We start from the raw sequence: 230,686 nt of genomic DNA, 5'->3' as shown, positions 1-230,686 counted from the left end.
GCACGTAAGTAGCCTAAGCCTTCAGGTCCAACCTTTAAAATCTCTTCAGCAAAAATCGGCAACAGAGCAATCACCCCACCAAATAGTACTGAGACCAAGTCCAGCGAGATTGCCCATAGAACAATTTTGGTTTTCCAAATAAAGCGGAAACCATCGGTCAGGCTTTGCAAGACATTCTCGGTTTCCATTTTTGGAAAGCTGCGTTTCTGTAAGCAATTAATCAAAATAAAGCAGATTGCCAGTAATGCGGTCACGGCAAACAGACTGCTTTCTCGACCAAGAAATGCCAACATAAAACCACCCAACATTGGCCCGATAATGACACCACTTTGCCAGCCGATAGTAGTCCACGTGGCACCATTGGCATACAGTTCGCGTGGAATCAAAAAGGGTTTCAGTGAGGTTGCTGATGGATTGTAAAAGCCCCGAATGGTACCTAAGGCGAATATGACGGCATAGATGCCCCAAGATAGTGTGCTAATGCCAATTTTTTCTAAGCCATGTAAATGGAACAAACCCCAAAGAACCAAAGGCAAAGGAATGGAAAAGAATAAACAGACTTTCATAATGCTTTGTTTATTCAGCTTATCCGCGAAATAACCACCCCATAGGGATAGGGTAATGAATGGAATTGCTTCTGCCAGACCAATAAAACCCAGTGTCAGAGGGTCTCGCGTGATTTGATAGAGTGAATACGCCACAATAATTTCCTGAATCAAGATGGCCAGCGTCAAGCAAAATTGATTGAGGGTTACGATAGAGAAATCCCGATACCGCAAGGCGGCGAAAGCATCATTCTGTATATTCATATGGATAGAGATTTAAGAATTTGTTGTTATTATATGCGCTGATTTTGTGCATGTTTCTCACAATTTGAGAATTAATTATGGGAAATAACGTTTGCTGAAAACAGCATTATTTCTGTCAAAAAATGAGCATTTTGCTTTTGTTTTGGGGGGAGATACTATATGATACTGCCTTCCTTACCTGCAGGTTGATTTGCAATAGTGCAAACGTGCCGAACAGGTGCCCAAAAGAGGTTACTATGGCTAAGTTAAAAACTCGCCGTGGTGCAGCTAAACGCTTTAAAGCGACTGCAAACGGTTTCAAGCGCAAACAAGCATTCAAGCGCCACATTTTGACCAAAAAATCTGCTAAGCGTATCCGTCAATTGCGCGGTTGTGTAATGGTTCACGTAAGTGACGTTGCATCAGTTCGTGCTATGTGCCCATACATCTAAGGAGATTATAAATGGCTCGTGTAAAACGTGGTGTAGTGGCTCATCGCCGTCACAAAAAAATTCTTGCTCGCGCTAAAGGTTACTATGGTGCTCGTTCACGCGTTTATCGCGTAGCGTTCCAAGCGGTAATCAAAGCTGGTCAATACGCTTACCGTGACCGCCGTCAAAAGAAACGTCAATTCCGTGCTTTATGGATTGCGCGTATCAATGCTGGTGCTCGTCAAAACGGTTTGTCATACAGCCGTATGATCGATGGCTTGAAAAAAGCTCAAGTGATCATCGACCGTCGCGTATTAGCTGACATCGCTATGCATGATGCAATTGCATTTGCTGCTTTAGCTGAAAAAGCTAAAGGCGCATTAGCTGCATAAGCTTAGAGATTCAAAGAAGACCGCTTTTTAGCGGTCTTTTTTATTTTTAGGGTATTAAATTTTCAACAATAGAGAATAATCAGAGATAGATAATGCAAGACGAACAATTTTTAAATGATTTAATTCAACAAGTGCAACAAGGCCACCAATTTAAATATTTATATTTCTGGGGACATACCCCAAAGCAAGCCAATCATGTGGACAAGAGTTGTTTTAGCCAGTGGTTTCCATCGCCATTCAAACAGGAGGGCATCGAATATCTCACGGCAGAACATTACATGATGGCGCAAAAAGCAAAACTTTTTAACGATGATCAGATGTTGAATCAGATTTTGAAGGTCACACATCCGAATGAAGCAAAACAGCTCGGTCGAAAAATACAGCACTATGACGAACAACTGTGGCAGGAAAAGCGTTTTGAAATTGTGGTACAGGCAAACTTGGCTAAATTCTCACACTATCCGGAATTAAGAGATTTTTTACTTGCCACGCATGATCGTATTTTGGTTGAAGCATCGCCTGTTGATAAGATTTGGGGAATTGGTATGGCACAAGATCACCAGCATATCCTAGACCCGAACCAATGGCAGGGATTAAACTTACTTGGTTTTGCACTGATGCAAGTACGCGCTCAGTTGCTATAGGCACAAAATGAAAAAGACCGCATTTTTAGTGGTCTTTTTCATTGGCTAATTTTTTAAGTACTTTATATATGGCATAGATAAAAGCAAGAATCAGAATAAAAAGATTACCCCAATCAACTGCGAAATAAGCTAAGGTCCATAACGCACAATAACACCATAGCATGGACCATAGAAATTTTATGATTCCTGACCAATGAAAGTGGGGTTGAGGTTCTGTGAATGAAGAAGTTTCATGCTCTGCCAATGGAGGAGGAGTGCTTGAAAATTCGATAGTATCTAGAGATTTAGGAGAAAATTTAAACGCATTGTGTTGGTCATGCTGATGACTGATATTTGAGTTCTGATATTGGTTGGCCGTATATTTTAAGATAAGGATGTGGAATTCTTCGAGTGTATTACGTGCAGTATCAAATTCTAGTTTTTCAGTTTCAGACATGTGCCAGTAATCCCCATTGTCATTTTTGATATGAGATTCATTATCAAACTGACTTTTTAAGCGAGCAGCATTGAGCATTAAAATACTGGCATAGTTCTTTTTCAGATTATAGGGGAGTACTGGGAACTGTTCTTCAATTTGATACATATCGCCTTCATAGCAATTATTATCAGTCAACGGAACAGGGTAACTTCCAAAGCGTCGAGCCACTGCAAAATGATAGATTTTTTCTTGGTATTCATTGAAAAAGCTTTGCCAAGAGATAGGTTTTAAATCTTCAGTAATACTCGAAATAGCCACGACAGGAAGATCGATCAACACATAGTTTTCAACACTGTCATGGTAATTGTTATAGTCTGAGTATAATGGGTATCCATCGTTATCATAGCTTTGCCAAAGTGATTTTTCTTCACAATGGATCAGTGCTTTTAACTGTTGTTGAGGAAAATGGCAGACAATACAAAAGTCACTATCACCTTGGGTGAAATTAAAAAGTTCCGATTCGTTCAAATAATTTGAGAGATTGGATGCCGAATGTAAACTGATTTTTTCTAGACCTTGTGATTTCAGAAAACTTAAAAAATGTGAAGCAGAGCCTGCCAGTAAATTACCTTGCTCAATATTTCGTAAAATAGGAAAGTGGGTGAAGAGTAAAGGGTGGCGGTCTAAAAGCTCGGAATCTACGCCGCCAGTTAAAAATTCATTTCCATAACTGACTAATGCGATTTGACGGTAAATTCTTGGTAAATGGAGATACACTCTTCTTCCTATTATAATCGTTTTGAATTGGAGATAGAGTGATCAAAAAGTAATGAGAAAACAATATCATTTTCGCAATATTGGACAAGATCTCTATATTTGGGATGTTCATCATTTACTTGAGTTGACGAAAAACTTGATGCCTAAGACGGTTTTACTGGCTGATATTCAAGAGCTAAACGAAGCCTATTGGTTTCCAGATCAATCTCCAACAACACAACAAATCATTGAGCACTTTCAACTGATTCAAGACGCTGATCTGAGTTATCCAATTATTTTATGTGCACAAGGGCGTGTGATGGATGGAATGCATCGCGTCGCTAAAGCTAGTTTACTTCAACACACAGAGATTCTCGCCGTGCAATTTGAACAAACCCCTGAACCTGATTTTCTCAATATGGATGAAGATGATTTAGATTATGATGAGTAAGATACTCTATTGATTTATTTAATGATTACATAACCCAAACATGTTCGATTAGACTTTTGCGCTGAAATCTTTTTACAGTAAAGAAAACAGCATCAGGATAAAAATATGTTAGTGAGCGTAGAAGGGTTACAGCAAGGTGCATTTGAAACAGAACTGAGTATTGTGCCGAGAAAGGGTGAAACCATCCGAATTTTCTATGGGCCAGATGCAGAAGTTGAAGGTGAAATTGAAAATGTACATCACATTGTTAATCAGCATGATGGTGGACATAAAGTGATTATCAGAATTCGACCGACTTTCTAAAACGATAAAAGAAAAACCTAGATGGCGTGATCTAGGTTTTTTATGCATGGTGTTGTTACAGACCAAAATAATAAGCAAGCAGACAGATAATTACAGTCAGGATAATCAGTTTGATAACACCTGATGTACCAACTTTATGATGTTGGGTTTTATCTAGTTGATGTGGGATTTCCATGGTTCGATCAGTAATTTCAGGCTCTTCTGCTGTGAGTTGGGCCATTTGGTAATGATTTGCTGTTTTCACAATCAATTTTGCAAATAAATCATCAGTCTTCTGAGCGAAATTACGCAAATTGATTTGTTCTTCGGGGCTGATCAATTCACCTGTCGCATGATAAGGATGTTGTCGTTGTTGTTCTAAATAATCAGCCAAAGCTTGAGTACGATGTAACAGGCGATGCGCACAATCAGCGGGATAATCGGTTGGAATCAATGCGAGTTGCGGGTTTGGTGGGCTGGTCGAATCCAATTCATAGCCATAGAAAGGGAGGTCCTGTTGTTCTGGCTCAGAAAAATGTTCTGCATATTTGCTGTCAAATAGTTCTTTTTCCAGGAAAATGGCCACCTGATTCCAATTCACTTTCTGTAAGTCAGCATCAATTTTTTTAGCGAATTTATCATTCAATTCATAACGCCAAAATGCTTCTTGGCGGAGTGTTGTTTGTTGGGATGCGGGTATATCAAAGGCTTGATCACTGTTATCCCATTCAGCCAGTTCCTGTCCACAAATCCACGCGTTTTTTTTATTGCCTTGATGGCTCACAATAAAATGTGCGAAGGGAAGCAGCTCTACATTGGCATTGGGATTTTGCTCATCATTGAGTACGCTGGATAAATGTAGGCTGAGTTTTTTAACCCCTTGTTTTTTTAGCCCTTCAAGCCAAATCTGGAAATGTTGTGCTAACAGGTGCTGGGAGAGTAAATCCCTAAAGATCAGCCGATTTTGATTGAAAATCGGATGTTCAATCCAGCGACTAAAATTGAGTTCACCTGCGAGGAACTCATTGCCATAAGTCACAAGTGTAAGCTGTTGTTTCCAGATCTGATCAAGCGCCATCGTTATTCTTTCTCATTGACGATATCGATATCTTATACATTTTATTCAATTATTGATTATTTTTTACGAAAATTTAAATGATTGATCGGCAAAACTGACGATTTTATCTTCAGATTCTAGCCTGAAAAAGGATGCTATTTAAACAGCGGTTTAGCTTCATAAAATAGGTAAAAAGCTGATAAACTATAGCGTTTTATTATATTTCTATATTTTGTTGCTTTGAGAGTTACTATGTCACTGGAAGCCCTGACCACTGAAGCGCTTGCTGCCATTGCAGCGGCTCAAGACCTTGCTGCACTCGATCAAGTCCGTGTGCAATTTACAGGGAAGAAAAGCCAGCTTGCAGAGCAGTCGAAAGCACTTGGAAAAATGGATCCTGAAGAGCGAAAAGTACAAGGTGCTGCAATTCACGCTGTGCGTGAAGCAATCAATACAGCTTTGACTGAGCGTCAACAGACATTACAACAAGCTGAACTTGCAAAAAAATTAGCAAGTGAAACCATTGATATTACTTTACCGGGCCGCGGTCAGCGCATGGGAAGTATTCATCCTGTTACTCAAGTACAAGAACGGATTTGCCAATTCTTTACCAAAGCAGGTTTTAAGGTTGCTCATGGTCCAGAAGTTGAAGATGATTATCACAACTTTGAAGCTTTAAATATTCCTGGACACCACCCAGCACGTGCTATGCATGACACCTTCTATTTTGATGCAACGCATTTGTTACGTACCCATACTTCGGGTGTTCAAATTCGTACCATGGAAACCAGTCAGCCGCCAATTCGCATCGTGTGTCCAGGTCGTGTATATCGTTGTGACTCGGATCAAACCCATTCGCCGATGTTCCATCAAATCGAAGGTCTGTACGTTGCTGAAAATACCAGCTTTGCTGAATTAAAAGGTTTATTGATTAACTTACTCAATGAATTTTTTGAGAAAGATTTGAAAGTACGGTTCCGCCCATCTTATTTCCCATTCACTGAGCCAAGTGCTGAAGTGGATATTATGGATGAACGTGGTCGTTGGTTAGAAGTTTTAGGCTGTGGCATGGTACATCCAAATGTACTGCGTGCTGCGGGGATTGATCCTGATAAATACAAAGGCTTTGCTTTTGGTTTAGGGGTAGAGCGCTTTGCAATGTTGCGTTATGGCATCAATGATTTGCGTATGTTCTACCAAAATGATGTGCGTTTCTTACGCCAATTTGCCTAAACAGTTTTTCAGGATTAAAGAAGGTTTATACAAATGAAAATTAGTGAAAATTGGTTACGCAGCTGGGTAAATCCAGCGATTGATAGCGATACATTGTCTGATCAATTGACCATGTTGGGTTTGGAAGTCGATGAGTTAGCACCTGTTGCAAAACCGTTTACCGGTGTGGTTGTTGGTGAAGTCCTTACGGTTGAACAACATCCAGATGCAGATCGTTTACGTGTGACCACGATTAATATTGGTTCAGGTGAAGCCTTACAGATTGTCTGTGGTGCGCCAAATGTTCGTGTGGGCATGAAAGCACCTGTTGCAACGATCGGTGCGGTATTGCCAGGCGATTTCAAAATTAAAAAAGGCAAGCTCCGTGGTATGGAATCACAAGGTATGCTCTGCGGTGCTTCTGAAATTGATTTAGAAGACAAAATTGATGGTTTGTTAGAGTTGCCTGCTGATGCGCCAGTGGGAATGAATATTCGTGAATATTTAAAACTTGATGACAATGTGATTGATATTAGTATCACGCCAAACCGTGGTGACTGCTTTAGTATTCGCGGTATTGCACGTGAAATCGCGGTGATTAACCAGCTTGCAGCGAATGAGCCGAAGATTCAGGCCATTGCAGCAAATATTGCTGATGAGAAAGCAGTCAACATCAGTACAGAAGGTACACCACGTTATTTGGGGCGTATCGTTAAAAATGTCAATGTGAAAGCGCCAACCCCTGAATGGATGGAACAGGCACTGGCACGCTCAGGGATTCGTACCCATAGTATTCTGGTGGATATTACCAACTATGTGTTACTTGAACTCGGTCAACCGATGCATGCCTTTGATCTGGCAAAAATCGAAGGTTCGATTCAAGTCCGTCAAGCACAGCCACAAGAAAAATTGACGCTGTTGAATGATCAAGAAGTTGAATTGCAAGATGACATCATGGTCATTGCAGATGATCAGAAACTATTGGCGATTGCGGGGATTATGGGGGGATTAGATTCATCGGTAACTGATGATACCCAAGATATCTTCCTTGAAAGTGCTTTCTTTGCACCTTTGGCCATTGCAGGGCGCGCACGTCGTTTTGGTTTGCATACCGATTCATCACAACGTTATGAACGTGGTGTAGATTTTGAATTGCCGATGATTGCTATGCACCGTGCTTCTGAGTTGATTCAGGCCTTTGCAGGCGGTGAATTTGGTCCAGTGACGATTGCTGAACAGACAACTTTACTGCCAACCCGTGATGCGATTGAACTACAGCAAGCACAAGTTGATCAGTTGCTGGGTTATCAAGTTGCAGGTGATTTTATTGTCGATGCATTAACACGTCTTGGTTGTGTCGTGGAAACTAAAGCACAAGGTCAGTGGCGTGTTGTTCCGCCATCACATCGTTATGATATGGCGATCTATCAAGACCTGATTGAAGAAGTGGCGCGTATTCACGGTTATGACAATATTCAAATCAGTCTGCCAAAAATTGATGTAAAACTGGAAACGTATCAAGACCGTTTTGAAGTTGCACAATTACGTCAAACTGCAGTGACACTAGGCTACCAAGAAGCAATTAGCTTTAGCTTTGCCGATGCCAAGCTTGAAAAGCAATTGAATCCAAATGTTCACCCGTTGATGTTGGCGAATCCGATTTCAAGTGATTTGGCAGCAATGCGTAGTACCTTGCTGTCAAGCTTGATTCCTTGTGTTCAATACAACTTGAACCGTCAGCAGCAGCGTGTTCGTTTCTTCGAGCTCGGTTTGCGTTTTGATTATCAGAATGCGCAAAGCATTCATGATCTAAAACAAATCCCAACTTTGGCATTGATTGCGGTTGGTTCACGTGTACCAGAATCTTGGCATGCAAAACCACAGGCAATGGACTTCTTCGATTTCAAAGGTGAGATTGAAGAGATTTTAGCTGCGGGTCGGATTGCTGTTGAATTTGTGCGTACCGAGCGTGCATGGTTACACCCAGGCCAGTCGGCTGAGATTTTGGTGAATGGACAGTCGATTGGTTATCTCGGTCGCTTACATCCATCTTTGGAAAATGAACTCGATTTGGGCACAACTTGGGTGGCTGAGCTGGATCAGCAGGCAGTTTTGCAATCTTATGTATCTAATTTTACAGAATTATCACGTTTTCCATCGGTTAGACGTGATATTGCGCTTTTAATCTCTGATAATATTGAGGTAAGAGATATTCAGCGGTTAATTGAGCAGACTGGTGGTGAGTTACTCGACTCAACATGGTTGTTCGATGTGTATACGGGGCAAGGGGTTGAACAAGGCAAACGCTCTTTAGCTTTTGCAGTGCTCTGGCAACATCCAACTCGTACGCTTGAAGATGCTGAAATTAAATCTGGTATGGATAACATTATTCAAGTGTTGGAAGACACTTACCAAGCGACATTGAGGGCCTCATGACAGCATTAACAAAAGCAGATATGGCGGACCATTTAAGTGAGCTTACTAGCTTAAATCGCCGTGAAGCAAAACAAATGGTCGAGCTATTTTTTGATGAAATCAGCCAAGCATTAATTGCGGGTGAACAAGTCAAACTTTCGGGCTTCGGTAATTTTGAGTTGCGTGATAAACGTGAACGTCCAGGACGTAATCCAAAGACAGGTGAAGAAATTCCAATTTCTGCTCGTCGTGTGGTAACGTTCCGAGCGGGTCAGAAATTTAGACAGCGTGTTGGAAATGAGCAGATCGATTGATCTGCTTTTTTTATACTTAAGTTTAATAAAAATTAAGTATAAAAAAAGAGAGCCGAAAAGGCTCTCTTTTTTCTAATCTAGAAACTAGATTATTGTGCAGCAGAAGCTTCAACTGGAGCAGCTTCAGCAGCAACGTCAGAAGCAGCAGCTTCAGTAGTAGCAGCAACGTCAGAAGCAGCTTCAGCAACGTCAGAAGCAGCAGCTTCAACAGCTTCAGTAGCTTCAGAAGCAGCTTCTACAGCTTCAGATGCAGCAGCAGTAGCGTCAGTAGCTGGCGCTTCTTCTTTCTTAGTACAACCAACGAAAGCTAAAGTAGTAGCAATAGCAGCAGCAACAGCGAATTTTTTGAATAACATGGCATCACTCTCATAAAATTGTGAGATTAAAAAAAACCTAGAGTTAGTCTGTTTGTGCTTTTATTATTCCTAAACGCTTTAGGTAACAACGCAGGGAGCAGCCTAACTGGTCTGTAGCTATCCTATCAAAGCAATTCATGAATTACTACTGTTCTGTCCAACAAAACGACAAAAATGGGCAGAATTTGGCTGTTTTTTGATAGAAAATAACTATGGATAATAAAATTTAAATCGGTAAGTTGTGGAAATAAAATAAGTTATTTGATGAATATATATATAAATCAATGAGGTAGTGTTTTTGGTAAAATTTTTAAAAAAATGTAAATGTTGTGTAAGCATGTCAACCAAATAAAAAAAGCTACCATTAAGGTAGCTTTTTTTATTTGAAGCTTAAGTGGAAGCTTTGCGTTTCATTTGGTCGAAGAAGTCATCATTGGTCTTTGTTTCTTTCATACGATCCAATAAGAACTCCATCGCAGCAAGTTCATCCATTGGGTGAAGAAGTTTACGTAAAATCCAGACTTTACGTAGATTTTCTTCACTCATGAGGCGTTCTTCACGGCGCGTACCAGATTTCTTGATGTTCATTGCAGGGAATACACGTTTCTCTGCGATACGACGGTCAAGGGTAATCTCTTGGTTACCTGTACCTTTAAATTCTTCGTAGATCACATCATCCATCTTACTGCCTGTTTCAATCAAGGCAGTTGAGATAATGCTGAGTGAACCACCTTCTTCAATGTTACGTGCAGCACCGAAGAAACGCTTTGGACGTTCTAAGGCATGTGCATCCACACCACCTGTTAATACCTTACCTGATGAAGGAATGACGGTGTTATAGGCACGTGCAAGACGGGTAATCGAGTCAAGTAGAATGACAACATCCTTCTTGTGTTCAACCAGACGTTTTGCTTTTTCAATCACCATTTCAGCAACTTGAACGTGGCGGGCTGGTGCTTCATCGAATGTAGATGCAATCACTTCACCACGAACAGTACGCTCCATTTCGGTAACTTCTTCAGGACGTTCGTCAATTAACAGCACAATCAGGAACACTTCAGGGTTATTACGAACAATGGATTGTGCAATGGTTTGCAATAACATTGTTTTACCCGCTTTCGGTGGTGCAACAATAATAGAACGTTGACCTTTACCAATCGGCGCAATCAGATCGACTACACGAGAGGTTAAATCTTCAGTTGTACCATTACCGAGTTCCATGACCAGTTGTTCAGTCGGGAATAATGGGGTCAGGTTTTCAAATAAAATTTTATTACGCGAGTTTTCAGGCGTATCGTAGTTAATTTGGTTTACTTTTAATAAAGCAAAATAACGTTCACCTTCTTTTGGCGGGCGAATAGTACCAGTAATGGTATCACCCGTACGTAAGTTAAAACGGCGGATTTGCGATGGGCTGACATAGATGTCATCTGGCCCTGCTAAATATGAACCAGCCGCAGAGCGTAGGAAGCCAAAACCATCAGAAAGAATTTCGAGAACACCATCACCAAAGATTTCTTCGCCGTTCATGGCATGGCGTTTTAAAATGGCAAAAATAATATCTTGTTTACGGTTACGTGCCATGCCTTCAAGGCCCATAAACTCCGCAATTTTAATGAGTTCGCCAATGGGTTTTTTCTTGAGTTCAGTTAAGTTCATAAGTGGTCAGACAGAATGGAATAAGTGGAGGACTACGTTAGGGAAAGAATAAAAATCGACCGCATACATACATGCTGAGGTAATTGTATTTACACAACCACGATTCAGTAGTCTGGTTCATTGTTTCAGAGAGAAATGTGAAAACAATTGTTTATTGCCGAGCGGCGATCTTATGTTTTGTGTCTTGTAAGAAGCGCAATGAAGTAGATTCCATTCAAAGCTTCTTGATCCAGAAATATAGAGGAAATCAAGCAAATTGTCAATTTTTACGAAGAAATACGCGATTTAATGAATCGCGTATTTCTGCTATTGACTGTAAACAATTAAATTAGATGTTTTGGTCAATGAACGCTGCAAGTTTAGAGCGAGGTGCTGCACCCACTTGTTGAGCGACAACTTCACCATTTTTAAACATCAATAATGCTGGAATATTACGGATGTTATATTTAACAGCAGTATCTTCACATGCGGTCACATCAACTTTAACGATTTTTACTTTGCCAGCATATTCAGTAGACAAGTCTTCAAGAACAGGTGCAATTGCTTTACATGGCGCACACCAGCCAGCCCAGAAATCAACAAGTACCGGGGTTTCAGCATCTAAAACATCTGCTTGGAAGTTAGCATCAGTTGTATTAACAATAGTCGCAGACATAAGGTTGCTCCAAATTTAAGAAATAAAGTGCGAATTTGATCATCATCACGATGAATATTACATTGCCGCTTTATTCAATGTAAGGGTTTGTTCTGATTATTCAAGTTTGAAAATGAAAAGTCTAATGGATGCTCGCGATGTTGAGCATCGACTTCTACAATCATTTATGCACGAAATGCGAAAATACGCGACTTTTATTGCTTAAAATGACTTTAAAATTGTAAGCATGTGAATTACTCTAATGCGTGAATTGAGCATGGGTTTATATGAATAATGTCTGATTTTCTGATTGATGAAGAATTACTTGCTGCGATTGATATGGGATCGAACAGTTTCCATCTGGCAATCGCTCGTGTTGATCACGGTGAAGTTAAGAAAGTTGCTTCAATGTCAGAAAAAGTACAGTTAGCAGCTGGGCTTGATGAAAATAAGAATTTAACTGAAGCTGCACAGCAGCGTGGACTGGCATGTTTAGCCCGTTTTGTCGGGCGTTTGAGCTCAGTACAACCAAATCGTTTACGTATCGTGGCAACCAATGCGCTAAGACAAGCAAAAAATGGCCACGAATTTATTCAAAAAGCAGCCGAAATTTTACCGAAACCGATTGAAATTATTGCAGGTCGTGAAGAAGCACGTCTGATTTACCTCGGTGTTTCACATACCATGGCCAATGGCGGTCGCCGTTTGGTGGTGGATATTGGTGGAGGTTCAACCGAGTTTATCATTGGCGAGGAATTTGAACCGCTGCATACCGAATCATTACAAATGGGCTGTGTGGCCTATAGTAAAACTTATTTCCCTGATGGTGAAATTACCAGTAAAGCCTTTGATAAAGCTGTGGTTGCAGCGCGTAAAGAAATGTCCGCCATTGCCAATACCTATAAATCTGTGGGTTGGGATACGGTCGTTGGTTCGAGCGGAACCATTAAAGCCTGTCGTCAGATTGTAGTTAATCTGGGTTTAAGTGATGAGCAAGAAAACTTAACCCGTGACGGTTTAAACAAATTAAAAGAGCGTTTGCTTAAATTTAAACATATTTCTGAAATTGATTTTGAAGGTCTACGTGAAGATCGTCGAGCAGTTTTGCCAGCCGGTCTTGCGATTTTATATGCCATTTTTGAGGTTTTAGATATCGATAAATTGGCATATTCTGACGGTGCATTACGTGAAGGCGTGATGTATGACTTGCTCGGTCGTTTTAAGCATGAAGATATTCGTGACCGTAGTGTGCAAGCGTTAATGGGGCGTTATAACGCCGATCCAAAACAAGCTGAACGTGTGGTCAACACGGCACAAGAATTATTTGATGGCGTGGCTGATGCGTTAAATTTAACGACTGAAGACAGTGACTTACTGCGTCGAGCAGCTTATTTGCATGAAATCGGTTTAGCGATTAGCCACGGCGGTTATCACCGTCATGGGGCATATTTATTGCAACATTCGGATATTCCTGGCTTCTCACAAATTGATCAAAATCATCTCTCGCATTTGGTTTCGCACCATCGTCGTAAGTTACGTGCAGATGCAAAAAATGACGTTTTAAAGGTCGGCGGTAGCCATTTACTTTATCTCTGTTTATTGCTTCGTCTCGCAGTTTTGCTGAACCATAGTCGTAGTGATCAGATGCTTCCTGCCATTGAACTGAGTGTTGTAAATGATCAACAATGGCAACTCAGCGTTTCTGGCGATGCTAAACAATGGCCTTTATTGGTTGCAGACCTGCATGATGAGCAGGTGCAATTTAAGCATTGGGACATTGAGTTAAATATTCAGTCAGACAAATTTGTTGATTAACAATACATCCTCGTTAGGGATTATCTACGACTTATGAAAAATAAAGCGACTCAGTCCAAGGCTTGGGCTACGGTTCAAATTGCACGACATCCTGAACGTCCGCAATTTCTAGATTATGTCAGTGAAATCTTTACTGAATTTGATGCTCTTCATGGCGACCGTTTATATGGTGATGACGGGGCCATGATCGGTGGTTTGGCACGTTTTGATGGACAGCCTGTGATGGTGGTTGGTCAACACCGTGGCCGTAGCACGCGTGAAAAGTTACAGCATAACTTTGGGATGTGTAACCCAGAAGGTTATCGTAAATCACAACGTTTGCTTGATATGGCTGAACGTTTTAATTTACCTGTGTTTACTTTTGTCGATACCATGGGCGCATACCCAGGTGTAGGTGCGGAAGAACGTGGTCAAGCCGAAGCGATTGCGACCAGCTTGGCACAACTTTCAAGTTTGAAAGTGCCTGTGATTGCCACGATTCTAGGTGAAGGTGGTTCTGGTGGCGCATTGGGGATCGGTGTTGCTGACCGTGTGGTTATGCTGTCACATAGTATTTACTCAGTCATTTCACCTGAAGGCTGTGCGTCTATTTTGTGGAAAACTGCAGATAAAGCGGCTCAGGCGAGTGAGGCACTGGCTTTAACCGCAGACAAACTGAAGGCTTTAGGCATCGTCGAATATGTTGTGGATGAAGGCGAGGGCGCACATACGCAACCTGAAAAAGTCATGCATGCGTTAAAAGATGTGCTTAAACAAGCTTTAGATGAATTGCAACCGATGGATGCGCAAGAACGATGCGACGCACGTTATCAACGTTTAATGAAGTTTGGCAGCAGCAATTTAGGCATCGCGTCTTAGTACAAACTCAGCATTTTTCTGAACAAACTCAATTCCTGATTGGGTGTAGCGGCGGCATGGATTCCATGCTGTTGCTGTATCTGATGTCTGAACTTTTTCCACACCGAAGCCGTGCGATTTATATCGACCATCAACTGCAAAGCAGAAGTGGTGAATGGGGGCAGTTGGTTCAACAGCATGCGAATGCACTCAATATTGCTTGTATTGTTCAAAAAGTCTCGGTCGAGGCTGGTAATTTAGAACAGCAAGCACGTGATGCCCGTTATCAAGCGTATCAACAGCATTTAAAATCGAATGAATTTTTGGTGTTAGCCCATCATCAGCAAGACCAAGCAGAAACATTGTTATTGCGTTTATTCTCAGGGGCCGGAGTCAATGGACTTGCGGCCATGCAGCAGCTTGATGTGCGTCAAGAGATGACCATTTGGCGGCCGTTTCTGGAACTCAGCCGCGAACAGATAGAGCAATGGACAGCACAGCTCGGTTTTGACTATGTGACTGATCCAAGCAATCACGATACGCATTATGATCGGGCATGGTGTCGGGAACAGCTCTGGCCGATGTTGCAACAACGTTTTCCTAAAATGCAGGCGGCTGTCGCGCGCAGCAGTTATTTAATGCAAGATGCGGCTGAAATACTGGATCAGGTGTTGCAAGTAGATTGGCAACAATGTGCCACCAATCATCAGCTCGATCTGATCAAATTGGCACAACTGTCAGCTGCTCGACAAAGTCAGTTATTGTCTGCCTGGATGAAAGGAAATGATCAATATCGTCCCAGTTACGATATGGTGCAACGCTTACAACATGAAGTAATTCTGGCAAAACCTGATGCGCAAGCAATTCTGCATTTCAACCAACATTATTTTGTGCGCTATCAGAAAACATTATATCGCTTAAGCTATGATGAGTTATATGCAGAAAAATTATTTTCCTTTCCAGATACGTTGTCGCAACAGTTTGATATGGGTGAAACCATCAATGTTGCGGCGGGACAATTTAAGATTGAAACTCAAAAAATTGGTCTTTCATCTCGGCTTTTAGGGCGAGAGTTAAGGTTGCTTAAACGACAAGGCGGTGAAAAAATTCACTTGTATGGGCGTGTTGGGCATTGGCCATTGAAAAAAGCCATTCAAGAAGCGCAGATTTTGCCTTGGTTACGTCATACAATTCAAATATTAGTCGTAGATAATGTTATGCTTGGGGTTTTTAGCCCAAAGGGTTTTTGGTTGGCGCAATCTGATTATTTAGAGCAGGGCGGTTGGCAACCAAGTTTAATTTCTGACTGTAATGACTTTTTTCAGCAGTCTTTTTCATATGATGAGTAGGACATGGCGACAACATTGAATCAAAATATTTGTTTTATTGGCGGCGGTAACATGGCACAAGCCTTGATTGGTGGATTGCTGTCTCGTGGTTTACCCACAACCCGCATTACGGTTTCTGATCCTGTAGAACAAATTCGTCACATCTTAGAAGAAAAAAGCATTCAAACCACCACAGACAATGTCGAAGCAATTAAAAATGCGGATGTTGTTGTATTGGCGGTAAAGCCACAGGTCTTGGCAACGGTATTACAACCATTAAAAGGGCTATTGTCAGATAAACTGGTCATTTCAATTATTGCGGGTGCTGAAATTCAGACCATTTCAGATCTCATTGGCGGTAGTCAGCGAATTGTTCGTGTGATGCCGAATACACCAGCATTGGTACAAACAGGTGCACATGGTATTTATGCATCTGATGCTGTGAATGCGCAAGATCGCGAGTTAACCAGTCAAATTTTAGCGGCAACTGGCTTAACGATTTGGGTTGAAACGGAAGCTCAAATTGATGCTGTAACAGCAGTCTCTGGTTCTGGTCCTGCATATTTCTTTTATTTGATGGAAAGTATGATCCGTGCAGGTAAAAACTTGGGCTTAGATGAGAAAGTCGCGACTGCATTAACGCTGCAAACAGCGTTAGGTGCGGCACAAATGGCGATTACCAGCTCGAATTCTCCCGCAGAATTACGTAAAAATGTGACCTCTCCAAATGGTACAACGCAAGCAGCTTTAGAAGTGTTTGATCGTGCGCAGATTTCACAAAATATTCAAGCAGCGCTTGCAGCAGCTCAGAAGCGTAGCCAAGAGCTAGCGCAAGAGTTGGGTGACAAGACTAAATCGGTTTAAGTAGGATAAGACAATTATGGGTGCAAGTTCTGCGCTAATTTTTGGTGTTTTGATCAATGTTGCAATTTTATTGGTCTTTTTCCGTTTTTTAATGCAATTGGCGGCAGTGAGTCCATACAATCCTGTGGTACTTTCAACCGTGAAAGCCACCAAGATTGTAGATATTTTTAGCCGTATTTTCCCAACAGTGGGTAAGGGCCGTGTCAATTTAGCGGCGGTTGCCTTGTTGGTGGTGTTGTATCTGTTGAAAATGTTCGGTTTGATGTATTTGTCTGGACAGATGCCGCATAGTGCCGTGTATTTGGTGATCACCACCTTTGTGACTATGATTCAGGACTTGATTCGTTTCTGTCGTTATTTGATCTTTGCCACCATTATTCTCAGTTGGGTGGTGATGTTTACTCAGACACGTTCGCCTTATATCGAAGTGATTCAAGAATTGGCTGAGCCATTGCTTGCACCATTCCGTCGTTTATTACCGAATATGGGGATGATCGACCTGTCTCCAATTTTGGCTTTCTTGGCTTTGTACGTCGCTGAGATTCTGATGAATGAAGCCGCTAAAGTGCTATTAATGGGTCTTTAAGCAAAGCTGATTCAATAAAAAATGGGCGTAACGCCCATTTTTTATTACTTGATCCAACGTTGCCGTATTGCTCGATTGAGTGGATTGGAGAAATAGCGTGCAATGAAAGCACCTAGCCCAATCGCAAGGACGAAATAAATCAACAATAAGACCAGTTTGATGTTGCCTTCTGTGACTGCTGGCGTATAAAACAGTTTAAAAAAACCTAAAATAATCAGGTGGAATAAATAAATTTCATAACTGTTCTTGCCAATCTCCTGTAACCACTTAAAACGTTGTGTCTGCGTGGTGGTATGTTCATTTGCCACATTCGCAACAATCACGATTGCTGTCGCAAGAGCAAATAGGCTGACGCCCCAAATACAGTTTTGTTTAATCGGTGCAGAAAAATAAATAATGAACATGGTCGCAATGGCAATGTATTTCAGCGCTAACCAAGTTTTGGCTTGCAGTTTCAGTTGCGGTGCAATCAGTGCTGCAATACAACCAAAGGCAATCCCATCAAAACTGGAGAAGTAATGATAGAGGTACGCACCACTTTCCTCGCCATAATGTAAATATCTAAAATACGGCGCAAATAAAATTACAGCAACACAGACAAATAGAAAGTAGGGCTTCTTCTTGAATAGCAGTGCTGTTAGTGGGAAAAGTAAATAAAAGACTTCTTCCACAGATAAAGACCATAACACGCCAAGCGCATAGTTGACCCAGCCATTTTCAATAATCAGGATATTCATCCAAAAGGTCAGTGCTGCCAAGTTTACTGTTGATTGAGCCACCACAATGCCATTGGGAGCCTGAGTCATAAAAGGTTTAAGCTCAAATGCACCGAAGAGATTGACCAGACAGATCAGCAGAATCAAGGTCGGCATGATGCGAGCGAATCGTGAAATATAAAAGTCGCGCGTATTGATCTGATGTAATGCACCCCAGCGTTTGATGGTATGTGAGGTGATGAGATAGCCCGAGATCACAAAAAACATGGTAACCCCATAGTTACCATTGCGGGCTAAAAGCGTGGTGATGTTTTCACCAAAAATCTGAAAATTGATCGAGGTGTCAAAGAGCTTATAAGGGATATTAAAGTGATGCAGTAAAACTAGAAAGATTGAAATAAAGCGGAGTGTGTCAATGGAATGATGACGGTTAAATTGAACTTGATTAAAGGACATAGTGCATTCCTTTCTCCTATACGAATTAATTTTTATCAGCTATTCTTTATTTTCAGTGTTCTTGTAGCGCAGGGGAGTTTATCCCCTGTCTGCAAGAAACATTTTGTTTTCTAATGTGTGGATGGCTTAGTGGGCAGCATCCCAGTTTGGACCTTGTCCAACTTCAACCACAAACGGCACTGAAATTTCCAATACCGATTGCATCACGTCAGCAATTTGCTTGGATAGTTCATCCGCAATCGCAGCATCCGCTTCAAACACAAGTTCATCGTGTACTTGTAATAACAGCTTGGCTTGATCTTTAGGCAGCATTTTATCCACTGCAATCATGGCCAGTTTAATAATATCTGCCGCACTGCCTTGTAAAGGCGCATTGATGGCCGCGCGTTCAGCCGCTTGTTTGATCATTTTATTGCTGGCCATAATGTCTGGTGTGTATAGACGACGGCCTAAAATGGTTTCAACAAAGCCTTGCTCACGTGCAATCTGACGCGTACGTTCCATATAATCCAATACGCCCGGATAGCGTTGGAAGTAACGTGCGATATAGCTACGTGACTCTTCACGGCTAAAGCCAAGCTGACGGGTGAGACCAAATTCAGACATACCATAGAGCAGACCAAAGTTCACCGCTTTGGCTTGGCGGCGTTGGTCATTGGTGACATCTTCAATGGCAATGCCAAGCACTTCAGATGCGGTACGGCGATGCACGTCCTGACCTTGCTGGAAGGCATGCACTAAGGCATCATCTTGAGAGAAATGTGCCATCAAACGCAATTCGATTTGTGAATAATCGGCCGCGAGTAACACTCGACCCTCAGGTGCAATAAAGGCTTTACGAATTTGACGCCCAATCGGGGTACGGATTGGAATGTTTTGCAGGTTTGGATCGGTTGAAGACAAACGACCTGTTGCAGTTAAAGCTTGATGATAGCTGGTATGTACACGATGGGTTGTGTCATGCGATTGTTCAATCAGGCGATCGGTGTAGGTATTTTTGAGTTTTGCCAAGCCACGATGTTCTAAAATGACTTCAGCCAATGGATGTTCGATTTTCTCTAGAATACTTTCACTGGTACTGTATTGACCTGTTGCAGTTTTCTTACCGCCTTTGAGTCCTAGCTTTTCAAACAGGACTTCACCGACTTGCTTGGGTGAGGCAACATTAAAGGCTTCACCTGCCAGTTCTGCTGCTTGAGCTTCCAGCGTTTGAATGGTTTCTGAAAACTCGACACTGAGTTGATCGAGGAATTGATGATCCAGCTTAATGCCATCTTCTTCCATGCCCGTGAGCACGCGAGCAACAGGCATTTCAATATTATGCAGAATATTGACCAGTTCTGGATGGGCTTTCAGTTTTGCTGCGAGCACCTCATACAAACGATACGTGACATGCGCATCCTCAGCCGCATAATGCGCTGCGACTTCGAGCTCAATCTGGTTAAAGGTTTTTTGTTTGGCGCCTTTACCTGCGATTTGTTCAAAAGTGGTGGTCAAATGACTGAGATAAAGACGAGCAACATCGTCCATACCATGTCGCGTTGCAGCGGCATTCAATACATATGAAGCGAGCATGGTATCGAAATACCAGCCTTGAATGGTGATACCGTGATTGGCAAAGATATGCGCATCATATTTGAGATGATGACCAATTTTCTTGACCTGTTCATTTTCAAGAATCGGTTTGATCTGAGCGAGAAGCTGTTCACGATTCAGTTGTTCAGGGGCACCTTCATAGTCATGTGCCACAGGAACGTAATAGGCATCTTTGGCATCAAATGCCACCGAGAAACCGACTAGTTCGGCGAAGCGATAATCCAGATTAGTCGTTTCGGTATCAATCGCAAAATGATCGGCTTGCTGCATACGCTGCAATAGGGCATCCCAAGCTTGTTGGCTCAATACCGTATGATAAGTCGCATTACCGAGTTGATCATCTTGGCTTGAAAGATTGGCATGATCTTCAGCCACCACGGGTTCTGCTTTTTGTTCAGCTTTGGCAATACTTTGCGAGGTTTGTTGATACGCAGGACTATTTGGATTGTTGGGATGATCCAGCGACTGTAACTGATTACGAAACTCTAATTCAGTATAGAGCTCACGGAGTTGATCCACATTCGGGTTGGTGAGTTTTAGGTCGTGCCAATCTAAAGCAAGATCGAGATCACAGACAATGCTGGCCAGTTGATGGTCAACTTTGATGTTGTCTACATTATCTTTAATATTCTGGCTGAGTTTGCCTTTAAGCTGATCAGCATTGGCAATAATATTGTTGAGTGTGCCATATTCATTCAACAGCTTCGCCGCTGTTTTTGCACCCACACCCGGAACGCCCATGATACCGTCAGACGCATCGCCCATCAGGGTGAGGTAATCAATGATTTGATTTGGATGTACCCCAAACTTTTCAAACACCCCCGCTTCATCTAAAACACGTTCTTTAAAACTGTCTTCCAGTTTGACATGTTCATTCACCAACTGTGCCATGTCTTTGTCGCCGGTCGAGATGAGGACGTGATGACCTTCTGCCAAGGCACGTTTAGTTAGCGTACCAATAATGTCATCCGCTTCCGCACCCGCGAGAAAATACAGAGGAATGCCTTGCGCTTTGATTAAGGCATGCAAATAGGGAATTTGTTGAGATAATTCTTCAGGCATGCTTGGACGGTCGCCTTTGTAGATTGGCGATAATTTATGACGGAAAGTCGGCTCTGGCGTATCAAAAATCACAGCCATATGCGTCGGTTGAGTGCGGCGCATCAGTTTTTGGATCGCTGATATTGCACCTCGAATGGCATTGGTATGTAAGCCAGTCGACGTGGTTAATGGGGGTAAGGCGTGAAAAGCACGAAATAAGAAATAAGACCCGTCTACCAAGACAAAAGGTGGCATTGCGCAAATCCTAATTATAAATTACTCGGTATTTTACGTGAAAAAGTGGTGGCTGTCTTATCTGAACTGGACGGAGAGCGGCTGCTTGTGTCGTTTAAAATTTGCAGTATTTTGTATGTAACAATACCTGCCTATCTAGTGATCAAGTAAGATAGCCGCAATGAAGCTGTCATAATTGATATAAGTCTATGTATAAAAAAGACAAACAGGGACTCATCGTTGTATTAATTGCCTTGGCTGTATTGCTTGCGGCTGCAATTGTATTGAAGTGGCAAGGGACAATTGTTGCTGCTGGGATTGGATTGACCGTTGTAATTGTGCACGTTCTATCTGAAATTCATCAGCGTTTGCTGCAACTAGAGCAAGCTGCACCGAGCTATTCTGCATTAGGGGCCAGTATTGGTGTACAAAAAATTGTGATATATGCTGCGGCACTCGTCGCACTATTTGCCTATGCCAATACTTGGATGTGGCTCGCAGGTGGTGCCTTGTTGGTGGTGCTGCTTTGCTTGGTTCAAACCATCAGCGCTTTTCAAACCCGATTGCTGCATTTAGAGCAGGTTGCAACACAATCACTCAATCCAGATATTTTAATTCAGCCACAGCAACAGACGCTAAATATTGGTCAATCTGCTGAATGGGATGAAACGACAGCTTCAAACTCTGCAATTGTGGAACAGCAGCAGCCTGCTTGGATGCAGGCTCGATCTGAATCAGTTCAAAGTCCAATACTTCAGAACGCTACCTCTGCTGCTCATCCTTCTGAATCCAAACAACCTGCTTGGTGGCAGCCAGCATTGGATTGGATGATACATGGCAATCCAATTTTACGTGTCGCCGTCGCGGTACTTATGGTTGGGGTGGTGTTGTTATTGCGTTTTGCCAGTGAACATTGGCAACTCAGTCTAGGCGTGAAACTGGGCTTTATTGCGATTGCTGGGATTGCGACTACTGTTGCAGGATATTTACTGCAAAAGAAAAATCAGCTATTTGCAGTGGCCTTACAAGGCGTCGGTTTAGCGGTGGTTTTTTTAACCCTGATCTTCTCGCATCATTTCGCCGTCATTGCCAGCTTAAGTACCGCCAGTATTTTATTTGTGATGCTATTACTGGCGACAGTCTATCTGAGTTTAAAGCAACAAGCCTTGTATTTGGCCATGTTGGCTTTAACCATGGCTTATCTAGCGCCCTTGGTGATTCCACAAAATCATCCTGATGTGATTTTCTTATTTAGCTATTATTTTGTCATTAACTTAGCCGTGGCCGCGTTGAATTTTATTCAACCCTGGAAAATTCTGCATCAAATTGCCTTCTTCGCCACCATGTTTATTGGTGGTTCGACGATCGGGATTTATGCAAAAACCGCGCAGTTTAATACGCTAGATATCATTCTCTGGCTACATATGGCGCTATTTATCTGGCTGAGTATTCGTTATAGCCAATTGATGTTACGTGCTCAAAATGCGCAGCAACAAACAGCTCAGGCATCTGAGCGTTTACAACCCATTTTAGATGTAGGCCTGATTTTTAGTGTTCCTGTACTGGGCTTTTCGCTACATGCTTATTTAATGCATAACTCGACCTCAGCACTCACTTGGGGGGCAGTTGCACTTGCGATTGTGTATATCAGTTTAAATATCTGGATTAAACGCCAGCATCCACAATTATCAATTTTGGCCAAAAGTTTCTTTATTCTTGCTGTGGTCTTCGTTGCGTTGATTTTCCCGCTGGCCAAAGGGGCGCATTGGACTTCAACAGGTTGGGTAATTCAGGGAACTGCACTGATTGTTTGGGGCGTGACCGAGCGATATCGTTTAAGCCGTTATGTTGGCGTGGCACTGGTGTTATTAAGCTCAGTAGCATTATTGTTCCAAGTGTGGTCAAACGATCATTTTCCAATTTTAAGTACAGCGATTTTTGCGCTTGCTCAATTTATTTCTGCTTTTTACTTATTGCATTATCAAGAAGTCGAGAAGTATTTCAGTGCCCGTATGTTGAGTGGGGTTTTTCTGGCACTTGGTTTGTATTCAGGCGCGATTGCAGGAGCTGAGTTGATGCAATGGCAGCAGTATGGACTGAGTCCTTATCTCGCCGTTGCTACAATATTATTGGCATTGTTTAGTCTGGCTGTGCATGTTAAATCACGTTTGCAGTGGGGCAATCTACAGCTGATTTTGGTGGCGGTGTTGTTATTTCTGCTGTACGGGGAAACTTTTGCTGTAGAGGTTTATTCGACAGGACATTGGCCAAGCACCTTAAATCAGGTTAGCTTTGCTGTCGCTGCGAGCTTATTGTCCTTACTGCTGATCAGCTTAAATTTGAGCAAGTCTAGCGTCTATACGGTGATTTGGGCGACGTTGCTGTGGTTGAGTCTTGCCAGTATCGGTTTGGCCATTTTCCCAATCATGCCGATTGCAGCGCTTGCGTTGATCCCTGTGATGTATGCTGTTGGGTTATTACGATTGCATAAAACACAGTTATTACATCAATTACCTGTATGGGGCTTAAGCCTGTTCTGGTTATTGCTGATTAGTCTAGATCCGTATTCGGCTGAACAGTATTATGCTTTACCGCTATTCAATCCTACCGATCTTTTGTCTTTGTTGGTGTTTGCTGGCCTGATCTGGATGATATATCAGCATGACTTTAGTGCAGAGCGATCGATGGAGTGGGGCTTTAAAGTCACCACCATTTTGATTGGTCTATTGGTGCTCAGTAGTGTGGTGGTACGTGCCATGCACCATTATCTGGGCACACCATTCTGGGGGACAGCAATCTGGTCGAATGGCGATGTGCAACTGAGTTTGACACTGCTATGGGTGATTTTGGCCTTTATTCTGATGACCTTTTCCAGTCGCCGTCATATCCGACAAATCTGGTTTGTTGGTGCGGCCTTGTTAGCCATTGTAGTAGCGAAACTGTTGTTATTGGATCTATCTCAAAGCGGCACTTTAACTCGTGTGATTTCATTTATTGGTTCGGGGGCTGTCATGCTGGTGATTGCTTATCTGGCACCGTTACCCCCTGCGATAGAAGAAAATCAGAAAGAGAGTTAACTCTCTTTCTGTTCTTTTTTGAGTTCTTTCTGATTGGCATATTGATCGACTTCGTCATTCTCTAAAGGGAGAGGTCGGTCAATCAGGCCCATCTTCGGTACTGGAATCTCGATCTCATTTTCCAAGAAGCCATTACGAATACGTTCCTGCATTTCATCGCGAACTTTGAGTGAGTTTTCCTGACGACACCACACCGCAAATAACAGTTCAATAGATGATTCTCTAAACGCCGTCACTGTGACGGTCGCCTTAGGGTCATCCATCACCAGCGGATATTTGGCTGCCACTTCTAACAACACATGTCGCACTTTAATAATGTCTTCGTGGAAGTTAATCGCCAAAGTGATTGGAATACGCCGGATCGGGTATTTGGATAAGTTCATCACGGGGGTTCGGATCAGTTGTTCATTCGGCAAACGAATATAAACATTGTCCAGCGTCAAAAGTTTAACTGAGAGTAGATCAATCGAAATTACTTCACCTTCGATGGTTTGACCTCGAATTAAGGTAATTTGAATGGTATCACCGACTTCAAATGAACCTTCACCAATCAAGAATAGACCACTGATCAAGTTGCTGGCAGAGGTTTGTGAGGCAAAACCTAAGGCAACGGTTAAGATACCGGCTGCACCCAAAAACACACTGAGCTTAAAGCCTGCTTCTCTCAGGCTGGTCATAATGAACAGCAAAAAGATGAAGTAAAAAATCCCCCGACGCCATAACAGGCGTTGATGGGCATTAAAGCGACTACCTACCGTGCGAATAAAGGCATTTGAAACCAAACGTGCAATTAGGAAGCCGATGAAACATAAAATAATGGCGACTACGATTTCACTGAGTCGCTCCAAGTTAATGTTGGTGAAAACACTGGTTAGGCTGCCTGCAACATCTTTGGGAATATTCGAATTTGGCATCGCGACCCCTTAAAAAAATGAATCAAACATATTAAATAAAGTACTACCAGGTGCACGAGGGGGATGCACATAGGTGACTTCACCCGCTTGGGTTGGGGTCTTATTTTCAATACGAATACGTGCGGGATGATCGGTTCCTTCATAATAGACTTTGATTTGTGATGTCCATAAACGACCTGTGCTTTCACTATAAAATAAAGGCAGCGCAGGGACGGGGACATTCATACGGTCAAAACGCAATTGGTGATGACTGGTATTGTGGAACTCAATTGGAGTCACCGCACGGAAAGCACGTGGTTTGAGTAGGTTTAAATCAATACGTCCATCGACTGAGGTGGCATAGCAAATCTCACCATTTTGTGGATCTTTACCAAACCAAGTGTCCTTGGGTTGAATCACAGGGATATCAAATAAAGGTTCAGAGAGTCCATCCACCAAGCCTGCAATCCATAAAGGTGTACTGATATATAAGGTGCCACGCTGGCCCGCAGGAATATAAATCGGATCAACGGGTCGAATCACTACTGAACGATCTGCCAAACGCGGCATCAGATGAAAGCTGCTATTGGTCTTGTGAAACATATAGCGTTCGATTTTTGCAGGAGGTGGCATGGCGAATTCGATATCATTCAATATTCGCCACTGCTGCTCGTAGTCATATTGAAATTGAGGACGATGATATTCCAAACGCCATTCTTTGATGCCGCGGGTAAGACGAAATAGCAATGAACCGAATTGCCAAGCTTTGGCCTGTTGAATTTCGAATTGTTGTTCGCCCCACCATTTCAAAGTATTGGAATGTGGCGCTTCATATTGATTATTTTGAGACAAGATGCAAAATTCCTGTGTGAGTATGCTAAACAGACTTCACGCTGTAATCTGCTTAGAGTACACTCACTGCTTTCTTTTATCATTATTTGTGTGATGCAAATACTTAAACAAATACAAATTCCTTATAGTTTCGCTAAACGACATGGCGTTTTGTTACGTTATGAAGGCGATCAAGTTTTTATTGTACGACGCAAGGACACCGCGCGTATTGCTTTGCAGGAAGCTCGTCGAATTTTGGGGAAATCAGCTCATGATCAACTTTGTACTGATCAAGAGTTTCATGCCTTACTGAGTTCCAGTTATGCAGGGGATACTGGGGAGTCGCAGCAGGTTGCAGCAGGCTTGGAAGATCATCCAGATTTATTGAGTTTGGCGGATCAAGTGCCTGAAGCGGAAGACTTGATGGATCAGGAAGATGATGCACCGATCGTGCGTCTAATCAATGCCTTATTGTCAGAAGCGATTCGGGTAGGTGCCTCGGATATTCATATCGAAGCCTTTGAGAAAAAACTTTCGGTACGTTTACGTGTCGATGGACAATTGCGTGAAATTGTCCAGCCGCGTCGTGAATTAGCGCCGTTGTTGGTATCACGTATCAAAGTCATGGCCAAGCTGGATATTGCCGAAAAACGGATTCCGCAAGATGGACGTATCTCATTACGTCTTGCAGGGCGTGAAGTGGATGTGCGTGTTTCGACCTTACCTTCTTCGCATGGTGAACGTGTAGTCATGCGTTTGCTGGATAAGCAGGCAGGGCGTTTAAACATGACCCATTTGGGTTTAATGCAAAATGACTATGAGCGTTTAACGCAACTGGTTCATCGCCCGCATGGCATTATCTTGGTCACTGGTCCAACGGGTTCGGGTAAAACCACCACACTATATGCGGCGCTATCGGATCTGAATGACAATACTCGCAATATTTTGACTGCTGAAGATCCGATTGAATACCAGTTGGAAGGAATTGGTCAGACTCAAGTCAACACCAAAGTTGATATGACCTTCGCACGTGCGCTTAAGGCGATGTTACGTCAAGATCCAGATGTGGTGATGGTGGGGGAGATTCGTGATTTGGAAACTGCGGAAATTGCAGTACAAGCCTCTTTAACGGGTCACTTGGTGTTGTCTACACTGCATACCAATACCGCAATTGGTGCGGTGACGCGTCTAAAAGATATGGGGATTGAACCGTTCTTGCTTGCTAGTTCACTGATCGGGGTGATTGCACAGCGTTTGGTACGAACTTTATGTCCGCATTGTGTCACGTGGCGTAAAGCGGATGATTTTGAACGCCAAGTATTCCAGCATCTTAAAGTGGATGAATATATGCAGCTACCAGAGCCGCATGGTTGCGAAAAATGTTCACATGTTGGCTTTAGCGGACGAACTGCAATTTATGAAATTGTGCCCGTAGATGAATCGATGCGCCGTTTAATTCATGGTAATGCGGCTGAGTATGAATTGGAAAATCATGCACGTCGTCATGCTGCTTCGATTCGTGATGATGGTTTATTGAAAGTTTTGGCGGGTAAAACCACTTTAGAAGAAGTGCTTCGTGTCACCAATGAAGCTGCGGAAGAATAAATTGATTCATGCATAAAAAACAGCATGGTTGAACCATGCTGTTTTTGTTTGAGTATTCGGATTATGCAGCGGTCACAATATTAAAGTTCACATCGATATTGCCACGTGTCGCATTTGAGTAAGGGCAAACGATATGTGCAGCAGCAACCAATTGCTCTGCTTCTGCTTGTTCCATTCCAATTAAATACACATTCAAGGTCACTTCGATACCAAAGCCATTTGGAATAGGGCCAATTCCGACCTCACCTTCGACATAGGCATCTTTGCTAATTTTAAATTTATCGCGATTCGCTACAAATTTCATTGCACCCAAGAAACAGGCTGAATAACCTGCAGCAAACAGTTGCTCTGGGTTGGTGACTGCGCCACCTGCACCGCCCATTTCTTTTGGCACACCTAATTGCACATCTAAAACACCGTCAGAGGAAGTTGCACGACCATCACGACCACCTGTTGCTTTTGCTTTCGCAAGATAAACCACTTTTTCTAAAGACATGATTATTGTTCCTAAATAATATTGAATGCAATTAAATCGTACACGATATAAATTAAAAAACAAGTTGCTGTTGTGTAAATTTTAAACTTATTTGTTTAGGTTAGTACGCAGTTCTGAAAGTTGCGCTTTCAACTCAGATAAGGTTGCAGGTGTACACGAGGCGGCTTGAGCCAGTTGATTTGGAATATCAGTCGCTTGCAATTGTAAAGCTTGTCCTTGTTCAGTCAGCTCGATAATTACCTGTCGTTCATCTTTATGGGAGCGTTTGCGCGTGATCAGTGCGGCTGCTTCAAGTTTTTTAAGCAATGGGGTCAGTGTTGAGGATTCTAAAAATAGTCGTTCACCAATCTCTGAGACAGAAAGCTGATCTTTTTCCCAAAGCACCAACATCACGAGATATTGTGGGTAGGTCAGACCCAGTGGGCCAAGCAACTGGCGATAGACTTGATTCAAGGCGAGATTGGTCGAATAAATCAGAAAACATAACTGATTGTCTAATAACAATTGTGGATGTTCTTCGCCCATATCATTCTCAAAGGTCATTTCATCAAATCAGTATATATTGCTCTGCACGATTACCTAAGTCATTTGCAGTGCAATTCAAATACGAAAAGCATTGATTATAAAAAATAGCTAGCTTAATCAGATTAAAGCTGAGATTACCAAAGATCGGCAATCTTTTTCATCAATCGTGCTCGATAAAGTGCTGTTGGATTACTCAGATTGTTTTGTGCTTCAAGTTCAAAGTGTTGTTGCCAAGCCTTGATCATATCTAAAGTAGTGCCTTTTTGCTTAATCACTGCAACATCCTCGCGTCGAATATTGCTTAATCGCTGCCTTGCACCTTCAGCACCTGTTCCCCAACCAATCACCCATTGCCCAAACGCATTTAAGGATAAATTTTGTGGTGTAGACAAAACTCGAGAAGATGACGTAGATTCATCCCCATCGAGATCAAGCGATGACGCATGCAGTGGTACAGCGGTCCCCAAAAGAAAGAAAATCAGAATCAATCTAAACATGAATAAAACTTAATAAGAATTAATTGACGATGTTACATCATTCATAGTCCAAAATCGTTTGAGCTTGTTCTACTATGAGCAATAATTTTTATTAAATCATGATTCTATAGATCAAACATTTATAAAAGTTGATCATCTCAGTCAGATTGTCTTTGATTGGGTGTATTTTATACAGTAAGAGCTTGGCAGGCAGCGTATGTGTAGAAGCAGCTTAGTAATGAATAATGGTGCGATGTTGCATCAGCGGCATTGCCAAACGAAGCTGATTTTGTTGTTCGAGATCAAAGCTGTCGGTGATTAGGCCATGTCCCTCAGTATTGATACTTTGTAATAGTTGCCCGCGGCTATCTGCGATACCGGCATGTCCCCAGGTTTGACGTTGTTCGCCGTGCCAACCTTGTTGTGCAGCGCCGAGTACATAACATTGGCTATCCATTGCACGTGCTTGTAAGAGCAATTGCCAATGGAGTTGGCCTGTGGTGTAAGTAAATGCAGCAGGGGCGGTTAAGATATTAGCACCTTGCTGACGCAATGTTAAAGCAAGTTCAGGGAAGCGTAAGTCGTAGCAGACCATTAGGCCAATATTGCCAAAAGGCGTTTTGGCAACCACCACTTGATCGCCAGGTTCGAAGAACTTGGATTCTTGATAACCACCTACAGCATCGCCCACTTGTACATCAAACAAGTGGATTTTGTCATAGCGGGCTTCAGTCCCTTCAGGGCTAATACATAAACTGACGGTTCGAACACGACCATCTTGAATGACAGAGCCATCTGGACGGAAAGGGCATGGGAGTGTACCTGCAACAATCCAGATTTGATAGTCATGTGCCAATTGTTCTAAGCGTGCCTGAATGACTTCGAATTGCGCAGCAGTTTCGCGCTGTTTTCCTGCGGCAAAGCAGACAAAATTCTCAGGGAAAACAATCAGCTCGGCGCCTTGAGCCTTACTTTGTTGCAATAATGATTCGATGACATTGAAGTTCGCTTCAATGTCATTTTGGGAATTCATTTGGGCAACAGAAAGTAAGGTCATAGGGAGGCCACTACTGAGTTTAGCGATCAAGCATTTTGTTTTTGTACATCTAGGTTCATGCAATCTTGTTCTTTTTGCAATTGCTTCACCAGTGGTTCGAACATATTCTGGTTGTTTTCATTTAAACGCATCAGCGTTTTATGTGCATCGAGCACGGTGTTGAGCATGGCACTATGTGTGACATGTTCATCTGTTAGCTCTAGCGTGCATACATTTGGGTCACCGCAGTAATTTAAAATCACAAAAACTTGCCCGAGCCCCATACTGTTGGCCAAGGTGGTAATATCTGGATTTGTTGACAGCATAACCGCTTGTATGTGATGAGCTTGCTTAAGCTTTAAACCCAATTTTGCCAGTATGCCTAAAACAGTACTGTCAATAAATGTGGTTTCAGTTAAATCAACAATTGCACCAACAACATTCTGCTGTTGTTCAATTCTGTTGAGTAGTTTGTCTAGACTTATACAAGAGTGAGCACGCACTTCGCCAATAAGCTTGAAAATATGCGTTCCGTTCAAACTTGCATATTCAACATGACCTGTTGACATATAAATGCCATTTTCAGAGAAAGGATATAAAATTATCCCATAGTGATATTGTAGACACAAGTGGTTGCAAGGTATGATTTAATTAAATTATTGATTTTTAAATTAATTCATTCGGCACAAGCTCAGGATTGCGATATCATCTGCCACATGATCTGGGGCTTTGAAGGAATCTTTTTGTAGATGTTCGACCAATTGATTAAACTGATCATTTAAACCGCCATCGAAGGGCTCTAAAGCACCATCAGAACATAAAATAAACCGTGCATGGCGACTTAATCGACAATGATGTTCTTCCACCTCTAACTCTTCAGTCAAACCTAATGGAAAACTGCTGGTGGTCAAGATTTGAGGGGGCTGGTTGGGTTCAAAAATAATCGGTGGAGGGTAGTGTCCTGCACTTGACCAGCGGACTTCATGTGTAACCAAGTTTAAAATCCCTGCCACCATGGTAATGTGCTTTTCAATATTTTCTTGCACCAACATGGCATTGAGTTTTTGAATCAATTGACTTGGAGTTTTTGAACGGCCATGAAATGCGGCCATCCACGAGGTTAATAAACTGCTGGTAACACCATGCCCTGATACATCTGCAAGATAGAATAAAACTTCTTCATCATTTAAGCGCCAATAATCATACCAGTCGCCAGATAGATAGGCCGAAGGTTGAAAAAAGGATTCAAACTGATAGTTAGGTAATTCGATAGGGTTGGGTAATAGACGCTTTTGTAATTCGGCGGCTGAGGGCAAATCTCGACTGTCTTGATTGCGTTTGTATTGCGCATCTATCTTAAATAAGGAATGAACAGGATTTTTAGGTAAACTATCCCACATCCAACCTGCTAAAGCTCCTAATTCCCATGCTTGTGCCAGCGCTGCACCTTCATGTTCAAACGCAAGAACAATCGTAGGGAGTTTCCATTGATATTTTAAAAAATCTTGGACATCTGCAATTGCGATAATGGTTTGATCATACAAATCCAAATCATCAATTTGAATCATCTGCAAACTGGGTAATTCAGTTAAAGCTTGATCTAAACAAGGTATGGAACGCGTGGGTTGAATGAAATACATAGATGAATAGCCAATCCTTTGTATGATCATTTAAAATTCATCAGGGATGAAAGATGACCTTGGATATAGTATTGCCAGAGTTTAAATTCTCTGGCAATACATAAGTTTGTAAAACATTATTTTAATTTAATCATTTTTCGTCGGTAGAACTGTCATCGACATCATCTGCATCACCGACAAAAGAAACGTCATTTGAGTCACTGCGTTTCTCGGCAATCTGGAAGGCTTTACGTTGTAAATAAAAGTCTCGGATCATTGAATACTTGTCGCCTTTTAAGCTTTCTTCAATATCAAGAATTTGAGAACGTGCATCAACAGCTTGTAACAGGTTGGTTGACCAATAAATACCTTCTTGATCATCCAATAGGTATTTTTGTGGGCGACCGAAACTATCTGCGGCTAAACCAAAACCATCACGGAAGGTACTTGGGCCGAAGAATGGCAACATCACATAAGGACCAGATGGAACACCATAATAACCAAGAGTGACACCAAAACTTTCTTCTTCAGTATTTAAACCTAAACGACGAGCAGGATCTGCAAAACCTAAAGTTGTTAAAGTATTTACAGTAAAGCGACCTAAAGTTTTTGCAGCACGTGTCGGACGGCCTTGTATCAGTTGATTCACCGCATTCCAAGGTTCACCTAGGTTTTTGCGAAACTGACGGTAGGGGCTACGTACAGGTTCTGGTACTTTGGCAACATATTGAATTGCAACAGGCTTTAATAAATTGCGGTCTAACATATCATTAAAAGCATAGATTTGGCGGTTCAACGGTTGTAGCGGGTCTTTCACCGAATCTGGCTGTGCTGCATTGGCATTTACTTTTAAATCATTTTTAGTCAGATGCTTTAAATCTTTGATGGCTTGAATCGTTGAGGTTTTTTGCTCTGCACTGACTTGGTTTGCTACAGCATTAGTTTGGTTGGTTGAATCGCTGGGAGTTTCTTGTGCGAATACTGATGAACATGCTCCAGCAGTTAACAACCCAAGCAAGATAAAATTTGAGTAATGCATATAAGTCCTTAATCGCTGTGAGAGCGAAATAATACAGCCATTAAAATGATTGCGTCAGCAAACGCGAAACATAAAGATGAGCATATAGTTTAGTTGTTCTCCTATTATTAAAACAAATTCGGTCGAAAAATATAAGAAAAATTGTGATTTTGGTTTAAAAATGTACATTCGAAGCATTAAATCAAGATAATTTAAAAAATGGGGTTGTGTTGGATTGGAAATGCTGTAGAATGCACATCCATCGGCGGTGATGCAGATAAAAACTTGTTGAGAAACAAGGATTTGGCTAAAGTGGTTGAGTTCTTGGGTTGATTGATAAGTTTGTTAAATATCTAAATTACCTGTTGACTTTTAAGAAATTGAGAGTAATATAGCCGACCTAGCTTGATGATGACGAATCATCGAGAAGATCATTAAGAGAATAGAAGAACAACTTGTGTGGATTTTTACTAGTTGATCAATCGAAAATATTTCATTGATTGAAGAGTAGAAATTTCTCGAAGTTTATTTGAGCGAATTTTTAGTCAGAAAATTGATGAGCCAAGATTTGTAGCCATAAGCTACTAATGATTTTAAACTGAAGAGTTTGATCATGGCTCAGATTGAACGCTGGCGGCAGGCTTAACACATGCAAGTCGAGCGGGGAAGGGTAGCTTGCTACCTAACCTAGCGGCGGACGGGTGAGTAATGCTTAGGAATCTGCCATTTAGTGGGGGACAACATTCCGAAAGGAATGCTAATACCGCATACGTCCTACGGGAGAAAGCAGGGGATCTTCGGACCTTGCGCTAAATGATGAGCCTAAGTCGGATTAGCTAGTTGGTGGGGTAAAGGCCTACCAAGGCGACGATCTGTAGCGGGTCTGAGAGGATGATCCGCCACACTGGGACTGAGACACGGCCCAGACTCCTACGGGAGGCAGCAGTGGGGAATATTGGACAATGGGCGGAAGCCTGATCCAGCCATGCCGCGTGTGTGAAGAAGGCCTTTTGGTTGTAAAGCACTTTAAGCGAGGAGGAGGCTACTTAGATTAATACTCTAGGATAGTGGACGTTACTCGCAGAATAAGCACCGGCTAACTCTGTGCCAGCAGCCGCGGTAATACAGAGGGTGCGAGCGTTAATCGGATTTACTGGGCGTAAAGCGTGCGTAGGCGGCTTTTTAAGTCGGATGTGAAATCCCCGAGCTTAACTTGGGAATTGCATTCGATACTGGGAAGCTAGAGTATGGGAGAGGATGGTAGAATTCCAGGTGTAGCGGTGAAATGCGTAGAGATCTGGAGGAATACCGATGGCGAAGGCAGCCATCTGGCCTAATACTGACGCTGAGGTACGAAAGCATGGGGAGCAAACAGGATTAGATACCCTGGTAGTCCATGCCGTAAACGATGTCTACTAGCCGTTGGGGCCTTTGAGGCTTTAGTGGCGCAGCTAACGCGATAAGTAGACCGCCTGGGGAGTACGGTCGCAAGACTAAAACTCAAATGAATTGACGGGGGCCCGCACAAGCGGTGGAGCATGTGGTTTAATTCGATGCAACGCGAAGAACCTTACCTGGCCTTGACATACTAGAAACTTTCCAGAGATGGATTGGTGCCTTCGGGAATCTAGATACAGGTGCTGCATGGCTGTCGTCAGCTCGTGTCGTGAGATGTTGGGTTAAGTCCCGCAACGAGCGCAACCCTTTTCCTTATTTGCCAGCGAGTAATGTCGGGAACTTTAAGGATACTGCCAGTGACAAACTGGAGGAAGGCGGGGACGACGTCAAGTCATCATGGCCCTTACGGCCAGGGCTACACACGTGCTACAATGGTCGGTACAAAGGGTTGCTACCTAGCGATAGGATGCTAATCTCAAAAAGCCGATCGTAGTCCGGATTGGAGTCTGCAACTCGACTCCATGAAGTCGGAATCGCTAGTAATCGCGGATCAGAATGCCGCGGTGAATACGTTCCCGGGCCTTGTACACACCGCCCGTCACACCATGGGAGTTTGTTGCACCAGAAGTAGGTAGTCTAACCGCAAGGAGGACGCTTACCACGGTGTGGCCGATGACTGGGGTGAAGTCGTAACAAGGTAGCCGTAGGGGAACCTGCGGCTGGATCACCTCCTTAACGAAAGATTGGTGACTGGTAAGAATCCACAACAAGTTGTTCTTCGAAGATGTATCTGAGGGTCTGTAGCTCAGTTGGTTAGAGCACACGCTTGATAAGCGTGGGGTCACAAGTTCAAGTCTTGTCAGACCCACCAAATCTGATTGCAGTAGCTTGGATTGAAAGATATGTCGTTCATTAAGTGATAAGCTGGGGACTTAGCTTAGTTGGTAGAGCGCCTGCTTTGCACGCAGGAGGTCAGGAGTTCGACTCTCCTAGTCTCCACCAAATTCGAGGGTAAACAAAGCAACGCTTTGTCCGAGAATTTAAGCAAACAGCTATGCTGTGCGCAGGCACACATAGGATGTAGCTTGAAGCTAAGAAGATTATAGAGTTTAGTGAATACAGTCCAAGTTGACTGGTTTATTAATCTCTGTGATTTATCACAGTTTACTACTCACCGACGAGGTGGTAGTTAATCATTAACAGATTAGAAAATTGAGTCTGAAATAAATTGTTCAAACTCGATTAGATATAAGCTTAACAAGCAATTGTTAAGAAGATATTTAATCTGAGAACTAGCAAAAACACTGAATCAAGCGTTTTGGTATATGAATTTAGATTGAAGCTGTATGGTGATTAAGTTCACAGACAACAAACCAGTGGCAATTAAGTTTGCAACGATAACACTCACTTGTATGTGTTAACGACTGTTTGGGGTTGTATAGTCAAGTAATTAAGTGCATGTGGTGGATGCCTTGGCAGTCAGAGGCGATGAAAGACGTGATAGCCTGCGAAAAGCTCCGGGGAGGCGGCAAATATCCTTTGATCCGGAGATTTCTGAATGGGGGAACCCACCCGCTATAAGGCGGGTATCATAAGCTGAATACATAGGCTTATGAAGCGAACGAGGGGAAGTGAAACATCTCAGTACCCTTAGGAAAAGAAATCAATTGAGATTCCCTTAGTAGCGGCGAGCGAACGGGGAGCAGCCCATTAAGTTGTGTGTGTTCTAGTGGAACGCTCTGGGAAGTGCGAACGTAGAGGGTGATATTCCCGTACACGAAAGGGCACACACAATGATGACGAGTAGGGCGAGGCACGTGAAACCTTGTCTGAATATGGGGGGACCATCCTCCAAGGCTAAATACTCCTGACTGACCGATAGTGAACCAGTACCGTGAGGGAAAGGCGAAAAGAACCCCTGTGAGGGGAGTGAAATAGATCCTGAAACCGCATGCATACAAGCAGTGGGAGCCGACTTGTTCGGTGACTGCGTACCTTTTGTATAATGGGTCAGCGACTTATATTCAGTAGCAAGGTTAACCGCATAGGGGAGCCGTAGAGAAATCGAGTCTTAATAGGGCGTTTAGTTGCTGGGTATAGACCCGAAACCAGGCGATCTATCCATGAGCAGGTTGAAGGTTGGGTAACACTAACTGGAGGACCGAACCCACTGTCGTTGAAAAGCCAGGGGATGACTTGTGGATAGGGGTGAAAGGCTAATCAAGCCTGGTGATAGCTGGTTCTCCCCGAAAGCTATTTAGGTAGCGCCTCGGACGAATACCATTGGGGGTAGAGCACTGTTTCGGCTAGGGGGTCATCCCGACTTACCAAACCGATGCAAACTCCGAATACCAATGAGTACTATCCGGGAGACAGACTGCGGGTGCTAACGTCCGTAGTCAAGAGGAAAACAATCCAGACCGCCAGCTAAGGCCCCAAAATCATAGTTAAGTGGGAAACGATGTGGGAAGGCATAGACAGCTAGGAGGTTGGCTTAGAAGCAGCCACCCTTTAAAGAAAGCGTAATAGCTCACTAGTCGAGTCGGCCTGCGCGGAAGATGTAACGGGGCTAAAACTATGTGCCGAAGCTGCGGATTTACGCATTAGCGTAAGTGGTAGGGGAGCGTTCTGTAAGCCGATGAAGGTGTATTGAGAAGTATGCTGGAGGTATCAGAAGTGCGAATGCTGACGTGAGTAACGACAAAACGGGTGAAAAACCCGTTCGCTGAAAGACCAAGGGTTCCAGTCCAACGTTAATCGGGGCTGGGTGAGTCGACCCCTAAGGCGAGGCCGAGAGGCGTAGTCGATGGGAAATTGGTTAATATTCCAATACTTCTGTGTAATGCGATGAGAGGACGGAGAAGGTTAAGTCAGCCTGGCGTTGGTTGTCCAGGTGGAAGGTTGTAGGCATGCATCTTAGGCAAATCCGGGGTGCTCTATGCTGAGAGCTGATAGCAAGCTGTACTTGTACAGTGAAGTGGCTGATACCATGCTTCCAGGAAAAGTCTCTAAGCTTCAGTTACACAGGAATCGTACCCGAAACCGACACAGGTGGTCAGGTCGAGTAGACCAAAGCGCTTGAGAGAACTCTGCTGAAGGAACTAGGCAAAATGGTACCGTAACTTCGGGAGAAGGTACGCTGCTGACGGTGATGGGACTTGCTCCCTGAGCTATTGGCAGCCACAGAAACCAGGCCGCTGCAACTGTTTATTAAAAACATAGCACTCTGCAAACACGAAAGTGGACGTATAGGGTGTGATGCCTGCCCGGTGCTGGAAGGTTAATTGATGGGGTTAGCGTAAGCGAAGCTCTTGATCGAAGCCCCAGTAAACGGCGGCCGTAACTATAACGGTCCTAAGGTAGCGAAATTCCTTGTCGGGTAAGTTCCGACCTGCACGAATGGCATAATGATGGCGGCGCTGTCTCCAGCAGAGGCTCAGTGAAATCGAAATCGCTGTGAAGATGCAGTGTACCCGCGGCTAGACGGAAAGACCCCGTGAACCTTTACTGCAGCTTGACATTGAACTTTGACCTTACTTGTGTAGGATAGGTGGGAGGCTTTGAAGTACGAACGCTAGTTTGTATGGAGCCGTCCTTGAAATACCACCCTGGTAATGTTGAGGTTCTAACTCTGCCCCGTAATCCGGGGCGAGGACCATGTCTGGTGGGTAGTTTGACTGGGGCGGTCTCCTCCTAAAGAGTAACGGAGGAGTACGAAGGTGCGCTCAGCGTGGTCGGAAATCACGCGTAGAGTATAAAGGCAAAAGCGCGCTTAACTGCGAGACCCACAAGTCGAGCAGGTACGAAAGTAGGTCTTAGTGATCCGGTGGTTCTGTATGGAAGGGCCATCGCTCAACGGATAAAAGGTACTCTGGGGATAACAGGCTGATACCGCCCAAGAGTTCATATCGACGGCGGTGTTTGGCACCTCGATGTCGGCTCATCTCATCCTGGGGCTGAAGCAGGTCCCAAGGGTATGGCTGTTCGCCATTTAAAGAGGTACGCGAGCTGGGTTTAGAACGTCGTGAGACAGTTCGGTCCCTATCTACCGTGGGCGCTGGAAATTTGAGAGGATCTGCTCCTAGTACGAGAGGACCAGAGTGGACGAACCTCTGGTGTACCGGTTGTGACGCCAGTCGCATCGCCGGGTAGCTATGTTCGGAAGGGATAACCGCTGAAAGCATCTAAGCGGGAAGCCTACCTCAAGATAAGATTTCCCTAGGAATTTATTCCTCTAAAGAGCCGTTCGAGACTAGGACGTTGATAGGTTGGGTGTGGAAGCACGGTGACGTGTGAAGCTGACCAATACTAATTGCTCGTGAGGCTTGACTATACAACACCCAAACAGTTGTTGTATTCAAGATAAATTCAATACATAACTTGATTTAGTGTGAAATCTAGTTACAATACAGACCAATTATCTAATCCGTTAATAACTCTTTCGGTACTAAGTGGCAAAAAATGTAAGACCACCCAAAACCAAAACAGTTTGCTGGCGACAATAGCAAGAGTGAACCACCTGATCCCTTCCCGAACTCAGAAGTGAAACCTCTTAGCGCTGATGGTAGTGTGGCACTTGCCATGTGAGAGTAAGTCATCGCCAGCTTTTAAATCTAAACACCCCCAACCTAACTGGTTGGGGGTGTTTTTTATCGTGCGGAAAAATAAGAATAAAAACACATAATATGTTGGAAATATTGGCCTGATTGGTTAACTTTTATGAGGATTGAGAGTCTATTCTATTTATAAAAATAAGTATTGAAAAATAACAGCGAGGTGGCTCAAATGGCTGATGTTGTGATTCCATATCTGAATGTTCGTAATGCTTTTGCTGCACTTGAGTTTTATAAGGTCGCCTTTGGTGCGGAAGTATTAAATATTATTGAGCGTAAAGAAGGCTTGGTGGCACATGCGGATGTGTCTATCGAGGGTGCTCGTTTTATGTTAAGAGAAGAGTACCTTGAATTTAATTTTAAAAGCCCTGAGTCAATTGGTGGTACACCTATTAATTTATTTGTATATGTAAAAGATGTAAAAGCTTTTTTTGAGCGAGCACAGGCTTCGGGAGTTAAAGTGATCCGGCCAGTCGAGGAGCAATTTCATGGAGATCTTATGACCGAGCTTGAAGATCCATTTGGTCATTCATGGTTTTTTGCTACACATCATACGGATATGACCTTTGATGAGCTGAAAGAGCAGGCAAGACAAGTAGGATTGTAATTTCGGATGCCTTGATTAGTAGTTAGTGAATAAATAGATAGGGGTATTTATTTTATATTGGTTTTTGAACAAATTAGTCAGTCTAAAATCACTTTCCTTATATGCGTAAACATTGCTTTATGTTATAAATAATTTTATAGGCATGTTTTTTGCTTGTTTAAATAAAAGGAAAGACTATGAAATTATCTGTTGGATTGAAAGTTGCGAACAGTTTATCGTTGACTCCTCAATTACAACAGGCCATACGTCTTTTACAGCTCTCAAGTTTAGAACTCGAACAAGAAATCCAGATTCAATTAGATAGCAATCCTTTATTAGAGAAAATTGAGGATCTAGGTACAACGGAAAGTCTTTCGACGCTAGAGACAAAAGAGACAGCGGACTTAACCACTGAACTCAATGCTGATCATCTTCCCAATGATTTACCTGTAGATACCGAATGGGATGATATTTATACCCATCAATCGACGGCCTTGGGCTCACCAGAATATGAAGAGAGAGAGGACAATCGTCAGATACAATTGAGCCTCAAAGAGCATATTTTAGATCAAGTGAATCTTTTGCATTTTTCGACTGTCGATAAACTGATTGCATATTGCATTGTGGACTCTTTGGATGATAAAGGATTCCTCGATGCAGCGTTGGAGGATATCCTACTTGCAGTTTCCCGCTTGTTACAAGAAATGGAAAGTGAGGAAGAAGTTGAAGAAGATGAAATCATTGTGGTTTTAAAACATATTCAACGTTTAGATCCAATTGGCGTGGGTTCAAGAAATTTGGCTGAATGTTTAGCTATCCAGCTTGAAACCTTTAATGAAAAAGTTCCTTATCTTGCTGAAGCTAGAAATCTATTAAAATACTATGAATTATTGATCTCGAATGATCTGAATAAATTATTAAAACAAACGGGACTATCCAAAGAACAACTAAAAAGTGCAGTTGATTTGCTGAAGACTTTGAAGCCTTATCCTGGTTTGGAATTTAATCAGCAAGAGTCTGAGTATCAAGTGCCTGATGTGGTGGTGGCAAAAAAAGACCAACACTGGCAAGTCCAGCTTAATCCAGATGTAATGCCAAAACTGAGAATTAATTCTTTTTATTCAGGCATGATTCGTCGAGCTGATCAAAGTGACGATAATGTCTATCTGCGTAATCAAATGCTGGAAGCGAAGAATTTTATTAAAAGCATTGATGAGCGCCATAAGACTTTGTTGAAAGTGGCAACCTGCATTGTTGAACATCAACGCGCTTTCTTGGAGCAAGGACCAGAGGGAATGAAACCTTTGGTGCTTCGTGATGTCGCAGAAGAAGTTGAATTGCATGAATCAACTGTTTCACGGGTGACCACCAATAAATATATGCTGACGCCACGTGGTTTATTTGAGTTGAAATACTTTTTTTCAAGCCATGTGGGAACCACAACGGGTGGTGAAGCTTCCTCGACTGCAATTCGTGCCATGATTAAAAAACTGGTATCGAATGAAAATCCACGTAAGCCTTTGTCTGATAATGCAATCGCTGAAATGTTGAAGGATGAAGGGATTGAGGTGGCTCGTCGTACCGTAGCAAAATATCGCGAATCGTTACATATTCCATCATCTTCTGAAAGAAAAGTCTTGATCTAAATTTTAAGGTGTGACTATTCTAGTAGTTCATTATTACGGAATAATGAATTTTTTATAGTCACTAGAGGAGTCGCTGAAAATGATTTAATGGATGTTGAACCACTGATGTGCATTAAATTTGCTTGAGCGATTGTCTTGTATCCTGAGAAAAAAAGGTGAGGGATAGAATTATGCAAATAACGATTCGTGGACACCATTTAACCATTACACCAGCCATTGAAGAAAATATAAAAGAAAAGTTTAGTCAAATGACCAAGCATCTCGATCAGGTCAATAGTATGCAAATCAAACTGGCGAAAGATCATCAAATTGATAAACGTTCACACAAAGGCAGTGCAAACCATATTGCAGAAGCAATTATCCGTTTGCCGGGGGTGGAACTGTTTGCACAGGCGACAGCCGATGATATGTATACTTCGATTAGAAAACTTACAGATAAATTAAAACGTCAGCTTGCGAAACATCGAAAAATTCAATGTTCTTATCAGCATGAACTGGCACTTTTGAGTTAGTTTTTATTTTTATAAAAGAGGCTTTTTGTGGAGCCTCTTTTTTTTTATTGATAAAAAAAGAAACTGCTTACTGAATTATGTGAAAAAGTTATAGTAAAATAGCTCGTTTTACACCAATGGTTGTATAAGAGGTCTTGGAATGAATAGTGAGCAGCTCACGCAAATTTTAAAAGAAGCTTTCCCTGAAGCAGAAGTAGCAGTGAGCGGACAAGCTGGAAAATTTGACCTGCGTATTGTTGATGATCAGTTTGAAGGTAAACGTACCGTTGCTCGTCAACAATCGGTTTATGCACCTCTAAATTCTTATATTGCGAGTGGTGAAGTTCACGCTGTTACGATTCGCGCAATGACAAAAGACGAATGGCGCAAAGCAAGCCTTTTCGGAGCTTAAATATTAATGGATAAATTTTTAATTACGGGTGGTGTTAAGCTCGAGGGCGAAGTACGCATTTCTGGCGCTAAAAATGCGGCTTTACCTTTACTTGCAGCAATGATTCTTGCCGACTCTCCGATTACGCTGACCAATGTTCCAAATCTAAAAGACGTAAACACTTTAGTTAAACTCATTGCTGGCCTTGGTGTGACCATGAGCTATGAAGGGGAAACGGTTCGTGCTGATGCATCGACATTAGACAACCAATTTGCACCTTATGAGTTGGTTAAAACCATGCGTGCATCTATTTTGGTGCTTGGGCCATTATTGGCACGTTATGGCAATGCCAAAGTATCATTGCCAGGCGGCTGTGCGATTGGCTCACGTCCAGTGGATCAACACTTAAAGGCTTTAGAAGCTTTAGGTGCGCAGATTGAAGTAGAAAATGGTTATGTGCATGCTTCTGTAGATGGTCGCTTAAAAGGCGGTGAAGTTGTTTTTGATATGGTGACCGTTGGCGGTACTGAAAACATCTTGATGGCTGCTGCTTTGGCTGATGGTGTGACCACAATTCGTAATGCAGCACGTGAACCAGAAATCACCGATCTTGCGCAAATGCTCATTAAAATGGGTGCTAAAATTGAAGGTATTGATACCGATACTTTAGTCGTTACCGGTGTTGAAAGCCTACATGGCTGTGAATATGCTGTAGTTGCTGATCGTATTGAAACTGGTTCATATTTAGCTGCTGCTGCCATTACAGGTGGTCGAGTAAAGACAACACATACTGATCCGACATTGCTTGAAGCTGTCTTGGACAAGTTTGAAGAAATGGGTGCGGAAGTGACCCGTGGTGATGACTGGATTGAATTGGATATGCAAGGTAAGCGTCCAAAAGCGGTAAGCTTTAGAACATTGCCGCATCCTGAATTTCCAACCGATATGCAAGCACAAATTATGGCAGTGAATGTGGTGGGTCGCGGTTTTGCAACGATTTCTGAAACGATCTTTGAAAACCGTTTTATGCATGTTCCAGAACTTTCACGTATGGGTGCGAATATCCAAGTTGAAGGTCATGATGCAGTTGTAACTGGCGTAGAAAAGCTGCAAGCAGCGCCTGTGATGGCAACAGATTTACGTGCTTCATTCTCATTGGTTCTAGCTGCATTAGTTGCAGAGGGTGAGACACTTGTAGATCGTATCTACCATATTGATCGTGGTTACGAACAGGTGGAAGAAAAGCTGCAAAGTTTAGGTGCTCAGATTAAGCGAGTAAAAGGATGAATGACTTAAGAAACGATGATCCAAATTTTGACGTAATGGGCAATTTTGATCATGGTTTAACTTTAGCACTCAGTAAAGGTCGTATCTTAAAAGAAACTTTGCCCTTACTTGAAAATGCAGGTATTAATTTACTGGAAGACCCAGATAAGTCACGTAAATTGATTTTTCCGACCACACATAAAAAAGTTCGTATTTTAATTTTACGTGCTTCCGATGTACCGACCTATGTCGAAAATGGTGCGGCAGATTTCGGTGTGGCAGGTAAAGATGTATTGATGGAACATGGTGCACAACATGTGTATGAGTTGCTTGATCTCAAAATTGCCAATTGTAAGTTGATGACCGCAGGCAAAGTGGGCATGGAACGACCAAAGGGCCGTTTAAAGATCGCGACCAAATATGTGAATTTAACCCGTCAATATTATGCAAGCTTAGGTGAGCAGGTTGATGTCATTAAACTATACGGATCAATGGAACTTGCACCTTTGGTTGGGTTGGGTGATTACATTGTCGATGTAGTTGATACAGGTAATACCTTGCGTGCCAATGGTTTAGAGCCATTAGAAGAAATCTGCAAAGTTTCTTCTCGTTTGATTGTGAACAAAGCAAGCTTTAAACGTAAACAAGCGGTGTTAAATCCGATTTTGACGCAACTTGAAGAGGCTGTGAAATCTCGTTCAGCGTGATTTTTACATGATGTTTCTAAAAAACCGTTCCTTTGAACGGTTTTTTTATCGCTGAATCTTCTGATTAGGAAAAGGAAAATCTTCCTTTCAGATTGAGGGTTGTGCTAAAAGGGCGTATTGTCTGGTGATGAGTAATAATAATGAAAACGCCTTTACAGCGTAAACAAGAGTCAATTTTAAAATTACAAGCTCAGTCTATCCCTTATATAGAATGGTTACCGCATATTGAATCGGCTGATGAGGTGATTGCTCGTTCCGCAGAGGATATTGCCAAACGGGCAATTGCATGTTTAATCATCATCCAAGTGGCCTGTGATTTAAATCATCAGCAATTTGATCAGGAAACGAAAAGCTTTATCGTTGATTTACTGCATAAATTTAAAGTATTTGATGAGTTAAGCTCTAAAGAGCAAAATATTTTAAATCAAGAAGGTTCTCAACAAGATATCGTCAATATGATTTGGAAATATGAGGCTTACTGGGTTTTACTTTGGGCTTTAGGTATCGTTAAAGAGCTCGGCTATCCAGATACAATTGCAGATTGTGATTTTGCAGTGCAAGTGGTCTCTGCCTGTGGTTCTTTTGATGAATTTATGCAGCAAGTTGAGTTAAGAAGTGTCGATGAAATTTTAGATCAGGCAGATTTAATCTATCGCTATGATTGGGCATGTGTAGATGCTCGCTTAAAACAACAAGATGCACCTGCAAATTTAAATACTTCGGTAGTTGTAGAACGTCATGGGGCTTTAAATTGGCTTATACAACGCGATGGCGATTGGGATAATCCTGACCTAAATACATAAAATTTAAAATATTTAAGCCTAAAAATGATTTTTCCTATTAAAGCAGATGGAAATGCTGATGTTATCTTGCCCACAAGTCGGATGAAAAAGAGTAAACTTAGCGCTCTCTTATTCGCCTTGTGGGTAAATTGATGCGACGTTTATCGACTCAGGATCAGAACTTTAAACAGGCTTTTGCTGAACTTTTAGCATTTGAAACTGTGAATGATCCTCAATTAGTACAAACTGTGGACCAAATCATTGCTGATGTACGTCGGCATGGTGATGAACATGTACTTAAATTAACACAGCAGTTCGATCGACATCCAGCGCATCAATTCTCTGATTTAGAATTGACCCAAGCCCAATTGAAAACCGCATTTGAAGGCTTAAGTACTGAAATTCGTGAAGCTTTGGAGTTGGCCGCAAAACGTATTCGCTCGTTCCACCAAGCGCAAAAGCAAGAAGGTTGGAGCTATGTGGATGAGTTGGGCAATACCTTAGGCCAGAAAGTTACACCGCTTGATCGTGTCGGGATTTATGTACCGGGTGGTTTAGCTTCTTATCCTTCATCGGTGTTAATGAATGCTTTGCCTGCACATGTCGCGGGAGTTCCTGAAATCATCATGGTGGTTCCAGCTCCGAATGGTGAATTGAATCCATTGGTGTTAGCTGCTGCCTATTTGGCAGGGGTAAGCCGTGTATTTACCATTGGTGGTGCACAAGCTGTTGCGGCATTGGCTTATGGAACCGAAACTATTCCAGCTGTGGATAAAATCACAGGGCCAGGCAACCGCTTTGTTGCAGCTGCAAAACGTGCTGTTTTTGGGCAGGTTGGGATCGATATGATCGCAGGGCCTTCGGAAATTTTGGTCTATGCCGAAGGTGAAAATAATGCTGAATGGTTAGCCATGGATGTACTGTCTCAAGCAGAACACGATACCGTTGCTCAAGCCATTTTTATCACACCTGATGAAGCACTTTTAAATGCTGTGGATGCCGCAATTGAAAAGCACTTGGCTGAATTACCAAAAGCCGAAATTGCGCGAACGTCGATTCAGAATCGCGGCGCTTTAGTTTTGGTGCGAGACCGTGCTGAAGCGATTGCGTTGATCAATCAAGTAGCACCTGAGCACTTGGAACTGTGCCTTGATGATGCTGAAGTGATGAGTCAAGAAATTCGTCATGCAGGCGCAATCTTTATGGGACGTTATACACCAGAAGCGATTGGTGATTATTGTGCGGGTCCAAACCATGTCTTACCTACATCGGGCACAGCACGGTTCTCATCGCCACTTGGGGTTTATGATTTCCAGAAGCGTTCAAGCCTGATTATGTGCTCACAGGACGGTGTTAAAACTTTGGCGAAAACGGCCGATGTCCTTGCGGTACAAGAAAATCTTGATGCTCATGCACGTTCAGCCCGCTATCGCTACCAAAGTTAAGTTTGAAGTGTGTCGTAACCTAGCACGATAACAAATATAAACCTTTCCCTAACCCTCTCCTAAAAAGAGCGGGGACTTGTCACGATATATGTGAAATAGGTTTGAAGATTCCTCTCCCTTGGGGAGAGGTTAGGAGAGGGCAACAAGAGAATATAAAATGACGTTTACAACAGAACAAATGCGTTTTTGGAGTCCCGAAGTTCGTGAATTAGAGCCGTATGTGCCAGGTGAGCAACCTAAAATTCAGAACTTACTCAAACTGAATACCAACGAAAATCCATATCCACCATCGCCAAAAGTCGTGGCAGCGGTTGAAGCCGTTTTGACGAATCAAGCGGATGACCTACGTCTTTATCCAGATCCTGATGCAACGGCACTCAAGCAGGCGATTGCTAAGCAACAACAGGTAGATATCAGCCAAGTCTTTGTCGGCAATGGTTCGGATGAAGTTTTGGCGCATATTTTTAAAGCGTTTTTTATTCAAAAAGAGCCGATTCTTTATCCAGATATTACCTATAGCTTTTATCCTGTTTATAGCCAATTTTTTGCAACGCAAACCAAGCAGATCCCATTGAATGAAAAATTCGAAATTGATGTTTCTGATTATGCACAGGAAAATGGCGGGATCATCATTACCAATCCGAATGCACCAACCAGCATTGCATTAGGATTAGCACAGATTGAGCAGGTGCTTAAAGCCAATCCTGATCGCGTGGTGGTGATTGATGAAGCCTATGTCGATTTTGGTGCAGAATCAGCAGTACAATTGGTCAATCAATACGAAAATTTAGTGGTTTGCCAAACGACATCGAAATCACGCTCATTGGCAGGATTACGTGTCGGCTTTGCGATTGCACAGGCGCATTTGATTGCGGCACTTGAAGCAGTGAAGAATAGTTTTAACTCATACCCAATGGATCGCTTTGCCATAGCAGCCGCTGTCGCATCTTTTGAGGATCAAGCTTATTTTGAAGCGCAATGTCAAAAGGTGATCGAGAGTCGCGAGCAATTGGTGAGTGATCTTACCGCTTTGGGGTTTGAGGTTTTACCATCAAAAGCTAATTTTATCTTTGCAACGCACCCACAACATGATGCGGCACGACTTGCCCAACAATTGCGTGAACAAGGAATTATTGTTCGTTACTTCAACAAACCACGAATCAATCAATTCTTGCGTATTACCATTGGCACCGATGAACAAAATCAGCGTTTCGTGGATACCCTTAAAACGCAAATTTTATAAGCTTTGATTTAATTGTCCGCTTTCTGCCATGTATTGAGTAAATCAAGCATGGCAGAAATTTTATCGAAACATTCCTGATACTCGGCTTCTGCATCAGAGGCAATGGTAATCCCGCCACCCGCCCACATCGATAATTGATTCTGGTATTGCTGAATACTGCGAATCAAAATATTCCAGCATCCTGTTCCATCAAAATTAAAATAACCCAAGCTGCCACAATAAGCACCTCGTGGTGCGCCTTCTAATTCTTCAATAATCTGCATTGCTCGAATTTTGGGTGCGCCTGTAATCGAACCGCCAGGCAGGGCAGACAATAGCATTTGCATTGGATTAATCTGTTCTTTTAAAGTCGCGGTGATCTCACTGACCATATGATGAACTTGATTGAAGCTTTCAATTTCAAACAGTTTTGTGGTGTTTACCGAACCTGTTTCTGCATAAACGCTTAAATCGTTGCGCAGTAAATCCACAATCATGACATTCTCAGCCTGATCTTTTTCAGAACTACTTAGTTTATTTTTAGAGATTTTATCCTGCTCAGGATCATCAAAACGGGGCATGGTTCCCTTAATCGGGCGCGTTTTTATCTTTCCATGAGTTTGAAATTCAATAAACAATTCAGGTGAACAACTGAGCAGCTCAAAATCATTAATTTTGAGATAACCCGCATAAGGGGCATGGGTAAGTTCCCATAAGTCTTGGGCGCGACTGAGTAATGAGCCCTGGGTCGGTGCTGTAAATTCTTGGGTCAAATTAATTTGATAACAATCCCCCGCTTTGATGTACTCCTGAACTTGGTTGAATGCAGTGAAGTACTGCTGTTTCGCCCAACGAGGGTGGCATTGTTGATTTAAAGACAGTGTATTGAGTTGTTTTGGTGTATTGAGTAAATTGGAAATGTATTGATAGATACGTTCGGCCTGAACATCTTTACTATGAAAGTACCATTCACCTTGCTGAAACTTTAAAAAGCTAGTGTATTGGCCTAAAAAAAAGTGAGGTTGTGGATGGGCCGCAATTTCAATAAATTGATTCGCACTATAGTCATAACTAAAGAAACCAATATATCCACCATGAAATCCATTAGAGTGATCAGAACAGGAGATGTCATCAAACTGAGCGAATTCTAAGAGCGTGTTCACTTCTGATTTGATTTGATATTGATTGAATTGTATCTGTTGGAATTGTTGCAGTTCAGCGTGTTGAGAAACTAAAAACTCTGTGGGTAAAAAGGCAATCACAGGCGAAGCTTGGTCGTGCAAATAGACCAATCCAGTTAAATCATAAAGTCGGGACAGAAGCTCAAATGCAGAAGTGAGTTGCGTGTTAAGCTTTTGCTGAAAATAAGACATAAAAATGGAAATACTTGCACTAAATTTAGAGAGCAGAATTGTACTACATTCAAAAACATCACATGGATGATAATCCAGTTTTTTGCTTAAAAATTCAGAGTTGTAGGAGTTGATTGCTTAGGTAAAATGAATGATGTATTTATCAAATTAAAATAAGAAAGCGCTTTTGTTAACACTTCTTATACGTATTTAGCCCTGGATAAACGGAGCATCGCCAAACTTTGTTATTTTGGATTTAAAAATTATTTTATAAAAATAATCAAGAATTACATGCTGTTGTCATAATTTTTCGCTGCTTAGAAAATTGTGTGTTCTTTATGCCGTTTGTCGGTTTGTGGATAAAAAGCAGTTAACAGGAGTTGAACATAAAATAACAAACAGGTAATTTAGTAATTGCTAAGCGAACTACTCAAGGATTGGAAGTTCAAGTTGTCATTTAAGAATAAAACGACCGTGGACAGTTTAGAGTAGTGTAAGTCAAAAAATAAATGCTCTTGGGAGAGTGCTCAATGAAAATGTTTACTAAACTAGCTTTAGTTTCTTCAATGGCGATTAGCGTAAATGCAATGGCTATGCAGTCAATGGACGATGCTGCACTAAGCGCTGCAACAGGTCAAGACGGTATTAACATTGGTCTTGGTGTTACTTCTGTTACGATCGACAAATTATTAATTCATGATAACGATGGTTATGCTGACAATGGTGCTGCGGCTGGTACAATCGGTTCTGGTGGTACAGGTGTTGCTGGTGCAATCGTTGTAAACAACGTTGCAATTACACCAAATATGTCTGCATTATTGCCTTCTCATAACTTAGCTGATTTAGCAATTGATACTGATGCTGGTACTACAGCAACAGGTGGTGCGTTCCTTAATGTTGCAGCAAAAGTATCTGGCTTGAATATTAGCTTGGGTAAAATTGAAGTAGCTGCTTCTGGAACACAAGGTACAACTAGTATCCAACGTGGTACGACTGGTACAGCAAATGAGATCTTATCTGGTTTAACTTTAAAAACTGGTACAATGGATGCAAATATTCAATTAGGTGCTGCTCCTCAAGGTGCAATGATCATGTTGAATACAACAATGACTGGTGGTTTGGAAATTACCAATCTAGGCATTAAAGATAAATCAACAATTGGTCAAACAACTTCAACTGGTGTTGCAAGTACATTAGCTGGTGAAATCCATTTAGACAGCATTAAAGTTGCTGATAATGGTGGTACTGACATGACTGTTAAGGCGAATGTTAGTGTTGTTGGTGAAAGTACTGCTGGTGCTAATGATGGATTCTTAAGAATTGTAAGCCAATCTCCAACTAATGGTTCAGATATCTACATTAAAGGTGTTCGTTTAGGTAGTGCTACTGCTGGTTCAATTGGTGATGTAGAAATTCAAGGTTTGAAAACCACTTATGCTGGCGGTAATGGTGCAGCGATCACGATTTCTGGTCACTAATCAGTTATCAAACAAAAAAAAGCGCATTTTGCGCTTTTTTTTGTTTTTAAAGGAAAACTTATTCTCTGACGAGTAGCAAGTGTGAATCATAGGGTGCCTTTCGCTTTTGAGGGTTTAACTTGATGTTATTTTATGCCTATCGTTTATTTATTTTTGACCCACTATGGTAATTTATAAGGAATAAAAAGGCGTTTTTAGCAGCAATTTCTTGTTGCTGAATTGTTTTTTTAAGGTGGCTAATTGTTTAATTGTAGAGGTAATTATAAAAAAAATAACATTCCGTCAAAAAAAACTAAAAAAAAGATGTATTTTCTTATAAAAGCAGGTATCTTCATCTTGCAGGGATGTAGTGTCATAGACACTAAAAATAAAATGAATAAGGCAAGTGCTGCCATTGTTAGAAAAAGAGACTTATGTTAGAGATCGCTTTAGGCTCGGCATTGATGTATTACTTTACAACGCAAGCCTTTGAAATAGAAAAAAAACCAGAAGGGACTGTATTCTATACAGAAACTTTGGACTCTCGTAACCCTTCATTTACACGGAATCATCGCGAAGCAGTTGTGATTAAACCTGCTGTAGAGGAGCAGTTTCGTGGGATTGTACGCCAAGCTTATGACTATAGCTGTGGTTCTGCTGCTTTAACGACCCTACTGAATGGTTATGGTGGTTTACGCCTTACCGAACAGCAGACCATGAGTGGCTTACTTCAGTATGGGGAGTATCAGCGCATTATCGAGCGTCGAAGTTTCTCTTTGTTGGATATGAAACGTTTTGTCTCCGCTTTAGGGATTAATAGTGGAGGCTATCGTGGGGAATTTTCGGATCTTATTGCGTTAAAACAACCAGCGATTGTTCCTATTACTTATGCTGGCTTTAAACATTTTGTCGTATATAAAGCGTATAAAGATGGAAGAGTTTATGTTGCTGATCCTGCACTCGGTAATATTAGCTTTGATGAATCTAGGTTTAAAGAAATATGGGACAACAATACATTATTTATTGTTGATATTCCTCAACAATACCAAAAGAGTTTATTGGCATTACAAGATGCAGATATGCGTCATGTAGAGGATGCAACAGTAAATCGGTATGCCCTTGCTGAAATTCAGTTTCCAACGCAAAAATTTGAACGTCTTGCAGACAAAGCATCAACCATGCGTCGGGTATTGGATGCAGATCCTAATTCAGCAACTTATAACCAACCGATTACGACCTATATGCGCTTATATTACAAGCGGAAGTAAGTTTAGAAAAAAACAGTAAAATTAATGTAATAGGATGCAAAGTAAAATGAATCGTACATGGATGAATATGAGTGTGTTGGCCTTAAGTTTAGGTGCAATCACATCAACACTTTACGCAGCAGATCAACAACCCGTAACGGAGACTGTAGCATCTGAAACAGATCAGACTGCGGTGGTAGCTGAAGGACAAACCAATACGGCGGTTGAAAGTGCTATTAAACCTGTAGTGGAGGCTGCTCCTGTTGCGGAGGGGAGTCAGGCAGATCAGGCTGCAAGCGCTTTACAAAAAAAAGAAAGTGATGCAACACAGGAAACAAATTTACAAGAAGTGTTTACTTCAAATGAGCGTCAGTACTCACTCATAAAAAAAGGGATCTTTTCGTCTTATTATGATTTGGATTATACCTATTATCGGGATAGTCGCCTTGATTTGGCAATGAATGATAGTAATAGTTCATTATCTAGATTACGTGTAGAAGAAGATGCCAACCATACATTAACCAATACCTTTACAGTTCAGTATGGTTTGCTGGATAACGTCACTTTATCTGCCTCATTGCCTTTTGTTGCAAAAAAAGACTTATTACAAGACCAAACAACCGCAGGACTGGGTGATATCAACTTTGGTGCACGTTGGGAACCATTTCCTTTAAAACAAGGTCGATTGCCTTTAGTTTTATTTGGTAGTTTATCGACCAAAACTGGCGATAGTCCTTATGAAGTTGGGGTAGACGAGCTATCTACTGGTAAAGGTTATTATTCTGTAGGTGCTGGAGCGAGTACACGTAAATATATTGATCCTGTCGTATTGTTTGCTTCGGTTTCAACAAGTTATGGTTTAAAAGAATCCGGCCTCAATCAATTGCGTGGAAGCCGAGTACTGGAAAGTTTTGATCCAGGTTTGAGTGGTGGTTTTTCTTTTGGATTTGCTTATTCATTTAATTATGACGTGTCTTTGACCATGTCATATCAACAAAGTTTTAATACGGGCGCAAAATTCTATTTTGAGAATGATGAGAGTTATAAATCTGCTGACCAGAGTAGCGCCATGTTGTCATTTGCTTTAGGGGTACGTGTATCGCCTGAAACAATTGTCAACGGTACTGTGGGAATCGGTTTAACTGAAGATGCACCAGATGTTTCACTTGGCCTGTCTTTCCCGCTTGATATCATAGGTTTTGGTAAAAAAATTCGTTAAGGAGATGTAATAATGGTGAAAAACCTTAAATTATGTCCATTAACGATAGCAATTTTATTTGCTGGGCTATCGAGTGCTACCCATGCACAACTCGGACAAGACTTATCGGTAGATTTACGTTCTTTGGCATTGGGGAATGCGGTTACTGCGGATCCTCCTGGTATTAGTGCTGTTCACTTTAACCCAGCTGCACTTGCTAAATTAGATGGCTTACAGACGGATGTGCAAGGGATTCTAGCCAATTTTGCAATTAAACGTGATTATGCGGCGCCTGCGGGTTACAACGTTTTTGGCTATTCAGATGATCCAATTGTGTGTAACGATGGGCCTGAAGTTGATGCGAATATCTGTACAGACTTCAAAGGGACAGTGAGTGGTGATGTCGAATATGCCAGTATTTATGTTCCTATCTTGAAGAAAATTGTAGATTTAGGCCCTAACTCTCCATTAGTTGCACCAACCGCGGGTATTTCTTATAAACCACCAGGTTCCAAAGTAACATATGCAACAGCTATTTATGCGCCACTTGTTGCTGGTTTTGGTGCAGAAGATGGTAATCCAAGTAACTATATGGGACAGCAGGTTGCATTAGAACGTATTACCTATTTGTCACCTTCGTTTGGTTATCAGGTGAATGATAATTTATATCTTGGTGCGTCTTTTGGAATGTCTTATCAAGCGATTGCCATGAAAACTGACTTACGTTTCCCCAACGAGATGATTGGGGTGTTACGTATGGTCGATGAGGTCGTATGTGGACCGTTTAAAGAGAATGGAGACATTATTACAGATCTCTTACTTTTTGGTATTTGTAATGCCAAACAAGGCATGGATCCTTTTAGTAAGGTAGGGTCTTTAGATGTTTCTCTTGAGCAATCGCTCAGCCCTAGTTATAACTTGGGTTTACTTTGGGAGCCGACCGACGACTTTAGTTTCGGAATGGTATATCAAAGTGAAGCGAAGATGCGGTTAAAGGGGAAATACTTAATTAATGTCGCAGATGCACCACAACAATTAATTGCTGGATTAAATTCATCTGCAACAGGTCAAATTTTGGCTGCTATTTTAGGTTTTCCTGGTTATGCACCACCAGTCGAATCTGGTTTATTGGCAATGGATTTTAAGTACCCACAACATTTTAAAGCAGGAATAAAATATAAAATATTCCCTGATTTACAAATGAATTTTGATGTAGGTTGGACAGATTTCTCGGCATGGGACAAATTTAGATTTGAGTTTGACCGACAAATTTCATTATTAAAAGTGGCTAAACTTTTATCTAATGATGTAACGGATCGGTCACTTGCTTTACCGTTGAAATTTCAATCTTCCTGGCGGTGGGGAATTGGTTTTGAGTATTCCGCAACAGATCGTTTGAAGTTGCGGATGGGATATGAGCCTCGTACCAGTTCGATTCCAGATGATAAACGAAATACCATGGTGCCAATTAACAATGCACAATTGTTTGGCTTGGGTCTTGGCTATCGTTTTGATCAGGACACAGATATTGACTTATCTGTTGGTTTCTTACGTAGCCGTGATGATATTCCTGCAAATACAAGTAGCCTTTCTAACCAAACAGGTGTAAACAACCTGTTATTAAACCCATATGCGGGCCTAAATGTAAAAACAAATACGAAAGTAACTTTACTTGGGATTAACTACAGAACAAGATGGTAATGCAAAAGAAAAAGACTCAACAATCGACACTTGCTATTTCATTATTTTGTTTAATGGTATCAAGTGTTCCGGCTGTTTATGCAGATGGTTTCTATACAATCATTGGGCCAGATGGTCGTCCTATGGTTGTGCCAATGAGAGTTGGGAAAAAAGAAGTTGGGCCAAATAAGCAGAAACAGGTTACTCATACTGAAAAAATGACTTTGCCAGCTATTGACCATTCCGAGAAAGTAACGGCTGTTGCTGTACCTGTTGAGCAGAAAAAGATTGAATATTCTCAACCAGTTGAATCTACTAAAAGCTCATCTAAGGCAATGAAAACTACCGAAGGTGTTGAACCCACGATAGGGCAACAAAAAATAGAATCGATGCCCCCTTCTAAAGTGGTAGACAAGGATGTAAAAAAGCTTTCAGTCGTACCTGTTGAACAATCAAAAGTGACTCAAGCGTCTACAAGTCAGTTGAAGGTAGAGCACCCAGCAGCTGAAAAAAAATTAACTGGGATAGAAAATGTACCATTAACTCAAAGTGCTTCAAACTCTTCAAATGAGGTGGTCTCTTCCACTGGGTTTAGTCAGGTTGATGGCGTTGATTATGTCAATAATGAGTATCTGGAAAATCAAGAGTTTAATTTAGATGGAAAAAAACGTTTTTATACCATGCCTGATGGTACAGGGCGTATGGAAACCATTGAAAGAAAAAAAGGGGTGAGTCGCTCAATGTTAGATAAACTATTGAATCGTTCACAGCAATTGACAGCTCCAATCGTATTGTCTAGCACTTATGTACGTTTATCGAGTGAAGATTTAAAAGCCGCTTTTGAAAATGACCGCTGCTTTTTAGAGGACTATAAGAAGTCGATCAAAACCTTGAAGTTGAATAAAGATATTGGACTTTGGCCCCGAAAACCATTAAAGGAAAAGTTTGAATATGAGTTATTGAAGTTAGATACCTCAATTCAATATATGCAGATTGATTCATATTCTTCTAATAATAGTAAACCAGTGTATTACTGGCCACTCGTTGTTTTTCTCGATGAAAAAGGGTGTATTACTGAGGGTGTCAGTGGCTTTAAAAATAGTCAAACTGCAGCGACAGTGTTGCAACACTCTGCTATTCAAGGTGTGATAAAAGTACCTAAAGATGTTCGTTATGTGATGATGACTCCATTAGCATCTGCAGTTGATGTTTCTGAGCAAGAACTCTCGAATCAAGGACAGATAAAAATTTCTGTTTTACAGTAAATAATACGGATGGGATGAACCAATGATGAACAAAAAAATATTACTGCCATTTGCACTTTCAACATTGGCTATTTTTTTACATGGTTGTGGTAGTGAAAGTTCCAAAATTAATGAAGATCCTACTAAAGGCGTAACAGGTGTTACTTCAAATACCAGTTGTGATGTGACAGCAACGGATTGTTTACAATTTGTTTTAGATTATCCAGCCGCAGGAATCAACTTTGATTGTAGCAGTGACAAGGTCAATCACTTTGCAACAAAGTTAGATAGCAATATTGTCACTGGTGCATGTAAGTTAGGTGATACAGTTACTTTCTACTTACAAGGTGAAGGTAGTCCAAGAAAAATTAGCTTAGGTACGATTCCACTAGATAAAATTACAAAAACGAAAGTTGGTGGGGTACCTGCTCGTATTCGAATTGTTGATCTAGCAATAGGATTGACTGGACAAACGCCAGCTAGCTTAAGTGCCAGTGATGATACAATTAGAGTGGCGATGGCTTTGGCTAAAATTTTCCAAAGCCAGAGTATAGTAGATGGTAGTAACATTATTGGCGACATACAACCGATTGAGTTTACGCTTGAGAAGAAAAATACACTTGTGAATTTAAGCCGCGATATAGGTGCCACTGAATTAATGAGTGGTGCATATGCTGAAATTATCAAACCATGGTTAGATGTCAGTAAAGTCAGTGATGATCAGGCATTTGCTGTCGTTACTCAGTTACTGAATCTAAGCAATATTGGGATTTGGTATGCCGAATTACCTCTTTTTAAAGCAGGAAGTAATGGCGCGGTTGTTGAAGTTCCTAATGAAGGAAGTGGCGTATTTCCAGATGGTCTCTTTGGATGTAATAAAGAGCTGTATACGGATTGTCTGGATGGTAAAAGTGCTAATCTCCTCCATTCAATGGGACGTTTTGAGCTGTTGACGGATCGTCAAGGGTATATTATCGGTAATGGTCAGCAGTGGCGAGGAAGTCCAATTATTACCAATGGTGTCGTATCTCCGCCAATCGTATTATTGGGAACAATAAAACCAGACAAACTTCAAATCAATGCCCAAAAAGAATGGTTTAACTTAGTGAATCAAGAGATTAACCCAAACCAGCCATTACGCTTTACATTAAACAATAACGCTGCCGAAGATGTGTTAATGACACAGGGTAAATTGATTAATGGAACCAATATTGCAAGTACTGAAGCGGTCTATCGCCAGTTGATGAAGTTTAAATCTACAGACCCATTTAATAATGCAAAAGATTTAGGTTTATGGCAGCAGAGTATTGCTGGCGTAAATTATAAGGGGGTGACGGATGTGTTTAAGGTCAACCCAGCCAGTTATTTGCCGAAAGATGTCTTTACGACAGAAGCAAATGTTCGAACTGGGCAGCGTTATGCATTCCCACTATACGCAACCCTGACCTTTAAATTTCAGGATACTAGCATTGCACCAGTCGATTTAGGCATTGTGATTGATGAGCATGGAGATATTCGTACTGATATTAAAAAGGATGCGACGGCAAACGATATGTCAGGAAGCTGTGCTAAAGCAGAGTCACAGGCAGATGGTACATTTATTGATGAATATGGTGTAACGCAATATCGAGTGGGTACGACGGGTGGGGCACTTTATTCAGCGAATGATAAGTCGATTACAGTCCGTATGATTCTTGCAAATCCAAAATTTGGGACAATTGATGGTGTATTACTTGGTTTGAACTTTACCTCTTTAAATGGCCAGAATAATATTAGTGGTGCGAAAATCAATGTGCATAACTTATTAAATGGTCAAGCTACAGGAATTAACTTAACCAACTTCTCAAATAATACGGTTTCTTGGTTGAATAATTCAGCTTTATATCTGACCGCTTATATCAATGCTTACGATAAAGAAGGAACAGATAAAAGCAAGTTTGTTGAACCAACAGCTCAAGAGCGTGCTTTTGCAAAAGGTTATCAAGGAACTGCAAGTATTCGTATCGCAGATCAAAAGATTCCTGCATGTAATGCAATTAAAGTGAAATCTTAATATATATCAATAAAAAAGACCGCAATTGCGGTCTTTTTTATTTAACCTGTATGATCGAGCCGTGTTCCCAGCGTTTCTAAATGGGTTGGGAATAGTCCCGTTTGACGGTCAGCAAAATAATGTCGAAGTGTTTGTTCTACACTCGGAAAAGCCAGTTCTGTCCAAGGAATTTCATGTTCTTCAAATAGACGACATTCAAGGCTTTCTTCGCCCGCACCAAATAAGCCTTGTTTTAAATGCGCTTTGAATAGGACATAGATTTGGCCAATACGTGGAATATTGTACATACAATACAGTTGTTCGATTTCTACTTCGGCCTCGGCTTCTTCTCGGGTTTCACGTGCCGCACCTTGCTCCATGGTTTCAAAGAGCTCCATATAACCGGCAGGTAAAGTCCATAGGCCATAGCGTGGCTCAATTGCGCGGCGACATAACAGCACCTTGTCATCCCATAGGGCCAATGCACCACAAATCACTTTGGGGTTTTCGTAGTGAATGTTGCCACAATGAGTGCAGACAAGTCGTGTTTTATGATCACCGAGTGGAATTTTTGCTTCAGTTTGATGTCCACACGCAACGCAAAAGCTCATAATTATCATCAACCGTAGAGATAGCTCAGCATAACTGAATTTTGATGACTTCGCATCATGATCTATGATTGCAGTTAAAATTTCGGCTATGATGCTGGATAAGGAAAAAGAGAAAAAGAGATGAGTCATATGGAAGAACCATCGTTAATACAGCTTTTACAACAACGGTTGCGTTTTTCCAAACGAATCCAGCAGGCAGATGCCGCTGTTTTGATTGCAATTACCCAAGAGCCGCAACCCAAAGTTTTACTGACCCGCCGTTCAATGCAACTGTCGCAACATGCGGGGGAGGTATCATTCCCTGGTGGCAAGCGTGATCCGAGTGATACCAGTAATATCGTGGTTGCCTTACGTGAGGCACAGGAAGAAACAGCCTTAAATCCCTTTGATGTAAAGTTGTTAGGTGATTTACCGATTCAACGTGCACGAAGCGGTCTCTCGGTTAAACCGATTGTGGGATTAATCCCTGCTCAAGTCGACTTAATTGCTCAGCCCACCGAAATTGATCGAATCTTTTTTGTCCCCTTGCAGGAACTGATTGATGCACCACCGTTGCCTTATGAAGTCCGTTTGGCGAGACAATCGCTGTATTTTCCAAGTATGCAGGTCGAGAGTGAAATTGTTTGGGGGCTGACAGCTCGGATGCTGATTTCCTTATTTCAGTACGGTTTAGGTTATCAAAAAAATTGGCCGTTCTTGGTGAATCCACCTCACTTTGGTATTGCAAAGTTCTAATCTTTAAAAGAGTTTTTTATCATGATGTATACCTATCAGGGATTGAGTCCAAAAGCATTACATGAACCTTGGGATGGTTGGGTTGCACCTACGGCGACCGTGATTGGTCAGGCTGAATTAGGACGTCAGGTCAGCATTTGGTTTGGTGCTGTGGTTCGTGCTGATAATTGCGTGATTCGGATTGGCAATTTTTCCAATATTCAGGAAAATGCAGTATTACATACTGATGCAGGCATCGAATTGAATGTGGGTGAATATGTCACGATTGGGCATAAGGTGATGCTGCACGGTTGTACGATTGGCGATAATTCCTTAATTGGCATGAATGCTGTAATCCTCAACAATGCAGTGATTGGCAAGAATTGTATTATTGGAGCCAATGCACTGATTCCTGAAGGGAAAGTGATTCCTGATAATTCAGTCGTGATGGGATCACCGGGTAAAGTAGTGAAAACGCTGGATGAGCAGGGCGCTGCCCGATTGCGTTTAAGTGCCTTGCATTATGCCGAACATTATAAAAATTTCTTAGATTTAGCGCCGTTCCAGTTTTAATCATTTCAGTGTAATCAGCCAAGTTTATGCTTGGCTTTTTTATGGTGATAAAAAGACAATAACTCGCCTATCGCGTTTGAGTGGAGTATGATACTCGACGTTTTTTATCTCTTTTTCTCTAAGGTTTTTGCATGAAGTTGCTTGCATTGGAAACTGCAAATGAGCAGTGTTCTGTTTCATTAATTGATGATACTCAAGAACTCTATTTTCAATTGGATGAGCGAACCAAGGCACAAACTCAAACCATTTTACCTTTAACGGAACAAGCCCTGTTGCAAACGGATACGCAATTGGCTGACTTAACTGCGATCGCGTTTAGTCGTGGTCCTGGTTCATTCAGTGGTGTACGCATCAATGCGGCGGTAGCACAGGCCTTAGCGTGGTCGCAAGATTTACCTGTTATTCCTGTTTCAAGTTTACAGGCTTTGGCGCAGGCGGCTTATCGTCTCAATGGCTTAGAGCAGGTGACAGCTGTTCTCGATGCGCGTATGCAAGAAGTCTATATTGCCAATTTTAGTCTAGATGGGCAGGGCATGATGCAGGCCATTGATGATGAGAAATTGTTAAGTTATGAGCAGGCCACAGCGTATTGTCAATTTACAGCGATCGGTTCGGGTTCAGAATTAATTAAGCCAACTGACATAGACTCAGAAGCGGCTTCCAATCAGCACACATCAAATGTCAACATCAAGGCAACGGCGCAGGACATTGCAACCATTGCCCGCGTATATGCGGCACAACAAAAATGGGTTGATGCTGAATATGCGCTGCCTGTGTATTTACGTGATGATGCTTGGAAAAAAATTCCCGAACAAGGTAAAGCGAATTAAGGTTAATTATGGATCTTTTATTGCTATTTAAAGCAGCAATTATGGGGTTGGTGGAAGGGGTTACCGAATTTCTACCGATTTCAAGTACAGGACATTTGATTTTAACCGGTCAGCTGTTGGATTTCTGGACTGTTGAAAAACGGGATATGTTTGCGGTGGCTGTACAGATTGGTGCAATTGCAGCCGTGATCTATGAATATTGGGGTAAATTGTGGGGTGCACTGATTGGTGCATTAACAGGGCAAGAGCAAGGTCGCCGTTTAAGCCTGAATCTGATTATTGCCTCGATTCCAATTGTGATTATTGGTTTGACCTTCGGCGATGTGGTTAAAGCTTATTTATTTAATGCGATTACCGTTGCGATTGCCTTGATTGTCGGTGGTTTTATTATTTTATGGGCGGAACGCCGTCCACATCAGATCGTCACTCAAGAAGTGGATGATCTGAGTTTTAAACAAGCGACTTTAATTGGTTTGATTCAGTGTCTGGCTTTGATTCCAGGAACGTCTCGTTCAGGCTCGACCATTATTGGCTCATTATTCTTAGGCGTATCACGTAAAGCTGCAGCAGAGTTTTCCTTCTTTTTAGGGATTCCAGTGCTGATGGGTGCAGGCTTACTGGATATGTACAAGATGCGTCATGAGTTGCATAGCAATGATATGGCTGTGCTAGGCGTAGGAATCATTGTTGCCTTTGTTTCTGCTTTGGTGGTGATTCGCGCTTTGATTCGTTATGTCTCTAAACATGACTTCACCGCATTTGCGTACTATCGCATTATCTTTGGTTTATTTATTCTTGCAACATGGTGGACAGGTTGGGTGCATTGGTAATGCAAATGCGATGTTGGTATCCAGCGGAATATGAACAACCGTTTCAACAACTGCAAACCCGTTTGGCTGAACTAAATGTGCAGCTCAACGGGCAGGTTGTTGAAAAAATTAATGCACGTTTTTTACGTTTGAATCCTGACATGGCATTGGTTTTGGATGAGGATGGGCTCAGTCTCGCTGCCAATGGCATGAAAATGCAGCCTGATTGGCGTGCTGAAATTCCTCGCCTAAAAAGAGCCAGTCTTAGATCAGAAATGATTGCCAGAGCCTGTCAGTTGGGGGAAAAACCAACCTTAATTGATGCCACCGCAGGTTTAGGGCATGACAGTTTATTGATGGCCCATCTGGGGGCGAATGTTCGTTTAGTTGAGCGTCATCCGATTCTATTTATGCTATTGGAATATAGCAAAGCCAACGCTGAGCAAGATCCATTTTTACAAAGTTCTATGCAGCGAATTGAGCTGATTTATGCAGATTCCAATACCTATTTACAGCAATTAGCTCAGCAAGGCGAGCAGGTGGATGTGGTGTATTTAGATCCAATGTTTCCACAGCGTGATCAGAATCAACAAGCAGTCAAAAAGCAGGCACAAGTCAAAAAACAAATGCAATTGCTGCATATGTTGTTGCCTGAAGATGGCGAGATGGATTTAGGTGATCAACTGCTACATCTAGCGCAGAAAATTGCCAAACGTGTCATTGTGAAGCGCCCACGCCATGCCGTCTATCTGGCAGATCAAGCCCCTGATCATCAATGGCTCGGTGATGCCTGCCGTTTTGATGCCTATTTTCCAAAAGGTCAAATTTGAATCAGAATTGAATGATTGTTTGGCTTGCGTCAATGCTCGGTAAAGATTTGTGATATAGTGCAAAAGCATGATTGCTAAAAAATTCTTGTCGAGCTTACACTACAGTCACGCATCGCGTCTTTTAGGAAAAGTACTGTCCATTCAATGATTAGAATGGCATATTTTCAGTTTAGGCTTGAAAAGAGAAACTCCCGAAGAATTTTATGATCGACCTCAAACCCTCTATTAATATCTGGCATGATTTTAAAAGTAACCAAATTGCTGGAATGTGGTTGTTCCTCGGGTCACGTCGCTCCTTACAGATCGTTCATCCCTCGATTACCCAACTGATTATTTGGGGAATTCTCGGAGGATGTACCAACTCTTTATATAGCTGGTTGGTGGCTGGGCAAGTGGGAGAGTTTAACTCCCAAGGTCTGATTGGTTATGCGCTTTGGCCGTTTATTGCGCTCATTGTCGGTATTTTCCTTTCGCAACGCATGAACCAGCCGCGTCTGATGCTGGTACCTGCTTTGTTATGGTTGGTGTTGGATACCAATATTCTATTGTTGCAATGCATCATTCAGTATTTGGGCTCGAACGGCTATCTCAATTTCATTCCTGACAGTATTTATAACGGCTTCCTGCCACCTTTGTTTGTGGGTCTCTTTGTTTGGCAAAGTTTGGCTGTGATCTGGGTTTTTTCACGTGCTTTAAACTGGCCGTGGTGGGAACGTGCCTTGGTCTTTGTCGCAACCATCGCCACTATGGTGGTTTGGCAGCTTTCAGTGAAAGATCAGCCGATTTGGAAAGTTGAAGCAACGCCGCCAAGTTTTGCTGAAGATGCTTTCTATGCACAAAGTCATTTGTTAGATAAAGCGTTGGATCAGATTCAATATGGTGATATCGCCAAAAGTCATTGGTACTTTATGGGCGTGGCAGGTGATAGCTATGTGGATGTGTTTAAATCTGAAATCGAGCGGATAAGAGAACAGTTTGATACGCGTTTTGGAACCTTTGGGCGCTCGATTATGCTGATTAATAATCCTGCAACACGCTTAGACGTCCCGATTGCCTCTAAAACCAGTATGGAGTTGGCTTTACGCCGTATTGGTCAGCAAATGAATCGGGATAGTGATGTCTTGTTTCTGTATATGACCTCGCATGGTGAGCGTAATCATTTTGAAATTGAAAATGCACCCTTGGATTTAGATCAGGTTGATCCAAAATGGTTAAGAGAAACCTTGGATAAATCGGGGATTCGCTGGCGTGTGATCGTGATTTCAGCCTGTTATTCAGGCAGTTTTATTCCAGCATTACAGTCACCGGATACTTTAATTATTACCGCATCTGCTGCGGATAAAACCTCGTTTGGCTGTAATAATGAAGCAGATTATACTTATTTTGGTCGAGCGTTCTTTGATTTGGCGATGCGCGAACAATATTCAATGAAAACTGCATTTGAACAGGCCAAGCAAACGGTAACCAAATGGGAAATTGCACAGGGCGTAGAACCTTCTGAGCCTCAGTGGGCGATTGGACGCAACATGGAACTGATGTTGCCACAGCTTGAGCCCTATTTATTTCCAACTCAGAATATCGCTTCAACAGATATAACCAAAACACAGGATGATGAACATGCAGCTACTGCAAAAAAACCGCTGTTTTGAGGGTGAGCAACGTATTTATCAGTTGGAATCTCAACATTTAAAGGGAAGCACTAAGGTCGGTGTTTATTTGCCTCCTGCTGCTTTGGCAGGCAAGTCTTGTTCAGCTTTGTTTTATCTTGCGGGACTGACCTGTACCGAAGAAACCTTTGCCATCAAAGCACATGCGCAACGAATGGCTGCTCGATTAAGTCTGATTTTGATTACGCCGGATACTTCTCCACGTGGAGATGGTGTGGCTCAAGGCGATCACTGGGATATTGGTCAGGGTGCTGGCTTTTATCTCAATGCAACGCAACAGCCTTGGGCAGCGCATTATCAGATGGAGTCCTATCTGGTTGATGAACTGTATGCGCATGTCTTACAGGAATTACCTGTGATCGAAAACCAAATTGGTATTTTCGGGCATTCAATGGGTGGACATGGCGCTCTAACCTTGGCCTTTAAATACCCAGAGCAATTTAAATCGGTTTCGGCCTTTGCGCCAATTTGTGCACCAAGTATTTGTCCTTGGGGTGAAAAGGCATTTAGCCAGTATTTAGGTCCTGATCAACAACAATGGCTCGCACATGATGCGACGGCTTTGGTTCAGCAAAAGGGCCGTGTATTTGATGAAATTTTAATTGATCAAGGTCTGGATGATCAGTTCTATGCGCAATTGAACCCTGAAAAGTTTAAGCAAGCTTGTCTGGATGCAGGGCAGCACCTGACTTTACGCCAACACAAAGGCTATGATCACGGCTATTACTTCATTCAAAGTTTTATCGATGATCATTTACAATTCCATGCGATTCAATTAGAAAAAAATTAACAACCGAAAGGTTCTGCTTAGGGGCTGTTGTTTGAGCTTATAACATAAGGCATAGCTGAAATGCCAACAGCCCCTAATTTGTTAGCGCATTATAATTTTACTAATTCGACTCTTCTATTTTTTGCTTTACCAGCTTCACTCTCATTACTGGAAACCGGTTTGCTATCGCCAAAGCCTTGCGCCTTTAAACGAGATGGATCAATCCCTGCATCGGTCAATGCTTTGACAACAGTTTGTGCTCTTGCCTGAGAGAGTTTTAAATTATGTATGGACTCGCCTGAGTTATCGGTATAGCCATTAATTTCAAGTTTTAGCGCATCATCACTTTTTAATAAGTTCAGTATTTGGGTAATTTGTTCATGTGAATCTGCTAACAGTGTGGCTTTATCTGTTTCAAAGTTAATCTGTATATCAACTTTATTATTTTGATCTAAAGCGGCTTTTAACTGATTTGCAGATAGGGCTTGTGCAGTGATTTCTATAGGTCGGGTTTCTAAGACCAATAAACCCGCTGATCGTCCACTTTGAGTGATTTGAAACCAGATATCTCGATGATTTTGATGAATCACATAGCTTTGTGTTGGATTGTTATAAATATCTCCTAATCCATCCACATAAGCGACACCATATTTTTCTGAAAGTTGGGTACTGAGTTCGGTCGGAATTTTACTGTCTGTAATTTTTTTGCCGCCTAGGCTGCTAATAACCGCATCCAAATTACGCTGTAGCTCCAAAAAGGAGGCTTGTTTGTTATTTTCTTCAGCATCGATCCGTCCATTGAAAAGCTGACCCTCAACTTTCTCAAGTTTGTCTCCGACCCAAAACTCCATTTGAGCGAAGTTTTCAGTGGATTGATGAGCAAAATGATAGCCTTTAGGGAGTTGAATAAATGGAAAATCTCCAAGTTCAACATTCGAAATCGGAATTTGATCGATACTGAAGCTAGCTGTTTTTGACTGGGTTTCTACTGATTGATGTTCTGTTGTTGGCGCACTTGTCTCGGCTGCCTCATGCTTTTCTTGTTTTTTACTACAACCGATGGTTATTAGGCTGATGATTGCCGTTATTAACATGACGGATGAAAGTTTCTTATTCATATGTTTTCCCTATTTAAGGCATACAGGATATCCAAAAAAAAATACTATTTTTAATTCATCTGATTTAAGCAGACAGATCGAGTTGAAATACGGATCTGCCCGCTGATTTAACACTTTTTTAGTTTTTAACTATGCTGCCATTCAGCAACGAATTCCTGTTGTGCCATCCGGTTTAAATGATCCAGTACCACCTGTTCTAGACGCGTTACATCTTCTTGTTGATTTTCAATCAGTACAGCCAAATGCTGTTCCTGTGGTGTAAGTGTCACCGTGGCTGTCGGCATAAAAATTTTTGAGTGGGTTTCAGTTTCCAAGACTTCAAACTTATGTTTCCAATGGTTCAGTAAGCGCTTACTGATTCGTTTTCCTTCAGTGGTTGTGATTTGAGTCGTACTGTTCATGTTTTAGACATCCTCTTATTTCACTCCATACCATAGCAAAGCTGAGAAAAGATAAAAATAGTTCAGATGCAACGCGTTGTTGCAAGTTTGCAATGTCCTAATAATGACTTTGTAACAGACTTAAGTCCGCTAAATTTGCTATAATCCTTACATTATTTTCTTAGAGTTTGCCAGGTCGTCCATGTCCAAGCCTTATTTAATTGCGCCTTCGATTTTATCTGCTGATTTTGCACGTTTAGGTGAAGATGTAGAGAAAGTTCTAGCTGCGGGCGCAGACGTTGTACATTTTGATGTGATGGACAACCACTATGTACCTAACCTGACTTTTGGTGCAGGGGTATGTAAGGCACTGAAAAACTATGGCATCAAAGCGCCGATTGATGTGCATCTCATGGTTTCACCTGTTGATCGTATGATCGGTGATTTCTTGGAAGCCGGTGCAGATATTATTACCTTCCACCCAGAAGCAACGGATCATATTGATCGCTCGTTACAGTTGATTAAGGCCGGTGGCGCCAAAGCAGGTTTGGTGTTCAATCCTGCAACACCGTTGCACTATCTTGATTATGTATTGGATAAAGTTGACCAAATTCTATTGATGAGTGTAAACCCAGGCTTTGGTGGGCAAAAATTCATTCCAATGACTTTGGAAAAGCTTCGTCAAGCACGCAAAATTATTGATGCCAGTGGTCGTGATATCCGTTTAGAAGTGGATGGCGGTGTAGGACCGGCCAATATTCGTGAAATCGCAGAAGCCGGTGCAGATATGTTTGTTGCAGGCTCAGCAATTTTTGGTCAGCCAGACTATAAAACCGTGATTGATCAAATGCGTGCAGAGTTGGCACAAGTTGGTGCAAAAGAAGTTTAGTATTTTCATTCTATTATTCACATACTCTTGTGGATAACTTTGTTTATAACTCGGTGGATAACCGTGTTGATAACCAGGTGGATAAAATGTTGTTAAAATAAACAAAATGATTTCAGTTGTTTATATTGGCAACAAAATGATGAAAAAAGGACAGTTTTCTGTCCTTTTTTTGTGCATTAACTTCTTCATTTTGCTTTATTTTTGCTCATGCTTATTGATGTACTGTTTAGCTTGATAAAGCAGCAGTTTGGAGTGAGGTTTGGGTGGAATTATCGAAATTCAAACACAAAGATGATTGTGCATAACTGCAAAAGAAATTATCCTAGGCAGATTAAGTTATTTTTTTGATGATTGGAATAAGGAACATAAGTGCAACTTCTTAAGCGATACAAACGCCTGTGGTTTGTATTCCTGATGATATTTTTCATCGGGGGAAGTGGCGTGGCTGTTGCTGCTGTTCAAGCGATTCAATCCGATCAAAATACTTCAACGGTTATGCCAAGCATGGCGTGTCACGATCAGCAAATGATGGATCAACATCATCAGATGCCAAGTTCGAAAAGTGACTCACTCAGTTCAGCACAGTGCCATGATGGGAAAATGCATAGCGATCAACATTGTCTGGACTGCAATAGTACCTCACATTGTCAAAGCATTAATTTAGGTTTGGATCAACATAGCCCAAGTCTAACGTCTTCGCCATTTTTAGAGTTGAGTACCCGTACCAATACGGATTATCAGGCTCGACACCTTGCTGGTTATTGGCAAGAGATTTTACGCCCTCCTAAAGCCTGATCTGTCTTTACTCGGCTCTTTCTATTCATGAATAGAGCAATTTGAAAAGCTAACAGATTAGGAAATTATCATGTCTTCAAAACTATATGCTGGTGTTGTCGCTAGCTTAAGCCTATTGTTTGCGCCTTATACTTTGGCTGCAATTAAAGAATATCATCTGAACATTAATGAAGGGATGGTGAATGTCACTGGTAAGCCCGTCAAACGCATTACCGTAAACGGTAAATTTATCGCCCCGCTCTTAGAGTTTGAAGAGGGTGATGAAGCGGTCATTCATGTGCATAACCAACTCAAAAATCAAGATACCTCTTTGCATTGGCATGGATTGCTGTTACCTGGATTGATGGATGGTGTACCAGGTTTTAATGGTTTCCAAGGGATTAAGCCGAATGGCAGTTTTGAATACCGCTTCAAAGTACGTCAAAACGGCACCTATTGGTATCACGCACATAGCAAAGGGCAGGAACAAGATGGTTTGTATGGCGCGTTGGTGATTTATCCAAAAGGCAAGCAACCTGTTGCTGCCCATGAAAAAGCTGAACGTGATTATGTGGTGATGTTGTCGGATTTCCATGAAACGGAAAGTGACAAGATCATGGCGAATTTGAAAAAGTCTGCGGAATACTACCAAAATCATCGTGAAACACTGGGTGATGTCTGGAAACAAGTTAAAACGCAGGGTTTAAAAGCCACCTGGCAAGACCGTTCCGCATGGAATCAGATGCGTATGGCCAAAACCGACATGGGCGATGTAGATGGCTACACCTTCTTGGTCAATGGTCAGACACCACAACAAAACTGGACCGGTGCTTTTAACGCGGGTGAAAAAGTACGTTTACGTTTTATCAATGCTTCAGCAATGTCTTTCTTTGATGTACGTATTCCCAACTTAAAAATGACGGTGGTCAGTGCCGATGGCCAGCCCGTGAAACCTGTTCCTGTGGATGAATTCCGTATTGGAACAGCCGAAACTTATGATGTATTGGTTGAGCCCAAACAAGCTCATTATCAGATTGAAGCAGAGTCGATTGACCGTACTGGCTTTGCTATTGGCTCACTGCACAATAGCATGACGCCCAATACCCAAAAGGTTCAGATTCCTAAAGCGCGTCCACGTGCCTTATTAACCATGGAAGATATGGGTATGGATCATGGTGCACATGGTCAAATGGATATGGGCAAGATGGATCATAGCCAGCATCAGATGCCGCAAGACATGGCGAAGGCTGCAACAACTTCACAGCCCGCTATGGATCACAGTGCACATGGCCAAATGAATATGGCGGATATGGATCATAGCCAGCACCAGATGCCGCAAGATATGGCGAAGACTGCAACGACTTCGCCGCCTGCTATGGATCATGGTACACATGGTCAAATGGATATGGGCAAGATGGATCATAGCCAGCACCAGATGCCGCAAGATAAGGCGAAGACTGCAACGACTTCGCAGCCTGCTATGGATCACAGTGCACATGCTCAAATGGATATGAGCAATATGGACCATAGCCAGCATCAATCAGCTGCCACTACGACGGACACATCAAACACGGATACTGTGCAAGGCTGGGCCAATGCGGCAACGCCAGCAGGCCATAAAGCGTTAAGTTATGCAGATTTGCAATCTTTAAAGCCACAACCTGAAAGCTATAGCCGTCCAGCAGAACGTGAAGTGATAATCCGTTTGGGTGGAACCATGGAGCGTTATATCTGGACCATTGATGGCAAGAAATTTAGCGATCCTGACTTTAAGCCTTTAACCGTGCGTTATGGCGAGCGTATCCGACTCAAATTTGTCAATGACAGTATGATGGCGCATCCGATGCATTTACATGGCATGTTTATGCAGCTGGAAAATGGTCAGGCACCTCAAGATATGCCAAATAAACATACTCTGGTTGTACCGCCAGGTAAGACGGTTACGGCTTTATTGACTGCGGATGAAATCGGTGAATGGGCGATCCATTGTCATCTGTTGTATCACATGAGTGCGGGCATGATGAGTAAGTTAATTGTCGCCAATGTGGATGACAGCAAAGCAGCACAAACAACACCAGTTCAATCATCTCAAGGAGCGAGCCATGCACATCACTAAGCAATCTTCTAAGATGAAACGTTATACACAATTATTGGCAATTGGTGGCATTGTCTCTTCTTTCAGTGCATTGGCCTATGCACATGAAGGACATGATCACTCGATGCAAATGGATATGTCGGCACAGCAAAACATGACAGTGAATGCATCCATGCCGATGGACCATTCACAGCATCAGAGCCCAAGCATTTCCCCTCAGATGCAGAATCAAGATGGGCATGCTGACCATTATAAGGAACATGGTGGACAGATTTATCAGTCGACGCAGTTAGATACGCAATGGCTACTTGATGAAGATGGGCAGGGCACGCTCAAGTCCAAGTTAAAAACTTGGGTGGGAACTGATGAAAATAAATTATTTATCATCGCGGACTATGCCAAGGCCGAGTCAGAAAAATCGGAGCAAAGTCTGGCTGCGCTATACAGTCGGAATATTGCAGATTTCTGGGATGTGCAAGCTGGGGTAAATTATCGCTATAACCCTGATCGTGATGTGGATAAGGAACAATTTGAGGGTGTTGTCGGTTTTCACGGCATGGCGCAGTATTTCTTCGAAACCGATGCGCATCTGTATGTTGGACAAGACCAACAATGGCGCTTTGTGTTGGAAACAGAACGAGATTTGTTGCTGACTCAAAAGTTGATCCTGCAGCCATATCTGGAAATGGAATGGGTACTGCGGGATGAATCCAAGTATGCCGCTAAAACAGGCCTTGCCGATGCTGAAGTGGGGGTTAAAACCCGCTATGAAATCGTCAAGAATCGAGTGATGCCTTTTATCGATGTTGGCTATGGTTATAGCAAAGGGCGTAAGGAAACCAACTGGCAAACCGCCAGTGACTCCAAAACAGGTTGGGTCTATGGTGCTGGTCTGTCGCTAAAGTTCTGATATTTTGTTTAAAATGTCATTTTTTCAAGATACTGTTGGTTTATACTGACAGTATCTTTTTTGAGTCATTCATGGTGCATAAATGGCTTTAGAACAACAAGATAATCCAATAATAGATAAACTAAACGCGTCGACTAACTTGAGAGAAAAATCTCAACGTGTGTCGGCTTCTCAGCTTGAGTTGATTCCTGCCGATGGCAGTATGAATGTGAGTTTTTACTATATCCCTCATATGAGTAGTGCTGTAGAAGAGCAGCGCGTAAGAAAAGCATTACTGCCTTTTTCAGATCAACTCATTGAACACTGTATTGATTTAGAAGCACGCCATTTAGCCCTCTATCATCAGGACCCGATTGCTGAGGTGACTGCCGCATTACAGCGCTTGAATCTTGGTGCGGAATTACAGCAAACCATGCCGCATTATGAACCGATGGAACTGGCGACCTCTAAATCACAAGTCGCTCAGAATAAAGATCAGCAGCAAGATGAAAATGTCTTAAGCCTGATTCAACAGTTCTTTTCAACTGCTTTAACGCGATTTAAGCAATGGATAAAAGCTTTAGGCAATAAACAGGATCAATAACATGCCGAGATGGATGTATGGCTTGCTGGTGATTGCACTCGGCTGGATGCTGTGGACAAAATGGATTAAGCCGATACCTGATATCAGTCAGATTACGACTCAGCAAGGGGTACAAGTTGTGGCCTTAGAAAATTATGAAGGCTCATTTCGTGTACTGTCGAGAGAAGACTATCATTTAGGGCGTGAAGCTGAGTTTTCTCCTATGGATATCGCCGTAGGCTGGGGGGAAATGGCCAATCCTCAGGTCTACAAACAGCTTGATATTTCTCAAAGTAACCGCTGGTATCGTTGGTCTATTGATCACGAACCGCCAATCTCACTTCGGCAGATTGCAACACATAGTGCCAATATGCATCTGGTTCCCGCCAATGCCACAATTGCAACACAAATGAAAAAAATTAAGCAAGATGATCTGGTGTATTTAAAAGGCTCTCTGATTGAGATTCAGACCCAAGATGGCTGGCGTTGGAAGAGTTCTTTATCTCGAGAGGATACGGGGAATGGTGCATGTGAGTTGATGCGGGTCGATCAGATTATCTGGCAGTAATGCATTTGAATAGAACATTTATCTTTTCAATGCCTTAGTGATTTTAGATACATAACAAATCACATAACTTTCATGTTTTACAGTACACTGCTGCACCTAGGAGGACGACCTCCCTCGAAAGAATCACGTTGGGACGACCCGACACTCGATAAAGTTGAGCGTAATAAAATGGCATGGGCAATTTTAATTTTGGCAGGTATTTTTGAAGTTATTTGGGCATATTCTATGAAAATGTCTGAAGGATTTACCAAGTTAACGCCAAGTATCGTGACCATTGTTTTCATGATTTTAAGTGTGGTATTACTTTCCATGTCGATGCGGACTTTACCACTTGGAACGGCCTATACCATTTGGACGGGAATCGGGGCAATAGGATCATTTGTTGTCGGCATTTTGATCTTGAATGAACCGATGACGGCTATGCGCATGATCGCAGCGGTATTAATCGTTTCAGGTCTTGTATTGATGAAGTTATCGTCAAATTAATGATTGAGGAGCGCGTGATGCAACTGGTGTATATGTACATGGATTCTCCTGTGGGTGCATTAAAGCTGGTTGCTCATGATCAGGCACTTGTCGCTGTGATGTGGGACAATGAAGACCATAAACGGGTGCGGCTTTCTGAGCTGATTGAAGATCGCCAGCATCCAATGCTGCATAACGTTAAACAACAATTAGAACAGTATTTTGCAGGGCAACGTCAGCAGTTTGATTTACCACTTGATTTTCAAGGCACTACATTTCAGCAACAAGTCTGGCAGGCTTTATTGAGTATTCCTTATGGGGAAACACGCAGTTATAAAGATATTGCTATTCAGTTAGGGAATGAAAAAGCGGTTCGTGCTGTTGGAGCCGCCAATGGGAAGAATCCGATTTCGATTATTGCGCCGTGTCATCGGGTGATTGGGGCGAGTGGGGCTTTGGTGGGTTTTGCAGGTGGTCTGGATAAGAAGCAGATTTTACTGAGTTTAGAGCAAAGCCAAATTCCATAATCTGTAGTGTTAATACTCGATTTTCATTTCTTTTTGGAATAAGCTACTTAACAGATATGAATCGACATATTTTATGACTTGAACCGTAACTCAGTTATTAGCGAGGCGGTGTCTTGCTTAGTGTAATTCAATATTAGGAATAACCTTCGGTTCGAGTTACTTTGGTTTCGCCCAAAGTAACCAAAGGCATTGTCATCTACAAAACCTGTTCACTTGTTGCATTTGTTTTATCTATCGCAGAAACGGGATATTACAAATACCACGCAGGTTGTAGATGATCTTTCCGAGTCTCATATATAGGGTATGTATTCATTTTCTTTTTCATAACAAATTGAATGGAAGTTTAAAAATGGCTGTTGGTGACGTAACAATGCCACTTATGCATGTGGTGCAGGGTGTAAAAATTGGCTCAACTGAGGCGTATGTACGTTATCCAAATCGACGAGATTTAGTCATTTTTGAATTTGCCGAAGGCTCAAATGTTGCAGGGGTATTTACCCAAAGCGCTTTTGCGGCTGCGCCTGTTCAATTGAGTAAAAAGCATTTAACAGAAAATACCCCACGTTACCTGATTATCAACACGGGTAATGCCAATGCTGCAACAGGAACAGTTGGTTATAAAAATGCAGAAGCGACTTGTGCCAAGTTAGCTGAGTTAACTGGGGTTCAAGCCAATCAGATTTTACCCTTTTCAACGGGTGTGATTGGTGAGCAACTCCCGATTGAACGTTTAGTACAAGGCATTCAACCTGCATTAAATGATTTAAATGCGGATCGTTGGGCGGAAGCGGCATCAGGCATCATGACCACCGATACCATACCAAAAGGTGCATCTGAACAGTTTGAGCTGGATGGTGTGACCTATACCATGACGGGAATCAGCAAAGGTGCAGGCATGATTCGTCCGAATATGGCGACCATGCTCAGCTTCGTTGCAACCGATGCCCCGATTAGTGCTGAATTGGTACAGCGTTTACTGCAAACCACGGTTGAGCATTCCTTTAACCGCATTACCATTGATGGTGATACCTCGACCAATGACTCTTGTATCTTTGTCGCAACGGGTCTAGCTGGCGGTGCTGAAATTCAGAGTCAAGACGACGCACGTTATCAACAAGTGCTTGATGTGCTTGCACGTATTATGAATCGTTTGGCGCAATTGATTGTGCGTGATGGTGAAGGTGCGACCAAGTTCATTACCGTTCAGGTGGAAGGTGGAGCCAATACCCAAGAATGTTGTGATGTGGCCTATAGCGTTGCTGAGTCACCGTTAATTAAAACGGCTTTATTCGCTTCAGATCCAAACTGGGGGCGTATTGTGATGGCGATTGGTAAGGCGGGTGTGCCAAACCTAGATAGCAGCAAAGTTCAAGTTTGGCTTGGTGATGTACAAATCTGCTTAGATGGTGGTGCAAACCCTGACTATACCGAAGCAGCGGGCGCAGCGGTCATGGCTGAGAAGGAAATTAGCATTCGTATTGACCTCGGTCGTGGTACAGCAAAAGATACGGTTTATACCTGTGACTTTTCTTACGACTATGTCAAAATTAATGCCGATTATCGCTCATAAATTTGCGTTATAATAAAGCCTCCACAGTGGGGCTTTTTTTATAAGCTAGTTTGTGGATGAGGTGATTTTTCCCAAATGATCACGCCATTACCCACGTTAAAAGTTTGCAGTGATGCAAGCACGCAGGATAGAGAAGACGTTTTATGAATGATGCGAATTTAATTGCGAACGAAGCCAAAAATATTGTGCAGGCGCATTTAGATCGTTTGGGCGAGCCAAAGGACAATAGCCTTAGCCCAGAAGTGAAACAAGAAAAGTTTGCCCAAATTGCAGCAGAGTTGAAAAAACGCAATGCAGTGCTTGTGGCTCACTATTACTGTGATCCGGAAGTGCAAGAGCTTGCCGAACTCACGGGTGGCTGTGTTTCTGATTCATTGGAAATGGCGCGTTTTGGTCGTGATCATCCTGCAACAACGCTTGTGGTGGCAGGCGTGAAGTTTATGGGCGAAACTTCAAAAATCTTATCCCCTGAAAAAACCGTGTTGATGCCAACCCTAGAAGCAACTTGTTCACTCGACTTGGGCTGTCCTGTCGATGAGTTCACTGCATTCTGTGATCAACACCCTGATCATACCGTGGTGGTCTATGCCAACACCTCAGCGGCTGTGAAAGCACGTGCTGATTGGGTCGTGACTTCAAGCTGTGCGGTAGAGATCATTGAACATTTAGATAGCTTGGGTGAAAAAATTATTTGGGCGCCAGATCAGCATTTAGGTCGCTATATTCAAAAGAAAACTGGCGCTGAAATGTTGTTGTGGGATGGTGCATGTATCGTGCATGAAGAGTTCCGTGCGCGTGGTATTGCTCAAATGAAGGCACTCTATCCTGATGCTGCGGTCTTGGTTCATCCTGAGTCACCTGAATCGGTGGTAGATATTGCTGATGCGGTGGGAAGTACCTCGCAATTGATTAAAGCAGCACAGACCTTGCCGCATAAACAAATGATCGTGGCAACAGATCGCGGCATTTTCTATAAAATGCAGCAAGCCGCACCAGATAAAGAATTATTTGAAGCACCAACTGCAGGTGAGGGTGCAACGTGTCGTTCATGTGCACATTGTCCGTGGATGGCAATGAACGAATTGGATGGTATTTTGCATGTATTACAGCATGCTGATCAAGAAATACACGTTGATCCAGCCCTAGCTGAACGTGCGAAATTACCCTTAGATCGAATGTTGAACTTTAGTGCTTCTTTGAAACGCTAAAATGTCTGAAAATGCTTGTTAAATATACATTTGATAAGGATTTATTAGTTTTTTGGAAAATAGGTGTTGACGTTCTAGGGCGTCGCGCCTAGAATGCACACCGTACCGCACGATGTGCGATACACTAAAAGCTGAAAAGAAATCGGAGCATAGCACAGCCTGGTAGTGCACCTGGTTTGGGACCAGGGGGTCGTAGGTTCGAATCCTACTGCTCCGACCATTTAAAATGTGTTGAAAAACATAGTTTTAAATATCGGCGAAGTATCGTGATAGTATTATCATCGTTATGCGCCTGTAGCTCAGTTGGATAGAGCATCCGCCTTCTAAGCGGATGGTCACAGGTTCGAATCCTGTCAGGCGCGCCATTTGGCAGCTTGGTATATAGAATCAAAGTTTTGATGGTGGATGTAGCTCAGTTGGTAGAGCCCCGGATTGTGATTCCGGTTGTCGCGGGTTCGAATCCCGTCATTCACCCCAATTTCGGAGCATAGCACAGCCTGGTAGTGCACCTGGTTTGGGACCAGGGGGTCGTAGGTTCGAATCCTACTGCTCCGACCATCATCTTAAAAGATGAGATAAAAAACCGCTAAGTTAGCGGTTTTTTTACGTCTGGATTTTTTGAAGTTAATAGCTTAAATTGAGTCCGTAGCCATAGGTCGAGGCGTACCACATTAAAAATATATGTGTAAGAAAAAATAAACTGAAATAGAAAAATAAAATTAATTTCTTTATTTTTTGAATCGCGTAGCAATAACTTAATGTAATTGTCGTAAGTATTACTCCCCAAAACCAATATTTGAGTATGGAAATAAACTCAGTACTGCATCCTTCTTTGCAGGGGATTTTTCCTGTAACAAAAACAAATGGGTCATATGAAAACTGCATAATTGTTAAAATAAATATTACCCCTACCATTGGGTATAGAATCTTTTTTATCATTTGACCTCAAATTTAATAACTTAGGTTTTTTCCATACCCATAATCTAGGCCGTACCATGTTGTTGCTATCCAAATGATTGAAAATAAAATTGCCCAGAAAAATATGCTTTTATATGAAATTTTTTTAAGACTCTTTAGATAGGCTAAAGCAGCTCCAAAGAAAATTGATATAAGAAATACCCACAAACAAAAATCATTGTATGCTCGACTACATCCCTCCCGACAGGTATCTCGATCAATAATAGCTAAATACAAATTAGGGACTATGATCATAAGAGAAAATGTCACTATGATTCCAATGCAAATATACAAAAACTTATTCATTCTTTTTTAGAGAGTCATCTATTTAATAGCTTAGATTTAGTCCGTAGCCATAACCTGTGCCGTACCAAACAATAACTAAATAAATTATTAAATAGAAGGTAAGAAAGGAATAAATATTTTTACGATTAACAGTTTTTTTTGCTAATAAATAACCAAGTGTGGGTGCTATGATTAAACTTATAAGAGCAAACGAAAATACAAATTTCCTAAATGTTGGATTGCACCCTTCGGCACATACAGATGAATTAGGAATCATAAATTCATAGATTAGAGGTAGCCCCAAAAAAATAATTATTACAAGGATGATACTTAAAATTGGGTAAATTATTTTCTTCATTATTTACTCTATTTAGAATAGTTTCTCATTTTAGAATTATGAAAAGAAGGGATAACCTGCATATACAGCTGAGTACCAATGAAATAAGTACATTACAATAAAATAGATTGGGAAGAACCATAAAAGGTTTTTATTCTTGGTAGATCTATATTTCCAGCCAAACACTGCGCCAAGGAGTGGGGTGAACGTCACCACCATCCAGTAAACATCACTAAAAGGTCCTGAACTATGTTCGAATGAGTAGTAACGACTAGTCAAGGAAAAGTAAATCTTTTGAGCAACGACAGAAAAGATGAGTGCTATAACTGTACCGAAAACTGCAAATAAGAAGTTCATCACTTCACCTCAAAAAACATGATTTTCTTAGCCTTACCTAAATCTGACATCGTATACAAACCAAAAAAGCTAATTCTATTGATTCCTAAAGTGAACCTAATGGTGTTCGTTTGACTAGGTGTCATTGTAGTCTTATTCCATAGATCAATATGACCACCACTAGAAGTGTCAGCACTTTCACCATCACGTTGCCAATAATCACCAAAAAAAATGATGCCCGTCTTTCCTTTAACTTTGTCTTTCCAGTTGGAGCCTGTAATATTCTGCCCAGGACCAATCCCGCAAACTGGACGAGTCTCAAGCCATTTAGACATTTCGTTGGCGCGTGTAGCTGTAGCCATACCGTTAAGGAGAATGCGCCCAAGGGAAGGCGCTTTGCCTTCTGGCTTGATATTGTTCTGCGAAAATGTGTTCATCTTAACGCCAACTTTATGCAGCGTTGCGCTCATACGAATTGCACACTGGTTTTCAAAGCCCTTTGGAATATCTCCATTTACTGTATACGGCGTACCCTTAACATAGCTTGTCCATAACTCTTTAAATGTTATTGGCACAATACCCACCATACTACAAGCCGCAACAGAGCCTCGTTTGGGATTTGTTTTAACTGTTCCCGATTGATTAACTGGCATCACCACCACGCTTGGTGAGTGCTTCTTCACCTAAATAGAGTTTATAAGAAGCATGTCCTTTGGTTTCAATCCGTGGCAGTTTCCCATCAGCGCCAATTGTGCCTTGAAAGATTTTACCCTCAGCTGTTTCAATCAAGTAGGGCATACCTTCGGCAAAACTAAACTCAGCTGCCACTTGTTCATCGAAAACTTGAGGGCTGCTGGTATTGAGGAAGTTGCTAACAGAGGATGAACTATTCGCGCCTGCACCGATTCCGTTATTTCTCACCACAAGGCTTTGATTCGGAAAAAAGGTTGCACCGCAAGTGGCTTTGTCACCTGCCATAATAATTGTTCTAGTGCCTGCCATTAAAAAGCCTTTGCCTGAGGATTGAGCTGTAGCCATCACTTGGCATTTGGGGCAATAGTGCTTCATTCCTTCTACATGTGCTGGAATCCCTTCAATGAGAAAGGTGTGATCTGCCTCTTGTACTATGCCACCGTGGTCTGTATGACAACCTTTGGTGATGAGTGCCTTCATTATTTTATCCAGTAAATAATATTCAGTTATTTGAAAAATTTGTTTTAATAAAACTAATAAGTGATTTATTTACTTGGTTTGGCTATTCAAAGTAAAGTGGAATGCAAACATTGTCCTGATGTGTTAATAGGAAGTGGCTAAAATGGTGAGTTAAGCTGGGTATTTGCGATATGATTAAATCAAAATAAAAAGAGAAAATGACCATGCAAAACCTTAGTTATGTCTTTATTAGCATATTGGGAGGTGTGATCGTTCCATTACAGCTCGCAATGGTAAATACTTTTCGAAATACAAGTGGTGCTTCTCAAATTCAATCAACTTTTGTGCTTTATATTGGTGGAGCAATTGCATTACTAATTATCGCATTAATCGTTGATGGGACTATTAAACTTCCGTTATACCAACAAACCTCATGGTGGATGTGGTTTCCTGGTTTTCTTGGCTCTCTTTATATTCTTTGTATGTTTCTTGCAGCTCCTCAAATAGGAGCAACAAATACATTGTTATGGGTTTTCTTAGGACAAATGCTCTTTGCAACGATTATTGATAGTACTGGACTTCTAGGAATGCAAATTAGGAAAATAGATGGATTAAAGCTGTTAGGTCTGTTTTTTATCCTTATTGGTGGTTTGATACTAATTTATAATGAATATAGAAATATAAGTAATTAAGTGCGCATTGAAAAAATATATTTTAAAATTTTAGATCTTTTTTACTGAATTAAATTTAAAACTACTGGGGAAAAGGGAATATGCTTTTATACTTTATATTTTTCATTATTATTCTTGCTATTCTCGTTTATTTGAACTCACCATATTTTAAAGGAAGAATAGGGGAGTTGATGGTTTCGGCTCATGTAAAAAAGGGGTTAGGAGAGGAGTACATGTTATTAAACAATGTGACGATCCCTGATGGCGAGCAAGGCACAACTCAAATTGATCATATTTTAATAAGTCCTTATGGGGTTTTTATTATAGAAACGAAGAACTATACGGGGTGGATTTTTGGTGGTGTTCGACAAAAACAATGGACGCAAAAGATCTATAAGAAAAGCTATAAATTTCAAAATCCTTTACATCAGAATTACAAACATAGCAAAGTGCTAGAGATGGTGCTAAATGACGTGTTAGATCCACAATATTTGCACTCGGTTATTGTTTTTACGCCTCGCAGTGAATTTAAAACAGAAATGCCTGAAAATGTGTTTCGAGGTAAGGCTTGGCTGAAATATGTGAAAAGTTTCAATGAGGAGGTGATCAGCCCCATGAAACAGAAAAGAATTCGCTATCGTATTGAAAAAGAAGTATTGGAACAATCGTGGAAAACAGATCGTCAACATGTTGAGTATCTGAAACAGAAAAAATTAGAGAAAGAGAAATTAAGTTAGCTTCTAAATAAGATTGCATTTTTACTGCAAGGGCATTGCTTGATTTGGCTATTGCGCTTTGATGATGATCCAGTTAAGTTGCTTATATTGATATGAATTGGTTAGACAACTACAACAGTATTTAAATGCCGTGTTCGGCATAATGCTTCCACTTTTTAAAAAGAAAAAACAGAGTATAGCGATGACAGAAACAGCTTTTGATTTTGTAATTATAGGTGGTGGTTCAGCAGGATCGGTACTGGCTGGGCGATTATCAGAAAATCCAAATATTTCGGTATGTTTATTAGAAGCTGGTGGTGATGGCAACAGTTGGTTGGTGAATACACCTTCAGCAGCAGTGATTAGTATTCCGACTAAAATTAATAACTGGGCTTTAGAAACCATTCCACAAAAAGGCCTAAATGGCCGAAAAGGCTATCAACCGCGAGGTAAGTGCTTAGGTAGTAGTTCTGCCATCAATGCAATGGTGTATATCCGTGGGCATCGCAGTGACTACGATCATTGGGCTGCTTTGGGTAATGCGGGATGGTCTTATGACGATGTTTTGCCATATTTTATAAAATCAGAGCATAACGAGCGCATTCGTAATGAATATCATGGGCAGCATGGTCCGCTTAATGTCAGTGAATTACGTTCAGATAACCCTTATCAAAAAACTTTTGTTGAAGCTGCGAAGCAGGTGGATTATCCGCTCAATGATGACTTCAATGGTGCAGAACAAGAAGGACTCGGTGTTTATCAAGTCACGCAAAAAAATGGTGAACGCTGGAGTGCTGCCCGAGGTTATTTATTTCCTCATTTAGGCCAACGCTCCAATCTACATGTGATTACCAAAGCCTTGGTGTCGAAAATTGTGATTGAAAATGGTCGTGCTGTTGGGGTCGAATATAAACACAATGAACAAAGTACGGTTGTTCGAGCCAAGAAAGAAGTCTTATTGTCAGCAGGGGCATTCCAGTCACCACAAGTGTTGATGCTATCTGGTATTGGTCCACGTCAAGAGCTTGAAAAGCACGGTATTGCTGTCGTTAAAGATTTGGCGGGTGTGGGTGAAAACCTGCATGATCATCCAGACTTTATTTTTGCTTATAAGACCAAGCAAATGGAAGGAACCTTTGGGGTATCGGTTGGTGGTAGCATCGATTTAGTCAAACAAATTGGACGTTATCGTAAAGAGCGTCGAGGTTTGATCACCACCAATTATGCAGAATGTGGTGGATTCCTAAAAAGCCGCCCTGAGTTAGATAAGCCTAACTTACAACTGCATTTTGTGATTGCGGTGGTTGATAACCATGCGCGCACCATGCATATGGGACATGGGATTTCATGCCATGTGTGTTTGTTGAATCCGCGCGCACGTGGTTCTGTCAAACTGAGTGGTAAAAATGTGGATGATCCATTGCTGATTGACTTTAAATTCCTTGAGGATGAACAAGATCTTCAGGATATGGTCGATGGTTATAAAGTCACGCAAAAGTTAATGAACGCACCTGCGTTAAGTGAAAAAATTAAAGAGGATATGTTTACCGCCAGTGTGCAGTCTGATGATGAAATTCGTGAGATTTTGCGCCAACGTGTCGATACGGTGTATCACCCAGTCGGTAGTTGTAAAATGGGTGTGGATGAGATGGCCGTGGTCGATCCTGAACTGAAAGTCTATGGTATTGAGGGATTGCGAGTCATTGATGCCTCAATTATGCCAACGGTGGTCAATGGCAATACCAATGCACCGACCATTATGATTGCTGAAAAAGCGGTGGATTTGATTCGTCAAACGTGGAAGTAAACTTAAACGATCAGTAATTGGAGCTAAGCTAGCAATATCTTAGCTCTTTTCATTTTCAGCGTTGTTGCGTGGTGTTTCCAGCATACGTGGAAAAGTGAAATTATAATTTTCCAGTGCATAGCGAAACAATTGAGCAGGGCGCTTGCCGACGATTTTTTGCTGTCCTGTTTCTTCAACGGCACCTGCTTCCTGCATACGCCGTCTAAATGATTTTTTTTCTAATGTATGGCCTAAAATAATTTCATAAATGGTTTGTAATTCGGTCAGGGTAAAAAGCTCAGGCATGAGGCTAGCGGGTAGAGCGGTGTAACGGGTTTTGTTGCCAAGGCGATCATAAGCGAGTTGGAGCAGCTGTTGATGATCAAAGGCTAAATTCAGCTGTAATGCCTGATCGATTGGAAACCATTGACTATGCTCAGTGGTGTGACTTGCTTGAATTTCAAATTTGTCAAAATCAATCAGAGCAAAATATAAAGCGGTAATGGACCAGCCGCGTGGATCACGATGTTGATTGCCAATGGTTTCGACTTGTTCTAGGTAAGGGGAATGAATCCCTGTTTTTTCAAGTAGTTTGCGGTGTGCCGTTGCCATTAAATCTGGATCGGTTTTTAAATCGACAAAGCCACCCGGTAGCGCCCATTTGCCTTTTTCGGGAAAGTTGGAGCGCTGAATCATTAAGACTTGTAATTGACCTTTCGCCACAGAAAAAATTGCCATATCGACCATAAACAGTGGGGTGTCATAGTCTGTTTTTTGGTAGTGGGCAAGGTATTCCTGTTCGGACGTATAGGTCATTTGGTGTTATCTCATGGATGAGTGAGTCAAGTATAAAGGTTTTTATAGATTTGAATGTGCTGTTTATAAATGAAAAACAGTTCTGCTTGTTTCGGCATAGCAACATTCGTCATCGAGAAATCAAAACTTTTGTGTATTGGCAATTGCATACTTTTGGGGATAAGGCCTAAGTAAAAATCTTTCATTGCGACTGATTAGTCGATGCTGCATCTTGAGCAAAGGTCAAAATAGCATTCTGAATTTCGTGCAAGATTGTTAAATGGGCGGCATCCATGCCGCCTGTCATGATGTAAGGTAGATGAACTGCAAATGAGGGGTCTTGATATTGCTTAGACCAATCTCTCCCGAATTTGATCGAGCGAGCATTCTCTTAGCAATTGACCATTTTCAAATACTGTTTGCAGTGCCCCCATCTTCTCCTGTTCAAAGCTTTGTTGATCAAAGAGCTCAAAACCATTTTCAGTTTGTTCAACCCGTAATAAGCCCTTGGCTGATTTTTTAACACCTGAGTCGGTCACTGGGTCTTTAAACAGTTCGCGACCGACGCCATTGACCTGTCCCCAAGTGGCTTTTACAGCAAAACCAAAGCTATCGCGAGTTAAATAGTTATAGGTATAGCTGCCGATTCCAAAAACCAGATTATTGGAAGCAAAGCCTTTGGCTTCCAAACCTTTTAAGATATTTTGCGCACGTTCTAGGGTAATCGAGTCACCATAGATTAAGCCAACACGCTCATTCAGTACTTTATAGCCTTGCGCTGTTTCTGTGCCGCCAAAAATCTCCCATAAACATTGCACTGCACCTTTATAAGCGGGACTATCTCGCTCTGCATCAGGATCGCCACAGATAATTTTCACGGGATCACCTGAGTCAGGGCGAAACACTACTTTGGCGAGTCCGAGGGCATTCGGTTGGCGTTTTAAAATTTCTGCTTTTAATTCCACGCTAAACTCGGTAATCACACGCCAGAAATCCCAAGTATCTGAAACGATACTGACTACCCCGGCAGGATAAAGCTCACAGATCAGACGTCTAAAGGTCTCGATTTCACTTTCTTCACTGCCCATACACATCACACTGTGTTCTGTTGCAGGCACTGAAACACCGACAACACCAGTGGCGTTATAATATTCTTCGGCATAGTCAATGGATGCAACTGAATCGGTACCGATAAAACTGGTCAAGTGTCCCACGCCTGATTGGGCTGCATCATAGATCCCACTCATCCCACGGCTACTAAAATCATGGCCTTGAACGGCAACAAAGTCTAAAGGCGCACCTGTTTTTTCTGCATATTGGCTCAATAAGCGTTTGTATTCATAGGCAATGCTGGCAGTGGTACAGCTTTTCCATAGCTCGGCACTGAGTACGGTTTCAATATAGTTGGTTAACCAAAAGAAATTCGGATCTGTATTGATGATGGTCAATACTGGTACTTTGATATTGACGCGGCTACCTTCTGGCAAGGCTTTAATTTTTAATGGTAAATAACCAAGATCGTGCAAGGCTTCGATGTGCTCGACGGGCACAGCACCTTCACCTAAAGCGTTGTCCATACGGCGTTTATAGGCTGCCACCACTTTGGCTTTAGTTTGATTGAAGAAGCCTTCATTCCAAGTTTCAATCAGAAAGTGTTTGATAAAGCCTTGCAGACCAAAGAACACAATCTTGTCATCAAAGTCAGGCAGCATTTTGGCTAAACGTGATGAACGTGGGGTAAAGTTGGCATAGACGTATTCAGTTCCCACTGGATACTGGCGACGGTGGTCTGCTTTATAGAAATCAATTGCATTGAGTGGGTTAATTTTAATACTCATTTTTATCGGCCTCTTGCTTTAATCTTAATTTTGAAAATTGATGATGTTGAGTTTGTTTGCTTCTGCTTGTGGCAGGCTATCGCTGGTAAAGAGCTGATCGACCAAGCCATCAAATACCGTGAGACCTTTGCTAAAAATGCCATGGGTGACATACAAAATAATGTTTTGGCAGTTTAGGCTGCGTAGTTGTTTGGCAATACCAATAAAGGTGGCACCACCATCGCAAATATCATCGGTGATTACGGCTGTTTTTCCTGTCAAATCAGGGCTATTCACCGCCGTTGTTCTAATTTTGCCAGTGCTTGGATCGCGTTTCTTTTCACAGTGAACCACTTCTATGGCCTGTTGGCGTTGCGGATTGATGCTGTTTGCAATCGCTTGGGTGCGTTGTATTGCACCTGCATCAGGGCAGATCAATACCGTATTGTCGGCGCTTAAAATCTGCATCAATGCTGGGCTTTGCTGGATAATCTCAATTGGTTCGATATTGATTACCTGTTGGAAGCTGGTATTTTTGCGTAACAGCTCAAGCGTCATTGGGCTATGACAATCCCACACCACAATTTTCTGACGCTGTCCTACAAATTTTTCGCTATTGCTATTCAATAACTTGGTCATTAAATCCAGTGAGAAGGCCTGACCTTGTGCACAGATACGGTCTTGACGTGCATAGGGAAAATAAGGGATTTCCACCGAAAGACGAGTACCTTGTTCGAGTAACACATTTTCCAGTAATAGATAATCCATCACATCTGTGCTGTTTTGTAGTGAGGCTTTGATCTGCGTGTCAGCTTGTAATTGGTTCAATAACTCAGGTTGTAGTTGAATATGACGTTCACCACCTGAAAACTGCAAAAACTCGATGGGAACATTGGCTTGAGCTGTCATAAGTTGAATCGTCATTTTTAGTTTCTCTTTTATAGTGGCTTAAAGCCATTAAATATATATTGTCACAATGACACTATTAAATGCAAGGTTTAAATTTAATCGTTTTAATAAAAATAGGGCACTAGCCCAGAAAAACATATTCATCTATTTGAAGTTAAAAGAGAATAATTTTTAAACTTTTTTTGAATCAATCAAGCGATTTTAAAATACATTATTTGCTGACTTTATTGCTGCGATATATTGATATTTAGGTCATAGTTTTTGACAATTATCCTTGTCAGGATTGAGCCATGTGTTGTTGGCTTGGCCTTATAATGGGTCAAAGTGCGAAAAGCGAACAATGGGAATAAAACAAAAAGGAAAGCATTCAATGAAATCTCTGATTTGTCATAACGCTGAGTTAAAACTGGAAGATAGCCTTCAATTGGTTCCTGCAAAGGGGCAAGTCTTACTTGAAGTGGTACGTTGCGGTATCTGTGGTTCGGATTTACATATGCAACATCATTGCGATCATATGCATGATCTGGCAGCACGCGTCGGCTTTAATGGCGTGGCAAAGTCTTCGGATAAATTGGTGTTTGGCCATGAGTTCTGTGGCAAAGTCTTGGACTACGGTCCAAAAACACGGCGTAAATTGAAAGCAGATACTTTGGTTTGTGCCATGCCCTTATTGAATGTCGATCCACAAGGCTATGTGCCGACGGGGCTGTCACCGAGTGCTTCAGGTGGTTATGCAGAACAGGTCTTGGTGCAATCCAGTCTGATGTTTGAAGTGCCCAATGGTCTAGATGCGGACAGTGCCGCACTGACTGAGCCGATGGCTGTTGCGCTGCATGCGGTACGCCGTAGTCGAATCAAGAAAAATGAACCAGCGATTGTGATTGGTTGTGGTCCCGTGGGTTTGGGTGTGATTATTATGCTCAAAGCTGCGGGCGTCAAAACTGTGGTGGCCAGTGATTTTTCACCAAATCGCCGTCGTTTGGCCGAGCAGTGTGGCGCAGATATCTTGATTGATCCTAAACAGCAATCACCATTTAGCAGTTGGAAAGAGCTCGGCTTATTGGGCAATGTTTCAGAAGCAATTAATATGGGCATGGGGATTTTTGATAAGGTTCAGACTTACGCATTACCGTGGGTGAATGCCATGCGTGTTGGGGATAAACTCGGGTTATTGCCAAAACGTCCAGTGATTTTTGAGTGCGTAGGTGTGGCTGGGATTATGCAGCAGATTTTGGAAGGTGCACCACTGTTCTCACGTATTGTCGGGGTTGGGGTCTGTATGCAAAGCGACAAGATTGAACCGGCATTGGCGATCAATAAAGAGTTGGAAATCCAGTATGTGCTGGGTTATACCCCGCTTGAATTCCGTGACACGCTGCATATGATTGCAGAAGGTAAAGTCGATTGTTCACCATTGATTACAGGTGTAGTCGGTTTGGAAGGGGTAGGCAATGCCTTTGAGGCGCTACGCGACCCAGAGCAACACGCCAAGATTCTGATTGATCCAAAACGTGCAGGTTCAACGATTGAATTGATCAAGTCATAACATCCACGATTTTAAAAAGCCGCTTGCAGTGAAGCGGCTTTTTTATGTCAGAAGACTTGATCCGGCGAGGATTAGAAGCTTTTGGTCAATGAAAAAGTCAGGGTTGAATCAATCGGATTCGAGACTTTAGCATTTGGATTGCCATTGCTGTATTGCTGATAAAAACCGTCTTTATCCCATGCTTTGCTATAGGTCAAACTGCTGGAAAGATTGTAGGGTAGTGCTTTGTTGACTGCAAAACTGGCATCTTGAAAGCTGGCAGCAGAAAAGTTTTTAATGCGTTGATTGCCATAATGCGCATTGACCGACCAACCTTGTGCAATCGGTTGATGCCAATTGACATCCAGATACCCCGAGCCACGTGAATGCTTGTTATTGCCGACGCCCAAAGTATCCGAATTATTGCCGAAATAATCTTGGGTATAGGTCATCGCATATTTGACGCTAAGCGGCCCATAGCTGATCTCAGGGATAATTTCCCCATAATCAAAACGGGTATTGCCAGTATTGGCAGTGGTTTTTGCCCCAGGATAATAGTAATAGGCGATTTTGGTGCCAACGGTGATATCACCAAAACTGCGACTATAGCCGGTATACACATCCCATTCGATTGAGGCATCCCGAATAAAATGATCACTCACCGTGGATGCCCAAGTGCCTGCATAAAAACCACTGGTATGGTTGTAATCCAGTCCACCTTGTAAGGCAGGTTTGCCCCAAGTTTGTTGAAAACCGCGAGAAACGTATTGGCTGGCTGCTGTGATATTGGCCGAGTAGGGTGAGGTCGCTTCAGTGGCGTGGGTGCTTTGAAAATAAAAAGCCAAAGGTGCAATTAAGAATAAAGTTTTTTTCATCATTTCTCCCTGAATGAAGTGAAACCCGAAGCTGAGCTTCGGGTATCCCTTGAGGAATATCTTCCTTATAGTATTGGACGTAACGGCGCTTGACGTACAGGTGCTGTACCCGCTTTGTAATAACCCGCTTCAGAGCGAGGGAGTTTCTTGCCACGGATTTTATCGGCAATTTTTTCTGCGATCATAATGGTGGTGGCATTCAGGTTACCAGTAATGATCAGTGGCATGATGGAAGCATCAACCACACGTAAGCCTTGTACGCCATGAACGCGACCTTGACCATCGACTACGGCCATATCGTCTTCGCCCATCTTACAGCTGCATGATGGATGAAATGCTGTTTCTGCATGGGTGCGGACGAATTCATCTAATTCTGCATCGGTTTGGATATGTTTACCCGGACTGATTTCTTCGCCACGATAGGGATCAAGTGCAGGTTGCGCCATGATTTCACGAGTGATACGGATCGCATCACGGAATTCACGCCAGTCTTGTTCTGTAGACATGTAGTTGAACAGAATACTTGGATGCTCAAACGGGTCTTTTGATTTCAGCTTGATGCGACCACGTGACGGTGAGCGCATTGAACCGACATGGGCTTGGAAGCCATGTTCTTTTACTGCATTACTACCGTTGTAGTTAATCGCAACAGGTAAGAAGTGATATTGGATATTCGGCCAGTCAAACTCTTCCGAGCTACGGATAAAGCCACCCGCTTCGAACTGGTTGCTTGCACCCACACCTGTGCCATTGAATAACCATTCAGCACCAATCGCAGGTTGGTTATACCATTGCAGTGCAGGGTAGAGCGATACCGGTTGCTTGCATTGATATTGCAAATACATTTCCAGATGGTCTTGCAGGTTCTCACCGACACCTGGCAGGTCATGTACCACATCAATATCCATCGATTTCAGGAAATTGCTTTCACCCACACCTGAGCGTTGCAAGATTTGTGGCGATGCAATCGCACCTGCACAGAGCAAGACTTCACGTTTCGCTTGTGCCTGTTTCATATTGGCTTGGTCTGCGCCAATAATATATTCCACACCCACTGCCTGTTTTTGATTAAACAAGATTTTATTGGTGGTGGCATGCGTGACGATGGTTAAATTCGGGCGACCTTTGGCCATATCTAAATAACCACGGGCAGTACTTGAGCGACGACCTTTTGGGGTCACAGTACGGTCCATTGGGCCAAAGCCTTCTTGTTGATAACCATTTAAGTCATCGGTACGTGGATAACCTGCCTGTACGCCTGCTTCAACCATGGCATGAAACAAGACATTGTTGCCATTTTTAGGGGTTGCCACCGAGACAGGACCTTTATCACCATGATAGTCATTGCCACCGATATCACGAGTTTCAGCTTTTTTGTAATACGACAAGCAGTCTGCATAGGTCCAGTCTTCCAGACCTTTCATGGTTGCCCACTGATCCAGATCCATGGCATTACCACGGATATAGCACATGCCATTAATCAATGAAGAACCACCTAAGCCCTTACCACGACCACATTCCATACGGCGATTGTTCATGTGTGGTTCAGGATCGGTTTCATAGGCCCAGTTATAGCGACGACCTTGCAAAGGAAAAGCCAAAGCAGCTGGCATTTGAGTACGGAAATCTAAACGGTAGTCTGGGCCACCAGCTTCCAAAAGTAAAACAGTCACGTCTTTGTCTTCAGTCAGACGTGTTGCGAGCACATTTCCGGCAGATCCTGCGCCAATGATAATGTAGTCATATGCTTGAGTATTCATCGTTATCCCTTTTCTATTCTTGAGGATGCCGATGCAATCATGGGATTGCTCGGCATAGAGGATTAATTTTGAGGGTGAAAGCTGAGGGCATTAGAAAATGCTGTGATATTCACCCAACTCAACTTGAACGGATTTGATACGAGTATAATGACCCAAAGTGGTTAAGCCATTTTCACGGCCAACACCAGATTGCTTGTAGCCACCCACTGGCATTTCCGCAGGCGATTCGCCCCAGGTATTGATCCAGCAGATACCTGCTTCAAGTTGGTGAATCATGCGATGTGCTTTAGTGATGTCTTGGGTCACCACACCTGCAGCTAGGCCAAAGGTGGTGTCATTGGCACGACGGATCACTTCTTCCTCAGTTTCATAGCTGAGAATGCTCATCACTGGGCCAAAGATTTCTTCTTGCACAATCGCCATATCATCTTGGCAGTGGCTGAATACCGTTGGCAGTACATAAGCACCTTTGGCAAGATCGCCTTCAGTGGCACGTCCGCCACCAATCAATAGTTTTGCACCTTGCTGTTTGCCTGACTCAATGAAAGACAATACTTTTTCCATATGCGGAAAACTGGTGAGTGGTCCGAAGTTGGTTTGCTCAGCCATCGGATCGCCGATACGGATACGTTTTACCCGTTCCACTACGGCTGCTTCAAAATCAGCAAGCAAGGCTTTGGGTACAAACACACGGGTACCATTGGTGCAGACTTGACCTGAGCTAAAGAAGTTTGCCATCACTGCGATATCCGCAGCACGGTCGAGGTTGGCATCATCACAAATAATCAGCGGTGATTTACCGCCCAGCTCCATGGTGACTTCTTTCAAGGTCGAACCTGCAGCACTGGCCATCACTTTTTTGCCAGTTTCGACACCACCCGTGAACGAGATTTTTTCAATCACAGGATGCTCAGTCAGCCATTGACCGATATCACGACCTGCACCTTGAACCACGTTAAATACGCCGTCTGGTACGCCCGCCTCAGTATAGATTTCAGCAAGTTTAAATGCAGTCAGTGGGGTAGTTTCGCTTGGTTTGAAAATCATGGCATTTCCTGCTGCTAGGGCAGGCGCAGATTTCCACATTGCGATTTGGATTGGATAGTTCCATGCACCGATACCAGCCACCACACCCAGTGGTTCACGACGGGTATAAAAGAAGCTTGATTCACGCAGTGGCACTTGCTCGCCTTGAATCGCGGTTGCCAGACCTGCGTAGTATTCGATGACATCGGCACCTGTCACGATATCCACAGTTGAGGTTTCGCTGTAGGCTTTACCTGTGTCGAGGGTTTCGAGTCGGGCAAGTTCGTCATTACGTTCACGTAAGATATCAACTGCACGACGTAAGATGCGAGAACGCTCCATCGCAGTCATCGCTGCCCAGACTTTCTGGCCTTGTTGTGCGCTTTGAACAGCCGCTTCAATGTCTTGTTGTGAGGCTTGTTGAAGTGTTGCGATCACTTCACCATTGGCAGGGTTAATGCTGTTAAATGTTTGACCACTGGTTGCTGCGACATAACGTCCGTGGATATATAACTGGTGAACTTGTGCATCACTCATTCTGTTTCTCCTGCAAAGGTTTGTTCGCAAATTGCAATTGCGTTTTTACATAATCGTAAGCAATGGAACGTGCCAACTGGCTGTCAAACTCATCATGACTGCTTAAACTGCCACGTAACCATAATCCGTCAATCAAAGCCGCCAATCCGCGAGCGGCAATGCTGGCCTGTTGTTTATCATCCACCAACATGAGGAAATAATGTTTCAGGTTGGAGTACAGGCGTTGATCATTAATTCGTTGTAAACGTCCAAGTTCGGGAAGGTGCATACTGGCAGACCAAAAGTCTAACCAGACCCGCATGGCTTGTTTGTTGACCTGACTGATATCGAAGTTGGAATCAATAATGGCCTTAATCTGGCTTTCTGGATGCGCATCTGCTTCGGTTTTGTATTGGTCGGTTTTTTGACGCAAAACGTTGAGCATTTCTTGCATACAGGTATTGATCAAGCCTTGTTTGTCACCGAAATAGTGACTCACAATACCGGTCGATAATTCGGCCTTTTTTGCAATCTGTGCAATGGTGGTATTGGATAACCCCACTTCAGAAATTACATAAAATGCGGCGTTAATAATCTCTTCACGTCGCACATGCTCTGGTTTTACTCTACGCTTTGTCATGCTTATCCATTTAAAGCCCTGCCAAGGTGCTTTTTATTCAACATTTCTCGATGTAGAGCATCATAACATTTTTTTATCATACTTTTTATTGATTGAACGTTCAATCAATAAAAAGTATAATCTGTAAAAATCAATGAATTTTTGATTGAAAAGATCAGCGTTAAAGTAATAAATCAAAGATTCTTATGGATAAGAAGCTAAGTGTTAAATCACACTTATCACATTATTTTTTAAGAAAAATGCACCAATTGCAAGGAGCAAGAACATGGTGTCAAATAGTCATGAAGGATCTCCATCCGAACCCGTACGTTTAAATTTGTTTGTTTTTTGGAGCTCCGCAATCAGTATCGGCATCTTTGGCCTATTGTTTGTGTTGTTTCCACAGCGCAGCCAGTTCTGGTTGACCTATATACAAGGGCAGGCCAATCAATTGTTTGGTTGGTACTATATGCTGGTGATTGTGGTTTGTTTAGGTTTTGTTGCTTGGCTGGCTTTTTCACGGGTTGGACAAATTCCTTTAGGTAAAGATGACGATAAGCCCGAGTTTGGCTATCTGGCTTGGGTGTCGATGCTGTTTTCGGCAGGGATCGGGATTGCATTGTTGTATTACGGTGTGGCTGAACCCGTTGACCATTTCCTGCGACCACCTGAAGGTCAGGGCGGCACCATACAAGCTGCACGTGATGCCATGATGTATAGCTTTTTACATTGGGGCATTCATGGTTGGGTGTTGTATGCCTTGCTGGGTGTCACCTTGGGTTATTTTGCCTTTCGTCGAGATTTACCGTTGGCCTTACGCTCTGCGCTGTATCCGATCTTTGGTGAACGGATTCATGGCTTGATCGGTGACTTTGTCGATGGCTTCGGGATTTTAGCCACGGTGATTTCTTTGGTGACCAACCTTGGTATTGGTGCTTTGGTGCTGGTTTCGGGTGTGCATTATCTCTTGCCTGAAATTCCAAACAATCAAACCACACTGATTACGGTGGTGTTGCTGATGATGTCAGTGGCGACCATTACCACCGTAGTTGGAATTGAAAAGGGTTTGGCGTGGTTGTCGCGTATTAATCTGCGTTTACTCTATGCCTTATTGTTATTCGTGTTTTTAACAGGCCCTACCAATCATTTACTGAATGGTTTGGTGCAGAACATGGGCGATTATCTCGATCATTTTCTGGCAAAAAGCTTTGATATGTATCTCTATAACAGCAAAGCAGGTGAGTGGCTAGGTTCATGGACGGTGTTCTATTGGGCATGGTGGATTGCATGGGCGCCATTCGTGGGCATGTTTATTGCGCGTATTTCCAAAGGCCGTACCATTCGTGAAGTAGTGTTAGGTGTCTGTCTGATTCCGCTCGGTTTTACCTTGGCTTGGATCTCGATTTTTGGCAACACTGCAATCTATTTTATTCTGGAACAGAAGCAAAAAATTCTCGGTGACTTGGTGCTGACAGACCCTGCTTTGTCCTTATTTAAGCTTCTCGAATTTTTACCGTTCAATCCCTATATTGCTGGGATTGTTGTTGTGATTTGTTTCGTATTGTTTTTGACCCCTGTGGGTTCTGGTACACTCATGATCGCAAATCTGTCCTCGAAAGGGGGTAGCAATGAAAGTGATTCACCGATTTGGTTGAGAATTTTCTGGTCTGTGGTGATTACCATTGTCAGTATCGGCCTGCTGTTGGCAGGGAGTTTTCACTCCATGCAAAGTGCTGTGGTGCTGTGTGGTTTGCCATTCTCCGTTATTATTTTGCTGTATATGTTTGGCTTGGCCAAAGCACTGAAACAGGATCAATTTAGTCCTACACCACCGCAAGTGATAACGCAGGACACTCCGCCATCACACGTTATCACGGATAAATCAGAAACATTGTAATTCGGGCGAATGACTTTTATTTTTCATTTTTTATTCGGGTAAGTCTTTTCATTGATTGAACGATGAAAAGACTTGAATGAATATTTTCTTTTTCTTCTCTAATTCCTTGAGGATTGTATGGCAACAGATAATCCAAGAGCGGTTGATGATGCTACATTAGCGAATAAAGACCATTTAAATCGTGTGGTCTTTTATGTTTCAGCTCTACTTATTTTAACATTTGCACTGGTTACGATTTTTTTTAATGACTTTGCCAACCACTTACTTAATGTGGTGCTGGCTTGGGTCAGTGATAAATTTAGCTGGTATTACCTCTTAGCAGCAACGCTGTATCTGATCTTTGTGATCTTTATTGCCTGCTCGCGTTATGGTGATATCAAGCTGGGTCCGAAGCACTCCAAACCTGAATTTAGCCTACTGAGTTGGTCGGCCATGCTGTTCGCAGCAGGGATCGGTACCGACTTAATGTTCTTCTCGGTGGCTGAGCCGCTGTCTCACTATATGAATCCTCCCGTGGGCGAAGGTCAAACCTATGAAGCGGCCCGTCAAGGCATGGTCTGGACGCTGTTCCACTATGGCTTAACGGGTTGGGGCATGTATGCGCTGGTCGGGATGGCATTGGGTTATTTTAGTTATCGCTATAACCTACCTCTGACCATTCGTTCTGCTTTATACCCGATCTTTGGTAATAAAATTGATGGGCCCATCGGGCATACCGTCGATACAGCCGCCGTTATTGGGACCATCTTTGGTATTGCCACCACCTGTGGTATTGCGGTGGTGCAGATCAATTATGGCCTGCATGTACTGTTTGACGTACCTGAAAATCTATGGATTCAGATCGCCCTGATTGGCCTTGCTGTGATTGTCACGATTATTTCGGTGACGGCAGGGGTCAATAAAGGCATTAAGGTTTTATCCGAAATCAATATTTATGCCGCGATTGGCTTGATGTTATTCGTTCTGTTCCTCGGCAATACCGAATTCCTGCTCAATGCCTTGGTACAAAACTTTGGTGACTATATCAGCCGTTTCCCAAGCTTGGCCTTGGAAAGTTTTGCCTTTGACCGACCAAAAGACTGGATGAACAGTTGGACCTTGTTCTTCTGGGCATGGTGGGTAGCATGGTCGCCATTTGTGGGACTGTTCTTGGCGCGGATTTCACGTGGTCGTACCATTCGTGAATTCGTCTGTGGTACCTTGATCATTCCTTTATTATTCACGATTACTTGGCTGTCTATTTTCGGGAATAGCGCCTTATATAACGTGATTTTTGAAGGCAATACTGCACTGGCACAAACCGTATTGACCGATCCTGCACATGGTTTTTATGACCTGTTGGCGCAATATCCGGGCTTTACCTTTATTGCGGGGATCGCGACCATTACCGGCTTACTGTTTTACGTGACTTCAGCCGATTCAGGCGCACTGGTGCTAGGCAACTTTACCACCAAGTTTTCCAATGTTGATAATGATGCACCACGTTGGCTTCGTATCTTCTGGGCAACTGCGATTGGCTTGCTCACCGTGGCGATGCTGATGGCCAACGGGATTACCGCACTGCAAAGTGCCACGGTGATCATGGGCTTACCGTTTAGCTTTGTGATGCTGTTGGTGATGGCGGGCTTATATAAATCTTTACGCTTAGAGGATTATCGTAAAGCCAGCCGTAGCCTGAATGCTGCACCTGTGGTCGGAAACGTGGACATCTTGAACTGGAAACAGCGTTTGTCCCGTGTCATGCATCATCCGGGCAGTAGTGAGACTCAACGCATGCTCGATAGCGTATGTAAGCCAGCGGTACAGACTGTGGCAGATGAGTTGGTCAAGCGTGGCATGAATGTCGAAGTGACGCAGGGGGAAGTTGAAGAAAGCGAGAGCCTGTATCATCTTGATCTCACTATTTATATCGAAGAAGAACATAACTTCGTGTATCAGATCTGGCCGGTACGTTATATCGCACCGACCTTTAGTGAGCGTGGTAAACGCGGCAAGCAGTTCTATTACCGTCTGGAAACTTTCTTATATGAAGGCTCTCAGGACAATGACTTGGTTGGATATACCAAAGAACAGGTGATTAATGACATCTTGGATAAGTATGAACGGCATATGACCTTCTTGCATATCAATCGCATTAGTCCCGGTAACCGTCCTTTGTATCCCGATTCACAAGATTAATTGTGGCAATAAAAAAACCTCACGTCATGTGAGGTTTTTTTATGTGCTGAATTATAGGGCGCCGTATTTTTGCCAAGTCTCCCCTGTTTCATAAGGGGCATAGTGGCTTTTCAGCTCGTGCAGAGACTGGCTTTGATAAATTGCAAAGATGATCATAATCAAAAACAGGCTGATCAACTTAATGGCGCGTTTATTTTTATATTCGCCTGAATAGAGGTAGAAAATACAATAGAAGGCAATCATCAGATAGGTACAAAACAGCGAGTTAAACACTAGATAGACCAGCAATACGGCAGTGATGGCCAAGGCAATTCGATTCTTTAAGATGTTTGGACGCAAGCTCAGAATATTTAAAATTAAAAGACCGAATGAGGTCCAAAACAGATAGGCATGACCGCCAATCACCACAATATAGGTCGATTGTAGCCACAGCAGGACCAGCCATACAAAGACGGAAAAAATAATAAATTTAGAGAGGCCTGAAGACGCGGGCAAAGTGTGTTTCATATGATATTGGTTTTTTAAATAGCTGTTTGTTGGGGGATTAAAAACGAAACTTCAATAAATCTTTGGTTTTGATCTTGGTCAGTAGTACACAGAACAAAGACAGTGAACCACCAATCAACATTGCTGGAACCACGCTGAAAAAGCGTGTCATCACACTGGACTGCAATGCGCCCAGCTCATTACTGGACGTGACAAAGATGCCATTAATGGCAGCGACACGTCCAAGCATGTCTTTGGGTGGAATCAATTGCAGTATAGTTTGACGAATAATTATGTTGATGCTGTCACATGCCCCCATAATAATGAGAACTGCGATGGAAAAATAGAGGTGTCTGGTAACAGCAAATAACAAGGTACATAGTGCAAAGCCTGTGACGGCAATCAGCATGATCTGCCATGGTCTGGATTTGGGCGGGTAACGCACCAAGATCAGCATCATGATCAAGCCACCAAATGCAGGCGCAGCGCGTAATAGACCAAAACCATCGGCACCGACATGCAAAATATCTTGGGCAAAAATGGGCAGCAGTGCGATGATGCCGCCAAAGAAAACAGAGCCGAGATCGAGAAACATCGCCCAAAAAATAATTTTGGTTTTAAAAATAAATTGTAGTGCGTCTTTTAGACTTTGAGTTATCGATTCGGTTTGCAGCTGCGGGAAATCGCGTTTCTGCAAGCACCACAGTGCCATACTACCGATCAGAAAAAGTGCCACAATCACAGCAAAAGTAATATCCAAATCGAGATGAGCCAACAGGAAACCGCCCATCATGGGTGCTAGTATGCCGCAAGCTTGCCAGCACATGCTGGTCCATGTCGCTGCATTGGTATAATGATGTTCAGGGACGACAAAAGGACGTAAAGAATTAAAGCAGGGGCTATAAATACCGCGAATACAGCCAAATAAAAACAGAATACTGAAAGTTGCAATCAGCAAGACATTGGCACTGAGCGTCTGGGTATTATACAGGTCAAAGCAGATCCATAAGCCAATCGACAGGGGAATGGCAAAGCTAAAACTGATTTGCAAAATACGCTGCCGATTAAAGCGGTCAGCAATATAACCTCCCCATAAAGACAGGGCGAGGAAAGGCAAGAAATCCATGATTCCGACCAAGCCGAGAATGAGCGGATTCTTGGTGATTTGATAGAGATGAAAGGCCACCAGCACTTCTTGAATCAGCACCGCAAACGTTAGGCAGCATTGATTGACGGTCAATAACTTAAAGTCACGACTGGCAAATGCAGCAAAAGCAGAATGAGGTACAGCAGAAGACATAAGGCGTAGATTTGAAACATACAAATAAAGAAAAAGGGAAGAGCTGAAACTCCTCCCTTTTTGATGTGCTTAGCGTTACTTATTGAGCAACAGCTTCCGCTTTTTCGACTTTCTTGGCAGGAACCAAGTTAGCAGGAGTCGTATAGTTCAAGCCCAAAGTTGAACTTGAGTACTGACGGATTTGATCTAACAACGCTGGATCGGTTGAAAGGTCTTTACCATAAGAACGTACGATTTCATGTAACTTAGCATTCCATACACCTTTGGTTTGCTCAGGGAAAGCTTTTTCAAGCAAGTTAAGCATGATGTAAGGTGATGTAGATGCACCCGGAGAAGCACCTAACAATGCCGTTACAGACTTATCTTTAGATGCAAAGATTTCTGTACCGAATTGCAATTTAGCAGGTTTGCCTGGCTCTTTCTTGATGATCTGAACGCGTTGACCACCTTGCTGTAAATGCCAGTCTTTTGGATCAGCTTCAGGGTAGTATTTTTTCAACTCATTGAAACGATCTGCATCAGACATCAATACTTGGCTTACCAGATACTGAACAAGATCAGCATTTTGTAGACCAATTGCAGCCATAGGCAACACGTTGTTTTTGTTGGTCGATGCAAGCAAATCAAGCTGTGAACCATTTTTCAGGAACTTGTTTGAATAAGTTGCGAATGGGCCAAACAACACATATTTTTTACCGTCGATATAACGAGTATCGATATGTGGCACAGACATCGGAGGCGCGCCAAGATCAGCACGACCATACACTTTAGCAGTGTGTTTTGCTGTTACCGCAGGATTGTCAGTTACAAGGAACTCACCACCCACAGGGAAGCCAGCATATTGTTGTGCTTCTGGTAAGCCAGTCATTTGCAATAATTTAATTGCAGCACCGCCCGCACCAATAAACACAAAACGTGTTTTCACATGATCAACTTTGCCAGATTTCAAATCTTTGAAAGCCACAGACCACGTGTTGTCGTCGTTTTTGCTGATACCCGTCACTTCAGTTGAAGTGCTGAGTTTGAAGTTTGGACTCTTTTCAAGGTTGCCAATCAACTGCTTGGTGATTGCACCGTAGTTCACGTCAGAACCAACATCCATACGAGTTGCAGCCACTTTTTGTTGAGGATCACGACCGTCCATCACCAATGGTGCCCATTGTTGAATTTCAGCTTTGTCCTCACTCATTTTCATACCAGCGAATAACGGGTTTTGAACCATGGCAGCATAACGCTTTTCCATGAAATTCACGTTATCGCCCCATACGAAAGCAATGTGTGGTACTGGGTTAATGAAGGTATTTGGTGTTTCAAGTACACCTTGCTTCACTTGGTATGCCCAGAACTGTTTGGCAATTTCAAACTGACCTGCCACGTTTACAGCTTTAGAAATGTCCATTTTACCGTCTTTTTCTTCGGTATAGTTCATTTCCATAAAGCCTGAGTGGCCTGTACCCGCGTTGTTAAAACCGTTTGAACTTTCTTGTGCAACAGCATCAAGACGTTCATACATGCGGATGTTCCAGTCGGGTTGTAATTCGTTGAGATAAGTACCTAAAGTAGCACTCATGATCCCGCCGCCGATGAGTACAACATCGACAGTTGGTTCGTTACTGGTGGTTTTAATTGCCTTAGACGCAACTGGTCTAAAAAGAAAGGCAATTGCAATAATAATTAGTACCACGAGCAGTACTAATAAATATTTCCAAAATTTTTTCATTCAATTTACCTTAAAAATTAAATGACGCTCCATATCAAAAGCGACATAGAGAGAAAGAATTTAAATGATGTTACAGGCGCAATAAAGGCACATCAGCATGGCAAGGGATCGCCTTCGCACTGATGTTGAAGAAGTTAGTTCATGAATTTTACTTTAATTTAGACGGTATTTTGGTTGAACTAATGTTTCAAAATGTACAAATCAAGCCGACTTTGATGATTTATTGTGTGAAAAATGTAGAAAGTTCTAGTAAATCTTAGACTTATGGTTTAGAGAGATCAGTCACTATTTGACCAAATAGGATGATTTAGATAATAACAAAATGCGCAGTTAAGCATCAATGAGTGATGTAATCGAAGAGAGCGCAATGCCGCTTGGTATGATTTGCATGCACCCCATACGTTATCCAGATCAGTCCAAAATCCCCTGAGCGATATTCATCTTTCTATGGGTCATTAACCGAGGAAGCTGAGCCATTTTCATCTCAGTAAATTTATTAAAGTGAATTTCATTCATTTTCGACTTAGATTAAATCATTTTTATTCATCTCTTGATTACGGTATAAATCACTCTATACAGAAATTCAGATTTATCTTAGAAATTAGGGTGGCGGATTAAAATGAGTAGCGCATTTAATTTTACGATCAAGAGTATTCGTTTTGATGAGAACTATTACCCATCAGAAAATACCCGTATTACAACCAACTTTGCCAATTTGGCTCGTGGTCAAAGCCGCCAAGAAAATCTGCGTAATACCCTAAAAATGATCGACAATCGTTTCAATACCTTGGCACATTGGGATAATCCAGAAGGGGATCGTTATGCGGTCGAGCTTGAGATTATTTCTGTTGAGATGAAGGTTGAAGCGGGCACTGATAGCAATGCATTGCCTTTGATTGAAATTTTAAAAACCAATATTGTTGATAAAAAAACCAATGAGCGTATTGAAGGTATTGTTGGTAACAACTTCTCTTCTTATGTGCGTGATTATGATTTCAGTGTGCTATTGCTTGAGCATAATAAAAATCAGTCTGGATTTAGCACACCAGAGAACTTCGGCGACTTACATGGCAACTTGTTTAAGAGCTTTATTGAGTCAGAGACTTATAAGGCAAACTTTAAAAAACCGCCTGTGATCTGCCTCAGTGTTTCTAGCAGCAAGGTCTATCAACGTACTGAAAATCAACATCCAGTATTGGGTACGGAATATCTGCAAGATGAATATTCATTAACGGATGAGTATTTCCAGAAAATGGGCTTAAAAGTGCGTTATTTCATGCCACCAAATAGTGTTGCGCCGTTGGCCTTCTATTTCTCTGGTGATTTGTTGGCGGATTACAGCAATCTGGAATTGATCAGCACCATCAGCACCATGGAAAGCTTCCAGAAGATTTATCGTCCTGAAATTTACAATGCTAATTCAGTGGCAGGCAAATCGTATCAACCAAGTTTGAGCAACCAAGATTATTCACTGACTCGCATTGTATATGACCGCGAAGAACGTAGTCGTTTGGCGATTGAACAAGGCAAATTTGTTGAAGAACAATTTATCAAACCTTATCAAAACATTCTGGAACAGTGGTCTGCCAATTATGCAGCACAAAGCAACTCGCAAAAAAGTTACGCGCACTAATTTATTGAAAATATAAGGTTATTGATGATGAAAAGATTATTACCAACGTCGACTGCGGGTAGCTTACCGAAACCGTCTTGGTTGGCAGAGCCTGAAAAGCTTTGGTCGCCGTGGAAACTGCAAGAGCAGGGTCTGATAGAAGGTAAACAGGATGCTTTACGTTTGTCTTTGCATGAACAGCAAGTGGCGGGCATTGATATTGTCAGTGATGGCGAGCAAACCCGTCAGCATTTTGTGACGACATTTATTGAGCATCTTACCGGTGTTGATTTTGAGAAACGCGAGACGGTGCGCATCCGTAATCGTTATGATGCCAGTGTTCCGACTGTTGTGGGTGCGGTATCGCGTCAAAAGCCTGTTTTTGTTGAAGATGCCAAGTTTTTACGTCAGCAAACCAATCAACCAATCAAATGGGCGTTGCCAGGGCCAATGACCATGATTGATACGTTGTACGATGCACATTATAAAAGTCGTGAAAAATTGGCATGGGAATTTGCCAAAATCCTGAATGAAGAAGCGAAAGAGTTAGAAGCAGCTGGCGTGGATATTATCCAGTTCGATGAACCTGCTTTTAATGTGTTCTTTGATGAAGTGAATGACTGGGGTGTGGCGACTTTAGAGCGTGCGCTTGAAGGTTTGAAGTGTGAAACTGCGGTGCACATTTGCTATGGTTATGGCATTAAAGCCAATACCGACTGGAAAAAGACCCTTGGTTCAGAATGGCGTCAATATGAAGAGGCTTTTCCAAAGCTACAGCAGTCAAAACTTGATATCATCTCGCTCGAATGTCACAACTCGCGTGTGCCGATGGATCTAATTGAATTGATTCGCGGTAAAAAGGTGATGGTCGGTGCGATTGACGTGGCGAGCAACACGGTGGAAACGCCAGAAGAAGTTGCCGATACCTTACGTAAAGCACTTCAGTTTGTCGATGCAGATAAGCTGTATCCATCAACCAACTGTGGTATGGCACCTTTGGCGCGTGATGTTGCGCGTGGCAAGCTGAATGCATTAAGTGCAGGTGCGGAAATTGTTCGTCGAGAACTGCAAGGCTAAAATGCACTGATGTTGTGAGGTTGAAAGGGCGAGTATGTGCGCCCTTGATACCAATGCAAAGCTCGGGTTTAATTGAGGTATAAAGTGATGGTTGAAGCAACAGATTTTAGAGATGCAATGTCTTTACTCACCAGTGCAGTCAGTGTGATTACCACCACAGGCATGTCTGGTCGTTATGGCTTTACTGCATCTGCTGTATGTAGCGTCACTGATACGCCTCCGACTTTATTGGTGTGTATGAATCGGGCATCGAGTTCGCATGTGCATTTCGTTGACAATAAAATCTTAAGCGTGAATGTGTTAAGCGCAGATCATCAACATATTTCTAAAGCCTTTTCGTCTAAATTGAGTCCAGAAGAACGTTTTAAACACGGTGCTTGGTCAGAGTTGGAAACAGGTGCGCCTGTTTTGGATGATGCTTTGGTGAATTTCGATTGCGAGATTGATCAAATTCAGGAAGTGGGAACGCATACGATTTTTATTTGTCGGATCGTGGCGGTTCAACAAAGTGGACATGATCAAAGCTTGGTTTATTTTAATCGTGCTTATCACCAAGTGGGGCAAACTGAAGTCGCTTAAAGCAGGATGCTTTAAGCCAATTGGCTGATTATTAAAATACATTTATATCATAATTTAAAAATAATAAATAATTTAATTAATTGAAATATAATAATAAAATTACTTTGGCCCAAAGTGTAACGTTGACACCCTTAAACCCACCGCTTATTCTTTAAGCGCTGGCCTACATCGCCAGCCGGTTTTGACAGACCGTTTCCTAAGTGCATTGAAAAACCTTGTTTTTTTGATGTAGACTTGTTCGTCCCTCTTTTGTAGCGGTAGGGCGAAAGGGGGACGCCTTTGGGCGTGCTGATTCTTAGGTTCAGTCTGTCAACCCTCTTTCTCCCTGCCACCATAATCTTTATGTCTTGGCAGCGTTCCGAATTTTGTAGGAGTTGGCCATGCACTGTATTTTTATTTTTCTCAATTAGTCTTTGACGCCGTTTGATTGCCTTTAGGCTTTTCAAGCGCTGCTTTGTCACGACTAAAAAATCATATCAACAATAAAACTTGAGATGTGCTTAGGCCGTCTTATCGGGTCTTTGCATGCCTTTTTTTGCTCATTGCAGCATAAATGGCTGCTTGATCGGGTTAAGCAACAACAAAAAATTATTCAATCATGGAAATGATATGCCACCTTTTGCTTTGACTTATCGTGCTCAAAAAGTCTTGGATACCTCGCAAACGCTGTTTAACCAAGATGGATTTCATCATGTTGGGGTCGACCTGATTATTGATGCGTCACAAATTGCCAAAGGCACCTTTTATAAATACTTTCACTCCAAAGAACATTTGGTTGAAATGACGCTAAGCTTGCAGAGAACGGCACTGAAGAAAGAAGTCCGTTCGATTCTGTATGCCAATAAACATCTATCAGGGCGTGAAAAGCTGAAACGGATTTTCTTTCTGCATGCCGATGTAGAAGGGATGTACCATTTATTGTTTCGGGCAGTTTTTGAAATTAAAACCCGTTATCCAAAGGCGTATGAGATGGTGGTGGAGTACCGAAACTGGCTGATTCGTGAAATTTATATGTTGTTGGTAAGGATGGATATCAAAGCTGCCAAAGCAGATGCACAGATGTTCTTGTTTGTGGTGGATGGGGTAATGGTGCAGTTGTTGAGTGGTCATAAAGTGGATAAAGGGAAGTTGTTGGAGGGATGGTTGGTGGGGGTACTGTTTGGTACTAATAGAGGCTAGAAAATGCTACAGCTTATATTATTTTTTAGATTTGATAATTATTAATAGAGAAATTTGAAAAAAATTATGGATGCAATGGAGGCATTTGAATTTAACGGTGAAGAGAATGATTGAGCTTGTATTGTGATTGTTTTATGCGAAAAATTATGTCGCAGGATTAGAAATTTCACTTATAAAAAATATGCTTAATGTTAATATCTCAGATCTAACTTTACTAAAACTTACAAGAGGAAAATATGTCTAATAATGTATGGACAACAACAATAATGTTTGATGAAAATTATCGGGTATTTGAGTTAACTTTTCCTGGACTATTTGACTATCCAGAGTTTAATAAACTAAATAAAGTGGGAGCAACGGCAGAGGAAAAAGAGCAAAAAAATGAAATGACTCAAAAGAGCATAGAAATAATTAAAAGATATCACCTAGCTGAAAAGATATTACCAGAAAATGCTCCAACTATTTTATATGCACATGGTTTTGGCAAAACAGTGAAACTACCTAGTTTTTTTCGTACCCAAGATGGCTTTGTTATCCTTACTGAAGAGTGCGCCAATGTACTGAAAAAGTTTCGCTTAGGCGAAAGCACACTTTATCCCTTATCTTTTTTTGATATTCAACTCAATGAGTTGGTGAATGATCAAACCTATTATTTTTTCAATATTACTGAGTTAAGAAGTTATTTACGTCCTGAATATTGCACAGAAGAACTAGATAAACGCTCATACACTAAACATGAAAATTATCAACTTTTCAGTTTATACCATGCTGATTATGCCGATTATGCGGTAACCTTAGCTAATGAAGCTACAACATGTGATGTCGATTTATGGCAAGACCCAGAATTAGATGACTCAATTTTTATGTCTGATGAACTTAAGAAAGCTTTAGATGAAGCGCAATTGAGTGATGCATGGCAATTATTTTTATGTGATATTAAATAAAAAATAGAAAATAAATAATTAGGAAAAAACAACATGGCTATTTCTTCTTTTCAAGTTCATCATATATTACCCGTTGAAATTTCAGCTCGACTTTTAGTAATAATATAACTATTATTATGTTAATTAATAGTTAGCATAACAATAGTTGTAGATATGAAGCAGCTGAAATTTATACACTTTTGGTAAAAGTAATTATTGCAGATACCTGACCTTAAAGAGATAAAATTATGTCTAATAATGTATGGACAACAACAATAATGTTTGATGAAAATTATCGGGTATTTGAGTTAACTTTTCCTGGACTATTTGACTATCCAGAGTTTAATAAACTAAATAAAGTGGGAGCAACGGCAGAGGAAAAAGAGCAAAAAAATGAAATGACTCAAAAGAGCATAGAAATAATTAAAAGATATCACCTAGCTGAAAAGATATTACCAGAAAATGCTCCAACTATTTTATATGCACATGGTTTTGGCAAAACAGTGAAACTACCTAGTTTTTTTCGTACCCAAGATGGCTTTGTTATCCTTACTGAAGAGTGCGCCAATGTACTGAAAAAGTTTCGTTTAGGCGAAAGTACACTTTATCCCTTATCTTTTTTTGATATTCAGCTCAATGAATTGGTAAATGATCAAACCTATTATTTTCTGAATATTACTGAATTGCGAAACTTTTTCTATCCAGAATATAGTACAGAAGAATTAATAAAATATAGAAATACTCGACATAATGGTTATCAACTTTTTGAGTTATACCATGCGGACTATGCAGATCATGCTATTGCCATAAAAAAGGAGGCTGTTAAATGTGATATTGATTTGTGGAGAGATCCTGAGCTTGATAATTCAATTTTTATGTCTGATGAATTAAAGAAAGCTTTAGATGAAGCTCAATTGAGTGATGCATGGCAATTGTTTTTATGTGATATTAAAAAAAACTAGAAAATAAAAAATTAGGAATAATCAACATGGCTATTTCCTCTTTCAAAGCTCATCATATTTTACCCTGGAGGGTTCTTATTATTTTGATGGTTGTGAAATAACCCTGTAAACTCCTTTCACTGGCCAGCGATAGAGATACTTGTAATACTCACATAGGCGATATTATTTACATTTTTTCAATTTCCTGTTGCCAAAGCTAAGGAGCGTAAATCGAATAGAGAATTTTATATATCATCACTCGGTATAAAATTTTTGAATGATATGGACAAGTCACTATTAATCTTTTAATAGTTTTTTCTTCAGGATTTTTAAATAATACGAATACAAGTTTGGCTAATCTAACCAATAATCAACAAATTGTGATCTAAGACTGTCCATGGTTAAAATAAAATTACACTGGATGAATTTGCAAAAATAGAAATTTATAAATGCAGATTTTCTTAAAAAAACCGCCATTTAGGCGGTTTTTTATAGCTGTTAATTCAACTTACCAGCTTAACGCACCACCAGTTTGGTAGTCTGTTACACGCGTTTCAAAGAAGTTTTTCTCTTTACGCAAGTCCATCATCTCAGACATCCAGCCAAATGGGTTGGTTACACCAGCAAACTGCTCAGGTAAACCAAGCTGCGCTAAACGACGGTTACAGATGAACTTCAAGTATTCTTCCATCATGCTTGCATTCATACCCAATACACCACGTGGCATCGTGTCACGCGCATATTCGATCTCAAGCATGGTGCCTTCAAGAATCATTTGAATCACTTCTTCTTGGAACTCAGCCGTCCACAAGTGCGGGTTCTCGATCTTGATCTGGTTGATCATGTCGATACCGAAGTTCAAGTGCATAGACTCATCACGCAAGATGTACTGGAACTGCTCAGCAACACCATTCATCTTGTTACGACGACCCATACTCAAGATTTGAGTAAAGCCACAGTAGAAGAAGATCCCTTCAAGTACGCAATAGAATGCGATCAAGTTACGCAGTAAACGTTGGTCGTTTTCAGGCGTACCTGTGTTGAACGTTGGATCACTTAAAGATTGAGTGTACTTCAAGCCCCACGATGCTTTACGCGCAACACTTGGAATCTCGCGGTACATGTTGAAGACTTCGCCTTCGTCCATACCCAAAGATTCGATACAGTATTGATAAGCATGCGTGTGAATCGCTTCTTCAAACGCTTGACGCAAGATGTACTGACGGCATTCAGGGTTAGTAATGTGACGGTAGATCGCCAAGACCAAGTTGTTTGCAACCAATGAGTCTGCAGTCGAGAAGAAACCCAAAGAACGCATGATGATGGTACGCTCATCTTCAGTTAAGCCATTTTCAGACTTCCAAAGCGCGATATCATGGTTCATGTTGACTTCTTGCGGCATCCAGTGGTTTGCACACCCGTCAAGATACTTCTGCCAAGCCCACTCGTATTTAAACGGAACAAGCTGGTTTAAGTCAGCGCGACAGTTGATCATCGCTTTATCATCAACCTGTACACGTTGTGCACCCATCTCAAGCTCTTCCAAGCCAGGTGCAGCATCTAAATGTTCTAAGGCAGCAGATGCTCGTGCCAACGAATCGGTTGGATTTGTTGATCGCACGGTACTGGTTCCAGCGGGTTGTGCAGCAGCCACGCGCGGCGATGATTGCTCTGAATCAGATACCACTTGCGTATTAACCGTTTTTTGCGTGTCGATGGGCGCAGACTTGTGTTCAGGTGTAGTCGGTTTTTGCGAATCATCTTCAAAATCGTCCCAACTAAGGATAGACATATCAATTCTCTCTTCGTTGCTTTATATCTTTTATTTAGACATCTCAAGCAAGGAGATGTCCTACTATACGCTCAATTTGTGTAAGCAAAATTAAGTTTTATTGATTGAGTTTTAAAAAGTGACCAATGGACACTGACAATCCCTAAGACTTATTTTGATTACGCTGTTGTCTACGTATTTTAAAAAACGCGTAAACGAGGGGGATATAAAACACTAGAAAGGCACAAATCAGAACAATCACACCAAATTGATAATTATGACTGAGATGGAACATGATCGATGCCTCTATAGAAACCTCTCTTGCGGAGCTTTAGTCGCTCATCACCTCTCCTAAAAGGAGAGGGGATTTATTGAGAGAGGAATAAAATTACTGACAAGCTTCGCAGTCTGGGTTGTCAATTGAACACGCCAATGGCACTGGCGCTGCTGTCGTGAAACCATCTTCTTCAACCGCAGTTTCAGGTTTCTTCTCAGCTACAACTGCCGCTGGTGCTGCTGCAACCACAGGCGCTTCAACCGATGCTGGTTTAACTGCATTCAGTGCACCCGTATTAATGGTTGATTTCTCAGCCGATGTTGCACCTAAAGCTCGGAGATAATATGTGGTTTTAAGACCACGTAACCATGCCATCTTATAGGTGATGTCAAGTTTCTTACCATTCGCGCCAGCGATGTAAAGGTTCAATGACTGTGCTTGGTCGATCCATTTTTGACGACGTGACGCAGCATCTACGATCCAGCGAGTATCTACTTCAAATGCAGTCGCGAAGATTGCTTTTAATTCTTCAGGAATACGCGCAATCTTTTGCACTGAACCTTCGAAGTGTTTTAGATCATTGACCATTACCGTATCCCAAAGACCACGTTCTTTTAATGCACGAACAAGGTAAGGGTTGATCACGGTGAACTCACCAGAAAGATTCGATTTCACATACAAGTTCTGGAAAGTTGGCTCAATCGATTGAGACACGCCACAAATGTTAGAGATGGTTGCAGTCGGTGCAATCGCCATCACATTTGAGTTACGCATACCGTCTTTCTGAACTTTAGTACGTAATGAATCCCAGTCTAAACGTTGAGTACGATCCACTTCGAACATACGCTCTGGACGTGATTTTGCAACGATTTCTAAAGAGTCGATTGGCAGAATCCCTTGATCCCACAATGAACCTTTGAATGTTGAATAAGCACCACGTTCAAGCGCAAGGTTGCTTGAAGTTTCGATTGCGTAGTAGCTGATCACTTCCATTGATTCATCGGCGAAATCAACCGCTGCATCTGAACCATAAGCAAGATTCATTTCATACAATGCATCTTGGAAGCCCATGATCCCCATACCTACAGGGCGGTGCTTCAAGTTTGAATTCTTTGCTTGTGGCACTGCATAGTAGTTAATGTCGATCACGTTATCGAGCATACGCACCGCAGTTTTCACTGTACGCGCAAGTTTCTCACGATCTAACACACCACCTTGAACGTGTTGTACAAGGTTGATCGAACCTAAGTTACACACCGCGATTTCATCTTGGTTAGTGTTTAAGGTGATTTCTGTACACAAGTTCGATGAGTGAACTACGCCCACATGTTGTTGTGGTGAACGTAAGTTACATACATCTTTGAATGTGATCCACGGGTGACCAGTTTCGAACAACATCGAAAGCATTTTGCGCCATAAGTCTTTCGCACGGACTTTCTTATGCAGCATGTTTTCTTGTTTTGCGACTGCTTCGTAGTGCGCATAACGCTCAGCAAATTCAGCACCTGTTAAATCATGCAGGTCTGGTGTTTCAGAAGGCGTGAACAGTGTCCATTCAGCATCTTCAAATACACGTTGCATGAACAAGTCAGGCACCCAGTTCGCCGTGTTCATGTCATGGGTACGACGACGGTCATCACCAGTGTTTTTACGGAGCTCTAGGAATTCTTCAACATCCAAGTGCCAAGTTTCAAGGTATGCACAGACTGCACCTTTACGCTTACCACCTTGGTTTACCGCAACGGCTGTATCGTTGGCAACTTTAAGGAATGGAACCACACCTTGAGATTTACCGTTGGTGCCTTTGATATATGAGTTCAAGGCACGAACTGGTGTCCAGTCATTACCTAAACCGCCAGCCCATTTAGACAACATTGCGTTATCACGCATTGCGCCATAAATGTCGTACAGGTCATCACCAATTGTCGTTAAGTAACAGCTTGATAATTGCGGACGCAAAGTACCTGAGTTAAATAGGGTCGGCGTAGATGCCATGTAGTCGAAGCTAGACAATAAGTCATAGAATTCGATTGCACGGTCTTCTTTATTTTCTTCGTTAAGTGCCAGACCCATCGACACACGCATAAAGAATAATTGTGGTAATTCAAAACGCACGCCATTTGAATGGATGAAGTAACGGTCAAATAAAGTTTGTAGACCTAAGTAAGTAAACTGGTTTGAGCGTTCTGGTTTGATCGCAGCAGCCAATTTAGCAAGGTCAAAGTTCAACAAGTCTTCAGAAAGCAGGTCAAGCTCGATCCCTTTCTTTAAGAAAGTTTCTAAAGCATCGCCTTCCAAGGTTTCTGCAGGCAGACCCAAGAACTCTAAACCTGTGCTGACCAATTCGCTACTGAGTAAACGAGCAGTCACATAAGTATAGTTTGGCTCTTGTTCGATACGGGTACGCGTTGCCATCATCATGGTGGTCGCGATATCGCTTTCTTTTACGCCGTTGTATAAGTTCTTTACGGTTTCATCAAGGATGGCTTGAACATCAATCCCTTCTAGACCTTCACTTGCAGTTTCAATCGTTGCTGTAAGTGCATCCAAATCCAATGGCTGGAGCTGACCATTGGCATCGGTGATTTGCAGGGTAGGGTGATGGTTCGCACCAGTTTGCTGACGAGCACTTGCGCGTTGGTCACGATAAATCACATAGGCACGGGCAACTTTCTGTTCGCCAGTACGCATCAATGCCAATTCAACTTGGTCTTGGATTTCTTCGATATGAATCGTGCCACCAGAAGGTAGGCGACGATTAAAGGTGTTCATAACCATTTCTGTCAGTTGGGTGATACGGTCATGGATACGACTTGAATCAGTACCTTGTTGACCTTCAACTGCTAAAAATGCTTTCCCAATCGCAACAGAAATTTTCTCGGCATTAAATGTCGCAATCTCACCGGTGCGCTTAATGACCTGAAGTTGGCCAGGAGTAGAAGTGATGATGCTCATGTCAGCATAGCTCCATTATCATCTATTTTTATGTTCATTGACCGTTTGAATCGAGCAAAAAGTATGCCACGATGTTTGAGGGATAAACACAATACTTAGTGGTTAAAGTTTATTTTCAACACAAGATACGGGATTTTTTGGAGTAGATCAATCCTTGACATTTTACTAATTTTTTTTTCATGTCTTAACTGCTGAAATCACAGTCACATAGCATATCAAAGCCGTTAAAAAAGGCTTATAGATAACTCTGTGGATAACTCAAAAAACAGACACTTAAATTGTTTTGGGCGAATAAAGAAACAAATTGTTTAACATTGGCACAAAATCTATACTAAATATTCATCCTGTCGGAAAATGCATATATTTCTGAAAAATATATTAAAATTCATAATTTTAATAAAAAGATAACAAAACAGGGTAAGCGTGTATCAGTTTGGTGAACGGCTACTTGTTTACAATGTAAACGTGTGTATATTGCAAAACATAAACCAATGTATCTATCAGATTTTTATAGATGGATTCACTCAGATTTTAGGGGCAACAAATGAGCCAAGAAGAAAAGTTACCGAAGATTTTAATCGTAGAAGATGATGAACGCTTAGCACGTTTAACACAAGAGTATTTGATTCGTAACGGTTTAGAAGTTGGAGTCGAAACGGATGGTAATCGTGCAATCCGTCGCATTATCAGCGAGCAACCCGATCTTGTGGTGCTGGATGTAATGTTACCGGGTGCAGATGGTCTAACCGTTTGTCGTGAAGTGCGTCCACATTATCATCAACCGATTTTGATGCTCACTGCACGTACTGAAGATATGGATCAGGTGCTTGGTTTAGAAATGGGTGCAGATGACTATGTTGCTAAACCTGTTCAGCCACGTGTGTTATTAGCGCGCATCCGTGCTTTATTACGTCGCACTGACAAAACAGTAGAAGACGAAGTAGCACAACGTATCGAATTTGATGATCTGGTGATTGATAATGGCGGTCGTTCAGTGACTTTAAATGGTGAGTTGGTTGACTTCACCAGCGCTGAATATGACTTGTTATGGTTATTGGCGTCGAATGCCGGTCGTATCCTGTCTCGTGAAGATATTTTCGAGCGTTTACGTGGCATCGAATACGATGGCCAAGATCGTTCGATTGATGTGCGTATTTCACGTATCCGTCCAAAAATTGGTGATGATCCAGAAAATCCAAAACGTATTAAAACAGTACGTAGTAAAGGTTATTTATTCGTTAAAGAAACCAACGGAATCTAAACACGCTAAAGCCTCCTGATCACAGGGGGCTTTTCCCTTGATAGCGGGCTCTGTGCAGCGTGGCTGTTTAGGGAGAGGTGTTAACTAGCTTGGAATTATTTACCCTATGGTAAGTCGAGTACTGAAAAACAGCATATTTTTGCGTATCTATGCTGGTTTGGTCGTTTTGGTCGTTGTGGTTGCCGCATTTTGTTATTTGCTGGTGCAGATCATTAACTATCAACGGGCGCAAGAATATCGCGAATCTCTTACCGATGGCATTTCCTATGTCATTAGTGAAGGGGTGTCTCGTCAGCCAGAAAAACAACAAAAGTTAGATTGGATTTCAGATGCCTCTGATTTGCTGGAATTGCCGATCTACTATGTGGATGCAGAGCGGGTAGAACTGTCTCGTACCGAAAAAAAGCGTATCGCTGAACAAAAGTCAGTGGTTCGTTACGATGCCAATAATGGCATCGGCTATATCATTATCGGTCTAAAAGACGATCCTAAGCATTACCTCTATATCAAAGTCGATAAAATTGGCGAACGCCAAATGAAAGCGTTGCCGATCTTTGTACTGGATTATTTGATTTTTTATCCAGGGCAGGAGCGTGAGTACTTAGAGAAAATCAAAAAGCACTTCTATTATCCAATTGAAATTGTAGATATTAAAGATATCAATCTGGATTCGGAACAAATTGGTCGTTTGCGCCAAGATCAAAGCGTGTTGTTGTATAAAGACAGTGCTACGGTACGCGGTACCACCATTTCCATTGTTTCGCCAATGCCGAATCATTCTGCACAAGTGCTGGTTCTAGGACCTGTGCCGATGTTTAATTGGATGCCATTCCAGCTTTCCGCAGGCATTACCTTATTTAGCTTGTTCCTGTTGAGTTTGGGTGTTTATGGTTTGATTCTGCCACTTGAGCGTAAAATCCGTCAGGTGCGTTATGCCTTAAACAAAATGAAGTCTGGGGATTTGTCCTTGCGTGTCCCGATTGAGGGCAGCGATGAAATGGCGAACTTGGCCTCCAGTTATAACAACATGTCCGATCATATTCAGCGTCTGATCGAGGCACAGCGTGAATTGATGCGTGCGGTATCGCATGAGCTCAGAACCCCTGTGGCGCGGATTCGATTCGGTATGGAAATGCTGGCAGAAGAAGACGACTATAATTATCGTATTCAACAGGTGGACATGATCGATAAGGATATTGAAGCCCTCAATACCTTGATTGATGAGATCATGACCTATGCCAAACTGGAACAGGGCACGCCATCTTTAGATTTCGAAGACATTGTCTTGGTTGAAGTGCTGGATCAAGTGGCAATGGAAACCGAAGCGCTGAAGACGCAAAAAGAAATTGAATTGATTGCACCGCCTTTGGCTCTAAAAGTGGATGCAGAACGCCGTTATCTACATCGTGTGGTGCAGAATCTGGTGGGTAATGCGGTCCGTTACTGTGATCATAAAGTGCGCATCAGTGGTGGTGTTCGTGCTGATGGCAATGCCTATGTCTGCGTTGAAGATGACGGACCGGGGATTCCTGAGCAGGAGCGCAGCCGTATTTTTGAAGCCTTTGCCCGCTTAGATGATAGCCGTACCCGTGCTTCGGGGGGGTATGGTCTAGGTCTGTCGATTGTCAGTCGTATTGCCTACTGGTTTGGTGGCACCATTCAAGTGGATCAGAGTCCAAACTTGGGCGGCGCGCGCTTTATCATGACCTGGCCTGCCAAGCGTTATAAACAGGTGATTAAGAAATAATAGAAGAAAAGGAATGATGCCAGTCATTCCTTTTTTTATGTGCAGCAATAAAAAAGCCAAAGCGCAATGCTTTGGCTAAATCAGGTTTTTAAATGATCTTGTTTTATCGCTGCTTACTCATGAACAGATGGATCAGGTTCAATCAATGGTTTTCCTGAGCGAAGACCCTGCAATGCATCTGCATTGAAGTCAATCAGCAGCGCATTGTTCTTAATATCGATTTTATAGCCTTTGATCAGGGTTTGATCTCCATTTAAGGTTTCGACTTTATAACTATCTGCAATATTGAGAATACTTTCTAAATTGGTGGTTGTGGCGGCAAAATCCTCTCTAAATACTTCGTAAATGTCTCTTAAATCAAAAATCGCATTATCAGCATCTGGATGTTTTCGAACATAACTTTCTATATGGCGCATCAGAAGTTGTGAAAAAAAGAAATAATCCGAAGCGTGAGTGTATTCTAGATGCATGTTTTTCTCCTTTTGTGCTCATTCTAGAATACTCATCTATTCACACTGCTGTGTATAAAGATAATTAAAGTATTTAGCTGAATTGCAACATATTATGTCGAAATGACAACTTGATTGCGGCCCTGTCGTTTGGCTTGATAGAGCGCATCATCGGCCTGCTTAAATAATTGCTCAATAGCGTGCTGATTTTCAGGCTCACAAATACAAATCCCGATACTGATTTGAATCGAAAAAGTCTGTTGCGCTGCGTATTCGATCGGCGTTTGACTGATTTGCAGACGAATTTTTTCCGCGCATAGGTAGGCGGCATCAGCATTGGTATTGGTCATAAAGATGGCAAATTCTTCACCACCTAAACGGCCCAGTAGATCTTGCGGTCTGAGCAGGCTCTGAATGGTGTGTACACAGCTTTGTAAGGCACGATCACCCATCTGGTGCCCATAACTGTCATTCACCTGTTTAAAGTGATCAATGTCGAGCATGAGAAAAGCGGTCGTTTGACCCGTGTAAGTTGCCTGTTGCTGGAACAGTTGCACCGATTGCAAAAATTGGCGTCGGGTTAAGCTTGAGGTCAGTTCGTCATGGGCGATGGTGTGCTGTAACTCTTGGATCAGCTTGGATCGCACCATATTGATACTGGATACCGTGAGCGGGGCAATGGTCATCATAATCAGCCCAAGGCGGATAGAGATGGCATTGTTTAAAAACTGCTCGGGGTAAAGTAACAGATAGTTTTGCGAGACGTGATAGATCACAAAGGCGCAGCTGATCGAGGTAATAACGGCCACTGAAAAATGGCGATAGCTCAAAGCACACCAAATCAGGGCGGCAATTGGATACAGCAGTGAACCGGGGCCTGTATCATAGTAGCCAATCGCAATCGAAAAAATAACCGCAAACAAGGGTAAGCTTTCTTGTACCGTTTGAGTCTTAAATTCTTTAAGTTGCTGTTTAAACTCGGCGAAATGCGGCGCACTGATCATCGCAGGCAGCAGTAATAAGGCATTTTGGATTTCAGCGGTAAACCAGTAGCCAAAATCTGTCCAGAATGAACCGAGCGCGAATTTGGTATTGAGTAAGGGCAGAGTCAGCGCTGCAAATGATGAGCTGGCCAAACCGCCGATACAGCAGAAACTGAAGAGAAAGAGATAAAAATAGCCGTGATGCAGTGAGCGGATAAAGGCATTAAATTTGATATATAGGGTCAGTGTGGTGATGACATAGAGCAAATTGGCAGAGTTCAAGCAGATATTCAGCAAGAGAGGTGTGCCTTGCAAGGCGTCCGCAAGCAGATAGCCGACAATTGCTCCTATAAAACTGATTGGGTGCCGAGTTTGTGGAAAGCGAATCAGTAAACCTAGTAGCACCGAGTTTGCAGGCCAAAAAGAGGCTAAAAAAGTCAGATGTCGGGTGGCGATGCCGAGTAGGCAGCATAGTAGAATCACCCCCGCAAAGAGTAAAAATAATTGTAACAGCGAGCGTGGTTTTAATGCTGCATGAGCTTGGGGCATTCTGACGCGGTTCTATGGGGAGATAAGGTCGCTATTATATAAATTTTGTTTAAATTTTCATCATAAATTTGTATCAATGCAATGATTTAGTTCGTGCTGCAATATATTGGGGCAAGGCGATTAAAATAAGAATGTTTTTAATGCTTAAATAAAGAAAAAAATGATCAATATTCTGTTCTTGATTAGATAATTCGATTTTTAGGGGTGAATTAACCATGATCTTGGATATATCTGTAAATTTAAGGACAAAATCATCCGAAAGACTAAAGCGCTTCAACTAGCATGAGAAATTAGAAATCAGGTACAATTGGCGGGATTAATTTTGTGTTTGGTGTATTTGAAGGCCAATACATACATTCTTTGTTAAAAATAGGCCTGCCAGGAGTTATCCCCGCATGAGTGCCATTACTCCATACGAATGGGCAATTATTGCCTTCGTGATCGGCGTTACATTTCTTTGCGTTTTTATGCTGACAGTTCCCTTACTCCTCGGGGGTAAAGCATGGGGACGTGCAAAGCAAGAGCAGTTTGAATCAGGTGTAGTAGGTGCGGGCGGTGCTCGTATCCGCTTGTCAGCCAAGTTCTATCTAGTTGCAATTTTCTTTGTGGTTTTCGATCTAGAAGCCCTCTATCTCTACGCTTGGGCAACTTCAGTTCGTGAAGTTGGTTGGGTGGGTTTTGCAACTGCTGCCGTATTTATTTTGGTTTTATTAATCGGTTTGATTTATGAACTTTCTACGGGCTCTCTTAACTGGGCACCTTCAGATCGTCGTAAAGCAGCTGGCGTGAAGACCAAAATCGGTTCGCCAAATATGAACATTGCTGACATTACTCGATTTAATAACATTGAAGAGTTAGTTGTCGATCCTACTGGTCATATTCCAGCACAGTCTTCTGGTCGTGTTAAATCTAAAACACCGACTACATCATTACTTAAAAAGGAGTAAGTCGGGATGAAATATACTTTAACCCGTGCGAATCCGGATGCCGATCAATATCCATTACAAGATCGTCAAATCGTCACTGATCCACTTGAGGAAGAAGTGAATAAAAGTGTGATGATGACACGTCTTGAGGATGTGTTGCATACAGCAGTGAACTGGGGGCGTAAAAACTCTTTGTGGCCATTTAACTTTGGTACATCATGCTGCTACGTTGAATATGCAACTACATTAACAGGTGTACATGACTTGTCACGTTTTGGTGCCGAGGTTATTCGTGCTTCACCGCGTCAAGCAGATTTGATGATTGTTGCAGGGACATGCTTTGTCAAAATGGCGCCTGTTATTCAACGTTTGTATGAACAAATGCTTGAGCCGAAATGGGTCATTTCAATGGGTGCTTGTGCTAACTCAGGTGGTATGTACGACATCTATTCAGTGGTTCAAGGCGTAGATAAAATTATTCCTGTTGATGTGTACATCCCAGGTTGTCCGCCGCGTCCAGAAGCATTAATCCAAGCATTGATGTTATTGCAAGACCAAATTCAACTTGAGCGCCGTCCACTTTCAGCGGTTATTGGTGATGATCTTCAGCCTGTGTATAAGCCAAAGATGATGCCAGAACGTGACCGTAAAAATGCGGAACGTATTGCGGTGAAAAACCTACGCTCTATGGATGACATTAAATAATTTTAACGATGAGTTTTGACATATTCCATGAGGAATATGGTCGTCGGAAAAATTGACAAAATTTGTATTAAATAGGAAGCCAAGCCAATGGCTGAAACTGACATTGCTATGCCAGAATCAACTCCAGTTGATTCACGCCCAGCATTTGCAATCGTAGAAGAGCTCAAAACCAAGTTTGGTGAGAACTTCTATGTGCAGGCGACTTTTGAAGAGTTTCCAACAGTCTGGGTTGAGCGCGCACGCGTGCAAGAAGTCCTTATGTTCCTCCGTAAAGTGGAACGTCCTTATGTAATGTTGTTTGACTTGTCAGCGGTCGATGAGCGTTTACGTGTTCACCGTGACGGTTTGCCAGCATCTGACTTTACTGTGTTCTATCACTTGTTATCGCTTGAGCGTAATAGTGATATTCGTATTAAAGTTGCATTGAATGAAAATGATTTAAGCATCCCAACCGCAACCAATATTTGGCCAAATGCCAACTGGTACGAGCGTGAAGCTTACGATATGTTTGGTATCGATTTCGCTGGGCATCCAATGCTCCGTCGTATCTTGTTGCCAACCTATTGGGAAGGTCATCCGTTACGTAAAGAATATTCTGCCCGTGCGACAGAATATACCCCGTATATGCAAGACCAAGCGAAGCAAGATTTCGAACAAGAACACTTACGCTTTGTTCCAGAAGACTGGGGTCTAAAACGCGGTAATGATGATGAAGACTTCATGTTCCTGAACTTGGGTCCTAACCATCCATCTGCGCACGGTGCGTTCCGTGTGGTATTACAGTTGGACGGTGAAGAAGTCAAAGACTGTGTGCCTGATATCGGTTATCACCACCGTGGTGTGGAAAAGATGGCTGAACGTCAAACCTGGCATTCATTCATTCCGTATACCGATCGTGTTGACTACCTCGGTGGTTGTGCGCAAAACATGCCATATGTGATGGCGGTTGAGCAGCTTGCGGGTATTAAAGTCCCAGAGCGCGCACAAGTCATTCGTGTGATGTTGAACGAATTATTCCGTATCAATAACCACTTGTTGTTCTGTGGTACAGCGATTCAGGATGCGGGTGGTATGACCCCTGTATTCTATATGTTCGCGGACCGTCAGAAAGTCTATGACATCGTTGAAGCGATCACCGGTTACCGTATGCACCCAGCATGGTTCCGTATCGGTGGTACTGCGCATGACCTTCCAAATAACTGGCAAAAGCTAGTGAAAGAATTGTTGGAATGGATGCCGAAACGTTTGAACGAGTACTACACTGCAGCGCTTAAAAACTCAGTCTTTATCGGTCGTACGCGTAATGTTGCGCAATACGATGCGAAATCTGCGTTGGCTTGGGGTGTGACAGGTACTGGCTTACGTGCAACGGGTATTGACTTTGATGTTCGTAAATACCGTCCATATAGTGGTTATGAAAACTTCGACTTTGATATTCCAGTGGAATACGAAGGCGATGCCTATGCACGTGTCTTGGTTCACTTCCGTGAAATCACTGAATCATTGAAAATCATTCAGCAGTGCTTGGATAACATGCCATCTGGTCCATATAAAGCGGATCACCCATTGGCAGTTCCACCACCGAAAGATAAGACATTACAAGATATTGAAACCTTGATTACGCACTTCTTGAGCGTCTCTTGGGGTCCTGTAATGCCAGCGGGCGAGTCTTCATTTATGACTGAAGTGGTGAAGGGTGCGAGTACCTATTACCTCACTTCTGATAAGTCAACCATGAGTTATCGTACCCGTATTCGTACACCAACGTTCACGCATTTACAGCAAATGCCTTCAGTGATTAATGGCAGTTTGGTTTCTGACTTGATCATTTATTTGGCGACTATTGACGTAGTTATGGCTGATGTGGATCGCTAGGGGTAAACGATTATGATGATTTTGACTGATAAAAAACCACGTGTGAATGTTGAAGGGATTTTGACTGCGGACGAAATTCATGACATTGAACATCACATTGGTCATTACCCGTACCCACGTGCAGCCTCTCTGGATGCGTTGAAGTGTGTACAGCGCCGTAATGGTTGGGTAGATGATGCACAAATGAATGCGATTGCACAGTTGTTGACAATGAGTGTGGCGGATCTTGAAGGTGTTGCAACTTTCTATAACCGTATCTACCGTCAACCAGTTGGTCGCCATGTAATTTTATTGTGTGACTCAATTGCATGCTTCTTGATGGGTGCAGAAACTTTGGCAGAAGCGTTCCAGCGCGAGTTGGGGATCCAGTACGGACAAACCACAGCTGATGGTCGTTTTACCTTGCTCCCAATTTGCTGTTTAGGCAACTGCGATAAAGGTCCAACTTTAATGATTGATGAAGATACGCACGGCCTCGTGGACGTGTCATCAGTTAAACAGTTATTGGAGAAGTATGTATGAATACTGAACCAAAACCAATTTATGGCGACGGTAACCCAGAAACGCATCCATTGACTTGGCGTTTGAGCAAACAAGAGTTTGTTCGTGCGGCAGATGACTACGAAGCACTTGAAGGTTATGCTGGCTTTAAAAAAGCACTCAGCATGCCACCAAAAGACGTGCTTGAAGTGATTAAAGCTGCGACAGTCAAAGGTCGTGGTGGTGCAGGTTTCCCAGCAGGGATTAAATGGTCATTGATGGCACCCAATGATGGTGGCCCACGCTATTTGATCTGTAATGCCGATGAAATGGAACCAGGTACCTTTAAAGATCGTTTGTTGATGGAAAAACTTCCTCATCAATTGATCGAAGGCATGCTGATTGCGGGTTATACCTTAGAAGCAACTCAAGGTTATATCTTCATCCGTGGTGAATATGTCGAAGCAGCTCAATACTTAAATGAAGCATTAGAGCAAATCCGTGCTAAAGGTTACTTGGGTGACAACATCCTTGGAACAGGCTGGAACTTTGATATGCATGTTCACACTGGCGCAGGTCGTTATATCTGTGGTGAAGAAACGGCATTGATCAACTCGCTTGAAGGTCGCCGTGCCAATCCGCGTACCAAACCACCATTCCCGCAAGTTGCAGGGGCATGGGGGCGTCCAACGATTGTGAACAACGTTGAAACCTACAATAACTTGCCAGCGATCATGTTGCGTGGTCCAGAGTGGTATATCAACCTATCTGCGGGTAAGTCGAAAGATCCAGGCACCAAGATTTATGGTGCATCAGGCAAAGTTAAATTCCCGGGTCTTTGGGAACTTCCATTCGGTACAACTGCGCGTGAAGTGATTGAAGAGCACGCGGGTGGTATGCGTGATGGCTTAACCCTGAAAGCTTGGTTACCAGGTGGCGCATCGACGGACTTCTTGGCTGCTGAACACATTGATTTGCCAATGGATTCTGAAACAATCATGAAAGCGGGTTCTCGTTTAGGAACTTGTCTGCTCATGGTGGTGGATGAAAGCCAATGTATGGTCTCTGCGACACGTAACTTAGAAGAATTCTTCGCACGTGAATCATGTGGTTTCTGTACACCATGCCGTGACGGTTTACCTTGGGCAGTGAAAGCGCTTAAAGCACTGGAAACAGGCGAAGGTAAGAAAGAAGATATCGATCATTTACAAGAATTGACGCGTAAATTATGGATCGGTAAAACTTTCTGTGCTCACGCACCAGGTGCGATGGAGCCGCTTATGGGCGCACTTAAATATTTCCGTAATGAGTTTGAGGCTAAGGTTAAGACCCATGCTCCAGCTCTAGACGTAGAACAAGCTTAAGGAATTCGACTATGGCTACAATTCATGTCGATGGAAAATCGTATGAAGTCAACGGCTCAGAAAACTTGCTACAAGCATGTCTCAGCCTTGGCATCGACATCCCGTATTTTTGTTGGCACCCATCCTTAGGTTCTGTTGGTTCTTGTCGTCAATGTGCGGTGACTCAGTATGCGAATCCTGAGGACACACGTGGGCGTTTGGTGATGTCATGTATGACACCTGCGACCGACAATACCTATATTTCGATTGAAGACAAAGAAGCGACGGATTTCCGTGCCTCGATCGTTGAATTCTTGATGACCAACCACCCACACGACTGTCCAGTCTGTGAAGAAGGTGGTCACTGTCATTTACAAGATATGACCGTCATGACTCAGCACGATCGTCGTCGTTATCGCTTTACCAAACGTACTCACTATAACCAAGAGTTGGGTTCGTTCATTGCGCATGAGATGAACCGTTGTATCGCGTGCTACCGTTGTGTGCGTTACTACAAAGACTATGCTGGTGGTACCGATTTTGGTGTCTATGCCAATGCATCACGTGTTTATTTCGGTCGCCCAGAATCAGGTACTTTAGAATCTGAGTTCTCAGGTAACCTGACTGAAGTGTGTCCAACAGGTGTATTTACCGACAAGACCCATTCAGCACGTTATAACCGTAAATGGGATATGCAATATGCGCCAAGCGTATGTTTCGGCTGTTCTTCAGGTTGTAACATCTCTCCGGGTGAACGCTATGGCGAAATCCGTCGCGTTGAAAACCGTTTCAATGGTTCTGTGAACCAATACTTCCTTTGTGATAAAGGTCGTTTCGGTACAGGCTATGTGAACCGTGAAGACCGTCCACGTCAACCGCAGTTCCGTAATGGTGAAACTGTTGCAACCGTGACTGTTGATCAGGCACTTGATCAAGTGATTACGCAACTTCAAGGTAAGAAAGTGTTAGGTATTGGTTCTCCACGCGCGAGCTTGGAATCAAACTACGCACTGCGTGAGTTGGTTGGACAAGATAACTACTCAACAGGGATGTCTCAAAAAGAGCAGAACTTGGTTGAGTTAGCGGCTTCAATCATGCAAACACAGGGTATTTACAACCCGAACATGCGTGAAATTGAAAGCTATGATGCGGTATTGATCTTGGGTGAAGACTTAACTCAAACTGCACCACGTATGGCCTTGTCTGTGCGTCAAGCTGCGAAAAACAAAGCCAAAGAAATGGCTGCTGCAACACGTACACCAGACTGGCTAGCTGAACCTGTACAACGTATTGGTCAAGATGCAAAATCACCAATCTATATTCTTGCTGCAACGCAAACGCGTTTAGCGGATGTGGCGACAGGTGAAGTGGTTGCATCTCCAAATGACATCGCACGTTTAGGTTTCGCGGTTGCTTCTGCTGTTAAAGGTGAAGCAATTTCTGGTTTAGCGGATGATGCCAAAGCATTTGCGCAAACCATTGCAGATACTTTGAAAGCTGCGAAAAAGCCATTGATTATCTCGGGTACCAGCTTACAAGATCCTGCAATTATGGAAGCGGCTGCTCAAGTTGCGCAAAACCTCGGTGGAAATGCGGGCTTGTCATTGACTGTTCCTGAAGTGAACTCAATGGGCTTGGCTCTGTTTGGTGGCTTAAGCCTAGAGCAAGCGTTTGCACAAGATTTTGATGCTGTGGTTGTGGTTGAAAATGACTTAACCCGTCGTTTACCTGTGGCACAAGTAAAAGCTGCATTAGATAAAGCTGAAACTATGATCGTATTGGATCATAGCGAAACTGAAACTTTGAAACTTGCAGATATCGTACTTTCAGCGGCAAGCTTTGCTGAAGGCGATGGTACTGTCGTCAGCCAAGAAGGCCGTGCACAACGTTTCTATCAAGTGTATGACCCAAGCTACTACAAGCCTGAATACGCGATCAAAGAATCATGGCGCTGGTTACATGCCGTTGAGACAGGTCTCAAAGGTAAGGCGGTCGACTGGACATTGCTGGATGATGTGATTGAAGACATCGTTAAGAATGTACCAGTACTTGCTGCGATTGAAGAAGTTGCACCAGATGCGGGCTACCGTATCCATGGTTTGAAGATTGCACGTGAACCACGTCGTTATTCAGGTCGTACCGCAATGCGTGCGCCGTTATCGATTCACGAACCGAAACAGCCGACGGATATCGACTCTGCATTAACCTTCTCAATGGAAGGTTATGTAGGGAATCAGACTGCATCTTCATTGGTACCTTTCGCATGGTCTGCGGGTTGGAACTCACCACAAGCTTGGAACAAATACCAAGATGAAGTGGGTGGTCACTTAAAAGGTGGTGATTCGGGTATCCGTTTATTCGATCGTTTAGCTAAACGTCCTGCACGTAGCTATGTTGCACCAACTGCTGTGGTTGTGAACCCTGAAAGCTTCCGTCTTGTGCCAATGCACCATATCTTTGGTTCGGGTGAATTCACCATTAAAACACCGGCAATGGAATCTCGTATTCCTGAAGCGATGTTTGCGGTAGGTGAACAAGATGCAACACGCTTAAATGTTCAAGATGGTCAACGTATTACAGTGCAAGCGGGTGAAACCAGCATCAGCTTACCTGTACAGGTGATTGAATATTTACCAACAGGTTATATTGGTTATCCAATTGGTTTAGCACCAACTGTTTCATTGGCAGAGCCTGTTTCTGTGGCGGTAGGAGTGTAATTCATGAATCAAGAAATTATACGTCAAACGCCACTTTGGGCTGAGAACTGGCCAATCGCTTATTCAGTGATTCAGGCGATTGTGATCTTGCTGGTGGTGGTTTTGGTTGCTGCTTTGATGTCATTTATTGAGCGTCGTCTCTTGGCATTATGGCAAGACCGTTATGGTCCAAACCGTGTCGGTCCGGGTGGTATGTTCCAGATCGTTGCCGACATGCTCAAGATCATGTTCAAAGAAGACTGGACACCAAAGTTTGCGGATAAGCTGACTTTCCGTTTAGCACCAGCAGTTGCGATGGCAACTGCGGTACTTTCGTTTATGGTGATCCCAGTAAGTCCAACACTGGGCGTTGCGGACATGAGTATCGGCCTATTGTTCTTTATGGCAATGGCAGGTATTGCAGTTTATGCCGTGTTATTTGGTGGTTGGGCGTCTAACAACAAATACTCATTACTCGGTGGTCTTCGTTCTGCTGCTCAAACCATTTCTTATGAAGTGTTCTTGGGTATCTCGTTGATGGGTGTGGTTGCAATTGCAGGCTCATTCAACATGCGTGAAATCGTTGAAGCACAACGTGATATGTGGTTCATCATTCCTCAATTCTTAGGTTTCTTGATCTTTGTGGTTGCGGGTGTTGCGGTCACGCACCGTCACCCATTTGACCAACCAGAAGCTGAACAAGAATTGGCTGAAGGTTACCATGTTGAATATGGTGGGATGAAGTGGGGGATGTTCTTCGTTGCGGAATACGTCAACGTGGTTTTGATCTCGGCTTTGATCGTGACTTTATTCTTCGGCGGATGGCTTGCACCATTTAACTTAGAAATTCCATTTGTTCCACCATTATTCTGGTTCGTAATTAAAACAGCATTCTTTGTAATGATGTTTGTCTTGGCGCGTGGTTCGTTAATGCGTCCACGTTATGACCAAGTGATGAACTTTGGTTGGAAAGTTTGTTTGCCATTGGCGTTGGTCAACTTGTTAGTGACTGGTGCTGTGATTCTGATGAATCAGGCCTAGGACAGCAGGGAGTACAAAATGTATAAAATTCTAGCTGGCTTTGGATCGATTGTACGTTCGTTATGGATGGTGTTCAGCCATGTAACACGTAAACGTGACACGATCTTATATCCAGAAGTACCAGGTGAACAAATTGCGCCTCCACGCTATCGCGGTCGTATCGTATTAACGCGTGATCCAGATGGTGAAGAGCGTTGTGTGGCATGTAACCTGTGTGCGGTTGCATGTCCAGTGGGCTGTATTTCATTGCAAAAAGCGGAAAAAGAAGATGGACGTTGGTATCCAGAATTTTTCCGTATTAACTTCTCACGCTGCATTTTCTGCGGTATGTGTGAAGAAGCATGTCCAACCACAGCGATTCAGATGACACCAGATTTCGAACTGGGTGAATATGTACGTCAAGATTTGGTGTATGAGAAAGAAAACTTACTCATCTCTGGACCGGGTAAATATCCTGACTACAACTTCTATCGTGTAACTGGTATGGCTGTGAGCGGTAAAGAAAAAGGTCAAGCACAAAAAGAAAGTGCACCAGTAGATGTACGGAGCTTATTACCATGATGTGGCCATTTTATTTGATGGCACTTGTGGCCATTGTTTCGACAGTACGTGTTGTGACCAACACCAATCCTGTGCATGCATTACTTAGCTTGATCGTTTCTCTTCTTGCGGTTGCTGGCATTTTCATGATCGTGGGTGCGCCGTTCGCGGCTGCCCTTGAGATCATCGTCTATGCAGGTGCGATCATGGTTTTGTTCGTCTTCGTTGTCATGATGTTGAACCTTGGACAAGATACCATTGAACAAGAAAGCAAATGGTTGACTTCAGATGCTTGGGCTTTTCCTGCACTGATGAGCTTTTTATTGGGCTTAATCTTGGTGTGGATGCTCGGTGGTGAATACACCACGATTTCTGCACCAATGGGTACAGAAGTTGTTGGGCCTAAAGCAGTTGGTCAAGCACTATTTACTCACTATCTATTATTGGTAGAAGTTGCCGCGATGTTATTGCTTGCAGCACTTGTTGCAGCATTCCACTTAGGCAAACGTGAACCAGGTGCAGAAGAGGATAAAGAATAATGGGACACATCCCTTTAGAACATGGTTTGATCGTTGCAACCATCCTTTTTGCACTGGGTTTTTACGGTGTAATGGTGCGACGCAACCTTTTATTTATGCTAATGAGCCTTGAGGTGATGATGAATGCTGCTGCGTTGGCATTCGTCTTGGCAGGTAGTGTTTGGGCTCAACCAGATGGACAGATCATGTTCATCTTGATTCTGACGCTTGCTGCAGCAGAGGCATGTATTGGTCTTGCGATCGTCCTTCAGTTTTATCATCGCTTCCATCATTTGGATGTGGATGCTGCTAGTGAGATGCGCGGATGAGTACATTATATTTAACCGTTTTATTCCCGCTCATTGGTTTTATCCTCTTGGCGGCAGGGCGTAACAAACTGTCTGAAAATGTGGCAGCTATTATTGGTGTCGGTTCAGTTGGTTTATCTGCGTTATTTGCTTTAATTGCCGGCCTTGCATTTACCAGCAGTGGCGAAACCGTTTTTGTTCAACACTTATGGACATGGTTCAGTGTTGGCGGTTTTGAGCCAGGTATCAGCTTGCACCTCGATGGCTTGTCATTATTGATGACAGGCATGATCACGGGTGTGGGTTTCTTGATTCACATCTTCGCATCTTGGTATATGCGTGGTGAAGAAGATTACGCACGTTTCTTCTCTTATTTCAACCTGTTCGTTGCCAGCATGTTGTTGTTGGTACTCGGCGATAACTTGGCGTTATTGTTCTTAGGTTGGGAAGGCGTAGGTCTGTGCTCTTACTTATTGATTGGTTTCTACTACTCAAACCCTGCAAATGGTTGGGCAGCAATCAAGGCATTCACCGTAACACGTGTAGGTGACGTCTTCTTACTCATCGCATTGTTCCTGCTCTATCAACAGTTTGGCACTTTGAATACACAGTACATTGTTGAAAATGCAGCGACTGTGATGACGCAAAGTTCATCATTGTCGATCTGGACAGCATTGATGTTGTTCTTGGGTGCGGCGGGTAAATCAGCGCAAATTCCATTACAAACTTGGTTAGCTGATGCGATGGCTGGTCCTACACCAGTATCTGCATTGATCCATGCTGCAACCATGGTGACAGCAGGTGTGTACTTATGCTGCCGTATGTTCTCTGTGATGGAAATGGCACCAGAAGTAATGCAGTTCATCTCGATTACAGGTGCAGTGACCTTGCTGGTGGCTGGCTTTGCCGCATTGGTGCAAACCGATATCAAACGTATCTTGGCTTACTCAACCATGAGTCAGTTGGGTTATATGTTTATGGCTGTGGGTGCTGAAGCGTACCAAGCTGGTTTATTCCACATGTTGGCTCACGCATTCTTTAAAGCGTTATTGTTCCTTTCTTCAGGTGCAGTGATTCTTGCATGTCATCACGAACAAAACATTTTCAAAATGGGTGGATTACGTCACAAGATTCCATTCGTATTCTGGTGTTTCGTCATTGGTGGTGGCGCATTGGCAGCACTTCCAATCGTGACTGTTGGCTTCTTCTCTAAAGATGCGATCTTGGGTGCAGTCTATGCACAGTCGACTATTGCAAATCTTCCACTTTACAATACCTTGTACTGGGTGGGTGTTGCGGGTGCATTCTTAACGTCTATCTATACTTTCCGTTTAATCTGGGTGGTATTCTTCGGCGAAGAGAAAACTCATGCGCATGCGATTCATGGCGTGACTTACTGGGCGCCGCTTGCAATTCTTGCTACGTTATCAACTGGTATCGGTTACTTCCTGCAAGCGCCAGTTGCAAAATTATTGACTGCTGCAAGCATTCCAAGTTTTGTTGTTCCTGAGAGCTTAGAAGCTGCCGTTGCACATGCTGAACATTTAGCAAGTGGTGTTGCCCTTGTTGGTTTAGCTGTCGGTATCTTCTTGTTTGCCTTTGCGTATGGTGCAGTTAAATCATTTGCTCAGACTTCTTTGGGTTCAGGCTTAGCGCACATTTGCCGTACAGCATTTGGTTTCGATGCCTTGTATGACATCGTATTTGTAAAACCTTATTTATTGATTGCGAAAATTTTAGGTCGTGATCCAGTTGACGGTTTATGGTTATTACTGCCTGCCATTGTGAAGGGCGGCAATAGCTTTACTAGTTCGCGTCAAACTGGTTCATTACGTGAATACGCATCAAGCATGTCACTCGGTGTAGTGGTGTTGTTGATGATCTTGATCGTGATTCAGGTTGTGGGGAAATAAAATGGAAAACAATTTAATTTTACCCGCACTGATTTTAGTTCCTTTCATTGCTGGTTTTATTTGTTGGTTGGTTGATAAATACGACCAACATTTACCGCGTTGGATTGCCTTGATTGGTATGCTCATTACCTTTGGTTTGGGCATTGCACTGTGGCAAAGTGGCACATTTAGCTACGAGTTGGGCGGTAAAGTCCCGACTTGGGCGGCTGAATTCCATCTTCCGTGGATTCAGACTTTAGGTATTAGCATTCACTTAGCAGTGGATGGCTTATCTCTACTTATGGTGTTGTTGACTGCATTACTGGGCGTACTTGCAGTGGGCTGTTCATGGGGTGAGATTCAAAAGAACGTAGGTTTCTTCCATTTAAACCTCCTGTGGAGTTTAGGTGGGGTCATCGGTGTATTCTTGGCGATTGACTTATTCCTGTTCTTCTTCTTCTGGGAGATGATGCTGGTACCAATCTACTTCCTGATTGCGTTATGGGGTCATAAAGGCTCGAATGGTCGTTCACGTGTTTACGCTGCAACCAAGTTCTTCCTGTATACACAAATCGCAGGTTTGATCATGTTGATTGGTATCTTGGGCCTTGTGGTCTATGGATACATGATGACAGGTATGATCGGTTTCGATTACAACTACCTATTGGCTGTTGCGAACCATTTACCACCTGAAGTTGCTTATGCATTCATGCTGTGTTTCTTCATTGGTTTTGCGGTGAAACTACCTGTATTCCCATTACACGGTTGGTTGCCTGATGCGCATGCGCAAGCACCAACTGCGGGTTCTGTGGATTTAGCGGGTATTTTGATTAAAACCGCAGCGTACGGTTTACTCCGTTTCGTGATTCCTTTCTTCCCGGCAGCGTCAGCACAGTTTGCTGACATTGCAATCATTTTGGGCTTGATTGGTATTTTCTACGGTGCGTTCCTTGCGTACCAACAAACAGACATGAAACGTTTACTTGCGTATACGTCGATTTCACACATGGGTTTCATCTTACTTGCAATTTATGCAGGTAATATCCTGACCTTCCAAGGCTTAATGATCATGATGTTGGCACATGGCTTATCATCTGCGGCATTGTTCATTATGTCGGGTCAAGTCTATGAGCGTGTTCATACGCGTGACTTGCGCTTGATGGGCGGCTTACGTGGTCAACTGCAATACTTGCCATTCTTCTTGATGTTCTTTGTTGCAGCGCTTGTAGGTGTACCAGGTTTAGGTAACTTTATCGGTGAATTCCTGATCTTGATGGGTTCATTCAAAGCCTATCCAGCGTTCACAATTATTGCTGCAGTGAGCTTGGTATTTGCAGGTCTTTATGGTCTGATCCTGATTCACAAAGCGTTGTTTGGTGAACCGAATCCAGAGCAAAAGCAGCACTACAAAACACCATTGAAAGATCTATCTGCACGTGAAGTCAGCATTCTGATGATCTGTGTAATCGGTTTAGTTTGGTTAGGTATTTACCCACAAACCTTCTTGGATATGTCTCATTCAAGCATGCAGTGGTTGGTAAATAGTTATATGCCAGTACAAGAAGTTGTTGAAACTGTTCAACAGGCTGCAACTCAACTTGAACATGTGGAGATGCAATAAACCATGAACTTCACAATTTCTTTTTCTGAGCTTATGCCGCTTGCTCCCGTGATGATTGTGGCTTTGACCGCAATCGTCGTGATGCTGTTGACTGCGATTAAACGTAATCACAACCTCATTGCGACAACTTCGGTTGTCGGTTTAAACCTTGCTGCGATTTATATCGGCTATACCATGTTTAGCGGGCACTTTGTGCCAGTTAACGTGATGGGCATGTTTATGGTTGATCCATTTACCATGCTGTATCAATTCCTGATTCTGATTGCAGCTTTGGCGTGTTGTACTTTGTCTCATGCGTATATTGAGACCTATAAAGAAAACCGCGAAGAACTGTATATCTTGTTACTGTGTTCAGTGACAGGTGCGATGTTATTGGTTGCAAGCTCACACTATGCGGCGTTCTTCATCAGCTTAGAGTTGATGTCGATTCCAGTGTACGGCATGTTGGCTTATACCTATCAACGTGGTCAGTCTTTGGAAGCAGGGATTAAATATCTGGTACTTTCAGCAACTGCTTCTGCTATGTTGCTTATGGGTATGGCGTATATCTATGCTTACACAGGTTCATTGTCATTCTATGACTCTGTACAAGCTTTATTTACTGCAATCAAACAACCGATGGTGTTATTGGGCTTAGGCTTAATTATCTTTGCAGTTGCGTTCAAACTTTCACTTGCGCCATTCCATAAATGGACGCCAGATGTGTATGCCGGTGCACCAGCACCAATGGCAACTTTCTTGGCAACGGCTGCGAAAGTGGCAACGATTGGTTTGTTTGTACGTTACTTACTGACTTCTGGTGCAATCTTGGTTGAATCATTAGTCACGGTTTTAACCATCATCGCGGTATTGTCGATTGTGGTCGGTAACTTGCTTGCAGTACGCCAAGTCAACTTGAAACGTATTTTGGGTTATTCATCGATTGCGCATTTTGGTTATTTACTGATTGCATTGATCAGCATGACTTATGCAAGCCTTGGCAGCGTAACGGTGTATGTGATCACCTATGTACTCACCACGATCGGTGCGTTCGGTGCAGTGGCATTAATGTCGAGCCCATATAACAACGTGGATGAAGCCCAAAGTCTTGCGGACTACCGTGGTCTGTTCTGGCGCCGTCCGATCTTGACTGCAACATTAACCGTGATGATGTTGTCTTTAGCGGGTATTCCATTAACTGCAGGCTTCATTGGTAAGTTCCTTGTGGTTATGGCTGCGGTAACAACACAGCACTGGTTCTTGGCTGCGATGATCGTGGTGGGTAGTGGTATCGGTTTGTATTACTACTTACGTGTGATGGTGGTGATGTATATGACCCCACCAGACGTACCTCGTATTGATGCTGATGCGCATTGGGGGAGCAAAGTTGGTGGTCTGATGGTGCTTGCTGCTGCGTTATTGGTTTTCGTATTGGGTGTTTACCCAGATCCAATGATTAACTTGGCATTGAAGTCAGAGATTCTGTCTCCATTGCACTTTATGATGTCTCAACAACAGTAATCGTCGGATTTGTACAAAAAAGCCTCCAAAATTGGGGGCTTTTTTATTGATGAGTAAAAAAACACTTTATAATAGAACGAGATTAACATTACCTAGGTACTCACTCGTGTCGATTCAAGAAATTCGTCATCCGCTTATTCGCCATAAACTTGGCTTGCTACGTCGCTCTGACATTAGTACCAAGAACTTTCGTGAATTAGCGCAAGAAGTCACGATGTTACTGACTTATGAAGCAACAAAGGATCTTCCTGTTGTTGATCATGAAATTGATGGGTGGGCAGGGAAAGTCTCAACTCAACGTATCGCAGGGAAGAAAATCACCATCGTACCGATTCTGCGTGCAGGTATCGGGATGCTTGAAGGCGTTCTTAGTCTGATTCCAAGTGCTAAAGTCAGCGTCTTGGGTCTAGAGCGTGATGAAGCGACGCTTGAAGTGCGCACTTACTACAAAAAGTTAGTGCCAGATGTTGCCAATCGTTTAGCCATGATCATTGACCCAATGTTGGCAACAGGGAATTCTTTAATCGCGGCTATTGATGTATTGAAAGCAAGTGGCTGTAAAGATATTCGTGTCATGATTTTGGTTGCTGCACCTGAAGGTATTGCCAAAGTTGAAGCTGCACATCCAGATGTTCGTATTTACACAGCATCGGTTGACCAAGGCCTGAATGCTGAAGGCTATATTGTTCCTGGTCTGGGTGATGCAGGTGACAAGATTTTTGGTAGCGTGCAAAAAGACTAATTTTGCCATACCGATAAAAAGAGACTTGATCCAGCCGTAGAACCTTTTCGGATGGATTGAAAGTCTCTTTTTTATTTCGATATACTGTAATGATTGCATTGAGAACATAGGATAAATGTCATGGCACAAGAGTTCTATCAAGGAAAAATTAAGCAATATAATCCTGATAAAGGATTTGGTTTTATTGCAACGTCTGAAGGCGATATCTTTTTTCATATTTCAGATTTTCCTGCGGCAGAAGGCGAGCCGAAAAGAAATGAAAAAGTGAAATTCGTGGCGCTTGAAAATGGTGGGAAGTTTAAAGCAACACAAATTGAACGTGTTGATGCAAATCCTGCTAAAACCAAGAAGACTAAAATTGCCAATCACAATAAGTCGATTACAACCGAGTTATTGTCAAACTTTCGACGTTAATTGTGTTGATTGATATTTTTCAATATTGGAATTTTTTAGGTACATGATAAAAGAGGCTTTTTAGCCTCTTTTACATTAGAATAGGCGTAATATAAAAATAGAGTGTTCATGATGTATCTTGAGGGAAAAATTAAAAAATATAATGCAGAACGAGGATTTGGTTTTATTGAAGTCGAGGGGAAGCAAAGCGATATTTTCTTTCATATTCGTGATTTTCCTCGAACTGGTGGGGAACCCAAGCTTGGAGAAAAGTTAAAGTTTTTAATTGTCGACGATAATGGAAAGTTCAAAGCTGCTCAGATTGAACGTTTGGTTCTAACACCGACAACTGCACCTATTCGCAAAAGCGCTATTGTTCAACCTCAATCGCGTACTTCTTCTCAGCATGGAACCATTGCCACGGTCATAGGTGTCGTGATTATTGTGATTTTGGCTGTTCTTGTTTTCCAGAAATATCAGTCTTATCAGCAATCAAAACAATTAAAAACAGCCCAGCTGATCGAGGCGCAAAAGCAAATTGTTGAAGAACAGAGAAAAACGATTGGTGATTTGTCAGAAGTGAAGTTGTCTGAAAAAACGGAGAGGCCGTTGCAACACGATCAGGTGCAGCCTATACAAACAGTGCAATCAACAACGGCTGTAGGTAATCAATTTACGTGTGATGGGCGAACACATTGTTCACAAATGCATTCTTATGAGGAAGCTGTCTTCTTTTTAAGAAATTGCCCGAATACCCAAATGGATGGAAATAATGATGGAGAACCCTGCGAGCGACAATTTGGTCGATGAAACAGAGGATTAGGGCTTCAATTACTGAGTGAATTTCTACACCATTTAAATTCTCATTATAAGACTTTCATATTTTCTGAATGAATGGTAATTATTTTGTTAATGGTTTTTATTATCATTTGTTAATTTATCTTATATACTGTGGTCAAATTTTTATCGGGGTTTGATCACGTGAAAAAGAATATCTTGTTTTTATCTCTTATTACTTTACCCATGTTTGCTGTTGCAGATGACAATACCGTTTTACCGACCATTACTGTAAAGGCTGATTCACAAGAAACGGATGCGACCGGGAAACTTAAAAAAGATGCCAGTTTAGGGATTCTAGGTGAGAAAGCGGTATTGGATACGCCATTTAGTATCCAGTCTTATACTGAGCAGGCAATTAAAGATAAGCAAGCTGACTCTATTGCGGGCATTCTTAAAAATGACCCAAGTATTCGTAGCACCACCAACAGTGGTCATTTAAACGAAAACTTTATGATTCGTGGTTTTGCTGTGACTTGGGAAGATGCCAATATCAATGGTTCTTATGGCATGTCACCGAGTGGGCGTACTCCGACTGATATTTTAAGCTCTGCCAGTGTATTAAAAGGGCCGAATGCGTTGATTGCAGGGATGGCCCCAGGCGGTAGTATTGGTGGTGTCGTCATGGCAACCACCAAACGTGCTGATCGTGATCTGACTCAAGTCTCTGCCATGTATGAAGATGGGGGCTATTACAAATCAGGTTTTGATGTGGCACGTCGTTTTGGTGAAAACAAGGAGTTCGGAGCACGCGTCAGTGCGACTTATGGACAAGGTGAACACATTGTTGATGGCCTAGAAGATAAAAATACCGCAGCGGTATTGGCCCTCGACTATACCACTGATCAAGCCAAAATTAATTTTGATGCCTATACCACACGTGATAGTCGTGATGGTGGCTCACCCGCAATGATCTCCTTTTCAACGTTGAAACGTGTTTTAGCTGCGCCTGATGGCAAGCTGAATTATTTTCCACATTTAGAGGGCATGCAAAGTGCCAATTACGTGGGGCTATCTGGGGAATATAAGCTTTTACCGAATTTAAAAGCATTTGCAGGTGCAGGTTTTAATGAACGTGAGTATCGTGGACATTTATTTGGTACGCGTATGGTTGTGCGTGACCTGCCAGCCAACTCAATGGGAATGAATAATCCTGCTTTGATTGGGGCGAATGGTGATGCACTGGCACAATATTATCGTGTCGGTTCAAAGGAACATAACACGACTTTTAATGCGGGTTTAGAAGGTCAAATTTTCACGGGTGATATTTCTCATACGTTGGCATTCCGTGCGGATTATCTCAAACGTAAATACAGCCAACATAAAGGGCGAGGGGCAACAGAGGTCTATTTCCCAACCAATATTTACAATCCAAGCAATGAAGGGCATATGCCAGATACATGGCCAGAGATTGTTCCTACTGCGGATGATGTATATGTCAGCTATAGTCTGAGTGACCAGATTTCCATGCTGGATGATAAGCTACAGTTTATTTTAGGTGTACGTTATCAAGACATGGATTTAAAAGCACTGACGACCAATATTAAATTAAAGGATGATAAAGTATCTCCAAGTGCAGCCATTGTTGTGAAACCTTTTGGTGAGGAAACCTCGTTCTATGCCAGCTATGTGGAAGGTCTGGTGAGAGGGGCAACCGTGAATGTGGCTACGGATGTAAATAATAATAAAACCTTTGCGCCCTTTGAAAGCAAACAATATGAAGTCGGTGCCAAATATCAAGGAGATCGTTGGTTACATACTCTAGCACTGTATCAGATTAAAAAGCCAAGTACGATGACAATGCTGTTGGCAAAAGATGATCCACGATATGTAGATGGTAAAACAACACAAATCACAACCGATGGTGCGAAGACTGAATCCAAAGGGGTTGAATATGGTTTTTCAGGTAAAGTCACTGATGACCTGATTGTTTACGGTAATCTGGCTTATATCGATACCGAATATAAAAAAGCGATTTCAAGTGGTGTGAATCTTTCAGGTAAAACCATTGAAGGTACGCCTGAATTTACTGCAGGTGTTGGACTTGACTACCAAATCCCATTTATTGAAGGTTTAAGCGTCAATGCCTTTGCGACTTATGTTGATGAGCAATATTTAACGGCGGATAACACACTCAAGTTACCTGATTATACCCTGGTTGATTTAGGTGCGAAGTATGCAACTAAACTCGGTGGGGTCAACACAACTTTCCGTGCCAATGTCGATAATGTTGCAGACAAGAAATATTGGGATGGTGTGTTCACCAGTGGCTTTACCACAGTAGGCGCAGGTCGTACCTATAAATTGGGTGTTAGCTTCGACTTCTAAATCGAATGCCAATAAAAAACGCTTCCAATTGGAAGCGTTTTTTATTTTCGAAATAATTAAATTTTATTTTCACAGAACTGCAAAAAGGCTTTTAAACCCGGTCCTTGATACTTTTGACGATGCACTAACATATAGAGCGGGCGGGTTAATTGCCAGAATGGAGTATCCAAGATCACCAACTGACCTTTCTCTTGTAGCGGTTCAATCGCGAGGCGTGATACGCAGGACATGCCTAAACCACCCGCGACAATTTTTAAGATCGCTTCATTATGACCCAAGGTTAAACGGATATTGGCATCAGGCAGATCTTGCAAAATGGCATTATCAAACACTTCACGTGTACCTGAACCTTCCTCACGTAGAATCCACTCCACATCTAGGAAATCAGTTGGGCTCACAGGGCGATTCAGCTGTGCTAAGGGATGATCAGGCGCACAGCATACGGCTAGCTCATCATCACGCCAATGGATACATTGCAGTTGAGGCAAATGACAAGACCCTTCGATCAAAGCCAGATCCAGTTGAAATTGATTGACTGCCTCAATCATTTGACGGGTATTGCCCACTTGCAGTTGCAGATGTGCTTGTGGATGACGTTGTAAAAAATCCGCCATCAAATCTGGCATCAAATAGTCGCTAATGGTGAGCGTGGCGCCTAAACGTAAGTCAATGCTTTGGAGTTCACCCTTAGCAGCTTGTTCAAAAGATTCACAGCGACCTAAAATTTCTAAGGCTTGTGGGAGCAAGAAGCGTCCCAAATCATTGAGTTGTAATCGTTTACCTAAACGGTCAAACAGCGGTGCGCCAAGACCATCTTCTAAATCAGCTAAGGCCATACTTGCCGCACTTTGTGTGAGTCGGACAGCATCGCTCGCTTTGGTAACCGTTCCTTCCTGAGCGACCGCCACAAAAACAGCCAACTGGCGTAATGTCATGCGCATGTTAAATAGCCTTAATGTTTTGAGTATCCATCAATTATTCGATCATGCTAACATGAGCGCACTGTTTCGTGCCACGTTCTCATCATGTCAATTGAAAAATTTAGCGTAGAAAAGGTTTTATCTGTACACCGTTGGACTCATAATCTTTTTAGCTTCACCATGACCCGTCCAGCACATTTCAAATTTACTGCAGGGCAATTTGCCCGTATTGGTTTAATGGTTGAGGGAGAATTGGTTGTACGTGCCTATTCTGTTGTTTCTTCACCTTTTGATGAAACTTTAGAATTCTTTTCAATTGTGGTACCAGATGGCGCTTTTACCTCGAATCTGCAGCACCTCAAAGTCGGTGATGAGTTGTATCTGGAAAAAATTTCCTATGGCTATTTAACGCTGGCGCGTTATCAACAACCGTTACCACAGGATTTATGGTTATTGGGAACAGGAACAGGTCTTGCGCCGTTTTTATCGATGTTACAAGACTTTGAAACATGGAACAAATATCAGCAGATCAATCTAGTGTATAGCGTACGGACTGAATCTGAGTTGGCTTATGTCGAGCGTATTCAAGAGATTGCAGACTTATTTGGTGAAGGCCATACGGGCTTTAAATTTATTCCAATTATTACCCGTGATCCGAATGCAGCCCTGCATGATCGTTTACCTGTTTTAATTGGCAATGGTGAATTAGAAAAAGCAGCAGGACTCTCTTTTAACCGGGACAGCAGTCATGTGATGTTATGTGGCAATCCACAAATGGTGGAAGATACCAAAGAAGCCCTGAAGCAGCGTGGTTTAATTATGAATCGTCGTGGTGAAGGTAATATTGCCGTAGAGAATTATTGGTAAAGCAAATACATCATCACTTTTAGTTGTTTCAATAAGAATAAGGAAAAAGAATAGGATGGGGGAGCAAGTCGGAAAAAAGGCGGTTGGCAAAGTTCCTTATATCGCTTTTTTTGTAGGAATGCTCATGATGAGCATCTTACTTATCTACAGTTATACGACGATATATACTGGTGGGTGGGGAGATTTAAGTCGAAATATCATGGTTGGGCTAACGTTGTTGGCTTTTGCCGCCTATTCCCTGTTCTTTTTTATTTGCTCGTTGTGCCTTTGGGTGGTTTCTCACAAGCAGCCCAACTTGGATTTGTCTCCAACGAATTGGGCTATGGGATTACATGGTTTAGCAGTTGTGTTGATATTATTGTTTTTTGCGGGAAATTAAACCCAATCAGAAAATGATTTATGTCTGATCTTAATGTACAAACATATCCATAAATTCACGAATTTCTTGAATAGCGGTATCCACATCGGTGGTTAACCAAGTCGGTTCAAACAAGCCAATATAATGTTCCAAACGATCTTGTGGCACGACCAGACGGACTGGGCAATCTTCTTCAAGTAGACGCCAAGGTAGAATCGGGACTTCATTATCCAAAAAAGGCTGTACATTGCGAATATCGACAATCATGGCATTGATACAGTCGGGCAAAGGCATCACCGAAAATTCTTCAGTACGGCGACGGAAGTATTCTAAATCACCCCATTTTAAGATATAGCTCGGCTTATTGAACTCAATAATTCCAATCAAATGTTCATCGCGTGTGTGATGTAAAAAACATTGATGGGTCACATCAGTGTCTAATTCGAGGGAGATGCTTTGTTGGCTATAGGACATAAAGCAGAACGGTTGAGAAATGAGGCGCGTATTATAGCTTATTTTAACCCATACTAAAACCGCCTATATTTTAAACAAAAAGAAGATCAATGAAAAGTAGAGTTCTGCAAACAGTGCAACGATAGTCCGAAGCTTTTTCACACAATGCAACAGTTGATGTTGCTAATATAAAACTTGAAAAGTAAAAGGATGAGGGCTGCTATCATGCATGATTTTAGTAAGCCACAACCTCATGTGGCCAGCAAAGAAGAAATTACCAAAAAGAGAAGATTGCCCGTTTATATTTTGATTATGGTGGGAATCTTCCTGATTGCATTACTTGTTTATATGGTTGCTGATCATTCAGCCAATCCAACTGCTCAAGTGATCATGTCACATATGCAGTCGGCCATTCTGAATGCTTAAGCAAGCATATCTTTAGACCAAAACCTATTTATGATAAAGCTCATTGATGTGAATCAATGAGCTTTTTTGCAATATTTTGAGACTTTTTTGTTGTATTAGTGATGCCATTGATTGATTGGAAAATAGACAAAAACTAAGGTGGAAGCATCCATAAATCATGTTCTTAATTGCAGAACGTTCTTAGGTGGATGTGTATCAAGATTTAAAAACACAATATAAGGATAACAAAATGAATGATTTTTTTAGTGACCCCTCCAATCGTGGAGGATTTGATGCAATGTATTATTGGGATCAGTTTCATCCTATTTTTGCGGCAGTTGTCATCCTATTGGTGGGATGGATTGTCGCTTTAGTGATTGCAGCAGGTGTGAAAAAATTACTGCAAAAACTTGATACCAATCATAAATTGTCTTCTGCAACTGGCCGTACCCCAAATATCGAAAATCTGGTCTCCAAATTGGTGTTCTGGTTTGTGATGATTCTGGCCGTAGTAGGTGCACTTAATGTCTTAAATATCAGTGGTGTCAGCGATCCGTTCAGCAATATGATCGGTCGTGTGTTGGCCTATATACCAAACTTATTGGCAGCAGTCGCCGTGGGCTTTATTGGATGGATTATCGCACGTCTGGTTCGTGCGGGGCTGACCAATGTGTTGTCCAAGACTGAACTGGATGAGAAGCTGAGTAATGAAGTCGGTGTCAGTTCACTCAGTACCAATATTGGCGAGATTTTTTATTGGTTGGTGCTATTACTGTTCTTGCCAATCGTTTTATCAATTCTTGGTCTGACGGGCTTATTGATTCCTGTACAGAATATGGTGAATGAAGCGATTGCTTATCTACCTAATCTGTTCATCACCGCTGTCATTATTTTCGTGGGATATATTCTGGCGAAAATTGTCCGTGGTATTGTTGAGGGATTGAGTAATAGTCTTGGCCTACAAGCACAAGCAGAAAAAGTTGGTCTATTTAAAAACTCGAATGTGGCGAAGTTCTTAGGTTCATTTGTATTTGCCATCATCATTATTACGACTTTAATTGTAGCTTTTGAAGCCTTGGGTATCCAAGCAATTTCTCAACCTGCAACCGCCATGCTCAATCAAATCATGTATGCAATTCCACAAATCATTGCAGCTGGTCTGATTCTAATTGTGGCCTATATCGTATCGCGTTTTGTGGGACGTTTAGTCGCGGAACTGATTTCTGGGGCTGGGGTGGATGAAATCCCGATGAAGCTTGATTTACAACGCTTCTTGGGACAGACCCGTGTTTCTGATGTTGTCGGTTATCTAATCGTTTTCTTTACCATGTTGTTTGCGGTTTCAGAAGCAGCCAATCGACTTGGTTTAGAGCAGGTCAGTGTACTGATTGCGATGTTTATCCAGTTCGGTGCCAGTATCCTGCTGGGTGCAGTGATTCTAGTGATCGGCTTCTGGTTGGCCAATGTGGTTGCCAATATCGTTCAACGTGGTGAATACAACAGTTCACGCTGGTTGGCGAATCTGGTCCGCATTCTCATTATGGGTTTAGTGATTGCAATGGGCTTAAAAGCCATGGGTATCGCAGACTCGATTGTGAATTTGGCTTTTGGCTTAACACTTGGCTCAGTTGCTGTGGCTTTTGCCTTGGCCTTTGGCTTAGGTGGACGTCAACCCGCAGAACGTTTGCTCAGCGATTTGCTGGATAAGGCAAAAACTGAAGCAAAACAACCAAATCCTTTACATAAGGAATCCGTTGAATCTGCGAATCCAACAGCACCAACCTCAACCAATACGGTGAATCCGACCCCACCGACACCGCCGTATTCAGATGAATAGAAAAAATAATCTTTGATTTTTTTGATCAATTCGACCACTCTAAGCAGGGTGGTCGTTTTGTTTGTATCAGCATTATTGGGTGTTATTTGGGATGGTAATTGGGTGTTTTAAGCGGGTTTAGATGCTTTATTGAAGCAATTTGACCTCAAAAGCAATTCATTTATTATCCAAGTATCAATAGTCTCTAAATAAAAAGTCGATAGGAGAATGAAATGAAGAGGCCAAACCGAGTATTCGCACCGATTATTATTGCAGGGATTACTGTTGGATTCTTGGCGAGTGCTTATAAGTTTGTGGTTGCTAAATCAAACCCTTCTAAAGAGAAAAGTATTGAAAATACGCAGCACATCACAACCTCAGAAGCGGCAAACTCTTCTGAGCCACGCAACTAAAGCGGGTTGCATTTAATCAAGCCCACAGTGCGAGATTGCATTAAACGAATTGAGCTGCGGCTTGCGCAGAAGACCATGCCCACTGAAAGTTATAGCCGCCTAAGTGTCCTGTTACATCGAGTACTTCACCGATAAAATAGAGGCCTTTCTGTTTTTTACTTTCCATGGTTTTGGAAGACACTTCACTGGTATCGACCCCACCCAGTGTGACTTCGGCAGTTCGATAACCTTCGGTACCTGATGGTTTTACCGTAAATGCATGCAATTGCGCTGCTATATGTTCGAGCTGTACATCACTGAGATTGCCAATTGGTGTTTCACTTTGATCTGCCCAAATCAGTTGCTGTAATTCAAGTACAATACTTTTGGCGGTAAATTCACTGATTAAGGTGCGTAGTAGAACTTTAGGCTGTGACTTTTTCTTATCTTTAAAGAATTGTGCAAAGTCTTGGCTTGGGAAGAAATCAATTTTAAAGCTTTCCCCAACATGCCAGTAGTTCGAAAGTTGCAGTGAGCTTGGACCACTGAGACCACGATGGGTAAACAGCAAAGCTTCGGTAAATTGATGACGATCATTGACCAAGGTTGCGTCTAATGCATTGCCACTCAAGCGGGTGGTGACTTCTTTAAACTGATCTGAGAAGGTGAAAGGAACCAGACCCGCACGGGTTGGGTAGACATGATGTCCGAACTGTTGCGCCAGTTCATAACCAAAACCTGAGCCACCAAGAGTTGGAATGGATAATCCACCCGTTGCCACCACCAAAGACTCACAGTGATAAGTCCCTTGACTGGTTTCAATCATAAAACTGGAATCTGCCTGCGCCTTCACTTGCTGTACTTCACAATGAGTTTGAATCTGGACACGTTTGGCTTTGTCACATTCTGAAAGTAATAGTTCCAGAATCTCTTTAGATCCTTTGAGGGTAAATAATTGCCCGTGCTTGCGTTCTTCATACTCGATGCCGTATTCACACACTAAACCAATAAAGTCCCAATTGGTGTATCGCGTTAAGGCTGAGATGACGAAATGTGGGTTTTCAGACAAATAATTGGCAGCTTCGACCTCCAGATTGGTAAAGTTACATTTACCACCACCTGACATCAAAATCTTTTTGCCGACTTTATTGGCTTTTTCTAAGACCACAACCGAGCGCCCACGTTTGCCTGCTTCTGCAGCCAACATCAAGCCCGATGCACCTGCACCTAAAACAACAACATCAACTTGATGAACCATGGGGGAAATACTCAAGGGAAGAAAAGCGGGCAATTATAAAAGATTTAAAGCCTTTTGAGTATGTTGATTGTTTGATTAAAAAAGATACTTTTAAAATCAAAGCATGTTATAAAATTGGTCTCAATAAAGGGGATAACAATAATGAATGATAAGACTTTTTTAGAAGGCACTCCGCCTCATCAGCAAGATCAGCTCAGACAATATACCTTAATTGCGTATGGGCTTTATGCGGCCAGTATTTTTGTGGGATTAACCAGTATTGCTGCCATTATTATGAACTATATGAAGCGTGACGAGGTAAAAGGAACATGGTTGGCCAGTCATTTTGAGTGGCAAATCAAAACCTTTTGGATCACTCTCATTGCTGCAATTATTGGATTTATCTTGTCTTTTGTACTCATTGGCATTCCGATTCTATTTGCAGCATCAATCTGGTTTATTTATCGTATTGTCAAAGGTTTAGTGGTGTTTATGGACAATAAGCCGATTGGTGATGGCTGGTTTTAAGCACTTGATTCGATCAAATAAAAAGTCACTTGCGAGTGGCTTTTTATTTTAAGCGACCTTGTAGTCCACCGGTATGGATCGCCAAAATACGTGTATGTTCAGGAAAATACTGCTGCTGGATTAAATCGAATAACCCCAGCATCATCTTGGCGGTATAGACCTGTTCCAAAGGAATTGCATATTGTTGTTCGAAGTGTTGCATAAATTGCAGCAACTCAGCTGTGGTTTTGGCATAACCACCACAGCAATAGGCATCGGTTAAAGACCAATTACTTTTATTGGTCCACTGTTGAATATCCTGTTTTAGGAAGTCGCCTTTCAATGCTGAAAAGCCTAAAACCTGCTGTTGTGCAGAGCTGCTTTCAATCAGTCCAGCAATGGTGCCACCTGTTCCAACTGCACAACAAATCACATCATAATTTTCTCGATCATCTTTGCTCAGAATTTCCTGTGTTCCTTGCAGTGCAAGTGCATTGCTGCCACCTTCTGGAATAATAAAGGCTTGAGGATATTGCTGTTGAAGTTGTTGTAAATATTCCGCTTCATGGCGTAGCCGATACTCAGCCCGACTGACAAAATGCAATTGCATACCAAAATCTTGTGCTGTCTGTAGGGTAGGGTTTAAGTCTTGAGTTGCAAGTTCTTCACCACGAATTATGCCAATGCTTTGCAAGCCAAAGTGCTGTGCGGCATAGGCGGTTGCGGCAATATGATTTGAGAATGCACCGCCAAAAGTCAGGACTTGGGTCAAAGCTTGTTGTTGTGCTGCAAGCAGGTTGTATTTCAGCTTATAAAATTTATTGCCTGAAATATGCGGATGAATCAGATCCAAACGCTTAATGGTCAGTTGAACCGAACTGGGAAGTGCTAATGTTTGATAGGGGGTGGGAAAAGCAATGTGATCAAACATTTTCGAACAAGAGAAATAGATTTGATCACATTGTAAATGGATTTGATTGAGAATGTCAGTGTTGTATTAGGAGTCGGTATCCACAGAGGTAATTACCGACATCCCAGGACGTAAGTTTTCGATGCCTTTTTGATTCGGGTCGATGGCGATACGGACTGAAATACGTTGTACCACTTTGGTGAAATTACCTGTGGCATTGTCGGGTTTCAGCACGCTAAATTCTGAACCTGCGGCAGGGGAAATCTGTTCAACATGTCCTGTAAATTTCTGATGATTCATCGCATCGACGGTGAAATATGCTTTTTGCCCAATTTTCATATTGGCAATTTGGGTTTCTTTAAAGTTGGCAATCACCCACGTTTGTGTCGGAATCAGATAAAGCAATTGTGTTCCCGCTGCGACATATTGACCGACTCGTGGATTGACCTCACCCAATTGTCCATCCAGTGGTGCAACAATGGTGCTGTAGTCTTTGGTGGTATTGGCTTGGTCGAGTTGTGCTTGTGCACTATTGACTTGTGCTTTTAAGCCAGACTGTGCCACTTGCGCAGTTTTTAAAGCTTCTTGTGCCACCAAGATATTGGCTTCGGCTTGTTTTAGTAAGGCGTGATTATTCTGCGCATCTGCCGCGGCTTTATCTTGTTCAGATTTAGACGCCGCACCGCTATCGCCCAATTGTTGGTAGCGTTTTAGCTGGGCTACAGATAAATCATACTGTGCCTTGACTTGATCCAGTTTGGCTTGTGCGGCCACAACATCGGCCTGACGTTGCGCAATGGCTTGGGTTTGATTAGCAAGACTGTTTTCGGCTTGCTCAACGCCAGATGCTGCTTGCGTCACTTTTTGGTCATAGGTTGTAGCATCAATATGCATCAACACCTGACCCTGTTTGACTTGATCAAAGTCTTTGACTAAGACATCTTTGATATAGCCATTGATCTGCGAAGACAGGATGGTGGTTTTACCTTTCACATAGCTATTGTCGGTTTGTTCAACCGCCGTATGAAAGGGGCCAATGCGCCACGCCCATAAAATAATGGTGATCCCGACCATTAACACCAGTAGCATCCACCACAGGGTAGAGCGTTTAGTTTTAATGAGTTTACTGGTCGGTGGTGGTGGTGGAGGCGGCATTTGAGCGACAGTCTCAGGCACCTTGGCTGCTTGAGCTGTCTCATTTTGCTCAGTGGTTTGAGCATTATTATTTTCAGGTTTCTCTTGTTCGGACATAAGCTTTTCTCAATCAAAAAGGACTAACTGGCTGCTTGCAGATTTTTTCGGGTTTTGTATTTATCCCGTGCATATTTAAATAGCCCCCACAGCAATAACACCACTGCAAAAATACCGTTTAATACGATTACATCGTTATAGGCACGTACCTGAGCCTCACGGGTGACCACCTTATTCAGGTTTTGCAAGGCTTGGTTATTTTGCAAAACAGGGTCATTGCTACTGACCATGGCACTATGCTGATAGGCCTGTAAACGCTGTGCCACAATTGGATTTGTCGGATCAAGATTGCTATTGATTTCGACTTTATAATCATAGGTATGGCGTTGCTGATAGGTGTTGAAAAAGGAGGAGCCGACCAAGCCACCAAAATTCTGTGTGGCTGAAAACAGTACAATGAAGGTCACCACATATTGCGGGCCGCGTTGTAGGGTACGCATAAAGCCCATCAGCAGCAGTGGGCCGATAAACACACCACCTGCAAAGCTGACGAGAAATTGACTGCGGTAAAAGTTGGCAGGACGTACATCACTGGTCAGGTGATAATCCAGCGCACAAGCAATCAAAATCAGGATTTCAGCAAGGAACAAATTCAGAATCAGTCGTTCACGATGAAAGGTCAATGCACTAAATACCGAACCTGCAATGGTGCCGCAGAAGATCACCACATACAGTGGTACAAACTGGTCGGGCCCCATGCCCATGGTCTTAAGGAAGTTGACCGCAGCATAGCTTTGTTCTGACATGAGTAAGCGTAGGGCGAAGGCACTGACCACAAAACTGAGCAGATCACCTGCGGCTAACCAACGAGTCATAATCAGTGGATTGCTGCGATAGTGTTCATAAGTCAGTCCCAACACAATCAAACAAAAACCGACGATTAAGGTGTAGGCCAACCAAGGACTATTGAACCACCATAAAATCGGCCCTTGGGTGAGTACGATACACAGACAGGCAAAACCGGGTGCAAGCAAGGCAAAGGTAAAGAAGTCCTGCTTCTCGAATACCTCCAAGCGTAGGCTGCGTGGCAGTTTTAACGCCACTACCATGGCAAAACAACAAATTGCCAAACCTAATTCAAAGGTATAAATCACATCCCACTGATTGGCACTGAGCAGAAAAGGCGAGATGATCCATGCCAAAGGCAGGCCAAGTTGCTGAAAGCCGAAGGCCAGATAAATCCCTTTGGCCATATCCGCCTTACCAAAGGCTTGCATGGTGTAATACATCCCTAGCGAGCTTAAAGGCGCAGCTGCCAAACCTGCAATAAAGCGCACAAATAAGGCAACTTCATAGGTTTGAACAAAGATATGTAATACCAGCACACCAATAAAAGCCAACAGACCAATTTCTGAAAATAAGCGCAAACCATATTGTTGGCGGGCTTTAAACAGAATCAGGTTAGAGCTGACATTGGCCATTACATAGGCCGCAGGTAGCCATGCTGCTTGCGATGGGGTGAGACCATATTCACCTTGGAAAATCGGTAAATTGGCAACGATAAAACCATTACTTAAACTGGCTGCAATACATATAAACAGACCAATAAAAAAATAGGCAAAGCGTTTTGGTCGGGCATGTGCAATTGCAGCAGGCGAGCCTGGTAAGGTTGGGCGCTCATCGGCAGACCAATCCGGAGGAGTCTCTAGATAGCGAGGGCTTTTATCCATATTATTCCTCGAACTAAACTTTAATGCCGTTTAATAATAATTCTATTGCTCGTTTGGCTAAGCGCACTTGATCAGAGGCATGATGTCCTTGAAATGAGGAACCCAAAATCGCCGTGATCATGGCAAAATCGTGTGGCGTTAAATCTGGACGACACAATTTGTGTTTTATGGCGCGATCAATCAAGGGTTGCAGTGCTTTATCACGCCGCTCATAAATGTTTAGCATGATTGGGTCTTGCCGATCAATAATGCGCCAGTAATCAATCAGAACCACCAGATGGGGCAATTGTTCGATATGACCCTCGATCAGACGAATAAAGCCATCATCAAAGTCTTGTAAGGCAAGCGTACGTTGTTCCAAACGTTCAATGGCACGTTCCAGTAATGCTGTCATCAAGGCTTTACGATCTGCAAAATTACGGTAAAAGGTTGCACGTCCCACGCCAGCATGATCAATAATGGCTTGTAAAGGCACATGAACCCCTTGCTTGCGAAAGATTTCTTCAGCCGCATTCAGAAGTTCATCACGATTATGCGCTGCCAATTGCTGACGTTTTGCCATGATTCAAATTTCTTGGGAGATAAGGTGAATTAAACGGACATTTTTGTCCGAAGTAAATATGCTGAGAAACTTTATTTTGTTTAATTTCGGTTAAATTGCCGTTCTGAGTGATTTTTCTAAGGCCATACAGTGTTAAAAAATAAGGGTAAATTACGCATGCATAAAAAATACAAATAGGTGAAAAATGCAAGGATTGATCCCGCGCTTGCTAAAAGGAATAAAGTATCGGCCATATTTGTCTGCGACTTTTTCTTTGGGACTATTGATTTATGGGGCTTTGCATCTGCTTACCCAGTGGCATTGGGCAACCTGCTTACAGTTGGGTTGGAATATTGCGATTTGGCTGTATTTATTTCTGACCTTGAAAATGATGTGGCACTTGGACGCCACCCATATTTTACAACGCGCCAAGCAACAAGATGAAGGCAAGTGGATGATCTTGACCGTAGTGCTGGTTGCCATTGTAATTTGCTTTATTTCGATTGTGGTGCAATTGGGGCATGTGCCTAAAGATCAGCCGATTTTAAAAAGTGCCCTGATTTTACTGACCATCGGCACGATTTTTTCAACGTGGTTATTACTGCATACGTTATTTGCGATTCATTATGCGCATGATTACTACCTTGCCAAAAGTCGTCATCAAGAAGCAGGTTTGGATTTTCCTAAAACCGATCAACCTGATTATCTCGATTTTATCTATTTCAGTTATATCATTGGTACCTCTGCACAAACGGCTGATATCTCGATTACCAGCTCAGAGCTCCGACATCTGAATATTTTTCATTGTGTCTTGGCTTTTATTTTTAACACCGTGATCTTGGCGGTGGCGATTAATGTCGCAGCCAGTTTGATTGGTCTTTAATTGATAAATATTTTTTATTAATTAATAAAAAATTGATCATTTTTATTTTTGATTGAGGTTGGCTATTTTTGAAGCTAAACCACAGCGCAAGGATAAGAAGATGAATACCCAGCATCAAGTTAATCAACAGCAATATCAAGATAAATCCCAAGCCTATTTAAACAGCACCGTGCATGCGCAAGGTGTTGAGTTTGCAAAAATGCAGCATTTGATCCAGTCACATCAATTGAAGACCGTGTTGGACTTAGGTTGTGGCGGTGGGCATGTCAGTTATCAGATCGCACCATTTACCGATCAAGTAACGGCTTATGATTTAACGCCGTCGATGGTAGAATTGGTGGCACAACAGGCCAAGCAAAAGGGCTTGAATAATGTGATCACTCAGCAAGGCGCAGCAGAGAGCTTACCCTTTGCCGATCAACGCTTTGATTGTGTGATTACCCGTTATTCAGCACATCATTGGCACAACGTCGCACAGGCGATGGCGGAAATTCGCCGTGTATTGGCGCCTCAAGGCAAGGTGATTATTGTCGATATTTTAGGGCACTCAAATCCAGTGATGGATACCTTCTTTCAGAGCATTGAAACCATTCGAGACCCAAGTCATGTACGCAATTATAGTTTGCAGGAATGGATGCGCTTTGCTGAATTTGCAGCTTTTAGGGTCGAGACTGTTGAAAAGCAATATTTAGATTTAGAGTTCCAGAGCTGGACAGCGCGAATGCAAACCCCTGAATATGCGATTCAGACTATTCGTCATTTACAGAACAAGGCATCTGATCAAACCCAGCAATATTATCGTATTCAAGCAGATGGTTCATTCCGCAGTGAGGTGTTATATTTGGTGCTTTCAACGTCATGTGGATGAGGTCAGCAATAAAACATTGAATTCCCAATCTATTCTAAGCAGAATAAGCTGTCTATTTTGTGGCACTTAGACCACGGCTTAAATCAATTGGGTATATTATAAAATGACAAGTAGATTAATTTTAGCAATCAGTTTGCTCTGTTGCAGTAGCGCGCTATGGGCTAAAACCGAAGTTTTGGCTCAAGCGGGTGAGGTCAAAATTATTAAACGAAACTGCAATGTGAAAACTGATGCCTGTGACTATATTAAAACCTATAAAGGTCAAGACAAAGTCTTAATATCGCAATGGAATAAGACGGCAAGGGCTTACCAATTCACCCCAAAACTGATCGGTTTTCAACTCGGTGCAACTGGCAGTGCGCATATCCTTACAGTGTATGATCAAAATAATAAGCAGCAGGAATTCTTTGAATTATTAAAAATGTCACCCAATAAAAAGTGCTTTGTGACCAAACAGCCATTGGATAAAGAACATGACAAAGTGGTGTTTTACCGACTGCCTGAACTCAAGCCTTATTTAAGCATCAGTAAAAAAGATCCAAAGTTTAGCGAGATGGGACAGATTGGCTATTCTACCTTCTTTGATGAGAGCGATGGCTCGTTTAATTTTGGCTATGATGCGAAAGAAGACGGAGAGAGTTACCTACAGGAGATCAAAGTTGAAAATCCATGTAGTTTAAAACCTAAAATCATTAAACAAGGCGATGAGTAAAATTAAAATGATGACACAAAATAAGATGTTGAAATTGGTGCTTGCTGCCACGGTATTGGTTGCTACACAGACTGCTTTTGCTGCGGAAAGCGTCAAGAAAACACGTTATGGGCAAGTTCAAATTAAAGTCAGTCCTGAGACTGGGCAAGAAACGCTATATTTTAATCATAAGATGGTGTTGCCAAAAATTGAGGGCAATAATGGTCTGTCGATTGAAGGCATTTATAAATTACAAATGGATGATGTGGTTTTGGTGCAAGACATTGGCGGCAGTGGTTGTCCCATCCAACTGAATTTTGTGAAAATCAGTCCAAACCAGAAAGTGACGGTTTCGCCTGTTTTTGGTTCATGTTCGGATCTTATCAAAGTTTCAGCGAAGCCCAATCAAATTATTGTGAGCATGCCTGATTTTATGGGGGCACCAGAAAGTGAGGAGCAAGAACGCAAAGTTGCTCAGAAGAAGATAATTTATAGCTATGATGGAAAATTACTGAAAGAAAATGGCAAGCTGCTGCTTCAAGAATAAGCGTACTACTCAGCAAATTCGACTTAGAGCTAAGGAATAATCAAGTGGATGAAGTAGATCACCAAGATCTACTTCATTTTAGTATTTCAGAAAGATTTAATGAAATACGGTTTCCAAAGCTTTTAAACCCACTTTAGGGTCGAGCAAGCCGTTATAGATTTCCGGAACTTCACGATCTACGCCTAAGAGTTGATAGATAGCGAGCATGGCACCACGGATGGAATATTCCACGGTAAACACCACATCATCTTCCAGCTCCACAAATTGCCCCAAGAAAGCAAAATTAACGGCATTCTCTGGAATCAGTAAGGGACGGTCGCCCGCTTTACGACAAGCAAACAGGGCAGAAGCATAGGGCATCATCACGGTGCTAATGTCACTATGTGCCAGTACATGATCCAAAATATCGTCGAATCCGAGTTGATGAATTAACTCAATCACAATTTCTTGCCCAGTGGCTTCACTCATTGGTTTTTTGATGTAGTCACCGATGTGGTCAATTTCAAAGCCATAGCCCCATAGAGTAAATTTGCCTTCAGGTAGGTCAGCAAAATGTGGCTGTGCAGGAAGGACGATGGATAAATGCCAGCCCGATTCAAACCAAGTCATCAGTGCACCCGTTCCCGGTTCATTACCTGTGTAATCAATGATGCGTTTAAGCAGCACATCATCATGCAGGGTCAGGGTAAAAGACTTCCATTTATGTTCGTCGATATTGCCATTAAAGGTCATTGGGCGACCAAAATCAGGTGCTTTTTGTGCAAGGGTTTCCCATAAGCGCCAGCCATGATCCTGTCGATCACGAATTAAGGCTGGCACATCATTTTGACCACCATAACGTGAATCGGCTGTAATCGAGCCTAAGGTAAATAAGACGAGATCATGTTCACCTAAGATAATCTGTTCAGTCCCTTCTGGGAGATTGAGATAAAGCTTGCTTGCCTTACGTTGTTTGCTTTGCTCATCTTCAATAAAATCAGCATCGGTGACATAAGTACCAAAACGGACATCCACACCTTGTTCGACCAACCAACGTTGTAAGGGATAGATCATCGAATCATATTGATTGTATTTAGTACGCTTAACCCCAGCCAAGGTATGAATACGGGGTAATTCCTGAATAAAGCGTAAGAAATAGCGGCGTAATTCCGCTGCACTATGCCATTTCTGGAAGGCAAAGGTCGTGCGCCACATCCGCCAGAAATTGCTTTGGAAAAATGCATCATCAAAAAATTCATCAATACGGCGACTGCCAATCCGTTCTTCTTTGAGTGCCAACAGGCGTAGCATTTGTGCTCGATTCAAAGTGGATAAGCCAAGCTTTTCGGCTTCTGCAATGACATGGTTGGCATCGATTAAGCGGGCTTGGGCATGGGTTTTAATTTTTTCATTAAATTCACGGCATTCTTCGCGGACAGAAATGTTGGGATCTTCCAGTGAGGGGATGCTAGAGAATAGATCCCATGTGCAGAGGTAGGTTTCATCGGTCAACATTCTTCCGCCTCGAGTCACCCATGCATGGTTTGGATTGAGTGGGTTATGTCCACCATCCATTGAACCGCCTGAGACCTCAAGCTCTTCTAAAATATGAATGTTTTGGGCAGGGACTTTGGCATCACGAATGGCAAAGGCTGCTGCTGCCATACCAGCAATACCTCCGCCAATAATCCACAGATGTGATTGTGAAGGGTCTAAATTTTTCAATTTTTTAGTTTGCATCTAATGTGCCTCGGTTATCGTTATTGATGAAAATGAATTTAATTCCATAAATTTATTATGGGATTTAAGTCGCTAAAAATAAATGAAAGTTACACTAAAATGGATGACAAATTTTGATCATAAAATTAGTTTTATAGAAAAATCGGATACTCGATCCATGATGAAGATGAATATGCTATTTTTAAGTGTTTGATATTCATTGTAAATTGAGTCTTTGCTCTAGCTTGAGACTTTCTCATTAACTTCTATTGATTAAAGCGCACAAAATTGCTGAGATTAGTCAAAATTTTTATATCTTCTGGCGATGCTTTTTCAGTAAAATTAATATTTGAAAATTATTCTAATCTAGAGGTTTCACTTGGAATCGTTATTGATTTTAGGCTCCATTGCTTTGGCGTTAATGTTGGGTGCAATTAGCCCAGGTCCTACATTTATTTATGTGGCTAAAAACTCAATTGCGATTTCTCGCAAGCATGGACTGTTTACCGCCTTGGGAACAGGCACCGGTGCAGCTTTATTTGGTTTGCTGGCTGTGATGGGATTGCAGGCAATTTTATTAGCCGTACCTTCTGCTTATATCGCACTAAAAATATTTGGTGGTCTGTACTTGCTTTGGCTGGCTTATAAAATTATCAAACATGCTAAAGAACCAATGGAAGCGGTGAATGGCACTGTGAATCAGATGAGTTATGCACAAGCCTTTCGTTTAGGGCTGATTACTCAACTCAGTAATCCGAAGATTGCGATTATCCTTGCCAGTATTTTTACCGCCTTATTACCGAAAGACATTCCAAGTTATTACTATGTGGTGTTGCCAATGCTGTGCTTCTTTATTGATGCAGGTTGGTATTCGTTGGTTGCGGTGGCATTGTCAGCCGAAGGCCCACGTAAAGTTTATCTAAAATCAAAATCGATATTTGATCGCATCGCGGGTGGGGTAATGACCTTGCTGGGATTAAAGCTGATCTTTGGCATGAAATAATAGCGCAGAAAAAGCGACCGAGAAGGTCGCTTTTTTATTGCCTAGACTCAGTGCATGCAACTTAATCTTTAAAATGCACAGGAATCCATTGATAGCTTTTTCCATCAGCAGAATAAATATGCCCAATCCCTGGGAAAGGTAAATGGGGAGCAGCAATGGTTTGTCCATTCTTGGCGAAATCAGCAAACTGCTTTAAGCGTGTAGCGACGGCTTGTTTTGGATCAATATCATATTCAATCGCAGTTTCAGGTTGATCAAATTGCACAGTATGTGAATGCACGATATCGCCAATAAACACCACGCTTTCACCTTTGCTTTTTAATTCATAGCTAAAATGACCAGGCGTATGTCCCGCCGTGTTAATGACTTTAAAGCCTTGAATGTCATCACCGAGTTTATAGGTTTTAAAGCGTTGTTGGGCTTGGTACGGGGCAATGGCCTGTTTAATGTGCTTTACGGTTGCTTCATAACCCGCTTGTTTGTCTTTAGGAAGCTTAGCAGCCTGTTTTGGATCAAGCCAATAATTGGCTTCGTCATTGGATACATACACAGTTGCATTAGGGAAGTTAGCAACGCCATCTTTGCTGATGCCACAGACATGGTCTGGATGCAAATGGGTGAGTAAAATGGTATCGACTTGTTCAGGTTTATAGCCTGAAGCTTCGAGGTTTTTTAGAATCGAGCCTAAATGTGCACCAAAACAACTGGCAGCACCGCTATCGACTAAAACCAGTGATTTTCCTGTATTGACGAGAAAAGCATTGATGGAGGTCTGTACGCCTTTATCTTGATCGGCGTAGTATTTCTTTAAGATTTGCTGGACTTGTTGCGGTGAAATATCTTTAAACAAGCTTGGTGACATAAAGTTAGTGCCATCGAGCAGGGCGGTAATTTGTACATCACCGACTTGGTGTTGATAGTAGCCGGCAACCTGTTTTTGTTGTTCAATGATCGGCAGGGTTTTGCTTGTTTCTGCATGGCTAAGTAAAGGGAAGCTGCTCAAGAATGAGATAGAAAGGAGGAGGGCTGTTTTTTTCATAGAATCATTAAATTTATTAGAGAAAAACTTTTTTACCATGAATTCAAATAAAATGGGGTGTTTGAGCGCAGAAAAAAATCCGCTTTTGTAAGCGGATTTTATGGGATGTTCTAGTCTTACCGTATGGCCTTACTGCTGGGGTATCTTGGAAAAATCCACCATTTCAAACTCTTCAAGATCACAATTTGCCAGTGCACACTTCTGCTCAGTATAGGCCGCCTCACCTAAATTCTGTTTGGCTTTATTTGCCCAAAACTCAGCTTTTTTGGCATCTTGCTGCTCAACGGGCAGTCGAAATCCATATTCATCTGCAAGTGTCATTTGTGCAGCAACAGAACCTTGCTGTCCTGCTTTTTCGAGTAAGGGGATGTATTGTTCAGTAGTTGAATAGTATTGCGCCAGCAAATAACTTGCATAAGCATCCTTTTGATTGGAAAGCTTTTGAATTGGCTTAAGATCGATTTGTTCTTTTAGCGCTGAATCTTGTGAAAATAGAGCAAATTCTAAAAGTGCAACAGATGCAGTTGGGTCTCCTTGTTTGATATAACGATTCATTTGCTTTAAAAATAAGTTTTGTTGTTGATCGATATATTCTTTTGCCTTCTCCTCCTTATTTTCTGAAAGTAGCTGTTTTAATGTAGGATCAACTTTTATATTTGGGTTTTCGTCATCCGATTGAAATAAAGTATTGAATATTAGTTGAACTTGATCTTTAGCTTGTTGTACTTGAGGGCTAAATTGAGATTGAATTTCCTGAGCTAAAGCAATTTGAAAAGAAAAAATGCTGAAAAAGAAGACGGTGATTATTTTCTGGAACATGTTTTACCTAATGTATTTATCGTTCATTTAATATTTTGGTTGAATTATAGAAATAAAAAAAGGGCTTCCGAAGAAACCCTTACATCAGTTTTATATATTAAGACACTTTATCGCCTGGTTTAGCGCCAGATTCAGGTGAAATCACCCAAACACCTTCGCCATTACCTGCGGCAAGTACCATACCGTTAGAAATACCAAAGCGCATCTTACGCGGTGCAAGGTTAGCCACCATCACCACCAATTTGTCTTTTAGATCTTCTGGCTGATAAAACTCACGGATACCACTAAACACATTACGCGGCTCAGCTTCACCCACATCCAAAGTCAATTGAAGCAATTTATCAGAACCTTCAACGGTTGCTGCCTCAAGTACTTGAGCAACACGAAGGTCAACCTTCATAAAGTCTTCAATACCGATAATTTCAGCTTCACCTACTTTCGGCTCAGGCTTCTTCTCGGCTTTCTTTTCTTTTTTCTTCTCTGCTTTTGGCGCTTCTGCCGCCGCAGCTAAAGAATCTTTAGATGCATCGACCATTGCCGCAACAGCTTTGGCATCAACACGTTGCATCAATGGCTGGAATTGAGCAATTTCATGACCAACCAAGATCTGCTGACGTGATGCAAAGTCAAAGCTTTCAAGTTGTAAGAAGGCTTGAACTTGAGCTGCAAGTGTTGGCAACACAGGCGCCAAGTAAATCGCAAGTTGACGGAATAGGTTAATACCCACCGAACACACATCATGAACTTGTTGTTCCTGACCTTCTTGCTTCGCAAGTGCCCATGGTTTTTTCTCATCGATATATTGATTCGCGCGGTCAGCCAACGCCATGATTTCACGGATTGCAGCTGAGAATTCACGTGCTTCATAGGCTTGTGCGATTGAATCACCCGCATCAATAAAGCTTTGCACCAGTTCAGACTCTGCACATGTATTCGACAAAGTATTATTGAAGTTGGTGTTAATGAATTTTGCACAACGGCTGGCAATATTCACCACTTTACCGACAAGGTCAGAATTCACTTTTTGAACGAAGTCATCTAGGTTTAAATCAGAATCTTCAACTTTGTCAGAAAGCTTAGACGCAAAGTAATAACGTAGATATTCAGGATTCAAATGTTCTAAATAGGTTTCAGCTTTGATGAATGTACCGCGAGATTTCGACATCTTCTGACCATTCACCGTCAAGAAACCATTCACGAATAAACCTGATGGCGTACGGTAGTTTGCACCTTCAAGCATTGCTGGCCAGAACAGCGCATGGAAGTACACAATGTCTTTACCGATGAAGTGATAGACTTCTTTATCGCTGTCTTTTTTCCAGAAGTCATCAAAGCTTAAATCTGGACGTTTAGTTTTGATGTAGTTTTCAAAACTCGACATATAACCAATCGGTGCATCAACCCATACATAGAAATATTTGTTTGGCGCATCTGGAATTTCAAAACCGAAATAAGGCGCATCACGCGAAATATCCCAATCCGATAAACCCGCCTCAAACCATTCGTCTAGCTTGTTAGCGATCGAAACAGGCAAACGACCTTGGTCACGGGTCCATTTCTGTAAGTATTCTGAGAAATTCGGCAATTTAAAGAAGTAGTGATCCGATGATTTCTCAACAGGTGTCGCACCGCTTAAGGTAGAGCGTGGATTTTCTAATTCGGTGGCGTTATAGGTTGTACCACACACTTCACAAGCGTCGCCGTATTGATCTTCCGATTTACATTTCGGGCATGTGCCTTTAATGAAGCGGTCAGACAGGAACATACCTTTCTCAGGATCAAATAACTGCGTTACAGGACGAATCGCAATATTGCCTGCTTCACGGTTTTTAATATAAATCTCTTCTGAGCGTGCTTTATTCTCGTCACTATTGGTTGAATCATAGTGATCGAAATGTACACCAAAACCATCAAAGTCACGGATATGTTCTTTCTGAACATTGGCAATTTGTTGTTCTGGGCTAATCCCGTTGGCTTCAGCGCGTAGCATGATTGCTGTACCGTGAGCATCATCCGCACATACATAAGTCACATCATGGCCCATTGCACGCATCGCACGAACCCAAATATCTGCTTGGATATAACCGAGTAAGTGACCCATATGGATAGGACCATTGGCATAAGGTAGGGCATTGGTGACTAAAATTTTACGCACGGATATTGTTCTCTCATTCGTATTTGCAAGGCAGATGATTTTACATGACTTGGCCCCGACTTGCACAAGGGATTCAGTGAAATCTTTTCAAGCTGCATTATGGGTCTATTTTCACGACTTCATGCAAGCTTCACTTGTACTTCAATCAAAACACATTTCCTTTATCGATAATGGCTGCATGGTCAATAAGGAAAGGAAATAATCATGAGGTCTTGGCATTTGCTTTGCGCATCTTTTTGCGCAAGTGTGGCATCGGTTTTTAGTTTTGTGATTCCCTATTGTTTGTTCTTAAACTTTCAACAAAACCATTTATTGCATGTGGTCAGCAATGCGATGCAAGTGATGCTATATCTCACTCCATTTCTGATCGTGCTTGCTTTTCTCTTTTACGTCATTGTTTTATCAATATTGAAATTACCCAGCAAAATTTTTGATTTGGTGCAGTTTCTAAAAGTCAGTCTGGTCTTTTTTACGGGGTGGATAAGCTTAGTGCTGCTGATTTTATTTGAAGATCAAGTGAATGGCTTTGATTTTGAAACATTGGCCGTGAGTCTTTTCATTTTTGTTGCGGTTTTGCCCGTACTTGCAGTGGGTTGTATCAGTGCAAATAGTTGTTATGTGTTGATGTGCAAGAAACAGTATAAAAGTGCTTTTAGTTAAGTACTTTTAATTAACTGAAGCTTTTTTGTTTCGTGGTAGAAATAAACACCGTAGCTTTTGAGTTTAGTTTGATGTCCATTCATGGTGAAATAACCTGAACAGGGTACTTGCCATTGTTTCTCTGTATTCTCAGTAAAGCCAATCCAAGCATGTCCACTAAATGTAAACGTACGATCATCTTGAATTGTGAATTCATTAAAATAGACTGTATCGCACCAGAATGTATTTTGACCAAAATTTACTTTAGAAAATTTCCAGCAACTTAAAAAAGCAATCAAGGTTTCTAAGTCTTCGCTTTGTTTATATGTCTTGAATTGAAGAATAGTTTGGGCAATATCACGCTCTATAGCCAAGATTCTACGTTGAATTCTTCTTTTGCTGGAATAAACATATTTTGACCACTTTACATACCTTTCATCTTCTTGTTTTTGCAGTGCAAGTTCTTCTTTATTCATATTCGATTTTGAGTCGTTTTATCTATGAGTTTTTGATTATTAAGTTGAGAAAAAAGTATGCATCCCGAAGGATTACATACTCTGCATTTGTTTTACTGTGACACTGTGCTTTGAATTTTTTCTTAAAGAGATAATCTTTCCTTTGGATAGGAAATGAATGTGATAGCTCTTTAAGCCGTCCGTTTTCGGATCAAGGGTAATTTCAGCAAACATTGGCGTCTGCCAAAGTTCATCACTGCCTAAAGTTCCTAACCACGCTTGTGCTTTTAATGCCACCGTAAATTCATCTGTGAATTCAAGCTCAGTAATACTGAGTTCACTGCACCAATGTTCGGTTTTAGGAAATTCAGCTTTAGAAAATTTCCAGCAGATCGTAAGCGCCAGACTGCTTTCAACAGGTGCTTTATCATCACTCTGTTGATCAATCACTGGGATTAACTGTTCAGCAAGATCCTTTTCAAATGAAAGAATCATGTTCTGGATTCTTCTTTTACTTGAAAGAATATACTTCAAACGTTTTTCTTGGGCTTGAAGTTCCTGCTGAATTTCTAAGAGTTCATTTTCATTCATATTAGGTAATTCTGACAACGAGGTCTATGATTGAGATATTGCGGAAGTATATCCGAACTATCTCCTTATATTGTTAATAGTTTTTAATACAAATTTATTGGTTGTAAAAATGATCGAAACTGCACGATTACGCTTAAGACAATGGCAAGTAGAGGACTATGCATCCTTTGCCGCAATGGGGACCAATCCACAAGTGATGGAGTATTTCCCCAAACTTCTGACTCGAGCAGAAAGCGATGCCATGATCGATAAAATGAAATCAATTATCGACGCACAAGGCTGGGGCTTATGGGCGGTTGAGTTAAAGCACAATCAACAGTTTATTGGTTTTGTTGGTTTGCATGATCAACCGACACAATTTTCATTTTCGCCTTGTGTGGAAATTGGATGGCGACTCGATCAAGCCTATTGGGGGCAGGGTTATGCACCAGAAGCTGCCCAAGCGGCACTTGCATTTGCTTTTGATCAATTGAAACTGGAGAAAGTTGTTGCATTTACCACTTTGGAAAATGCCAAATCACAAGCCGTGATGCGAAAATTACAGATGAAAAAAGTGTCTAACTTTCAGCATCCCGCTTTAGCCTCAGAGCATCCTTTAAGCTGGCATGTGCTGTATGAGATTCTACGATCTGATTTTGTTGAATAAATGGGATGTTATTCATTTATATGATTTTTATATCTAAAAATTAAAAGCTTTATCAATCCGCAATCAATTGAATCTTCCTGTATCCCATTTGTTTCAATTTGCAGCAATGGGCAAAAAAAAACCTCAAACACGGTATAACTAAGACTGATCCAAACAATATGTTTTTTACCTATAGTGAGGAAATATCATGACAAACGAAAAACTTGATGAATTAAAAGACCAAGCAGCAGAATTGGGTAATGACTTAAAATACAAAGCAAAAGAAGCTCAGCTACAAGGTGAAAAAGCAGTGGATGACTTAAAACACTCCGCGGAGGAGCTTAAGTTAAAAGGTGAAAAAGCCCTTGATGATTTAAAGAAAGATGTCTCTGAGCAAAATGCAGCAGGTAAAGAGGCTGTTTCATCTAAAGTGGATGATATCAAAGCCAAACTTGAAGATACCCAACACGCAGTTCAAGATAAGTTTGATCAGTTTAAAGAAGAAGCTGGCCATAAACTGGATGATGCCAAAGCCAAAGCATCGGAATTGAAAGATGAAGCTGCTGCAAAGTTTGATGATCTAAAAGCCCAAGCAAGCCATAAATTGGATGATTTAAAGAAAGCTGCAACAGATACCATCAATAAATTCAAAGGTTAAGCTTGCTAACCCAGTGATCGACTGAAGATCTTCCTCAAACATATGTAACGTATGTTTGAGGATTTTTATTTGAATATTTTTAAATTGGTTTCTATCAGGCCGTGCAAATAAATCGTACTGGTTGATTGATGGGCATATCAATGTATTGTTGGCGTTCTAGATCGAAAATCTTATAAAAGGGCTGAGTACGTTTTTGATCAGGGAAAAGCTGATTCATTAATGCTGTTTCTAAGGATGGCTGAGTTTCTTGGAGGTGTATTTTTCCTTCTTTATCGATGTAGAGTTTGACATTCAATCTGAACGATTCACCTTCTAATGGAACACTTTTTTGTAAAAGCAAACAGGCCATTTCAGTTAAGGACGACGGTGATGCAACCCGTCGAATACGTTGTATAACAGCTTGATCTTGCATGGAAATAAAATAATAAACTTGCTCGTAGTTTGAGAATAGGCGTTGATTATTGTGATCACGTTGTTCTGCCGAAGCCTCCTGAGTGGGTAAATCCTCTGGCTTTATCTGTTGCGCAAGTGCTAAAGCATGCCGATTAAGTCGCTCTGAGTTGCTTGTCTTAAATAATTGAATCTTTAATCCATTTTTTTCTGGGCTGATTCTAATTGATATCTTAATTTCAGACGAAGGGGTTTGTTCATTTACCACAATTTCTGTTTGTGGTGGCAATTGATAAACAGCAGGATTAATCGATTCTTGAGCGAATAGCGGGAAGCAAGCAAATAAACTACATATCACTAAATAATATCGTGTCATTGAATACTCCCAAGTGAAGCATAAACATCATGTGACTCTGCATATGATGAAAGCGTAATCCCATATTTTTCATGGTCGATATGATCAGCTTAACAAGATATCCCATTCCTGTGAAAAGTATCAGTTGCTGAAGATTGAAATTTAAAGCAGAAAAGTTGCTATAAAAAATGAGCAATTATCTGCTTTGATATGAGCGTCAATTCTCCAATACTGCTAAACTAGCCAAACTCAGTGAAATGTTGATCTGTTTTTGGAGTAAACAAAATGTCGTGGCTTTCTTCCTTAAAATCTGTTTTTTCACCAGCACAAGAAGTGAAGGAAGACGAGATTCAAACAGTTCTACAAAATTATGTACTGCCACATTCAGACAATGCGCTCAAAGAACGCATTAGCCAAGTGAATGTACAAGGCCGTATTTTACAACTTACAGTGAATACCTTTCCTGAAGAAAAAGATCATTTACAGCAGATTCATGACGAACTGGCTGAAGCCTTGGAAAAATGCGGTATCCAAGAATTAAACTTACATATTATCCAACAAAAACATGCGGCGCATGGTGAAGCAGGTCATAGTTGCTCATCAAAGCCAAAAGCAGAAAACAGCAATTTACCTCCTGTGATGGATGCGTCACCTAAAGCGGAAGCTGATCCGAATAATCCTCCGATTCAAAAAGCTGCACCACAACAACGCGATGTGGCTGCACATCCGCGTATCCAAAATGTGATTTTAGTTTCCTCGGGTAAAGGCGGCGTAGGTAAATCTACCACCACGGTCAACCTTGCACTTGCATTACAACAACTCGGTTTAAAAGTCGGTGTCTTGGATGCCGATATTTACGGACCAAGTATCCCAACCATGTTGGGCAATGCGGGCAGAACCCCGCAGATTGAAAATGAACACTTTGTGCCCTTAGATGCTTATGGTATGGCGGTGCTGTCGATTGGGCATTTAATTGGTGCGCATAATACGCCTGTGGCATGGCGTGGTCCAAAAGCCACTGGTGCATTGATGCAGTTATTCAATCAGACTTTATGGCCTGATCTAGATGTATTGGTGATTGATATGCCACCTGGCACAGGCGATATCCAACTGACTCTGGCACAACGTATTCCTGTGACAGGTGCAGTGATTGTTACCACGCCACAGAATGTTGCGTTGATGGATGCAACCAAGGGTATTGAATTATTTAATAAAGTGAATATTCCTGTACTCGGTGTGATTGAAAATATGTCGACGCATATTTGCTCGAATTGTGGTCATGAAGAGCAAATCTTTGGTACAGGCGGCGGTGATCAGTTGTCAGAGCAATATCATATTCCTTTGCTCGGTCATTTACCTTTAGATGCAAAAATTCGTGAACATGCAGATAAAGGCACACCAAGTGTGATCGCAAAGGATGCAGCCGCAGACAGTTATCTCAATATTGCACAAGCCGTATTGCAACAAATGGATAAGTTACCAAAACGCCAGAAAGACGATAAACGTATTTTTTAAGTACACAGAAAACCCAACATGCTGATGTTGGGTTTTTGCTTTCTAAAGCAAATCACTTTTTATTTAGGCCATTTCAAAACTCACCTTAACAGCAAAGTAGGTACGTTACTTGCTTTGTATAGGGTTTCTTTTTTAAGACAGGTTAATGATGCAAGTTAAATATTTTATCGGTATTGCCAGTGTATGTATGGCTCTATTTTTAGGTGCATGTAATGGTGACGGCAATTCAAATTCGACTCAACCTCAAGAACAAGCAAAATTACAGCCGATAGTGATCCAAGGCGCATTGCCTGTTGAATCAGAGCGAATGGCATCAAAACTAGAAAATGTCAGTGTTGAAACCATTGGTGGCTGGAAATTTTGGAAAGGTACCTATAAAGGTTATCCAATGGTGATCTCTAAAACCCGTATGGGCATGAGCAACTCGGCCGCAGCGACAGCCATTGCAATTCAGCATTATCAACCGATTGCGATTATCAATCAGGGAACCTCGGGTGGACATGATCCAGACCTCAAGGTGTTTGATATTGTATTAGGCAAATACACCACCAATATTGGTGCATTTAAAACGCCAAATAAACCGATTGGCGGTGGTTCAAATGCGTTGGAATGGAATGAGGCCTTTGACGTATTACCAGAAGATGAGTCTGATCCAGAACCGATTGCGATTCGTAAATTCGAAGGGGATAAGGAGTTATTGGTCGCTGCTTATAAAGCTAAAGTGTATTACAGTAAAGGACAAGTGGTTGAAGGCACCATCGGTTCAGCAGATACCTGGAATAATGAACTTGATCGTATCAACTTTTTCCATACCAAATACGGAACCTCTGTAGAAGAAATGGAAGCCGCATCGGTGGCTCAAATTGCGCAACAGTTCAAAGTACCATTCCTTGGGGTGCGTATCTTATCGAATAATATTACCAATAATGGTGCCTATGACCCTGCAACAGGCGAAGCGTGTCAGGACTATGCACTTGAGGTCGCTGAGCAATATATGAAGGCGAAAGTGGACGCTAAATAATTAATGTGATCGAGAGGAAATCATTTAAATGGTTTCTTCTCGCTGTTGTTTTTCTCGTTTGCGCCAGCTTCGAATCACGATCCAGCGCCACATCAGGTGAGTCGCTAGATAAAATAAAATGGCAAATAAAACAGCTTCAATGATTAGACCTGAAACTAGAATTTTGGCCAAACTAAAATCAATATGACCATGCCCAAAGTTCTTAATCCAGTTTAAAATTTGATGCAGAACACCAAGTAGCATCTCTTTATTAATCATATTGACATGATAAATTTTTGTCCCAAACCAAAAGCCTAAATACAGAATTGGCACCACGGTAAAAGGATTAGTGAGCCAAGCCATACAGAGGCCAATCGGTAAATTTACCTCAAAAAATAACACCGTCAGAATAATAAACAGACTATGGAATGGAACAGGTAAAATACCCCAGAAGGTACCAATAAACATGGCTTTTGCAATTGAGCGACGATTCACATACCAAAGCAATGGATTTAAGGCGCGATCACCAAAAATTTTCATTAGCTTTAAGCTCGCGACTTTCTCTGATGAAGGCAGCCACTTGTGAAAGAATTGCTTAGGCATAAATGCGGAAATAGACCCAATAGAATAGATAAACAGGAAATTGTATAAAAAATAACACGATTTACTTAGTGAAAACTTAAAATAGCGCTGAACATTATTGCACTAAAAACAAGACTCAGGCGAATAGCTTACATTTCTTGTATTTTAAATAGGCACTTTTTATGCTGTGACTGTTGAGTAGAGTTGACTTGAAATCCATAAAGTAAATATAAAACAGTTGTTTAAGTTATATTTGGTCATAACTGTTTACAGTTAATTTTTTGCTATGGTTTAGGAATTGGATTAATCTGAAACGATCTTCTAGTGAGGTCATTCAATGATTTCATGGTTCTTTATTGGTTTAGTCATTACCATTCTGCTGACGCCTGGCCCTACCAATACCTTATTGGCATCTTCGGGGATTCAGGTCGGTTTACGTCGATCTTTATTATTGATTCCTGCAGAAGCGATTGGCTATATCATTGCAATTAGTGCATGGGGCCTGCTGATTGGTAAAGTCTCAGCGACTTTGCCTGCCTTGCCGATTTTTCTGAAATTATTAAGTGCGGGTTATATCGTCTTTCTTGCGATTAAATTATGGCGCACTGCGAACCAAGAAGTGGCTTTAAATCAACCGACCATTCGACCTAGAGAATTGTTATGCGCGACCTTGCTCAATCCTAAAGCACTGTTATTTGCTTCAGCGATTTTTCCTGTTGCAGTATGGAAAAGCCAAGAGCTTTATATGGCACATATGAGCACCTTTGTCGGCTTGATTTTGCCAATTGCATTATTCTGGATTTCAGTTGGTGCAATGTTAGCAACGAATAAAGTTGCATGGTTGTCTCAATCAAAATTACAGCGCACTGCATCTGTAGTACTTATGGCTTTTGCCATCCCCATTAGCTATTCAGCATTGATCAATTTATAACTTTGTCAGCATTGATCAATTTATAACTTTGACAGCGTTATCTACATAACAGGATAGTGCTGTTGTTTTCATTGATACCATTTTACGTTAAAGTACTCGCCAATTATTAACTTCGTCTATGGATAAAAAGTCATGGCAATAAAATCTGATCGTTGGATTCGTGAAATGAGCGAAAAACACGGCATGATTGAACCTTATGCAGAGAATCAAGTTCGTTTTGATGAAAACGGAGAAAAGTTGATTTCTTATGGGGTATCGAGCTATGGCTACGATGTCCGTTGTGCACGTGAGTTTAAGGTGTTTACCAACGTCCATTCAGCGATTGTTGACCCAAAGAACTTCGATGATAAAAGCTTTATCGATATCGAATCTGATGTGTGTATCATTCCACCAAACTCATTTGCGCTAGCACGTACCATTGAATACTTCCGTATTCCACGAAATGTCCTCACGGTTTGCTTGGGTAAATCAACTTATGCGCGTTGCGGTATCATTGTGAATGTAACGCCGTTAGAGCCAGAGTGGGAAGGTCACGTTACCCTAGAGTTCTCAAATACAACCAATTTGCCAGCGCGTATTTATGCAGGTGAAGGTGTTGCACAAATGTTGTTCTTTGAAAGCGATGAAGTATGTGAAACATCATATAAAGACCGTGGTGGTAAATATCAAGGTCAAACCGGTGTGACTTTACCAAAGACCTAATTTTTAATCGTTTTAAGTTTTTAACCATTGATCAAAGGGTCAATGGTTAATACCCTCTCCGTAAAAGTTAAATATAATTCTTATCGCTTTTAACGAATAATAATTTTTAGAGTTTTAGTATTTTCTTATTTAAAGTCGATTAAATTTTATCAATCTAAGCAAAACTCTTTATTCTTCTCACTTTTTTCAATTTAATACTGTCAAATACAGATAATTGCTAGCATGTGATTTATTTATCCTTTGATAAAGTTTTAACCATTAGTCAGGAAAATATATAAATTAATCAAATAATAAAAAAGATATGTTAAAAATAAACCGCAATTTTTTAAAAAATATTAAGAATAGGTGGGATAATTGTGAATAAAATCTATCAAGTAGTATGGAATGCAACACATCTTTGCTGGCAAGCCGTGAGTGAGAAGGCCAAAGGAGGCATTGTTGCAACGCAATCAACAACAAAAATCAAATCTAAAAGCTCAGTTGCCCATACAGTAAAACTAGCAGCGTTGTTTGCGGTGAATGTATTGAGTGCAAGTATTGTATTTGCAGGACCAACAGGTGGGGTGGTGAGTTCTGGAACAGCGAGCATTTCAACCGCAGGTACCACCACCACGATTAACCAGTCCACCGCAAAAGCTGCAATTGACTGGAGCAGCTTTTCCACCAATAGCAATGAAATTGTGAATTTCGTGCAACCGAATAGCAGCTCGATTACCTTAAACCGCGTCACAGGTACAAGTGCATCCAACTTAAATGGTCAGTTAAATGCCAATGGACAAGTGTTTATTATTAACCCGAATGGGGTGCTATTTGGCAGTACCTCACAGGTGAATACCGCGGGTTTGGTGGCATCGACTTTAAACCTGAGTAATGCTGATTTTAATAATAATCTCTTTAATTTTAATAATACTAGCAATAACAAAACCATTGAGAACCGCGGCAAAATCACGGTACCTACAGGCGGTACAGTGGCATTGATTGCCCCAACAGTAAAACAGACTGGTACGATCAAAGCACCGCAGGGCAATGTATTATTGGCAGCAGGTGGTGATATTACCCTGAGTCTAAATAATGGCAGCCTATTGGGTTACACCATTAATCAAGGTAAAGCACAGGCCTTGATTAACTCAGGTGGTATGATTCAAGCCGATGGCGGTAAAGTGATCCTTACTGCAAAAGGCATTGATGAATTAAGTAATGCGGTGGTGAATAGTGTTGGCGTGATCCAAGCACAAACGGTGAATAATGTTCGCGGTGTGATTGAGCTCGGCAGTGATTTAAGCAGCGGTAAGGTAAATGTTAGCGGTACCCTCGATGCATCCGCCCCGAACGGTGGTAATGGTGGGCAGATTAAAACCTCTGCGGCAGAGGTAAACATCAATTCAGGAACCAATATCACGACACAGCGAAATAGTACGAGCAGCTTACCGCCGACCACCAGTGGCTGGGAGTTGAAAGCCAAAAATGTTGATGTCGATTTCTTTGGTGGCAGTGTCAGTAGTACCACTTTGGGTGATGCTTTAAACAAAGGTAACGTCAGCTTGAATGCGATTGGTACGGCAGAAGGCCAAGGCAATATTAATCTCAATGATGCAAGCAGTTGGAACGCCAATACCGCACTAACACTAACCGCAACTAAAGATATTAATTTTAATAGCGATTTGGACTTAAGTGGAGATAAAGCCAAGCTTGCCATGAACTATGGAGCTGGTTCGGATTACAACTTAAATAATGGTGCCAAGATTAATATCAGCGGTTCATCACCTGATTTAGTGATTAATGATAAATCATATATTGTAATTAATGACCTGGGTGTCGAGGGGGATACAAGTAGCAATACCTTACAGGGCATGCAAAATAACCTGACTGGTAACTATGCTTTAGGTAGCAATATTGATGCGTCTGATACGGTGAATTGGAATAATGGTAAAGGCTTTGAGGCAATTGGGCAGCTGAAAGTCAGTGATGTCTACCAATATTTACAAGGTGAAGGAATCTCTTCAGCTGTACCCGCTTTTCAAGGTGGTTTTCATGGTTTAGGTCATCAGATAGAAGGTTTAACGATTCATAAACCTGAAGGTGTTGATCAATTAGGAGCTATTCCACAAGGTTTATTTGGAGTGACCTATAAGAGTGAGCTCAGAGATGTAGGTTTGACTAACATATCTTTGGATGGATTCGCTTATGTTGGTGCTTTAACTGGACTATATCTAGGGGGAGATATTAAAAATGCTTATAGTACAGGTCGTGTGGATGGACTGTTATTGACTGGTGGTTTGATTGGCCAAGCAGGTGTCCCGTATTTTGAAGTTAATCAAGGTAAAATTAGTCAAAGCTATTCAACTGCGCAAGTAAAAGGCTTTGTGGGGGTTGGAGGTTTAGTAGGAATGAGCCTTCTACCAATTTACGACAGTTATGCTACTGGGGATATTACTTTCTCTGATTTATCGCGATTAGCAGAACAATGGGACAAAGATAATACTGGAGTAACATTTGGCTTATATGCGGGAGGCTTAGCTGGTCAGTCAGTCGGAATTTATAATAGCTATGCGACAGGCGATATTTTATCAGGGGCATATATCAATGGAAACTGGCATCCAGAGTTTGCTTTTGCTGGTGCTGGTGGTTTAGCTGGAGTGCTCGCTTATTCTCCAGGACAAAATGAAAATTATTATATAGATCATAGTTATGCAACTGGAAATGTAAGTGGCCTAACTGCGTTGGGAGGTTTAGTGGGCCAGATTGTAGCTAATTCTGAAACATCGCGTTTGTATGTTAATAATAGTTATGCTACTGGTGATGTGATTGGGAATAGTGCTGTCCAAAGTCAATATGTTGGAGGACTAGTTGGTTACAATACACCTAATAGTATAATTCAACAAAGTTTGTCTGGAGGAAAGGTAAAAGGAGAATCTTCGGTTGGTGGGCTTGTTGGTCGAAATGATGGTATTGTTACAAATTCATATTCAACAAGTATAACTGAAGGTGCAACTTCAGTTGGAGGGCTCATTGGATATAATATTGGAACGGTTGAAAATAGTTATTCAAATGGAGCTGTAACTGGGGTAAATCATGTCGGGGGGCTCATTGGAGATGACCCTTATGCTAATGGTATAGTCATTAATAGTTACTGGAATATCGAAACTTCTGGTCAATCTAGTAGTGCAGGCGGCACTGGAAAAACCACAGCAGAACTGCAAAAAATTCTGATTTTTTCAGGTTGGGATATTGCCGATGCTTCGGATCCAAACTCAAGCTCGACATGGGTGATTGATGAAGATAATACAACCCCATGGCTTCGCTATAATCATTAAGATTAAAAGAGATTATTAAGATATAAGACCAGAGGCTTAAGCCTCTGGTCCTAAATAATAAGATATTGATTAAATTTAGAGAAATAATGAAATTTTATTTATATAAACAAGCAGGGATGCGCAATAGAACACTCCTTCAAGTAATGGGAGGGATTAGCATTTTGGTTGCTGGTTCATCTATTGTCCGTGCAGATGTTATGATTCCTGATAGTGGCATTATTACGAAGCAATTAAGTCCTGAACAATTCAAAGAGACACCAAAAACAGACCAACAGTACTTTGGCGCTGATTCATCGCAGCAAAATTATAGTCAGGATCAAACCCCTATTTGGGTCACAAAAGTCCAGATAGAAGGGAATCGACAAATTGCTACAGCAGTTTTACATGATTTAGTCAAATCACTGGAAAATAAAAATAAGGTACTGGCTGATTTACAGCTTAGTGCAGAACGAATCACCCAATACTATAAAAAACAGGGTTACTTTCTAGCGAAAGCTTATCTACCCAAACAAAAATTAGAAAATGGAATATTGGTGATCCGAATTTTAGAAGGACAACTGGGGCAAGTTATTTTAAATAACCAGTCTAGAATTAAAGATACAACCATTCAGCGCTTTACCGATCAAATTCCTCATCATCAGGCGTTACAACGACAGCAAAGTAATCAGACTTTGCTCCTTATTTCAGACCTAGCAGGTGTGGGGCAAATTCAGGCAAACCTACAGGCTGGCGAACAGATTGGGCAAACCGACCTTGTTCTGGACATTCTGGGACAGCCAACTTGGCTCGGACGAATTGGTATTGATAACGCTGGAAGTAGCTATACAGGAAAATATCGACTTTCAGGCTATCTCGAAAGTAATAGTTTGTTGGGATATGGAGAGAAGCTATCTGCTCAATTACTCGGAAGTAATCAAGATTTGGTTTCAGGAAGTCTAAATGCCCGATTACCTATAACAGGAACGGGTCTATGGCTGGGCGGTGGTTATAGTAGAACTGAATATGAACTGGGTGAACAGTTTAAGCAATTGGATGCTACAGGGACCTCTGAAAACTATAATATAAACCTCATTTATCCATTGATCCGAAGTCCGAAAACCAATCTGAATTTGAAGCTTTTGGCTGAAAAAAGAAAATTATTTGATGAAATCGCGGCGACGAATACAGAGACAACCAAACAGATAGAGGCGAGTCGTATCTCACTCAGTTTTAGTCGAATGGATGATTGGGGAATTGGAGATGCCAAAGGTGGTATTAATCAATTTGAGTTGATCACGACGATTGGCAATCTGAACATACAAAGCCCATCGGCTTTGAATATCGATCGTTTATCTGCAAAGACCCAAGGCAGTTTCAATAAATATGAACTTAAGCTTTCCAGACAGCAAAGATTAACAGCATCTTCATGGTTGACCAGTGAGTTATATGGACAACTTGCATCTAAGAATCTTGATTCCGCCGAGAAATTTTCCTTGAACCAAATGCGTGCTTATCCAGTAGCAGAAGGACTTGGAGATCAAGGTTGGGGGGCATCAATTAATTTTTATTATCAACTAACACCATGGCTAAATACTTATTTATTCCAAGATGTTGGACGAATACAGCAAAATAAAAATCCATATCTTAGTGATAAAAATACCCGCGCTTTGGCAAGTACAGGGATTGGTTTTGGCGGTGGCTATCAAGACTTTGACTATAATGCGACACTTGCATGGCGAAATACTTCAGCAGCGAAAAGCGACAAGGATCAGCAACCACGCTTGCAGTTTGGTATTGGATGGAGATTTTAATTTAAATCAATGAATATATTTATTTGTAAATATTATTAATTTTCTGTGTTTTTAGAATAGGGTTATTCTTTTGCATGAAGAGTAATATCGTTGTGGGATTATTTTTATAGAAAAAATAGATATATTTATTTTTCTAATAAATATCAGTTGTTTAATTTTTAAATAAAAATATAGTACAGCTCAGCATATAAAAAATATGGTGAGCTTTTTTTGTGACATAAATAAAAGGTTTTTAATTTTTTGGCCTTAATTGTTTAGAAAAATAAAACTAGTATTTAAAAATAATTAACATATAATTTTTTAAATGATTTGTTTTTATACACATCACAGAAGATTTATAGATTAGAAAATCGTCGGTGATTGATATAGGAACACTATAAAAATAAACAAATATGGATGTGTTAAACACGGAGGTCAATAATGCGATACTTCAAGTCTCTTCATTACGCAATGTTGACTTTAGGTAGTCTCTGCTTAAATTCTGCTTATGCAACTTCTACAACCTTACATCGCTTATCTGATTCTGAAATGTCCGCGACAACAGGGCAGGCATTGTTGAGTATGTCTTATATTGCACCTACAGATGCTAGAAATTTAGAAAATCAGCGTTCGGATGGAGATCCAAATCTAGGTTTTTATCGTTTAGGAATGGAAGCTGAATTGGAGTTAAATGCCAATATAAAAAAATTGCAGTTAGGCTGCGGTGGTAGGAATGGAGCGGGTGGATGTGATATTGATATTGATCATTTAAGCCTAAGTGGAATTTCAGATACGCGTGAAGGGCGAGCAGGTTCAAGTGCAAAATTAACCAACCCTTTTATTGAATTTGCGATTAAAAATCCTAATCAGGCTTCCACTCGAAATGTTGTCGGGTTGAGGTTAAGTGCTGAAAAAGTTCTCGGGTTATTGACATTGGGTACTGAGAACTCCTCTACTGCTAATGGGATAAATAGTCTCTCTGGTTATATGAAGGTACAATCTGGGATTGGGGATACGGAATTAGAAAGAAGCAAAATTAAGGTTTCTGCCAATACAGCAGCGCAATATATGAGTTTAGCAACCTATCCGATTGAAGGGCGTTTAATTGCAAATGTACTGGTTGATTTAGCTGATGCAGATTTTAGAACCAATGGCGGTGGCTTTAGTATTCCAGAAATGAATAATCTACCAATTGAAACCCCACAAATTGTAGTCAATGGTAAAAGAAATACCTCAATCGGTTTAAATGCAACCATCAATATCCCAACAATTTATTTAGGCACGGGTAATGATTATCCAGCATCTGGTCGAACTACCTCAGATGCTAATGGAACAACAACAGCAGTCTATACGGCGGGGAATCCTGTTGATGCTGTGGTTACAGGTTGTAGAAATTTAACTCTGGCTCCTACATGCTTGGTTGCATGGGAAGGTCGTCAGTTTAGCAATATTAAAATGAGTGGTTCAGTTAGTGGAGCAAAGGCGACGGTAAATTTCCAAGAAGCACTTGGGTTTATTCACCGTTTAGAAATAAATTCGGCAGCATCTTTAAGTTTACAAAGTCAAAATATTTTATGGCCTGATTCGGATACTGCAAATATTGCCCAATCAGGCTGGTGGCTGGCATTACAAGATCCTGTGAGTATTGGACGTGTAGAACCAACGCAAAGATTGAGTATTGAGCCATTGTTGGGGCAATTTGCAACAAAAGCTGGGGATTATTTAAAACAGAATCCTGCCAGAACAAATGATCTTCTCGGAGTCATGCTTGGAAATGGTATAGATGCAGAAATAGGAAATGTAGACTTGTCTAATGTTGCTGCCTTACAGATGAATTTATCTAATTTGCAGCTCAATGGGCAAAATTTTGCGCCAAATTGTTATGGGAGTTTAAGTTTCTGCTAGTTTTTTTAATAAAAAAGACAGCATAAGCTGTCTTTTTTATTATATTGGGCTTTATATAAAGAAAAAATAAGTTCTCTTTAGAAATCGATTTATTTATCGTCATGGGTCACTTTTGTCGGAAATTGTCTATTATTTAACAAAAAATGGCTTTATATTGGGCGGTGTCATATGACATCTGGCGAGTACGCTAATATTTTATTTATAAGTAAACTTTAAAAGATAATTATTTAAATATGAAAAATCTAGAAAAGGATTTTTATAATGAAAAATACATATTTATCAATGGTGTTTTTAGGAGCAATTGGTTTTTATACGAACTCTGTATATGCCAATTCTACGACTCTACAATCTATGTCTGATAGTGAAATGTCAGCGACTACAGGTCAGGCGCTAATGAGTTTATCTTATATAGCACCTAATGATACAGCCAATTTAGAAAGGCAACGTGCTGGTGGCGAACAAAGTGTAGGATTCTATAAATTAGGGCTAGAGGCAAAACTAGAATTAAATGCCAATATTCGAAATCTACAACTTGGATGTGGTGGTTCAAATGGTGTTGGTGGTTGTGATATTGATATTAAAAACTTATCACTGAGCGGTTTAAATGATGGAGTAGAGAGTGGTTCTACAAATCCGAATGAAGGTAGCCCGACTTTTAATAATGGTCGCGCATCAACCAGTGCTGAAATTACCAATCCATTTATTGAGTTTGCCATTAAAAATCCAAACAGTGCTTCAACTCGAGAGTTTTTGGGCTTAAGACTAAGTGCCGAAAAAATTAATGCATTATTAACAGCAGGTATTGCAAATGGAGCAACACCATCCACAACAGATGGTATTCAAAGTCTAAGTGGTTATATGCAAATTGCAGGAACAACAGGGGATGTTTGGACTCAGGCAGCAACATTTGGTAAAAGTGGCTCTAACTGTATGCCACAGATGAGTGGACCTACTGCATGTCAATCAATTGCTGGTAAATTGGATGTCGCATTATTTGGCCGAAAAGATTTTGCAAGTTTACCTGCTGATAGTGGTACATCCGGAATCAGTATTCCAAGTATGAATGTAGGTTTTACTTTAAATCCATTTACAGTAAATGGTAAGCGTCAAACTCAAGCAATTGCCCCAAATGTAACGGCAAAGATTCCTGAAATTGCAATTGCAAGAGCTAATGGCTGTAGTGAAAGTGCAGCATGTAATGACCTTTATCGAAATGATCAGCTCATGGTTAGTTTACGTAATGCAAGTAATTTATCTAATGAAGACTGTGTTCTCTGGATTTGCACTGCTAAGTTCAAAATGGGGGCTGGATCGAAGCTTACTGATTTAAATATTGATATTACTTTTAAACAGTCATTGAGTATGATTCATAATATACCCTTGAAAGGGACGGGTGGATATCTATCTTTGCAGAAACAAGCATTACAGTGGCCGGGTGCAAATACGGATGATATTGCACAATCGGGTTGGTGGATGTCTTTCGCTGAACCTGTGCAATTAGGGTATTTGAAAGCTTCTCAGCAAGTTGATATCAGTAACGTACTCCCACAAGTCGCAACTTTTGTGACACAGCAATTATATGCTAGTGATCCTATTAATGTTAATCTCATAGATGCATTGGGGGCGGCAGTTAATCAACCTATTGTTAAAACATTAACAATTCCTGTAAGTTCGAATCGAGCAAGCTTGGTTTTAGAAAACCAGCAATTAAAAAATCAAAAAATTCCAACAAATTGCTATGGCAGTTTAAGTTTTTGCTAATTTTATTTAGTAAAAAGAAGGCAGCTTAGGCTGTCTTTTTATTTTATGTGAAAACATATTACCTATCTAAAAATTAATTCTTTAAATATTAGCCATAACTTTATAGGCCATTTTATTTTATATTGCATACCAATTAACAATAATTGAGCTTATATTAGTGTATGTAATACATAATATGAAAATCGTTCGTTTGATAATTTCATGCCTGTAAGCGAATTTGATAAGGATGGTTGTTTAAATCTTTAAACCCGAAAAAAGGATTTTTTATAGTGAACAATAAATATTTATCAATGGCCTTTTTAGGGGTAATCAGTTTTTGTGGGAATTCTGTATATGCCAACTCTTTGACTTTACAATCTATGTCAGATAGTGAGATGTCTGCGATTACAGGTCAGGCCTTAATGAGCTTGTCTTATATAGCGCCAACTGACGCAGCCAACTTGGAAAGGCAGCGTGCTGGTGGTAGCCAGAATATAGGTTTTTATCGCCTAGGCATGGAAGCTGAATTAGAATTGAATGCCAATATCAAGAAACTGCAATTAGGTTGCGGGGGGGCAAATGGAGCTGGTGGGTGTGATATCGATATTGATAATGTAAGTTTAAGTGGCATTTCTGACACGAGTACGGGTAGAGCCAGCTCTAGTGCAAAATTAACAAATCCTTTTATTGAATTTGCAATAAAAAATCCAAGCCAGTCATCAACTAGAGAGGTGGTCGGATTAAGACTAAGTGCTGAAAAGGTTTTAGGCTTATTGACTTTGGGAACTGAAAACTCTGCCGTTGCAAATGGATTAAACAGCTTCTCTGGCTATATGAAAGTTCAATCAGGGATTGGGACAACGGCAGCCGAGCAAAGTAAAATTAAAGGATATGCAAATACTGCTGCACAATTTATGAACTTAGGTACATATCCGATTAATGGGAATTTAGTTGCAATTGGATTAGCAAATGCAAGTTTTGTTACTACGGGAGGGGGATTTAGTATACCTGAGATGAATAATCTCCCGTTTGAAACATCACAAATTGTTGTTGTGGGTAATCGGAGAACATCTGTGGGGCTATCTGCATCTGTTAATATACCAACAATCAACTTAGGGACAGGCAGTGATTACCCCGCAACAGGTAGAACAACGAGTGATGCGAACGGAACAACCACTGCTGTATATACGGCTGGTAATCCTGTAAATGCTAAAATCACAGGCTGTGAAAATACGGTATTTATTATACCCGCATGTCTGGCGGCACCAACAGGGCGTGAGTTCACGAATATTCGAATGAGTGGTACTGTCAGTGGTGCAAAAGCGACAGTAAATTTTCAAGAAGCCCTTGGTTTTATCCACCGTTTAGAGGTCAATTCTGCTGCATCTTTAAGTTTACAGAATCAGAATTTATTATGGCCAGGTTCAGAAGCTTTAAATGTCGCACAACCTGGATGGTGGTTAGCACTAGCAGATCCTATTAGTATTGGTCGAGTACAGCCAACCCAAAAGTTAAGTATTGAGCCATTGCTAGGTCAATTTGCTACAAAAGCTGGAGATTATTTACAACAAAACCCAGCCACAACGAATGATCTTGCTGGAATCATTAGTGGAAGCGGTTTAGATGCAAATATTGGTAATGTAGATTTATCGAATGTTTCACCTTTGCAGATGAATCTATCAAATTTACAGCTAAATGGGCAAAATTTTGCTCCCAATTGTTATGGTGGCATTAAATTCTGTTAATCTTTTTGTTTTATACACATTTAAATCATCTATTTGGAAAATTAATTATTTAGTTAATTGTTAAATTTTACTTACAACCTTTTAGGCCACTTTTATCGGAAATTGTCTATTATTTAACAATAATTGAGTTTATATTGGGAAGCGTAAGATGGTATGTGGTTAGCTCACTAACTTTATTGTCTGTAAGTGGAGTTCATGGAGATAAGTATTTCACTTTAAGTTTTAGAATCTAAAAAGGATTTTTATAATGAAAAATAGATATTTATCTATGGTTTTTTTAGGGGCCATGGGTGTATGTAACCATTCTGCATATGCAACTTCTACAACTTTGCAGTCAATGTCAGATAGTGAATTATCAGCAACCACAGGTCAGGCTTTAATGAGCCTGTCTTATATCGCACCTAATGATGCTGCTAATTTAGAAAGACAACGTTCTGGAGGCGAGCAAGGAGTTGGGTTTTATAAACTTGGTTTAGAAGCAAAACTAGAGTTAAATGCAAATATTCGGAATTTGCAACTTGGGTGTGGTGGCACAAATGGCACTGGTGGTTGCGATATTGATATTAAAAATTTATCACTAAGTGGTTTAAACGATGGAGTAGAGGCTGGGTCCACAAATCCGAGTGAAGGTAGTCCAACTTTTAGTAATGGCCGTGCATCAACGAGTGCAGAAATTACCAATCCATTCATTGAGTTTGCAATTAAAAATCCAAACAGCGCATCAACCCGTGAATTTGTTGGTCTGAGGTTAAGTGCAGAAAAAATTAATGCATTATTAACAGCTGGTATTACTAATAATGCAACACCATCAACTACAGATGGTATCCAAAGCTTGAGTGGTTATATGCAAATTGCAAATACTACAGGCCATGTATATACAAAGGAATCAACATTTGGTCTAGGTAATTCCAACTGTTTGCCTAGAGGAACAGGATGTGAATCAATCGGTGGTAAAATTCAAACTATATTAGGTGGAAAATATTTTAGAAGTTTACCGAGTGATAGTGGAACGACGGGTATTACAGTCCCTAGTTTAAAAGTAGACTTTACTTTACCCGCCTTTACAGTAAATGGTACTCGTCAGACACAAGCGGTTGCAGAGCATGTTAGCGCAAAAATTCCATGGTTACCAATTGCAGCAGCTGGGGGGTGTCCCGCTGAATATGCAGCAAGCTGTGCCGCAGCAAATTCACAAATTGCAGGAGTGAATTTTAGTAATGACAAGTTACGAGTTCTTTTAACAGAAGATGGTAATAGCACTACATGGACAGGGTCTTGCCTAAGCCTTGTTATCTGTTTAGTGACCAATTCTAACTTTGCCATGGCTGCTGGCTCTTCAATTACAGATTTGAATGTTGATATTACATTTAAACAAGCATTGAGCATGATTCACAATATCCCATTAACAGGGACTGGTGGATATTTGTCTTTACAGAAACAAGCATTACAATGGCCTGGTGCGAACTCTGATGATATAGCTCAAAAAGGCTGGTGGATGTCTTTTGCACAACCTGTACAACTTGGTTATCTACAAGCACAAAATAAAGTGGATATTAGTGCGGTTCTTCCACAGGTAGCAAGTTTTGCTACAACAGCTTTATTAGCTGGTGATCGTATCGATGTGAGTGGTTTGGGTGATTCTTGGACGGCACTTACAAATGGTGTTCTTTCAAAGCAACTGAATATTAATTTAAGCAATAGTCCTGCGGCGACATTGACTCTAGAAAATCAACAACTAAGAAATCAAAAAGTTCCAACAAACTGCTATGGCTCATTATCATTCTGTTAAGTTTATCTAAAATTGAATTGTTTTTAATCTAATTTAAGTGGGAGTTTCAGGCTTCCACTTTTTATTTATATTGAAGGGAAATCTGATGCTAAATTTGAGGGGATTAAATCGAATTGTGGTAGTGGGGGGGGGGACAGCAGGTTGGTTTGCTGCATTGCAACTGAGACAAGTGTTTAGCTCATCTGTTGAGGTCGTGGTTGTTTCTGCACCAGAGATTCCAATTGTTGGCGTTGGCGAGGGTGGGGTACTCAACTTGCTCACTGTATTACATAATTTAAATGTTGATCTAAAAGATTTTATAGATAAAACAGGATCAACACTTAAATTGGGGTTTCGCTATGAACGTTGGAGAACTGGCAAAGCAGACGATTATTATTATCATCTTTTCTCATTGCCAACACCAGATTTTGCATGGAATGAATTTGGGTTTAATCCTTATTTATCAGGACTATTCAATCATGGCATTGATATTAGCCGCTATATGGCCTCTTATCAATTCAGTGAAGACCGAAAACCGTTTCAAGAGGTTTTACAGATTTTATTAGAAGGTAAAAATAATTTCGGAGCTTCGTTACATTTTGATACTTTTCGGGTCGGTCAATATCTAAAGAAAATCGCTTTATCTAGGGGAATTATTCATGTTGAAAAGAAAATAGAGGATTTTGAGCTGAACCCGATAACAGGCTATGTTTCAGCTATACAATGTGTAGATGAAAAGCTAAGTTGTGACTTTGTGATAGATGCTTCTGGGTTTTCAAAACTCTTGATTGGGAAAAAATATCAAAGCCACTGGTGTTCTTTTGCCGATACTTTACCGATGAATAAAGCTTTACCTTTTCATCTTCCCCATACAAATAAAATTGAATTGGTAACACGGGCAACGGCTATGAGCTCTGGTTGGGTCTGGCAAATTCCATTACAAGAGCGGATAGGGGCAGGTTATGTCTACCATGATCAGTTTATTAGTGATCAGCAAGCGCAACAAGAGGTTGAACAATGGTTAGGGCATCCAATTCATCCAGTTAAACCGATTGCATTTGAGGCAGGTTATTTTCAGCAAGTTTGGATTAAAAATGTAGTGGGTATTGGTTTGGCATCAGGGTTTATTGAGCCATTGGAGGCAACATCAATTGGACAGATGCTGAGTCAGTTACAACTGTTGATCTCTTTTATACAAGAAAATCATGGTGTCATTTCGCAACAAAATATAGATTTTTATAACCAGCAAAATGCTCAATATTGGCAAGGTATATGTGATTTTATTCGTATGCATTATGATACTGGGCGTTCAGACACCCCATTTTGGCAATATATGCTGACCGTTCCACAGTCTAAAAGTTACCAGGAGTTGAAAAAATGTTGGGCGTACCGAACACCGCGAGATATTGATTTTGTAGAATATAATATGGGTGGGATGTCGATGTTTAGTACTGCCAACTGGTTTGCTGTAGGGGCTGGGGTTGGGGTCATTAAGCCAGAAGCAACTTCAGCGGAACTTTACGCACTATCATCAGAAAAAAAGCAAAAATTAGCGAAATATTTGCAGGAGATAAAACATCATTTATCTTTGTAAGTTATTGAATGAAGCCAGTAGAACGTTATGTTTATTTTCATACATCGGAAAAATGTAACTTTTAACTGGTTTTTTTTGCATTTGCGTAAATAGTAGGCATAATAAAAACTGAGATTGAGTAGGTAAATTCTGCCTAAGTTTCGAGTGATGCTTGGAAGCATATCCTTAAACTGCGAGTTTGTGTAGTAGGAAGTCACTCAGCAAGATTTAGAAAAATAATACTGGTGCGGAGCATCGTGTAACAGGAAGGTCAAGATGACGACATTTCATACGGTATCATTTAAACGAACTGTTTTAGCAACATTGATTGGCTTGTGCTTAAGCCGATATGCTTTTGCATTGCAGGAAATTTCGGATGAGGCCTTAAGTCAGACGACAGGTGAAGGGATTGCGATTCTACCAACCAATTTTGATTTTGTTTTTCGTGGTGCAAATACAGGGAATGAGACGACCTCTGCTATATTGAATGACCGTAGTAAAGATACAGGTTATATTCATTACCTCCCTGTTGGTGGTCTAACCTCACTCGCACAAGATACCAATAAAGACGGTGTTGTAAACTCATCTGACCATTCAGTGGGTAAGGCCGATATTTATTTATATGGCCTTGCCTTATCTAAAAATAATAATAATGACACAAATAGCCGTTTTGATTCAGTTTCACCACAGATTGCGAGTTGGGGAACAGCTGAGAATCCATGGGTATTAAAAGCAAAAACAGCAGCAAATGTTCCAAACTTTGCTGGTGTAGATGGATCTGTAACCTACCTGAATTTAGAAGCACCATTATATGAAACAGGTGCGAAGACTGGCGTGGATGCTTATAACTTAAAGCTTGCTTTCTGGGCTGATGCTTTTGTTCGTGACCAAAGTAAAGCGGATGGTGCTGCTGATCAATTTAATTTAGGTGAATTGTTTAGTACCAGTGATGCCAATCGTGCAAACCGTTTACGCTTACAGGCGATTATGAATGGTTTTAGTATAAATGGTAGTAGCTTGCAGGTTTTTCAGACTCTAGCTGGTTCAAGTAATGCCAACGGTATGAGCTCTTTTTATAATAATACTTTAGGTCTAGCTGGTGTTATTCGCATCAATAGTGGGGATGGCGCGAATTTAAAAGCGACTTATACCGATACCCAATTGGGAAGCGTTGGGACAGCCTCGGCATGGACAACCATTCATAATGGTCAAGATGCAACATTAGGAACATCGAAAACAGCTGCGACTGGCAGTTGTGGTAATGCGGGAACAGGTTCATTTGACAACACATCTACAGGATGTAAGTTTATTGTTCAAAAGCAAACTCGGACAGATACTCAGCAAATCAAGCGTGTATGGAATGTGCCAACCAACAGTGTTTTAAGACTAAGTACACGGGAAACGACAGCTTATGACTGTGCGACCAATCCTACTAAATGTTTGGAAACACCAGCGTTGTCGAGTAGTGCAACAGCACCAAGTTTCGATGCCAATGAAGGGATATTTATTTATAACCCGAACATCAACCTTGTATTAGGGGGCTTATATCAACCTGTTATTCTAGGTTCGAATGGTCGAAATTTTAGTCTCGAAATTGCCCGTATTCCAAATAATCCTGCAATTTATAAGAAGATCTATACAGATTATACAGGCGCGGATACGTCTTATTTAGGTTCAACCTGTAATGTCTATCAATGTGGTACCTCAGATATCGCGGGTTATCAGGGCGGTTCAGCACGAACAGATTATTCGACTGCGGCGCTTTCTGGTAAGAAGCTAGCAACACACAGTAGTATTAGCTTAGGTTCTGTTTATAGCAGTGATGGTGGTAAAACCTTACAAGCCTATAAAGGAACCGCTGGTGTTGATGATGCAGTGGGTATTTCTTTTGGGAATATGCAAAACCCAGCGGGTATTTTAAGTAATGTTACAACCAATACCGCAACACAGGTACGCTATGCACAACGCGAAATGAATACTTCTACTTGGATTACTAATAGTCGATGTACAAGTAGTAGTATTTGGGGGAATTGTACTGCTGTGAGCAATACCACAGGTTCTGTGTATCAGTGGCAATATTATAATGGTTCAGGGACTTTAGTAAATTCAGCAACAGGTTGGACCAACACGCCAACGAGTGCGACATTGTGTGGCACTGGTAGTGGCACTTCAGGAAGTTGTAATAATAATGCTTCTGATACTTCAACGCCTAAATATGCCACTGTTGGTAACCGGACATGGTCGGATACAAATTTAAATGGTGCGGCATGGCGTACGACGGCTAATCCAATTTTAGATAGCTTTATTGGATCCTCGAATGGAACAACGGGTACTGTGATTCCAACAACCAATACCGCTCCAACTCCAACGATACCGAATAACAACTTTGGTTCAGCTGTGATTGATGGTTTGCTTATTCAGCATTTAAAAATTACAACCACAGGACTATAGGAGAGCATACACATGAAAAAAATATTCGCTTTGCTCTTATCCTTAACCTCAAGCCTATCTTATGCTGAGTTACAAGCTTTAGATAATGAAACACTTCAATCTATTCAAGGCCAAGGTGGGGCAGATTTATCATTAAAAGTCTCTTTGAACCAAAACGTGCTAACCGATAGTGCTTTATTGGCAGGTACCGTACCGACATTTAATTGTACAAACTTGGAGTATTGCCGTTTAGCTGTTTCTGTAAATAAACGCTTTGTTCAATTCCAATCAGGTGATTCATCTGATGTGTGGTCTTTGGCCGCAAGTGACCCAACCAGTGCAAACAAAGCACGTAAATTGTGGGTGGTTTTTAAAGGCTTGCAAGGCACTTTGAATATCCAAAAAATTGGTCTAGAGGGGATTGATTTAAATTATACCAAATACGTGAATGGAGCTGCCTCAGGTTCAATGATTAAACCTGCAATGCAGTTTTCATTTGATCCAACTAAACCGATTCAAATTCGTGATTTTGGTTTTAATGCTTTGTCGATAGAACAGGATAAAGTTCTATCTTATTTTGATGCATCAGGAAAACTGATTGAAGAAACGAGTAGCAACCCACAAGATTATGGATTCTTGAAAACAGCAACTTATAGTGCAGTCCCACAAAGTATTGGTGCAACAGGCACCACAGCAAATAATTATGATACCAATAAAGAAACAGGTTTCATGGGATTGAAAATGAATGGCAACCTTGCAATGGAAGGTAAAGTTCAGATTTTTGCTTGTAGTAATCATGCGCGTTGTTAAGTTTATCGGTTTCAAAGGATTGAGCAATGAAAAAAAATAATCAAAAGCTGAAAACAGGATGTTTTGTACTGAGTGCACTTGCAGCGAGTCTGCTATTGATTAGCCATTCTGTCTACGCCCTGCAAGAACTTGATGATAAATCCCTGAGTAATGTCAATGGTCAAGATGGTCTACATGTCAATTTAGATTTTAAAGAGGTGAATGTTGGGACGTTCTTCTGGCAAGATAATGCTGGAAGAGGAAGTGCGGGCAAAGCCGCTGATACAACTTTACGTGCTGAAGGTGAAAACTTTAAAATCCAGTCGCATACGTCAACACCAGCAATAAATCCGAATGTTGATATTCAACTCAATAGTGGTAGTCAAGCGGGTAAATCAGGTCTCGATTTTAATTTAAAAGTTGCACCTGTATTGATTAGCATGAATAAGTTTAAAGTTTGTGATACGGCAGCATGCGGTAGTCCTGTGGGCGATATTGCAGTACAAACTAACTCAGATACCAGTATTAGTTTTAAAACTAGAGATGGTCTTTTTAGTAAAGATGGTCAGAGTGAGTTAATCTTCAGTTCACGAAATGCCAATATTTATTTAGGACAAAAAACAGGTCCTTCAACAAGTCAAATCCTTAATCAGCTGATTCTTAAGAATTTTAACTTTAATTTTTCAGCCAAGGGTGTGATGTATATTGATGGTACAGATGGTTTTATTGTAAGAACCAATGCCGCTAATGCAACTAATGCTGTAATTAACTATAACGCTGATGGTTCAGTGAATACAGCAACGAGTACCAAGCCGAATTCAACTTATGGGTATGTTGATTTTACTCGCGTAAATGATCCTGCAAATCCTGGGACGATTACAGGAAATACTTACTCCGCTACGGCAAGTAATGCGGGCTTAAATCTTGAGTTCATGCTCAATAAGAATGTGAATGCCAACACTCCTTATTCAGTCGATGCAACAAAAACGCCGCTAAATGGACAAGTTGCTTCGGATACTGCAAAAGGCCTAATTCGTTTAGGCGCAAGTGGTCGTATGGTGAATGGTTCAGTTCAGGTAAGAGGTACAAATACCAATAGCTCGGATGGATTTACTCGAACTGATCCTGTCTATAATACCGCAACAAATCAATATGGTAATCCTGACAATACTAATATTTTAGGAAAAGCCAATAATGCAGTGACTGCAGCCGGAACTCAAAATATCATAGGGGATACAGGTATTGCTTTCCGTATGAGAGCGGATTTTACCAAGAAAAATGATCCGATGCTGGAAGGGGATAATTCAAAGGCGACGACTTTAGAAATTGGTGGAGCTGGCTTTAATACTTATGGCTTTGAGTTTGGTGAATTGACAGGTTTAAACCTGCAAAACCGAGGTTCATTTGATACAGGTAATGTTTATTTAAATTTAGTCGATACTAAAACAGTTTTGTTACCTGCGAATAAAGCATTACAAACCAGTCGATATTGGAATGGTTCTACATCCACCACACTGACGACTGATGCTGATTATGTTCAGAGTATACACAATGGAACAACGAACCAAAATCCATATGCAATACTCGCTGCAATTCGTGGTGCGGAGTTTCAGGCATTTTCACGAAGTGGTCGGTTTACCAACAGTGCAAGAACAGTTGGAACAACCATTCCAAAAATTAATGATACAGCGGGAAATACATGGGGCTTGGCATTACCATTCTATGATTTGAATGCTAATTTGGCTATGTATGGTACAACTGCTCCAACAGATGCTTATTATTATGATCTGAATGGAACACGATATACTGTTGTTGCGGGATCTGAACGTTTAGGTTTCTCTCTTGCGATGAGTACTACAGGTATGAATGGTAGTACAGATCCAACCAAGCAAAAAACCACGTCAATTTTATTATTGGATAATGCGGATACAAACTCAGTTCGTTATATGGGTTTACGTAATATTGATATGTTATTGAGAGGGACAGGAACGCTAGGACTTGAAAATGGTAGTTTTAATGCAAGCTTAAAAGATATATTAATTATCTTATCTGCACAAATTGCGGGTGGTTATTTACCAGGGGCAAGATATGCGGGAACATCTACAGCTGCATTAGCATCATCAGCTGACTTTTCTAATAATAATGATGTACTCCTTTCAACGAAACTTCGTTTAGACGGTAAAAAAATTGATCTGTCTCTCATTCCTAATAGTGAATATACCAGTACAGATGGGAGTCGTTTAAGTGTTGTCGGTGAGCTAGAATTAAAAGCGGTAAAAGATGGCGGTAAAAGTGCCATCCAATTGAGTGATCCTTTGGATGGTTCAACCGTTGGTTTTGACAATATTGATGGTAAAGTTGCATTTAACAATGCAATTATTATTGCACCAGATACAAGAGGTACATGTCCTACTGCTGGTTGTGATGGAATGGTTTCATTTAAAGCTGGTTTAACGTTTAACCCTGCTGGAACCACAGGAGTGGGATCAGCCCAAGATAAAATTGATGGTGTATTACGTGTTCGGGATATCAATTTCTATCCACCATCAGCAACAAGTGCACCACAACGTTTAGGTGAAGCTGTTCTCACAGGGGGACGCATAACAGGGCAACTAGGAATTATTCCTCGAAACTAAGGATAGGCATGATGAATAAAATAATTGGATGTTTGTCTTTGTTGTTAACTCCATTTGCTATGGCGATGCAGCCACTTGATGACCAAAGCTTATCGACTACAACAGGGCAAGATGGTTTGAATATTGGTGTAAATGTTTCAAAAGTCGAATTTAAACAAATTTCTGTGGTAGATAGTGATGGTTGGGATACTAAAAACGCAGCAGCTAGTGAATATCGTGGCCGTGCAGGTTTAGTATTTGCACAAAGTCCAAATGCGGTTGTATCTAATCCGAACATCACCTTCAAAGCAGGTGGGGTCGCAAGCGATTTGGGGCTAAAAGCCGTTATCGATACGGATAAGGGAGTGGGTGCAAGTGGCCCATTTGCCAATATTGCTTTGACATTTGGGAATGTAGATGAATTTGTAATTTCTCCATTATCAGTTTATGCAGCAAGCGATAGCACTGGTGTTTTATCTAGTTTGGTTGGATCAAATTATATCAGAGGTTCTATTTTTGACTCTAATCAAAGCACACTTAAAAGCGGTGTAAAAGAGATATTAAGACTTCAAAATGGCTTGAATGTTAAATTCCTATCAAGCAATAAGCCAAAGATGAATATTCAATTAGGATCTGCGCCTCAAGGTAAAATGGTTCGTTTTGGTGGTGCAATTGACTCAATTTGTGGTACTGGTTCAGGCTGTAATATGATGCTTGTTTCTGGTTATGATGGAAGTAATAATCCAATTGGGGCTAGCTTTAATTTTCAGCTCAAGGCATCAAATCCAACTGGATTTAGTTTAGATAAGTTTTATGCTGGAGTTATTGGGGAATCTGCTGCGGGGCAAGGTGATGGGGCACTGGTTTTTGGAAATGAAGGAAAATCAGATAATGTCGATTTAAAATTGAATAATATTCAATTTGGTAATACCGCGACTATTCCAGCGACAACGGATGCTGCATATCGATTTAATGGCTTACAAAATAGCGCAATCGGGAATATTGGTTTTACCAATGCTTCCGTGACAGACCTAAAAATCCGAGTCAATGGTATGTAATCTGGAATAGCTTGTTTTGTTAATGACACATAATTCAATTCGTTTTCCAAAGCGGCTTAGGCCGCTTTTTTATTACATAGGGATAACTCTAAATTTAGCTTTGTTTTAGAAACTGGATAATCTCATCTAATTGCTTGATTTTCTTCACTTGACCCCACAAGGCTTGTGCTTCAGGATAGGCTTTGGTCATCATCCCTAGCCACTGCTTATAGCGTCCTACCATACCAATTTCTGTCTTATATTGACCACTTAAGAAGCGAAGCTGTAATTCCACCAAATCTGGCCAAGACAACAATGCCTGATCCAAATTTTGACGGATACAAAGTGTTAAATCGGGGGTAGTGACAGCACCGCGACCAATCATCAAATCTTGGCAATGCGATTGCTCTAAACAGGCTTTCGCATCGGCATTGTTCCAGATCTCGCCGTTGGCAATCACATTAATATTTAATGCTTCTGTAATGGGCTGAATTTTTTCCCAATAGGCCGGTGGGGTATAGCCATCAGCTTTGGTACGCGCATGAACAGTGAGCCAGCTTGCACCTGCATCTTCAATCGCATGAGCATTATCTAGCGTATGATTTTCATCTAGATAACCCAAACGCATTTTGGCTGAAACAGGAATATGTGCAGGCACGGCATCGCGTACTGCTTTTACCAACAGATGTACCGTTTCAGGCTCATCTAATAAAACAGAACCACCACGATGGCGATTCACCGTTTTGGCTGGACAACCAAAATTCAGATCAATAGCGGGTGCGCCTAGTTCCACGACTTTGGCTGCATTGGCAGCGAGCATATCGGGGTTGTTACCAAGAAACTGCACATGCACAGGTGTACCTGCTGCAGTTTTGCCACCATTTTTTAATTCAGGGCAGAAACTATCGTAGATATGATCTGGCAGGATGCTATCGGTAATACGAATAAACTCAGTCACGCACCAATCAAAACTGCCAACATGAGTGAGCACGTCACGCATGATCGGATCAGTCAGACCTTCCATTGGGGCGAGTACAAGTTTCACGATTTATTACCTAAAGAAGCGAAAACAGCGTTATACGCATTTTCAGATAGGCTGTCTAGTTTTTATTAAAATGTAAAAACTAGCGCCCTAAAATCATTTCTAAAACAAATTTACTGCCCATAAAGCCAATGGCAAGCAGGACAAAACCAGTAATGGTAAAGCGAATGGCTTTACGACCGCGCCAGCCAAATTTGTAATGACCGATGAGCAAGGCACCGTATAAGAACCATGAAATAATACTAAAGGCGGTTTTATGTGCCAGATGCTGAGCAAAGAAGTTATCAATGGTAAAGAAACCAAATAACAAGGCTGCCGTCAGTAGACCAAAACCTGTGATAATCAAGTCAAATAACAGGGACTCCATGACTTGAAATGGTGGTAGCAAGTTCACCCAAATCCGTCGTTTTTGTTTCTTTTTCAGTTCTCGATCTTGGCACCACAACAATACCGCATGGATGGTGGCCATCAGCAGTACCGCATAAGCAGATAGCGAAAGAATGATATGTAAATCTAAACCTAAGCTATGTTGTTCAATAATTTGGTTGGGTTGGCTAAAGGCAAAGCCCAAGATTAGGCCAAAGGCAGCAACAGGTGTACCAATCAGGTTCAATGGAAGAATTGGGCGGATCAGGCTCAAAATCAAACTCAGCGCCAACATCAGCCCTGAAGTAAATGACATCAGGTTAAAGACATCATAATTCACCCCAATCGGTGTCATCATGTCTTGGTAGAGTACAGTACTATGCAGTACTAACCCGAGTCCAACCATAAGACCATAACACCAAAGATTTGGACTACGTTTTGACATCAATCGAATAAACAAATACCAAAATGAGCTGGTATAGGCGATGAGTGCCAAAATTGTGTAAACCAAGGGGAGACTGATCATGTCAAACCTTTTTTAGGAGGATGAATAATATTCACCATATAAGATATAAATTCGCTTCGAACTACAGTATCCTATAGCATCTTATGCATAAATTTTCTATTTTAAGAAAGATTTTTTTGCAACTAGCCATTTTAAGCGGATTTCGCAATGTTTGATACCTTAACAGAACGACTCACACAGAGTTTAAGAAATGTTACTGGCTCAGGGCAGCTGACCGAAGACAATATTAAAGATACCCTACGTGAAGTACGTATGGCACTTCTTGAAGCCGATGTGGCGTTACCTGTAACTCGTGAATTTATCGCGAAGGTTAAGGAAGAAGCGCTTGGTCAAGAAGTGATGACTCAGCTTTCTCCTGGTCAGGCATTTGTAAAGATTGTCTATGATGAACTCACCAAGATGATGGGTGAGGCCAATGAAACACTAGATTTAAGTGCAAAACCACCTGTTGTTGTCCTGCTTGCAGGTTTGCAAGGTGCGGGTAAAACCACAACGGCTGCAAAATTAGCGCGCTTCTTAAAAGAACGCCAAAAGAAAAAAGTCATGACCGTTTCTGCCGACGTGTATCGTCCAGCAGCGATCAAGCAGTTAGAAACCGTATCCAATGAAGTGGGTGTGGGTTTCATTGCTTCAGAAGCAACTGAAAAGCCAATTGATATTGTGAATCGTGCCATTGAGCAAGCAAAAATCCAGTTTGCTGATGTCTTGATTGTCGATACTGCAGGCCGTCTACATGTCGATGAAGACATGATGGATGAGATTAAAGAATTACATGCTGCGGTCAAACCAACCGAGACCCTATTCGTTGTGGATGCGATGACAGGTCAGGATGCTGCCAATACAGCAAAAGCCTTTAACGATGCTTTGGCTTTAACTGGTGTGATCCTGACGAAGACTGATGGTGATGCACGTGGTGGTGCGGCACTTTCTGTTCGTGCCATCACAGGTAAGCCAATCAAATTCTTGGGGATTGGTGAAAAACTAGATGCACTTGAGCCATTCCATCCAGATCGTGTTGCACAACGTATCTTGGGCATGGGTGACGTCCTTTCTTTGGTCGAAGAAGTTGAACGCAAAATCGACAAAGAAAAAGCCGAAAAAATGGCGAAAAAATTGCAGAAAGGCGGTACCTTCAACTTTGAAGATATGCTGATGCAATTTGAGCAAATGAGCAAAATGGGCGGCATGATGGGCTTCTTGGACAAGTTGCCTGGTATGAGCAATGCGGGTATTCAGGATGCGATTGAAAAAGCCAATCCTGAAAAACAAGTTAAGCGTATGGAAGCCATCATTCAGTCGATGACGATCAAAGAGCGTCGTAATCCTGATTTGATGAATCCAAGCCGTAAAAAACGTATTGCAGCTGGTTGTGGTATGGATGTGGCTGAGGTCAATAAGTTGATCAAGCAACAAGCGCAAATGGCGAAGATGATGAAGAAATTTGCGAATCCATCGGGTATGAGCAAAATGCTGAAATCACTAGGCAATATGCAAAAGCAATTTGGTGGTGGTGGAAATATGGGGCCTTTGTTTGGCAGTAATGACCAGAAAAAGTAAGTTTTATACTTCCTAAAAAGGCGCTTGATGCGCCTTTTTTAATGCGAGTGTGTTGTATAAATTTAATACAAAATATCAACATTCAAGCTGCTTTAAAAAGAAGAGAATTAAAAATAAGTCTATGTTTTACATTGAAAAGTAGTGTTAAATATGTCACATAATTCAAAGAATAGCGTATTTATTCTGCATTGTGAAAATGCTGATCCAGAACAGCATTGGTATGCATGGTTGGAACAACAGCTGAAAAGTGAAGAGCTTAGGGTTGAGCGAGTTTTTCTCGCTGATGCCAATCATCCAGAAGCTGAGATTTGGCAAACCTGCTTAGAAGCACAACTCAAGGGGATGAATGAGCAGAGTATTGTGGTGGCGCATGGTTTATCTTGTGTTGCCGTAGCCAAATTTCTAGCAAAAAAACTAAAGCAAACGACAGTGAAGGCAGGGATTTTTATTGCCGCCTTTAATGATCCGATCCCTCAACATCCCGAGTTCAACAGTCTTCTTGAACACACTCCTTTTGAGAGTGGGTTATTGCGTGCCAATATCCAGAGGCGTTTGGTTTTCTTTTCCAGTAATGATCCTGTCATCCCTGTGCCACTGACTTTTAAATTTTCTAATTTACTCAATGCCCAACTGATTGAGGTGGGTCAAGCTGGGCATTTTCGGGCAGAAGATGGTTTTAGTGAGTTTCCACAATTATTGCAGGTACTTCAAACTTTGCTCAAAGCTGAGTTCAGTTGAACATAGTGACGTAAACCCTTGAGCAATAAATCGGATTCAACTTGGGGCTGATAATGGCTGAGGAACTTGGCGAATAAAGTAGCATCACCGCCAGTCAAAATCAGCTTTTTAGGCGATTGCTGCATAATTTGATCAATAGTACTGATCAAGCCCAGCAAAATACCGTGGTGTACCGCATCCACAGTATTATGCCCCGGTTTTAAATTATCAAAGGCAGAGTCTGGAATCTTAATGCCTTTGGTATTTTGAATCAGAGAGTCTCGTTGCAGGTACAAGTTGGGCAGAATATAACCGCCCAGATGTTGCAATCCTTCGACCAGATCAATGGTCAGGGCCGTGCCACAGCCAATCACACAAAAGTTTGCATCTGGCTTTGCCATGGCCAAGACTTGTAACCAGCGGTCAATCCCGAGTTGACTTGGAACATCATAGCCGCACTTTAAACCCGCATATTCAGCATGGACTTTGGCAAAAATAATTGGAATATCCAAAATATCGAGAATCATGTGAATACGTTGGTTATTTTCCGAATCCAGAACCGAAGAAATCCCGACGCGACTTAAATTTTGATGGCGGAAGTGCTGAATCAAGCCGAGCAATAAATCTGCAGGGGATTGCAGGTGTAATTCAGCGGCATGTTCAATGACTTGATCATGTGCGGTGATCCAATATTTTAAGCGGGTATTGCCGATATCCAGCCATAAACTTTTCATAGAATCATCATTTCCTCAAATCGAAGCGAGACGTAAACGACCTTGATAGAATTGTTGGGTTTGATCCGTTTTGATCAGTACCGCACCGTCATTGGAAATTCCTTGAAAAAGTCCCTGAACTTTACCTTGAGTATGTTCAAATTCAACCTGTTGATTCAGCCAAATTGCATGATGATTAAAACGTTCAGCTAAATTATAACTGCCGTGTTCAAACCACTGTGCTGCCTGCTGGATTGCGGTATACAGTTCAGCAATCAGCGTTAAACGATCAATATGGGCTAAACCAAGCATCTCCAGAGAGCTAATGGGTTGATCTGCATGTTCCACAGGGGGCGTGTTTAAGTTAATGCCGACGCCGACAATTGCTTGATGAGGGGAAAGCGGTTCAACCAGAATTCCGCCCCATTTTCCTTGTGGACTATATAAATCATTTGGCCATTTGACTTGTAATGTTAAGCCATGCAAGCTTGGCATCTGTAAAATATTCAGCGCAACTTCAAGGGCAAGGCGACCATCCAGTGCTGTTTTGCTTTGGATCAGTGTGCTTAAATAAATGTTGCCTTCAGGAGAGGCCCATTGTCGTTGGTGTTGACCTCGACCTTGTGTTTGTAGTGCACTGCAGACCAATCCTGTCGTTATGCCTTTTTGCGCAATTTCACGCGTATCATCATTGGTCGAGGTTGTGGTTGTTTTAAGGAGCACCACTTCTGGATATTGATTTTTTGCGTTCAATAATTGCTGAAGCTGGCGGGTTGCGAAATCATCCATCATTTTTACAAGTAGAGTGGTCATGTGTTTATGGAGTTAATCATATATTTACTGATTGGCGCAATTGCTGGATTTGCTGCGGGGTTATTTGGGGTTGGTGGTGGCTTAATTATTGTGCCGATTTTATATATTGTCTTTACCCAAATGAATTATGACCCGAATGTGATTATGCATATTGCAGTTGGAACCTCATTGGCCACTATTATTGTGACCTCGATCAGTTCGGTGATGGCACATCATAAAAAAGGGGCAGTGTTATGGCCTGTGTTCCGCAATTTAGCACCAGGCTTGGTGCTCGGTTCGTTTCTGGGGGCGGGTGTGGCCGATCTGATGTCTGGGCAGCATTTACAGTTGGTGATTGGTGTCTTCGCAGTCTGGATGGCTTACAAAATGTTTAGAGGTGCAAATGCAGTGGTTGATCCAAATCGTCATTTACCGTCAGCACCTTTACAACTTGCCGCGGGTGGTGGCATTGGGGTGGCATCTGCGATTTTTGGCATTGGTGGGGGTAGCCTTACCGTACCTTACTTAAATCGTCATGGCGTGGTGATGCAAAAGGCAGTGGCAACTTCTGCTGCCTGTGGCTTACCCATCGCAGTTGCGGGAGCAATTGGCTTTATGTGGTTTGGTGCCAAAGAGCAGATTGAAGTGCCGAACACGATTGGTTATGTGCATATCTATGCTTTCTTGGGTATCAGTGTCATGAGTTTTATCACCGCAAAATTTGGCGCCAAAGTTGCACATCGTTTGTCGCCAGCCATGCTGAAAAAATGTTTTGCAGGCTTATTGGTCGTGGTCGGTAGCTATTTTATTTATAAAGGACTGATCTAATTTGTTTTAGTTACTAAGGCCATAATGTACTTCAATGGTGGCAATCAAGGTTTCGACCAGAAGAAGTACATCATCTTGCTGGCGTGCATCGATAAAGAATAGCGGATAATTCAGTTCTTTGGCTGCCAGCCAATCACGATACATGGATAAGGTGCGTTCTGGCATACGGTCAATATGGGTAATTGCAATCACAATATTATGACCAAAGGGCTGAAATGCTTGAAGATATTGCTCTAAATCCAGTAAAGGATTTTCAGCAGCATGGTCAATCATGACGATTGTTCCGATTGCGCCCTTACAGATCACTGCCCAAATAAAATCAAAGCGGTCTTGCCCAGGCGTACCATATAAACCAACCTTAACACCATCGTCCAAGGTTAGCTCACCATAATCAATGCCAACAGTGGTGAGTAATTTGTCATGGGACTCGGTATCGGTGTTCAATGCTTCAGTACTGAGGACCTCAATTTCAGACAAGGCTTTGATCGCCGTGGATTTACCTGAACCCATGGTGCCACCGAAGACAATTTTATATTGATGTAAAATCATGGATATGTCCTTGCTTAAAAGCCTAAACGATGGCGTAAGCGACCAAATAGTTTTTTCATAAAATGCTGTTCTGTTTCGCTTTGCTGAGTTTGCGGGCGATATTTTGCCTGTTGATCTTTAATTAGTGTTCCACACTGTGCGCCCAAGCATGCTGCAACAAAGTGCCTGACTTTCTGTTCGGGGAGGTTGAGTTGTTGGGCAACCTGACTGATCTGTGCACCTTGTGCAAAACAGGCTGACATCCGCAAGATATCTTGGCGATCACCTTTATTTTTGGGCTGTGGCCAGACTTGCAGATAAAAACTTGAGGCAGAAGCTGGACAGAGTTCCTCAAAATCCATAGAGGTCCAAAGTAACTGCCAAAGCCATTGTTTTAAGTCTTGCTGAGCTGCATCTACGATCCAATGCAAATCATTCTGTGTGGCATAGGTATAGTTCAGGCTTGGGTCGGTTTGAAAAGAGTGAAATTCAGGATGTTGCCACAGCCATTGATTGCGTGGGTCAGCAATGGCGAGTAGTCCTTGGTTATCAAACAGCTGAATCTTGCCATTCTTAGGATTTTGAATTTCTTGCAGCAGGTCTTTAATTTGTTTGCGATGAAAGATTGGCACATCTTCAGTTTCGAGATTCTCTGATGCTTGATTTAAGCGTTCATCCAGATGAAGGCTCAGCCAGTGATGCAAGGAATGAAGATGGTTCAAGGGCAGAAATAAGGTGTCATCTTCGATGGCGCTATTTTTATCAGCATCATTGGCAATTTTCAGCACATTGATTTTATTGTTTTGCAATAGGCTCTTGATATTGGGTGAGTCAAAAAATACTTGGTTAATCATGAGAATATCAAGTTGTGGCTCGGCAATATTGCTCCAATTGATTTGGACATGCTGTGGCACAGCCGTTTGAACCTGTTGTTTTAACTCATTTAAGGTTCTGAGACTGAGTCCAAAAATGGCAATATTGACGGCTTGATGAACACCCATGTTATGACTCATCTATGTATGTACTGAGCTATTCAGTAGGAGATTTAAAATGCGATACCATTAATGAAAATATTATTTTTTGTGACATGTATCAATTAAAAAGCGATAAGAGAATGTCTTTTCAGATGTGCGGTTAAATATCAGTTGCAAGCATAAATATTTGATATTCAATATAGAAAAACTGAGTGTTTAGTACATATTGAGAATCATATTGCGATTTTTTAGCGCAATTGGCTTAAAAAGCAATAAAATTGTCAGACAATGATATAGAATTTATAGGGCGAGATCAGTTAAAACAAAAAAGCGCAAACAGCATTGAATCAATGCGTATAACAAAGATAGCGAGGGGCTCATGAATCTCGAAGAGGCTGATAGTCTTTCTGAACAGATTGCAAAGTATATTAGTGAACAAATTATTAGTGGTGAGCTGGTTGAAGGCGAACGCATTCAAGAGTTGCGCATTGCCAAAGAATTAGATGTCAGTCGAGGCTCGGTTCGTGAAGCACTGTTGTTACTGGAACGGACTTATTTAATTGAAATTTTTCCACGTCGTGGCGCGATCGTCTCTGAAATGTCAGCGCAACAGGTCAAAGCTCTCTTTGATACCAATGTGATGGTACTCGGGCATATTGTGCAGCGGATTAGCGAAACCTGGCGAGTCAATGAAGCAGAGCAACTGCAAGCGTTATTGGATCAACTGGTCGAGTTTGTTCGTGCGGGCGATATCGAAAAATTTTATGATGCAATCTTTAAATATCTGGCAGACCAGCATGAAATGGTGGCAAATCCCTATCTGATGCAGTTCTATAAAGAACTACTGCCATCATTACGCCGTAGCTATTTTTTGACCTTGAATACCTCACGTCGAGAGCTACAAGAATCGTTTACCCTGTTTAAGTTGGTGATTGATGCTATTTTGATCCGAAAATCACAACAAGCTGCTTTATTTATGGAAGATTTTTGTCGACACTTGCGCAACCTTGTGTTGGAATCTCTGACACGTATGAAACAGATTGAATTGGCTTGGGCTAGACGCTCACGCCGCTAGTTAGGGCAGTATGCGTTTAAGCAGTTTAAAACTTTCAGGCTTTAAATCTTTCGCCGATAGTACAACATTACATTTTAAGGCCAACCGTACTGCAGTGGTTGGGCCGAACGGTTGTGGTAAATCAAATGTCATCGATGCAATTCGCTGGGTTATGGGCGAGTCCAACGCACGTCAATTGCGTGGCGGCAGTATGCAGGATGTCATTTTTACCGGCACAGCCAAACGCAAACCTGTCGGGGTTGCCAGTGTTGAACTTCGTTTTGACAATACCTATGGCAAATTAGGTGGCGCTTATAATGCTTATAGCGAGCTGGCTGTCCGTCGCCAAGTCACCCGTGAAGGTAAATCTGAATATTTCCTGAATGGCACCCGTTGCCGTCGTCGTGATATCACTGATATTTTCTTGGGTACAGGTTTAGGGCCGCGCTCTTATGCGGTGATTGAGCAGGGCATGATTAACCGTTTGGTCGATGCCAAGCCTGAAGAAATGCGCGTGTTTATTGAAGAAGCGGCAGGAGTGTCTCGGTATCAGGCGCGTCGTCGTGAAACCTTGCAGCACTTAGAACATACTGAGCAAAATCTGGCACGTTTAGACGATATTGCCGCTGAACTAAAATCACAACTCAGAACATTAAAACGTCAATCTGAAGCTGCGATTCAATATAAGACCTTAGAAGGGCAGATTCGAACTTTAAAAATTGAAATTCTTTCGTTCCAAGCCAATCAAAGTCAAAAGCTACAACAAGAATATACGGTTGAAATGACGGCATTGGGTGAAAACTTTAAGTTGGTCCGTTCAGAATCTCAAACCATTGAACACGATCTTGAAGCCACCAGTGCTTTATTCCAACGCTTAATTCAGCAGTCTTCACCCTTGCAGCATGAATGGCAACAGGCCGAGAAAAAGCTGTCTGAATTAAAAATGACCTTGGAACAAAAACAGAGTTTATTCCAGCAAAACAGTACCAGCTTACTGCAACTTGAACAGCAGAAAGTACAAACCAAAGAGCGTCTGCAACTCTCTGAATTACAGGTTGAAACCTTAAGCACTCAATTTGATGAGCAAAATGAAAGCTTGCTTGCCTTAGAGCAGCAAACACAAACGGCTGAGCAAAATTTTACTGATGTTCAGGCACAGCACAAGCAAGCACAACAGCAATTTGATCAACTGAAAACCCAAGTCGATCAGCAACAACAGAAAAAGTTGCAGATGGCAGCGCAAATTGAGCAGTTGGGTAAGAATGTTCTGCGGATTGAGCAGCAAAAACAGACCTTGCAAACGCAAAGCACTCAGATTCGTGCTCAGGTTCAGGATGATGAACAGGCGCAGTTAGAACAATTACAGCAGCAACTGCAACAGGAAATAATTGCGTTAGAAACCGCGATTGAGCAATTACAGCAGGATGTTCAGACACAGCAAGATCAACAACAGTTGCAGAAGGCTGATGTGCAGAGTCTGAAAACCGAGATTCAGGTTTTATTGGCTGAACAAAAGAACTTAACTCAGCTCGTCGCAAAACAAAGTCCGAAGCATGATCAAAATGCAGTTCGATTGATGCAAAGCCTACGTTTAAGTGCTCAAGCTAAAGCGCATGCAAACATTATTGAGAAGTTCTTGGCCAAGTGGCTACAAGCGCAGTTGCTTGAGAATGGGCAAGCCTTCCAAGAGGGGATTGCACGACAGTTAAAATCATCACCACAGCAGCTTGTTCAAGTTGCAGAGCTGACTTGTTTGAGTGATTGGATCGAAGCCCCCCAATCTTCACTCTGGGCAAATGTAGCCGTTGCAGAGAATTTAGCGATTGCGTTGGAACGTCAAGCGGATCTCCAGCACGCACAATCCATTTTAACGCTTGATGGTTATCATGTTGGTGCCGATTGGGTGATTGCGCTGCATTATGATGAAGACAGTCAAACGGCACAGGGCATGCTCAGTCATCAAGTCCGTTTAGAGGAAATTGAACAGCAACTGGCACAAAAACAACCGCAGTTGCTTGACTTGGAACATCAGTTTTCTCAATTGCAGGAAACCTTGCAACAGCAGCAACAGCGTTTGCAGCAACAACAGCAAAGTCTGAAGCAAAAGCAAAAAGAGCTGCAACAGCTGGATGTGCAAATTGCCAAACTGCAAAGTACAGCACAGGCCTTTGTGTTGCAGCAACAGCAATTGGCCGATCAACTGAAACAGCTTGATCTACAGCTTGAAGAAGATGCCATGCAGCGTGATGATCTAGAAATTGATCTGCATGCATTAGCAATCAAATTAGAAGCTGTATTGCCGAATTATAAAACTTTGCAATTTCAGGTTGAAAACTTGAATGAACAGTTGGATGAGCAACAACAGCAGTTGAGTCAACAACAGCAGCAACGTGAAGCTTTACGTCGCCAGACCTCACAAGCCAATCAACAAATTGAGTTATTGGAAAAAGATATCTCGTTCCTGAAAACGCAGTATCGTCAAATCATCGAACAAATTGAGCAGGCCAAGAAATTTGTTGACCCAATTCAGCTTGAACTACCGAATTTAGAGTCGCAATTCCACGAGCAATTTCAGCAAACTGAAAAGCTGCAAAAAACCTGGAATGAATGGCAACTTGAACTGAATCAAGTGCAAGAGAAACAACAGCAACTGACGGAACAACGCCATCAAGCTCAACAGAAAGATGAGCAGGTGCGCGAGCAGTTGGAACAAAAGCGTTTGGCTTGGCAAGCGGCGAAATCAGATCGTGAACATTATCTGGAACAGTTGAAAGAACTTAATGCGGAAGCGTTATCTGATCTTTCAATTGAAATTAAAGATCACCAGCAGAAACTGGAAAAAGCCCAGCAGCAATTCGAAAAAATCGGTGCAGTCAATTTGGCGGCTTCATTGGAATATGAGGAAGTGTCGCAACGTTTTGATGAGTTGAGTCACCAGATGCAGGATCTACAAAATACGGTTGATCAGCTCAAAGACGCGATGAAAAGCATTGATCAGGAAACCCGTAAACTGTTTATGACGACTTTTGATCAGGTCAATCAAGAGTTGCAACTGCTGTTTCCAAAGGTGTTTGGTGGTGGTGAAGCAACTTTAAGCCTTGAAGATGATTGGCAGTCTGGGGTCAAACTGATGGCACGCCCACCCGGCAAGCGTAACAGTTCCTTGGCTTTGCTTTCAGGTGGTGAAAAGACCCTAACCGCTTTGGCTTTGGTGTTTGCAATCTTTAGATTGAACCCTGCACCGTTCTGCGTACTGGACGAAGTTGATGCGCCACTTGATGATGCCAATGTACAACGGTATTGTAATTTGGTAAAAGAGCTTTCTGAACAAGTGCAATTCATTTACATTACACATAATAAATTGGCGATGACAATGGCAACTGATTTACTTGGAGTCACCATGCCAGAGCCAGGTACATCAAAATTAGTGACTGTCGATTTAGAACAGGCAAAAGAATACGGGTTAGTTGCGGAGTCTTAGTATGGAAATGAATACAATAATAGGCATTGTTGCCGCCGTTGCGATTATGCTCGTTGGTTTAATCATGATTTTAAGAAAACCAAAACCAGTTGAGCCGTCATTAGAAGCAGATTTACATATTAATCCTGAAAGTCAGCAACCTGTGATCCCACGTCACGTACGTGACCAGCTTTTACAAAATGAAGTAGTGGCCACAACTGAGCGTGTTGAGCCAAGTTTAAATACTGAAGCAATTGTATCGGAGCCTGTGGCAGAGCAAACAGTTGAAGCGGCTGGTGTTGAAACAAAAACGACGGAAATCGAACAAACTGCTAAAGCAGATGAGGTGGTTGAAGCTGTAGCAGAGGTCGAAGCGGCTCAAAAAGATGAGACAGTCGCAGCCGAAGCAGAAACAACAATCGTCTCTGAAAATGTAGAAGCTACAGAGAAAGCAGAGGAAAGCAAAGCGGAAGCTGAGCTTAGTTTAAATCCAAATATTGAAACCGTCGCGATTGAAGAGTTTGATGGCGAAAGTAATATTCTGGATGTGCATTTACATGAACAGCAACGCTATGATGATGAAAGTGCTTTAGCAACCGCAGAGCAGATCATTGCCCTGAATGTTTATCCGAATCCACGTCGTGCCTTATCGGGTGATAAAGCACTCAAAGTGTTATTGAAATACGGCCTACGTTTCGGTGAAATGTCGTGTTTCCATCGTTATGAAAACACTGATGAGCCAAGTGCCTTGATGTTCTCTGTGCTGCGTATGACGGATAATGGTCCTGCAGGTTTTGATTTGGAAACTTTATCGGGCGAGCAGGTGCAAGGTCTTGCATTCTTCTTGGCTTTACCAAATAGTAAAGCGGTTACAGGTTATGACATGATGACCAGTATTGCAGGCTTAATTGCACGTGAAGTCGATGGTAAAGTCTATGATGAAAACAATTTAGAGTTTACGCCGCAGTTGAAAGAACATTGGCGTCATCATGTGATTGATTATCGTCCAAATCAAGCAACCGTCTAATGAATCTTTTATAATAAATTTAGTAAAAATTATAGGGCGGTTTTTCCGCCCTTTTATATGGTGAAATTTAAATGGAACACAACTCAGTTATTGAGCAAATGCGTCAGTTGATTCAACTGATTGCAAAACACAACCATGCTTACTATGTGATGGATCAACCTTCCATTTCTGATAGTGAATATGACCATTTATTTCATCAACTGAAAGCTTTAGAACAACAATATCCAGAATGTATTCAGGCGGATACACCGACCAATAAAGTCGGTGGTCAAGCGCTATCAAAATTTGAAAGTGTGACGCATGCAGTGCCGATGCTGTCATTGGGCAATGTCTTTAATCAGGAAGACCTGTTCGCTTTCGCCCGCCGTATTGATGAACGTTTGCCGAATCAACAAGTCCAGTATGACGTCGAACTGAAACTCGATGGTTTAGCGATTTCACTGTGGTATGAAAATGGTGTCTTGGTTCGTGGTGTAACCCGTGGTGACGGTGAGACAGGTGAGGACATTACCCAGAATGTTAAAACCATTCGTAACCTACCGAAAGTCCTATCGAGTCAGCATCAAGCGATTCCAGAGTTTCTAGAAGTTCGTGGTGAAGTATTGATGCCAAAGCAAGGCTTTGAAAAGCTCAATGCCGATCAAGAAGCCAAAGGGGATAAGACCTTTGCCAATCCGCGTAACGCTGCAGCAGGAAGCCTGCGTCAGCTTGATCCAAATATCGCAGCTTCACGTCCATTGGCATTCTATGCCTATGGGATTGCGCAGTGTCAGCCTAATCATGGTCTTGAAACCATGCATGACAGCCTGCAATGGTTAACCCGATTTGGTTTTGAAATTGCTGAGCGTCAATTCCTGTGTGCTTCGATTGAAGAAGTGCAACAACGTTATGAACAGATTCAGCAAGAACGCCCAGACCTCAAAGTTGAAATTGATGGCATGGTCATCAAGGTGGATAGTCTTAAACAGCAACAACAATTAGGTTTCTTGAGTCGTGAACCCCGTTGGGCAACGGCTTATAAATTCCCGGCACAGGCGGCACTGACCAAAGTTGAAAATATTGACTGGCAAGTGGGTCGTACAGGAACACTAACACCTGTCGCACGTTTAGCACCCGTCTTTGTTGGTGGGGTAACCGTATCAAATGTGACTTTGCATAATATTGGCGAAATCCATCGTTTAGATGTGCGTGTTGGCGATACTGTGAGTGTCTACCGTACCGGTGATGTGATTCCAAAAGTTGAGAAAGTTTGGGCTGAGTTCCGACCTGCCGATGCGGAGAAGGTGCATCTCCCGACCAATTGTCCAGTTTGTGAATCACCTGTGGTGATGCCAGAAGGTGAGGCCTTGGCACGTTGTTCAGGTGGTTTGTATTGTGCAGCACAGCGTATTGAAGCGATTCGTCACTTTGTTTCACGCAAAGCCTTAGATATTGAGGGCTTAGGGGATCGTTGGGTGGAGTCCCTTCTGCATCTCAACTTACTCAAAGATGTGGCTGATATTTATCATTTGCATGAGCATCGTGATACCTTATTGACCATCGAAAAAATGGGTGAAAAGTCTGTTCAGAACTTGATTGATGCGATTGAGGCAAGTAAGAAAACCACTTTGGCGCGTTTTATCTATGCCTTGGGTATTCGTGGTGTTGGTGAAACGACTGCACGTATGCTCGCCAATACTTTCCAGACGCTTGAAGCGTTGAAAGCTGCGGATATTGAAGCACTCAAGAAAACCCCCGATGTGGGTGATATTACTGCAGAATGGATTGCCGACTTTTTCCAAGCACCGCATAACATCGAAGTGTTGGATCGTTTGATGGCAGCAGGCATTCATTGGGATGCACCGACTGCACCAACGCGTCAACCTTTGAATGGTGAGAGCTGGGTGGTGACTGGAACGCTGGAAAGCATGGGACGTGATGAGGCGACACAAAAGCTGCAAGCTTTAGGTGCTCGTGTCAGTGGAAGTGTTTCTAGTAAAACCAAATGTGTGGTTGCTGGTGAGAAAGCGGGTAGTAAGCTAGATAAAGCACAGAAGTTAGACATTCGAGTGTTGAATGAGCAAGAGTTCTTAGAATTTTTGAAGCAATATGAAATCTGATTCTTTATTTAAATTTTGAGTCAGTATGAACTGATAAAAAAGGCGGCATTTATGCCGCCTTTTTTCTTGTATTAAATATATTTTTTTACAATACCGTCATCCAGCAATTGCTGGAAATGCTCACAGACACTCTCACGCACATCGCGATATTCAATGCCGAGTTCTTTGACGCTACGTTGCGCATTAAAATAAATTGGATAGCCCATATTCAATTTTACAAACTCACGTGAATGTCCGAGAACAGGCGCCACAAAAGCAAAGGCGGTCTTTGGCACAGTAAAGTGTGGGAACGGAAACTTATAACCAAACTTTTGTGTGAGTGCTTTACCCATATCCAATAAGCTCAGTGTGCCACCACAAATGATATAACGGCCTTGTGCTTGTGGATTCAGTGCTGCCGCCACATGCGCATCGGCAACATCACGTACATCGACAATACCATTCCACATCGGCGGTACACCAAATAAGGTGGTGCCATTACCAAACTGTTGTAATACTTCAATACTACCTGACTGGCTCGCATCGGTGAGGGAAGGCCCCATCACTAAGGCGGGATTAATACAGACTAAATCCCAACGACTTTGTTGTTCAGCCATTTCCCATGCTTTGCGCTCAGCAGCAACTTTTGAATAAGGGTAGGGCTGATGGGTTTCACTACTGGTATTGTTCCAATGGCTCTCATCAAATTCATTATTGGCGGTATTTTGAATCTCAACTGCATCGCCATAGGTTGAAGCAATGCTTGATGTCAGCACCACACGTTTGACCGATTCAGTGCGATTGACGCTGTCTAATACGTTTTCTGTGCCTTTCACCGCAGGCTCAATAATGTCTTTGACGGCATCTTTGTAATTCGTTACTACAAATGGAGATGCGGTATGAATCACGATTTCACAATCTTGCATTGCATCATCAAATGAACGCGGTTCAAGCAAATCTGCTTTAAAAAATTCAATCTTCCCAGAAGATTGATCTGCCAGATCATATAAATGCTGAATCTTATTTTTCTTCGATGGGTCACGCACTGTGGCATGAACTGTATAGCCTTGATTCAACAGACGTTCAATAATCCAGCCTGCAATATAACCCGTCGCGCCAGTGACCAAAATTGGTTTGCTTTTATCCATTGTGGTTTCCACATTATGTTTTTGTGATTGCTGTTATTTACCGAATTTTGCTTAAACAAACAACAGCTGAGCAGTCATTTTTTATGCTTTTTTGATCAAAACATCGGCGAAATAAGAAGCATTGCTAATCGTTACAAAAAATCAAACAAATGATTTTCAATGGAATTATCTCTTTTTAAAATCATAAATGATATGCAAAGGCTTATTTTATTTAGATAAATTGAGCTAATTAGAACTGTAAATGCGTATGTTTCTCATTTTAATTTTATAAAAATCATAAACTTACACACTTTTGTTTTTGCAATTCTATTGTAACTTGGCCATAATATTGTCATTCGATAGGAGTAAGTATTATGCGTGGCAATCCAGAAGTCATCGACTATTTAAATATGCTCATTGGCGGTGAATTGGCTGCTCGTGATCAATATTTAATTCATTCAAGAATGTACGAAGATTGGGGCCTGAGCAAAATCTACGAGCGTATTGACCATGAAATGCAAGAAGAAGCATCTCATGCGGATTCAATCATTCGTCGTGTGTTGTTCTTAGGTGCTCAACCAAACATGAATCGTGAAGACATCAATGTCGGTACAGATGTTGTGAGCTGTTTAAAGGCAGATTTGGCACTTGAATACCATGTGCGTGAAAAATTGGCAGTGGGTATTAAGCTGTGTGAAGAAAAAGGCGACTATATTAGCCGTGATATGTTGCGTCAGCAGCTTTCTGATACAGAAGAAGATCATACCTATTGGTTAGAAAAGCAATTACGTTTAATTGAATTGATTGGTTTGCAGAATTATATTCAGTCACAAATTTAATCGATCTGATTGAAGGTGTGAGACATAAAAAGAGAACTTCAAATGAAGTTCTCTTTTTTGTTTTAGGGGGATAAATTGTTTAGTTAACTGACAGACTAAGACTTAGAATTTTTTACTGTAGTTCACGAATAAACGATCTTCGCCAAAGTCATTGCCGTGTTTCACATCATAGTCAATGCGGATGTATTGCAGCGCAAAGCCTTTGAGATAAGGCTGTTGAAAAGCATAGTTCACAATAATATTGGACTCGGTTTCATGATTTTTCTCACCATTGGCCGCCTTAAAATCATGACCATAGACATATTTCAGCATCGCATTTAGCCCCGGCACATAGTCCTTAAAATCATAGCCATACATCAAATGATAAGACTTTTCATTCTTTTTGAAGAAGCCTGTGGCATTCCAGTTGATAAAATAGGTTTCAGGCAGGAAACCATCAGGTAAAGGATAGGCCGACTCCCCGATAATCTGTTGATAGCCTAAACCAAAAGACTGATTATTCACTTTCAGCATTTCCAGTATTCCAATATTTTGCGCATCAATATCAAAGTTACTGCTATCATTTTTGGCATTGAAATATTTAAACTTGGAATTCAGGGTGAAGCTGGCTTGTTTCCATGTATGGTCTAGCCCAAGGTAGTGTTTATTGTAGAGGTCCTCTAAATTACCAAAGTAGTATTCGGCCTTCAGCGATGGCGTGAGCTGATAACGCAGATCGAGATAATTCAAACCATCAGAATATTCAGTTTTGCCATTGGCAGTAAAAGAAAATTTCTTAAAATCTTCTTCATTACGCGGTGACACTTTGGTGACTCGGCCTATTTCGGCATAGAGCTGATCAGAAAGTTGTGACTTTAAATTGGTGCCCCAATATGATGCCAATAACTGGCGACTGGCATCTACCGCCGTCACAGGAAGATCCAGCCAGAGTTCACCGACACTGAGCAGTGTTTTGTCATAACCCAGTTTGAGGGTCGCGCCATATTTTAAATAGTCAGACGCTTGTGATTGCGTTTGGGGATCAAAGGGCAACACCGTATCTGCGACATGCTTATCCTTGCTTAAACGTACCGCATATTGCACCGAAGCATCCGCCCCGATGGTGATTGCTTTGTCTGCGATTTGTAGGGGGGTATCCTGCATATTTGATTTGTAGAATAAAGAGGCTGCCTGTGACCAACTGCCTGTATCTTTCAGGTTTGGATTGTCATAGTCACGATTAATATAGGCATTTTTAAGTGTGAATTTCCATTGATCTTGAGTTGACTGAGCTGTCTCCGCAGCCAAAGCAACCGAGCTAGACCAGCTGCCTATTGTCAATAGGGTTGCAAGCGTTAAACGCGTAAGGGAAAAGCGCTGTAATAATTTCATAATCCATATCCGAAGTCAGTGCGCCAGTCCTCGGCGCACATGGTTTTATTACTGTGTCAGTGAAGATTGCGGGTTGAAGCTCGTTGCTGGTTGAGCCGCAACCGAGGCTTTTAAATTCACCAAGAAGATGGCGAGAGCCGCGATAATGCCGGGAATCGCGATGGCGAGGAAATTCATTTGATGAGGCAATTCAAAGGTCAGCAGAGCACCAGTGAGCACAGGGCCGATGATGGCACCGATTCGGCCAATACCCGAAGCCCATCCCATCCCAGTTGAACGTACTGCGGTTGGGTAGAATTGCGCCACAAAGGTATAGAGCAGAATCTGTGAGCCAATCGTGGCTGCGCCTGCGATTGCAATCAGGCTGTATAAAATAAATTGTGGGCTATTAAAACCAAGTAAGATCAGGGCAGCCGCGCCGATCACAAACATGCTGGTAATCACTGGTTTTAAGTGGAATTTATCCGCTAATGCACCACCGCCAATCGCGCCAACCATACCTCCAATATTCAGTGCAAACAGGAACAGCATACTGGCACCTAAAGAATAACCCGCCTGTAGCATCAGTTTTGGTAACCAACTACCCAATGCATAGACCATCAACAGACACATAAAGAAGGCTACCCAAAACATAAAGGTGCTGAAACTACGACCTTGTTGGAATAGGGCACGAACGGGCGCATCAGTCGTGGTACTTTCATTTAGAACCAGTTCTGAATGATTGCTTAATTCAGTTTCAGGTGCGATTTTACTGACAATCATTTTGGCTTGATCGTGATGATTCGATTTCACTAAGAAAGCCAATGATTCAGGCAGAAATTTCCAGATTACAGGCAACAGCAATAGCGGAATGCCTGCAATTAAAAACATGATTTGCCAGCCCATGTCTTTGACTAACCATGCACCCAGTAAGGCAGAGCTCATCCCGCCAATGGCATAGCCACTAAACATCAGTGCGACTAAGGTACTGCGGATTTTCTTCGGTGCATATTCGGTCATCAATGCGACAACGTTTGGCATCACACCACCAATGCCAAGCCCTGCGATAAATCGTAAAATGGCAAATTCAGTGGGGCTTTTCGCAAAAGCACCTAAGAAGGTAAAGCCACTGAATAAAGTGACACAGATCATAATGGTTTTTTTACGGCCCAGTTTGTCTGAGAGCGTGCCAAAAATCATGGCACCAAACATCATCCCGAACAAAGCTGCACTGGCAAGCAATCCCGCTTGCACGGCAGTCAGTGACCATTGCTGCATCAGCAAGGGTAAGGCGACCCCGTAAATCACCAGATCATAACCGTCAAAAATAATAATGATGAGACACCAGATTAATACTTTCCAGTGAAATGCCGTAAAACGGGCTTTATCAATAATCTCATTAATATTGACCTTATGTGTATCCATTGCTTCACCTCCAATTTGTGAAGTACCGAGTTATTTTTTATTAAGCTATTTTGTTATTGGGTGAGAGTCAAAAACCTAATTGATATATCTTTATGTCTTTAAGGTATTGTGATTTTATTTAATTAATACATTGAAATTTATATGTTTATTATTTTTTTATTTAATTTCTTTTTAAATATGGTTGAAATATTCAATGGTGAGAATTTTAGCTATTTTATGATGTTTAAATCTTATTTTTTATAATTGAAAAATCATTAAATAAACTTATGGTGTGATTAAAATAAGTCAGAATATTTTATTTTACCTATTGGTTAAAATAATGATGAGTATTTAATTAAGTTGAATGAGGGGGAGGCTTTAAAGTGAGATTTTTAAAATTGCCTTACTGAATTTTGATTGCTCAGCTTTAGTGGGCAAAGTAGTCTGTTATTCGACAGTAAGGCGGAGAGTCGAGGGAGTTGTTCTCTTTTTTCTTAAGCGGATTGTGTTGCAGCGCGTTGAGTGAGAATGAAATGAGCAATCACCCCAATACAAATGCCCCAAAATACAGAACTTAATCCTAAAAAATGCATGCCTGAAGCTGTGGCCAGAAAGGTAATCAGTGCAGCATCGCGCTGTTGGTCATTTTTCATGGCAACGGCAATATTGGTGGAAATTGCACCCAGCAAAGCCAAACCCGCTAATGCAGCAACCAGTTCTTTCGGTAGTAAGCTAAATAGCATTACAATACTGCCCGCAAACAGTCCACCGAGAATATAAAAAATCCCATTGGCAATCCCTGCGATATAACGTTTTTCTTTCAGTTCATGCGCATCTTTACCCATACATAAGGCTGCTGTAATGGACGCGAGCACAATGGTAATACCACCGACACAAGCCACGGCTAAAGAAGCAATACTGGTTGCACTGATAATCGGTTTGGCAGGCGTGTCATAACCACTCAGTTTCATGATCGCCATACCCGGTAAAAATTGACCTGTCAGACTCACGAGAATCAAGGGCAGCGCCAGATTCAAGGTCGAGTTCCATGTCCATTCAGGGCTGATCCATTGCGGAATAGCAAGGTTAAAACTGATCTCTACAGGATTCATTTTACCCAGAACCAAGCTCAATAAAATTCCAGCAGCCAATACCCAAATCATGGTGTAGCGCGGCATCAGCCGTTTCGCGATCAGAAACACAATCAACATGCTAAACACAATCAGCGGCATACGATCTGTGGCTGTAAATAGATTAATGCCAAATTGAAACAGGATGCCTGCCATCATACCCGCAGCAACATCCTGAGGAATCCATTTCAGTAGTTTGTCAAAACAGCCTGTAATCCCGATCAGAAAAATCACAATCGCAGAAGTGATATAAGCGGCGACTGCTTCATTTAGCGAAATATCAGGAAATAGCGTGACCAATAACGCCGTCCCTGGTGCAGACCAAGCGGTAATCACGGGGGTTTTATATTTAATAGAGAGATAAATCCCAGCAACTGCCGTACCGATGGAAATGCCCCAAATCCATGACACCATCATCTCTGTTGAGACATGGGCACGTTGCGCTGCCTGAAAGAAAATAATCAGTGGTCCTGAATAGGAAATCAGCACCGCAAGAAAACCCGCAACTGTGGCTGAAATGGACCAATCTTGTTTTAATGTTTTGAATAAAGTTGTCATTCGCTGATGGCCTCCATGCACATCCTATACTTTATCTGAAATGCAAAAGATCAGGGCTACCCCTGATCTCCACCTCCCACTGGGATGACGCTGCCTGTGATATAGGAGGCATCATCAGATGCAACAAAGACAATCGCTTTGACCTGTTCCTCAATGTTGCCATAACGGCCCATAAACGTACGGTCTATAGTTTGATCGACGACCTGCTGCATCCAATCTTTTTCATTTTGACTGAGTGGATTCTGATTACGTGGTACTTTACGTGGTGGGGCTTCGGTTCCACCAGTGGCGATGGCATTGATGCGAATTCCATCTTTGGCATGTTCAAAGGCCAACGATGCCGTCAGCGCATTGACCCCACCTTTGGCAGCAGAGTAGGGAATACGGTTAATCCCGCGTGTGGCAATTGATGAAACATTGACGATCACACCTGCCTGTTGCTGAATCATTGCAGGTAAGACCGCTCGACAGCACCATAAAGTTGGAAACAACGAGCGATTCACTTCCTTGATAATTTCCTCTTCAGAAAATTCCTGAAAAGGTTTCATCCAGATTGCACCACCGACATTGTTGATCAGAACATCAACTCGACCAAACTGTTCAATGGTTTTGGCAACCACACTTTGCGCACCTGCAAAGCTTTCCAGATCGGCTTGAACCATAATGGCATCAGCACCCAAGGCTTTGACTTCGGCTAGTACCTCCTGCACATAATCAGAACGATCGGCCAAGACCAGTTGTGCACCTTCTGTCGCCAGTTGTAGTGCAACCCCACGGCCAATGCCCTGAGCACTGCCTGTGACAATCACCACTTTATGCTTAAATCTTTGAGTTTGAGACATAGTTTGATTTTCCTGTAGCTATTAATTCGCAGAGAATTTTTCGAACAGGAAGTTGGCAGGCTTGATCTGTTCAGCATCTAACCAGCCACGGACCGCTTCGACCATCGGCACAGGACCACACAGATACACATCAACATCGCCACTGTTTAGCCATTCAGATTCGATATGGCCTGTGACATAGCCTTTACGCGCATGTTGACTGTCAGGATGTGCAACGACAGTCCGATATTCAAACCAAGGGAATTGCGCCTGTAATTCTGCTAATTTCTCCAAAGCCACCAGATCAAAATCGTTGGTCACGCCAAAGACTAAGCGTACAGGTTGGGTTGAACCTTTTTCTTCAAGTACCTGCAACATCGACATAAAAGGAGCAATGCCTGTTCCACCTGCCAGCATCAGCACAGGACGAGTGACATTACGCAGATAGAAACTGCCGAATGGTCCTGTGAAGCTCATCTTGTCGCCTGCCTGCGCGGCCTTGCTTAAGAAATCGCTCATTTTGCCATTTGGGACATTACGCACCACAAAGCCTGTTAAGCGATTGCCCGGTTTTGAGCTAAATGAATATGAACGGGTTTCACCTGTTTCAGGAATAGCGACATTGACATACTGCCCTGCAAGGAAATGAATATCGGGTTGACCTTCATCCAGTTGAATATCAAAAGTGATGGTTGAGTCAGAAAGATTTTCGACCCGAGCCAATGTGCCTTGGAAAGAATGAATTTCGGTTTTACAGACATCAGATGACGCCTGAATTTGGAATACAGCATCTGAGCTTGGACGACATTGGCACGCCAAAATATAACCTTGCTCTGCTTCTTCTGGGGTAAGGGCATCTTCGATATAGCTTTCTTCTGGCATGTCATAACTGCCAGATTCGCAGAATGCACGGCAAGTACCACAGGCGCCATCACGACAGTCCAACGGGATATTAATTTTTTGGCGATAGGCTGCATCAGACAGGGTTTCACCTTGAGCAACACTGATAAAACGTGTCACACCATCTTCAAATTGAAGTGCTACATTGTGGTTTGACATGAGACGTATCCTACAAAATAATTTAAATTTGGGGCCTTAACCAACAGTCCATTTGGCTGAGGAGACCTATTTTTACAGGTGGTAGATATCAATCACTTGATTAATATAGTCATTTTTAAGTACCACATATTTGCTCAGGATTTTCGGTTCATCACCCGAACAATCAATGACATAACGTGACATGCCAAAGTAGCTATAGGTGGTTTTATAGCGGAAGCTCAAGGTATTCCAATTGAAGCGAACCGTGAGTTTATCTCCGTCGCGCGCTACGATTTCAACATTGGCAATATTGTGGCAAGTACGGGTATCAGGCATGGTGGCAGAAGAGCGTTCGGTCTTGATGCGGAATACACGGTCTTCCAGTCCTTGGCGATCTGGGTAATAAATCAGCGAGATTTCAGCTTGTGGATCTTCAGTCAGTTGATCATTGTCATCCCACGCTGGCATCCAAAAACTGGCTTCAGGCGCATAGCAATTCAGCCAATCATCCCATTGTTCATCATCTAAAAAGCGTGCTTCGCGATAGAGAAATTGGGCAATATTTTCCAAGCTGCTTTGATCTTGAATACTCATGCGTTTTCTCCTTGAGCCGCGATTTGCTTCTCAGCGACAATGGCGTGTTTCATGGTATGCAACCAATACTGATGCTGTGCTAGATAGAGACCTTCATCTTCGGTTTTAATTCCGCTGAGCATCGGTTTAAGCCCAATTTCATTGGCTGCATCATCGGGGCCATAAATCCAGTGCTTGGAACCACGGCACATGTCATTCCATTCCAGTGCGATGCCTGCATAACCTGCCTGACAGGCACGGAATTCCTCTAGGTCATCAGGTGTGGCCATGCCTGAGGCATTAAAGAAATCTTCGTATTGACGAATGCGACGAGCACGTGCCTCTGGGGCCTCACCTTTCGGCGCAATACAATAAATCGTCACTTCAGTGCGATCGACTGAGATAGGGCGTAACACTCGAATTTGCGAACCGAACTGATCCATTAAATATACGTTTGGATAGAGGCACAGATTACGCGAGCGTTCGATCATCCATTTCGACATGGCGGCGCCGTATTTCTCGGTATATTCATCTGCTTTCGGGAAGTTTGGTCGATCTTCTGGATTGGCCCATTGCGTCCATAGCAACATATGACCATTTTCAAAACCATAAGAACCACCCCCTTGCTTGCCCCAAGAACCTGCGCTCATGGCACGAATATTATCGGCTGCCTGTGTTTCTTTACGGTGTTGTGTGGTTGCGGCATAGTTCCAGTGCACGGCTGAAACGTGATAACCATCAGCCCCATTTTCAGCCGTGAGTTTCCAGTTCCCTTCATAGGTATAAGAGGAGGTGCCGCGTAGCACTTCTAAACCATGCTCGGATTGATCAACAATCATGTCGATGATTTTACTGGTTTCACCCAAGAATTCTTCAAGTGAAGGTACATCTGGATTGAGACTGCCAAACAAAAAACCTTTGTAATTCTCAAAACGAGCGACTTTTTTCAGGTCATGTGAACCGTCTTGGTTAAAGCAATCTGAATAACCTGCTTCACTTGGGTCTTTAACTTTGAGGAGTTTGCCTGAGTTGTTAAAGGTCCAACCATGGAAAGGGCAGGTATAGGTGGCCTTGTTCCCCCGTTTATGACGGCAAAGTTGCGCACCACGATGCGAACAGGCATTGATCATGGCGTTCAGTTCGCCGTTACGGTTACGGGCGATAATGACAGGTTGACGACCAATATGGGTGGTGTAGAAATCGTTGTTATTGAGGATTTGGCTTTCATGTGCAAGATAAACCCAATTGCCTTCGAAAATGTATTTCATTTCGAGATCAAATAGGGCTTGATCGGTAAATACTGAGCGATGCAGTTTAAATTCACCCGTGTCGATATTATCGACCAGTAATTCATCAATGCGGTCAAGATGGCTAGTATTGATTACAGGAATACGTGGCATGTCCGTTCTCCGACTTTCCAAAACTGTGGAAGTCATCGAGTTGCGCTAAAAGCGTCTCGATATCCTAATAAGTTGAATGTGGCGAGTGTTGTTGCTTGAACCGATAAGGATGAATGTGGGCAGCTGGATCTAGCGGAAGCGATTCATAACTTAATCGGTTTATCTCTTGTCTATACCTTAAAAGAATGAGTAAACTCTGTCTAAGACCGAATTTATATTTTTATATATCTTAAAGGTATGGAAACCTCATGGAATTACGTCATTTACGGTATTTTGTTGCGGTTGTTGAAGAACAGAGCTTCACCAAGGCCGCAGAAAAACTATTTATTGCTCAACCCCCTTTGAGTCGACAGATTCAAAACTTGGAAAGTGAGTTGGGTATTCAACTGTTTGAGCGCGGTAGCCGACCTCTACAAACCACACCTGCGGGACATTTCTTTTATCAGCATGCGATTAAACTTTTGTCTAATGCTGAAGAAATTAAAAGTATGGCGAAACGGATTGGACTAATTGAACGCAGTGTTACCATTGGTTTTGTCGGATCGTTACTGTATGGATTGCTACCTAGAATCATCTATTTATTCAGACAACAGCAACCACATCTCAATATTCAACTGGTTGAAATGAGTACCACAGAACAACTACAAGCCTTAAAAGAAGGACGCATTGATGTGGGCTTTGGACGTTTGCGGATTAGTGATCCTGCGGTCAGACGGATTTTATTGCGCAAGGAGCGATTGGTTGTAGCGGCGCATACCAGCCATCCTATTGCACAGCGGACAGAAGGGGTTTATCTGGCAGATCTGATTGACGAAAAGATGTTTATGTATCCGACTTCACCGAAACCGAATTTTTCGACCCAGCTTTTGAATATCTTTGCCGAGCATAGTTTAGTGCCGAAAAATATGCATGAAGTGCGGGAAATTCAACTGGCCTTAGGGTTGGTGGCCGCAGGTGAAGGCTTGTGTGTGATTCCTGCTAGTGCCGATACCATTCGTTTTCCACATCTCAATTACATTCCAATTCTGGATAATGGCGCTGTCAGTCCAATTTTTCTGACGGCACGGGCAATGGATCGCAGTGAAGACCTACAGCTGTTATTTGATTGTGTTTATCAGGTCTATGATCTGGAAGGTATTCCGTATCAACGGACTGTGTTTACACTGGATCAGAATCCAATTGATGATTCCAATGGCATTGATTTTTAAACGCGTATAAAAATGCCTAGTCTTTAAAAAACTAGGCAGATGATCAATCCAGAAATTGACTCGAGATATTTGAAGCGATTATTTGCTTTGTAATGTTTTTAAATCCTTCAACACTTGATCGGCATGAGTTTGAGTATTTACGCTGGTGTAGTGATACATCACCGCGCCTTGAGGATTAATCAAAAAACTCTCGCGTTTGGCAATTTTAGTAATACCCAAGTTTCGAACAATACCAAATTTAGTAGCCAGTTCGCCCTGATCATCAGCAAGAATTGGGAACGGTAAGCCAAGTTTTTCTGAGAATTTTTGATGTGATGCGACATCATCCAGACTGACACCCAGTACAACAGCATTTGATTTGGTAAATTGTGGATACAGTGATTTAAATTGATTGGCTTCTTGAGTACAACCTGCAGTATTGTCTTTAGGATAAAAATATAGCACCACCCATTTGCCTTTATATTGATTTAAGGTGTGCCATTTGCCAGTTTGATCTTGCAGTTTAAAGTCTGGCGCGGACTGTCCAACCCATTCTTTTTGTGCAGTATCTTGCTTAGAAAATAAGGTAGTTTGTGCGTTACTGAGCGTTGGTGCACTGAGTAAAAAAAGTGAACTACATAAAACGAAAACTTTGGACTTTATCGTATTCATCATGTTGATCTCAAAGTGTAATAGCAGCTACTTTAGCAAATTTAGAGATTGGATGTGGTAGAAAATTCTTTACAGGGTTTTGCTCTGCTTTATATATTTCAATTGAATAGCGATTTAGAAAAAGAAAAGGAAAATCAATGGATGTTGGTGCAGTTCTCATTAAATTAAAAGCCAATACGCAGGCAGAGGTCGAGGCTTGGCAGCAAGAAATTTAACAACGTAAAGCCGAAGCCATTCAAACACTTCAAGCAGAAGGGGTAACAATTGAATCTTGGTTTCAACTTGAGATAGAGGGAGAAAATTATTTACTTGCTTATATGCGTGCCAAAGATATTGCTCATGCTCAGCAGGTGGCAAGAAATAGTTGCTTTGATATTGATCAAGTTCATCTACAGTTCAAGCAACATTGGGAGCAAGTGATTCCAGCGCAGCTTTTGGTAGATTTGGAAAATAATGAGGAGTGTTAATCAGGGTATACTGCATTGAAGTTTTTGGAAATGAGCAAGCAAGTGACCTATAAGATTCTACTCATCACAGGGTGGGGCGGTGGTGCCGAATTATTAAAACCTTTACATGAGGCTTTAGAACAAAAGGGACATCGCGTTGAGCGGCTTAATATCTTTAATGCGCTGAATGATGAGATATTGCAAAAGCATGTTGAACTTGCAGTGAAATTTGATGTGATCATTGGATGGTCGCTTGGTGGACAACTGGCAACCTTACTGGTTGATCAAATCCAACAACAATATGCTGAACCGAAAGTTTTAATCACGTTAGCGTCGAACCCATGTTTTGTGGCACAAGCTGATTGGACGACTGCCATGCCCGTTGAAACCTTTATGCAATTTAAACAGTCATTTGAACAGGATACTATTACCACGCTAAAACGGTTTGGCTTATTGGTCTGTCAAGGTGCAAGTTCGGCAAAGACAGATTTCGTAGCTATGCAGAAATTGATTCGTCCACAACCGATTGCATTGCTTAGAGATGGGTTAGAGTTGCTGGAGCAATTAAAACTGGTTGAGTTGTATGAAAATTATCAGGGTAGGCAGTTGCATGTCTTTGCCGAGCATGATGCTTTAGTTCCTTACCAAGTTATGCTAAAAACTAAAGATTTGGCTGCAAAGAATCTATCTGTTGTTTCGATCGATGGAGCTTCACATGGTTTCCCATGTTTTATGGTTGAGCAGACTGTGCAAATAATTGAAGATTTTATTCAATAGACGGTTTAATCTTGCTTGAATTGAAAGTTCTCGCAATATATTTTAGATTTTGACAAGTTTAAGATAAAGTTTATTTTATAGGCCTAACGGAATCGTGCCGAGTTCTCATCCATTTTTAGGATATGCCTTCGGCGACCTACTTTTCTTTCGGGAAAAGTAGGCAAAACCATTTGTCATCTGCAAAACCTGTTCACTTCTTTCATTTTTTTCTTTTGATCAAGTGTACGAAGCCTTGTATTTTATTTATACCACGCAGGTTGCAGATGACATTTCCGAGTATCGAAAAGTGTGATCAGGCAAATGGTAAATTTTGAAATAGCAGCAAATGAGGTAAAGGATGACCGATTTATTTGATTTAGAACATATATGGCATCCCTATACTTCGATGTTGAATCCACTTCCAACCTTTAAAGTCAAACGTGCCTACGGTGCAACGATTGAATTAGAAGATGGTCGAACTTTGGTTGATGGCATGTCGTCATGGTGGTGTGCGATTCATGGCTATAACCATCCTGAACTCAACCAAGCGGTTACAGATCAATTGCAGAATATGGCGCATATCATGTTTGGTGGTTTGACCCACGAACCTGCAATTGAATTAGGTAAATTATTATTAAAAATTACGCCGCCGAACTTAGATAAGATTTTCTACGCAGACTCAGGTTCGGTTGCCGTAGAAGTAGCGTTAAAAATGGCAGTTCAATATTGGGCTGCATTAAACAAACCAGAGAAAACCAATTTTATTACGACGCGTTCTGGTTATCATGGCGATACCTGGAATGCGATGTCTGTCTGTGATCCAGTCACGGGGATGCATCAAATTTTTGGTACAAGTTTACCGAATCGAATTTTTGTACCCGCACCACAAAGTCGTTTCGATGGTGAGTGGAATCCGCAAGATATTCAGCAACTCAAACAGCAGATTGAACTACATCATCACAGTATTGCAGCGCTAATTATCGAGCCGATTGTACAAGGCGCAGGCGGCATGCGTTTTTATCATTCTGAATATTTACGTCAAGCCAAAGCATTGTGTGAACAATACAATTTATTGCTGATCTTTGATGAGATTGCCACGGGTTTTGGCCGTACAGGCAAAATGTTTGCATGGGAACACGCACAGGTCGAACCCGATATTATGTGTATTGGCAAAGGTTTAACCGGCGGTTATATGACACTGTCAGCAACCTTGACCACCAAGCAAGTGGCTGAAAGCATTAGTCGTGGTGAAGCAGGCGTGTTTATGCATGGCCCAACCTTTATGGCGAATCCACTGGCCTGTGCGGTTGCTTTAAGAAGCACACAATTATTGGTGGAACAGGATTGGCAAGCCAATATTCAACGAATTGAACAGATTCTGGCTGAACAGTTAACGGATTTAGCACAGCTCGATCATGTTGCGGATGTACGGGTTTTAGGGGCGATTGGCGTGGTTGAGTTAACCACCAATGTGGATATGAAAACCTTACAGCAACAGTTTGTTGAACGGGGTATTTGGGTACGACCATTTGGAAAATTGGTCTACGTAATGCCGCCGTATGTGATTAGCGATGATGAACTCCATTATTTATTAGCACAGATGAGTGAGGTGGTAAAAAATATGCAAGGAGTAAATGCCAATGTCCTTGCTTGATCATTATGCCGAGCAGCTTGAGCAACTTAAGCAACAGGGCAATTTCCGTCAATTCACTTCTAATCAGCAATCTGGACGATGGATTACCATTCAAGATCGAACCATGTTGAATCTCGCATCCAATGATTATTTAGGGTTGGCAGCTGATTTAAGTTTAAGAGAAGAATTTCTTGATACGCTGAAAATCGAAAGAGCGCTCTTTAGTTCATCTTCTTCACGTTTGCTTACGGGTAATTTTGAAGAATATGAACAATTTGAAAATAGCCTAAGCAAAGCCTTTGGTCGTGCTGCCTTACTCTTTAATAGTGGCTACCACATGAATATCGGCATTTTGCCAGCCTTGTGTGATAGCAAAACCGTAATTCTGGCCGATAAACTGGTACATGCCAGTATGATTGATGGCATTCGACTTTCGACTGCTCAATATGTACGTTATCGCCATAATGATTTGCAGCATCTGGAACAGTTATTGCAAAAGTATCATCAAGATGAGCAAGTTGAACGCATTATTGTGGTGACCGAAAGTATTTTTAGTATGGATGGGGACGAGACGGATTTAGCTGCATTGGCGCAGTTAAAGCAACGTTTTGCCAAAACCATGTTGTATGTCGATGAAGCTCATGCGATTGGTGTCAGAGGTGAGCAAGGGCTGGGTTGTGCTGAACAATATGGTGTATTGGATCAGATTGATTTCTTAGTGGGAACCTTTGGTAAAGCAATTGCCTCGGTAGGCGGCTATATCATTTGTGATTCAATCATCCGTGATTATCTGATCAATAAAATGCGCCCACTGATTTTTAGTACAGCTTTGCCTCCAATTTCGATGGCATGGTCAGATTTTATTTTTCATAAAGTATTGAGCATGCAGCAACAACGCCAGCACTTGGCTGAGATCAGTCAGTATTTACAGCAAGCGGTGATTGCAAAAGGCTTCTCAAGCCCATCGAGTAGTCATATCATTCCAATTATCTTGGGCGAAAGCCAAGCTGCGATTGAAAAAGCACGCTATGTACAACAACAAGGTTTTTATGCCATGCCGGTACGCCCACCAACAGTGCCACAGAATAGTTCACGCTTACGTATTTCTTTAACTTCTTTGGTGCAAAAAAACGAATTGGAGCAATTGGTGGAGTGTTTGTGAGCATCAATAAAGCACTGGTAGCCCAACGTTTTGCCAAAGCAGGGCAAAGCTATGTCGAGCATGCTGTGGTACAGAAACAGATTAGTGCGCAGTTATTTGAATATCTTAAAGTGTATTGTTCGCAAAGCTTGAACTCAGTCCTTGAGATTGGCTGTGGTTCAGGCAATCTCACCCATTTATGTGCGTCTTATTTTCAGGTTGAGCAACTGTTCTTAAATGATTTATATGCAGATGTCGATCAGCATTTTCTAAATCTTAAACATGTAAATTGGCTGATCGGTGATATTGAACGGCTTACTTTACCGCCGTCTTTAGATGCAGTGATTTCCAGTTCGGCATTACAGTGGATGCTTGATCTACCAGCTTTATTGCAGCAGATTCATGCTGCATTAAAACCCAATGCTTATTTTGGTTTTTCTACTTTTGGACCAGATAATCTAACGGAAATTAAACAGCTGACTGGACAGGGCTTAAATTATGTTGGCTTAGAATCTTTAAAGCGACAGCTTGAACAGCAAGGCTTTGAAATTCTATTGATACAGCAGGATCATAAGCAAGTTTATTTTGATCATCCAAAATCGGTATTGCAGCATTTGAAAGCAACTGGCGTGACTGCAACATCTCAATCGCATCGCTGGACCAAGCAATCCTTGCAGCAGTTTTATTCAGATTATCAACAGTTTTATGATGAGCAGGGTTTTCGTCTGACTTATCATCCGATTTATGTGATTGCACGGAGAGCGAAATCTTTATCCTTAGGAGATGAGTAAAATCATGTCAGATCGGTTAACACCCAGAAATAATATCGTGCATGGTTATTTTGCATTAACCATAAGTTTAATTTTTCTGATGTTTTCTGCTTTTCCTTCGGTACTATTTTGCTTGATTTTGGGTGCTTTACTAATTGGCTTGGGATATGTACGGGTTTGGAAAAAAGACCGAATCCCCAATCCTGTTGTAGAGGGAGCAGTTTTGCTGATAATTCTGTTCTCTTTTTGGTCAACGAGTTTGATAACAGATTATATTAACCAAAATGCGCCGCGAAAGACGATCTGTGGTTGGGCTAAAAACATTGAAAAACCAGGCAGAAGTAGTGGTCGGTTTTTATTGGTGAATGACGAAACGAGCCAATCGTTTTCCTATACTCACCAGATGCAAATACAACCAATGAGTGAAATGTGTCTCGAGTATTCTTTAAATGAGCATTTTGGAGACTATCCTTATATTCATGAAATTTACCCGAGAAAGTCGGATGATTCAGGAAAGGAAATTAAGTAAATGAGTCGTATTTATTTTGTCAGTGGTATTGATACTGAAATTGGTAAAACTTATGCCACAGGTTATCTCGCCAAGCTTTGGACCGAACAGGGACAGCGTGTCATTACCCAGAAGTTGGTGCAAACGGGGAATGTAGATATCTCCGAAGATATCGAAAAGCATCGTGAAATTATGGGCAGTGGCTGGTTTCAGGAAGATCATGAAAAGTTGACCATGCCTGAAATTTTTACGTATCCTGCCTCGCCACATTTGGCCACACGTTTGGATGGGCGTGATCTGGATTTTGCCAAGATCGAAGCGGCGACTAAAGAATTGGCGCAGCGTTTTGAGGTGGTGTTGTTAGAAGGGGCAGGTGGTTTGATGGTGCCTTTAACTACAGAGTTGTTGACGATTGATTATATTGCTCAGCATCAATTTCCTGTGATTTTGGTTACTTCTGGGCGTTTGGGCAGTATTAATCATACCTTATTGAGTTTGGAAGCCTTGAAGCAGCGTGGTTTGAGTTTGCATGCTTTGGTGTATAACTTAAAAGATGAGTCGAAAGATCCACTTATTTCGAAAGATACCGCAGATTATTTAAAAGATTATTTGGCAAAGCATTTTCCAGAAGCAGAATGGATTGAGTTGAAAAAGTTTAACTAACTTTAGGTATTTATTGTTTAGTAAATATCTAGGATTATGGAGGGCGGCAAGGATGCCGCCAAGTTAGACTGCGGTAGCAAGGACGTACCGTCAGTCTAACAAAAGATTTTTGTTACTTTTCAAAGATGAAAAGTAAGAAGGTTTTCCTATGATCGGATGAGAGCTGGGAGAGACTCCGTCAAGACCGCTTTCAGATTTAATCACTAAAGAGAAATCATAATGAATAAAAAGAATTTTATTTTTATAACCCTCTGCCTGTCAGGTCTAATCTCGACTACTCATGCTGCTGTACCTCCAGATAAAACCATTATCAGTTGGATCACTAACTTACAAGATTCAAATGCCAATCCTCCTCAAGCCATTCAGATTGATTCTACCGAAGCAGTAAAATTGATCTCAGGAGAAGAAGCCTATTTATCGGGTGTGAGTTTTGAAAATGCAGGACGTAATTTTTGGGCTGGCTATGTGTTAACCCGTCCAAAATTAAAGCAGGCGCGAATCCTAAAAGAGTTTGGTGGTCAATCAAATAGCTTTAAAGTGCATCCAACCGTTTATAAAGGTAAACCGATTCAACTGATCGAAATTGAAAGCGCAGGCTCAGGACAAGGTACTGTTGAATCGAGTAAAAGCTTAGTTTATTTCACTCAGTGGACAAGCAAACTGATTACCGAGGTGGAGGAGTCTTCTTATGACGGACGTTATGATGAAAAACTGGGGGCAGAAGACTGTCGTACTGGTCGAGATAATTCAGGCTATTTAAATGTGATGCCTTATTCCCCTTATGTGATTCGAACCACCGTGACAGGGGATGCCTGTAATAATAAGCCACAAGGTTATAAGGTGAGTAGTAAACTTATTCCGATCGTGATCAATGAAATAAAATAAAAAAAGCTAACAAGCGAACTTGTTAGCGCAGGAGTAAAATTGTAGTTATCTGATTAATTTTTTGTTTTTATTATTTAGTTATTACTGACGATACCGATTTTGGTGACATTGCTCTGTTGAGCGAGTGCCATCACCATCGCGATATTCTTATATTCAGCCTGTGCATCAGGTTTAAACTTAATCTGATCTTGATCAACTTTTTGCGCGACCGAATCAAACAAGGCTTTTAAGGCTGAACGATCAGCAACCGCTTGATCATTCCAAAAAATATGCCCTTGCGCATCAACCCGTAAATTAATGGTTTCGGGTGGCTTCTGATCCGTTGGCGGTGGTGGTGTACCATTTGGCAAATTAATGTTAATGGCGTTGTTTGGAATTGGGATGGTGATAATGAACATAATCAGCAGCACCAACATGACATCAATCAGCGGTGTCATGTTGACGTCGAGCATCACATCTTCTTCATCATTTTTCGAACCCACATTCATACCCATGTGTGATTCTCCTATTATGGTGTAGAAGCAGGGGGAGTCGTAACAAAAGCGATTTTGCCAATCCCTGCTTGCTGTGTTGTGCTGATCACCTGATCTATCGCTTCATAATGTGTCTGTTGATCGCCACGAATATGAACCTCAGGCTGTGGACGTTTTTGTGCTTCAGCTTGTAAACGGGCAAGTAAAGTTTCTTTATTTGCAACGTGTTGTTCATTCCAGAAAATATCCCCCGTTTTATTGACGGAAAGCTGAATATTTTGTGGGGTGGTGGCATAAGGTGTATTTTTTTCTTCAGGTAGTTTTACCGGAACAGTGTGTGTGACCACTGGAACTGTGATTAAAAAGATAATCAGCAGCACCAGCATGATGTCGACCAGCGGGGTCGTGTTAATCGTCCCGATGACATCATCGTCACTTTGATCTGAATTAATCATCATGCCCATAATGGTGTTCCTTATTTAGAATCACGGTTTGGGTGATTACTGTTTAAGTCACCGCTGAGGAGTACGGCATGTAGGTCTGAACCAAATGAGCGAACATTGTCCATAACCGCTTTATTACGACGAGTTAACCAGTTATAACCAAGTACAGCTGGGACAGCGACTGCAAGACCAATTGCCGTCATAATCAGTGCTTCACCCACAGGTCCAGCAACTTTATCAATCGATGCTTGGCCTGAAATACCGATCGCAGTAAGCGCGTGATAAATCCCCCAAACTGTTCCAAATAAGCCGACAAATGGCGCGGTTGAACCCACAGTAGCAAGGAAGGCTAGACCATTGCTTAAGTGACTTTGTACTTTCTCAATGGCACGTTGGATTGAAATGGTCACCCATGTGTTGAAATCAATACGTTCTAATAAGGTGCCATCGTGATGTTTGGTTGAGCGAATGCCTTTTTCAGCAATATATCGGTAGCTACTATTGCTATTTAAACTTTCTGCAGCACTATTTAAAGACTCTGCTTCCCAGAAATGACGTTCAGCTTCTGTGCCATGGCGTTTGATTTTACTTTGTTGGAACACTTTCGACAGAATGATGTACCAGGTTCCAATCGACATTAGTACCAAGATAAATAACGTTGATTTTGCGACTAAGTCACCTTCGCGCCAGAGGGCTTCTAAACCATAAGGGTTGTGTACTTTTTCGGCGGTTGCAGGCAATGGCGGAGGTGTCGGTGTAGTTTGTGCTGTGGCATCAGTCGCTGCCGTTGTTACGGCTGTGGTTTGCGTGGTTTCATCCGCCCAAACGCTTGCAACAGGAAGTAAGGTTGTTCCTGCGATGAGGCCAATTGCTGCGATTCGAGAGATACGTTTTGCTGTGTTTGTCATCTTTAAATTCTCCAAAAAATTTGTTTGTTCAATGCATTTAATTAGGAAATCGTGAATGGATATTCGATTTCGTACCATTCTTGTTGTGGTACACCGTCTTTCATGGCTGCTTTAAACGTACACAGGCTATACGCTTTAATAGCTGCCTTATCTAAGCTTTTACTGCCGCTTGATTTTTTGACTTTTGAGTCAATGACTTTGCCTGAACCATCTACCAGTACACGAATACGCACCGTACCTTCTTCTTCATTCATCAAGGCTTCACGTGGATATTCAGGTTTTTGGCAGCCCGCTTCGCCTTCAGAAACGCCACGTGAAATTCCTGCTGGTTTAGCTGGAGTCGCAGGTGCGGCAGGCGCTGTTGGAGCAGCAACTGGGCTCGGACTTGCTGCAGCAGGCGTAGGTGTTGGTGTCGCAACAGCCGTTTTGGTAGGTTGAGCTGGGGCTGGTTTTTGTACAGGTGTGACTTTCTCTACCTGTTTAGGTGGGTCAGGCATCTTGGCCACTTTTTCGACCATTTTTGGTGGCTCGGGTGGCTTTTCTTTAGGTTTAGGTTCCTCTGGTTTTGGAGGCGGTGGTGGTTTGATGTCCTGAATAATCTGTAGTTCTACAGGCTTATCGACAGGCTTGCTAAAGTCGGTCGCTAAACTTGTCATCAGAATATAGGCGATAATGAGATGTAGAAATAATACCAGACCAATACCGACAAGGCGTTTGGCAGGTTGATTTTCACTCTCAGAAAAGGGGATGCCCATAAATACTCCTGAAATTGTAATCAGTAATTCATATCCATTAGGGGCGGCTTATATCGATTTAGACTGACAACAACCGCTTGGAATGTGATGAAACAGAGGATTACGGTGAATCACTACGACAGAACAATATTCATGCCGTAGTGATGAAACGCATTAAAATTTATAGGTACCGCGAACGAAATAGCTACGACCAACAGCATCTGCATAACGCGGGTCATAACCCATTTGGAAGTTATCGACGACATTTGAAGCCGGTGGTTCAGCATCAAACATATTTTTAAGACCAAGTGTGAGTTCTAGATTCTTGAAACCTTTATAAGTGCCTGAAAGGTTATAAGTGGTATAGTCGCCTACAGAATGGTCTTGCCCATTAGAGTTTTGGTCTTTATAACCTTTAGAGAAGTTTTGCTGTAAGTTGAGTGCCCAGTTCTCATAGCGCCAATCTAAATTAGCTGTATGTTTCCAGCGTAAAACGATTGCCTGATAATCCAAGCCTGCATAGCTTCCAGCAACACCAACCCATGGCATGCCTTTGTTTTCTTGGTATTGGTAATCTGTTACATAAGTACCATCAATACTGAGACCAAATTGGCCTGTGCTGGTCATTGGAGAGCGCCAAGCTGCACCGACATCAAATCCTGAGGTTTTGATACCACCTAAATTTTGATTGGTTGTATTGATATAGTTCAGCGAGCCATCTGCATTACGGATGAATTTATCTGCATATTTCACAGGGTCAGCAAAAATGGCAGTCTCTGAAATAGTGGTAATCTGATTTTTGACTTTGATATCGAAATAATCGAGCGTGAAGACCAAGTTTTTGATGGGCTCAAATACCATGCCAGCGGTAAATGAATCTGATTTTTCAGGCTCTAGGTTTTGGTTACCACCATTTTGTCGATCAAATTGCATACCACAGTCACGTGCAGGTAATGCACCCGCTGCTGGAACACCACCAGGGCAAAGTAGCGGATCATTATACGTTGCAGCTGTATTGGTGACGGATTTAGGTGAATGCATTTCTTGTAATGTCGGTGCTCTAAAACCTTTGGTATAGCTTGTTCTAAACATTAACTGTTTGATTGGTTCCCAACGAAGGGAGAATTTGGGATTAAAGGTATCACCAAAATCACTGTAATCATCATATCGAGCTGCAAGCTGAGCTTCTAAAGTTTTATGCAAAGGGATATGTAATTCTGTGAAAACAGCTTTGATATTGCGTGAACCTTCATTTACGGGTTCATTTGGATCGACTCCTGTACTTGGTGCAACACTTGCAATTTCAGCCAGTGTCTTCGATTGCCAATCATCACGGCGATAACTTGCACCAACAGCAAAACCGACATCACCAGCTGGTAATGTATAGATCGGGCGGCTTGCAGTGAAATCGACTGTAGTTGAGTCTAATTTAGCATCTAGATATTTACCTTTAACGCTTAAGCCATTCCATACATCACCATCGGCTGAGCTTTGTGCACCAAAGGGGTTGAGAGTGCCATCTAATAATGCTGCAGCGGTTTTATTGTAATTAAGATAACCATTTAAAACGTTATCTGCAGCATTACTACGGGCATAGGTTACGCCAGTATTAATATCCCAACCATACGCATCACCTTCAAGACCAGCAAAAATCCGGTGTGAATCATTCACGCTATTGCTGATACGATTGCCTGCTTGTGAACGTAAATATAATTCTAGTGGACCACTGACATTATCCATGGTAGGTGTAATACCATTCCCAGGATAATATTTGCTTGATGGGTTCATCGGTAAGTCAAAAAATACGTCAGGTGCTACGGATGTGGTCACTTCACTACGTGCGTAAACGTACTCACCAATCGCATTGAAATGATCATTAATTTTTGCGGTTACACGACCCATGACAGAAACGTCTTCTGTTTTTGGAATAATGCCAATCACAGCTTGACTGTTATAACGGCAGGTCACTCCATCATTACTGAAGAATAGCGGATTATCGCCACATCCTGTTTTGGCATAAGGACTGCCGAATGTACCTGTCTCTGTATCGTATAAATTTGCCGGGAAAGAACCACTACTGGTTCGATTGACACCTAATTCGGGTAATACACCCCCACGACGGCTGACCTTACGGTCTTTTGCCATGACTTCGTCACCACGTCGATAATCAACAACCCCGAAAACATTGAATCCATTTTCTTCTAAATCACCATAACCACCAAAGATGGAATAGTTTTGTTGCTCGCCACCTGTTTGTTCTGGTTTTTGATAGTCGGCACTGAAATTTAAACCGCTAAATTGTTTTTTAGTAATAAAGTTGACTACACCGCCAATCGCATCGGTACCATAGATCGCTGATGCGCCATCTTTCAGCACTTCAATACGATCAAGCATCGCCAGTGGAATGATATTTAAATTGGTCACACCGCTGTCATAGGCATTGGCTGCCAAACGACGACCATTGAGCAAAACCAAGGTCTTGTTGGCACCAATTCCCCTTAAATTTGCAGCAGATCCTTGTGTTTTACTGGTTCCTACATTTGAAGCCGTGACAAAATTTGATTGATTGGCTGTAATTTTTGAGAGTGCTTCTTCGGTTGTTGTGACCCCTTGTTTTAGAATTTCATCCACTTTGACAATGGTAATCGGTGAAGCACTCTGTGCTGCAACGCCTTTGATGGATGAACCTGTAACCGCAACTTTTACGACTTTGGCTGCTTTTTCCTCGGAAGGCGATTCGGCCTCAGCAGCATGAACCATGGTTAAACACAGCATACTTAAACTGAGCGTACTGAGTTTAAGCATCTTTTTGCTCGCTTTTGGCAGAGCACTTGGTTGAGCGAAGTTGGCTTTTTTCATTGATTATTTAACCCCTAAATGGATTGCCACTCTAAAAATTCAATAAATCCGTTTTAGCAAGAGCTGTGCCAAACCCTATTTTTAGATTTCGCTTAATGTAGAATAAAATGTGTAAAAGTGTTTTAGTTTTTATATATAAGCTTTTCATATTTTTACTAAATATTAAAAATGTTGAAATAATTTTAAATGTGGATTGGTTAACATAAAGTTCCAAATAAGGTATGGTTTTGTAATGCATTAAAATGAATCATAAAGTTTTATTTTTGCTTTTTTATGGTGCAAATCATATTTTGTTGTTATAAAACATATGGTTTATTATTTTTATTTCATTGAAATGGAAAATAATATATAAAAATATGATTTGGCATAAAGTTACTTTTATTTAAGATGCGTGAAAACTAGACCTGCTAAGAATACGTTTTGATTAAAAATTAAACATAATTTTTTTATTTGAAAAGTGGCATGAAATTAGCAAGGTAATTTTCGATCTTTAAGGGGTTTTTCTTTTAACTTAATTTTTCCAACTGGTAAAACATCATTAAACAAATGATTTTTTAATAAAAAGTTGGAATGAGACACGCTGAAAGGGAAACGGTTGTAGTGTTGAATGCTATGCAAAAGTCTAGTATTTATTAAAAAACGATGATGTGAGCACTGATTTGAAGTCAACTTTTTTTACGGTCACTGTATTATCAACCGTTATTGCATTTATGCCGATGGGGTATGCAAAAACACCTGCTCAGGCAGATAAAGTACTCCGTGTTGCTTTTGAAGCCCCAGATGATGGTTTTGATATGGTTAAAACTTTTAATTTTTACAGCGGAAATGTGGCCGATGTAATTTTTGAAAGATTGCTTCAATACGATTATCTCGCTAACCCAGTAAAATTGGTTCCATCTACAGCAGAAAGCCTACCTGTGATTGAAAAAAATGGTCAGGTTTATATATTTAAAATAAAGCCAGGGATTTATTTTACCGATGATCCTGCATTTAAAGGTAAACGCAGAGAGCTGGTTGCAGAGGATTATGTTTATTCCATTAAGCGGATATTAGATCCTAAAAATCATGCCTCAGCATTTTCTTTTATTGATAATAAAATTGTTGGTGCAAATGCACTGGTGGACCAAGCCAAAAAAACGGGCACATTTAACTATGATGCCAAGATTGACGGCGTTAAAGCACTGGATAAATATACGATTCAATTTACCTTGACGCAACCTGATTATAATTTCCCTTATATTTTGGCCTATAGTACCTTTGGTGCGACTGCACGGGAAGTGGTTGAATACTATAAAGATCGTTTAGCCATGCATCCTGTGGGAACAGGGCCTTATATGCTGAGCAAATATGTACCCCGCAGCAAGATCGAATTAGTTGCAAATCCTGATTATCGCGGTTTTGTCTGGAATTTTAAATCGACAGGTACGGCGTGGGATAACCAGCTGGTTAAAGAAATGAGTGGCAAGCAAATGCCGCAAATTGGCAAAGTCAATATCAGCATTATCGAAGAAGAACAATCACGTTGGCTCGCTTTTCAGTCCAAACAACTGGATTTTGATAAGGTCACTTCAAGTGCAATTCCTAAAGTGCTTGATCAAAATAATCAGTTAAAAGCAGAAATGCAAAAGCAGGGTATACGTTTGTATGCCAATAAAGAGGCAGAGATCACCTATTCAATGTTGAATATGCGTGATCCTGTTGTTGGTGGGAATAGCCTAGATAAAATTGCGTTAAGACGTGCCATCGCCATGTCTTTTAATGTCAATGAATATATTCGTATCTTAAGAAAAGGTCAGGCCGTTAAGGCTGAAATGCTGGTACCTGCAGGCATTAATGGTCATAACCCGAATTATCGCAGTAGCATTGGTTACAATCCTGTACTAGCCAATAAATTACTGAATCATTTCGGCTATAAAAAAGGCCCAGATGGCTATCGTAATCTGCCCAATGGCAAGCCTTTAACCTTAAAAATAAATACCGAGAGTGGTACAGCTTCCGTGATGTATTCTGAATTGTGGAAGAAAAATCTAGATGTAATCGGGATTCGGGCAGACTTTAAAGTCAGTAATTTTGCCGATAACTTAAAAGCCGCAACCCAGTGTCAATACATGATGTGGAGTGGAGCATGGCATGCGGATTATCCAGAGGGTGAAAATTTCACGCAATTGCTTTATGGTCCGAATGTTGGTCGTGGTAATCAATCCTGTTATCAGTCAGCTGCTTATGACAATTTATATAAACAGGCGATGCAGCAAGCCCCTGAAAAACGTATGCCATTCTATGAAAAAATGAGTCGCCAAATTGAAGCAGATGGAACGTGGATTTTACAAGATACACGGATTCGGAACTGGTTGATTCAACCTGAGGTGCAGGGATTTAAAGCTCATCCAATTATGAATACCAACTGGCAATACTTAGATATTGTTTCACCAAATCAAAAATAAGTGATGCGTTTATGATGAAGCAAAATTTAAAACTTTCGATGCAACGGAGCTGTCTGGCACTGCTACTGGGGACAACACTGAGTTTTGGGGGCTCGCTTGCAGAAGCGAAAAACCCAGCCGATCCTAAAAAAGTCTTACGCTATGCCTTTCCAGTGGCAGAAACAGGATTTGATCCCGTAGCGACACAAGATCTATATTCAGCACATATCTTGTATTCGATTTTTGAAACGCTCTATACCTATGATTATTTAGCTTCGCCCGCCAAGTTGGTACCGAAAACGGCAGTGGCCTTACCTGAAGTGAGTGCGGATGGGTTGACCTATACCATTCGGATTCAGAAAGGGATTTATTTCACCCCTGATCCTGCATTTAAAGGCAAGCCACGTGAGCTCACCGCTGCGGATTATGCGTATTCATTCAAACGTTTACTTGATCCGAATTTGCATTCTCCGAACAGCTGGTTGTTCGAAGATAAAATTGTGGGAATAGAACCTTTTATTCAACAAGCCAGTAAAACAGGAAAATTTAATTACGATCAGCCGATGGCTGGGATACAAACACCAGATCGTTATACTTTGGTCATTCGTTTAAAAGAACCGAATCATAATTTTCCGATGCTGTTGGCACATCAACCCACGGGTGCAGTGGCACGAGAGGTGATTGAAAAATATCGGGATAAGGCGGGCTATGTGATGGGACGGCCTGTGGGAACAGGTCCTTATATACTGTCACATTGGACACCAGGTTCACGGATTATATTGAAGGCAAATCCAGACTATCGTGGTTTTACATGGGACTTTAAGGCCAGCACTCCTGAAGATCAAAAAATCGTACAACAGATGCAAGGCAAAAAAATGCCACAAATTGGTGTGGTCGATATTCAAGTCATTGAAGAATCACAATCGGGTTGGCTATCATTCCAAAAAGATGGTTTGGATTTATTTACACTTGATGGTGAATTACCTGCACAGGCTTTGCAATCCGATGGTTCATTAAAACCTGAACTTGCCAAGAAGGGCATCCAACTGTCTCGTATCTCAGATCCTTCGATTGATTATTTGTATTGGAATATCCAAAACCCCGTAGTAGGTGGTTTTAGCAAAGATAAGATTGCACTACGCCGTGCCATGTCTATGGCAATTTCCAAAGAAAAATTTATTACGATTTTAGCCAAAGGCAATGCCCAAAAATTAGAATCACCGATTCCATATGGTGTAGCAGGGCATGATCCAAATTATAAAAGCAGTATTCCTTATTCTGTAAAGGCAGCCAATTTGCTATTGGATCGCTACAACTACAAAGTAGGTCCGGATGGTTGGCGAACTCTACCTGATGGCAAGCCTTTAGTAATTGAGTTTATGCCATCGACCAGCAGCGCACGAAGTATGCAAATGGCCGAGTTACTCAAGAAAGATTTAACCAATATTAAAATTAATATGGTGTCGAAGCCTGTTCCTTTTGCGGAAGGTCTAAAAGCGGAGAAACAATGTAAAACCATGTTTAAGGCTTCGGCTTGGATTGCAGATTATCCTGACGCAGATAATTTTGTGCAGTTGTTTTATGGCAAAAATATTCATGCAACCAATCATACCTGCTTCAAATTACCCGAATATGACCGTCTCTATGAGCAATCCTTGAGACTTGAGGATGGTCCTGAGCGCGATATGTTGTATCGCAAAATGTCACGGTTGTTAGAGTTTTATTCGCCCGTACAATTTATGTCGACCCGTTACCGCACCGTGGTCGCGCAACCGCGTGTGATTGGTTATAAAAAACACCCTGTTCTGCCAGCAGAATGGATGTATATCGATATTCAAGACAAGAAATAACAAACAGATTAAATTGGAGAAAGCGCATGGCGAAAAGAATATTGAAGTTGTCGACACTAGGACTGTTATCGATGGCAGTTACAGGAGTGAGTCAGGGGATTTGGGCTGAAAATATCGGAAGCACGTTACCGATCTTAAAAACCAGTGAAAGTGCACAATGGTGCGATGCCAACTTACAGACATTTAAACAGCGGATTGCTCAACTGGAAAAACAAACAGTCAAACCGCAATCCGATGCCGCTCCCGTCTTGGCGGAGTGGGATCAGTTGATGGCTAGTTTTGAGGATTTTGCTGGGCCGATTAGCTTATATAGCAACGTTGATCCAGATGCTAAATTACGCCAAGCCGCTGAAGATTGTGAAGTTAAGCTGAATCAACTACAAACCGAAATTTATCAGAATCCGAAGTTATACCAACATTTTAAAAACATCAAAGCCAACGATGCAATCGATACTAAGTACCGCCAAGATATTCTTGATGCCTTTGAAGATACTGGGGTACAGCTCCCCGCTGCAAAAAGAGCACGGGTCAAAACAATTTTTGATGAATTGACCAAACTTTCGCAAGAATTCTCCCGCAATATTCGTGATAACCCAGAAAAATTAGAATTTACGCCTGCCGAGCTAAAAGGCTTACCAGATAGTTATATTTCAGGCCTAAAGAAAAATGATAAAGGCAATTACTTATTAGGTTTTGAATATCCAGAGTACCAACCCTTTATGGAGTTGGCTGATAGTGATGCTGCACGCAAACGTTATCAAACTGCATTTACACGTCGCGGTACAGAAAAGAACTTAGTCCTTCTTAAACAGATTATCGACTTACGTTATGAACTGGCACAGCTGTTTGGTCAGCCAAGCTATGCCGATTGGGCCTTAAAGAAACGTATGGCGAAAACGCCAAAAACCGTTAACACTTTCTTGGCCGATGTACACAACGTCGTTGCACCCCTTGAGCAAAAAGAAGTGCAAGAACTCCGTGTATTTAAAGCCAAGACCTTGAACACAACGGTAGAAAAAGCTGAAATTAACCGCTGGAATGTCAATTATTGGAGTGAAAAACTCCGTAAAGAAAAATACC

199 protein-coding genes, 6 tRNA genes, 3 rRNA genes and 2 pseudogenes (2 of these 210 running past the window's edge) are annotated in these 230,686 nt (G+C 41.8%); 136 read left to right on the top strand and 74 right to left on the bottom strand.

Translation table 11 applies throughout. The features are described from left to right. On the bottom strand, positions 1-809 hold the 5' portion of the coding sequence (locus NDN13_RS11070) for an MFS transporter (protein ID WP_251115497.1). It extends 445 nt beyond the left edge of the window; the window shows 809 of its 1,254 coding nt (coding positions 1-809); the start codon lies at positions 807-809; its stop codon lies beyond the left edge, outside the window. A gap of 236 nt (positions 810-1,045) precedes the next feature. Between NDN13_RS11070 and rpmI the strand changes: the two genes are divergently transcribed. The 3 genes from rpmI (at position 1,046) to ybiA (ending at position 2,255) form a co-directional block, all read left to right on the top strand. Beyond that, positions 1,046-1,240, top strand: coding sequence for a 50S ribosomal protein L35 (gene rpmI, locus NDN13_RS11065; RefSeq protein WP_004637967.1), 195 nt, complete (start codon positions 1,046-1,048; stop codon positions 1,238-1,240). Between the two features lie 11 nt (positions 1,241-1,251). After that, entirely contained in the window at positions 1,252-1,611 is a 360-nt protein-coding gene (gene rplT, locus NDN13_RS11060) for a 50S ribosomal protein L20 (RefSeq protein ID WP_004655655.1), read from the top strand. 92 nt (positions 1,612-1,703) lie between these two features. After that, positions 1,704-2,255 carry a riboflavin biosynthesis intermediates N-glycosidase gene (ybiA, locus tag NDN13_RS11055; protein ID WP_251115496.1) on the top strand — a complete coding sequence of 184 codons (552 nt, stop codon included), beginning with the start codon at positions 1,704-1,706 and terminating at the stop codon, positions 2,253-2,255. A 25-nt stretch (positions 2,256-2,280) separates the two neighbouring features. On the opposite strand, the gene NDN13_RS11050 is transcribed toward ybiA, so the two are convergent. Further along, positions 2,281-3,450 (bottom strand): hypothetical protein, encoded by a 1,170-nt coding sequence (locus tag NDN13_RS11050; protein WP_251115495.1) that lies wholly within the window; start codon positions 3,448-3,450, stop codon positions 2,281-2,283. A 52-nt stretch (positions 3,451-3,502) separates the two neighbouring features. Here NDN13_RS11050 and NDN13_RS11045 point away from each other — a divergent pair, with 52 nt between their 5' ends. After that, the gene (locus tag NDN13_RS11045) at positions 3,503-3,880 is read left to right on the top strand and encodes a hypothetical protein (RefSeq protein ID WP_251115494.1); all 378 of its coding nucleotides are present in this window, start codon (positions 3,503-3,505) and stop codon (positions 3,878-3,880) included. 105 nt (positions 3,881-3,985) lie between these two features. Beyond that, positions 3,986-4,183 carry a hypothetical protein gene (locus tag NDN13_RS11040; RefSeq protein WP_004655648.1) on the top strand — a complete coding sequence of 66 codons (198 nt, stop codon included), beginning with the start codon at positions 3,986-3,988 and terminating at the stop codon, positions 4,181-4,183. Positions 4,184-4,238: 55 nt separating this feature from the next. On the opposite strand, the gene NDN13_RS11035 is transcribed toward NDN13_RS11040, so the two are convergent. Continuing rightward, on the bottom strand, positions 4,239-5,240 hold the full coding sequence (locus tag NDN13_RS11035; RefSeq protein ID WP_251115493.1) for a hypothetical protein: 1,002 nt from the start codon (positions 5,238-5,240) through the stop codon (positions 4,239-4,241). 231 nt (positions 5,241-5,471) lie between these two features. Between NDN13_RS11035 and pheS the strand changes: the two genes are divergently transcribed. From pheS to NDN13_RS11020, 3 genes are read left to right on the top strand one after another with little or no spacing between them, the layout of a single operon-like run. Then, positions 5,472-6,452, top strand: coding sequence for a phenylalanine--tRNA ligase subunit alpha (pheS, locus tag NDN13_RS11030; RefSeq protein ID WP_004655645.1), 981 nt, complete (start codon positions 5,472-5,474; stop codon positions 6,450-6,452). A gap of 33 nt (positions 6,453-6,485) precedes the next feature. After that, positions 6,486-8,867, top strand: coding sequence for a phenylalanine--tRNA ligase subunit beta (pheT, locus tag NDN13_RS11025; protein WP_251115492.1), 2,382 nt, complete (start codon positions 6,486-6,488; stop codon positions 8,865-8,867). Next, positions 8,864-9,160, top strand: a complete 297-nt coding sequence (locus tag NDN13_RS11020; protein WP_000126166.1) for an integration host factor subunit alpha — start codon at positions 8,864-8,866, stop codon at positions 9,158-9,160. The genes pheT and NDN13_RS11020 overlap by 4 nt, the downstream gene beginning before the upstream one ends. A gap of 158 nt (positions 9,161-9,318) precedes the next feature. Here the strand turns inward: NDN13_RS11020 and NDN13_RS11015 are convergent. The 3 genes and pseudogenes from NDN13_RS11015 to trxA form a co-directional block, all read right to left on the bottom strand. Continuing rightward, positions 9,319-9,516: pseudogene (locus tag NDN13_RS11015) on the bottom strand (hypothetical protein); the annotation flags it as partial. 390 nt (positions 9,517-9,906) lie between these two features. Then, entirely contained in the window at positions 9,907-11,175 is a 1,269-nt protein-coding gene (gene rho, locus NDN13_RS11010; RefSeq protein WP_004655640.1) for a transcription termination factor Rho, read from the bottom strand. Positions 11,176-11,503: 328 nt separating this feature from the next. Further along, the gene (trxA, locus tag NDN13_RS11005) at positions 11,504-11,830 is read right to left on the bottom strand and encodes a thioredoxin (RefSeq protein ID WP_004804498.1); all 327 of its coding nucleotides are present in this window, start codon (positions 11,828-11,830) and stop codon (positions 11,504-11,506) included. A gap of 273 nt (positions 11,831-12,103) precedes the next feature. Here trxA and ppx point away from each other — a divergent pair, with 273 nt between their 5' ends. The 5 genes from ppx to NDN13_RS10980 are packed head-to-tail and all read left to right on the top strand — an operon-like array spanning position 12,104 to position 17,239. Further along, positions 12,104-13,624 (top strand): exopolyphosphatase, encoded by a 1,521-nt coding sequence (ppx, locus tag NDN13_RS11000; RefSeq protein ID WP_251115491.1) that lies wholly within the window; start codon positions 12,104-12,106, stop codon positions 13,622-13,624. Between the two features lie 33 nt (positions 13,625-13,657). Continuing rightward, positions 13,658-14,482 (top strand): acetyl-CoA carboxylase carboxyltransferase subunit alpha, encoded by an 825-nt coding sequence (locus NDN13_RS10995; protein ID WP_251115490.1) that lies wholly within the window; start codon positions 13,658-13,660, stop codon positions 14,480-14,482. Positions 14,483-14,538: 56 nt separating this feature from the next. Next, positions 14,539-15,810, top strand: coding sequence for a tRNA lysidine(34) synthetase TilS (gene tilS, locus NDN13_RS10990; protein WP_251118221.1), 1,272 nt, complete (start codon positions 14,539-14,541; stop codon positions 15,808-15,810). A gap of 3 nt (positions 15,811-15,813) precedes the next feature. After that, positions 15,814-16,653, top strand: a complete 840-nt coding sequence (gene proC / locus NDN13_RS10985) for a pyrroline-5-carboxylate reductase (RefSeq protein ID WP_251115489.1) — start codon at positions 15,814-15,816, stop codon at positions 16,651-16,653. A gap of 16 nt (positions 16,654-16,669) precedes the next feature. Then, positions 16,670-17,239 (top strand): YggT family protein, encoded by a 570-nt coding sequence (locus NDN13_RS10980; RefSeq protein ID WP_251115488.1) that lies wholly within the window; start codon positions 16,670-16,672, stop codon positions 17,237-17,239. Between the two features lie 44 nt (positions 17,240-17,283). Here the strand turns inward: NDN13_RS10980 and NDN13_RS10975 are convergent, their stop codons facing one another. Together NDN13_RS10975 and polA are read right to left on the bottom strand one after the other, a co-directional pair. After that, positions 17,284-18,411 (bottom strand): acyltransferase family protein, encoded by a 1,128-nt coding sequence (locus NDN13_RS10975; RefSeq protein ID WP_251115487.1) that lies wholly within the window; start codon positions 18,409-18,411, stop codon positions 17,284-17,286. A 126-nt stretch (positions 18,412-18,537) separates the two neighbouring features. Further along, the gene (gene polA / locus NDN13_RS10970) at positions 18,538-21,303 is read right to left on the bottom strand and encodes a DNA polymerase I (protein WP_251115486.1); all 2,766 of its coding nucleotides are present in this window, start codon (positions 21,301-21,303) and stop codon (positions 18,538-18,540) included. Positions 21,304-21,491: 188 nt separating this feature from the next. On the opposite strand from polA, the gene NDN13_RS10965 reads away from it, so the two are divergent. Continuing rightward, positions 21,492-24,359: a DUF2339 domain-containing protein gene (locus NDN13_RS10965; RefSeq protein WP_251115485.1), complete on the top strand. Its 2,868-nt coding sequence runs from the start codon at positions 21,492-21,494 to the stop codon at positions 24,357-24,359. Here the strand turns inward: NDN13_RS10965 and NDN13_RS10960 are convergent. Further along, positions 24,356-25,273 (bottom strand): mechanosensitive ion channel family protein, encoded by a 918-nt coding sequence (locus tag NDN13_RS10960; protein ID WP_171553378.1) that lies wholly within the window; start codon positions 25,271-25,273, stop codon positions 24,356-24,358. The two genes, NDN13_RS10965 and NDN13_RS10960, sit on opposite strands and share 4 nt — an antisense overlap. A 9-nt stretch (positions 25,274-25,282) precedes the next feature. After that, positions 25,283-26,104 (bottom strand): DUF432 domain-containing protein, encoded by an 822-nt coding sequence (locus tag NDN13_RS10955; protein ID WP_171553377.1) that lies wholly within the window; start codon positions 26,102-26,104, stop codon positions 25,283-25,285. A 93-nt stretch (positions 26,105-26,197) separates the two neighbouring features. Here NDN13_RS10955 and gspE point away from each other — a divergent pair, with 93 nt between their 5' ends. Continuing rightward, positions 26,198-27,688, top strand: a complete 1,491-nt coding sequence (gene gspE, locus NDN13_RS10950; RefSeq protein WP_251115484.1) for a type II secretion system ATPase GspE — start codon at positions 26,198-26,200, stop codon at positions 27,686-27,688. 61 nt (positions 27,689-27,749) lie between these two features. Here the strand turns inward: gspE and NDN13_RS10945 are convergent, their stop codons facing one another. The 7 genes from NDN13_RS10945 to NDN13_RS10915 form a co-directional block, all read right to left on the bottom strand. Continuing rightward, entirely contained in the window at positions 27,750-28,184 is a 435-nt protein-coding gene (locus tag NDN13_RS10945; protein WP_251115483.1) for an organic hydroperoxide resistance protein, read from the bottom strand. A gap of 87 nt (positions 28,185-28,271) precedes the next feature. After that, the gene (locus tag NDN13_RS10940) at positions 28,272-28,709 is read right to left on the bottom strand and encodes a MarR family winged helix-turn-helix transcriptional regulator (RefSeq protein WP_251118220.1); all 438 of its coding nucleotides are present in this window, start codon (positions 28,707-28,709) and stop codon (positions 28,272-28,274) included. A gap of 134 nt (positions 28,710-28,843) precedes the next feature. Further along, entirely contained in the window at positions 28,844-29,206 is a 363-nt protein-coding gene (locus NDN13_RS10935; protein ID WP_251115482.1) for a DUF4951 domain-containing protein, read from the bottom strand. A 211-nt stretch (positions 29,207-29,417) separates the two neighbouring features. Then, entirely contained in the window at positions 29,418-30,242 is an 825-nt protein-coding gene (locus NDN13_RS10930; protein ID WP_251115481.1) for a carbon-nitrogen hydrolase family protein, read from the bottom strand. A 26-nt stretch (positions 30,243-30,268) separates the two neighbouring features. Then, complete coding sequence (gigB, locus tag NDN13_RS10925; protein ID WP_251115480.1) at positions 30,269-30,790, bottom strand: anti-anti-sigma factor GigB; 522 nt, start codon at positions 30,788-30,790, stop codon at positions 30,269-30,271. A gap of 102 nt (positions 30,791-30,892) precedes the next feature. Then, a complete protein-coding gene (gene gigA, locus NDN13_RS10920) occupies positions 30,893-31,861 on the bottom strand; it encodes an RsbU family protein phosphatase GigA (RefSeq protein WP_251118219.1) in 969 nt (322 codons plus the stop codon). Positions 31,862-31,991: 130 nt separating this feature from the next. Beyond that, entirely contained in the window at positions 31,992-32,879 is an 888-nt protein-coding gene (locus NDN13_RS10915; RefSeq protein WP_251115479.1) for an MlaA family lipoprotein, read from the bottom strand. Between the two features lie 574 nt (positions 32,880-33,453). On the opposite strand from NDN13_RS10915, the gene NDN13_RS10910 reads away from it, so the two are divergent. The 14 genes from NDN13_RS10910 to hisC all read left to right on the top strand — a co-directional run bounded on the left by NDN13_RS10910 (position 33,454) and on the right by hisC (position 47,426). Then, positions 33,454-34,991 (top strand): 16S ribosomal RNA (locus NDN13_RS10910). A 59-nt stretch (positions 34,992-35,050) separates the two neighbouring features. Further along, positions 35,051-35,127, top strand: a tRNA-Ile gene (locus tag NDN13_RS10905). Positions 35,128-35,182: 55 nt separating this feature from the next. After that, positions 35,183-35,258, top strand: a tRNA-Ala gene (locus NDN13_RS10900). 438 nt (positions 35,259-35,696) lie between these two features. Beyond that, positions 35,697-38,589 (top strand): 23S ribosomal RNA (locus NDN13_RS10895). Positions 38,590-38,747: 158 nt separating this feature from the next. After that, positions 38,748-38,862: ribosomal RNA gene (gene rrf / locus NDN13_RS10890) — 5S ribosomal RNA — on the top strand. The 16S, 23S and 5S rRNA genes sit together here with 2 tRNA genes alongside, the layout of an rRNA operon. Before the next feature lie 179 nt (positions 38,863-39,041). Then, positions 39,042-39,476, top strand: coding sequence for a VOC family protein (locus tag NDN13_RS10885; RefSeq protein WP_251115478.1), 435 nt, complete (start codon positions 39,042-39,044; stop codon positions 39,474-39,476). 176 nt (positions 39,477-39,652) lie between these two features. Beyond that, positions 39,653-41,101 (top strand): RNA polymerase factor sigma-54, encoded by a 1,449-nt coding sequence (locus NDN13_RS10880; protein WP_251115477.1) that lies wholly within the window; start codon positions 39,653-39,655, stop codon positions 41,099-41,101. A 170-nt stretch (positions 41,102-41,271) separates the two neighbouring features. After that, positions 41,272-41,613, top strand: a complete 342-nt coding sequence (gene hpf / locus NDN13_RS10875; RefSeq protein WP_004655596.1) for a ribosome hibernation-promoting factor, HPF/YfiA family — start codon at positions 41,272-41,274, stop codon at positions 41,611-41,613. Between the two features lie 139 nt (positions 41,614-41,752). Further along, the gene (gene ibaG, locus NDN13_RS10870) at positions 41,753-42,004 is read left to right on the top strand and encodes a BolA family iron metabolism protein IbaG (protein WP_004655594.1); all 252 of its coding nucleotides are present in this window, start codon (positions 41,753-41,755) and stop codon (positions 42,002-42,004) included. 6 nt (positions 42,005-42,010) lie between these two features. Further along, entirely contained in the window at positions 42,011-43,270 is a 1,260-nt protein-coding gene (gene murA / locus NDN13_RS10865) for a UDP-N-acetylglucosamine 1-carboxyvinyltransferase (protein WP_251115476.1), read from the top strand. Further along, positions 43,267-43,956, top strand: a complete 690-nt coding sequence (gene hisG / locus NDN13_RS10860) for an ATP phosphoribosyltransferase (protein WP_005239568.1) — start codon at positions 43,267-43,269, stop codon at positions 43,954-43,956. The genes murA and hisG overlap by 4 nt, the downstream gene beginning before the upstream one ends. 140 nt (positions 43,957-44,096) lie before the next feature. Then, positions 44,097-44,759 carry a DUF4272 domain-containing protein gene (locus NDN13_RS10855; RefSeq protein WP_251115475.1) on the top strand — a complete coding sequence of 221 codons (663 nt, stop codon included), beginning with the start codon at positions 44,097-44,099 and terminating at the stop codon, positions 44,757-44,759. 131 nt (positions 44,760-44,890) lie between these two features. After that, complete coding sequence (hisD, locus tag NDN13_RS10850) at positions 44,891-46,183, top strand: histidinol dehydrogenase (RefSeq protein WP_251115474.1); 1,293 nt, start codon at positions 44,891-44,893, stop codon at positions 46,181-46,183. A 157-nt stretch (positions 46,184-46,340) separates the two neighbouring features. Beyond that, positions 46,341-47,426, top strand: a complete 1,086-nt coding sequence (gene hisC / locus NDN13_RS10845; RefSeq protein ID WP_251115473.1) for a histidinol-phosphate transaminase — start codon at positions 46,341-46,343, stop codon at positions 47,424-47,426. Between the two features lie 8 nt (positions 47,427-47,434). Here hisC and NDN13_RS10840 read toward each other — a convergent pair whose 3' ends face one another. After that, positions 47,435-48,778: an anthranilate synthase component I family protein gene (locus tag NDN13_RS10840; protein WP_251115472.1), complete on the bottom strand. Its 1,344-nt coding sequence runs from the start codon at positions 48,776-48,778 to the stop codon at positions 47,435-47,437. Between the two features lie 509 nt (positions 48,779-49,287). Between NDN13_RS10840 and filA the strand changes: the two genes are divergently transcribed. The 6 genes from filA to filF all read left to right on the top strand — a co-directional run bounded on the left by filA (position 49,288) and on the right by filF (position 57,636). Beyond that, a complete protein-coding gene (gene filA / locus NDN13_RS10835) occupies positions 49,288-50,235 on the top strand; it encodes a putative pilus system protein FilA (protein ID WP_251115471.1) in 948 nt (315 codons plus the stop codon). Between the two features lie 413 nt (positions 50,236-50,648). Further along, positions 50,649-51,482 (top strand): putative pilus system C39 family peptidase FilB, encoded by an 834-nt coding sequence (gene filB / locus NDN13_RS10830; RefSeq protein ID WP_251115470.1) that lies wholly within the window; start codon positions 50,649-50,651, stop codon positions 51,480-51,482. A 46-nt stretch (positions 51,483-51,528) separates the two neighbouring features. Further along, positions 51,529-52,680 (top strand): putative pilus system protein FilC, encoded by a 1,152-nt coding sequence (gene filC, locus NDN13_RS10825; protein ID WP_251115469.1) that lies wholly within the window; start codon positions 51,529-51,531, stop codon positions 52,678-52,680. 15 nt (positions 52,681-52,695) lie between these two features. After that, positions 52,696-54,360, top strand: coding sequence for a putative pilus system OmpP1/FadL family transporter FilD (gene filD, locus NDN13_RS10820; protein ID WP_251118218.1), 1,665 nt, complete (start codon positions 52,696-52,698; stop codon positions 54,358-54,360). Further along, positions 54,360-55,604 carry a putative pilus assembly protein FilE gene (filE, locus tag NDN13_RS10815; protein WP_251115468.1) on the top strand — a complete coding sequence of 415 codons (1,245 nt, stop codon included), beginning with the start codon at positions 54,360-54,362 and terminating at the stop codon, positions 55,602-55,604. Before filD ends, filE begins: the two co-directional genes overlap by 1 nt. Positions 55,605-55,626: 22 nt before the next feature. Next, positions 55,627-57,636 (top strand): putative pilus system protein FilF, encoded by a 2,010-nt coding sequence (gene filF / locus NDN13_RS10810; RefSeq protein ID WP_251115467.1) that lies wholly within the window; start codon positions 55,627-55,629, stop codon positions 57,634-57,636. A gap of 41 nt (positions 57,637-57,677) precedes the next feature. On the opposite strand, the gene NDN13_RS10805 is transcribed toward filF, so the two are convergent. Next, positions 57,678-58,226 (bottom strand): NUDIX hydrolase, encoded by a 549-nt coding sequence (locus tag NDN13_RS10805; protein ID WP_251115466.1) that lies wholly within the window; start codon positions 58,224-58,226, stop codon positions 57,678-57,680. Positions 58,227-58,346: 120 nt separating this feature from the next. On the opposite strand from NDN13_RS10805, the gene NDN13_RS10800 reads away from it, so the two are divergent. The 7 genes from NDN13_RS10800 (at position 58,347) to fghA (ending at position 64,439) form a co-directional block, all read left to right on the top strand. Further along, positions 58,347-58,961 (top strand): CoA pyrophosphatase, encoded by a 615-nt coding sequence (locus NDN13_RS10800; protein ID WP_251115465.1) that lies wholly within the window; start codon positions 58,347-58,349, stop codon positions 58,959-58,961. A 24-nt stretch (positions 58,962-58,985) separates the two neighbouring features. Then, positions 58,986-59,513, top strand: coding sequence for a gamma carbonic anhydrase family protein (locus tag NDN13_RS10795; RefSeq protein WP_162180581.1), 528 nt, complete (start codon positions 58,986-58,988; stop codon positions 59,511-59,513). A 131-nt stretch (positions 59,514-59,644) separates the two neighbouring features. Then, positions 59,645-60,343: a tRNA (adenosine(37)-N6)-threonylcarbamoyltransferase complex dimerization subunit type 1 TsaB gene (tsaB, locus tag NDN13_RS10790; RefSeq protein ID WP_251115464.1), complete on the top strand. Its 699-nt coding sequence runs from the start codon at positions 59,645-59,647 to the stop codon at positions 60,341-60,343. 8 nt (positions 60,344-60,351) lie between these two features. Next, positions 60,352-61,173, top strand: a complete 822-nt coding sequence (locus NDN13_RS10785; RefSeq protein WP_251115463.1) for an undecaprenyl-diphosphate phosphatase — start codon at positions 60,352-60,354, stop codon at positions 61,171-61,173. Then, the gene (locus NDN13_RS10780) at positions 61,173-61,982 is read left to right on the top strand and encodes a class I SAM-dependent methyltransferase (RefSeq protein ID WP_251115462.1); all 810 of its coding nucleotides are present in this window, start codon (positions 61,173-61,175) and stop codon (positions 61,980-61,982) included. Before NDN13_RS10785 ends, NDN13_RS10780 begins: the two co-directional genes overlap by 1 nt. Positions 61,983-62,185: 203 nt before the next feature. Then, on the top strand, positions 62,186-63,631 hold the full coding sequence (locus NDN13_RS10775) for a C13 family peptidase (RefSeq protein WP_251115461.1): 1,446 nt from the start codon (positions 62,186-62,188) through the stop codon (positions 63,629-63,631). Next, positions 63,600-64,439 carry an S-formylglutathione hydrolase gene (gene fghA / locus NDN13_RS10770; protein WP_251115460.1) on the top strand — a complete coding sequence of 280 codons (840 nt, stop codon included), beginning with the start codon at positions 63,600-63,602 and terminating at the stop codon, positions 64,437-64,439. The genes NDN13_RS10775 and fghA overlap by 32 nt, the downstream gene beginning before the upstream one ends. Positions 64,440-64,528: 89 nt before the next feature. Here the strand turns inward: fghA and NDN13_RS10765 are convergent, their stop codons facing one another. Together NDN13_RS10765 and NDN13_RS10760 are read right to left on the bottom strand one after the other, a co-directional pair. Further along, on the bottom strand, positions 64,529-65,536 hold the full coding sequence (locus NDN13_RS10765; protein WP_251115459.1) for an OmpA family protein: 1,008 nt from the start codon (positions 65,534-65,536) through the stop codon (positions 64,529-64,531). Between the two features lie 125 nt (positions 65,537-65,661). Beyond that, the gene (locus NDN13_RS10760; protein WP_251115458.1) at positions 65,662-65,937 is read right to left on the bottom strand and encodes a DUF2218 domain-containing protein; all 276 of its coding nucleotides are present in this window, start codon (positions 65,935-65,937) and stop codon (positions 65,662-65,664) included. A gap of 181 nt (positions 65,938-66,118) precedes the next feature. On the opposite strand from NDN13_RS10760, the gene rpe reads away from it, so the two are divergent. From rpe to NDN13_RS10690, 14 genes are all read left to right on the top strand, one after another. Further along, on the top strand, positions 66,119-66,805 hold the full coding sequence (gene rpe / locus NDN13_RS10755) for a ribulose-phosphate 3-epimerase (RefSeq protein WP_004804570.1): 687 nt from the start codon (positions 66,119-66,121) through the stop codon (positions 66,803-66,805). Positions 66,806-67,174: 369 nt separating this feature from the next. Further along, positions 67,175-67,600: a hypothetical protein gene (locus NDN13_RS10750; protein ID WP_005312373.1), complete on the top strand. Its 426-nt coding sequence runs from the start codon at positions 67,175-67,177 to the stop codon at positions 67,598-67,600. Between the two features lie 70 nt (positions 67,601-67,670). After that, the gene (locus NDN13_RS10745; protein ID WP_251115457.1) at positions 67,671-69,695 is read left to right on the top strand and encodes a multicopper oxidase domain-containing protein; all 2,025 of its coding nucleotides are present in this window, start codon (positions 67,671-67,673) and stop codon (positions 69,693-69,695) included. Next, on the top strand, positions 69,682-70,584 hold the full coding sequence (locus tag NDN13_RS10740; protein ID WP_251115456.1) for a copper resistance protein B: 903 nt from the start codon (positions 69,682-69,684) through the stop codon (positions 70,582-70,584). Before NDN13_RS10745 ends, NDN13_RS10740 begins: the two co-directional genes overlap by 14 nt. Before the next feature lie 82 nt (positions 70,585-70,666). Further along, positions 70,667-71,167 carry a cobalt transporter gene (locus NDN13_RS10735; protein ID WP_251115455.1) on the top strand — a complete coding sequence of 167 codons (501 nt, stop codon included), beginning with the start codon at positions 70,667-70,669 and terminating at the stop codon, positions 71,165-71,167. A gap of 1 nt (position 71,168) precedes the next feature. Beyond that, positions 71,169-71,714, top strand: coding sequence for a hypothetical protein (locus tag NDN13_RS10730; RefSeq protein WP_251115454.1), 546 nt, complete (start codon positions 71,169-71,171; stop codon positions 71,712-71,714). A gap of 168 nt (positions 71,715-71,882) precedes the next feature. Next, complete coding sequence (locus NDN13_RS10725) at positions 71,883-72,200, top strand: DMT family transporter (RefSeq protein WP_004655532.1); 318 nt, start codon at positions 71,883-71,885, stop codon at positions 72,198-72,200. A gap of 17 nt (positions 72,201-72,217) precedes the next feature. Beyond that, the gene (locus NDN13_RS10720; RefSeq protein ID WP_251115453.1) at positions 72,218-72,706 is read left to right on the top strand and encodes a methylated-DNA--[protein]-cysteine S-methyltransferase; all 489 of its coding nucleotides are present in this window, start codon (positions 72,218-72,220) and stop codon (positions 72,704-72,706) included. Between the two features lie 349 nt (positions 72,707-73,055). Next, entirely contained in the window at positions 73,056-74,276 is a 1,221-nt protein-coding gene (argJ, locus tag NDN13_RS10715) for a bifunctional glutamate N-acetyltransferase/amino-acid acetyltransferase ArgJ (RefSeq protein ID WP_251115452.1), read from the top strand. A gap of 143 nt (positions 74,277-74,419) precedes the next feature. Beyond that, on the top strand, positions 74,420-75,484 hold the full coding sequence (nadA, locus tag NDN13_RS10710; protein ID WP_004655525.1) for a quinolinate synthase NadA: 1,065 nt from the start codon (positions 74,420-74,422) through the stop codon (positions 75,482-75,484). A 143-nt stretch (positions 75,485-75,627) separates the two neighbouring features. Next, positions 75,628-75,704: transfer RNA gene (locus NDN13_RS10705), tRNA-Pro, on the top strand. 68 nt (positions 75,705-75,772) lie between these two features. Further along, positions 75,773-75,849, top strand: a tRNA-Arg gene (locus NDN13_RS10700). Positions 75,850-75,885: 36 nt separating this feature from the next. Beyond that, a tRNA-His gene (locus NDN13_RS10695) sits at positions 75,886-75,961 on the top strand. A gap of 4 nt (positions 75,962-75,965) precedes the next feature. Next, a tRNA-Pro gene (locus tag NDN13_RS10690) sits at positions 75,966-76,042 on the top strand. A 1,078-nt stretch (positions 76,043-77,120) separates the two neighbouring features. Here NDN13_RS10690 and NDN13_RS10685 read toward each other — a convergent pair. The 3 genes from NDN13_RS10685 to NDN13_RS10675 are packed head-to-tail and all read right to left on the bottom strand — an operon-like array spanning position 77,121 to position 78,572. Continuing rightward, positions 77,121-77,420, bottom strand: a complete 300-nt coding sequence (locus NDN13_RS10685) for a hypothetical protein (protein ID WP_251115451.1) — start codon at positions 77,418-77,420, stop codon at positions 77,121-77,123. Next, positions 77,420-78,052 carry a T6SS effector amidase Tae4 family protein gene (locus tag NDN13_RS10680; protein WP_242726688.1) on the bottom strand — a complete coding sequence of 211 codons (633 nt, stop codon included), beginning with the start codon at positions 78,050-78,052 and terminating at the stop codon, positions 77,420-77,422. The genes NDN13_RS10685 and NDN13_RS10680 overlap by 1 nt, the downstream gene beginning before the upstream one ends. Then, complete coding sequence (locus NDN13_RS10675; protein WP_251115450.1) at positions 78,042-78,572, bottom strand: PAAR domain-containing protein; 531 nt, start codon at positions 78,570-78,572, stop codon at positions 78,042-78,044. The genes NDN13_RS10680 and NDN13_RS10675 overlap by 11 nt, the downstream gene beginning before the upstream one ends. A gap of 203 nt (positions 78,573-78,775) precedes the next feature. Here NDN13_RS10675 and NDN13_RS10670 point away from each other — a divergent pair, with 203 nt between their 5' ends. From NDN13_RS10670 to NDN13_RS10660, 3 genes are all read left to right on the top strand, one after another. Further along, positions 78,776-79,243 (top strand): DMT family transporter, encoded by a 468-nt coding sequence (locus NDN13_RS10670; protein WP_251115449.1) that lies wholly within the window; start codon positions 78,776-78,778, stop codon positions 79,241-79,243. An 80-nt stretch (positions 79,244-79,323) separates the two neighbouring features. Continuing rightward, complete coding sequence (locus tag NDN13_RS10665; RefSeq protein WP_251115448.1) at positions 79,324-79,959, top strand: nuclease-related domain-containing protein; 636 nt, start codon at positions 79,324-79,326, stop codon at positions 79,957-79,959. Positions 79,960-80,140: 181 nt separating this feature from the next. Beyond that, positions 80,141-81,745 (top strand): GMC family oxidoreductase, encoded by a 1,605-nt coding sequence (locus NDN13_RS10660; RefSeq protein ID WP_251115447.1) that lies wholly within the window; start codon positions 80,141-80,143, stop codon positions 81,743-81,745. Positions 81,746-81,784: 39 nt separating this feature from the next. Here NDN13_RS10660 and ntrR read toward each other — a convergent pair whose 3' ends face one another. The 3 genes from ntrR to NDN13_RS10645 form a co-directional block, all read right to left on the bottom strand. After that, entirely contained in the window at positions 81,785-82,540 is a 756-nt protein-coding gene (gene ntrR, locus NDN13_RS10655; RefSeq protein ID WP_251115446.1) for an ADPR responsive transcriptional repressor NtrR, read from the bottom strand. A 329-nt stretch (positions 82,541-82,869) separates the two neighbouring features. Next, on the bottom strand, positions 82,870-84,357 hold the full coding sequence (locus NDN13_RS10650; RefSeq protein ID WP_251115445.1) for a nicotinate phosphoribosyltransferase: 1,488 nt from the start codon (positions 84,355-84,357) through the stop codon (positions 82,870-82,872). A 24-nt stretch (positions 84,358-84,381) separates the two neighbouring features. Then, positions 84,382-85,260 (bottom strand): phosphoribosyltransferase family protein, encoded by an 879-nt coding sequence (locus NDN13_RS10645; RefSeq protein WP_251115444.1) that lies wholly within the window; start codon positions 85,258-85,260, stop codon positions 84,382-84,384. 355 nt (positions 85,261-85,615) lie between these two features. On the opposite strand from NDN13_RS10645, the gene NDN13_RS10640 reads away from it, so the two are divergent. After that, positions 85,616-86,791, top strand: a complete 1,176-nt coding sequence (locus NDN13_RS10640; protein ID WP_242726702.1) for a zinc-binding dehydrogenase — start codon at positions 85,616-85,618, stop codon at positions 86,789-86,791. A gap of 71 nt (positions 86,792-86,862) precedes the next feature. On the opposite strand, the gene NDN13_RS10635 is transcribed toward NDN13_RS10640, so the two are convergent. The 4 genes from NDN13_RS10635 to betI all read right to left on the bottom strand — a co-directional run bounded on the left by NDN13_RS10635 (position 86,863) and on the right by betI (position 91,587). Next, complete coding sequence (locus tag NDN13_RS10635; RefSeq protein WP_251115443.1) at positions 86,863-87,645, bottom strand: TorF family putative porin; 783 nt, start codon at positions 87,643-87,645, stop codon at positions 86,863-86,865. A 65-nt stretch (positions 87,646-87,710) separates the two neighbouring features. Beyond that, on the bottom strand, positions 87,711-89,405 hold the full coding sequence (gene betA, locus NDN13_RS10630; protein ID WP_251115442.1) for a choline dehydrogenase: 1,695 nt from the start codon (positions 89,403-89,405) through the stop codon (positions 87,711-87,713). A gap of 90 nt (positions 89,406-89,495) precedes the next feature. Beyond that, complete coding sequence (gene betB / locus NDN13_RS10625) at positions 89,496-90,968, bottom strand: betaine-aldehyde dehydrogenase (RefSeq protein WP_251115441.1); 1,473 nt, start codon at positions 90,966-90,968, stop codon at positions 89,496-89,498. After that, positions 90,961-91,587, bottom strand: coding sequence for a transcriptional regulator BetI (betI, locus tag NDN13_RS10620; protein WP_004655490.1), 627 nt, complete (start codon positions 91,585-91,587; stop codon positions 90,961-90,963). Before betI ends, betB begins: the two co-directional genes overlap by 8 nt. 265 nt (positions 91,588-91,852) lie before the next feature. On the opposite strand from betI, the gene NDN13_RS10615 reads away from it, so the two are divergent. Continuing rightward, the gene (locus tag NDN13_RS10615) at positions 91,853-93,463 is read left to right on the top strand and encodes a BCCT family transporter (protein WP_251115440.1); all 1,611 of its coding nucleotides are present in this window, start codon (positions 91,853-91,855) and stop codon (positions 93,461-93,463) included. 117 nt (positions 93,464-93,580) lie between these two features. Then, positions 93,581-95,641, top strand: coding sequence for a choline transporter (locus NDN13_RS10610; protein WP_251115439.1), 2,061 nt, complete (start codon positions 93,581-93,583; stop codon positions 95,639-95,641). Between the two features lie 51 nt (positions 95,642-95,692). Here NDN13_RS10610 and NDN13_RS10605 read toward each other — a convergent pair whose 3' ends face one another. The 3 genes from NDN13_RS10605 to mqo form a co-directional block, all read right to left on the bottom strand. Next, positions 95,693-96,148, bottom strand: a complete 456-nt coding sequence (locus tag NDN13_RS10605) for a hypothetical protein (protein WP_005205672.1) — start codon at positions 96,146-96,148, stop codon at positions 95,693-95,695. A 37-nt stretch (positions 96,149-96,185) separates the two neighbouring features. Next, complete coding sequence (locus NDN13_RS10600) at positions 96,186-97,427, bottom strand: MFS transporter (RefSeq protein ID WP_251115438.1); 1,242 nt, start codon at positions 97,425-97,427, stop codon at positions 96,186-96,188. Between the two features lie 79 nt (positions 97,428-97,506). Beyond that, on the bottom strand, positions 97,507-99,147 hold the full coding sequence (gene mqo, locus NDN13_RS10595; protein ID WP_251115437.1) for a malate dehydrogenase (quinone): 1,641 nt from the start codon (positions 99,145-99,147) through the stop codon (positions 97,507-97,509). A 619-nt stretch (positions 99,148-99,766) separates the two neighbouring features. On the opposite strand from mqo, the gene NDN13_RS10590 reads away from it, so the two are divergent. The 6 genes from NDN13_RS10590 (at position 99,767) to NDN13_RS10565 (ending at position 105,479) form a co-directional block, all read left to right on the top strand. Then, positions 99,767-100,780, top strand: coding sequence for a DUF1852 domain-containing protein (locus NDN13_RS10590; RefSeq protein WP_251115436.1), 1,014 nt, complete (start codon positions 99,767-99,769; stop codon positions 100,778-100,780). 27 nt (positions 100,781-100,807) lie between these two features. Continuing rightward, complete coding sequence (locus NDN13_RS10585) at positions 100,808-101,836, top strand: methionine synthase (RefSeq protein ID WP_241304040.1); 1,029 nt, start codon at positions 100,808-100,810, stop codon at positions 101,834-101,836. Between the two features lie 87 nt (positions 101,837-101,923). Next, positions 101,924-102,415 carry a flavin reductase gene (locus NDN13_RS10580; RefSeq protein ID WP_005205662.1) on the top strand — a complete coding sequence of 164 codons (492 nt, stop codon included), beginning with the start codon at positions 101,924-101,926 and terminating at the stop codon, positions 102,413-102,415. 609 nt (positions 102,416-103,024) lie between these two features. Beyond that, positions 103,025-103,594, top strand: a complete 570-nt coding sequence (locus NDN13_RS10575) for a TetR/AcrR family transcriptional regulator (protein WP_251115435.1) — start codon at positions 103,025-103,027, stop codon at positions 103,592-103,594. Positions 103,595-103,830: 236 nt separating this feature from the next. Next, on the top strand, positions 103,831-104,538 hold the full coding sequence (locus tag NDN13_RS10570) for a hypothetical protein (RefSeq protein ID WP_251115434.1): 708 nt from the start codon (positions 103,831-103,833) through the stop codon (positions 104,536-104,538). Positions 104,539-104,765: 227 nt separating this feature from the next. Next, entirely contained in the window at positions 104,766-105,479 is a 714-nt protein-coding gene (locus NDN13_RS10565; protein WP_251115433.1) for a hypothetical protein, read from the top strand. A 487-nt stretch (positions 105,480-105,966) separates the two neighbouring features. On the opposite strand, the gene NDN13_RS10560 is transcribed toward NDN13_RS10565, so the two are convergent. From NDN13_RS10560 to NDN13_RS10550, 3 genes are all read right to left on the bottom strand, one after another. Then, entirely contained in the window at positions 105,967-107,250 is a 1,284-nt protein-coding gene (locus tag NDN13_RS10560; protein WP_251115432.1) for a ribonucleotide-diphosphate reductase subunit beta, read from the bottom strand. A 142-nt stretch (positions 107,251-107,392) separates the two neighbouring features. Next, entirely contained in the window at positions 107,393-107,524 is a 132-nt protein-coding gene (locus NDN13_RS10555) for a hypothetical protein (protein WP_004655460.1), read from the bottom strand. Positions 107,525-107,617: 93 nt separating this feature from the next. Beyond that, positions 107,618-110,461, bottom strand: a complete 2,844-nt coding sequence (locus NDN13_RS10550) for a ribonucleoside-diphosphate reductase subunit alpha (RefSeq protein WP_251115431.1) — start codon at positions 110,459-110,461, stop codon at positions 107,618-107,620. A gap of 544 nt (positions 110,462-111,005) precedes the next feature. Here NDN13_RS10550 and bfmR point away from each other — a divergent pair. Next, entirely contained in the window at positions 111,006-111,722 is a 717-nt protein-coding gene (gene bfmR, locus NDN13_RS10540; protein ID WP_004655457.1) for a response regulator transcription factor BfmR, read from the top strand. A gap of 106 nt (positions 111,723-111,828) precedes the next feature. After that, positions 111,829-113,469 carry a sensor histidine kinase BfmS gene (gene bfmS, locus NDN13_RS10535; RefSeq protein ID WP_251115430.1) on the top strand — a complete coding sequence of 547 codons (1,641 nt, stop codon included), beginning with the start codon at positions 111,829-111,831 and terminating at the stop codon, positions 113,467-113,469. A gap of 113 nt (positions 113,470-113,582) precedes the next feature. Here bfmS and NDN13_RS10530 read toward each other — a convergent pair whose 3' ends face one another. Then, positions 113,583-113,939, bottom strand: a complete 357-nt coding sequence (locus NDN13_RS10530; RefSeq protein ID WP_251115429.1) for a hypothetical protein — start codon at positions 113,937-113,939, stop codon at positions 113,583-113,585. A gap of 92 nt (positions 113,940-114,031) precedes the next feature. After that, on the bottom strand, positions 114,032-115,450 hold the full coding sequence (locus NDN13_RS10525) for a GGDEF domain-containing protein (protein ID WP_251115428.1): 1,419 nt from the start codon (positions 115,448-115,450) through the stop codon (positions 114,032-114,034). 395 nt (positions 115,451-115,845) lie between these two features. Between NDN13_RS10525 and ndhC the strand changes: the two genes are divergently transcribed. From ndhC to NDN13_RS10440, 17 genes are all read left to right on the top strand, one after another. Then, on the top strand, positions 115,846-116,397 hold the full coding sequence (ndhC, locus tag NDN13_RS10520) for an NADH-quinone oxidoreductase subunit A (RefSeq protein WP_251115427.1): 552 nt from the start codon (positions 115,846-115,848) through the stop codon (positions 116,395-116,397). A gap of 6 nt (positions 116,398-116,403) precedes the next feature. Beyond that, the gene (locus tag NDN13_RS10515) at positions 116,404-117,081 is read left to right on the top strand and encodes a NuoB/complex I 20 kDa subunit family protein (protein ID WP_004655450.1); all 678 of its coding nucleotides are present in this window, start codon (positions 116,404-116,406) and stop codon (positions 117,079-117,081) included. Between the two features lie 87 nt (positions 117,082-117,168). Continuing rightward, positions 117,169-118,956: an NADH-quinone oxidoreductase subunit C/D gene (gene nuoC / locus NDN13_RS10510; RefSeq protein WP_004655448.1), complete on the top strand. Its 1,788-nt coding sequence runs from the start codon at positions 117,169-117,171 to the stop codon at positions 118,954-118,956. Positions 118,957-118,968: 12 nt separating this feature from the next. Next, positions 118,969-119,478, top strand: coding sequence for an NADH-quinone oxidoreductase subunit NuoE (nuoE, locus tag NDN13_RS10505; RefSeq protein WP_004804770.1), 510 nt, complete (start codon positions 118,969-118,971; stop codon positions 119,476-119,478). Further along, a complete protein-coding gene (gene nuoF, locus NDN13_RS10500; protein ID WP_251115426.1) occupies positions 119,475-120,800 on the top strand; it encodes an NADH-quinone oxidoreductase subunit NuoF in 1,326 nt (441 codons plus the stop codon). The genes nuoE and nuoF overlap by 4 nt, the downstream gene beginning before the upstream one ends. Positions 120,801-120,811: 11 nt before the next feature. Further along, positions 120,812-123,496 (top strand): NADH-quinone oxidoreductase subunit NuoG, encoded by a 2,685-nt coding sequence (gene nuoG / locus NDN13_RS10495; RefSeq protein WP_251115425.1) that lies wholly within the window; start codon positions 120,812-120,814, stop codon positions 123,494-123,496. Between the two features lie 3 nt (positions 123,497-123,499). Beyond that, positions 123,500-124,516, top strand: coding sequence for an NADH-quinone oxidoreductase subunit NuoH (gene nuoH / locus NDN13_RS10490; RefSeq protein WP_004655440.1), 1,017 nt, complete (start codon positions 123,500-123,502; stop codon positions 124,514-124,516). An 18-nt stretch (positions 124,517-124,534) separates the two neighbouring features. Beyond that, complete coding sequence (gene nuoI, locus NDN13_RS10485; protein WP_004655439.1) at positions 124,535-125,077, top strand: NADH-quinone oxidoreductase subunit NuoI; 543 nt, start codon at positions 124,535-124,537, stop codon at positions 125,075-125,077. Next, complete coding sequence (gene nuoJ, locus NDN13_RS10480; protein ID WP_171061079.1) at positions 125,077-125,595, top strand: NADH-quinone oxidoreductase subunit J; 519 nt, start codon at positions 125,077-125,079, stop codon at positions 125,593-125,595. The genes nuoI and nuoJ overlap by 1 nt, the downstream gene beginning before the upstream one ends. Beyond that, positions 125,595-125,903 (top strand): NADH-quinone oxidoreductase subunit NuoK, encoded by a 309-nt coding sequence (nuoK, locus tag NDN13_RS10475; RefSeq protein WP_004655436.1) that lies wholly within the window; start codon positions 125,595-125,597, stop codon positions 125,901-125,903. The genes nuoJ and nuoK overlap by 1 nt, the downstream gene beginning before the upstream one ends. Next, positions 125,900-127,795 (top strand): NADH-quinone oxidoreductase subunit L, encoded by a 1,896-nt coding sequence (gene nuoL / locus NDN13_RS10470; RefSeq protein WP_251115424.1) that lies wholly within the window; start codon positions 125,900-125,902, stop codon positions 127,793-127,795. Before nuoK ends, nuoL begins: the two co-directional genes overlap by 4 nt. Before the next feature lies 1 nt (position 127,796). Further along, entirely contained in the window at positions 127,797-129,395 is a 1,599-nt protein-coding gene (gene nuoM / locus NDN13_RS10465) for an NADH-quinone oxidoreductase subunit M (protein WP_251115423.1), read from the top strand. A gap of 3 nt (positions 129,396-129,398) precedes the next feature. Beyond that, positions 129,399-130,895: an NADH-quinone oxidoreductase subunit NuoN gene (gene nuoN, locus NDN13_RS10460; protein WP_251115422.1), complete on the top strand. Its 1,497-nt coding sequence runs from the start codon at positions 129,399-129,401 to the stop codon at positions 130,893-130,895. Positions 130,896-131,001: 106 nt separating this feature from the next. After that, the gene (gene upp, locus NDN13_RS10455; protein WP_004655430.1) at positions 131,002-131,637 is read left to right on the top strand and encodes a uracil phosphoribosyltransferase; all 636 of its coding nucleotides are present in this window, start codon (positions 131,002-131,004) and stop codon (positions 131,635-131,637) included. A gap of 120 nt (positions 131,638-131,757) precedes the next feature. After that, complete coding sequence (locus NDN13_RS10450; RefSeq protein ID WP_016541644.1) at positions 131,758-132,051, top strand: cold shock domain-containing protein; 294 nt, start codon at positions 131,758-131,760, stop codon at positions 132,049-132,051. A gap of 111 nt (positions 132,052-132,162) precedes the next feature. Next, the gene (locus NDN13_RS10445; protein WP_251118217.1) at positions 132,163-132,840 is read left to right on the top strand and encodes a cold shock domain-containing protein; all 678 of its coding nucleotides are present in this window, start codon (positions 132,163-132,165) and stop codon (positions 132,838-132,840) included. A 213-nt stretch (positions 132,841-133,053) separates the two neighbouring features. Next, on the top strand, positions 133,054-135,195 hold the full coding sequence (locus NDN13_RS10440; RefSeq protein WP_251118216.1) for a TonB-dependent receptor: 2,142 nt from the start codon (positions 133,054-133,056) through the stop codon (positions 135,193-135,195). Positions 135,196-135,251: 56 nt separating this feature from the next. Here NDN13_RS10440 and gigC read toward each other — a convergent pair whose 3' ends face one another. Then, positions 135,252-136,136: a LysR family transcriptional regulator GigC gene (gigC, locus tag NDN13_RS10435; protein WP_004655424.1), complete on the bottom strand. Its 885-nt coding sequence runs from the start codon at positions 136,134-136,136 to the stop codon at positions 135,252-135,254. Between the two features lie 84 nt (positions 136,137-136,220). On the opposite strand from gigC, the gene NDN13_RS10430 reads away from it, so the two are divergent. After that, positions 136,221-136,982 carry a ferredoxin--NADP reductase gene (locus tag NDN13_RS10430; protein ID WP_023270726.1) on the top strand — a complete coding sequence of 254 codons (762 nt, stop codon included), beginning with the start codon at positions 136,221-136,223 and terminating at the stop codon, positions 136,980-136,982. A gap of 55 nt (positions 136,983-137,037) precedes the next feature. Beyond that, the gene (locus tag NDN13_RS10425; protein WP_251115421.1) at positions 137,038-137,361 is read left to right on the top strand and encodes a hypothetical protein; all 324 of its coding nucleotides are present in this window, start codon (positions 137,038-137,040) and stop codon (positions 137,359-137,361) included. 30 nt (positions 137,362-137,391) lie between these two features. Here NDN13_RS10425 and NDN13_RS10420 read toward each other — a convergent pair whose 3' ends face one another. Continuing rightward, the gene (locus NDN13_RS10420; RefSeq protein WP_004655415.1) at positions 137,392-137,814 is read right to left on the bottom strand and encodes a hypothetical protein; all 423 of its coding nucleotides are present in this window, start codon (positions 137,812-137,814) and stop codon (positions 137,392-137,394) included. Between the two features lie 204 nt (positions 137,815-138,018). Between NDN13_RS10420 and NDN13_RS10415 the strand changes: the two genes are divergently transcribed. From NDN13_RS10415 to NDN13_RS10405, 3 genes are all read left to right on the top strand, one after another. After that, positions 138,019-138,219, top strand: coding sequence for a hypothetical protein (locus NDN13_RS10415; RefSeq protein ID WP_004804796.1), 201 nt, complete (start codon positions 138,019-138,021; stop codon positions 138,217-138,219). A 229-nt stretch (positions 138,220-138,448) separates the two neighbouring features. After that, a complete protein-coding gene (locus NDN13_RS10410) occupies positions 138,449-140,035 on the top strand; it encodes a mechanosensitive ion channel (RefSeq protein WP_251115420.1) in 1,587 nt (528 codons plus the stop codon). Between the two features lie 212 nt (positions 140,036-140,247). Then, a complete protein-coding gene (locus tag NDN13_RS10405) occupies positions 140,248-140,427 on the top strand; it encodes a hypothetical protein (RefSeq protein ID WP_242726736.1) in 180 nt (59 codons plus the stop codon). 40 nt (positions 140,428-140,467) lie between these two features. Here the strand turns inward: NDN13_RS10405 and NDN13_RS10400 are convergent, their stop codons facing one another. Then, on the bottom strand, positions 140,468-141,664 hold the full coding sequence (locus tag NDN13_RS10400) for a BaiN/RdsA family NAD(P)/FAD-dependent oxidoreductase (RefSeq protein WP_251115419.1): 1,197 nt from the start codon (positions 141,662-141,664) through the stop codon (positions 140,468-140,470). Positions 141,665-141,805: 141 nt separating this feature from the next. Between NDN13_RS10400 and NDN13_RS10395 the strand changes: the two genes are divergently transcribed. Continuing rightward, the gene (locus NDN13_RS10395; protein ID WP_004804804.1) at positions 141,806-142,171 is read left to right on the top strand and encodes a DUF4870 family protein; all 366 of its coding nucleotides are present in this window, start codon (positions 141,806-141,808) and stop codon (positions 142,169-142,171) included. A 43-nt stretch (positions 142,172-142,214) separates the two neighbouring features. On the opposite strand, the gene NDN13_RS10390 is transcribed toward NDN13_RS10395, so the two are convergent. The 4 genes from NDN13_RS10390 to NDN13_RS10375 all read right to left on the bottom strand — a co-directional run bounded on the left by NDN13_RS10390 (position 142,215) and on the right by NDN13_RS10375 (position 146,543). Further along, the gene (locus NDN13_RS10390) at positions 142,215-143,081 is read right to left on the bottom strand and encodes a 1-aminocyclopropane-1-carboxylate deaminase/D-cysteine desulfhydrase (RefSeq protein WP_251115418.1); all 867 of its coding nucleotides are present in this window, start codon (positions 143,079-143,081) and stop codon (positions 142,215-142,217) included. A gap of 66 nt (positions 143,082-143,147) precedes the next feature. Beyond that, positions 143,148-144,311: an HlyD family secretion protein gene (locus NDN13_RS10385; RefSeq protein WP_502799535.1), complete on the bottom strand. Its 1,164-nt coding sequence runs from the start codon at positions 144,309-144,311 to the stop codon at positions 143,148-143,150. A gap of 23 nt (positions 144,312-144,334) precedes the next feature. Next, entirely contained in the window at positions 144,335-145,981 is a 1,647-nt protein-coding gene (locus tag NDN13_RS10380; protein WP_004804807.1) for an MFS transporter, read from the bottom strand. 13 nt (positions 145,982-145,994) lie between these two features. Further along, positions 145,995-146,543 (bottom strand): TetR/AcrR family transcriptional regulator, encoded by a 549-nt coding sequence (locus tag NDN13_RS10375; protein ID WP_005205624.1) that lies wholly within the window; start codon positions 146,541-146,543, stop codon positions 145,995-145,997. A gap of 184 nt (positions 146,544-146,727) precedes the next feature. On the opposite strand from NDN13_RS10375, the gene NDN13_RS10370 reads away from it, so the two are divergent. From NDN13_RS10370 to NDN13_RS10355, 4 genes are all read left to right on the top strand, one after another. Next, on the top strand, positions 146,728-147,405 hold the full coding sequence (locus tag NDN13_RS10370; protein WP_241272257.1) for a DUF1345 domain-containing protein: 678 nt from the start codon (positions 146,728-146,730) through the stop codon (positions 147,403-147,405). A 100-nt stretch (positions 147,406-147,505) separates the two neighbouring features. Then, on the top strand, positions 147,506-148,273 hold the full coding sequence (locus NDN13_RS10365; RefSeq protein WP_251115417.1) for a class I SAM-dependent methyltransferase: 768 nt from the start codon (positions 147,506-147,508) through the stop codon (positions 148,271-148,273). Positions 148,274-148,376: 103 nt separating this feature from the next. Further along, positions 148,377-148,985 (top strand): hypothetical protein, encoded by a 609-nt coding sequence (locus NDN13_RS10360; protein ID WP_251115416.1) that lies wholly within the window; start codon positions 148,377-148,379, stop codon positions 148,983-148,985. A gap of 7 nt (positions 148,986-148,992) precedes the next feature. After that, complete coding sequence (locus NDN13_RS10355) at positions 148,993-149,511, top strand: hypothetical protein (RefSeq protein ID WP_251115415.1); 519 nt, start codon at positions 148,993-148,995, stop codon at positions 149,509-149,511. Positions 149,512-149,607: 96 nt separating this feature from the next. Here the strand turns inward: NDN13_RS10355 and NDN13_RS10350 are convergent, their stop codons facing one another. After that, complete coding sequence (locus NDN13_RS10350; RefSeq protein ID WP_251115414.1) at positions 149,608-151,230, bottom strand: oleate hydratase; 1,623 nt, start codon at positions 151,228-151,230, stop codon at positions 149,608-149,610. A 358-nt stretch (positions 151,231-151,588) separates the two neighbouring features. Between NDN13_RS10350 and NDN13_RS10345 the strand changes: the two genes are divergently transcribed. Then, entirely contained in the window at positions 151,589-152,212 is a 624-nt protein-coding gene (locus tag NDN13_RS10345) for a LysE family translocator (RefSeq protein WP_159413704.1), read from the top strand. A gap of 61 nt (positions 152,213-152,273) precedes the next feature. Here NDN13_RS10345 and NDN13_RS10340 read toward each other — a convergent pair whose 3' ends face one another. The 3 genes from NDN13_RS10340 to metG all read right to left on the bottom strand — a co-directional run bounded on the left by NDN13_RS10340 (position 152,274) and on the right by metG (position 156,225). Beyond that, positions 152,274-153,251 (bottom strand): MBL fold metallo-hydrolase, encoded by a 978-nt coding sequence (locus tag NDN13_RS10340; protein WP_251115413.1) that lies wholly within the window; start codon positions 153,249-153,251, stop codon positions 152,274-152,276. Between the two features lie 129 nt (positions 153,252-153,380). After that, positions 153,381-154,070 (bottom strand): SEL1-like repeat protein, encoded by a 690-nt coding sequence (locus tag NDN13_RS10335; RefSeq protein WP_251115412.1) that lies wholly within the window; start codon positions 154,068-154,070, stop codon positions 153,381-153,383. 97 nt (positions 154,071-154,167) lie between these two features. Then, positions 154,168-156,225: a methionine--tRNA ligase gene (metG, locus tag NDN13_RS10330; RefSeq protein WP_251115411.1), complete on the bottom strand. Its 2,058-nt coding sequence runs from the start codon at positions 156,223-156,225 to the stop codon at positions 154,168-154,170. 204 nt (positions 156,226-156,429) lie between these two features. Between metG and NDN13_RS10325 the strand changes: the two genes are divergently transcribed. Beyond that, the gene (locus NDN13_RS10325) at positions 156,430-156,885 is read left to right on the top strand and encodes a hypothetical protein (protein WP_251115410.1); all 456 of its coding nucleotides are present in this window, start codon (positions 156,430-156,432) and stop codon (positions 156,883-156,885) included. Here the strand turns inward: NDN13_RS10325 and NDN13_RS10320 are convergent. After that, complete coding sequence (locus NDN13_RS10320) at positions 156,882-157,340, bottom strand: hypothetical protein (protein WP_251115409.1); 459 nt, start codon at positions 157,338-157,340, stop codon at positions 156,882-156,884. The two genes, NDN13_RS10325 and NDN13_RS10320, sit on opposite strands and share 4 nt — an antisense overlap. A 72-nt stretch (positions 157,341-157,412) precedes the next feature. Continuing rightward, positions 157,413-157,910: a hypothetical protein gene (locus NDN13_RS10315; protein WP_251115408.1), complete on the bottom strand. Its 498-nt coding sequence runs from the start codon at positions 157,908-157,910 to the stop codon at positions 157,413-157,415. A gap of 109 nt (positions 157,911-158,019) precedes the next feature. Between NDN13_RS10315 and NDN13_RS10310 the strand changes: the two genes are divergently transcribed. Together NDN13_RS10310 and NDN13_RS10305 are read left to right on the top strand one after the other, a co-directional pair. Beyond that, the gene (locus NDN13_RS10310) at positions 158,020-158,556 is read left to right on the top strand and encodes a GNAT family N-acetyltransferase (RefSeq protein ID WP_251115407.1); all 537 of its coding nucleotides are present in this window, start codon (positions 158,020-158,022) and stop codon (positions 158,554-158,556) included. Between the two features lie 187 nt (positions 158,557-158,743). After that, entirely contained in the window at positions 158,744-159,193 is a 450-nt protein-coding gene (locus NDN13_RS10305; protein WP_251115406.1) for a hypothetical protein, read from the top strand. 94 nt (positions 159,194-159,287) lie between these two features. Here the strand turns inward: NDN13_RS10305 and NDN13_RS10300 are convergent, their stop codons facing one another. Next, positions 159,288-159,959 carry a hypothetical protein gene (locus tag NDN13_RS10300; protein ID WP_251115405.1) on the bottom strand — a complete coding sequence of 224 codons (672 nt, stop codon included), beginning with the start codon at positions 159,957-159,959 and terminating at the stop codon, positions 159,288-159,290. Between the two features lie 264 nt (positions 159,960-160,223). Between NDN13_RS10300 and apbC the strand changes: the two genes are divergently transcribed. Together apbC and NDN13_RS10290 are read left to right on the top strand one after the other, a co-directional pair. Next, entirely contained in the window at positions 160,224-161,453 is a 1,230-nt protein-coding gene (gene apbC, locus NDN13_RS10295; RefSeq protein ID WP_251115404.1) for an iron-sulfur cluster carrier protein ApbC, read from the top strand. Between the two features lie 145 nt (positions 161,454-161,598). Further along, entirely contained in the window at positions 161,599-162,474 is an 876-nt protein-coding gene (locus NDN13_RS10290; RefSeq protein WP_251115403.1) for a 5'-methylthioadenosine/S-adenosylhomocysteine nucleosidase, read from the top strand. Between the two features lie 24 nt (positions 162,475-162,498). Here the strand turns inward: NDN13_RS10290 and NDN13_RS10285 are convergent, their stop codons facing one another. Beyond that, positions 162,499-163,056 (bottom strand): DUF2062 domain-containing protein, encoded by a 558-nt coding sequence (locus tag NDN13_RS10285; protein WP_032858878.1) that lies wholly within the window; start codon positions 163,054-163,056, stop codon positions 162,499-162,501. Between the two features lie 316 nt (positions 163,057-163,372). Here NDN13_RS10285 and NDN13_RS10280 point away from each other — a divergent pair, with 316 nt between their 5' ends. The 13 genes from NDN13_RS10280 (at position 163,373) to NDN13_RS10220 (ending at position 185,374) form a co-directional block, all read left to right on the top strand. Further along, positions 163,373-163,966, top strand: a complete 594-nt coding sequence (locus tag NDN13_RS10280) for a LysE family translocator (protein ID WP_251115402.1) — start codon at positions 163,373-163,375, stop codon at positions 163,964-163,966. 132 nt (positions 163,967-164,098) lie between these two features. Beyond that, positions 164,099-164,668, top strand: a complete 570-nt coding sequence (gene dcd / locus NDN13_RS10275) for a dCTP deaminase (protein WP_003653416.1) — start codon at positions 164,099-164,101, stop codon at positions 164,666-164,668. 356 nt (positions 164,669-165,024) lie between these two features. Next, the gene (locus NDN13_RS10270) at positions 165,025-167,982 is read left to right on the top strand and encodes a two-partner secretion domain-containing protein (protein ID WP_251115401.1); all 2,958 of its coding nucleotides are present in this window, start codon (positions 165,025-165,027) and stop codon (positions 167,980-167,982) included. 86 nt (positions 167,983-168,068) lie between these two features. Then, positions 168,069-169,772 (top strand): ShlB/FhaC/HecB family hemolysin secretion/activation protein, encoded by a 1,704-nt coding sequence (locus NDN13_RS10265; RefSeq protein WP_251115400.1) that lies wholly within the window; start codon positions 168,069-168,071, stop codon positions 169,770-169,772. Positions 169,773-170,192: 420 nt separating this feature from the next. Next, positions 170,193-171,656, top strand: a complete 1,464-nt coding sequence (locus NDN13_RS10260; RefSeq protein WP_251115399.1) for a hypothetical protein — start codon at positions 170,193-170,195, stop codon at positions 171,654-171,656. Between the two features lie 261 nt (positions 171,657-171,917). Next, positions 171,918-173,417 (top strand): hypothetical protein, encoded by a 1,500-nt coding sequence (locus NDN13_RS10255; RefSeq protein ID WP_251115398.1) that lies wholly within the window; start codon positions 171,918-171,920, stop codon positions 173,415-173,417. A 290-nt stretch (positions 173,418-173,707) separates the two neighbouring features. Next, positions 173,708-175,141 (top strand): hypothetical protein, encoded by a 1,434-nt coding sequence (locus tag NDN13_RS10250; RefSeq protein ID WP_251118214.1) that lies wholly within the window; start codon positions 173,708-173,710, stop codon positions 175,139-175,141. Positions 175,142-175,388: 247 nt separating this feature from the next. After that, positions 175,389-176,930 (top strand): hypothetical protein, encoded by a 1,542-nt coding sequence (locus NDN13_RS10245; RefSeq protein ID WP_251115397.1) that lies wholly within the window; start codon positions 175,389-175,391, stop codon positions 176,928-176,930. A gap of 85 nt (positions 176,931-177,015) precedes the next feature. Beyond that, the gene (locus NDN13_RS10240) at positions 177,016-178,503 is read left to right on the top strand and encodes a tryptophan halogenase family protein (protein WP_251118213.1); all 1,488 of its coding nucleotides are present in this window, start codon (positions 177,016-177,018) and stop codon (positions 178,501-178,503) included. 255 nt (positions 178,504-178,758) lie between these two features. Further along, positions 178,759-180,933, top strand: coding sequence for a hypothetical protein (locus NDN13_RS10235; RefSeq protein WP_251115396.1), 2,175 nt, complete (start codon positions 178,759-178,761; stop codon positions 180,931-180,933). 12 nt (positions 180,934-180,945) lie between these two features. Then, complete coding sequence (locus tag NDN13_RS10230) at positions 180,946-181,722, top strand: DUF6160 family protein (protein ID WP_251115395.1); 777 nt, start codon at positions 180,946-180,948, stop codon at positions 181,720-181,722. 26 nt (positions 181,723-181,748) lie between these two features. Then, positions 181,749-184,337: a DUF6160 family protein gene (locus NDN13_RS10225; RefSeq protein ID WP_251115394.1), complete on the top strand. Its 2,589-nt coding sequence runs from the start codon at positions 181,749-181,751 to the stop codon at positions 184,335-184,337. An 8-nt stretch (positions 184,338-184,345) separates the two neighbouring features. Then, positions 184,346-185,374, top strand: a complete 1,029-nt coding sequence (locus NDN13_RS10220) for a DUF6160 family protein (RefSeq protein WP_251115393.1) — start codon at positions 184,346-184,348, stop codon at positions 185,372-185,374. Between the two features lie 94 nt (positions 185,375-185,468). On the opposite strand, the gene NDN13_RS10215 is transcribed toward NDN13_RS10220, so the two are convergent. Next, entirely contained in the window at positions 185,469-186,398 is a 930-nt protein-coding gene (locus NDN13_RS10215; RefSeq protein ID WP_251115392.1) for a tRNA dihydrouridine synthase, read from the bottom strand. A gap of 79 nt (positions 186,399-186,477) precedes the next feature. After that, on the bottom strand, positions 186,478-187,287 hold the full coding sequence (locus tag NDN13_RS10210) for a cytochrome C assembly family protein (protein WP_159884888.1): 810 nt from the start codon (positions 187,285-187,287) through the stop codon (positions 186,478-186,480). A 147-nt stretch (positions 187,288-187,434) separates the two neighbouring features. On the opposite strand from NDN13_RS10210, the gene ffh reads away from it, so the two are divergent. Further along, positions 187,435-188,844: a signal recognition particle protein gene (gene ffh, locus NDN13_RS10205; protein ID WP_004655358.1), complete on the top strand. Its 1,410-nt coding sequence runs from the start codon at positions 187,435-187,437 to the stop codon at positions 188,842-188,844. A 150-nt stretch (positions 188,845-188,994) separates the two neighbouring features. Continuing rightward, positions 188,995-189,582, top strand: a complete 588-nt coding sequence (locus NDN13_RS10200; RefSeq protein ID WP_251115391.1) for an RBBP9/YdeN family alpha/beta hydrolase — start codon at positions 188,995-188,997, stop codon at positions 189,580-189,582. On the opposite strand, the gene NDN13_RS10195 is transcribed toward NDN13_RS10200, so the two are convergent. Then, the gene (locus NDN13_RS10195; protein ID WP_005312552.1) at positions 189,552-190,295 is read right to left on the bottom strand and encodes a pantothenate kinase; all 744 of its coding nucleotides are present in this window, start codon (positions 190,293-190,295) and stop codon (positions 189,552-189,554) included. The two genes, NDN13_RS10200 and NDN13_RS10195, sit on opposite strands and share 31 nt — an antisense overlap. A 15-nt stretch (positions 190,296-190,310) precedes the next feature. Further along, entirely contained in the window at positions 190,311-191,087 is a 777-nt protein-coding gene (locus tag NDN13_RS10190; RefSeq protein WP_251115390.1) for a biotin--[acetyl-CoA-carboxylase] ligase, read from the bottom strand. Between the two features lie 6 nt (positions 191,088-191,093). On the opposite strand from NDN13_RS10190, the gene NDN13_RS10185 reads away from it, so the two are divergent. Further along, a complete protein-coding gene (locus NDN13_RS10185) occupies positions 191,094-191,894 on the top strand; it encodes a sulfite exporter TauE/SafE family protein (protein ID WP_004804875.1) in 801 nt (266 codons plus the stop codon). 6 nt (positions 191,895-191,900) lie between these two features. Here NDN13_RS10185 and NDN13_RS10180 read toward each other — a convergent pair whose 3' ends face one another. Then, positions 191,901-192,443, bottom strand: coding sequence for a GTP-binding protein (locus tag NDN13_RS10180; RefSeq protein ID WP_251115389.1), 543 nt, complete (start codon positions 192,441-192,443; stop codon positions 191,901-191,903). Positions 192,444-192,457: 14 nt separating this feature from the next. Beyond that, positions 192,458-193,423 (bottom strand): hypothetical protein, encoded by a 966-nt coding sequence (locus NDN13_RS10175; protein ID WP_251115388.1) that lies wholly within the window; start codon positions 193,421-193,423, stop codon positions 192,458-192,460. A gap of 352 nt (positions 193,424-193,775) precedes the next feature. Between NDN13_RS10175 and NDN13_RS10170 the strand changes: the two genes are divergently transcribed. From NDN13_RS10170 to ligA, 4 genes are all read left to right on the top strand, one after another. Beyond that, positions 193,776-194,471, top strand: coding sequence for a GntR family transcriptional regulator (locus tag NDN13_RS10170; RefSeq protein ID WP_004804879.1), 696 nt, complete (start codon positions 193,776-193,778; stop codon positions 194,469-194,471). A gap of 10 nt (positions 194,472-194,481) precedes the next feature. Further along, positions 194,482-197,931, top strand: a complete 3,450-nt coding sequence (gene smc, locus NDN13_RS10165) for a chromosome segregation protein SMC (RefSeq protein ID WP_251115387.1) — start codon at positions 194,482-194,484, stop codon at positions 197,929-197,931. Position 197,932: 1 nt separating this feature from the next. Continuing rightward, a complete protein-coding gene (locus NDN13_RS10160; protein ID WP_251115386.1) occupies positions 197,933-198,937 on the top strand; it encodes a cell division protein ZipA C-terminal FtsZ-binding domain-containing protein in 1,005 nt (334 codons plus the stop codon). Positions 198,938-199,008: 71 nt separating this feature from the next. Further along, positions 199,009-201,036: an NAD-dependent DNA ligase LigA gene (ligA, locus tag NDN13_RS10155; RefSeq protein WP_251115385.1), complete on the top strand. Its 2,028-nt coding sequence runs from the start codon at positions 199,009-199,011 to the stop codon at positions 201,034-201,036. 71 nt (positions 201,037-201,107) lie between these two features. On the opposite strand, the gene NDN13_RS10150 is transcribed toward ligA, so the two are convergent. After that, the gene (locus tag NDN13_RS10150; RefSeq protein WP_251115384.1) at positions 201,108-202,163 is read right to left on the bottom strand and encodes an SDR family oxidoreductase; all 1,056 of its coding nucleotides are present in this window, start codon (positions 202,161-202,163) and stop codon (positions 201,108-201,110) included. Between the two features lie 353 nt (positions 202,164-202,516). On the opposite strand from NDN13_RS10150, the gene ftn reads away from it, so the two are divergent. Further along, positions 202,517-202,981: a heteropolymeric bacterioferritin subunit Ftn gene (gene ftn, locus NDN13_RS10145; RefSeq protein WP_004655332.1), complete on the top strand. Its 465-nt coding sequence runs from the start codon at positions 202,517-202,519 to the stop codon at positions 202,979-202,981. A gap of 102 nt (positions 202,982-203,083) precedes the next feature. On the opposite strand, the gene NDN13_RS10140 is transcribed toward ftn, so the two are convergent. The 7 genes from NDN13_RS10140 to benA form a co-directional block, all read right to left on the bottom strand. Further along, positions 203,084-204,352 carry an OprD family outer membrane porin gene (locus NDN13_RS10140; protein ID WP_251115383.1) on the bottom strand — a complete coding sequence of 423 codons (1,269 nt, stop codon included), beginning with the start codon at positions 204,350-204,352 and terminating at the stop codon, positions 203,084-203,086. Between the two features lie 48 nt (positions 204,353-204,400). Beyond that, positions 204,401-205,756 (bottom strand): aromatic acid/H+ symport family MFS transporter, encoded by a 1,356-nt coding sequence (locus NDN13_RS10135; protein ID WP_251115382.1) that lies wholly within the window; start codon positions 205,754-205,756, stop codon positions 204,401-204,403. Positions 205,757-206,229: 473 nt separating this feature from the next. Beyond that, positions 206,230-207,423, bottom strand: a complete 1,194-nt coding sequence (gene benE / locus NDN13_RS10130) for a benzoate/H(+) symporter BenE (RefSeq protein WP_251115381.1) — start codon at positions 207,421-207,423, stop codon at positions 206,230-206,232. Positions 207,424-207,479: 56 nt separating this feature from the next. Beyond that, positions 207,480-208,265 carry a benzoate diol dehydrogenase BenD gene (gene benD / locus NDN13_RS10125; RefSeq protein WP_251115380.1) on the bottom strand — a complete coding sequence of 262 codons (786 nt, stop codon included), beginning with the start codon at positions 208,263-208,265 and terminating at the stop codon, positions 207,480-207,482. Between the two features lie 21 nt (positions 208,266-208,286). Next, entirely contained in the window at positions 208,287-209,303 is a 1,017-nt protein-coding gene (gene benC, locus NDN13_RS10120; protein ID WP_004804896.1) for a benzoate 1,2-dioxygenase electron transfer component BenC, read from the bottom strand. Positions 209,304-209,375: 72 nt separating this feature from the next. After that, positions 209,376-209,876, bottom strand: a complete 501-nt coding sequence (benB, locus tag NDN13_RS10115) for a benzoate 1,2-dioxygenase small subunit (protein WP_159884862.1) — start codon at positions 209,874-209,876, stop codon at positions 209,376-209,378. After that, positions 209,873-211,255, bottom strand: coding sequence for a benzoate 1,2-dioxygenase large subunit (benA, locus tag NDN13_RS10110; RefSeq protein ID WP_251115379.1), 1,383 nt, complete (start codon positions 211,253-211,255; stop codon positions 209,873-209,875). The genes benB and benA overlap by 4 nt, the downstream gene beginning before the upstream one ends. Positions 211,256-211,503: 248 nt before the next feature. On the opposite strand from benA, the gene NDN13_RS10105 reads away from it, so the two are divergent. Further along, positions 211,504-212,463 (top strand): LysR family transcriptional regulator, encoded by a 960-nt coding sequence (locus tag NDN13_RS10105; protein WP_004655319.1) that lies wholly within the window; start codon positions 211,504-211,506, stop codon positions 212,461-212,463. A gap of 78 nt (positions 212,464-212,541) precedes the next feature. On the opposite strand, the gene NDN13_RS10100 is transcribed toward NDN13_RS10105, so the two are convergent. Further along, positions 212,542-213,117, bottom strand: coding sequence for a peroxiredoxin (locus NDN13_RS10100; RefSeq protein WP_251115378.1), 576 nt, complete (start codon positions 213,115-213,117; stop codon positions 212,542-212,544). Between the two features lie 134 nt (positions 213,118-213,251). On the opposite strand from NDN13_RS10100, the pseudogene NDN13_RS10095 reads away from it, so the two are divergent. The 8 genes and pseudogenes from NDN13_RS10095 to NDN13_RS10060 all read left to right on the top strand — a co-directional run bounded on the left by NDN13_RS10095 (position 213,252) and on the right by NDN13_RS10060 (position 219,916). Next, positions 213,252-213,581: pseudogene (locus NDN13_RS10095) on the top strand (DUF6176 family protein). A 42-nt stretch (positions 213,582-213,623) separates the two neighbouring features. Further along, the gene (locus NDN13_RS10090) at positions 213,624-214,337 is read left to right on the top strand and encodes an alpha/beta hydrolase family protein (RefSeq protein ID WP_251118212.1); all 714 of its coding nucleotides are present in this window, start codon (positions 213,624-213,626) and stop codon (positions 214,335-214,337) included. Positions 214,338-214,674: 337 nt separating this feature from the next. After that, positions 214,675-215,970, top strand: coding sequence for an adenosylmethionine--8-amino-7-oxononanoate transaminase (bioA, locus tag NDN13_RS10085; RefSeq protein ID WP_251118131.1), 1,296 nt, complete (start codon positions 214,675-214,677; stop codon positions 215,968-215,970). Beyond that, the gene (locus NDN13_RS10080; protein WP_251118130.1) at positions 215,957-217,111 is read left to right on the top strand and encodes an 8-amino-7-oxononanoate synthase; all 1,155 of its coding nucleotides are present in this window, start codon (positions 215,957-215,959) and stop codon (positions 217,109-217,111) included. The genes bioA and NDN13_RS10080 overlap by 14 nt, the downstream gene beginning before the upstream one ends. Then, the gene (gene bioC, locus NDN13_RS10075) at positions 217,108-217,881 is read left to right on the top strand and encodes a malonyl-ACP O-methyltransferase BioC (protein WP_251118129.1); all 774 of its coding nucleotides are present in this window, start codon (positions 217,108-217,110) and stop codon (positions 217,879-217,881) included. Before NDN13_RS10080 ends, bioC begins: the two co-directional genes overlap by 4 nt. Before the next feature lie 4 nt (positions 217,882-217,885). Then, positions 217,886-218,389 (top strand): hypothetical protein, encoded by a 504-nt coding sequence (locus NDN13_RS10070; RefSeq protein ID WP_251118128.1) that lies wholly within the window; start codon positions 217,886-217,888, stop codon positions 218,387-218,389. Beyond that, the gene (gene bioD / locus NDN13_RS10065; RefSeq protein WP_251118127.1) at positions 218,390-219,031 is read left to right on the top strand and encodes a dethiobiotin synthase; all 642 of its coding nucleotides are present in this window, start codon (positions 218,390-218,392) and stop codon (positions 219,029-219,031) included. Positions 219,032-219,250: 219 nt separating this feature from the next. Next, a complete protein-coding gene (locus NDN13_RS10060) occupies positions 219,251-219,916 on the top strand; it encodes a hypothetical protein (RefSeq protein WP_251118126.1) in 666 nt (221 codons plus the stop codon). A 74-nt stretch (positions 219,917-219,990) separates the two neighbouring features. Here NDN13_RS10060 and NDN13_RS10055 read toward each other — a convergent pair whose 3' ends face one another. From NDN13_RS10055 to NDN13_RS10035, 5 genes are all read right to left on the bottom strand, one after another. After that, positions 219,991-220,410: an ExbD/TolR family protein gene (locus NDN13_RS10055; protein WP_171551725.1), complete on the bottom strand. Its 420-nt coding sequence runs from the start codon at positions 220,408-220,410 to the stop codon at positions 219,991-219,993. Positions 220,411-220,424: 14 nt separating this feature from the next. Then, positions 220,425-220,853, bottom strand: a complete 429-nt coding sequence (locus NDN13_RS10050; RefSeq protein ID WP_004804911.1) for an ExbD/TolR family protein — start codon at positions 220,851-220,853, stop codon at positions 220,425-220,427. Positions 220,854-220,864: 11 nt separating this feature from the next. Beyond that, a complete protein-coding gene (locus tag NDN13_RS10045; RefSeq protein ID WP_251118125.1) occupies positions 220,865-221,740 on the bottom strand; it encodes a MotA/TolQ/ExbB proton channel family protein in 876 nt (291 codons plus the stop codon). Positions 221,741-221,781: 41 nt separating this feature from the next. Then, positions 221,782-222,495 carry a TonB family protein gene (locus NDN13_RS10040; protein ID WP_251118124.1) on the bottom strand — a complete coding sequence of 238 codons (714 nt, stop codon included), beginning with the start codon at positions 222,493-222,495 and terminating at the stop codon, positions 221,782-221,784. 153 nt (positions 222,496-222,648) lie between these two features. Next, positions 222,649-225,333 (bottom strand): TonB-dependent receptor, encoded by a 2,685-nt coding sequence (locus NDN13_RS10035; protein WP_251118123.1) that lies wholly within the window; start codon positions 225,331-225,333, stop codon positions 222,649-222,651. Between the two features lie 659 nt (positions 225,334-225,992). On the opposite strand from NDN13_RS10035, the gene NDN13_RS10030 reads away from it, so the two are divergent. The 3 genes in view from NDN13_RS10030 to NDN13_RS10020 are tightly spaced (at most 26 nt apart) and all read left to right on the top strand, a layout consistent with a single transcriptional unit that may run on beyond the window. Continuing rightward, positions 225,993-227,777, top strand: coding sequence for an ABC transporter substrate-binding protein (locus NDN13_RS10030; RefSeq protein ID WP_251118122.1), 1,785 nt, complete (start codon positions 225,993-225,995; stop codon positions 227,775-227,777). A gap of 14 nt (positions 227,778-227,791) precedes the next feature. Next, the gene (locus tag NDN13_RS10025) at positions 227,792-229,606 is read left to right on the top strand and encodes an ABC transporter substrate-binding protein (protein WP_251118211.1); all 1,815 of its coding nucleotides are present in this window, start codon (positions 227,792-227,794) and stop codon (positions 229,604-229,606) included. A 26-nt stretch (positions 229,607-229,632) separates the two neighbouring features. After that, positions 229,633-230,686 carry the 5' portion of a M3 family metallopeptidase gene (locus tag NDN13_RS10020; protein ID WP_251118121.1) on the top strand. Its footprint extends 965 nt past the window's final position, so 1,054 of the gene's 2,019 nt are visible here — the first part of the coding sequence; its start codon is at positions 229,633-229,635; its stop codon lies off the right edge, out of view.

Source organism: Acinetobacter sp. C32I, assembly GCF_023702715.1.
Classification (GTDB): domain Bacteria; phylum Pseudomonadota; class Gammaproteobacteria; order Pseudomonadales; family Moraxellaceae; genus Acinetobacter.
Note: the sequence above shows the minus strand (reverse complement) of the source record. Positions and strands in the feature narration are given on the sequence as shown.

Bases quoted from the DNA above. Each gene is read 5' to 3' on its own strand.
- rpmI (WP_004637967.1), top strand. From the start codon at position 1,046: ATGGCTAAGTTAAAAACTCGCCGTGGTGCAGCTAAACGCTTTAAAGCG.
- rplT (WP_004655655.1), top strand. From the start codon at position 1,252: ATGGCTCGTGTAAAACGTGGTGTAGTGGCTCATCGCCGTCACAAAAAA.
- ybiA (WP_251115496.1), top strand. From the start codon at position 1,704: ATGCAAGACGAACAATTTTTAAATGATTTAATTCAACAAGTGCAACAA.
- NDN13_RS11045 (WP_251115494.1), top strand. From the start codon at position 3,503: ATGAGAAAACAATATCATTTTCGCAATATTGGACAAGATCTCTATATT.
- NDN13_RS11040 (WP_004655648.1), top strand. From the start codon at position 3,986: ATGTTAGTGAGCGTAGAAGGGTTACAGCAAGGTGCATTTGAAACAGAA.
- NDN13_RS11035 (WP_251115493.1), bottom strand. From the start codon at position 5,240: ATGGCGCTTGATCAGATCTGGAAACAACAGCTTACACTTGTGACTTAT.
- pheS (WP_004655645.1), top strand. From the start codon at position 5,472: ATGTCACTGGAAGCCCTGACCACTGAAGCGCTTGCTGCCATTGCAGCG.
- pheT (WP_251115492.1), top strand. From the start codon at position 6,486: ATGAAAATTAGTGAAAATTGGTTACGCAGCTGGGTAAATCCAGCGATT.
- NDN13_RS11020 (WP_000126166.1), top strand. From the start codon at position 8,864: ATGACAGCATTAACAAAAGCAGATATGGCGGACCATTTAAGTGAGCTT.
- rho (WP_004655640.1), bottom strand. From the start codon at position 11,175: ATGAACTTAACTGAACTCAAGAAAAAACCCATTGGCGAACTCATTAAA.
- trxA (WP_004804498.1), bottom strand. From the start codon at position 11,830: ATGTCTGCGACTATTGTTAATACAACTGATGCTAACTTCCAAGCAGAT.
- ppx (WP_251115491.1), top strand. From the start codon at position 12,104: ATGTCTGATTTTCTGATTGATGAAGAATTACTTGCTGCGATTGATATG.
- NDN13_RS10995 (WP_251115490.1), top strand. From the start codon at position 13,658: ATGAAAAATAAAGCGACTCAGTCCAAGGCTTGGGCTACGGTTCAAATT.
- tilS (WP_251118221.1), top strand. From the start codon at position 14,539: ATGGATTCCATGCTGTTGCTGTATCTGATGTCTGAACTTTTTCCACAC.
- proC (WP_251115489.1), top strand. From the start codon at position 15,814: ATGGCGACAACATTGAATCAAAATATTTGTTTTATTGGCGGCGGTAAC.
- NDN13_RS10980 (WP_251115488.1), top strand. From the start codon at position 16,670: ATGGGTGCAAGTTCTGCGCTAATTTTTGGTGTTTTGATCAATGTTGCA.
- NDN13_RS10975 (WP_251115487.1), bottom strand. From the start codon at position 18,411: ATGTCCTTTAATCAAGTTCAATTTAACCGTCATCATTCCATTGACACA.
- polA (WP_251115486.1), bottom strand. From the start codon at position 21,303: ATGCCACCTTTTGTCTTGGTAGACGGGTCTTATTTCTTATTTCGTGCT.
- NDN13_RS10965 (WP_251115485.1), top strand. From the start codon at position 21,492: ATGTATAAAAAAGACAAACAGGGACTCATCGTTGTATTAATTGCCTTG.
- NDN13_RS10960 (WP_171553378.1), bottom strand. From the start codon at position 25,273: ATGCCAAATTCGAATATTCCCAAAGATGTTGCAGGCAGCCTAACCAGT.
- gspE (WP_251115484.1), top strand. From the start codon at position 26,198: ATGCAAATACTTAAACAAATACAAATTCCTTATAGTTTCGCTAAACGA.
- NDN13_RS10945 (WP_251115483.1), bottom strand. From the start codon at position 28,184: ATGTCTTTAGAAAAAGTGGTTTATCTTGCGAAAGCAAAAGCAACAGGT.
- NDN13_RS10940 (WP_251118220.1), bottom strand. From the start codon at position 28,709: ATGGGCGAAGAACATCCACAATTGTTATTAGACAATCAGTTATGTTTT.
- NDN13_RS10935 (WP_251115482.1), bottom strand. From the start codon at position 29,206: ATGTTTAGATTGATTCTGATTTTCTTTCTTTTGGGGACCGCTGTACCA.
- NDN13_RS10930 (WP_251115481.1), bottom strand. From the start codon at position 30,242: ATGACCTTACTTTCTGTTGCCCAAATGAATTCCCAAAATGACATTGAA.
- gigB (WP_251115480.1), bottom strand. From the start codon at position 30,790: ATGTCAACAGGTCATGTTGAATATGCAAGTTTGAACGGAACGCATATT.
- gigA (WP_251118219.1), bottom strand. From the start codon at position 31,861: ATGTATTTCATTCAACCCACGCGTTCCATACCTTGTTTAGATCAAGCT.
- NDN13_RS10915 (WP_251115479.1), bottom strand. From the start codon at position 32,879: ATGCATTACTCAAATTTTATCTTGCTTGGGTTGTTAACTGCTGGAGCA.
- NDN13_RS10885 (WP_251115478.1), top strand. From the start codon at position 39,042: ATGGCTGATGTTGTGATTCCATATCTGAATGTTCGTAATGCTTTTGCT.
- NDN13_RS10880 (WP_251115477.1), top strand. From the start codon at position 39,653: ATGAAATTATCTGTTGGATTGAAAGTTGCGAACAGTTTATCGTTGACT.
- hpf (WP_004655596.1), top strand. From the start codon at position 41,272: ATGCAAATAACGATTCGTGGACACCATTTAACCATTACACCAGCCATT.
- ibaG (WP_004655594.1), top strand. From the start codon at position 41,753: ATGAATAGTGAGCAGCTCACGCAAATTTTAAAAGAAGCTTTCCCTGAA.
- murA (WP_251115476.1), top strand. From the start codon at position 42,011: ATGGATAAATTTTTAATTACGGGTGGTGTTAAGCTCGAGGGCGAAGTA.
- hisG (WP_005239568.1), top strand. From the start codon at position 43,267: ATGAATGACTTAAGAAACGATGATCCAAATTTTGACGTAATGGGCAAT.
- NDN13_RS10855 (WP_251115475.1), top strand. From the start codon at position 44,097: ATGAAAACGCCTTTACAGCGTAAACAAGAGTCAATTTTAAAATTACAA.
- hisD (WP_251115474.1), top strand. From the start codon at position 44,891: ATGCGACGTTTATCGACTCAGGATCAGAACTTTAAACAGGCTTTTGCT.
- hisC (WP_251115473.1), top strand. From the start codon at position 46,341: ATGACGTTTACAACAGAACAAATGCGTTTTTGGAGTCCCGAAGTTCGT.
- NDN13_RS10840 (WP_251115472.1), bottom strand. From the start codon at position 48,778: ATGTCTTATTTTCAGCAAAAGCTTAACACGCAACTCACTTCTGCATTT.
- filA (WP_251115471.1), top strand. From the start codon at position 49,288: ATGAAAATGTTTACTAAACTAGCTTTAGTTTCTTCAATGGCGATTAGC.
- filB (WP_251115470.1), top strand. From the start codon at position 50,649: ATGTTAGAGATCGCTTTAGGCTCGGCATTGATGTATTACTTTACAACG.
- filC (WP_251115469.1), top strand. From the start codon at position 51,529: ATGAATCGTACATGGATGAATATGAGTGTGTTGGCCTTAAGTTTAGGT.
- filE (WP_251115468.1), top strand. From the start codon at position 54,360: ATGCAAAAGAAAAAGACTCAACAATCGACACTTGCTATTTCATTATTT.
- filF (WP_251115467.1), top strand. From the start codon at position 55,627: ATGATGAACAAAAAAATATTACTGCCATTTGCACTTTCAACATTGGCT.
- NDN13_RS10805 (WP_251115466.1), bottom strand. From the start codon at position 58,226: ATGAGCTTTTGCGTTGCGTGTGGACATCAAACTGAAGCAAAAATTCCA.
- NDN13_RS10800 (WP_251115465.1), top strand. From the start codon at position 58,347: ATGAGTCATATGGAAGAACCATCGTTAATACAGCTTTTACAACAACGG.
- NDN13_RS10795 (WP_162180581.1), top strand. From the start codon at position 58,986: ATGTATACCTATCAGGGATTGAGTCCAAAAGCATTACATGAACCTTGG.
- tsaB (WP_251115464.1), top strand. From the start codon at position 59,645: ATGAAGTTGCTTGCATTGGAAACTGCAAATGAGCAGTGTTCTGTTTCA.
- NDN13_RS10785 (WP_251115463.1), top strand. From the start codon at position 60,352: ATGGATCTTTTATTGCTATTTAAAGCAGCAATTATGGGGTTGGTGGAA.
- NDN13_RS10780 (WP_251115462.1), top strand. From the start codon at position 61,173: ATGCAAATGCGATGTTGGTATCCAGCGGAATATGAACAACCGTTTCAA.
- NDN13_RS10775 (WP_251115461.1), top strand. From the start codon at position 62,186: ATGATCGACCTCAAACCCTCTATTAATATCTGGCATGATTTTAAAAGT.
- fghA (WP_251115460.1), top strand. From the start codon at position 63,600: ATGCAGCTACTGCAAAAAAACCGCTGTTTTGAGGGTGAGCAACGTATT.
- NDN13_RS10765 (WP_251115459.1), bottom strand. From the start codon at position 65,536: ATGAATAAGAAACTTTCATCCGTCATGTTAATAACGGCAATCATCAGC.
- NDN13_RS10760 (WP_251115458.1), bottom strand. From the start codon at position 65,937: ATGAACAGTACGACTCAAATCACAACCACTGAAGGAAAACGAATCAGT.
- rpe (WP_004804570.1), top strand. From the start codon at position 66,119: ATGTCCAAGCCTTATTTAATTGCGCCTTCGATTTTATCTGCTGATTTT.
- NDN13_RS10745 (WP_251115457.1), top strand. From the start codon at position 67,671: ATGTCTTCAAAACTATATGCTGGTGTTGTCGCTAGCTTAAGCCTATTG.
- NDN13_RS10740 (WP_251115456.1), top strand. From the start codon at position 69,682: ATGCACATCACTAAGCAATCTTCTAAGATGAAACGTTATACACAATTA.
- NDN13_RS10735 (WP_251115455.1), top strand. From the start codon at position 70,667: ATGGCTTTAGAACAACAAGATAATCCAATAATAGATAAACTAAACGCG.
- NDN13_RS10730 (WP_251115454.1), top strand. From the start codon at position 71,169: ATGCCGAGATGGATGTATGGCTTGCTGGTGATTGCACTCGGCTGGATG.
- NDN13_RS10725 (WP_004655532.1), top strand. From the start codon at position 71,883: ATGGCATGGGCAATTTTAATTTTGGCAGGTATTTTTGAAGTTATTTGG.
- NDN13_RS10720 (WP_251115453.1), top strand. From the start codon at position 72,218: ATGCAACTGGTGTATATGTACATGGATTCTCCTGTGGGTGCATTAAAG.
- argJ (WP_251115452.1), top strand. From the start codon at position 73,056: ATGGCTGTTGGTGACGTAACAATGCCACTTATGCATGTGGTGCAGGGT.
- nadA (WP_004655525.1), top strand. From the start codon at position 74,420: ATGAATGATGCGAATTTAATTGCGAACGAAGCCAAAAATATTGTGCAG.
- NDN13_RS10685 (WP_251115451.1), bottom strand. From the start codon at position 77,420: ATGAACTTCTTATTTGCAGTTTTCGGTACAGTTATAGCACTCATCTTT.
- NDN13_RS10680 (WP_242726688.1), bottom strand. From the start codon at position 78,052: ATGCCAGTTAATCAATCGGGAACAGTTAAAACAAATCCCAAACGAGGC.
- NDN13_RS10675 (WP_251115450.1), bottom strand. From the start codon at position 78,572: ATGAAGGCACTCATCACCAAAGGTTGTCATACAGACCACGGTGGCATA.
- NDN13_RS10670 (WP_251115449.1), top strand. From the start codon at position 78,776: ATGCAAAACCTTAGTTATGTCTTTATTAGCATATTGGGAGGTGTGATC.
- NDN13_RS10665 (WP_251115448.1), top strand. From the start codon at position 79,324: ATGCTTTTATACTTTATATTTTTCATTATTATTCTTGCTATTCTCGTT.
- NDN13_RS10660 (WP_251115447.1), top strand. From the start codon at position 80,141: ATGACAGAAACAGCTTTTGATTTTGTAATTATAGGTGGTGGTTCAGCA.
- ntrR (WP_251115446.1), bottom strand. From the start codon at position 82,540: ATGACCTATACGTCCGAACAGGAATACCTTGCCCACTACCAAAAAACA.
- NDN13_RS10650 (WP_251115445.1), bottom strand. From the start codon at position 84,357: ATGAGTATTAAAATTAACCCACTCAATGCAATTGATTTCTATAAAGCA.
- NDN13_RS10645 (WP_251115444.1), bottom strand. From the start codon at position 85,260: ATGACGATTCAACTTATGACAGCTCAAGCCAATGTTCCCATCGAGTTT.
- NDN13_RS10640 (WP_242726702.1), top strand. From the start codon at position 85,616: ATGAAATCTCTGATTTGTCATAACGCTGAGTTAAAACTGGAAGATAGC.
- NDN13_RS10635 (WP_251115443.1), bottom strand. From the start codon at position 87,645: ATGAAAAAAACTTTATTCTTAATTGCACCTTTGGCTTTTTATTTTCAA.
- betA (WP_251115442.1), bottom strand. From the start codon at position 89,405: ATGAATACTCAAGCATATGACTACATTATCATTGGCGCAGGATCTGCC.
- betB (WP_251115441.1), bottom strand. From the start codon at position 90,968: ATGAGTGATGCACAAGTTCACCAGTTATATATCCACGGACGTTATGTC.
- betI (WP_004655490.1), bottom strand. From the start codon at position 91,587: ATGACAAAGCGTAGAGTAAAACCAGAGCATGTGCGACGTGAAGAGATT.
- NDN13_RS10615 (WP_251115440.1), top strand. From the start codon at position 91,853: ATGGTGTCAAATAGTCATGAAGGATCTCCATCCGAACCCGTACGTTTA.
- NDN13_RS10610 (WP_251115439.1), top strand. From the start codon at position 93,581: ATGGCAACAGATAATCCAAGAGCGGTTGATGATGCTACATTAGCGAAT.
- NDN13_RS10605 (WP_005205672.1), bottom strand. From the start codon at position 96,148: ATGAAACACACTTTGCCCGCGTCTTCAGGCCTCTCTAAATTTATTATT.
- NDN13_RS10600 (WP_251115438.1), bottom strand. From the start codon at position 97,427: ATGTCTTCTGCTGTACCTCATTCTGCTTTTGCTGCATTTGCCAGTCGT.
- mqo (WP_251115437.1), bottom strand. From the start codon at position 99,147: ATGAAAAAATTTTGGAAATATTTATTAGTACTGCTCGTGGTACTAATT.
- NDN13_RS10590 (WP_251115436.1), top strand. From the start codon at position 99,767: ATGAGTAGCGCATTTAATTTTACGATCAAGAGTATTCGTTTTGATGAG.
- NDN13_RS10585 (WP_241304040.1), top strand. From the start codon at position 100,808: ATGAAAAGATTATTACCAACGTCGACTGCGGGTAGCTTACCGAAACCG.
- NDN13_RS10580 (WP_005205662.1), top strand. From the start codon at position 101,924: ATGGTTGAAGCAACAGATTTTAGAGATGCAATGTCTTTACTCACCAGT.
- NDN13_RS10575 (WP_251115435.1), top strand. From the start codon at position 103,025: ATGCCACCTTTTGCTTTGACTTATCGTGCTCAAAAAGTCTTGGATACC.
- NDN13_RS10570 (WP_251115434.1), top strand. From the start codon at position 103,831: ATGTCTAATAATGTATGGACAACAACAATAATGTTTGATGAAAATTAT.
- NDN13_RS10565 (WP_251115433.1), top strand. From the start codon at position 104,766: ATGTCTAATAATGTATGGACAACAACAATAATGTTTGATGAAAATTAT.
- NDN13_RS10560 (WP_251115432.1), bottom strand. From the start codon at position 107,250: ATGTCTATCCTTAGTTGGGACGATTTTGAAGATGATTCGCAAAAACCG.
- NDN13_RS10555 (WP_004655460.1), bottom strand. From the start codon at position 107,524: ATGTTCCATCTCAGTCATAATTATCAATTTGGTGTGATTGTTCTGATT.
- NDN13_RS10550 (WP_251115431.1), bottom strand. From the start codon at position 110,461: ATGAGCATCATCACTTCTACTCCTGGCCAACTTCAGGTCATTAAGCGC.
- bfmR (WP_004655457.1), top strand. From the start codon at position 111,006: ATGAGCCAAGAAGAAAAGTTACCGAAGATTTTAATCGTAGAAGATGAT.
- bfmS (WP_251115430.1), top strand. From the start codon at position 111,829: ATGGTAAGTCGAGTACTGAAAAACAGCATATTTTTGCGTATCTATGCT.
- NDN13_RS10530 (WP_251115429.1), bottom strand. From the start codon at position 113,939: ATGCATCTAGAATACACTCACGCTTCGGATTATTTCTTTTTTTCACAA.
- NDN13_RS10525 (WP_251115428.1), bottom strand. From the start codon at position 115,450: ATGCCCCAAGCTCATGCAGCATTAAAACCACGCTCGCTGTTACAATTA.
- ndhC (WP_251115427.1), top strand. From the start codon at position 115,846: ATGAGTGCCATTACTCCATACGAATGGGCAATTATTGCCTTCGTGATC.
- NDN13_RS10515 (WP_004655450.1), top strand. From the start codon at position 116,404: ATGAAATATACTTTAACCCGTGCGAATCCGGATGCCGATCAATATCCA.
- nuoC (WP_004655448.1), top strand. From the start codon at position 117,169: ATGGCTGAAACTGACATTGCTATGCCAGAATCAACTCCAGTTGATTCA.
- nuoE (WP_004804770.1), top strand. From the start codon at position 118,969: ATGATGATTTTGACTGATAAAAAACCACGTGTGAATGTTGAAGGGATT.
- nuoF (WP_251115426.1), top strand. From the start codon at position 119,475: ATGAATACTGAACCAAAACCAATTTATGGCGACGGTAACCCAGAAACG.
- nuoG (WP_251115425.1), top strand. From the start codon at position 120,812: ATGGCTACAATTCATGTCGATGGAAAATCGTATGAAGTCAACGGCTCA.
- nuoH (WP_004655440.1), top strand. From the start codon at position 123,500: ATGAATCAAGAAATTATACGTCAAACGCCACTTTGGGCTGAGAACTGG.
- nuoI (WP_004655439.1), top strand. From the start codon at position 124,535: ATGTATAAAATTCTAGCTGGCTTTGGATCGATTGTACGTTCGTTATGG.
- nuoJ (WP_171061079.1), top strand. From the start codon at position 125,077: ATGTGGCCATTTTATTTGATGGCACTTGTGGCCATTGTTTCGACAGTA.
- nuoK (WP_004655436.1), top strand. From the start codon at position 125,595: ATGGGACACATCCCTTTAGAACATGGTTTGATCGTTGCAACCATCCTT.
- nuoL (WP_251115424.1), top strand. From the start codon at position 125,900: ATGAGTACATTATATTTAACCGTTTTATTCCCGCTCATTGGTTTTATC.
- nuoM (WP_251115423.1), top strand. From the start codon at position 127,797: ATGGAAAACAATTTAATTTTACCCGCACTGATTTTAGTTCCTTTCATT.
- nuoN (WP_251115422.1), top strand. From the start codon at position 129,399: ATGAACTTCACAATTTCTTTTTCTGAGCTTATGCCGCTTGCTCCCGTG.
- NDN13_RS10450 (WP_016541644.1), top strand. From the start codon at position 131,758: ATGGCACAAGAGTTCTATCAAGGAAAAATTAAGCAATATAATCCTGAT.
- NDN13_RS10445 (WP_251118217.1), top strand. From the start codon at position 132,163: ATGTATCTTGAGGGAAAAATTAAAAAATATAATGCAGAACGAGGATTT.
- NDN13_RS10440 (WP_251118216.1), top strand. From the start codon at position 133,054: ATGTTTGCTGTTGCAGATGACAATACCGTTTTACCGACCATTACTGTA.
- gigC (WP_004655424.1), bottom strand. From the start codon at position 136,136: ATGCGCATGACATTACGCCAGTTGGCTGTTTTTGTGGCGGTCGCTCAG.
- NDN13_RS10430 (WP_023270726.1), top strand. From the start codon at position 136,221: ATGTCAATTGAAAAATTTAGCGTAGAAAAGGTTTTATCTGTACACCGT.
- NDN13_RS10425 (WP_251115421.1), top strand. From the start codon at position 137,038: ATGGGGGAGCAAGTCGGAAAAAAGGCGGTTGGCAAAGTTCCTTATATC.
- NDN13_RS10420 (WP_004655415.1), bottom strand. From the start codon at position 137,814: ATGTCCTATAGCCAACAAAGCATCTCCCTCGAATTAGACACTGATGTG.
- NDN13_RS10415 (WP_004804796.1), top strand. From the start codon at position 138,019: ATGCATGATTTTAGTAAGCCACAACCTCATGTGGCCAGCAAAGAAGAA.
- NDN13_RS10410 (WP_251115420.1), top strand. From the start codon at position 138,449: ATGAATGATTTTTTTAGTGACCCCTCCAATCGTGGAGGATTTGATGCA.
- NDN13_RS10405 (WP_242726736.1), top strand. From the start codon at position 140,248: ATGAAGAGGCCAAACCGAGTATTCGCACCGATTATTATTGCAGGGATT.
- NDN13_RS10400 (WP_251115419.1), bottom strand. From the start codon at position 141,664: ATGGTTCATCAAGTTGATGTTGTTGTTTTAGGTGCAGGTGCATCGGGC.
- NDN13_RS10395 (WP_004804804.1), top strand. From the start codon at position 141,806: ATGAATGATAAGACTTTTTTAGAAGGCACTCCGCCTCATCAGCAAGAT.
- NDN13_RS10390 (WP_251115418.1), bottom strand. From the start codon at position 143,081: ATGTTTGATCACATTGCTTTTCCCACCCCCTATCAAACATTAGCACTT.
- NDN13_RS10385 (WP_502799535.1), bottom strand. From the start codon at position 144,311: ATGTCCGAACAAGAGAAACCTGAAAATAATAATGCTCAAACCACTGAG.
- NDN13_RS10380 (WP_004804807.1), bottom strand. From the start codon at position 145,981: ATGGATAAAAGCCCTCGCTATCTAGAGACTCCTCCGGATTGGTCTGCC.
- NDN13_RS10375 (WP_005205624.1), bottom strand. From the start codon at position 146,543: ATGGCAAAACGTCAGCAATTGGCAGCGCATAATCGTGATGAACTTCTG.
- NDN13_RS10370 (WP_241272257.1), top strand. From the start codon at position 146,728: ATGCAAGGATTGATCCCGCGCTTGCTAAAAGGAATAAAGTATCGGCCA.
- NDN13_RS10365 (WP_251115417.1), top strand. From the start codon at position 147,506: ATGAATACCCAGCATCAAGTTAATCAACAGCAATATCAAGATAAATCC.
- NDN13_RS10360 (WP_251115416.1), top strand. From the start codon at position 148,377: ATGACAAGTAGATTAATTTTAGCAATCAGTTTGCTCTGTTGCAGTAGC.
- NDN13_RS10355 (WP_251115415.1), top strand. From the start codon at position 148,993: ATGATGACACAAAATAAGATGTTGAAATTGGTGCTTGCTGCCACGGTA.
- NDN13_RS10350 (WP_251115414.1), bottom strand. From the start codon at position 151,230: ATGCAAACTAAAAAATTGAAAAATTTAGACCCTTCACAATCACATCTG.
- NDN13_RS10340 (WP_251115413.1), bottom strand. From the start codon at position 153,251: ATGAAAAAAACAGCCCTCCTCCTTTCTATCTCATTCTTGAGCAGCTTC.
- NDN13_RS10335 (WP_251115412.1), bottom strand. From the start codon at position 154,070: ATGTTCCAGAAAATAATCACCGTCTTCTTTTTCAGCATTTTTTCTTTT.
- NDN13_RS10325 (WP_251115410.1), top strand. From the start codon at position 156,430: ATGAGGTCTTGGCATTTGCTTTGCGCATCTTTTTGCGCAAGTGTGGCA.
- NDN13_RS10320 (WP_251115409.1), bottom strand. From the start codon at position 157,340: ATGAATAAAGAAGAACTTGCACTGCAAAAACAAGAAGATGAAAGGTAT.
- NDN13_RS10315 (WP_251115408.1), bottom strand. From the start codon at position 157,910: ATGAATGAAAATGAACTCTTAGAAATTCAGCAGGAACTTCAAGCCCAA.
- NDN13_RS10310 (WP_251115407.1), top strand. From the start codon at position 158,020: ATGATCGAAACTGCACGATTACGCTTAAGACAATGGCAAGTAGAGGAC.
- NDN13_RS10305 (WP_251115406.1), top strand. From the start codon at position 158,744: ATGACAAACGAAAAACTTGATGAATTAAAAGACCAAGCAGCAGAATTG.
- NDN13_RS10300 (WP_251115405.1), bottom strand. From the start codon at position 159,959: ATGACACGATATTATTTAGTGATATGTAGTTTATTTGCTTGCTTCCCG.
- apbC (WP_251115404.1), top strand. From the start codon at position 160,224: ATGTCGTGGCTTTCTTCCTTAAAATCTGTTTTTTCACCAGCACAAGAA.
- NDN13_RS10290 (WP_251115403.1), top strand. From the start codon at position 161,599: ATGATGCAAGTTAAATATTTTATCGGTATTGCCAGTGTATGTATGGCT.
- NDN13_RS10285 (WP_032858878.1), bottom strand. From the start codon at position 163,056: ATGCCTAAGCAATTCTTTCACAAGTGGCTGCCTTCATCAGAGAAAGTC.
- NDN13_RS10280 (WP_251115402.1), top strand. From the start codon at position 163,373: ATGATTTCATGGTTCTTTATTGGTTTAGTCATTACCATTCTGCTGACG.
- dcd (WP_003653416.1), top strand. From the start codon at position 164,099: ATGGCAATAAAATCTGATCGTTGGATTCGTGAAATGAGCGAAAAACAC.
- NDN13_RS10265 (WP_251115400.1), top strand. From the start codon at position 168,069: ATGAAATTTTATTTATATAAACAAGCAGGGATGCGCAATAGAACACTC.
- NDN13_RS10260 (WP_251115399.1), top strand. From the start codon at position 170,193: ATGCGATACTTCAAGTCTCTTCATTACGCAATGTTGACTTTAGGTAGT.
- NDN13_RS10255 (WP_251115398.1), top strand. From the start codon at position 171,918: ATGAAAAATACATATTTATCAATGGTGTTTTTAGGAGCAATTGGTTTT.
- NDN13_RS10250 (WP_251118214.1), top strand. From the start codon at position 173,708: ATGGCCTTTTTAGGGGTAATCAGTTTTTGTGGGAATTCTGTATATGCC.
- NDN13_RS10245 (WP_251115397.1), top strand. From the start codon at position 175,389: ATGAAAAATAGATATTTATCTATGGTTTTTTTAGGGGCCATGGGTGTA.
- NDN13_RS10240 (WP_251118213.1), top strand. From the start codon at position 177,016: ATGCTAAATTTGAGGGGATTAAATCGAATTGTGGTAGTGGGGGGGGGG.
- NDN13_RS10235 (WP_251115396.1), top strand. From the start codon at position 178,759: ATGACGACATTTCATACGGTATCATTTAAACGAACTGTTTTAGCAACA.
- NDN13_RS10230 (WP_251115395.1), top strand. From the start codon at position 180,946: ATGAAAAAAATATTCGCTTTGCTCTTATCCTTAACCTCAAGCCTATCT.
- NDN13_RS10225 (WP_251115394.1), top strand. From the start codon at position 181,749: ATGAAAAAAAATAATCAAAAGCTGAAAACAGGATGTTTTGTACTGAGT.
- NDN13_RS10220 (WP_251115393.1), top strand. From the start codon at position 184,346: ATGATGAATAAAATAATTGGATGTTTGTCTTTGTTGTTAACTCCATTT.
- NDN13_RS10210 (WP_159884888.1), bottom strand. From the start codon at position 187,287: ATGATCAGTCTCCCCTTGGTTTACACAATTTTGGCACTCATCGCCTAT.
- ffh (WP_004655358.1), top strand. From the start codon at position 187,435: ATGTTTGATACCTTAACAGAACGACTCACACAGAGTTTAAGAAATGTT.
- NDN13_RS10200 (WP_251115391.1), top strand. From the start codon at position 188,995: ATGTCACATAATTCAAAGAATAGCGTATTTATTCTGCATTGTGAAAAT.
- NDN13_RS10195 (WP_005312552.1), bottom strand. From the start codon at position 190,295: ATGAAAAGTTTATGGCTGGATATCGGCAATACCCGCTTAAAATATTGG.
- NDN13_RS10190 (WP_251115390.1), bottom strand. From the start codon at position 191,087: ATGACCACTCTACTTGTAAAAATGATGGATGATTTCGCAACCCGCCAG.
- NDN13_RS10185 (WP_004804875.1), top strand. From the start codon at position 191,094: ATGGAGTTAATCATATATTTACTGATTGGCGCAATTGCTGGATTTGCT.
- NDN13_RS10180 (WP_251115389.1), bottom strand. From the start codon at position 192,443: ATGATTTTACATCAATATAAAATTGTCTTCGGTGGCACCATGGGTTCA.
- NDN13_RS10175 (WP_251115388.1), bottom strand. From the start codon at position 193,423: ATGGGTGTTCATCAAGCCGTCAATATTGCCATTTTTGGACTCAGTCTC.
- NDN13_RS10170 (WP_004804879.1), top strand. From the start codon at position 193,776: ATGAATCTCGAAGAGGCTGATAGTCTTTCTGAACAGATTGCAAAGTAT.
- smc (WP_251115387.1), top strand. From the start codon at position 194,482: ATGCGTTTAAGCAGTTTAAAACTTTCAGGCTTTAAATCTTTCGCCGAT.
- NDN13_RS10160 (WP_251115386.1), top strand. From the start codon at position 197,933: ATGGAAATGAATACAATAATAGGCATTGTTGCCGCCGTTGCGATTATG.
- ligA (WP_251115385.1), top strand. From the start codon at position 199,009: ATGGAACACAACTCAGTTATTGAGCAAATGCGTCAGTTGATTCAACTG.
- NDN13_RS10150 (WP_251115384.1), bottom strand. From the start codon at position 202,163: ATGGATAAAAGCAAACCAATTTTGGTCACTGGCGCGACGGGTTATATT.
- ftn (WP_004655332.1), top strand. From the start codon at position 202,517: ATGCGTGGCAATCCAGAAGTCATCGACTATTTAAATATGCTCATTGGC.
- NDN13_RS10140 (WP_251115383.1), bottom strand. From the start codon at position 204,352: ATGAAATTATTACAGCGCTTTTCCCTTACGCGTTTAACGCTTGCAACC.
- NDN13_RS10135 (WP_251115382.1), bottom strand. From the start codon at position 205,756: ATGGATACACATAAGGTCAATATTAATGAGATTATTGATAAAGCCCGT.
- benE (WP_251115381.1), bottom strand. From the start codon at position 207,423: ATGACAACTTTATTCAAAACATTAAAACAAGATTGGTCCATTTCAGCC.
- benD (WP_251115380.1), bottom strand. From the start codon at position 208,265: ATGTCTCAAACTCAAAGATTTAAGCATAAAGTGGTGATTGTCACAGGC.
- benC (WP_004804896.1), bottom strand. From the start codon at position 209,303: ATGTCAAACCACAATGTAGCACTTCAATTTGAAGATGGTGTGACACGT.
- benB (WP_159884862.1), bottom strand. From the start codon at position 209,876: ATGAGTATTCAAGATCAAAGCAGCTTGGAAAATATTGCCCAATTTCTC.
- benA (WP_251115379.1), bottom strand. From the start codon at position 211,255: ATGCCACGTATTCCTGTAATCAATACTAGCCATCTTGACCGCATTGAT.
- NDN13_RS10105 (WP_004655319.1), top strand. From the start codon at position 211,504: ATGGAATTACGTCATTTACGGTATTTTGTTGCGGTTGTTGAAGAACAG.
- NDN13_RS10100 (WP_251115378.1), bottom strand. From the start codon at position 213,117: ATGATGAATACGATAAAGTCCAAAGTTTTCGTTTTATGTAGTTCACTT.
- bioA (WP_251118131.1), top strand. From the start codon at position 214,675: ATGACCGATTTATTTGATTTAGAACATATATGGCATCCCTATACTTCG.
- NDN13_RS10080 (WP_251118130.1), top strand. From the start codon at position 215,957: ATGTCCTTGCTTGATCATTATGCCGAGCAGCTTGAGCAACTTAAGCAA.
- NDN13_RS10070 (WP_251118128.1), top strand. From the start codon at position 217,886: ATGTCAGATCGGTTAACACCCAGAAATAATATCGTGCATGGTTATTTT.
- bioD (WP_251118127.1), top strand. From the start codon at position 218,390: ATGAGTCGTATTTATTTTGTCAGTGGTATTGATACTGAAATTGGTAAA.
- NDN13_RS10060 (WP_251118126.1), top strand. From the start codon at position 219,251: ATGAATAAAAAGAATTTTATTTTTATAACCCTCTGCCTGTCAGGTCTA.
- NDN13_RS10055 (WP_171551725.1), bottom strand. From the start codon at position 220,410: ATGGGTATGAATGTGGGTTCGAAAAATGATGAAGAAGATGTGATGCTC.
- NDN13_RS10050 (WP_004804911.1), bottom strand. From the start codon at position 220,853: ATGGGCATGATGATTAATTCAGATCAAAGTGACGATGATGTCATCGGG.
- NDN13_RS10045 (WP_251118125.1), bottom strand. From the start codon at position 221,740: ATGACAAACACAGCAAAACGTATCTCTCGAATCGCAGCAATTGGCCTC.
- NDN13_RS10040 (WP_251118124.1), bottom strand. From the start codon at position 222,495: ATGGGCATCCCCTTTTCTGAGAGTGAAAATCAACCTGCCAAACGCCTT.
- NDN13_RS10035 (WP_251118123.1), bottom strand. From the start codon at position 225,333: ATGAAAAAAGCCAACTTCGCTCAACCAAGTGCTCTGCCAAAAGCGAGC.
- NDN13_RS10025 (WP_251118211.1), top strand. From the start codon at position 227,792: ATGAAGCAAAATTTAAAACTTTCGATGCAACGGAGCTGTCTGGCACTG.